The 230,686-nt window shown below is 70.6% G+C and carries 189 protein-coding genes, 3 tRNA genes and 7 pseudogenes (1 of these 199 cut by a window edge); 108 read left to right on the forward strand and 91 right to left on the reverse strand.

The features are described 5' to 3' along the window. Positions 1–114: 114 nt before the first annotated feature. Positions 115–1,554, reverse strand: a complete 1,440-nt coding sequence (locus POF73_RS03455) for a DUF2252 domain-containing protein (protein ID WP_272113187.1) — start codon at positions 1,552–1,554, stop codon at positions 115–117. A gap of 108 nt (positions 1,555–1,662) precedes the next feature. On the opposite strand from POF73_RS03455, the gene POF73_RS03460 reads away from it, so the two are divergent. Next, the gene (locus tag POF73_RS03460; protein WP_272112922.1) at positions 1,663–3,003 is read left to right on the forward strand and encodes a diacylglycerol/lipid kinase family protein; all 1,341 of its coding nucleotides are present in this window, start codon (positions 1,663–1,665) and stop codon (positions 3,001–3,003) included. Between the two features lie 58 nt (positions 3,004–3,061). Here the strand turns inward: POF73_RS03460 and POF73_RS03465 are convergent, their stop codons facing one another. From POF73_RS03465 to POF73_RS03490, 6 genes are all read right to left on the reverse strand, one after another. Next, positions 3,062–3,967, reverse strand: a complete 906-nt coding sequence (locus POF73_RS03465) for an SCO2400 family protein (protein WP_272112923.1) — start codon at positions 3,965–3,967, stop codon at positions 3,062–3,064. 209 nt (positions 3,968–4,176) lie between these two features. Next, positions 4,177–5,208: a galactofuranose ABC transporter, permease protein YjfF gene (yjfF, locus tag POF73_RS03470; protein ID WP_272112925.1), complete on the reverse strand. Its 1,032-nt coding sequence runs from the start codon at positions 5,206–5,208 to the stop codon at positions 4,177–4,179. Further along, entirely contained in the window at positions 5,205–6,314 is a 1,110-nt protein-coding gene (locus tag POF73_RS03475) for an ABC transporter permease (RefSeq protein WP_272112926.1), read from the reverse strand. The genes yjfF and POF73_RS03475 overlap by 4 nt, the downstream gene beginning before the upstream one ends. Continuing rightward, the gene (locus POF73_RS03480) at positions 6,311–7,849 is read right to left on the reverse strand and encodes a sugar ABC transporter ATP-binding protein (protein WP_272112928.1); all 1,539 of its coding nucleotides are present in this window, start codon (positions 7,847–7,849) and stop codon (positions 6,311–6,313) included. Before POF73_RS03480 ends, POF73_RS03475 begins: the two co-directional genes overlap by 4 nt. Before the next feature lie 231 nt (positions 7,850–8,080). Continuing rightward, the gene (locus POF73_RS03485; RefSeq protein WP_272112929.1) at positions 8,081–9,082 is read right to left on the reverse strand and encodes an ABC transporter substrate-binding protein; all 1,002 of its coding nucleotides are present in this window, start codon (positions 9,080–9,082) and stop codon (positions 8,081–8,083) included. A 160-nt stretch (positions 9,083–9,242) separates the two neighbouring features. Further along, positions 9,243–10,283: a LacI family DNA-binding transcriptional regulator gene (locus POF73_RS03490; protein WP_272112930.1), complete on the reverse strand. Its 1,041-nt coding sequence runs from the start codon at positions 10,281–10,283 to the stop codon at positions 9,243–9,245. 755 nt (positions 10,284–11,038) lie between these two features. Between POF73_RS03490 and POF73_RS03495 the strand changes: the two genes are divergently transcribed. The 8 genes and pseudogenes from POF73_RS03495 to POF73_RS03530 all read left to right on the forward strand — a co-directional run bounded on the left by POF73_RS03495 (position 11,039) and on the right by POF73_RS03530 (position 21,317). Next, positions 11,039–12,202 (forward strand): mandelate racemase/muconate lactonizing enzyme family protein, encoded by a 1,164-nt coding sequence (locus POF73_RS03495; protein ID WP_272112931.1) that lies wholly within the window; start codon positions 11,039–11,041, stop codon positions 12,200–12,202. Between the two features lie 31 nt (positions 12,203–12,233). Beyond that, positions 12,234–13,238 carry a zinc-dependent alcohol dehydrogenase gene (locus tag POF73_RS03500; protein WP_272112932.1) on the forward strand — a complete coding sequence of 335 codons (1,005 nt, stop codon included), beginning with the start codon at positions 12,234–12,236 and terminating at the stop codon, positions 13,236–13,238. Positions 13,239–13,361: 123 nt separating this feature from the next. Then, positions 13,362–14,330, forward strand: coding sequence for a hypothetical protein (locus POF73_RS03505; RefSeq protein WP_272112933.1), 969 nt, complete (start codon positions 13,362–13,364; stop codon positions 14,328–14,330). Positions 14,331–14,470: 140 nt separating this feature from the next. After that, the gene (chvE, locus tag POF73_RS03510) at positions 14,471–15,583 is read left to right on the forward strand and encodes a multiple monosaccharide ABC transporter substrate-binding protein (RefSeq protein WP_443049403.1); all 1,113 of its coding nucleotides are present in this window, start codon (positions 14,471–14,473) and stop codon (positions 15,581–15,583) included. Positions 15,584–15,615: 32 nt separating this feature from the next. After that, positions 15,616–17,166, forward strand: coding sequence for a multiple monosaccharide ABC transporter ATP-binding protein (gene mmsA / locus POF73_RS03515; protein WP_272112935.1), 1,551 nt, complete (start codon positions 15,616–15,618; stop codon positions 17,164–17,166). Further along, the gene (mmsB, locus tag POF73_RS03520) at positions 17,163–18,407 is read left to right on the forward strand and encodes a multiple monosaccharide ABC transporter permease (RefSeq protein ID WP_272112936.1); all 1,245 of its coding nucleotides are present in this window, start codon (positions 17,163–17,165) and stop codon (positions 18,405–18,407) included. The genes mmsA and mmsB overlap by 4 nt, the downstream gene beginning before the upstream one ends. 56 nt (positions 18,408–18,463) lie before the next feature. Then, positions 18,464–19,531, forward strand: a pseudogene (locus POF73_RS03525) (aldose epimerase family protein); the annotation flags it as partial. A 127-nt stretch (positions 19,532–19,658) separates the two neighbouring features. Next, the gene (locus POF73_RS03530; protein ID WP_272112937.1) at positions 19,659–21,317 is read left to right on the forward strand and encodes a pyridoxal phosphate-dependent aminotransferase; all 1,659 of its coding nucleotides are present in this window, start codon (positions 19,659–19,661) and stop codon (positions 21,315–21,317) included. Here POF73_RS03530 and POF73_RS03535 read toward each other — a convergent pair. Further along, positions 21,316–21,561: pseudogene (locus POF73_RS03535) on the reverse strand (arabinan endo-1,5-alpha-L-arabinosidase); the annotation flags it as partial. The gene POF73_RS03530 and the pseudogene POF73_RS03535 sit on opposite strands and share 2 nt — an antisense overlap. A 232-nt stretch (positions 21,562–21,793) precedes the next feature. Here POF73_RS03535 and POF73_RS03540 point away from each other — a divergent pair. The 3 genes from POF73_RS03540 to POF73_RS03550 are packed head-to-tail and all read left to right on the forward strand — an operon-like array spanning position 21,794 to position 24,853. Next, a complete protein-coding gene (locus tag POF73_RS03540; protein WP_272112938.1) occupies positions 21,794–23,575 on the forward strand; it encodes a hypothetical protein in 1,782 nt (593 codons plus the stop codon). Next, positions 23,562–23,945, forward strand: a complete 384-nt coding sequence (locus POF73_RS03545) for a hypothetical protein (RefSeq protein ID WP_272112940.1) — start codon at positions 23,562–23,564, stop codon at positions 23,943–23,945. The genes POF73_RS03540 and POF73_RS03545 overlap by 14 nt, the downstream gene beginning before the upstream one ends. 17 nt (positions 23,946–23,962) lie before the next feature. Further along, complete coding sequence (locus POF73_RS03550; RefSeq protein ID WP_272112941.1) at positions 23,963–24,853, forward strand: hypothetical protein; 891 nt, start codon at positions 23,963–23,965, stop codon at positions 24,851–24,853. Here POF73_RS03550 and POF73_RS03555 read toward each other — a convergent pair. After that, positions 24,835–25,302 (reverse strand): ATP-binding protein, encoded by a 468-nt coding sequence (locus POF73_RS03555; RefSeq protein WP_272112942.1) that lies wholly within the window; start codon positions 25,300–25,302, stop codon positions 24,835–24,837. The genes POF73_RS03550 and POF73_RS03555 overlap by 19 nt on opposite strands. Before the next feature lie 130 nt (positions 25,303–25,432). On the opposite strand from POF73_RS03555, the gene POF73_RS03560 reads away from it, so the two are divergent. Then, entirely contained in the window at positions 25,433–26,281 is an 849-nt protein-coding gene (locus POF73_RS03560; RefSeq protein ID WP_272112943.1) for a helix-turn-helix domain-containing protein, read from the forward strand. Next, the gene (locus POF73_RS03565; protein ID WP_272112944.1) at positions 26,278–26,538 is read left to right on the forward strand and encodes a DUF397 domain-containing protein; all 261 of its coding nucleotides are present in this window, start codon (positions 26,278–26,280) and stop codon (positions 26,536–26,538) included. The genes POF73_RS03560 and POF73_RS03565 overlap by 4 nt, the downstream gene beginning before the upstream one ends. Here the strand turns inward: POF73_RS03565 and POF73_RS03570 are convergent. The 3 genes from POF73_RS03570 to POF73_RS03580 form a co-directional block, all read right to left on the reverse strand. Beyond that, on the reverse strand, positions 26,463–29,612 hold the full coding sequence (locus tag POF73_RS03570; protein ID WP_272112945.1) for a serine protease: 3,150 nt from the start codon (positions 29,610–29,612) through the stop codon (positions 26,463–26,465). The two genes, POF73_RS03565 and POF73_RS03570, sit on opposite strands and share 76 nt — an antisense overlap. After that, positions 29,609–29,947 carry a trypco2 family protein gene (locus POF73_RS03575; RefSeq protein ID WP_272112947.1) on the reverse strand — a complete coding sequence of 113 codons (339 nt, stop codon included), beginning with the start codon at positions 29,945–29,947 and terminating at the stop codon, positions 29,609–29,611. The genes POF73_RS03570 and POF73_RS03575 overlap by 4 nt, the downstream gene beginning before the upstream one ends. Positions 29,948–30,066: 119 nt before the next feature. Continuing rightward, positions 30,067–30,687, reverse strand: coding sequence for a TetR/AcrR family transcriptional regulator (locus tag POF73_RS03580; RefSeq protein WP_272112948.1), 621 nt, complete (start codon positions 30,685–30,687; stop codon positions 30,067–30,069). Between the two features lie 155 nt (positions 30,688–30,842). Here POF73_RS03580 and POF73_RS03585 point away from each other — a divergent pair, with 155 nt between their 5' ends. After that, a complete protein-coding gene (locus POF73_RS03585) occupies positions 30,843–31,802 on the forward strand; it encodes an alpha/beta hydrolase family protein (RefSeq protein WP_272112949.1) in 960 nt (319 codons plus the stop codon). A 131-nt stretch (positions 31,803–31,933) separates the two neighbouring features. Beyond that, positions 31,934–32,231 (forward strand): annotated as a pseudogene (locus POF73_RS03590) (protocatechuate dioxygenase); the annotation flags it as partial. Positions 32,232–32,292: 61 nt separating this feature from the next. On the opposite strand, the gene POF73_RS03595 reads toward POF73_RS03590, so the two are convergent. After that, complete coding sequence (locus POF73_RS03595) at positions 32,293–32,964, reverse strand: DUF4360 domain-containing protein (protein WP_272112950.1); 672 nt, start codon at positions 32,962–32,964, stop codon at positions 32,293–32,295. A gap of 177 nt (positions 32,965–33,141) precedes the next feature. Between POF73_RS03595 and POF73_RS03600 the strand changes: the two genes are divergently transcribed. Further along, on the forward strand, positions 33,142–33,507 hold the full coding sequence (locus tag POF73_RS03600; RefSeq protein ID WP_272112951.1) for a hypothetical protein: 366 nt from the start codon (positions 33,142–33,144) through the stop codon (positions 33,505–33,507). 30 nt (positions 33,508–33,537) lie between these two features. Here the strand turns inward: POF73_RS03600 and POF73_RS03605 are convergent, their stop codons facing one another. The 5 genes and pseudogenes from POF73_RS03605 to POF73_RS03625 all read right to left on the reverse strand — a co-directional run. Further along, complete coding sequence (locus POF73_RS03605; protein ID WP_272112952.1) at positions 33,538–33,678, reverse strand: hypothetical protein; 141 nt, start codon at positions 33,676–33,678, stop codon at positions 33,538–33,540. 26 nt (positions 33,679–33,704) lie between these two features. Continuing rightward, complete coding sequence (locus tag POF73_RS03610; protein WP_272112953.1) at positions 33,705–33,932, reverse strand: TSUP family transporter; 228 nt, start codon at positions 33,930–33,932, stop codon at positions 33,705–33,707. 133 nt (positions 33,933–34,065) lie between these two features. Then, positions 34,066–35,574, reverse strand: a complete 1,509-nt coding sequence (gene arfA / locus POF73_RS03615) for an arabinosylfuranosidase ArfA (protein WP_272112954.1) — start codon at positions 35,572–35,574, stop codon at positions 34,066–34,068. An 82-nt stretch (positions 35,575–35,656) separates the two neighbouring features. Next, positions 35,657–35,809 (reverse strand): hypothetical protein, encoded by a 153-nt coding sequence (locus POF73_RS03620; protein WP_443049404.1) that lies wholly within the window; start codon positions 35,807–35,809, stop codon positions 35,657–35,659. Continuing rightward, a pseudogene (locus tag POF73_RS03625) lies at positions 35,806–35,976 on the reverse strand (carbohydrate ABC transporter permease); the annotation flags it as partial. The pseudogene POF73_RS03625 and the gene POF73_RS03620, both read right to left, overlap by 4 nt. A 260-nt stretch (positions 35,977–36,236) precedes the next feature. Here POF73_RS03625 and POF73_RS03630 point away from each other — a divergent pair. The 3 genes from POF73_RS03630 to POF73_RS03640 are packed head-to-tail and all read left to right on the forward strand — an operon-like array spanning position 36,237 to position 39,545. Beyond that, positions 36,237–36,854 (forward strand): toxin-antitoxin system, toxin component family protein, encoded by a 618-nt coding sequence (locus POF73_RS03630; protein WP_272112955.1) that lies wholly within the window; start codon positions 36,237–36,239, stop codon positions 36,852–36,854. Continuing rightward, positions 36,851–38,107, forward strand: a complete 1,257-nt coding sequence (locus POF73_RS03635; protein ID WP_272112956.1) for an MAB_1171c family putative transporter — start codon at positions 36,851–36,853, stop codon at positions 38,105–38,107. The genes POF73_RS03630 and POF73_RS03635 overlap by 4 nt, the downstream gene beginning before the upstream one ends. Further along, entirely contained in the window at positions 38,100–39,545 is a 1,446-nt protein-coding gene (locus POF73_RS03640) for an FAD-dependent oxidoreductase (protein WP_272112957.1), read from the forward strand. Before POF73_RS03635 ends, POF73_RS03640 begins: the two co-directional genes overlap by 8 nt. Before the next feature lie 191 nt (positions 39,546–39,736). Here POF73_RS03640 and POF73_RS03645 read toward each other — a convergent pair whose 3' ends face one another. Next, positions 39,737–40,591, reverse strand: coding sequence for an SMP-30/gluconolactonase/LRE family protein (locus POF73_RS03645; RefSeq protein WP_272112958.1), 855 nt, complete (start codon positions 40,589–40,591; stop codon positions 39,737–39,739). Then, complete coding sequence (locus POF73_RS03650; protein ID WP_272112959.1) at positions 40,588–41,361, reverse strand: IclR family transcriptional regulator; 774 nt, start codon at positions 41,359–41,361, stop codon at positions 40,588–40,590. Before POF73_RS03650 ends, POF73_RS03645 begins: the two co-directional genes overlap by 4 nt. Positions 41,362–41,841: 480 nt before the next feature. Here POF73_RS03650 and POF73_RS03655 point away from each other — a divergent pair, with 480 nt between their 5' ends. The 5 genes and pseudogenes from POF73_RS03655 to POF73_RS03675 all read left to right on the forward strand — a co-directional run. Beyond that, entirely contained in the window at positions 41,842–42,609 is a 768-nt protein-coding gene (locus POF73_RS03655) for a B3/B4 domain-containing protein (protein ID WP_272112960.1), read from the forward strand. A gap of 3 nt (positions 42,610–42,612) precedes the next feature. Further along, complete coding sequence (locus POF73_RS03660) at positions 42,613–43,221, forward strand: LysE/ArgO family amino acid transporter (RefSeq protein WP_272112961.1); 609 nt, start codon at positions 42,613–42,615, stop codon at positions 43,219–43,221. A gap of 75 nt (positions 43,222–43,296) precedes the next feature. Beyond that, positions 43,297–45,180 carry a KedN5 family methylcobalamin-dependent radical SAM C-methyltransferase gene (locus POF73_RS03665; RefSeq protein WP_272112962.1) on the forward strand — a complete coding sequence of 628 codons (1,884 nt, stop codon included), beginning with the start codon at positions 43,297–43,299 and terminating at the stop codon, positions 45,178–45,180. 130 nt (positions 45,181–45,310) lie between these two features. Next, positions 45,311–45,931: a DUF2269 family protein gene (locus POF73_RS03670; RefSeq protein ID WP_272112963.1), complete on the forward strand. Its 621-nt coding sequence runs from the start codon at positions 45,311–45,313 to the stop codon at positions 45,929–45,931. A gap of 31 nt (positions 45,932–45,962) precedes the next feature. Beyond that, positions 45,963–46,370, forward strand: a pseudogene (locus POF73_RS03675) (hypothetical protein); the annotation flags it as partial. Positions 46,371–46,386: 16 nt separating this feature from the next. On the opposite strand, the gene POF73_RS03680 reads toward POF73_RS03675, so the two are convergent. Both POF73_RS03680 and POF73_RS03685 read right to left on the reverse strand, forming a co-directional pair. Continuing rightward, positions 46,387–47,634, reverse strand: a complete 1,248-nt coding sequence (locus POF73_RS03680) for a helix-turn-helix domain-containing protein (RefSeq protein WP_272112964.1) — start codon at positions 47,632–47,634, stop codon at positions 46,387–46,389. A 2-nt stretch (positions 47,635–47,636) separates the two neighbouring features. Further along, positions 47,637–47,789 carry a hypothetical protein gene (locus POF73_RS03685; RefSeq protein ID WP_272112965.1) on the reverse strand — a complete coding sequence of 51 codons (153 nt, stop codon included), beginning with the start codon at positions 47,787–47,789 and terminating at the stop codon, positions 47,637–47,639. A gap of 264 nt (positions 47,790–48,053) precedes the next feature. Here POF73_RS03685 and POF73_RS03690 point away from each other — a divergent pair, with 264 nt between their 5' ends. The 11 genes from POF73_RS03690 (at position 48,054) to POF73_RS03740 (ending at position 62,731) form a co-directional block, all read left to right on the forward strand. Continuing rightward, positions 48,054–49,040 (forward strand): DUF3068 domain-containing protein, encoded by a 987-nt coding sequence (locus POF73_RS03690; RefSeq protein WP_272112966.1) that lies wholly within the window; start codon positions 48,054–48,056, stop codon positions 49,038–49,040. A 218-nt stretch (positions 49,041–49,258) separates the two neighbouring features. Next, a complete protein-coding gene (locus tag POF73_RS03695; protein ID WP_272112967.1) occupies positions 49,259–50,419 on the forward strand; it encodes a glycosyltransferase family 4 protein in 1,161 nt (386 codons plus the stop codon). 136 nt (positions 50,420–50,555) lie between these two features. Next, entirely contained in the window at positions 50,556–51,233 is a 678-nt protein-coding gene (locus POF73_RS03700) for a class I SAM-dependent methyltransferase (protein ID WP_272112968.1), read from the forward strand. Beyond that, positions 51,230–55,891: a DUF3367 domain-containing protein gene (locus POF73_RS03705; protein WP_272112969.1), complete on the forward strand. Its 4,662-nt coding sequence runs from the start codon at positions 51,230–51,232 to the stop codon at positions 55,889–55,891. Before POF73_RS03700 ends, POF73_RS03705 begins: the two co-directional genes overlap by 4 nt. Then, positions 55,888–57,279: a condensation protein gene (locus POF73_RS03710; protein ID WP_272112971.1), complete on the forward strand. Its 1,392-nt coding sequence runs from the start codon at positions 55,888–55,890 to the stop codon at positions 57,277–57,279. Before POF73_RS03705 ends, POF73_RS03710 begins: the two co-directional genes overlap by 4 nt. Next, complete coding sequence (locus tag POF73_RS03715) at positions 57,276–58,022, forward strand: class I SAM-dependent methyltransferase (RefSeq protein WP_272112972.1); 747 nt, start codon at positions 57,276–57,278, stop codon at positions 58,020–58,022. The genes POF73_RS03710 and POF73_RS03715 overlap by 4 nt, the downstream gene beginning before the upstream one ends. 24 nt (positions 58,023–58,046) lie before the next feature. Continuing rightward, positions 58,047–58,961, forward strand: coding sequence for a hypothetical protein (locus POF73_RS03720; protein ID WP_272113188.1), 915 nt, complete (start codon positions 58,047–58,049; stop codon positions 58,959–58,961). After that, positions 58,958–59,194: a Trm112 family protein gene (locus POF73_RS03725; protein WP_272112973.1), complete on the forward strand. Its 237-nt coding sequence runs from the start codon at positions 58,958–58,960 to the stop codon at positions 59,192–59,194. Before POF73_RS03720 ends, POF73_RS03725 begins: the two co-directional genes overlap by 4 nt. Continuing rightward, positions 59,191–59,994, forward strand: coding sequence for an FkbM family methyltransferase (locus tag POF73_RS03730; RefSeq protein ID WP_272112974.1), 804 nt, complete (start codon positions 59,191–59,193; stop codon positions 59,992–59,994). The genes POF73_RS03725 and POF73_RS03730 overlap by 4 nt, the downstream gene beginning before the upstream one ends. Further along, entirely contained in the window at positions 59,960–60,559 is a 600-nt protein-coding gene (locus POF73_RS03735; protein WP_272112975.1) for a hypothetical protein, read from the forward strand. Before POF73_RS03730 ends, POF73_RS03735 begins: the two co-directional genes overlap by 35 nt. A 69-nt stretch (positions 60,560–60,628) precedes the next feature. Beyond that, the gene (locus POF73_RS03740; protein ID WP_272112976.1) at positions 60,629–62,731 is read left to right on the forward strand and encodes a hypothetical protein; all 2,103 of its coding nucleotides are present in this window, start codon (positions 60,629–60,631) and stop codon (positions 62,729–62,731) included. Between the two features lie 4 nt (positions 62,732–62,735). On the opposite strand, the gene POF73_RS03745 is transcribed toward POF73_RS03740, so the two are convergent. Further along, positions 62,736–63,614, reverse strand: coding sequence for an ATP-grasp domain-containing protein (locus POF73_RS03745; RefSeq protein WP_272112977.1), 879 nt, complete (start codon positions 63,612–63,614; stop codon positions 62,736–62,738). A 107-nt stretch (positions 63,615–63,721) separates the two neighbouring features. Between POF73_RS03745 and POF73_RS03750 the strand changes: the two genes are divergently transcribed. Continuing rightward, a complete protein-coding gene (locus POF73_RS03750) occupies positions 63,722–64,165 on the forward strand; it encodes a helix-turn-helix domain-containing protein (protein ID WP_443049406.1) in 444 nt (147 codons plus the stop codon). A gap of 44 nt (positions 64,166–64,209) precedes the next feature. Beyond that, the gene (locus tag POF73_RS03755) at positions 64,210–64,647 is read left to right on the forward strand and encodes a VOC family protein (protein WP_272112979.1); all 438 of its coding nucleotides are present in this window, start codon (positions 64,210–64,212) and stop codon (positions 64,645–64,647) included. Between the two features lie 103 nt (positions 64,648–64,750). On the opposite strand, the gene POF73_RS03760 is transcribed toward POF73_RS03755, so the two are convergent. The 4 genes from POF73_RS03760 to POF73_RS03775 form a co-directional block, all read right to left on the reverse strand. After that, positions 64,751–65,977, reverse strand: a complete 1,227-nt coding sequence (locus POF73_RS03760; protein ID WP_272112980.1) for an acyltransferase family protein — start codon at positions 65,975–65,977, stop codon at positions 64,751–64,753. Beyond that, positions 65,974–68,313, reverse strand: coding sequence for a glycosyltransferase (locus POF73_RS03765; RefSeq protein WP_272112981.1), 2,340 nt, complete (start codon positions 68,311–68,313; stop codon positions 65,974–65,976). Before POF73_RS03765 ends, POF73_RS03760 begins: the two co-directional genes overlap by 4 nt. Before the next feature lie 235 nt (positions 68,314–68,548). Next, positions 68,549–69,007 (reverse strand): MarR family winged helix-turn-helix transcriptional regulator, encoded by a 459-nt coding sequence (locus tag POF73_RS03770; RefSeq protein WP_272112982.1) that lies wholly within the window; start codon positions 69,005–69,007, stop codon positions 68,549–68,551. A 78-nt stretch (positions 69,008–69,085) separates the two neighbouring features. Then, positions 69,086–69,799 (reverse strand): FadR/GntR family transcriptional regulator, encoded by a 714-nt coding sequence (locus tag POF73_RS03775; protein ID WP_272112983.1) that lies wholly within the window; start codon positions 69,797–69,799, stop codon positions 69,086–69,088. A gap of 199 nt (positions 69,800–69,998) precedes the next feature. Here POF73_RS03775 and POF73_RS03780 point away from each other — a divergent pair, with 199 nt between their 5' ends. The 10 genes from POF73_RS03780 (at position 69,999) to POF73_RS03825 (ending at position 86,244) form a co-directional block, all read left to right on the forward strand. Continuing rightward, positions 69,999–71,402: an SLC13 family permease gene (locus POF73_RS03780; protein WP_272112984.1), complete on the forward strand. Its 1,404-nt coding sequence runs from the start codon at positions 69,999–70,001 to the stop codon at positions 71,400–71,402. Positions 71,403–71,581: 179 nt separating this feature from the next. Beyond that, complete coding sequence (locus POF73_RS03785; protein WP_272113189.1) at positions 71,582–73,210, forward strand: IS200/IS605 family accessory protein TnpB-related protein; 1,629 nt, start codon at positions 71,582–71,584, stop codon at positions 73,208–73,210. 61 nt (positions 73,211–73,271) lie between these two features. Then, a complete protein-coding gene (locus POF73_RS03790; protein ID WP_272112985.1) occupies positions 73,272–74,777 on the forward strand; it encodes an acyl-CoA synthetase in 1,506 nt (501 codons plus the stop codon). Further along, positions 74,774–76,420, forward strand: a complete 1,647-nt coding sequence (locus POF73_RS03795) for a carboxyl transferase domain-containing protein (RefSeq protein ID WP_272112986.1) — start codon at positions 74,774–74,776, stop codon at positions 76,418–76,420. The genes POF73_RS03790 and POF73_RS03795 overlap by 4 nt, the downstream gene beginning before the upstream one ends. A 121-nt stretch (positions 76,421–76,541) precedes the next feature. After that, positions 76,542–76,955, forward strand: coding sequence for a CU044_2847 family protein (locus POF73_RS03800; RefSeq protein WP_334313575.1), 414 nt, complete (start codon positions 76,542–76,544; stop codon positions 76,953–76,955). Continuing rightward, positions 76,952–78,631: a VMAP-C domain-containing protein gene (locus POF73_RS03805; RefSeq protein ID WP_272112988.1), complete on the forward strand. Its 1,680-nt coding sequence runs from the start codon at positions 76,952–76,954 to the stop codon at positions 78,629–78,631. Before POF73_RS03800 ends, POF73_RS03805 begins: the two co-directional genes overlap by 4 nt. A gap of 42 nt (positions 78,632–78,673) precedes the next feature. Then, on the forward strand, positions 78,674–79,690 hold the full coding sequence (locus POF73_RS03810) for an AAA family ATPase (RefSeq protein WP_272112989.1): 1,017 nt from the start codon (positions 78,674–78,676) through the stop codon (positions 79,688–79,690). Continuing rightward, the gene (locus POF73_RS03815; RefSeq protein WP_272112990.1) at positions 79,680–84,275 is read left to right on the forward strand and encodes an SAV_2336 N-terminal domain-related protein; all 4,596 of its coding nucleotides are present in this window, start codon (positions 79,680–79,682) and stop codon (positions 84,273–84,275) included. Before POF73_RS03810 ends, POF73_RS03815 begins: the two co-directional genes overlap by 11 nt. A 196-nt stretch (positions 84,276–84,471) precedes the next feature. Then, complete coding sequence (locus tag POF73_RS03820; RefSeq protein ID WP_272112991.1) at positions 84,472–85,506, forward strand: rod shape-determining protein; 1,035 nt, start codon at positions 84,472–84,474, stop codon at positions 85,504–85,506. A gap of 207 nt (positions 85,507–85,713) precedes the next feature. Further along, complete coding sequence (locus POF73_RS03825; protein ID WP_443049418.1) at positions 85,714–86,244, forward strand: hypothetical protein; 531 nt, start codon at positions 85,714–85,716, stop codon at positions 86,242–86,244. A gap of 42 nt (positions 86,245–86,286) precedes the next feature. Here the strand turns inward: POF73_RS03825 and POF73_RS03830 are convergent, their stop codons facing one another. Further along, complete coding sequence (locus tag POF73_RS03830; protein ID WP_272112992.1) at positions 86,287–87,201, reverse strand: DUF4231 domain-containing protein; 915 nt, start codon at positions 87,199–87,201, stop codon at positions 86,287–86,289. Between the two features lie 213 nt (positions 87,202–87,414). Here POF73_RS03830 and POF73_RS03835 point away from each other — a divergent pair, with 213 nt between their 5' ends. The 5 genes from POF73_RS03835 to fxsT all read left to right on the forward strand — a co-directional run bounded on the left by POF73_RS03835 (position 87,415) and on the right by fxsT (position 96,104). After that, positions 87,415–87,618 carry a hypothetical protein gene (locus tag POF73_RS03835; protein ID WP_272112993.1) on the forward strand — a complete coding sequence of 68 codons (204 nt, stop codon included), beginning with the start codon at positions 87,415–87,417 and terminating at the stop codon, positions 87,616–87,618. 164 nt (positions 87,619–87,782) lie between these two features. Then, positions 87,783–89,957, forward strand: a complete 2,175-nt coding sequence (gene fxsBH, locus POF73_RS03840; RefSeq protein ID WP_272113191.1) for a radical SAM/SPASM protein FxsBH, inactivated beta-hydroxylase extension form — start codon at positions 87,783–87,785, stop codon at positions 89,955–89,957. Position 89,958: 1 nt separating this feature from the next. Then, positions 89,959–90,732 (forward strand): aminoglycoside N(3)-acetyltransferase, encoded by a 774-nt coding sequence (locus POF73_RS03845; protein WP_272112994.1) that lies wholly within the window; start codon positions 89,959–89,961, stop codon positions 90,730–90,732. A 108-nt stretch (positions 90,733–90,840) separates the two neighbouring features. Beyond that, positions 90,841–92,172, forward strand: coding sequence for a TIR-like protein FxsC (locus POF73_RS03850; protein ID WP_272112995.1), 1,332 nt, complete (start codon positions 90,841–90,843; stop codon positions 92,170–92,172). Further along, positions 92,169–96,104 carry an FxSxx-COOH system tetratricopeptide repeat protein gene (gene fxsT / locus POF73_RS03855; protein WP_272112996.1) on the forward strand — a complete coding sequence of 1,312 codons (3,936 nt, stop codon included), beginning with the start codon at positions 92,169–92,171 and terminating at the stop codon, positions 96,102–96,104. Before POF73_RS03850 ends, fxsT begins: the two co-directional genes overlap by 4 nt. Before the next feature lie 45 nt (positions 96,105–96,149). On the opposite strand, the gene POF73_RS03860 is transcribed toward fxsT, so the two are convergent. The 5 genes from POF73_RS03860 to POF73_RS03880 all read right to left on the reverse strand — a co-directional run bounded on the left by POF73_RS03860 (position 96,150) and on the right by POF73_RS03880 (position 100,779). After that, positions 96,150–97,025, reverse strand: a complete 876-nt coding sequence (locus POF73_RS03860; protein WP_272112997.1) for an alpha/beta fold hydrolase — start codon at positions 97,023–97,025, stop codon at positions 96,150–96,152. A 157-nt stretch (positions 97,026–97,182) separates the two neighbouring features. Continuing rightward, complete coding sequence (locus tag POF73_RS03865; protein ID WP_272112998.1) at positions 97,183–98,541, reverse strand: hypothetical protein; 1,359 nt, start codon at positions 98,539–98,541, stop codon at positions 97,183–97,185. Continuing rightward, positions 98,538–98,843, reverse strand: coding sequence for a hypothetical protein (locus POF73_RS03870; protein WP_272112999.1), 306 nt, complete (start codon positions 98,841–98,843; stop codon positions 98,538–98,540). Before POF73_RS03870 ends, POF73_RS03865 begins: the two co-directional genes overlap by 4 nt. Beyond that, a complete protein-coding gene (locus POF73_RS03875) occupies positions 98,840–100,084 on the reverse strand; it encodes a sensor histidine kinase (RefSeq protein ID WP_272113000.1) in 1,245 nt (414 codons plus the stop codon). The genes POF73_RS03870 and POF73_RS03875 overlap by 4 nt, the downstream gene beginning before the upstream one ends. Continuing rightward, the gene (locus POF73_RS03880; RefSeq protein ID WP_272113001.1) at positions 100,081–100,779 is read right to left on the reverse strand and encodes a response regulator transcription factor; all 699 of its coding nucleotides are present in this window, start codon (positions 100,777–100,779) and stop codon (positions 100,081–100,083) included. Before POF73_RS03880 ends, POF73_RS03875 begins: the two co-directional genes overlap by 4 nt. A gap of 384 nt (positions 100,780–101,163) precedes the next feature. Here POF73_RS03880 and POF73_RS03885 point away from each other — a divergent pair, with 384 nt between their 5' ends. Then, the gene (locus POF73_RS03885) at positions 101,164–101,460 is read left to right on the forward strand and encodes a DUF1876 domain-containing protein (RefSeq protein ID WP_272113002.1); all 297 of its coding nucleotides are present in this window, start codon (positions 101,164–101,166) and stop codon (positions 101,458–101,460) included. A 249-nt stretch (positions 101,461–101,709) separates the two neighbouring features. Here POF73_RS03885 and POF73_RS03890 read toward each other — a convergent pair whose 3' ends face one another. Together POF73_RS03890 and POF73_RS03895 are read right to left on the reverse strand one after the other, a co-directional pair. Next, entirely contained in the window at positions 101,710–102,390 is a 681-nt protein-coding gene (locus POF73_RS03890; protein WP_272113003.1) for a response regulator, read from the reverse strand. Continuing rightward, complete coding sequence (locus POF73_RS03895; RefSeq protein ID WP_272113004.1) at positions 102,387–104,066, reverse strand: sensor histidine kinase; 1,680 nt, start codon at positions 104,064–104,066, stop codon at positions 102,387–102,389. The genes POF73_RS03890 and POF73_RS03895 overlap by 4 nt, the downstream gene beginning before the upstream one ends. A gap of 145 nt (positions 104,067–104,211) precedes the next feature. Here POF73_RS03895 and POF73_RS03900 point away from each other — a divergent pair, with 145 nt between their 5' ends. The 6 genes from POF73_RS03900 (at position 104,212) to POF73_RS03925 (ending at position 110,743) form a co-directional block, all read left to right on the forward strand. Beyond that, positions 104,212–105,168: a Bug family tripartite tricarboxylate transporter substrate binding protein gene (locus POF73_RS03900; RefSeq protein ID WP_443049419.1), complete on the forward strand. Its 957-nt coding sequence runs from the start codon at positions 104,212–104,214 to the stop codon at positions 105,166–105,168. Then, positions 105,165–105,701: a tripartite tricarboxylate transporter TctB family protein gene (locus tag POF73_RS03905; RefSeq protein ID WP_272113006.1), complete on the forward strand. Its 537-nt coding sequence runs from the start codon at positions 105,165–105,167 to the stop codon at positions 105,699–105,701. The genes POF73_RS03900 and POF73_RS03905 overlap by 4 nt, the downstream gene beginning before the upstream one ends. Positions 105,702–105,711: 10 nt before the next feature. After that, positions 105,712–107,214 (forward strand): tripartite tricarboxylate transporter permease, encoded by a 1,503-nt coding sequence (locus POF73_RS03910; RefSeq protein ID WP_272113007.1) that lies wholly within the window; start codon positions 105,712–105,714, stop codon positions 107,212–107,214. Between the two features lie 18 nt (positions 107,215–107,232). Further along, positions 107,233–107,628 (forward strand): universal stress protein, encoded by a 396-nt coding sequence (locus POF73_RS03915; protein WP_272113008.1) that lies wholly within the window; start codon positions 107,233–107,235, stop codon positions 107,626–107,628. A gap of 2 nt (positions 107,629–107,630) precedes the next feature. Next, positions 107,631–108,785, forward strand: a complete 1,155-nt coding sequence (locus POF73_RS03920) for a DUF475 domain-containing protein (RefSeq protein ID WP_272113010.1) — start codon at positions 107,631–107,633, stop codon at positions 108,783–108,785. A gap of 218 nt (positions 108,786–109,003) precedes the next feature. Further along, positions 109,004–110,743, forward strand: a complete 1,740-nt coding sequence (locus POF73_RS03925; RefSeq protein WP_272113011.1) for a VanW family protein — start codon at positions 109,004–109,006, stop codon at positions 110,741–110,743. Between the two features lie 48 nt (positions 110,744–110,791). Here the strand turns inward: POF73_RS03925 and POF73_RS03930 are convergent, their stop codons facing one another. Both POF73_RS03930 and POF73_RS03935 read right to left on the reverse strand, forming a co-directional pair. Then, a complete protein-coding gene (locus tag POF73_RS03930; RefSeq protein WP_272113012.1) occupies positions 110,792–111,244 on the reverse strand; it encodes a hypothetical protein in 453 nt (150 codons plus the stop codon). Positions 111,245–111,320: 76 nt separating this feature from the next. After that, positions 111,321–115,166, reverse strand: coding sequence for an SGNH/GDSL hydrolase family protein (locus POF73_RS03935; RefSeq protein ID WP_272113013.1), 3,846 nt, complete (start codon positions 115,164–115,166; stop codon positions 111,321–111,323). A gap of 1,025 nt (positions 115,167–116,191) precedes the next feature. Between POF73_RS03935 and POF73_RS03940 the strand changes: the two genes are divergently transcribed. Further along, positions 116,192–116,872 carry a peptidase inhibitor family I36 protein gene (locus tag POF73_RS03940; RefSeq protein ID WP_272113014.1) on the forward strand — a complete coding sequence of 227 codons (681 nt, stop codon included), beginning with the start codon at positions 116,192–116,194 and terminating at the stop codon, positions 116,870–116,872. Between the two features lie 520 nt (positions 116,873–117,392). On the opposite strand, the gene POF73_RS03945 is transcribed toward POF73_RS03940, so the two are convergent. The 3 genes from POF73_RS03945 to POF73_RS03955 all read right to left on the reverse strand — a co-directional run bounded on the left by POF73_RS03945 (position 117,393) and on the right by POF73_RS03955 (position 117,799). Next, positions 117,393–117,469, reverse strand: a tRNA-Ile gene (locus POF73_RS03945). Positions 117,470–117,648: 179 nt separating this feature from the next. Continuing rightward, positions 117,649–117,721 (reverse strand) — tRNA-Asn (locus tag POF73_RS03950). A gap of 5 nt (positions 117,722–117,726) precedes the next feature. Continuing rightward, positions 117,727–117,799, reverse strand: a tRNA-Asn gene (locus POF73_RS03955). Positions 117,800–117,957: 158 nt separating this feature from the next. On the opposite strand from POF73_RS03955, the gene POF73_RS03960 reads away from it, so the two are divergent. From POF73_RS03960 to POF73_RS03975, 4 genes are all read left to right on the forward strand, one after another. Beyond that, the gene (locus tag POF73_RS03960) at positions 117,958–118,266 is read left to right on the forward strand and encodes a YtxH domain-containing protein (protein ID WP_272113015.1); all 309 of its coding nucleotides are present in this window, start codon (positions 117,958–117,960) and stop codon (positions 118,264–118,266) included. Positions 118,267–118,417: 151 nt separating this feature from the next. Further along, positions 118,418–119,869, forward strand: coding sequence for a xylulokinase (locus POF73_RS03965; RefSeq protein ID WP_272113016.1), 1,452 nt, complete (start codon positions 118,418–118,420; stop codon positions 119,867–119,869). Positions 119,870–120,020: 151 nt separating this feature from the next. Further along, a complete protein-coding gene (locus tag POF73_RS03970) occupies positions 120,021–121,754 on the forward strand; it encodes an ABC transporter ATP-binding protein (protein ID WP_272113017.1) in 1,734 nt (577 codons plus the stop codon). Further along, complete coding sequence (locus tag POF73_RS03975; RefSeq protein ID WP_272113018.1) at positions 121,754–123,682, forward strand: ABC transporter ATP-binding protein; 1,929 nt, start codon at positions 121,754–121,756, stop codon at positions 123,680–123,682. Before POF73_RS03970 ends, POF73_RS03975 begins: the two co-directional genes overlap by 1 nt. Positions 123,683–123,840: 158 nt before the next feature. Here POF73_RS03975 and POF73_RS03980 read toward each other — a convergent pair whose 3' ends face one another. From POF73_RS03980 to POF73_RS04000, 5 genes are all read right to left on the reverse strand, one after another. After that, on the reverse strand, positions 123,841–125,172 hold the full coding sequence (locus POF73_RS03980; RefSeq protein ID WP_272113019.1) for an RNA polymerase sigma factor: 1,332 nt from the start codon (positions 125,170–125,172) through the stop codon (positions 123,841–123,843). A 190-nt stretch (positions 125,173–125,362) separates the two neighbouring features. Then, a complete protein-coding gene (gene dnaG, locus POF73_RS03985) occupies positions 125,363–127,279 on the reverse strand; it encodes a DNA primase (protein ID WP_272113020.1) in 1,917 nt (638 codons plus the stop codon). A gap of 123 nt (positions 127,280–127,402) precedes the next feature. Continuing rightward, complete coding sequence (locus tag POF73_RS03990) at positions 127,403–128,668, reverse strand: NAD(P)/FAD-dependent oxidoreductase (RefSeq protein ID WP_272113021.1); 1,266 nt, start codon at positions 128,666–128,668, stop codon at positions 127,403–127,405. 230 nt (positions 128,669–128,898) lie between these two features. Further along, the gene (locus POF73_RS03995) at positions 128,899–130,152 is read right to left on the reverse strand and encodes a deoxyguanosinetriphosphate triphosphohydrolase (protein ID WP_272113022.1); all 1,254 of its coding nucleotides are present in this window, start codon (positions 130,150–130,152) and stop codon (positions 128,899–128,901) included. Positions 130,153–130,291: 139 nt separating this feature from the next. After that, on the reverse strand, positions 130,292–131,179 hold the full coding sequence (locus POF73_RS04000; RefSeq protein WP_272113023.1) for a sirohydrochlorin chelatase: 888 nt from the start codon (positions 131,177–131,179) through the stop codon (positions 130,292–130,294). 224 nt (positions 131,180–131,403) lie between these two features. Between POF73_RS04000 and POF73_RS04005 the strand changes: the two genes are divergently transcribed. Further along, a complete protein-coding gene (locus POF73_RS04005; protein ID WP_272113024.1) occupies positions 131,404–132,090 on the forward strand; it encodes a SanA/YdcF family protein in 687 nt (228 codons plus the stop codon). Between the two features lie 108 nt (positions 132,091–132,198). On the opposite strand, the gene POF73_RS04010 is transcribed toward POF73_RS04005, so the two are convergent. The 3 genes from POF73_RS04010 to POF73_RS04020 are packed head-to-tail and all read right to left on the reverse strand — an operon-like array spanning position 132,199 to position 135,786. Next, positions 132,199–132,966 (reverse strand): enoyl-CoA hydratase-related protein, encoded by a 768-nt coding sequence (locus POF73_RS04010; RefSeq protein WP_272113025.1) that lies wholly within the window; start codon positions 132,964–132,966, stop codon positions 132,199–132,201. A 25-nt stretch (positions 132,967–132,991) separates the two neighbouring features. Next, complete coding sequence (locus tag POF73_RS04015; protein WP_272113027.1) at positions 132,992–134,251, reverse strand: hypothetical protein; 1,260 nt, start codon at positions 134,249–134,251, stop codon at positions 132,992–132,994. Further along, positions 134,248–135,786, reverse strand: coding sequence for an amino acid adenylation domain-containing protein (locus POF73_RS04020; protein ID WP_272113028.1), 1,539 nt, complete (start codon positions 135,784–135,786; stop codon positions 134,248–134,250). The genes POF73_RS04015 and POF73_RS04020 overlap by 4 nt, the downstream gene beginning before the upstream one ends. Before the next feature lie 510 nt (positions 135,787–136,296). Between POF73_RS04020 and POF73_RS04025 the strand changes: the two genes are divergently transcribed. Next, the gene (locus tag POF73_RS04025) at positions 136,297–138,528 is read left to right on the forward strand and encodes a molybdopterin oxidoreductase family protein (protein ID WP_272113029.1); all 2,232 of its coding nucleotides are present in this window, start codon (positions 136,297–136,299) and stop codon (positions 138,526–138,528) included. A gap of 234 nt (positions 138,529–138,762) precedes the next feature. On the opposite strand, the gene POF73_RS04030 is transcribed toward POF73_RS04025, so the two are convergent. Next, positions 138,763–139,191: a gamma-glutamylcyclotransferase family protein gene (locus POF73_RS04030; protein ID WP_272113030.1), complete on the reverse strand. Its 429-nt coding sequence runs from the start codon at positions 139,189–139,191 to the stop codon at positions 138,763–138,765. A 111-nt stretch (positions 139,192–139,302) separates the two neighbouring features. Between POF73_RS04030 and POF73_RS04035 the strand changes: the two genes are divergently transcribed. After that, positions 139,303–140,955, forward strand: coding sequence for a M4 family metallopeptidase (locus POF73_RS04035; protein WP_272113031.1), 1,653 nt, complete (start codon positions 139,303–139,305; stop codon positions 140,953–140,955). Between the two features lie 172 nt (positions 140,956–141,127). On the opposite strand, the gene POF73_RS04040 is transcribed toward POF73_RS04035, so the two are convergent. Beyond that, positions 141,128–141,670, reverse strand: a complete 543-nt coding sequence (locus POF73_RS04040; RefSeq protein ID WP_272113032.1) for a GNAT family N-acetyltransferase — start codon at positions 141,668–141,670, stop codon at positions 141,128–141,130. Positions 141,671–141,721: 51 nt separating this feature from the next. Next, entirely contained in the window at positions 141,722–142,096 is a 375-nt protein-coding gene (locus tag POF73_RS04045; protein WP_272113033.1) for a VOC family protein, read from the reverse strand. A 262-nt stretch (positions 142,097–142,358) separates the two neighbouring features. Here POF73_RS04045 and POF73_RS04050 point away from each other — a divergent pair, with 262 nt between their 5' ends. From POF73_RS04050 to POF73_RS04065, 4 genes are all read left to right on the forward strand, one after another. After that, on the forward strand, positions 142,359–143,270 hold the full coding sequence (locus tag POF73_RS04050; protein ID WP_272113034.1) for an aminoglycoside phosphotransferase family protein: 912 nt from the start codon (positions 142,359–142,361) through the stop codon (positions 143,268–143,270). Between the two features lie 186 nt (positions 143,271–143,456). Next, positions 143,457–143,849: a VOC family protein gene (locus POF73_RS04055; protein ID WP_272113035.1), complete on the forward strand. Its 393-nt coding sequence runs from the start codon at positions 143,457–143,459 to the stop codon at positions 143,847–143,849. 284 nt (positions 143,850–144,133) lie between these two features. Further along, the gene (locus tag POF73_RS04060; protein WP_272113036.1) at positions 144,134–144,652 is read left to right on the forward strand and encodes a hypothetical protein; all 519 of its coding nucleotides are present in this window, start codon (positions 144,134–144,136) and stop codon (positions 144,650–144,652) included. Between the two features lie 117 nt (positions 144,653–144,769). Then, positions 144,770–145,456, forward strand: a complete 687-nt coding sequence (locus POF73_RS04065; RefSeq protein WP_272113037.1) for a class F sortase — start codon at positions 144,770–144,772, stop codon at positions 145,454–145,456. Here POF73_RS04065 and POF73_RS04070 read toward each other — a convergent pair. After that, a complete protein-coding gene (locus POF73_RS04070; protein ID WP_272113038.1) occupies positions 145,391–145,795 on the reverse strand; it encodes a winged helix-turn-helix transcriptional regulator in 405 nt (134 codons plus the stop codon). The genes POF73_RS04065 and POF73_RS04070 overlap by 66 nt on opposite strands. A gap of 97 nt (positions 145,796–145,892) precedes the next feature. Here POF73_RS04070 and POF73_RS04075 point away from each other — a divergent pair, with 97 nt between their 5' ends. Beyond that, positions 145,893–146,804 carry an NAD(P)-dependent oxidoreductase gene (locus POF73_RS04075; protein WP_272113039.1) on the forward strand — a complete coding sequence of 304 codons (912 nt, stop codon included), beginning with the start codon at positions 145,893–145,895 and terminating at the stop codon, positions 146,802–146,804. A 36-nt stretch (positions 146,805–146,840) separates the two neighbouring features. Here POF73_RS04075 and POF73_RS04080 read toward each other — a convergent pair whose 3' ends face one another. Next, a complete protein-coding gene (locus tag POF73_RS04080; protein ID WP_272113040.1) occupies positions 146,841–147,623 on the reverse strand; it encodes a sulfite exporter TauE/SafE family protein in 783 nt (260 codons plus the stop codon). A 127-nt stretch (positions 147,624–147,750) separates the two neighbouring features. Between POF73_RS04080 and POF73_RS04085 the strand changes: the two genes are divergently transcribed. From POF73_RS04085 to nirD, 4 genes are all read left to right on the forward strand, one after another. Continuing rightward, positions 147,751–148,881, forward strand: a complete 1,131-nt coding sequence (locus POF73_RS04085) for a polyprenyl synthetase family protein (RefSeq protein ID WP_272113041.1) — start codon at positions 147,751–147,753, stop codon at positions 148,879–148,881. Positions 148,882–149,032: 151 nt separating this feature from the next. Further along, positions 149,033–150,352 (forward strand): NAD(P)/FAD-dependent oxidoreductase, encoded by a 1,320-nt coding sequence (locus tag POF73_RS04090; RefSeq protein WP_272113042.1) that lies wholly within the window; start codon positions 149,033–149,035, stop codon positions 150,350–150,352. Then, entirely contained in the window at positions 150,352–152,973 is a 2,622-nt protein-coding gene (gene nirB / locus POF73_RS04095) for a nitrite reductase large subunit NirB (protein ID WP_272113043.1), read from the forward strand. The genes POF73_RS04090 and nirB overlap by 1 nt, the downstream gene beginning before the upstream one ends. Next, positions 152,970–153,320: a nitrite reductase small subunit NirD gene (gene nirD / locus POF73_RS04100; RefSeq protein WP_272113044.1), complete on the forward strand. Its 351-nt coding sequence runs from the start codon at positions 152,970–152,972 to the stop codon at positions 153,318–153,320. The genes nirB and nirD overlap by 4 nt, the downstream gene beginning before the upstream one ends. Positions 153,321–153,583: 263 nt before the next feature. Here nirD and POF73_RS04105 read toward each other — a convergent pair whose 3' ends face one another. From POF73_RS04105 to POF73_RS04125, 5 genes are all read right to left on the reverse strand, one after another. Beyond that, the gene (locus POF73_RS04105; protein WP_272113045.1) at positions 153,584–154,513 is read right to left on the reverse strand and encodes an oxidoreductase; all 930 of its coding nucleotides are present in this window, start codon (positions 154,511–154,513) and stop codon (positions 153,584–153,586) included. Positions 154,514–154,594: 81 nt separating this feature from the next. Next, positions 154,595–155,098, reverse strand: coding sequence for an excalibur calcium-binding domain-containing protein (locus POF73_RS04110; protein WP_272113046.1), 504 nt, complete (start codon positions 155,096–155,098; stop codon positions 154,595–154,597). 85 nt (positions 155,099–155,183) lie between these two features. Continuing rightward, positions 155,184–156,341, reverse strand: a complete 1,158-nt coding sequence (locus POF73_RS04115; protein WP_272113047.1) for an alkaline phosphatase PhoX — start codon at positions 156,339–156,341, stop codon at positions 155,184–155,186. A gap of 240 nt (positions 156,342–156,581) precedes the next feature. Continuing rightward, positions 156,582–158,066, reverse strand: a complete 1,485-nt coding sequence (locus POF73_RS04120) for a HAMP domain-containing sensor histidine kinase (RefSeq protein ID WP_272113048.1) — start codon at positions 158,064–158,066, stop codon at positions 156,582–156,584. Further along, on the reverse strand, positions 158,063–159,016 hold the full coding sequence (locus POF73_RS04125) for a winged helix-turn-helix domain-containing protein (protein ID WP_272113049.1): 954 nt from the start codon (positions 159,014–159,016) through the stop codon (positions 158,063–158,065). Before POF73_RS04125 ends, POF73_RS04120 begins: the two co-directional genes overlap by 4 nt. Before the next feature lie 199 nt (positions 159,017–159,215). Here POF73_RS04125 and POF73_RS04130 point away from each other — a divergent pair, with 199 nt between their 5' ends. The 5 genes and pseudogenes from POF73_RS04130 to POF73_RS04150 all read left to right on the forward strand — a co-directional run. Beyond that, entirely contained in the window at positions 159,216–159,821 is a 606-nt protein-coding gene (locus POF73_RS04130) for a carbonic anhydrase (RefSeq protein ID WP_272113050.1), read from the forward strand. Next, complete coding sequence (locus POF73_RS04135; RefSeq protein ID WP_272113051.1) at positions 159,818–161,674, forward strand: SulP family inorganic anion transporter; 1,857 nt, start codon at positions 159,818–159,820, stop codon at positions 161,672–161,674. The genes POF73_RS04130 and POF73_RS04135 overlap by 4 nt, the downstream gene beginning before the upstream one ends. 49 nt (positions 161,675–161,723) lie before the next feature. Further along, positions 161,724–161,924, forward strand: a complete 201-nt coding sequence (locus POF73_RS04140) for a hypothetical protein (protein ID WP_272113052.1) — start codon at positions 161,724–161,726, stop codon at positions 161,922–161,924. Between the two features lie 109 nt (positions 161,925–162,033). After that, entirely contained in the window at positions 162,034–162,318 is a 285-nt protein-coding gene (locus tag POF73_RS04145) for a hypothetical protein (RefSeq protein ID WP_272113053.1), read from the forward strand. Positions 162,319–162,337: 19 nt separating this feature from the next. Beyond that, positions 162,338–162,526: pseudogene (locus POF73_RS04150) on the forward strand (mycothiol transferase); the annotation flags it as partial. 97 nt (positions 162,527–162,623) lie between these two features. Here the strand turns inward: POF73_RS04150 and POF73_RS04155 are convergent. The 3 genes from POF73_RS04155 to POF73_RS04165 form a co-directional block, all read right to left on the reverse strand. Further along, positions 162,624–163,415 carry a hypothetical protein gene (locus POF73_RS04155; RefSeq protein WP_272113054.1) on the reverse strand — a complete coding sequence of 264 codons (792 nt, stop codon included), beginning with the start codon at positions 163,413–163,415 and terminating at the stop codon, positions 162,624–162,626. 308 nt (positions 163,416–163,723) lie between these two features. Further along, on the reverse strand, positions 163,724–166,444 hold the full coding sequence (ppdK, locus tag POF73_RS04160) for a pyruvate, phosphate dikinase (RefSeq protein ID WP_272113055.1): 2,721 nt from the start codon (positions 166,442–166,444) through the stop codon (positions 163,724–163,726). A 430-nt stretch (positions 166,445–166,874) separates the two neighbouring features. Then, the gene (locus tag POF73_RS04165) at positions 166,875–168,071 is read right to left on the reverse strand and encodes an ROK family transcriptional regulator (protein ID WP_272113056.1); all 1,197 of its coding nucleotides are present in this window, start codon (positions 168,069–168,071) and stop codon (positions 166,875–166,877) included. Positions 168,072–168,191: 120 nt separating this feature from the next. Between POF73_RS04165 and POF73_RS04170 the strand changes: the two genes are divergently transcribed. The 3 genes from POF73_RS04170 (at position 168,192) to POF73_RS04180 (ending at position 174,088) form a co-directional block, all read left to right on the forward strand. Then, the gene (locus tag POF73_RS04170) at positions 168,192–169,655 is read left to right on the forward strand and encodes an MGH1-like glycoside hydrolase domain-containing protein (protein WP_272113057.1); all 1,464 of its coding nucleotides are present in this window, start codon (positions 168,192–168,194) and stop codon (positions 169,653–169,655) included. Further along, complete coding sequence (locus POF73_RS04175; protein ID WP_272113058.1) at positions 169,652–171,589, forward strand: amylo-alpha-1,6-glucosidase; 1,938 nt, start codon at positions 169,652–169,654, stop codon at positions 171,587–171,589. Before POF73_RS04170 ends, POF73_RS04175 begins: the two co-directional genes overlap by 4 nt. Positions 171,590–172,168: 579 nt before the next feature. Continuing rightward, complete coding sequence (locus POF73_RS04180; RefSeq protein WP_443049410.1) at positions 172,169–174,088, forward strand: CDP-alcohol phosphatidyltransferase; 1,920 nt, start codon at positions 172,169–172,171, stop codon at positions 174,086–174,088. 39 nt (positions 174,089–174,127) lie between these two features. Here POF73_RS04180 and dusB read toward each other — a convergent pair whose 3' ends face one another. Further along, positions 174,128–175,282 (reverse strand): tRNA dihydrouridine synthase DusB, encoded by a 1,155-nt coding sequence (gene dusB / locus POF73_RS04185; RefSeq protein ID WP_272113059.1) that lies wholly within the window; start codon positions 175,280–175,282, stop codon positions 174,128–174,130. A 64-nt stretch (positions 175,283–175,346) separates the two neighbouring features. Between dusB and POF73_RS04190 the strand changes: the two genes are divergently transcribed. Further along, positions 175,347–176,792 carry an MFS transporter gene (locus POF73_RS04190; protein ID WP_272113060.1) on the forward strand — a complete coding sequence of 482 codons (1,446 nt, stop codon included), beginning with the start codon at positions 175,347–175,349 and terminating at the stop codon, positions 176,790–176,792. On the opposite strand, the gene POF73_RS04195 is transcribed toward POF73_RS04190, so the two are convergent. Continuing rightward, entirely contained in the window at positions 176,782–177,780 is a 999-nt protein-coding gene (locus POF73_RS04195) for a helix-turn-helix transcriptional regulator (RefSeq protein WP_443049411.1), read from the reverse strand. The two genes, POF73_RS04190 and POF73_RS04195, sit on opposite strands and share 11 nt — an antisense overlap. Positions 177,781–177,881: 101 nt before the next feature. On the opposite strand from POF73_RS04195, the gene POF73_RS04200 reads away from it, so the two are divergent. Further along, positions 177,882–179,309, forward strand: coding sequence for an MFS transporter (locus tag POF73_RS04200; RefSeq protein ID WP_272113061.1), 1,428 nt, complete (start codon positions 177,882–177,884; stop codon positions 179,307–179,309). A gap of 140 nt (positions 179,310–179,449) precedes the next feature. Next, a complete protein-coding gene (locus tag POF73_RS04205) occupies positions 179,450–179,665 on the forward strand; it encodes a hypothetical protein (protein WP_272113194.1) in 216 nt (71 codons plus the stop codon). A 46-nt stretch (positions 179,666–179,711) separates the two neighbouring features. On the opposite strand, the gene POF73_RS04210 is transcribed toward POF73_RS04205, so the two are convergent. Both POF73_RS04210 and POF73_RS04215 read right to left on the reverse strand, forming a co-directional pair. Next, entirely contained in the window at positions 179,712–180,311 is a 600-nt protein-coding gene (locus POF73_RS04210) for a TetR family transcriptional regulator (protein WP_272113062.1), read from the reverse strand. A gap of 29 nt (positions 180,312–180,340) precedes the next feature. Continuing rightward, complete coding sequence (locus tag POF73_RS04215; protein ID WP_272113063.1) at positions 180,341–181,348, reverse strand: aldo/keto reductase; 1,008 nt, start codon at positions 181,346–181,348, stop codon at positions 180,341–180,343. 173 nt (positions 181,349–181,521) lie between these two features. Between POF73_RS04215 and POF73_RS04220 the strand changes: the two genes are divergently transcribed. Then, a complete protein-coding gene (locus tag POF73_RS04220; RefSeq protein ID WP_272113064.1) occupies positions 181,522–182,568 on the forward strand; it encodes a chitinase in 1,047 nt (348 codons plus the stop codon). Positions 182,569–182,659: 91 nt separating this feature from the next. Then, positions 182,660–183,493 (forward strand): hypothetical protein, encoded by an 834-nt coding sequence (locus POF73_RS04225; RefSeq protein ID WP_272113065.1) that lies wholly within the window; start codon positions 182,660–182,662, stop codon positions 183,491–183,493. On the opposite strand, the gene POF73_RS04230 is transcribed toward POF73_RS04225, so the two are convergent. Next, complete coding sequence (locus POF73_RS04230) at positions 183,494–184,099, reverse strand: LysE family translocator (protein WP_272113066.1); 606 nt, start codon at positions 184,097–184,099, stop codon at positions 183,494–183,496. A gap of 212 nt (positions 184,100–184,311) precedes the next feature. Here POF73_RS04230 and POF73_RS04235 point away from each other — a divergent pair, with 212 nt between their 5' ends. Further along, the gene (locus tag POF73_RS04235) at positions 184,312–185,421 is read left to right on the forward strand and encodes an endonuclease/exonuclease/phosphatase family protein (protein WP_272113067.1); all 1,110 of its coding nucleotides are present in this window, start codon (positions 184,312–184,314) and stop codon (positions 185,419–185,421) included. Between the two features lie 200 nt (positions 185,422–185,621). Here the strand turns inward: POF73_RS04235 and POF73_RS04240 are convergent, their stop codons facing one another. Further along, positions 185,622–187,004, reverse strand: coding sequence for a glycine--tRNA ligase (locus tag POF73_RS04240; RefSeq protein ID WP_272113068.1), 1,383 nt, complete (start codon positions 187,002–187,004; stop codon positions 185,622–185,624). A 195-nt stretch (positions 187,005–187,199) separates the two neighbouring features. Here POF73_RS04240 and POF73_RS04245 point away from each other — a divergent pair, with 195 nt between their 5' ends. Genes POF73_RS04245 through POF73_RS04260 form a run of 4 tightly spaced genes read left to right on the forward strand, consistent with a single transcriptional unit; the run spans position 187,200 to position 190,322 of the window. Then, positions 187,200–188,162, forward strand: a complete 963-nt coding sequence (locus tag POF73_RS04245; protein WP_272113069.1) for a metal ABC transporter substrate-binding protein — start codon at positions 187,200–187,202, stop codon at positions 188,160–188,162. A gap of 19 nt (positions 188,163–188,181) precedes the next feature. Next, on the forward strand, positions 188,182–188,949 hold the full coding sequence (locus POF73_RS04250; protein ID WP_272113070.1) for a metal ABC transporter ATP-binding protein: 768 nt from the start codon (positions 188,182–188,184) through the stop codon (positions 188,947–188,949). Continuing rightward, positions 188,949–189,851 (forward strand): metal ABC transporter permease, encoded by a 903-nt coding sequence (locus POF73_RS04255; protein ID WP_272113071.1) that lies wholly within the window; start codon positions 188,949–188,951, stop codon positions 189,849–189,851. Before POF73_RS04250 ends, POF73_RS04255 begins: the two co-directional genes overlap by 1 nt. 60 nt (positions 189,852–189,911) lie before the next feature. Continuing rightward, the gene (locus POF73_RS04260; protein WP_128428334.1) at positions 189,912–190,322 is read left to right on the forward strand and encodes a Fur family transcriptional regulator; all 411 of its coding nucleotides are present in this window, start codon (positions 189,912–189,914) and stop codon (positions 190,320–190,322) included. 139 nt (positions 190,323–190,461) lie between these two features. Here POF73_RS04260 and POF73_RS04265 read toward each other — a convergent pair whose 3' ends face one another. From POF73_RS04265 to POF73_RS04290, 6 genes are read right to left on the reverse strand one after another with little or no spacing between them, the layout of a single operon-like run. Beyond that, on the reverse strand, positions 190,462–191,304 hold the full coding sequence (locus POF73_RS04265; protein ID WP_272113072.1) for an isoprenyl transferase: 843 nt from the start codon (positions 191,302–191,304) through the stop codon (positions 190,462–190,464). Positions 191,305–191,337: 33 nt separating this feature from the next. Further along, the gene (gene recO / locus POF73_RS04270) at positions 191,338–192,084 is read right to left on the reverse strand and encodes a DNA repair protein RecO (RefSeq protein WP_272113073.1); all 747 of its coding nucleotides are present in this window, start codon (positions 192,082–192,084) and stop codon (positions 191,338–191,340) included. Next, the gene (locus POF73_RS04275; protein WP_272113074.1) at positions 192,081–192,212 is read right to left on the reverse strand and encodes a recombination protein O N-terminal domain-containing protein; all 132 of its coding nucleotides are present in this window, start codon (positions 192,210–192,212) and stop codon (positions 192,081–192,083) included. The genes recO and POF73_RS04275 overlap by 4 nt, the downstream gene beginning before the upstream one ends. A 26-nt stretch (positions 192,213–192,238) precedes the next feature. Beyond that, a complete protein-coding gene (locus POF73_RS04280; RefSeq protein WP_272113075.1) occupies positions 192,239–192,862 on the reverse strand; it encodes a DUF1266 domain-containing protein in 624 nt (207 codons plus the stop codon). Positions 192,863–192,892: 30 nt separating this feature from the next. Then, a complete protein-coding gene (locus tag POF73_RS04285) occupies positions 192,893–193,108 on the reverse strand; it encodes a hypothetical protein (RefSeq protein ID WP_272113076.1) in 216 nt (71 codons plus the stop codon). Further along, on the reverse strand, positions 193,105–193,311 hold the full coding sequence (locus tag POF73_RS04290) for a hypothetical protein (RefSeq protein WP_272113077.1): 207 nt from the start codon (positions 193,309–193,311) through the stop codon (positions 193,105–193,107). The genes POF73_RS04285 and POF73_RS04290 overlap by 4 nt, the downstream gene beginning before the upstream one ends. Positions 193,312–193,425: 114 nt before the next feature. Here POF73_RS04290 and POF73_RS04295 point away from each other — a divergent pair, with 114 nt between their 5' ends. Both POF73_RS04295 and POF73_RS04300 read left to right on the forward strand, forming a co-directional pair. Beyond that, on the forward strand, positions 193,426–194,256 hold the full coding sequence (locus tag POF73_RS04295; RefSeq protein WP_272113078.1) for a helix-turn-helix domain-containing protein: 831 nt from the start codon (positions 193,426–193,428) through the stop codon (positions 194,254–194,256). Next, positions 194,238–194,429 carry a DUF397 domain-containing protein gene (locus POF73_RS04300; protein ID WP_272113079.1) on the forward strand — a complete coding sequence of 64 codons (192 nt, stop codon included), beginning with the start codon at positions 194,238–194,240 and terminating at the stop codon, positions 194,427–194,429. The genes POF73_RS04295 and POF73_RS04300 overlap by 19 nt, the downstream gene beginning before the upstream one ends. On the opposite strand, the gene POF73_RS04305 is transcribed toward POF73_RS04300, so the two are convergent. From POF73_RS04305 to POF73_RS04340, 8 genes are all read right to left on the reverse strand, one after another. Next, entirely contained in the window at positions 194,410–196,602 is a 2,193-nt protein-coding gene (locus POF73_RS04305; RefSeq protein ID WP_272113080.1) for a tetratricopeptide repeat protein, read from the reverse strand. The genes POF73_RS04300 and POF73_RS04305 overlap by 20 nt on opposite strands. Positions 196,603–196,635: 33 nt before the next feature. Further along, complete coding sequence (locus tag POF73_RS04310; protein ID WP_272113081.1) at positions 196,636–197,568, reverse strand: hypothetical protein; 933 nt, start codon at positions 197,566–197,568, stop codon at positions 196,636–196,638. Then, positions 197,565–198,536, reverse strand: a complete 972-nt coding sequence (locus tag POF73_RS04315; RefSeq protein ID WP_272113082.1) for a DUF6879 family protein — start codon at positions 198,534–198,536, stop codon at positions 197,565–197,567. The genes POF73_RS04310 and POF73_RS04315 overlap by 4 nt, the downstream gene beginning before the upstream one ends. A 42-nt stretch (positions 198,537–198,578) precedes the next feature. Next, positions 198,579–199,550 (reverse strand): SCO2521 family protein, encoded by a 972-nt coding sequence (locus tag POF73_RS04320; RefSeq protein ID WP_272113083.1) that lies wholly within the window; start codon positions 199,548–199,550, stop codon positions 198,579–198,581. Position 199,551: 1 nt separating this feature from the next. Then, positions 199,552–200,532 (reverse strand): SCO2522 family protein, encoded by a 981-nt coding sequence (locus tag POF73_RS04325; protein WP_272113084.1) that lies wholly within the window; start codon positions 200,530–200,532, stop codon positions 199,552–199,554. Further along, positions 200,529–201,446 carry an SCO2523 family variant P-loop protein gene (locus tag POF73_RS04330; protein ID WP_272113085.1) on the reverse strand — a complete coding sequence of 306 codons (918 nt, stop codon included), beginning with the start codon at positions 201,444–201,446 and terminating at the stop codon, positions 200,529–200,531. The genes POF73_RS04325 and POF73_RS04330 overlap by 4 nt, the downstream gene beginning before the upstream one ends. Before the next feature lie 3 nt (positions 201,447–201,449). After that, a complete protein-coding gene (locus POF73_RS04335) occupies positions 201,450–203,300 on the reverse strand; it encodes an SCO2524 family protein (protein WP_272113086.1) in 1,851 nt (616 codons plus the stop codon). 74 nt (positions 203,301–203,374) lie between these two features. Then, positions 203,375–204,172 (reverse strand): SCO2525 family SAM-dependent methyltransferase, encoded by a 798-nt coding sequence (locus POF73_RS04340; protein ID WP_272113087.1) that lies wholly within the window; start codon positions 204,170–204,172, stop codon positions 203,375–203,377. 180 nt (positions 204,173–204,352) lie between these two features. Here POF73_RS04340 and POF73_RS04345 point away from each other — a divergent pair, with 180 nt between their 5' ends. Both POF73_RS04345 and POF73_RS04350 read left to right on the forward strand, forming a co-directional pair. Continuing rightward, the gene (locus POF73_RS04345; RefSeq protein WP_272113088.1) at positions 204,353–204,886 is read left to right on the forward strand and encodes a GNAT family N-acetyltransferase; all 534 of its coding nucleotides are present in this window, start codon (positions 204,353–204,355) and stop codon (positions 204,884–204,886) included. Between the two features lie 82 nt (positions 204,887–204,968). Further along, positions 204,969–206,450 (forward strand): alpha/beta hydrolase, encoded by a 1,482-nt coding sequence (locus POF73_RS04350; protein WP_272113089.1) that lies wholly within the window; start codon positions 204,969–204,971, stop codon positions 206,448–206,450. Between the two features lies 1 nt (position 206,451). On the opposite strand, the gene POF73_RS04355 is transcribed toward POF73_RS04350, so the two are convergent. Further along, positions 206,452–207,660 (reverse strand): abortive phage infection protein, encoded by a 1,209-nt coding sequence (locus tag POF73_RS04355; protein ID WP_272113090.1) that lies wholly within the window; start codon positions 207,658–207,660, stop codon positions 206,452–206,454. Between the two features lie 139 nt (positions 207,661–207,799). On the opposite strand from POF73_RS04355, the pseudogene POF73_RS04360 reads away from it, so the two are divergent. The 3 genes and pseudogenes from POF73_RS04360 (at position 207,800) to POF73_RS04370 (ending at position 209,304) form a co-directional block, all read left to right on the forward strand. Then, positions 207,800–208,359 (forward strand): annotated as a pseudogene (locus tag POF73_RS04360) (SigE family RNA polymerase sigma factor). Continuing rightward, a complete protein-coding gene (locus POF73_RS04365) occupies positions 208,356–208,868 on the forward strand; it encodes a hypothetical protein (RefSeq protein WP_272113091.1) in 513 nt (170 codons plus the stop codon). The pseudogene POF73_RS04360 and the gene POF73_RS04365 overlap by 4 nt, the downstream one beginning before the upstream one ends. Beyond that, the gene (locus POF73_RS04370) at positions 208,834–209,304 is read left to right on the forward strand and encodes a hypothetical protein (RefSeq protein ID WP_272113092.1); all 471 of its coding nucleotides are present in this window, start codon (positions 208,834–208,836) and stop codon (positions 209,302–209,304) included. Before POF73_RS04365 ends, POF73_RS04370 begins: the two co-directional genes overlap by 35 nt. A 55-nt stretch (positions 209,305–209,359) precedes the next feature. On the opposite strand, the gene POF73_RS04375 is transcribed toward POF73_RS04370, so the two are convergent. The 4 genes from POF73_RS04375 to POF73_RS04390 all read right to left on the reverse strand — a co-directional run bounded on the left by POF73_RS04375 (position 209,360) and on the right by POF73_RS04390 (position 213,908). After that, positions 209,360–209,731, reverse strand: coding sequence for a helix-turn-helix transcriptional regulator (locus tag POF73_RS04375; protein ID WP_272113196.1), 372 nt, complete (start codon positions 209,729–209,731; stop codon positions 209,360–209,362). A 216-nt stretch (positions 209,732–209,947) separates the two neighbouring features. After that, the gene (locus POF73_RS04380; RefSeq protein WP_272113093.1) at positions 209,948–212,341 is read right to left on the reverse strand and encodes an excinuclease ABC subunit UvrA; all 2,394 of its coding nucleotides are present in this window, start codon (positions 212,339–212,341) and stop codon (positions 209,948–209,950) included. A 109-nt stretch (positions 212,342–212,450) separates the two neighbouring features. Then, positions 212,451–212,861 (reverse strand): VOC family protein, encoded by a 411-nt coding sequence (locus POF73_RS04385; protein WP_272113094.1) that lies wholly within the window; start codon positions 212,859–212,861, stop codon positions 212,451–212,453. A 318-nt stretch (positions 212,862–213,179) separates the two neighbouring features. Then, complete coding sequence (locus POF73_RS04390; RefSeq protein WP_272113095.1) at positions 213,180–213,908, reverse strand: FadR/GntR family transcriptional regulator; 729 nt, start codon at positions 213,906–213,908, stop codon at positions 213,180–213,182. Between the two features lie 268 nt (positions 213,909–214,176). On the opposite strand from POF73_RS04390, the gene POF73_RS04395 reads away from it, so the two are divergent. Genes POF73_RS04395 through POF73_RS04415 form a run of 5 tightly spaced genes read left to right on the forward strand, consistent with a single transcriptional unit; the run spans position 214,177 to position 220,795 of the window. Further along, on the forward strand, positions 214,177–215,805 hold the full coding sequence (locus POF73_RS04395; RefSeq protein ID WP_272113096.1) for an ABC transporter substrate-binding protein: 1,629 nt from the start codon (positions 214,177–214,179) through the stop codon (positions 215,803–215,805). A gap of 19 nt (positions 215,806–215,824) precedes the next feature. After that, the gene (locus POF73_RS04400) at positions 215,825–216,784 is read left to right on the forward strand and encodes an ABC transporter permease (RefSeq protein WP_272113097.1); all 960 of its coding nucleotides are present in this window, start codon (positions 215,825–215,827) and stop codon (positions 216,782–216,784) included. Beyond that, complete coding sequence (locus POF73_RS04405) at positions 216,781–218,811, forward strand: dipeptide/oligopeptide/nickel ABC transporter permease/ATP-binding protein (RefSeq protein WP_272113098.1); 2,031 nt, start codon at positions 216,781–216,783, stop codon at positions 218,809–218,811. Before POF73_RS04400 ends, POF73_RS04405 begins: the two co-directional genes overlap by 4 nt. Before the next feature lie 29 nt (positions 218,812–218,840). Further along, entirely contained in the window at positions 218,841–219,860 is a 1,020-nt protein-coding gene (locus POF73_RS04410) for an oligopeptide/dipeptide ABC transporter ATP-binding protein (RefSeq protein WP_272113099.1), read from the forward strand. After that, complete coding sequence (locus POF73_RS04415; RefSeq protein ID WP_272113197.1) at positions 219,860–220,795, forward strand: dihydrodipicolinate synthase family protein; 936 nt, start codon at positions 219,860–219,862, stop codon at positions 220,793–220,795. The genes POF73_RS04410 and POF73_RS04415 overlap by 1 nt, the downstream gene beginning before the upstream one ends. Positions 220,796–221,025: 230 nt before the next feature. Here the strand turns inward: POF73_RS04415 and POF73_RS04420 are convergent, their stop codons facing one another. From POF73_RS04420 to POF73_RS04440, 5 genes are all read right to left on the reverse strand, one after another. Continuing rightward, entirely contained in the window at positions 221,026–222,237 is a 1,212-nt protein-coding gene (locus POF73_RS04420) for a sialidase family protein (RefSeq protein ID WP_272113100.1), read from the reverse strand. 758 nt (positions 222,238–222,995) lie between these two features. Continuing rightward, positions 222,996–223,679, reverse strand: coding sequence for a response regulator (locus POF73_RS04425; RefSeq protein ID WP_272113101.1), 684 nt, complete (start codon positions 223,677–223,679; stop codon positions 222,996–222,998). Further along, positions 223,676–224,977: a sensor histidine kinase gene (locus tag POF73_RS04430; protein WP_272113102.1), complete on the reverse strand. Its 1,302-nt coding sequence runs from the start codon at positions 224,975–224,977 to the stop codon at positions 223,676–223,678. Before POF73_RS04430 ends, POF73_RS04425 begins: the two co-directional genes overlap by 4 nt. Before the next feature lie 46 nt (positions 224,978–225,023). Next, complete coding sequence (locus POF73_RS04435; protein ID WP_272113103.1) at positions 225,024–227,081, reverse strand: MMPL family transporter; 2,058 nt, start codon at positions 227,079–227,081, stop codon at positions 225,024–225,026. Positions 227,082–227,402: 321 nt separating this feature from the next. After that, positions 227,403–227,957: a hypothetical protein gene (locus POF73_RS04440; protein WP_272113104.1), complete on the reverse strand. Its 555-nt coding sequence runs from the start codon at positions 227,955–227,957 to the stop codon at positions 227,403–227,405. Positions 227,958–228,402: 445 nt separating this feature from the next. Here POF73_RS04440 and POF73_RS04445 point away from each other — a divergent pair, with 445 nt between their 5' ends. Further along, positions 228,403–230,686, forward strand: partial view of an SGNH/GDSL hydrolase family protein gene (locus tag POF73_RS04445; RefSeq protein ID WP_272113105.1) — the 5' portion only. Its footprint extends 1,817 nt past the window's final position; only the first 2,284 of its 4,101 coding nucleotides appear in the window; its start codon is at positions 228,403–228,405; its stop codon lies beyond the right edge, outside the window.

A 230,686-nucleotide genomic window follows, 5' to 3' on the forward strand; every position in this document is an offset into this window, starting at 1 on the left:
CCATCACGCGACAGACAACCGGGGCGGGGACGGCCGAGCACCATCACGCCGTACGCGGCATCACTCGGTAGGTGGCATCACTCGGTAGGTGGCATCACTCGGCAGGTGGCCGGGTCACGCGGCCAGGTCGGTTCGGGCGGTGACGCGGCCCTCGGTCACCGCCTCCTCCAGTGCCCGGTGGTCGCGTTCGTTCTGGTCGGCGTAGGACCGGGCGAACTCCACCAGGGCCCGCTCGAAGGAGTCGCCGCGGCCGAGATAGGCGGCGATGGTGATCGGGTCGCCGGAGCGGGCGTGCGCGCGGGCCAGGGAGGCGCCGCACATCCGGGCGAACAGCGCCAGGGTCTCGGCGTCCATGGTCTCGGGGCGGGCGATGCCCTTCCAGTCCCGCAACTGCCTCACGTAGAAGTCGCGTTCACGTCCGTCGATGCCCGTGACGTGCTTCCAGCCGAGGAAGATGTCGCTGGCGGCCTGCATGAGCCGCTGCCCGGCGACCACGCGCTCGCCCTGGTTCTCGTACTCGCTCGCCCCGCAGTAGGGCGCGAGGACCGACTCACCCGCCTCCTTGGCCTGGAGCAGGAGCGGGTCCTCGTCGTCGCGGCCGAGCAGCAGGACGATCCAGCAGCGGGTGCCGACGCTGCCGACCCCGACGACCTTGCGCGCCATGTCGGCCACGTGGAACCGGCTCAGCACATGCCGCCGCTCCGACGACAGGGTGCTCATGTAGCCGGCGATCAGGTCGCGCAGCATCTCTTCCAGTTCCCCGCGTTCCGCGCTGGCCAGCAGTTCGTCGAGCGGCGTGATCAGCGGGGGGTCCGAGATGATCCGGTGGACGCCGTCCTCGACCCGCGTCAGTTTCGCGGCCGCCTGCAGACTCGTCCGGCTGCGGGCCTTCGCCGAGGCACGGGAGGCCCGCTGCTCGTCGTCCTTGCGCAGCGGCTGGTCGAGGAGCATCTGCATCTGGTCGAAGTCGTCGCGCGCGTACCAGACGTCGAGGGTGCGCAGCCCGGCGAACTCCCACATGCGCTTGCGGTAGGCCTCCACCGCGGCGCGGACCAGGGTGTCGCACCGCTTCGCCGGGAACGCGTTGGCCCGGCCGGCGATCACCAGGCTCGCGGCGAGCCGCTTGACGTCCCACTCGAACGGGCCCGGCAGGGTCTCGTCGAAGTCGTTGATGTCGAAGACGAGATGGCGTTCCGGGGAGGCCAGCAGCCGGAAGTTCAGCAGATGCGCGTCGCCGCACAGCTGGGCGTACAGCCCGGTGTGGGCACTGGCGCCGAGGTCGGACGCCATGATCGCCGCGGCGCCCCGGTAGAAGCGGAACGGCGATTCGAGCATCCGGCCGTACCGGACGGGAACCAGTTCGTGCACCCGGCCGGCGGACTGCCGCTCGATGATGTCGACGGGGTCCGGGCGCTTCTCGTCGGGCGCGTAGACGGCGTGGGAGGAGCGCGGCACGCGCATGCGCGCCTCCTTGCCGAGTGTGGCGCGTTCGGCCGGCGAGAGCGGCCCCTGCTTCATGGGGGAGTTCATCGGCGAGAGCGGACCGTCGTGCATCGTGGCCATGACCGGACCTCCTTGCCCGCATGGTCACAACCCGGTGCCCCGGTGGGATCACCCGGAACAGGTGATGTGGGGCCGGGGCACGGGCGGTGCGATGCCCCTGTGGGCGGTTCACCAAAGCCCGCCGGGACGTCCGGTACGGCCGGGCGTCCCCGGTCGGCGGCTCAGCGGTGGGCGGCGCGTCTGGCACTGCTGGTCGCGGCCGCCGCGATCGCCCTGCTGCTGGCGTCCGCCGGAGTACGGAGCCTGGCGCTGCTCGGTGTCGGCGCGGCGGGGCTCGCCGTCACGGCGGCCGCGCTGTGGTGGGCCCTCTCCCGGCACGGCCTGGCCCGGGCGCTCGCCGCCGCCCTGGCCGCACTCCTGCCGCTCGCGGTGCTGGGGAGCTACGCGACGGTCGGCCTGCTGTGGGCCGTGCTGGCGACGCTGGCGCTGTGGGTCGTGGCGGCGCTGATCGGACGGGCCGCCCTCGGCGCCGACCGCACACCGGCCGCTCCCCGGCAGCATCCCGCCGCACCGCCCACGGCGCCGTTCCTCATCATGAACCCCCGCTCGGGGGGCGGAAAGGTGGGCCGGTTCGATCTCGTGGCCAAGGCCCGGGCGCTCGGCGCCGAGGTCGCCGTACTCGACCCGGCTCACCCGCAGGACGTCGCGGAGCTGGCCCGCGGGGCCGTGGCGCGGGGCGCGGACCTGCTCGGGGTCGCCGGAGGGGACGGCACCCAGGCGCTGGTGGCGGGGGTGGCGGCGCGGCACGGGCTGCCGTTCCTGGTGATCTCCGCCGGGACGCGCAACCACTTCGCCATGGACCTCGGCCTCGACCGGGACGACCCGTCGACCTGTCTGGACGCCCTCACCGACGGGGTCGAGCTCCGTATCGACCTCGGTCTCATCGGTGAGCGCGTCTTCGTCAACAACGCGTCCTTCGGGGTGTACGCGGCGGTCGTGCAGAGCCCCGCGTACCGCGACGACAAGGTGCACACCATCCTGCGGGAGCTACCGGACCTGCTGACCCACCAGGTCGGGCCGCGTCTGACCGTCAGCGCCGGCGACTCGGTCATCGACGCCCCCCAAGGGGTCCTGATCAGCAACAACCCCTATCAGCTGGGCGACGCGGCCGGGCTCGGGCGACGGGCGCGGCTGGACTCCGGGGTTCTCGGTGTGATCGGCATCAAGGTCGACAACGCCGCGCAGGCGGCCGGGCTGCTGCGGGGCGGGCACGCGCGCGGGCTCACCCTGCTGACGAACAGCGAGGTGGTGGTCGACTCCGACGCCCCCGACGTCCCCGTCGGCGTCGACGGCGAGGCCCTCCAGCTGCCCTCGCCCGTCACCTGCCGCATAGCACCCGGCGCCCTGCGCGTCCGGGTGCCACGGGAGCGGCCGGGCGTACCCGAGGCGAAACCGCGGATGGACTGGCGGGAGCTGGGGCGACTGGCACTGCAGAAGTGAACAGCCCTGGTGCGTGACCGGTGGACGGTCCACGTGCACCACCAGCGCAACGATCTGCCTACGTGCACCACCAGAGGAACCGGTTGCACGTCTCCGACGGCGTCGGATCCGGGGTCGGGACCGACGTGGTCGGCTTCTCGGTGGGCTGCTGGGTCTCCGGGCCGGACGTGGGGGTGGGGGCCGAGGTGGACGTTCCGGAACCGCCGCCCGTGGTGCCCGCCCCCTCGTCCTTGTCGGAAGCCTTGTCCTCGTCCTTCTTCTTGCCGTCCTCGTCCTTCGGCGACTTCGAGGCCGAGGGAGACGCCGAGGGATCCGGTGACGGGGAGTCCCCGTCCGTGCCCGTTGCCCCGTCCGTCGTCTCCGGGGACGCGGACACCTCGTCCGAGGCCGCGCCCTCCGCCGACTCGTCCCCGGCCGCCGCGGGCTTCGGGCTCGACCCCGGGGCGTCCATGCCGAGTTCCGCGAGGCTCAGACCGCCCGCCGCGAGGACGAACCCGGCGGCGATCAGCAGGACGCGGCGACGGCGGCGCCGATGCGCGGCAGCCTTGCGATCACGACGGCTCACGCCGCCCGCGGGCTCGTCGTCGTCCCAGTCGTCGTCAGCGGGGTCGTCGTCGCGCTCCCGCGGGCCGTCGTCATGGCCGTCGGCCGCGTTGTCGCGGTCGTCACGAGCGTGGTCCTCGTCGCTGCGGTAGGTGTCCTCCTGGTACTCGGCACCGCCGTACGTGCCGCCGCTGTACGCGGCACCCGAGTACTGCCCGTCGTACTGCCCCGTGTACCCGTCGTACGAGTGCGCAGCCCCCTGCACGGCCGTCTGGGCGGGTATCTGCTGGGCCATGGGCGGCATCTGCGGATAGGCCTCGCCCGGGCCCGCGTACACGCGCAGCTCTTCGACCGCGGCGCCGCATCCCGGGCAGGCGAGGGCGCCATTCAGGTGCCGTCGGCACGGGTGGCAGTAGTCCATGACGCGGGAAGACTAGGTTCCGCAGATGGATCGTTCCTAGGGCCTCTCGTGAAGATTATGTATGGAACTGGCCCTTCCGGATTCCTCGGTTGAGGTCAAGCCCGACCATTCGCCGCGATCCCTCCGGCGCCGAGTGCCGAAAGACGCCGACGCGGTCCGTCACACGGCGGGCGTGTGACGGACCGCGTCGGTGCGGAGCGCCCTTCGGGTCAGGTCTGCTTACGGGCCGTCATCGTCCGCTGGATCAGGATGAACGCGCAGAGCAGCACACCGGTGGCGATCTTCGTCCACCAGGAGCTGAGCGTGCCCTCGAACTGGATGATGCTCTTGATCAGGCCCAGCACGAGGACACCGAACACGGTGCCCACGACGTAACCGGAGCCGCCCGTCAGCAGCGTGCCGCCGATGACGACCGCGGCGATCGCGTCGAGTTCCATGCCGACGGCGTGCAGCGGGTCGCCGGACTGGATGTACAGCATGAACAACAGGCCGGCCAGCGCCGAGCAGAAGCCGCTCATCGTGTACACGGCGATCTTGGTGCCGCCCAGCGGGAGCCCCATCAGCAGCGCGGACTGCTCGTTGCCGCCGATGGCGTACACCCGGCGGCCGAAGCGCGTGTAGTGGAGGATGTAGAAGGCGGCGGCGAGGACGACCAGGGCCACGACGGCTCCGATCGACAGCTCCCCCAGCCCCAGCGACACCCGTGTCTGGGCCAGGTCGCTCACCGTGGAGTCGCTGATGGAGATGGACTCCTTGCTGATGACCAGGCACAGGCCCCGGAAGAGGAAGAGGCCGGCGAGGGTCACGATGAACGGCTGGATCTCGAAGTTGTGGATCACATAGCCCATGAGGAAGCCGCCGAACGCGCCCACACCCAGGGCGATCGGGACGACCAGCAGCAGCGGCAGGCCCTGGCGCTCCACCAGCCATGCCGTGAACATGGTGGTGAAGCCGATCACCGAGCCCACGGACAGGTCGATGCCGCCGGACATGATGACGAACGTGACGCCGACGGCGGCGACCAGCAGATAGCCGTTGTCGATGAACAGGTTGAGGAAGACCTGCGGTTCACCGAACCCGTAGTTCTGGTACCGGCTGAGGCCGGTGATGTACATCGCGAGGAACAGGGTGACCGTGACCAGGACGGGCAGCCGCCGGTCGCCGAGCAGGCGGGTGACCGCGGACGCCTGGGACACCGTACGGCCTTCCGGCACCGTGGGGGTCTTGGTGGTCGCGCTCACTGCGACACCTCCATCTTCGGGGCGGCGTCGGCGGCGGGAGCGGCCGGCGCCGGGGCGGCGGCCCGGCGCAACCCCTTGGGGCCCTTGGCACCGAAGACCTTGGCCCGGAACTTGGGGGACTGCAGCAGGCAGACGACGATGACGACGACGGCCTTGAAGACCAGGTTGGTCTGGGTGGGCACGCCGATGGTGTAGATCGTGGTGGTCAGGGTCTGGATCACGAGGGCGCCGACCACCGTGCCGCCGATCGAGAACCGCCCGCCGAGCAGCGAGGTGCCGCCGAGGACGACGGCGAGGATCGCGTCCAGCTCGATCCACAGGCCGGCGTTGTTGCCGTCCGCGGCCGAGGTGTTGGAGCTGATCATCAGGCCCGCGATGCCCGCGCACAGGGCACAGAAGACGTACACCATGATCTTGATGCGCCGGGACCGGATGCCGACCAGGCGGCTGGCCTCGGCGTTGCCGCCGACCGACTCCACGAGCAGACCGAGCGCCGTACGGCGGGTCAGGGCCACCGTGATGGCCACGACCGCGGCCACCACGAAGATGGAGAAGGGCAGGGTCAGCCAGTAGCCGCCGCCGATCAGCTTGTACGGCTCGCTGTTGATGGTGATGATCTGGCCGTCGGTGATCAGCTGGGCGACACCGCGTCCGGCGACCATGATGATGAGGGTCGCGATGATCGGCTGAATGCCCATCCGGGCGACCAGGAAGCCGTTCCACAGGCCGCAGACGACCGCCGCCACCAGTCCGATGCCCATGGCCAGGAAGACTCCGGCCAGGGCGCTTTGGTCGGCCTGATCACTGATGTACGAGCAGGTCAGGGCGCCGGTGATGGCGACCACGGCACCCACGGAGAGGTCGATGCCGCCGGTGGCGATGACCAGGGTCATGCCGACCGCCACCAGGATCAGCGGCGAGCCGAACAGCACGATCGAGACGAGGCTGCCGTAGAGGTGGCCGTCCGTCATCCTGATCGCGAAGAAGTCGGGGGTGAAGGGGATGTTGACGAGCAGCAGGGCGACCAGGACCGCTACCGGCCAGAACAGGTTGTGGTGCGTCAGCGCTCGCCAGCGGGAAGTCGCGGCATTGGGTGGGGTGCTCATTCGTGTTCTCCGCTCGCGATGGTCTCCAGGATCTTGCTGGTGGTGATCTCCGGCCCGTTGGTGAGTCGCGCGACCAGCTTGCGGTCGCGCAGCACGCCGATGGTGTGGCTGAGGCGGAGAACCTCCTCCAGCTCGGCCGCGATGTAGAGCACGGCCATGCCGTCCTCGGAGAGGGACACCACGAGCTTCTGGATCTCGGCCTTGGCGCCGACGTCGATGCCGCGCGTGGGCTCGTCGAGGATCAGCAGCTGAGGCTGGGTGATCAGCCAGCGGGCGAGCAGCACCTTCTGCTGGTTGCCGCCGCTCAGCCGGCCGACTCTGGCCTCGGGGTTGGCGGGGCGGATGTCCAGCGCCTTGATGTACTTGGCGACGAGTTCGTCGCGCTGGGCGGCCGGGATGGGCCGGGTCCAGCCGCGCGCCGCCTGGAGGGCGAGAATGATGTTCTCCCGCACTGTCAGCTCGGGGACGAGGCCCTCGGTCTTGCGGTTCTCCGAGCAGAACGCCACACCGGCGCCGATGGCGTCGTTCGGGGCGCTCATCGAGACCTTCTCGCCGCCGATGGTCACCTTGCCGCTGTCGGGCTGGTCGGCGCCGAAGAGCAGCCTGGCCAGTTCGGTGCGGCCCGAGCCGAGCAGCCCGGCGAGGCCGACCACCTCGCCCTTCCTGATCTCCAGGTCGAAGGGGGCGATGCCACCGGTGCGGCCCAGCCCCTCGGCCTGGACCAGGGTCTCGCCGACGTCGGAGCGCAGCTGGTGCTCGTGCAACCCCTCCAGCTGGTCCAGGGCCTTGCCGATCATCAGCTCGATCAGCCCGACCTGGTCGAGGTCGCGGACCATGTGCTCGCCGACCAGGGTGCCGTTGCGCAGGATGGTCATCCGGTCGCAGATCTCGTAGATCTGGTCGAGGAAGTGCGACACGAAGAGGATCGCGACGCCCTCGTCCCGCAACTGCCGCATCAGGCGGAACAGTTCGAGGACCTCGTCGCGGTCGAGGCTGGAGGTGGGTTCGTCCAGGACCAGCACCTTGGTGCCGGAGCCCTCGCCGTCGCTGTCTCCGGTGCCCACCGACCGTACGATCGCGACCAGTTGCTGCACGGCCAGCGGGTACGAGGACAGGGGCGCGGTCACATCGATGTCGAGGCCGAGCCGGTCGACCAGCTCCGCGGCCTCCTTGCGCATCCGCTTCCACTGGATACGGCCCGCTCGCGTGGGTTCACGTCCGATGAAGATGTTCTCCGCCACCGACAGGTTGGGGCAGAGGTTGACCTCCTGGTAGACGGTGCTGATGCCGGCCTGCTGCGCCTGCAGCGGGCTGCCGATGTGCACCGTCCTGCCGTCGAGGGTGACGGTGCCGCCGTCCAGGGAGTAGACCCCGGTCAGCACCTTGATGAGCGTGGACTTCCCCGCGCCGTTCTCGCCCATGAGGGCGTGGATCTCGCCGGGGAAGAGCCGGAAGTCGACGCCCGACAGAGCCCGTACCCCCGGAAATTCCTTGACTATGCCCGTCATCTCCAGAACGGGCCTCGGCTCTGCCATACCTCTCCTAGTGAGGGACCCACCGGCTTTACCCGGTGGGGACTCAGTTCGTGTTCGGTTGATTGCGCCCGCAAGGGGTCGGTTCGGGCTGGACCGCAGCCGTTGACTGCAAGCCCCTCACGTGGGGCGGAGTCTCGGCGGCGCTCCTGATGTGTCGAGCTGCCGCAGGCCCACAGGGCCTGGCCGACCGGGCTCCGGTCGGCCAGAGGCTCCTGCCGGCGGGTGCGGTGGTCAGTACTTGCGGGAGGGGAGCGCGGCCTTGGCCTGGTCCTGCATGAAGTCGCTCTCCTTGGTCTTGACCCAGCGCTCGACCTTCTCGCCGTTCTTGACCTTCTTCACGACCTCCATCAGCTGGGGGCCGAGCAGCGGGTTGCACTCGACGATGGCGTTGATCTTGCCCTCGGACATGGCGACGAAGCCGTCCTTCACGCCGTCGATCGTGACGATGAGGATGTCCTTGCCGGGCTTCTTGCCGGCCGCCTCGATGGCCTGGATGGCGCCGAGACCCATGTCGTCGTTGTGCGCGAACAACACGTCGATGTCCGGGTTGGACTGCAGGAAGGCCGCCATGACCTGCTTGCCGCCGGCGCGGGTGAAGTCACCGCTCTGGCTGGCGACGATCTTCCAGTCGTCCTTGTGCTCCGCGTCCATGACCTCCTTGAAGCCCTTGGCGCGCTCGATCGCCGGGGCGGAACCGGTGGTGCCCTCCAGCTGGGCGATCTTCACGGGGCCCTTGTGGCCGGCCTTCTCCAGGACCTTCTCCAGGATCTTGGCGGCGCGGCGGCCCTCGTCCGTGAAGTCGGAGCCCACCAGGGTCACGTAGAGGGAGTCGTCGGAGGTCTCGATGGAGCGGTCGGTGAGAACCACCGGGATGTTCTTGGCCTTGGCCTCCTTCAGCACCACGTCCCAGCCCTTGACGACCGTCGGCGAGAAGGCTATGACGTCGACACCCTGGGCAATGTAGCTGCGGATCGCGGAGATCTGGTTCTCCGGCTTCTGCTGGGCGTCGGAGAACTTGAGGTTGATACCGGCCTCCTTCGCGGCCGACTTCACCGAGTCGGTGTTGGCGGTGCGCCAGCCGCTCTCGGAGCCGACCTGGGCGAAGCCGAGGGTGATCGCCTTGCCGCCGCCGGGGGAGTCGGAGCCGCCGCCGTCTTCCTTGGCGCAGGCCGCCAGGGTGCCCGCGGCCGCCACGCCGACCGCCGCGGTGAGGAAGTTCCGTCTGTTGAGCATGTGTCTTCTCCTTTGAAGAGCCGGTCCGGGGATGGGCCCCTGGGACTCGGTTGTCACTCGGTGGGACCGGCCGGCCGCGGCACGTCCAACCTGTCGATCATTGTTCGAAATATCGGCCATATGGAAGTGGATGAAAGGACGGCGAGGCGTCGGTGGAGCGTCAGCCGGGCGCCGTCCCCGACTGCGGGAGGTACGGGAACGTACTGGCACGAACGACGAGTTGAGGTTCGACCGTGGACGTCCCGGACGGGGTCCGGCCCTCGATGAGGTCCAGCAGCAGGGCGATGCTCCGCTGACCGACCGTCGAGAAGTCCTGCCGGACGGTGGTGAGGGGCGGGGCGAAGAACTCCGACTCCGGGATGTCGTCGAAGCCGACCACCGCGACGTCCTGGGGCGTGCGCACCCCCGCCTCACGCAGGGCCCGCAACACCCCCAGCGCCATCTGGTCGTTGGCGACGAAGACGGCGGTCAGGCCCCGGCCCACCCAGCCCGCCAGTTCCTGGCCGGCCCGGTAGCCCGACAGCGGACTCCAGTCCCCGCGCAGCGGCGTCGGCGGTTCGATGCCGGCCGCTTCCAGGGTCTCCCGCCAGCCGACGGTGCGGTCCAGCGCCTCCTGCCAGGACTCGGGTCCGGCGAGGTGCCAGACCGTACGGTGGCCGGCGGCCAGCAGGTGGCCGGTGGCCAGCCGCGCGCCCAGATGCTGGTCGACGTTGACGCTCGGGATCTCGGCGCCGGACCCGGTGCCCACGGCCACCACCGGGAAGGGGTGGCGGAGTTCGGCGAGGGCCTGGACGGCCGAGCGCTGCGGGGCGAGGGCGATCACTCCCTCCACCCCGCCCTCGCTGAGACGGTTCAGCGCCTCGGCGAGGGTCTCGACCGTCAGCTCGCGCAGACTGACCGTGGAGACGAGATACCCCTGGGCACGCGCCGCCTCCTCCAACGCGAACAGTGTGCTGGCCGGCCCGTAGAGCGTGGTGCTGGAGGCGACCACACCGAGGGTCCGGGTGCGCCGGGTGGCGAGTGCCCGTGCGGAGAAGTTGCGCCGGTAGCCCATCTCCTCGATCGCACGCAGCACCTTGACCCGGGTCGCGTCCCGCACATTGGGGTGATCGCCCAGTACGCGGGAGACGGTCTGGTGGGACACACCGGCCAGGCGTGCCACATCGGCCATGGTGGGCGGCCGCAACTGCGAGTTGGTCACGGCCGCACCTCCTTGACGGTCGTCTGCCGATAAGACCTGTGCCGTGGGCGGACGAATCCGCTCGACCGGCTTCACTCCGGGGTTCCGGAACGCCCCAGGACACAGGGCGGCAAGGCGAGTTGGAGCACTTCGGGTATGACGCTCATATCTCCTCAGATGCCGTGGGGCGATGACCGATGAGCGCGGACGTCATTGTGAGCGCTAACAATTCATGGCGGTCAAGAGGGCTGCATCAGGTCTGTCATCACGGTTGAATAACACGCCGGTCGCCGAGCGCTGCCGGGGCGGCCCGTTCCAGCGCGCGCCCCGCCCGGTAACACCCTCTTGGCCCGAACGCGTTGACGCGAGCCACCCCGCCACCCTGGACCGGGGCGACACAAGGGCCGATTCACCTGCCAGGACCACACCTCGGCAGCCCGGACCGTGCGGACCGGCCATCGCCCGACCCATGCCCGCACGGCCGGAAACAATCGGTCGACGCCCGCCCCACGGGGACCGCCCGCCCCGCCGGGACACCCCGGTACCCGCCTTGGACGGGAGCAACATCCGGGTCATCACGCGCACAATGAGTGCCATTTTTCGCGGCTCAAGTGACGGATATTTCCGCCTATTTACTGCCACTCGATGGTCGACCCAAAACCGTTACCCGTTCGACCCATTGACACTCCAACCGGGTCGTCCCTACTGTCGCGACCAGAATTTCGAACGCCTTACGAAATTTCGAACGGCCAGACCCGAAGAGGACAGGGAGTACCGTGCGCATCACGGGAATCAGCACACACGTGGTAGGAACGCCGTGGCGGAACCTGACCTACGTGCAGGTGCACACCGACGAGGGACTCACCGGAGTCGGCGAGACCCGCATGCTGGGCCACACCGACGCGCTGCTCGGCTATCTGCACGAGGCGAAGACCAATCACATTCTCGGGTCCGACCCCTTCGCCGTCGAGGACCTGACACGACGCATGAAGTACGGCGACTACGGCCGGGCCGGCGAGATCGTGATGTCCGGCATCGCCGTGATCGAGATGGCGTGCTGGGACATCAAGGGCAAGGCCCTCGGCGTCCCCGTCTGGCAGCTGCTCGGTGGCAAGGTCACCGACAAGGTCAAGGCGTACGCCAACGGCTGGTACACCACGGAGCGCACTCCCGAGGCCTACCACAAGGCGGCGCAGGGCGTCATGGAGCGCGGGTACCGGGCGCTCAAGATCGACCCCTTCGGCACCGGCCACTTCGAGCTGGACCACAAGGAGAGCCTGTACGCCGTCTCGCTGATCGAGGCCGTGCGCGACGCGATCGGGCCGGACGCCGAGCTGATGCTGGAGATGCACGGCCGGTTCTCGCCCTCCACCGCCGTCCGCCTCGCCAAGGAGCTGGCGCCCTTCAAGCCCGCGTGGCTGGAGGAGCCGTGCCCGCCGGAGAACCTGAAGGCGCTGGAGAAGGTCGCCGCCAAGGTCGACATCCCGGTGGCCACGGGTGAGCGCATCCACGACCGGATCGAGTTCCGGGAGCTGTTCGAGAGCCAGGCCGTCGACATCATCCAGCCCGACGTCGGCCACATCGGCGGCATCTGGGAGACCCGCAAGCTGGCCGCCACCGCCGAGACCCACTACACGCTGGTGGCCCCGCACAACGTGGGCGGGCCGGTGCTGACCGCCGCCTCCCTCCAGGTCGGCTTCACCGCACCCAACTTCAAGATCCTTGAGCACTTCAATGACTTCGCGGACGCGGAGATCAAGAAGGTCGTCAAGGGCGCCCCCCAGGTGAACCCCGAGGACGGCTGCTTCCACCTGTCCCACGAGCCCGGTCTCGGTGTCGAGCTGGACGTGGACGCGGCGGCGGAGTTCCCGCAGCAGCAGGCTCGCTTCGACCTGTGGGCCGAGGGCTGGGAGCAGCGCAAGCCCAAGGGGGACAAGTGAGCACCCGCCGGTCCGGCTCCAGGGGGCTTCAGTGAGTACCGCCGTGGTGATCGAGTCTCCGGGCGAGCACCGGCTGGTGCCGCACGAGCCTCGGCAGCCGGAGGCCGGCGAGGCCCTGGTCCGGGTGCACGCCTCCGGGATCTGCGGCAGCGACCGTGAGGTCTTCCAGGGCAACCGGCCCGAGGGGTACGTCCGTTACCCCCTCACCCCGGGCCACGAGTGGTCCGGGACGGTGACCGCGGTCGGGGACGGCGTCCCCTCAAGTCTTGTGGGCCGCAAGGTGGTTGGCGAGGGCTTCCGCAACTGCCAGGTGTGCGACCGCTGTCACGCGGGCGAGACCACGCTGTGCACCGCGGGTTACGAGGAGACCGGCTTCACCCAGCCGGGCGCCATGGCCACCACGCTCACACTCCCCGCCCGTCTGCTGCACGTCCTCCCGGACGACGCGGATCTGACGGCGGCGGCACTGCTGGAGCCGGCCGCGTGCATCGCGGCCGCCGCGCTCAAGGCGAGGGCCGTTCCCGGTGAACGGGTCGCGGTCGTGGGCACCGGGACGCTGGGCATGTTCGCCGTTCAGTTCCTGAAGGCCGCCTCCCCGGCCGAGCTGCTCGTCGTGGGCACCCGTCCGGACCGGGCCGAGCTGTCCGAGCGGTTCGGCGCCACGGACTTCCGCACCAAGGACCAGCAGCTCCCCGACGATTTCGACGTCGTCATCGAGACCGCCGGGTCCGCGGACGCGGCGCGCACCGCCGCCGCCCTGCTGCGGCGTGGCGGGCGGCTGGTCCTGACGGGGATCCCCGCGGCGGGCGCGGACGGGCTCGACCCGACGGATCTCGTCGTACGCCAGCTGGAGGTGCACACCGTGTTCGGTGCGGCGCCGGACGCCTGGGCGCACACGGTGCGGGTCTTCGGGGCCGGGCTCCTCGATCCACTGCCGCTCGTCACGCACGAGCTGCCGCTGGAGCAGTTCGCCCAGGCCATCGAGCTGGTGGGCTCCGGCGACCCGAAGGTCGGAAAGGTCCTGCTGCGGCCATGAACCGCCCCTGAGCCGTACGCCGGTACGGGGGTACCTGACGACCCCGTACCGGCGTACATCCACAATCTTGCTGTACCCAGAGCCGCGAACTCCGTCCGAAATATCGAACGCGAAGGACATTCAGTGACTGACACCGCTGCCCCGGCGCCACGCCGACCCGGCGAGCAGGCCCTCGCCGCGCTCGGTCTGGGCACGCCCGCCCTCGACCCTTCCGACGCCTCCCCGCACACCTTCCCCGACGGTGGCCGCTGGCGCACCGAGGTGCCCTCCGTCGAGGGGCCCGAGGCGCTCGCCGTGGTCCTCAAGGAGTCCTCGCGGCTCGATGTGCCGATCCACCGGATCAGCCAGGGCAGCGGCATCTGGATGCTCACCGACGCCGAGATCACCGAGATGGTGGAGGCCACCGCCGAGCGTGACATCGAGCTCTGCCTGTTCACCGGCCCGCGCGGCACGTGGGACATCGGCGGCTCCACCCGTACCGACTCCAAGGGCGCCGGCCTCAGGGCCCGCGGACACGACGCGGTCGCCGGATGCGTGGAGGACGCCGTACGCGCGACCGAGCTGGGCGTGAAGTGCCTGCTCGTCGCCGATGAGGGTGTGCTGTGGACGCTGCACCGGGCCCGCGGCGCCGGGATCCTGCCGGCCGACACGACCCTCAAGGTGTCGGCGCTGATCGGTCCGGTCAACCCGACCGCGTACGCCGTGTACGAGAACCTGGGCGGTGACTCGATCAACGTGCCCAGCGATCTGACGCTCGACCATCTCACCGAGATACGGCGGGTCTCCGCCGCCCCCATGGACATGTACATCGAGGCCCCCGACGACCTCGGCGGCTACATCCGGATGTACGAGGTCGCCGAGCTGATCCGGCGCGGCGCACCGCTCTACCTCAAGTTCGGTCTGTCGAAGGCCCCCGGGATCTACCCCTACGGGAACCACATGCGGGACCTCACGCTGTCCACGGCCAAGGAACGCGTACGGCGCGGCCGGCTGGCCCTGGACCTCCTCGCGCGGCACGGAGCGGACGGCGACATGGCGCCGCTCGGTTCACGGCTGCCCGGAACGCTGAAGCGATTCGAAACTCCCGCATAACGTTCCGGACAAACCCCCTTCACAGAAGACGACGCAGTCGAACACAATCCCACACACCCTCGGTCTACCCGCACGGCCCTCGACACGCGTCCTCGCTTCGCCAGACCGAGCCCTGCTCACACACATCAAGGATGATGACCATGCGCACTCGCAGAGCCGCACTCGCCGCCATAGCCTCCGCCGCCTCCCTCGCCCTCACCCTGTCCGCCTGCGGCCAGAGCGGCGAAGGCGGCAGCAAGGAGGAAGCCGGGGACACCAAGGGCGCCACCATCGGCATCGCGATGCCGACCAAGTCCTCCGAGCGCTGGATCGCCGACGGCAAGAACGTCGTCGCGGACCTGGAGTCCAAGGGCTACAAGACCCGGCTGGTCTACGGCGAGGACGACCCGGACCAGCAGGTCTCGCAGATCGAGAACCTGATCACGCAGGGTGTGAAGGCGCTGATCGTCGCGGCCATCGACAACAAGTCGATGAACAACGTGCTCCAGCAGGCCAAGGACGCCAACATCCCGGTCATCTCCTACGACCGCCTGATCCTCGGCACCGAGAACGTCGACTACTACGCGTCGTTCGACAACGAGAAGGTCGGCGAGCTCCAGGCCGGCTACATCGTCGACAAGCTCGGCCTGAAGGACGGCTCCAAGAAGGGCCCGTTCAACATCGAGCTGTTCGCCGGCTCCAACGACGACAACAACACGCGCTACTTCTTCGGCGGCGCGATGAAGGTCCTGCAGCCGTACATCGACAAGAAGCAGCTCGTCGTCAAGTCCGGCCAGACGAAGCTGACGCAGGTCACCACGCTGCGCTGGGACGGCGGCAAGGCCCAGAACCGCATGGACGAGATCCTGACGTCGGCCTACAAGTCCGACAAGGTCGACGCGGTGCTCTCGCCGTACGACGGCATCTCCATCGGCATCCTCTCGGCGCTCAAGTCGGACGACTACGGCTCCAAGAGCAAGCCGCTGCCGATCGTCACCGGTCAGGACGCCGAGGTCGCCTCGGTGAAGTCGATCATCGCGGGCGAGCAGTCGATGACCGTGTACAAGGACACCCGCGAACTCGCCAAGGTGGCCTCGAACATGGTCGACGCGGTGCTCAACAAGAAGAAGCCCGAGGTCAACGACACCAAGACCTACGACAACGGCTCCAAGGTCGTCCCCGCCTACCTGCTCACGCCGGTCTCCGTGGACAAGACCAACTACCAGAAGGAAGTCGTGGACTCCGGCTACATCAAGGCAAGCGACCTCAAGTAACCGCCGGACCACTCTGATTGGAAGGCACGACCATGGCGGGACCCGTCCTGGAAATGCGCTCGATCGTCAAGACCTTTCCCGGCGTCAAGGCGCTGTCGGACGTCACGCTGACCGTCCAGCAGGGCGAGGTCCACGCCATCTGCGGGGAGAACGGCGCCGGTAAGTCGACCCTGATGAAGGTCCTCTCCGGCGTCCACCCGCACGGCACCTACGACGGGGACATCCTCTTCGAGGGGGAGGTCTGCGAGTTCAAGGACATCCGGGCGAGCGAGCACCGCGGCATCGTCATCATCCACCAGGAGCTGGCGCTGTCGCCGTTCCTCTCCCTCGCGGAGAACATCTTCCTCGGCAACGAGCACGCCAAGGGCGGGTTCATCGACTGGCGGGAGACCCTGCGGCACGCCACCGAACTGCTGCGCCGGGTCGGTCTGTCCGACCACCCCGACACCCGCGTCGCCGACATCGGCGTGGGCAAGCAGCAGCTGGTGGAGATCGCGAAGGCGCTGTCGAAGAAGGTGAAGCTGCTCATCCTGGATGAGCCGACCGCGGCCCTGAACGACGAGGACAGCGGCAAACTCCTGGATCTGATCCTGGAGTTGAAGAAGCAGGGCATCACCTCGATCATCATCTCCCACAAGCTCAACGAGATCCGCAAGGTCGCCGACTCGGTGACGATCCTCCGCGACGGCAAGACCATCGAGACCCTCGATGTGAAGTCGCCGGAGACCACCGAGGACCGGATCATCAGCGGGATGGTCGGCCGGGACCTGGAGCACCGCTTCCCCGACCGCACCCCGCACGAGCCGGAGGAGGGCGCGGCGCCCGCGCTGGAGATCCGCGACTGGACCGTGCACCACCCGATCGACCAGCAGCGCAAGGTCGTCGACGACGTGTCGATCCAGGTCCGGCGCGGCGAGATCGTCGGCATCGCCGGCCTGATGGGCGCCGGCCGTACGGAGCTCGCCATGAGCGTCTTCGGACGGACGTACGGCCGCTACCACGGCGGCAAGGTGTTCAAGGACGGCAAGGAGATCCGTACGAAGACCGTCCCCGAGGCGGTCAGGAACGGCATCGCGTACGTCACCGAGGACCGCAAGCACTACGGCCTCAACCTCATCGACACCATCAACCGCAACATCTCGCTCAGCGCGCTGGGCAAGGTCGCCAAGCGGGGCGTGGTCGACGAGCACGAGGAGCGGCAGGTCGCCGAGGGCTTCCGCAAGTCCATGAACATCAAGGCGCCGACCGTCTTCGAGCCGGTGGGCAAGCTGTCCGGCGGCAACCAGCAGAAGGTCGTCCTCAGCAAGTGGATCTTCGCCGGTCCCGATGTGCTGATCCTGGACGAGCCGACGCGTGGCATCGACGTCGGTGCCAAGTACGAGATCTACACGGTCATCGACCAGCTGGCCGCCCAGGGCAAGGCGGTCGTCTTCATCTCCTCCGAGCTGCCCGAACTGCTCGGCATGTGTGACCGCATCTACACGATGGCCGCGGGGCGGCTGACCGGTGAGTTCTCGCGGGCCGAGGCCTCGCAGGAATCGCTGATGCGTCAGATGACGAAGGACAAAGAGGTATCCCGATGAGCACGGATGTGACCGCCAAGAACCCGGCCCCCGCGCCGCCGGGCAAGAGCTCAGGGGCCGCGGACGACGGCCTGCTCCAACTGGTGCTGGACGGCATGCGCCGCAACATGCGGCAGTACGGCATGCTGATCGCCCTCGGCCTGATCGTGGTGCTGTTCGCCGTGTGGACCGACGGCGACCTGCTGCTGCCGCGCAACGTCTCCAACCTGGTGCTGCAGAACAGCTACATCCTGATCCTCGCGATCGGCATGATGCTCGTCATCATCGCGGGCCACATCGACCTGTCGGTCGGCTCGTTGACGGCGTTCGTGGGCTCGATGGCAGCCGTGTTCATGGTCAAGAACGACATACCATGGGTCCTCGCCGTTGTGCTGTGTCTGGCCATCGGTGCGCTCGCGGGTGCGGCGCAAGGGTTCTTCATCGCGTATCTCGGCATACCGTCGTTCATCGTGACCCTGGCGGGCATGCTGATCTTCCGTGGTCTGACCGAGATCTTCCTTGAGGGCCAGACGCTCGGCCCGTTCCCCGAGGGTCTGCAGAAGGTCGCCAACGGCTTCCTGCCCGAGGTCGGCCCGGAGACCAACTACCACAATCTGACGCTGCTGATGGGCTTCGCCCTGATCGGCTTCGTGGTGCTCCAGGAGTTCCGTGACCGCAGGCGGCAGCAGGAGTTCGCGCTGGACGTGCCGCCCACCAGCCTCTTCCTGCTCAAGCTGGTGGCGATCGGCGCCGCCGTGCTCACCATCACAATGCTGCTGGCCAGCTACAAGGGCGCCCCGATCGTGCTGCTGATCCTGGGTGCGCTGCTCGTCGGCTTCGGCTACGTGATGCGCAACGCGATCATCGGCCGGCACATCTACGCCATCGGCGGCAACCTGCCCGCGGCCAAGCTGTCGGGTGTGAAGGACAAGAAGGTCGTCTTCCTGATCTTCCTGAACATGGGCATGCTCGCGGCTCTGGCGGGTCTGGTCTTCGCCGCCCGCTTCAACGCCGCCTCGCCCAAGGCCGGCCTCAACTTCGAACTGGAGGCGATCGCGGCCTCGTTCATCGGCGGTGCGTCGATGAGCGGCGGCGTCGGCACCGTCCTCGGCGCGATCATCGGTGGCCTGGTCCTGGGTGTGCTGAACAACGGTATGAACCTCGTCGGCATCGGCACCGACTGGCAGCAGGTCATCAAGGGCCTGGTGCTCCTGACGGCGGTCGGGTTCGACGTGTGGAACAAGCGCAAGGTCGGTTCGTAGGTCCAAGCACAGGGTCCCGCCGGAAGGCGGGGCCCTTCCGCTTCCTCAGTAACGGCGCCAAGAGAGGCAACAAGCCGGTGAAGTCGCTCTTCGGCACGCTCGCCGACGGCACGAAGGTCCACAGCTGGGCGCTGGCCAACGGCGGCACCCGGATGAAGGTCCTCTCCTACGGCGGCATCGTGCAGTCCCTGGAGGTCCCGGACCGGCGCGGCCGGTACGCCAACATCTCCCTGGGCTTCGACAACATCGAGGACTACGTCGCCAAGAGCCCGTACTTCGGCGCGCTGATCGGCCGCTACGGCAACCGCATCGGCGAGGGCAGGTTCACCCTGGACGGCAAGGCCTACCAGCTCTCCGTCAACGACGGCGAGAACAGCCTGCACGGCGGCGCCAAGGGCTTCGACAAGCGCGTGTGGGACATCGAGCCGTTCACCAAGGGCTCCGACGTCGGCCTGCACCTGCACTACACCTCCGTCGACGGCGAGATGGGCTACCCGGGCACGCTCAAGGTGAAGGTGACGTACACCCTCACCAAGCACGGCGACTGGCGCATCGACTACGAGGCCACCACCGACCAGGCCACGGTCGTCAACCTCACCAGCCACGTGTACTGGAACCTCGCGGGCGAGGGCAGCGGCACGATCGAGAACCACGAGCTGAAGATCGCCGGGTCCCGCTACACCCCCGTCGACTCGGGCCTCGTCCCCACCGGTGAGCCGGCCCCCGTCGCGGGCACCCCCTTCGACTTCCTCCGCACCAGGCGAATCGGCGAGCACCTGCGCGAAGCCCACCAGCAGCTGCTGTACGCCCAGGGCATCGACCACAACTGGGTGCTGGACAAGGGCATCTCGCCGCGCCCCGAGTGGTGCGCCACGCTGAAGGACCCGTCCTCCGGCCGCACCCTGCGCATGGCGACCACCGAGCCGGGCCTGCAGTTCTACTCCGGCAACTTCCTCGACGGCACGCTCGTCGGTTCGGGCGGCAACGTCTACCGGCAGGGCGACGCGCTGTGCCTGGAGACGCAGCACTTCCCGGACTCGCCGAACCAGCCGTCGTTCCCGTCGACGGTGCTGCGCCCCGGGCAGACGTACCGTTCGACGACGGTGCACTCGTTCACCTGCTGACGGATCTTCACAGGTGGCACACAAGTTCTCACCGATTTCTCAGTGGTTGAACAGCGCCACCCCAGCCTCCGTATGTATGGGCGGCCCGTGCTCCCCCGCGCGGGCCACCCAAACACGGAGGTTCCATGTGGCCGACAACGTCACCTCGCTGTTCCGCAGCACCGCGGCACACAGCCCGTCAATGGCGGCGCTGACGCGGGAGGGCGGCGACGGGGCCGGTCCGGTCGACTTCTGCATTCCCTGCAACCCGTACTTCCCGACGCCGGAGATGTTCCAGGACATGGCGTCCCGGTTGCGGGACATCATCACGTACTACCCGAGCAGCGCCGACACGATCACCGCCGAACTGTGCAGCCTGCTCCAGCTTCCGCCGCAGTGCGTGGCGATGGGCAACGGATCCACCGAGCTGATCACCTGGATCGATCACCTGCTGGTCCGTGAGTCCCTCGCCATCCCCGTCCCCACGTTCGGCCGCTGGACCGACCAGCCGATGGAGACCGGCAAGCGGGTCGACATGTTCCCGCTGCAGGAGTCCAGCGGTTTCGCCCTGGACCTCGCCCAGTACGCCGAGTTCATCCGCGCCCGCGGGACGCGGGTCGCGGTGATCTGCAACCCGAACAACCCCGACGGCGGCTACCTCCACAAGCACGCGCTCGTGCAGTTCATGGACGCGATGGCCGACCTGGACCTGGTCATCATCGACGAGTCCTTCCTGGAGTTCGCCGACGCCGAGCAGGAGCCGTCGGTCGTCCAGGAGGCGATGCTCCGCCCGAACGTCATCGTCCTGCGCTCCCTCGGCAAGAACTTCGGTCTGCACGGCATCCGCTTCGGCTATCTGGTCGCCAACCCGGCGCTCGCGGGCATGGTCCGCTCGATGCTGCCCAAGTGGAACCTCAACGCCTTCGCCGAGCACGTGGTGTTCATGCTGAAGGAGCACGGAGCCGAGTACGCGCAGAGCCTGCACCAGGTGCGGCGCGACCGTCTCGACATGGCCAGCCATCTGGCCCAGCTGCCCGGTCTGACGGTCTATCCGTCACAGGGCAACTTCCTCTTCGTGCGCCTCCCCGTGGGCGCCGAGGGCACGGTGGTCCGGGACCGGCTGCTCACCGAGCACCGGATCCTGGTCCGCGAGTGCGGCAACAAGATCGGTTCGTCCAGCCGCTTCCTGCGACTCGTGGTGCGCCCCCAGGTGGACGTGCGTCGCCTGGTGTCCGGCCTGGAACAGGTGCTCTACGGGACCAGGAGGGGAGCCGCCGTACCCGAGCTCGGTACAGGGACCAACTACAGCTCGGGTACGGCGGCCGTGGACCGCTTGGTCAGCTCCACCAACGGCGCCGGGATGCCCGGCATCGCCGCGCAGGCGATGGCCGCAGCGATGCCCGCGCCCGCGCCTGCGGCGCCTCAGCCGCAGGGGGTGCCGCAGGATACCGGCATGCCGATGCCCGCGCCGGCTCCGGTGGCCCCGATGCCGGCGCCCGCCCCGGCCCCTGCTCCAGCCCCGGCCCCTGCTCCCGCACCCGTCGCCCCCATGCCGGCTCCCGCACCCGTCGCCCCCATGCCGGCTCCCGCACCCGTCGCTCCCGCGCCGATGCCGTTCCCGTCGCCCGTGGCGCCGGCCGCGGCCGCGGTGCCCGCACCCACCCCGCCCGGGGTGCCGGCTCGGGGTGGGCTCACGGCCGCGCAGGTGCGGGGTACGACGGGTCCGGGGCTCACTCCCGCACCGGCCACCGGGTGGCCGAACGCGCAGAGTTGGCCGAATCCGGCAGGGATGGGACAGGCCGGGTAGCGCCCGCGCTGAAGGCGGTGCGGTCGGACGACGTCTTGGCGGCGATGCCGCCGCCGGTCGCGTACAGCAGGTACTGGCCCGACGAGGTGCGGAGCATCGTCGGGTCGTGCGTGACGACGGAGCCGGTGACCCGGCCGGGGTTGGGGTAGGCCGACGCCGAGGACGGGATCAGGGCGAGGAGGGCGGCGGCGGGGAGGGCGAGGAGGGCGGTGCGCCTGCGGGGAGTGCGGAGGGTGCGGCTCATGCGGGTCCTCCTTGAGTGCGGGGGCTCCTGTCGCCCGAGATGGCGTCCTACATCTCGGACAATGCTCGTAAGTTCGAACGGACCGTAGAATCGGATCACTTGCACGTCAATGGTCCGGGCAGCCCCAACTCACCCGCCCCGGCCGCGTTTCCCACACCGTTTATTCACGGTGTAATCGGTCCGTCACTCCTTATGCTTGGGTGTCGGCTGAACACACTCGGGGGACGAGACAGTGACCCAGCAGAACTCGGTGACCCGGCAAGCCCCGACGCCGCACCGCACCGCCCCGCACGCCAGCGAGGCGACGCGACTGCTGTGCGCCGGTACCTACCTCGACGAGACGTACCGCCGCACGGTGATAGAGGAGCTCTACGTCCACGACGAACGCATCGTCGCCCCCTCGTTCGGCTTCGACGCGGCCCGCGTCCTGGCCCACGCCCTGCGCGCGCAGCGCCTGCAACTGGGCTGGGCGGCGGCGGTGCTGGCGCTGTGGATCGTCGGTGTGCCGCTCACCAACTGGCTCAGCCTGATGTTCCTGCTGCCGGTGGCGCTGATGTACCTGGCCACCAGGGTGCGCGGACCGGCCCCACGGCCCGCCTGGTACCGCCGCGCCCCGGCCTGGATCCTGCGCCTGTACGCGCGCCTCTCCGTGGTCTACGCCGTACTGACGCTGTACTCGCGCGCCACCGAGGACTACGACCTGCTGGAGTCGGTCAGCGACCTCTCGAACTTCCTCCTGGTCCCCGGCCTGACGCTCCAGCAGGCGATCCTCGAAACGTCTCGCCTCAACGCCTGGATCGCGCTGTTGCTGCCGCTGCTGGTGGCGCTGGGCGTCGGCGTCGAGCGCCACCAGTTCTCCCGTGCGCTGGCCGGCGAGCTGTCCCGTCCGAAGTTCCCCGACGCGGCCGCCGACCCCGCCGAACGGACCACGCAGGGCGGCCGCTTCCACCACCTTCGGGACCGCATCCGCACCGAGCAGAGCGCCGGGCTGGTGATGTACCGGGCGGACCGTCCGTTCTGCGGCGCGGGATCCCCGTACGACACCTGGTCCCTGTCGGTCGAGCTGCGCCCCCGCGACGACCTCGCCAAGCCCGCACTCCCCCTGGACAACGACACGATCCTCAACCGCATCAGGCCCCTGCTGGAGGCCCTGCGCGAGCCGTCGACCGCCCGCACCCCGAAGGGAGCGGCGGCGGTGCGGGACCGTCTGCGCCAGCTCCAGATCGACGAGTGCGTCTTCCTCCCGGTGGACGGACTGCCCGGCAGACAGTACGCCCCTTACGCCCCCGGCCAGTTCGAGGAGCACCGCGCCCGCGCCGTCGAGGAGGGCGGTGAGACCCGGCGCCACTTCCTGCGCGTACAGGTGGGCGGCTGGGAGGAGGAGCTGGTCACGACCGTCTTCGTCCGCGTCCACACCCAGGGCGGCATGCTGATGCTGGAGGTCGCGCCGCACGTCCTGCGCCCGGTACGGCCGCAGTTCCGCGAAGCCGACCGGCTGGCCCACGACTTCCTGCACGCCAACCCGCTCGGCAAGGCGGTCTGGGCCCTGTCCCGGGTCCCGCACACCGCCGGCGAGTCCGTGGTCACCGTATGGCGGACCCTCACCCTGCTGGGCCGGGTGGTCTCCCGGGGCTCGGGACGGGCGATGCCGGACGGGCCGTCCGTGTCGATCCGCGAGCTCGGCTCGGACGACGAGGCGTCACTGTTCCAGGAGATGGACCACCAGCGCTACCTCAAGACGATCCAGGACCGGGTGGCCAACGGCGTACGCCGCGCACTGCGCGAGGCCGGCTACCGCACCGAGGAGTTCGAGCAGAAGGTCATCAACGTCAGCAACGGCGGCGTGCTGATCGAGCAGGCCAGCGGAGCGTTTGCCTTCGGCGAGCACGGTGAGGCCAACAACTGGGAGGCCGAGCGCCGGAGTACCGGGCATTCGGCCGTCGGGAATTCGGGAGCCGGAAGTTCGGGAGCCGGGAATTCGGCAGGGATGGAGGGAAACAGTGGCAGCGGATGAGGAGAAGCCGGGCAGCGGCTCCCAGCACATCCACATCGGCTCGGCGAAGGGGGCGTTCGCCTTCGGCGGGAACAGCGTGGCGAACAACTACGAGGCCCCGCCGCAGCAGCCGACCGACGAGCAGCAGCAACTGCTCCAGCTGGTAGGGCAGTTGCGCGAGGAGCTCCGGTCCTTCGCCGTGAGCCCCGAGACCTCCCGGCTGACAGACAGGCTCGACGAGACGCAGGGCGAGATCCAGAACACCGGCGAGGCCAGCCCGAGCAGCCTGACCCGCCTGCGCCAGGCCCTCCAGGACGCGGCCACGGCGGTGGGCCTGGCGGCGTCGGGGGCAGCGGTGGCACAGGCGGTGACGGCCCTGTTGGGAGGATGACGGAGGGTGGCGGCGGAATGAGCGGCATATCGGGGGACGGCGGGGCGTCGGGGGGCGGCGGCATCCGCTGGAACGACGAGACGCAGAGCTGGGAGGCGGCGGGCGGTTCGGGGGCGCCGGTCCCACCGACGGCACCGCCTCCGCCGGTGCCCTCGTACGCCCCGCCGGTACCGGCCGAGGGGCAGGGCGAGGACCCGACGTACACGGTGACGCCGCCGCCCGCCCCGTTACCGAGGTCACGCCGCACGACGGCGATCATCGCGGGCGTGACGGTCGCGGTGGTCGCGGGGGCGGTGGCCTTCGGCGTGCTGGCGTTGCAGGACGACGACGCGGGGACGGACGTGAGCGCATCACCGACGGCTACGGCGAGTTCCACCACAGGTGCGGGTGGCGGCGTGCCCACGGACACGGCCGGCACCTGGTCCACGGAGTCGCCGTCGCTGTCGACGTCACCGTCCCCGACCTCTGACGTGCCGTCGGGATACACGCTCCAGGAGGACACGGCGGGCTTCACGATCGCCGTACCGGAAGGCTGGGAACGCCAGGAGAAGACCAACGGCGTCTTCTACAACTCCCCCGGCGACGTCAGCCTGGTGCAGATCTACACCGACACGGAGGGAAGCCGGACTCCGTACGAGTCGCTGCGCAATACGTCGAAGACCCTGAGCGCGAACGAGAACTACCGCCAACTCAGCCTCCAGGAGGCCCCGGACGGCCCCGGTGAGCAGGCGGCGGAACTGATCTACGCGTACGACCGCCCGGACGGCACCCGGCGCCAGGTCGTGGACCGCGCGTTCGTGGCCGAGAACGGCACGCAGTACGCGGTGCTGGTGGCGGGGCCGGAGAAGATCTGGCCACGGCAGCGGGAGACTCTCCAGGTGGCGTTGACCTACTTCTCGGCGCCGTGACCTCGCCATAGATCGACTTCGACGCGAACGGTCTTTCCGGGCGCCGGCTCACGGTCCACCACCTCCCAGCGATCCGCCAGGGCGTCGACCAGGACGAGTCCGCGGCCGTGTTCGTCGAGGGGGTGGGGAGGTCGTACGTCGCCGGGTTTCGGGGGGCGGGGCTCGGTACGGGTGTCGCTGACCTCGATACGGACGCTGCCGGTCGGCAGCGACAGCCGCAGCTCGAAGTCCCGTCCCGGGACGCGGCCGTGGGTGACGGCGTTGGCGGCCAGTTCGGCGACGATCACGGCGGCGGCCTCGGAGGTGTAGCTCCCGTGGGGGATGCCCCAGGCGTGGAGCTGGGTGAGGGCCAGGTGCCGGGCCAGGCGGGCGCCTCGGGGAGTGGCGCTGAGGCGCTGGGTGAACACACGTACGGTGACGGGAGGTTGGGGGGTGCGTGGTGCTGGCATGGGCTCAATCTGGCGGGTTCGCGGGGCAGTTCACCAGGTGAGCGGCGCGTACGCTGCGGGAGCGTACGCGGTTACGCGCTGGACAGTACTTGTGACCACCCGTAACCATGTGCGCGGGAGGTGACCGACGGTGGTCGATGGTGCGGTGGGGACGGGTGCGGTTGCGGGCGGCGAGCCTGAGTCCTCGGACAGTCTGCGGACGTTCGGGGCGGTCGTGCAAGCGTTGCGGGAGCATGCCGGGTTGAGCCGGGAGGAGTTCGGCGACCAGGTGGGGCTCTCCAAGCACACGGTCGCGTCGATCGAGCAGGGACGACGGATGCCGGACCCGAGGTTCGGCGAGCGGGCGGAGGGGGTGCTGGGGAACACGGGGGCCTTGACGAGGGCGGAGCGGCATCTGGCTCGGCAGCCAGGGTTGGCGGCGTGGTTTCGGCAATGGGCTCGACTGGAGACGACTGCGATCACGCTGTGCACCTACGAGTGCCGGATGATCCCCGGCCTGCTTCAGACGAAGGCATACGTGCAGGCGTTGGCCGCCGACCAGTTGCCACCCTTGGACGACCCACAGATCGAGGAGCGGTGGGCTGCGCGGGCAGAGCGGCAGCAACTGCTGCGGGAGCGTCCCAACACGGCGTTCAGCTTCATCCTCGAAGAGCACCCGTTCCTGCGACGCACGGGTGGGGTGGAGGTGACGCGCGCACTCATCGATCACGTACTGGAGATCGCCAAGCTGCGGAATGTCGAGATCCAGATCATGCCCCTCGTGCAGGAATCGCACGCCGGGCTTCAGGGGCCCATGCGGCTTCTCGAAACCCCGGAGAACAAGTGGTTCGCCTACTGCGAGGGGCAGGAGAGCGGGCAGTTGGTCTCCGACCGGAAACTGGTCAGCGTGCTCCAAAGCCGGTATGCCAGGATGCGTTCACAGGCTCTCACCCCGAAGGACTCCATGAGCCTGTTGCAGCGGATGCGAGGAGACCTATGAGTACGTCCGAACTGTCCTGGTTCAAGAGCAGCTACAGCAGCGCATCCGGCGACGACTGTGTCGAAGTGGCCCTCGCCTGGCACAAGTCCAGCTACAGCAGCGGCGGCGACTGCGACTGCGTCGAGGTCGCCACCTGCCCCCACACCATCCACGTCCGCGACTCCAAGGCACCGGAGGAGCGTCAGCTGGCAGTTTCGTCGGAGACCTGGACGGCGTTCATCTCGTCTTCCGTGATCGCCCTGAATACATGCAGGTGATCCTCGAAACGGGCACCGAACACGTAGGAACCCGCGATGGGCGGACGCGTCATAACGGTGCCCGTGAGGCGTACCCGCAGTCCCGGGAGATGTCGTAGATCCGTCAGGTCGAGCGATGTCACTGCGTCCAGCGCGAGCCCCAGTGTCAGTACCGTCAGGTTGGGAAAGACGCGACGCACCTGCATCACATCGGCGTAATCCCGCAGCCCGACGAACGTCAGTTCCCGGACATGGAACAGCGGCGCAAGGTCGGTCAGGCTGCGGAGCGATCCCATCAGCAGGTTGAGCCGAGCCAACCGAGGTGACCCGGATGCGGCTCGCAGGATTTCCAGCGCGGACACTTGGTCGCCGTGGAAGGTCAACCTCTCCAGGCTCGTCAGGCCGCCCAGGACCGTGAGCCACTCGCCGTGCTCCAGAGCTGTGCACTCCTGCACCGTCAGCACTCGCAAGTGCTCCCGCTGCCGCAGGAAATCGAGGTGGGCGATCTCCTGGTTGTGCCACAGGCCGATCGCCTCGATGTCCCGCACCGGCAGATGTGCGTCGAGTTCTTCCACGGGATACGACCCCACCACGATGACCTCGGAGATCGAGCCCAGGTGTGGAAGTTGAGCGAGCTGCGCGCTGTTGACGACAGCCAGGCTCCGTATACGGGACCCAGCCAGTACCTCGCGGGCGTATTCCTCGGCAGGTTGACGCTGCCAACCGCTGACGATGCAGTCGGCGACGGAGTTGGGGACGGAGGAGTGCGCTGCGTACCGGTGCAGCCTTTGCCGTGCCTCCGCCGTACGGATCCGGGTCAGGGCATCGACGGTGTAAACAGCCATACCGCCCTGCAGGCCTTCCGGTCCTGGCAACAGATCCACCGCCCACGCGCCCAGGCTCGTGACATCAGCGCCCTCCGGGTGACTCCGCGGCGGCATCAAGCGGCGCACGCGTTCCCGCACGACCCCCATCACCTCTGGGTTCAGTGCGAGCAGACTCGTCACACACTGGGCGGCCAGCAGATGGAGGTACCACTTCCTCTCCCGCTCCTCAGCGGCGTCACCGAACTCGATCAGCTTCTCGATGACGTGCTGCGCATCCATCCGTGTCGCGTGTCCGACGGCCAGGACGATCACATCCCTCCACGTCGGGTCACTCGCGTGTCGCAGTAGCTCGAAGACGTACCCGCTCTCGTTGAACTCCTTGGCGGCCAGGAAGTCCTGGAAGGTGCGGTGGATGAACTGGATCGCGTCGTCCGTGCGCTCCTGGAGCAAACCGCTGCGTTCAAGGAGGAAGCGCAACACGCGGTCAGGCGTCGTCCGGTCGCGGAACTGCGGCATGTCCCGCATGGCGAGGTCGAGCTGGTGACTCGCCTGCTCGTGGCTCATCTGCTGCCGTCCGGTGCGGATCAGCCAGATGGCCAGCCGTTGGAGCAGGACGTGCTGTTCGTCCGAGTCGAGAGTGATGTCATCGGGGGCGACACCGCGACCGGCGTCACGGCCGCCGAGGAGCATGGCGAGAGCGGCTCGGTACAGCGACCAGCGGGTCGTGGGCAAGAGACCGCGACGCCGACGGTGCAGGGCACAGATGACGGCGCAGAGGAGCGGCGTGCGGGCGAGGTCGCGCAGCGCCTGGTTCTGCCCGAGCTGGTGGACGAGATCCTGCTCCAGAGAGATGAGCAGGTCTCTTTCGTCGCCGCACCGGCCGGTGTCGTAGGCGTATTCACACTCCAGGCGGGCGGCATTGTGCCAGGCGGTGACGAAGGCCTCGATGTCCTCGTCGCTCATGGGCAGCAGCGTCAGCTCTTCGAAGCGCTCGGCGTGCAGCCAATCCTTCTCGACAGCGTCCGGGCGGACGGTGGCCAGGCATCGAGTGTCCGGATACCGGTCGAGGAGCGCGCACAGCCAATGGCGGGCCTTCTCCCTTTCCAGCGGCGGAACTTCGTCCAGACCGTCCACGAGCAGCAACCCTCGGCCGGCCTCCAGGACTCGACCGGCCCAGCCGTCCGGGGCGTTTTCCGAGAGGACTCGTACGGCGGACAGCAGCTCCGATACCGCCGGGAACCGGCCGCCCCGCGCGTACACCTCGCGCATGGGGACGACGAAGGGCACAAGGCCGTTCAGCTTGGCGAGGTCCTCGTTGAGGCTGCCATTCGCCGCGTGGGCCGCCAGCCACCAGACGAGGGTGGTCTTGCCGGCACCTGCCTGCCCGCGCAGCAAAGTGCGGGGGCGTCCCCTCAGCAGGGTGTCGATGCGTTCCGCGGAGGACCCTGCCTCCTGGTGCATATCGGGGGTGGTCTCGGCTTCCAGGCTCAGATACGCCGTGTCGAGGTTCCAGCGGGACTCAGTACGGCCGAGTTCCTCGATGCCGAAGATCTCCGTCTTGCGATACTGCGCGGCCAGGTCCTTGGCATACCGGGCTTCGAACGACTCGTCCTCGGGATGAACATCGGTGATCTGCTCGAAATTGCCGGGCCAGAGGATCCGCTCGGCCGACTTGGCCATCACGGCTTCCATCGGGGCACCTTCGATCCTGAGGTGGGAGCGGCCACGGGGCACCTGAGTAACGACCCCGAGGAGCACCGCTCCCGCGAAGACAGGTGCCCCGGACAGTCCTGCCAGCGGTGAGTCTCCGCCGCCTCGTTCGTCTGCGGCAGGGACGTCGAGTTCGCAGACGAGCACGTCCCTCATACGTCCGGCCATGGGCAGCACGGTCGTGCGGTACTGGTCGTATTCCAGGTCCTCACCCAGGTCCCCGTAGCGCTGGGTTCGGGGGAATCCCACGATCTGGCAGTGCGACAGCGGCGAGCGGGTGGCGATGCTGCCCTTCCGGAGCCACCCCAGGGGAGCGGCACGCCCGGCACTGATCACCTCCGACTCGACTCGCAACGCGGCGACGTCAAGGGATTCGTCGGCCCACAGGACCTCGCACCTCACCGGTCTCCTGCTCGACGGGTGAATCACCTCGATGACATCGCTGCCGTCCACCACGTGCTGCGCGGTGAGCACCATCCGGCGGCCGAACAGCACACCGCTTCCCTGCCCCGCCCCGAAAACCGCGACAACCCGGTCCGCGACCCTCCCCGCGATCACTCCGCGTCTCCCCCCTGGCCGAACCGGGCCACACTCCCCCGACTCTCGTTCCGCACCTTCCACGGCTGCCCGGTCCGGGAGTCCAGCGCCCTGAGTGTCACCGCGACCCGATGAGTCCGGGTCGTACCCCCGCCCCCGTCGACCCCGGCCTCCACCACCCACGCCTTCACCTTGACGCCCCCCTTGGCCTCCCTGCGCAGCTCGACACTGAACTCCAGCTCGATGTCGCCCACTTCGAAGACCACGTCCTGCCCGGACGAACGCCCCGCCGCAGTGATCAGTTCATCCCGTACGGCCTGCACGGCATCGGCCAGTTCGATCCGGTCGTCACTCATGTGCCCCACGCTAGAGAGGCATTGACACCCGCCGCCATCGATTCACGCCAACCGCGATGCGCACGCGGCGACGCGGTCGCGGTCTCGGCCCGGTCCCGGCGTCGGCACCCTCGGCGACATCAGGCCGACGAAGGCAGCCGCAACCCCTGGAGGAGCAGTTCGATCAGTCGCCGGGGATCGTAGCGAGGGTCGCTGTCACGCCCGATGCAGAGGTTGCCGACGCCCCGCATCAGTTCGTAGGGCTGCATGCCGGGCCTGATCTCACCGGCGTCGACCGCGGCGTCGAGCAACTGCGCGCAGACGGGTTCCAGGCGGTCGAGGAAGTAGGAGTGCAGCGCGGCGAAGCGGCTGCTGTCCGACTGCAGGGCGTCGGCCAGCCCGTGCTTGGTGACCAGGAAGTCGACGAAGAGGTCGATCCACTGACCGAGCGCGGCGAACGGGGAGTCCTCGTCGGCCAGCAGCCTCGGGCCCGCCTCGGCGCACTCCTCGATCTGGTGGCGGTAGACGGCGGTGACGAGATCGGCCCGGGTCGGGAAGTGCCGGTAGATCGTCCCCATCCCGATGCCCGCCTTGGCCGCGATCTGGCGGATCGGCGCGTCGACACCCGAGGTGGCGAAGACCTCGGCGGCGGCGGCGAGCAGCGCCTGCTGGTTACGCACCGCGTCGGCCCGCTTGGTTCGGGCCGACGCCTTCCCGGCGGCCTTGCCTGCGGTGCTCCCGGCGCTGTTCTCGGCGGACATCCGGCTTTCCTTCGACGCGGTTGACAAAGCGGAACAGCGCTCCGGATACTAAGTGGAGCAGCGTTCCGCTTCAGTTTAGTCGAAGCCGGGTGCCTCCTACCACCGTGCCCACGCCTGCCCATCCCTGCCCATCCCTCGAAGGGAAAGCGCGCACCATGACCGCATCCGCGCACGTCACCGCCGTCGACTCACCCACACCGGTCCTGTCCTTCGGCCCAGTGACCCTGCACATCCCCGGACGCCCCGTGGACCTGCAGATACGCATCACCGCACCCGCCACCGGAACCGACCTGCCCGTCATCCTCCTCTCCCACGGCCACGGCCCCTCGAACAACCTCTCCTCGCTGAACGGCTACGCACCGCTCGCCAACTCCTGGGCGGCACACGGGTTCACCGTCATCCAGCCCACGCACCTCAGCTCCAGGACCCTGAGCCACCTGCCCGCCGACACCCCTGGAGCGCCCTTCTTCTGGCGCTCACGCGCCGAGGACATGACGCACATCCTCGACCGGCTCGACGCGGTCGAGTCGGCGGTGCCGCAGCTCTCCGGCCGCCTGGACCGCACCAGGATCGCCGTCGCGGGACACTCGCTCGGCGGTCACACCGCCGGCCTCCTGCTGGGCGCCCGCATCACCGACCCCGACAGCGGGGAAGAGGTCGAGCTCGCCGAGCCCCGCATCACCGCGGGCGTACTGCTGGCCCCGCCCGGCAGGGGCGGCGACATCCTGAACGGACCCATGGCCGAGGTCCTGCCGTTCGTCCACACCACCGACTTCTCCACCATGACCACCCCCGCCCTGGTCGTCGCGGGCGACAAGGACGACCCCCGGCACTTCACGGACATCGGGCCGGTCTGGCACACCGACCCCTACACCCTCGCCCCCGGCCCCAAGACCCTGCTCACCCTGTTCGGCGCGGAGCACGGACTCGGGGGGATCGCCGGATACGACGCCGCCGAGACCACCGACGAGAACCCCGAGCGGGTCACCGCCCTCGCCCGCCTCACCTCGGCCTACCTCCGCACCCGGCTGCACCCCGGCGACGACAGCTGGCAGACGGCCCGCGACGCCCTGACGACCGGCCCCCACGCTTTCGGACGAGTCGAGTCCAAGTAGCGCCGGAGACCATGACCGGCAAGGACCTTGACCGGCCGTCACTTTGCCCAACCGACAGCCCATCAACAGGCTCTCTCTTTGCGGTGCCGTGTCCATGACAGACACATCCTCGAACGGCACCCCGAAGGCAAAACGGCAACAACGAGCCCGACAACGGCACCTTCCTGCGCGGCGGCGTCCTCACCGACTCCAGCGGCGTCGCCAACATCACCACCGTCTACCCCGGTTGGTACAGGGGCCGCTGCGATCACCGCGAGAGTCGCCGCGCTCTCGCCGTACTCGGCCAACGCCGTCGCCCGCACCACCCTCGCCCAGGACTCCATCTACGACGACGGAGGCGCCGCGTCGGGGCTCATGACCCTCACCGCACTGGGCAGTTCACCCTCCGCCGGCTACAGGGGGACGCCCACCCTGGGGGTGGAGAACTGACCTGACCCGCACAACAGGCCGCGCCCGCTGCGAGAAGCGGGCGCGACCGGTCCATGTAGGGCTACCTGCCGGGGCACTCCTTCCACGCCAGGTGGTACACCGTGCTGATGTCACCGTCCGTCGAGTCCATCGTCATGAAGCTGACCTTGTCCGGCGACGACGTGCCGGCGCTGACTCTCAGCTCGGTGTTGATGTTGAAGTTGCGCTGAACCCCACAGGGCGCCCAGACCAGTTGGGCCCAGTCGGTGCTGTCGGTGGCCTGCCAGCTGTCGGCCAGGGGGCCTCTGAAGGGGTGGTTGCGGAACTGCGTGTTCGATGAGCCCTGGAAGTAGTACGAGGCTCTCTGGATGGCACTCGCGCCGGACTGGAGGGAGGCGAAGCCGCGGTAGTCGGCGCTGGCGATGGCGTACGTGAAGCCCTGCGGGACGTGCACGATCAGGTTGAGCTGGCAGTTCTTGCGGAAGTCCGTGGGATCGGCGTTGCCACCGACCTTGGCGAGGTAGTCGCTGTAGGTCACGGTGAAGGCGGTGTTGTCCTCGGAGACGGCCACGGCGGTGGTGCCCTGGGGGCAGCCGGAGCCGTTCACCGTGGCGACCTTGATGACGATCTTGTCCGGCGGCGGGTCCTCGAACGAGCCGCCGGAGGACTGAGCCGCCTGCGCGGGCAGCGCCGCGGTCAGCAGAGCGGCCAGCGCTCCGCCGCTCAGCAGGAATCGCAGGAGTCCACGTGCCATGGATCTCTCCCTGGGGTTGGGGGGTGGCTGCGCCTCCGGCGACCCAGATCAGACCTCAATGGATCTTTATAGGTTCTTTGAAGAAACAGTGGGGTTTCTGTGAAGCTCGGAGGCGTTGGAATCGTAGGGAGCCCCCTGTGGGGCAGCCAGGTCGAACTCCGGCCATTCACGAGCGAGTTGAGCACGGCCGAGCCGCGCATCCCCGGGTCGTTCACAGCCGCACACCAAGCGATCCTCGGCAGGGCGCCCGACTTCCTCCGCGTCCATATGCGGGTGCACACGGACGTGACGCTCACCGACGACTCGTACACAGGCGGCGAGATCATTCACACCGGCCGGCTCTTCTTCGCGCCGGACATCGGCACGGAGGCCCGCACGACCTCGCCGTACGCGGAAAACACCACGCGGGAGACCCAGTTGGAGGACGACGGCATCCACGACGACGGAGGCGCATCCTCCGGTCCGCCGCCCCTCAGCGCCCTCGGCGACAGGGTGGCGGACGGCCACAAGGCGACCTTGACAGTGAGCGTCAGCAGCGCCTGACACGGCGCTTGCGGATCGCCCACCGGTCCGTCAGGCGGCGCCGACCGGCTGTCGCCCCTCGGCGGGCTCGGCCTCGGCCGTCCGCCCCTCCTTCAGGTGGGCGCGGATCGAGTGTCCGAGGGCGGCGGCCCACAGGGCGTAGAGGGCGACGTAGACCGCCACGGCGGTCACCCCCGACACCGCGAGCCAGTCGCTGTTCAGCAGAGTGCGGACGTTGGTGACGAGGATGACGAGCGCCAGTGCGAGGCGCCCGACATCAGCGTCGTACCGATCTCGGCGAGGTGGACCGTGGCCGAGGCGGCGGCCGGGTTGGTGCCCATCGCCAGCAGCAGGGTGGTCGACGTCACGCCGTATGCCATGCCGAGGCTGCCGTCCACGAGCTGGGCTCCCAGGCCCGCGAGGGCGAGCAGTATCAGCGTGCGCATGCGACCGGCCCCGTCTTTCCGATGTTTCCTACCGGGTTGGTAGGGATGGACGGGACCGGACACTAGGGCATCAGACTGAGGGCGGGCTGAGAGTGTCCATATACAGAGACTCTCAGCCCAGGATGCGGATGCCTCAGCCCAACCGGATCACATTCCAGGACATCGGTTCCAGTACGGCGGTGAGGTGGCCGTCCTTCAGCGCGGTGCCCTCGACCTGGTGCGGAGCGACCCGCTCGGGGTCGTCCAGGGTGTTACGGGCGTCCGGGTCGGCGTCCGCGAGGGCGCTGTGCTCGACGACCGTCGTCAGGTCGAGGCCGTTCAGGGCGACTTCCAGCGGCAGTGCCTCGGTGCGGCTGCGGTTGACCGCGAAGACGGTGACCGTGCCGTCGTCGGCGCGCACGGCGGTGGCGTGCAGCAGGTCGGCCTCGCCGTACTTCGCCGTCTCGTACGTCGGGGAGTCCACGCGCACGTCCAGCACCTGGCCGCGGCCGTACTGTGCGGCCTGCGCGAACGGGAAGAACGTCGTCTGCCGCCACGCCGGGCCGCCCGGCTCGGTCATGATCGGGGCGATGACGTTGACCAGCTGCGCGAGGCAGGCGACGGTGACGCGGTCGGCGTGGCGGAGCAGCGCGATGAGGAGCGAGCCGAAGACGACGGCGTCCATGACGCTGTAGTTGTCCTCCAGCAGGCGCGGCGCCTCCGGCCAGTCCACCAGCGTCTTGGCGTGCGCCTCCCACTCGGACTGGTACCAGACGTTCCACTCGTCGAAGGAGAGGTTGATCTTCTTCTTGGACTTGAGGCGGGCGCCGACGTGGTCGCAGGTCGCGACGACGTTCTCGATGAAGGACTCCATGTCGACGGCGGAGGCGAGGAAGGAGTCGACGTCGCCGTTCTCGGGCCAGTAGTAGGCGTGCAGCGAGATGTGGTCGACCAGGTCGTACGTCTCCTGCAGGACCGTCGCCTCCCACTCGGCGAAGGTCGACATGGCCTGGCCGGAGGAGCCGCACGCCACGAGTTCGACGCTCGGGTCGATCTGACGCATGGCGCGGGCCGTCTCGGCGGCGATACGGCCGTACTCCTCGGCCGTCTTGTGGCCGGTCTGCCACGGGCCGTCCATCTCGTTGCCGAGGCACCAGAGCCTGATGCCGAAGGGGTCCTTGTCGCCGTGGGAGATCCGGAGGTCGGAGAGGGCGGTGCCTTCGGGGTGGTTGGCGTACTCCTGGAGTTCGAGGGCTTCCGCGACACCCCTGGTGCCGAGGTTGACGGCCATCATGGGCTCGGCCTGGGGGCCGATCTTGCGGAGGAAGCCGATGTACTCGGAGAGGCCGAAGCGGTTGGTCTCGGTGGAGTGCCAGGCGAGGTCCAGGCGGCGGGGGCGGTCTTCGGCGGGGCCCACCGAGTCCTCCCACTTGTAGCCCGAGACGAAGTTGCCGCCGGGGTAGCGGATGGCTGTGACGCCGAGTTCGCGGACGAGGTCGAGGACGTCCGTGCGGAGGCCTTCGGCGTCGGCTGTGGGGTGGTTCGGTTCGAAGATGCCGGTGTAGACGCAGCGGCCGAGGTGTTCGACGAAGCTGCCGAAGAGTCGGGGGTTGACCTCGCCGACGGTGAAGGCGGGGTCCAAGGTGAAACGGGCGGTGTGCATGTTGGCCTTTCCAGAGGGGTGGTTCGTGTTTCGTCGGCGGCTGCCGGTGCGTGGGGGCCGGTCGCGCAGTTCCCCGCGCCCCTCAGAGGACGCTTGGCCAGCCGTTTCTTTGCCAGTTCAGCTTGTTCAGGCCCAGCTTTGGGGTGCCCTCGTCCTCCGCGTCGCAGTAGTGGTACGCCAGCCGGTCCTGGCCGCCCCGGTCGCGGAACACCGCCAGTGCTCTGCGTGCTCTCACTGTCCCGCCAAACCCGTGTGGGCCACGCCCGCCACGATCTGCCGCTGGAAGAAGACGAAGACGACGATCAGGGGCAGGCCCGCCATCAGACCGCCGGCCATGAGCTGGGCCCACTGGATGCCGTAGGAGTTCATGACGGTCGCGATGCCGTTCGGCATGGTCATCAGAAGTTGCCTGCGATTCAGGCCAGGTCGTCCCATTCCCTGCCCTAACTGTTCGAGATCTCGAATTGTGCACGTAACTTCGGACGGGACCGTAGATGGAAAGCGCTTTCCAGTCAATGCCCTGTGCACGAACTCCGAGGGGCGGCGGTGGATGGTCATTGGTCGTTGGCGGTTGAACAACGGTCGCCGTACCGCATGACGCGGACACATTGGGACGCGTAGGCTCGAACAGCCCGCCGGACGGCGGAGGAACAGGGGGTGTGATGGACATCGCGGGCCTGCGCATGAGAGCGGCCCGGGCCGCTGCGGCGCTACGGCTGCGGCGCTCCCCCACCGCCTCGGCGATGCGCGACCTGGCCGCCGATCTGAGCGCCGCCCTGCGGGCCGGACCCCACCCCCCGGCCGACGTACGCGAGTTGTGTCACGCGCTGTGCGCGGAGATGAGCGCGCGGCGCGGCGGACGGCCCGTCGAGCTGCGGTTCGAGCGGTTCCCCGACGAGATCGAGGTGACCGGGCTGTGGGTGGAGTTCCAGGACTTCGACCTGGTCATCGTCGAGGAGCGGGCCGAGGCGGTGCAGCAACTGGTCATCCTCGGCCATGAGTTGTGGCATCTGCACGCCGGGCACGGCCACCACACCCCCGGTACGGCGGCCGCGCACGCCCTCGCCGACCGGCCCGCCTGGCGGGACCTCGCCCTCGCGGTGGCCGCGCGTGACGGCTCGCGGGAGCGGGACGAGGCCGAAGCCGACGACTTCGGGCACCGGTTGGCCACCGCCTTCCGGCCGCTGCTGTCGGGACGGGACGGGCGTGGCACCGACACACCGCTCGGGCCGCTGCAGCGTTCGCTGGGCTATCGCGGGAGCGGGAGGTCGGCGCGATGAACAGCAGCCTGGCGCAGGACCCCGCCAGCGTCCTCGGCGAGATGTGGATCTCGTTCTGGATCCCGACCGTCGTCCTCACCGCCGCCCTGGCGATCAAGCTGCCCACCATCATCCGGCTCTGGCGGGACCCGCTGCTGCGCGCCGTCGGCGGCCTGCTGGTGATCGCCTGCTCCGTCTTCGTCTTCGCGGCCCCGGCGACGATCGCGTGGGTCAACCGCGTCACGGGCGTACCCAACTTCGCGGCACCCCTGGTCTACTCCCTCATCACCGCGTTCTGCGGCTCCTGTCTGCTGCTGATCATCGCCTGGCGCAACGGCCTGTCCGACCGCAGCGCCGAGACCCGCCGTGCGATGCGCCTGGTCATCTGCGCGTACTCGGGCGTGATCGTCGCGCTGTGGGTGCTGTTCGCCCTCGCGGACGCCCCCGTGGAGCGGGTGCGGGACCTGGACACGTACTACGCCAACACGCCGTTCATGCGCGAGGAGACGCTGCTCTATCTGCTCGCGCACTGCACGGCCGTCCTCATCACGTCCCGGCTGATCTGGAACTGGGTGCGCACCGACGGCCTCGACGCCTGGCTGCGCTGGGGGCTGGTGTGCCTGGGCGTCGGCTACGCCCTCAACCTCATCTTCGACGCGGCCAAGCTGACCGCCGTCACCGCCCGCTGGACGGGCAACGACCTGGACTGGCTGAGCACCGACCTGGCGCCGCCGGTCGCCTGTCTGTCGGCCATCCTGATCGCGGTGGGCTTCATCCTCCCGCACGCCGGCCAGTATCTGCACGACCGCTGGCGGGTCCGGCTCGCCCACCACGAGCTGCGGCCCCTGTACCTGCTGATGAAGTCCGTCAACGGCTCCGGCGTGCCGTTCGTGCTGCGTGCCTCGCCCGAGCTGCGGCTGATCCGTCGCGAGACCTTCATCCGCGACGTACTGCTGCCGCTGGCCCGGCACATCGACGAGGAGCTGCGCAGGCGGTCGTACGACGCCGCGCTCGCCCTCGGGTGCCCGCCCGCGCGCGCGAAGGCGCTCGCCGCCGCCGTGACCATCCAGGACGCCGCCGACCGCCGGAGCCGGGCCCCGGACGGCAGCGACGGCAACGGCCCCGAAACCCCCGACATCCCCGACACGGCGGATCTCCTCCGGGAGATCGGGGCCGTCTCCCGAGCCCTTCGCCACCCCGACGAGATCGAAGCGGTCCGTGCCCACAAGGCAGCTCCGGCCGCCCCAGCAGAGAACGTGCCCGTACATGACTGAACGCCCCACCACCGCCGTCGTCCTCGGCGGCTCCCTCACCGGCATGCTCGCCGCCCGCGCGCTGGCCGACGTCGCCGACCGGGTCACCGTCGTGGAACGCGACGTACTGCCGGCCGGCCCCGAGCCGCGCAAGGGCCTGCCGCAGGCCCGGCACGTCCACCAGCTGTGGTCGGGCGGCGCGCACGCCCTGGAGGAGCTGCTGCCGGGCATCGTCGACCGCCTGCGGGAGGCGGGGGCGAACCGGCTGCCGGTGACCACCGACATGGTCGCGCTGTCGCCGTACGGCTGGTACCGGCGGTGGGCCGAGTCGCACCACATGCTGCTGTGCAGCCGGGACCTGCTGGACGCGACGGTGCGGGAGGCGGTCCTCGCCGACGAGCGCATCGAGGTGGTCGAGGGGGTGGAGGTGCTGGGGCCGACCGGTACGGCGGCCGAGGTGACGGGCGTACGCATCCGCGCGCACGCCGGCCTCCACGACGACCGTCACGAAGGCCGTCACCACGACCGTCACGACGGCCTTGCCGAGCGAACCCTGTCGGCCGACCTGGTCGTCGACGCCACGGGACGTGGTTCGCGGGCGTCGGGCTGGCTGACGGACCTCGGACTGCCCGCCGTCGAACGGCGTGAGGTCAACTCCGGGGTGGCGTACGCGAGCCGGGTGTTCCGGGCGCCGGAGGCGGCGCGCGAGGGGTTCCCGGTCGTCAACGTCCAGCCGGACCCTCGTGCCGGGAAGCCCGGGTGCGGGGGCGTGCTGCTGCCCATCGAGGACGGGCGGTGGATCGTCACCCTCTTCGGCTCCCGGGGCGCCGAACCCCCCACGGACGCGGCGGACTTCGTACGGTACGCACGCGAGGACCTGCGCCATCCGGTCATCGCCGAACTGCTCGCACACGCCGAGCCGTTGACGGACGTGGCGTACACCCGCACGACCGCCAACCGCCGCCACTACTACGAGCGCATGCGGACCTGGCCGGAGAACTTCGCCGTCCTCGGGGACGCCCTGTGCGCGCTCAACCCGATCTACGGGCACGGCATGTCGGTGGCCGCCCAGGGCGCGGTCGCCCTGCGCGACACGGTACGACGGCACGGCTGGGGTTCCCCCGGCCTGTCCCGCCGGATCCAGCGGGCGGTGGCCCGACCGGCGTCGGCGGCGTGGGACCTGGCCCTCGGCATGGACGTCTTCTACCCCGGGGCGACTCCGAAGGGCCCCACCCTGCGCGACCGTCTGCTGGCGGCGTACGTCGGCCGGCTCCTGTACACCGCCACCGGGAACGGACGGATCGCGCGGCGGGTGACGGATGTGACGTCCCTTGAGCGTGGAGCGGCGGTGCTGCTGGCCCCGTCCATGCTCCTGGCCGCGCTGGTCGGCCCGCTCAAGCCGGCGCTGACGGGGCCGCCGTTGATGGTGGAGGAGCTGAAGGCGGCGGGGGTTCGGTAGGCGGGGTGCTGAGGCAGCAGACCGGGGGTGGGTTCGGTGGTTCGATGGCCCACCCCCGGGGAGCTGACGGGGCCGCCGTTGATGGTGGAGGAGCTGAAGGCGGCGGGGGTTCGGTAGGCGGGGTGCTGAGGCAGCTCCCCGGGGGTCGGTTCGGTGGTTCGATGGCCCACCCCCGGGGAGCGGCGTCGGGCTCAGCCCTTGAACGCCGGTTGGAGCAGGCCCTTGCCCGCCCCCGGTACCACGAACACCGAGCCCGCCAGGGGCGGTGGTGAGGTGAGGCCGACCCGGGCCGTGGTGATGTACAGGTCGGTCAGGTCGGGACCGGCGAAGGCGCAGGCCGTGACGCGGGGGACGGGGAGCGGGATCACTCGGTCCAGTTCGCCGGTCGGCGTGTAGCGGCGTACCGCCGAGCCCTCCCACAGGGCCACCCACACGCACCCGTCCGCGTCCACCGTCAGCCCGTCCGGGAACCCGGCGCCGTCCTCGATCTCGGCGAAGGGCCGCCGGTCGGCGACGCCCCCGTCCGCGTGGTCGAAGACGTCGATACGGCGGGTCGGCGAGTCGATGTAGTACATGAGCCGCCCGTCCGGGCTCCACCCCGTGCCGTTGCTCACCGCGACGTCGTCGAGGACCACCCGCACCGCACCGTCACCGGTGAGCCGGGACAGCGTGCCGCCGCCCGGCGCCTCGTCGTAGCGCATGGTGCCGGCCCACAGGGCGCCGTCGGGTGCCACGGCGGCGTCGTTGGCGCGGCGGCCGGGGACGGGCTCGTGGTGCAGCCAGCGGAAGGTGTCGTCCGGGTCCAGCAGCCCCACACCGTCCCGGAGGTTCAGGACGAGGCCGCCGCCGACGCGCGGCTTGACGGCACCGATGTGCTGCGGGGCCGTACGGACCGAACGTCGCCCGGAGACGGGGTCGTAGGTGTGGATCCGGGACCGCAGGATGTCGATCCAGAGCAGCCGCCCACTGGCCGGGTCCCAGGTGGGCCCCTCCCCCAGCTCGGCGTCCGCCGGTACCGCGACCTCGTACCCGGCCGCCGCCGTCATGCGACGCTCCGGTGCCCGAGACGCTCCGACAGCTCGGCGGCGCCCTTGGCCGCGAGCTGCTCCAGCTCGACGCGCCGGTCGTCGCTCCAGCGGATCATGGGGACGGAGATGGAGAGTGCGGCGACGACCTGCCCGGTACGGTCCCGCACCGGCGCGGCGACGCACGACACGTCCGGGTTGGACTCCCGGCTCTCGACGGCGATCCCCCGCTCACGGATCCCGGCAAGGGCCTCGCGCAGAGCGCCGGGGTCGGTGATGCTGTTGGGTGTCATCCGCACCAGCTCGGCCCCGTCCGGGACCCGGGCGGTGAGCTCCGGCTCGGGAAGGGAGGCCAGCAGCATCTTGCCGACGGAGGTGCAGTGCGCGGGCAGCCGCCGCCCGGCGGCCGACACCATCCGCACCGCGTGCGTCGAGTCGACCTTGGCGATGTAGATGACGTCCGTGCCCTCCAGGATGGCCACGTGCACGGTCTCGTCGCAGGTCTCGGCGACGGACCGGGCGACCTGCTGCCCCTCGGCCGCGAGGTCGAGCTGCTCGGCGTACCGGCTGCCGAGCTGGTACGGCCGCACGCCGAGCCGGTACCGTCCCGGCTGCCCCGGCACCTGGACGATGTACGACCGGGCTGCGAGCGTGGTGACAAGTTCGTGCACGGTGGTGCGCGGCAGCTGGAGCTTGCGCACTATGTCGGGGGCGGAGAGCGTGCCGTCCCCGTCGAGGAAGAGCTCAAGAATGTCGAGAGCCCGGGTCACGGCTGGTACGAGGCGTCCCACGTCCGGCCCCCTCCCTTGGTGTCAGTGTGGCTGCGTTCGAAATTTCAACAGCCGATCGGGATAACGAACACAGGCTAACGGTTTTCCCTTGAGATCTGTAGTGATCCGTCACCTGTCGTGCAGCCGCGAGGACGCGGACCGGAGACGCCCCTCTCGGGACGTGCGTACGGCGTCAAGTCCGGCACTTCAGCCACGTTGGGTGCGGAACACGCCAACCCAGGGGTAACAAGTTGAATAAATCACGAGTAGTGGTCTGGAGTGGTCTGAGCCGCACGGGGCCCAATCGGCCCCGACCCCATCGTGGCGGGAGCCGGCCGCCTCCCTTGTGTCTCACAAGGACACCCCGAGCGACGTGCCGACGTGTCCGTGACATCGCCTCCTGCTGCACGTTGTACCAGGCACGAGTCCGTCCGCGCCCGAATTCACCCGCGCGCGAGACCGTGCGATCTCACCCCAAATGGAAGTCGGGAAACCGCCTGAATGACTGACGCCGTCACCACTCCGCTCACCGACCGTGCCGAACGCCTTCTGCGCCTCACGATCGCACCGGAGATCACCGCCCGATACCCGGACTGCCACACCGCCGTTGTCATGGCCCTCGGTGTGGACAACTCCGGGCCATGGGCGGAGACCGAGTCGGAACTGGCTGCCCTGGAAGCCGAGGTGGCCGATGGCCGTCGGCGCATGCCGGACGAGGACCATCCCGCCATCGCCGCCTGGCACGGCCTGCTGCGCAGCTTCGGGACCAATCCGCGCCGGATGCGTCCGAGCGTCGACGCCCTCGGGCGCCGGCTCGCAAGATCCCGTCGGCTGCCACGGATCTCACCGCTCGTCGACACCTGCAACCTCGTCTCTCTCCGATACACGCTGCCTACCGGCGGCTACGACCTGGAGCAGGTCCGGCACGGCTTCACACTGCGCTACGCCCGCCCGGACGACGTGCACATCCCTCTCGGGCAGCCGGAGGAGCGGGAGACGCCGCTGCCGAACGAGGTGGTGTACGCCGATGGCCGGCAGGTGCTGACCCGACACTGGAACCATCGGGACGCCGACAACACCAAAGTCACGCATGCCACCGTCGACGCCGTGCTGTTCCTGGAGGGGGTCTCCCCCGCCATCGGACCCGACGTGCTGGAGAAGGCGCAGCGGGAACTCGCGGACCGGGTCGCTCCTCATGCCTCGTCGGTCAGCCTCCACGCCTTCGATCCGGCCCAGGAGACAACGGTTGCCTGGACCCCCACGCGCTGATCCATGGACGCCTACTTCGCCGGGATGCTGCTCGGCCTTGCCATGATCACTCCCATCGGGCCGCAGAACATCTTTCTGATCAACCAGGGCTTCACCTTCGGCATACCGCGGGTGTTCGTGGCGGTCGTGGCCGCCGGGGTCTGTGACACCGTGTTGATATCCCTCGGCGGAGCCGGGACATCGGCGGTGCTGGAGCGCATCCCCGGCATCAAGGAGTTTCTGCTGGCCGCCGGCGTGGTCTTTCTGACCTATCTGGCAGTCAAGTCCTTCCGCTCCAGACCGGAGCACTTCGACCAGTCCACGCCCCCGGAGATGCGCTGGCACCGCGTGGTCGGCCAGTGCGCGTCGGTCACCATCCTCAACCCCCACTCGGTCCTGGACGTGGTCGGGATCCTCGGCGTGGCCATCGCCGCCCAGGACCCGGCCCACCGCCCTGTCTTCGCGGCGGGCACGGTGAGCGCTTCGTGGCTCTGGTTCACCCTCCTCGCTCTGGGCGCCTCGACGCTGCGACGCTGGTTGACCCCGCACCGCCGCGTCTGGATCGACCGAGGCTCCGGGTTCCTGCTGCTCGTCTTCGCGGCCCTGTTCGCCGGCGAACTCGTGCGCTCCTGACCACTTGGCATCCCGCACGTCCCGCTCGCGATTCGTTCACCCCCCGTCGACCCCGCACCCGAAGGGAATCTCACCATGCTCAAAATCGGTCTAGTGCAGCAGAGCGCCTGGGACCTGCCCATCGACTCCATGCCGCTGGCCGCCGGGTATATGAAGGCCGTGCTGGACGCGGACCCCGGCTTAGGGCCGGAGACGGACGTACGCATCCACAATCTGCGCGGCGGTTGGTCCATCACGCAGATGGCCCACATGATCTTCGGCGACGGCGAGATACCGGACATTCTCGCCTTCTCCGTACTCGGCTGGAACTACCGCAACTTCGCCTGCCTCGCCGAACTCTTCAAACAGCTCAACCCGAACGGCGTCGCCGTCTTCGGCGGCAATCACGTCAGCAACCAGGGCGAGAAGGTGTTCCGCGAGTGCCCGTCCGTCGACATCGTCGTCAACGGCGAGGGAGAGCTCACGTTTCGCGATCTGACGGCGACCCTCCTCACCGACCGTCGGCAACCGGATCTCACCGGGATCCCCGGGCTCTCCTTCCGTTCCCCGGACGACGACACCTGCATGACGACGGCGAGCCGCGACCGGATCGACGACCTGGACATCATCCCCTCGCCGTTCCTCACCGGGGCGATACCGCTCCTCGACCGCGACGGGCACTTTCCGTACGAGTTCGCTCTCCTGGAGACGAACCGCGGCTGCCCGTACAAGTGCTCCTTCTGCTACTGGGGCGGTGCCACCGGCCAGCGTGTCCGCTCCTTCTCACGCGACCGGCTCGCGGCCGAGCTCGACCTCTTCGGGTACCACGAGGTCCCCACCGTCTTCCTGTGCGACGCCAACTTCGGCATGCTGCAGGCCGACGAGGAGTTCACCGAGGACCTCCTGCGCATGAACGAGAAGTACGGCTTCCCCATCGCGCTGGAGGCCAACTGGGCGAAGAACAAGTCCGAGCGCTTCCACCGAATCGTCCGCACCCTCAAGGAGCGCGGCTTCAAGAGCTCCTTCACCCTGGCGCTGCAGACGCTCTCCGACCAGGCGCTCACCGACATGCGGCGCCGCAACATGAAGCTCAATCAGTGGGAGGAACTGACCGGCTGGCTGGCCGAGGAAGAGATGGAGGCATTCGTCGAACTCATCTGGGGCGCGCCCGGAGAGACGACGGAGTCCTTCTACCAGGGCTACGACAAACTCGCGGAAAGGGTCCCGCGGATCGCCGTCTACCCGCTCCTGCTCCTGCCGAACACCGACTACAGCGAGCAGCGCGACATCCACGGATTCGTCACCGTGCGCGGTCAGTCGGACGACTTCGAGTACGTCCTCGCCAACCGCAGCTCCACCCTCGACGAGAACTTCCGCATGCAGCGCTTCATGTACCTGGCGCGGATCCTCGGTGAGAACCAGTACTTCAAGCGGTTGTGGCATCCGGCGCGGAGGCTGGCCGGGATGACGCAGTCGCAGGTCATCCACAGCCTGTTGGAGTGGATCGAGAGCTGCGATCACCCGTCGGTGGCCGCCTTCCGTGACAGTTTCCCGGTGATCGCCGAGTCGCCGGCGGTCGCCGCGGGCCACCGGATGCTCTACAGCGACCCACTGCTGGACCGCGAGATCGAACGGTGGTGGACGGAGACGATCGTGCCCGAGTTCCCCACGGACTGGGTGGACGCGGGCAGGCACATGTACGCCTTCGAGCGCTGGAGCCGCCCCGTCTACCAGCCGCCGGGAACCCCGCTGCCCGCAGGATGGCGCGAGGACGACGGCGAGTACGTCAGTGAGGAAGCCGTTTTCCCGTACCCCATGGCGGAAATTCTCGACCGGGTGGCCGCCGGGGATCTCACGCCACCGGACGCGCAGGACGCACAGTATGTGTTCCGCGGTATGAGCGGCTTCTACCAGCACCTCGACAACCACGAGACCGGCGCCCACTACTTCACCCGGGCCGCACGGCTGGCCCACGCCTGATCAGCATCCGAAGGGGGCGGACCGGTGCACCGATCGGTTGAACCGGTCGGCCCCCTACTCCCCCGCCAGTACGCCGGGTTACTCCCCCTGTCAGACGTCTCCACCGCCGCCGCCCGGCACGGTGTTGTGCATGCCTTCCACGTCCTCCAAGTCGTCCGCCTCGTCCACGCCGTCCACGTCGTCCTCCGCCTCCAGGAGGCTGAGCCGGCCCGTGCGCCGGGCCGTCCTCGTCGTCCATGTCATCGCCTCCGCCTGCTGGCTCGGGCTCACGCTCGGGCTGCTCGCGCTCGCGATCACCGCGGGCACCACCGGGTCCGCGGTGATCGTGGAGGCGTCGGTGCGGTCCATGAAGCTGTTCGCCGACTGGCTGCTGCTGCCCGTCGCGTTCCTCACGCTGGTCAGCGGGCTCGTCCTGTCCCTGGGCACGCAGTGGGGGCTGGCGCGGCACCGGTGGGTCTACATCAAGTTCTGGCTCACCCTCGCCACGATCACCGCCACGACGTTCGCCCTGCGCCCCGGCCTCGGCACCACCGTCAGCGCCGTCGCCGCGGGCGGGCCGCTGCCCGATGCCACCGACGTCATGATGGGGCCGATCGTGTCGCTGTCGGCGTACGTCTTCATGACGGTGATCTCGATCCTCAAGCCCTGGGGGCCGACCCGCCGCGGCCGGCGTCTGCGCGCCGCGTCCGCCCGCACTCCGGGCGGCGCCATCGGCGTCGGCACCGCCAAGCCCGCCCGACAGACCGTGTGACCCGCGCCTCCCCCAGTGGCCGTACCGGAACGTGCCGGTCTACACCGGCATGCCGGACGGCGGCGGCTCCCCGCAGTGCGCCCCCGACTGCGGCCGCTTCCTCCACCAGGACGGCGACTGCTCCAGGTGCCCGGGCGGCGCCGCCCGCCACTACGACCAGTCCCTGTGGCTGACCAAGGGCTTCCAGGGCGGGGCCGGCGGTGACTGGGGCCGGCGGGTCGGCCAGGAGTACTTCACCTCCGCGCTCAACCAGGAGAACATCCACATCTACCTGCACGAAGTCGGCCACACCTTCGGCCTCGACGACTTCTAGGACTGGACCCCGACCGGCCAGTGCTGCTTCCTGATGAAGGCCGGCTCCGCCGCCCAGATCACCGAGTTCGACAAGTGGATGTTCCGCGACTTCTGGCGCCATCCGAAGAGCCGTCACGGCCTCTGAGACACACCGGCAACCACTACCGGTGCGCCTCCCCCAGCACTCCCCTCAACCGCTGGGCCCGCAACACCAGTTCCAGCTCGAAGCGCCGGTCCGGGTCGTCCATCTCGCCACCCCACAGTTCCCGGATCTGGCGCAGCCGATAGCGGACCGTCTGGGGATGAACCCCCAGGCGGGCCGCCACCTCCGGTGCACCGCCCCTCGTCTCCAGCCAGGCCAGTAACGTCTCGGCCAGCCGCCGGCCGTGGGTGGGGCCGCAGTGCTGCAGTGGGGCCAGGCATCTGAGCGCCAGGTCGTCGATGAGTTCCTCGGGCTGCAGGAGCACCAGGGCCTCGGTGTGCTCGGTGCAGTAGAGGACGTCGCCGGTCGGGAGCAGGTCCCGTTCCATCAGGTGTACGGCGGCCTCGGCCCAGTGCAGTGACTTCGCCGCGTCGGCGAGCGGGACCGGGGGGCCTATCGCGCCCGCCCAGCCGGACAGGGCCCGGTGCAGGAGTTCGGGCCGGCCCGCGGCGTCCGGTTCGGGGACGACCATGCGGGGCTGCTCGTACTCCATGTCGAGCAGCACGCCCTGCCCCACGGCCGGCGCCACCGCCTCCCGCGCCGGGCGCAGCAGTACGCCGACGGCGACCTTCTCGGGCAGCGGCCAGCCGATGCGGGCGGCCCGGTCCGACAGGGCGTCCGCCGGGTCGCCCCGGTGGTGTTCGGCGAGCAGCAGTTCCATCAGGCGGCGTTGCAGGCGGAGCCGTTCCCCCGCCTGGCGTGCCGCCGCCTCGGCGTAGCCGCGCACCGACTGGTCGACCAGGCCGTCCAGGTACTGGTAACCCGCGTCCACCAGCTCGTACATCGCGGGCGGCGGGATGTCGACGCGCTGGCCGATCTCGGCGAAACGGCGCCAGGCCAGCCGTACGCCCATGCGGTAGATCGCCTGGAGGGAGTCGAGGGAGCGGCCGTTCAGGCCCTCGCCCCGGCCGAAGTCCTGGAAGACTCCGGGTGGGACGGTCGGGCGGCCCTCCGAGGTCTCCAGGTGCTGGACGAAGACCTCGATCGCTCGCCTGATCCCGACCAGGGCCATCGGCTCGCCCGACTCGTCCAGGACGACGGGCAGTTGCGGGTACTCGCGCTGGATCTCGCTGAGGATCTCCTGGGCGAGGGCGGGGGCGTCCGCCATGGCCAGCTCCGCGAAACGACGGACCTGGAAGCGGGGTACGTCGCGCCAGGCCGAGCGGGGTACGGCGGCGGGGGAGGCCGGGGAGCGGGTGGCGGCCACGGTCAACTCCCCTGGCCCGCTTGCTCGTATGTGATCAAGGGTGTGTTCGGCTGGTCGGGCGTCGCTTCCAGCAGCGCGACGACGCCGAGCGCGGCGCCCACCGCGAGTACGGCGCCGAGCGCCACGGTCAGCGCGGCGGCGAGCAGTCTGGACATCGCAGGGTCAGCCTCTCTGTCCGAGATCCCGGAGATCGTCCCCACCCCGGTGGTGCCAGCCTGATCCCGACCCCTGCCTGTCGGGTTCAGTCTCGACAAGCCGTGACAGCCCGTCAAGACGTTCCATCAAGTCGTCCGGCGAGACGGCCGTCAAGACGTTGACACTCCGTCCAAGGACGCCTACGGTTCCCGGCCCAAGAACGGCCAGGCAACAACCGTGCACCGACCGTGCATCGACCATGCGTCAAACCCCAGGAGTGCCGGATGCGCCGTAAAGCCTCACCTCTCTCGTTGATTCTGCTGGGCCTCGGCACGTTTCTGCTGGTACTGGCGCCCATGCTGGCCTGGTATGTGACCCCGCGCGCCGCCGTGAACCCCATCGACATCGACACCACGGCCGTCTACAAGGGCACCGGCAGTGTCTTCGACACCGACAAGATCGAGACCGTGCCGGATCAGCGGATCACCGTCACCCAGCGGGTGCGCGGCAATGTGGCGGAAAGTGAGCGCAGCGGCAACGCCGTCTGGGACGTGATCACCACCGTCGACACCGACAAGTCACTCCCGGCCGCCGACCCGCACGACGCCCTGGACTTCACCCCGCACCGCTGGGTGATGGACCGGAAGACCACCAGGCCGGTGCACTGCTGCAAGGAGACCCCGTACATCGAGGGCGAGGCCTATCTGAAGTTCCCGTTCGATGTGCAGAAACGCTCCTACCAGTGGTGGGACAACAGCGGCGGGACCACGGTCACCATGCGGTACGACGGCACCGAGAAGATCCAGGGGTACATGGGCTATCGGTTCACCGCCACGGTCGCGCCCCGCAAGGTGGGCACCCGGCTCGTCCCCGGCAGCATCGTCGACCAGCCGAAACGCCCGCAGGTGCTGGCCGAGGAGTGGTACTCCAACCACGGGTTCAAGCTGGTCGTCGACCAGCGCACGGGGCGCGTGATCTACGCCCAGACCGGTCCGCGCCGCACCCTGCGCGCGCCCGGCGGCGACAAGGACGCCGCGGTACTGCTGGACAGCGAGAACATCGCCTTCACCACGGCCACCCAGAAGGAGGCCGTACGGCAGGCGAAACGGGACAGCGGACTGCTGCGCATGGTGGGCGAGACGCTGCCCATCGGGGCTGCCGGTGCGGGATTCGTGCTTGCGGTGGTGGGTGCCGTTCTGGTGGCACGAGGCCGAAAAGAGCCGGAATCTCCCGGTACGGTCGAGATGCCCCAGCCGTCGCTCACAATGTGACGTGACGTCAGCTCTAATAAAGCCGGAAATTGTCACGCCGGTGAGTAGCCCTGGCGAACGGCTGGGCGAAAACTGTCCACCCCCACCCGGACACAGCCTGTCCACACCCCACGCACAACGACCGTAAGCGACCAAAAAACTACTGAAACCCCCACGGGACCACAAACCCTCCTCTCCCCCACACTGAGTTCCGCACCCTGAGACGAGTTGGAGCACACATGCCCCAGCACGTGCCATCCCCGCTGCGCGCCAGTCTCCCCACGGCGTCGCAGCACCCTCCGGCGCTCCCCCCACATCCGCGCCGAATCGTTTTTCTCGCCCATCGTGACCTGGGCAACCGATCCGCCGGCGGCTCCGAGCTGCTGGTCGACCGTCTCGCCGACGGCCTCACCCGGCTCGGCCATCAGGTCACCCTGCTGTGCGGAGGCCCCGCGGCCTACCGCGACTACAGAGTCGTGTCGGCGGGCGGCTCCTACGGCCACTACCTGCGCGCCAGATCCGCCTTCGCCCGTCAGGTCGGGGACTGCGATCTGCTGGTCGAGGTCTGCAACGGGATGCCGTACTTCTCGCCCCTATGGCATCGCGGGCCCACATTGTGCCTGGTCAACCATGTGCACACCGATCTGTGGAGCATGCGGTTCGGCGGGGCGCTGGCGCCTGCGGCCCGCCTTGGCCGAAGACTGGAGCACTGGGCGTTGACCGGTGCGCAGCGGCGGAGTCTGATGGTCGCCGTCTCCCCGTCGACCGCGCATGCGCTGCGGGATCTCGGGGTCGAGCGGGAGCGTATTCGCGTCGTGCACAACGGAGTTGAGGAGCCGGGCCCTCTGGGGGAACGCTCGCCGGAGCCTCTGTTCGTTGCCGTCGGGCGGCTTGTCGAGTACAAGCGGATCGATCTGCTGCTGCGGCTGTGGGAGCGGGTGCGGCCCGTGACCGGTGGGCGGCTGGTCATCGTCGGCGACGGACCCGAGCGACAGCGGTTGCAGCAGCTCGCCGGGCCCGGTGTGGAGTTCGTCGGGCATGTGTCGGAGGCGGAGAAGCATCGGCTGCTGTGTGCGGCGTGGCTGTTGCTTCATCCCTCGGCCGTGGAGGGGTGGGGACTTGTCGTCACCGAGGCCGCGACTCGGGAGACGCCGACCATTGCCTTTGATGTGCCCGGGCTTCGGGATTCCGTCGTGGACGGGGAAACCGGGGTCTTGGCCCAGGGTGAGTCCTCGTTCGCGGCTGCCTGGTGCACGCTGGCGTTGTCCGGGCATCGACGGGAGTTGATGGGGAAGGCTGCGCGGGATCGGGCGGCGCGCTATCGCTGGGATCGGACGGTGCGGCAGTTCTTGGCCGTTGCCGGCGAGGCGGTGAAGGGGCATGACGCCTATGCTCCGTAAGGGCAAGGTCGTGTCGCGGGTGCCTGTAGTTCGTGGCTGGTCGCGCAGTTCCCCGCGCCCCTTCAGGGACGTGTCCGAACCCCGCGTCAACAAGGACCCCTCCTTTCGGCGGTCTCTCGCCCTCTTTCGTGCGTTCATGCATGAACAGGATGATCCTGAATCCTGCTACTCGCTTCTCGCCCGTGACGCCGCCGATCAGGTCGAGGCCTACGGCGGGTCGGTTTCCGGTCGTACCGTCGTCGACGTCGGTGGAGGCAGCGGCTATTTCACCGAGGAGTTTCGGCGGCGGGGTGCGTCTGCGTATCTCTTCGAGCCGGACTTGGACGAGCTCGGGGAGAAGCCTTCCGACGGGGCCGTCGTCGCCGACGGGTATCTGCTGCCCCTTCAGGACGGGGTCGCCGACGTCACCTTCTCCTCCAATGTGCTGGAGCATGTGGCGGATCCGCAGACGTTTCTGAGTGAGCTGGCGCGGGTCACCCGGCCCGGTGGGCTGGTCTACGTGTCGTTCACCAACTGGCTGTCCCCCTGGGGCGGCCACGAGTGGGCCCCCTGGCACTACTTCGGTGCCGAGCGGGCCCGTGCGCGTTACCGGCGACGTACCGGACGGGCCGCCAAGCACACCCTCGGCGAGAACCTGTTCGCCGTGCACATCGGCGCCACCCTGCGGCAGGTCCGCGCCCGTGACGACGTCGAGATCGTCTCGGCACGTTCCCGCTACTGGCCGTTCCTCGCGGAGACGGTCGTGAAGGCACCCGGCATACGCGAGTTCGCCACCTGGAACCTCCTCCTCATCCTCCGGCGGTGTCCACCATGACGACGACCACGGTCCAGGCTCCTCCCCCGGCAGCGGTGCCCACCTCCGTGCCCGCCTCGGGGCCCCCGGAGGGTCCGAGGTCGCGGCGCTGGCTGCTGGGATTCTGGGCCGTGGTGTTCGTGCTGTTGCTGGCGGTGCAGCCGGGACGGCAGACCTTCGACACCAAGCTGGGTGTGACGGTCGATCCGGGCCGGTTCCTGGCCGGCCTCGGGCAGTTGTGGTCCGACCAGGGCAGCTTCGGCGGGATCCAGAACCAGTACTCGGGCTATCTGTGGCCGATGCTGCCGTTCTACTGGCTGGCCGACGTCGTGGGGCTGCCGGTGTGGCTGGCGACACGGTTGTGGCTGTCGCTGATCGTGTCGGTCGCCTTCTGGGGTGCACTGCGGCTGGTCGAGCGGCTGCGGGTGGGAAGCGGGGGGTCACGGCTGGTGGCGGCCGTCGCCTATGCGCTCTGGCCCGTCTTCACCATCGTCATCGGGTCCACGTCGGCTGCCGCGCTGCCGGGTGCGGTTCTGCCGTGGGTGCTGCTGCCGTTGACCGACGAGCGGTACGCCGCCCGGGTCGCCGCGCTGCGGTCGGCGCTGATCATCCCCTTCATGGGCGGGGTCAACGCCGCCTCCACGCTGGCCTCGCTGCTGCCCGTCGGGCTGTATCTGCTCTCCCGTCCGCCCGGACCACGGCAGCGGAAGCTGATCGCGTGGTGGGTGCCGGGGGTGATCCTGGCGACCGCCTGGTGGGTGATCCCGCTTCTGCTGCTCGGCACCTACGGCGAGAACTTCCTGCCCTACGTGGAGAGTTCGCAGACCACGACCGAGACCATGTCGGCGACCGAGGCGCTGCGCGGTGCCGGGAACTGGGTCGCCTATCTGCACTTCGGGGAGGCCTGGCTGCCGGCCGGCTGGACCGTCGCCTCGTCCGTCGTCGTGATCGTCTGCTCGGCGCTCGCCGCCGGGCTCGGGCTCGCGGGGCTGGCCCGGCGGGACATGCCGGAGCGGCGGTGGCTGGTACTGACCGTGGTGACGACCGCGCTGATCCTGCTCGCCGGGTACGGCGGGGCGTTCGGCGCGCCCTTCCACGAGACCGTGCAGGGCTGGCTGGACGGCGCGCTCGTCCCGTTCCGGAACATCTACAAGTTCCAGACGGGGCTCGCCCTGGCGCTGGTGCTGGGGCTCGCCCATCTGGCGGGCGTGGCGGGCGAGACGCGCGGGGCGCGGCCGGTGCGGGGGCGGCGGTTCGCACCGCTGATCGCGGCCGTACTGGTGCTGCCGGGGCTGATGTGGCCGTATCTGAACGGCTCGATCCTCAACCCGGGGTCGTTCAAGGAGATCCCCGAGTACTGGCAGGCCACGGCCGACTGGATGAAGAAGTACTCGCCCGACGCCCGCACCCTCGTCGTACCGGCCACCGCGCACGGCATCTACACCTGGGGCTCGACCATCGACCAGCCCCTGGACGTCGTCGCCGACTCGCGCTGGGCGCAGCGGGACTACGTCCCGTTCGGCGCCCCCGGCAACCGGCGTGCCATGGACGCCGTGGAGCAGGCGCTGACGAGCGGCGCCCAAGTGCCGGGGCTCGCCGACTACTTGAGCCGGGCGGGGATCTACTACGTCGTCGTCCGCAACGACCTCGACCCGGACCAGATCGGCTCCGTGCCGTCGACGACCGTCAAGCGGTCCCTCGAACAGTCCGGCTATGAGCGGGTGACGGGCCTCGGGCCGGTGATGACCGGCGGGACGATCGCCCCGGACACCCCGCTCCAGGTGGAGGGGCTGTATCCGCAGCAGCGGGCGGTGGAGATCTACCAGCCTGTCAGCGAGGACGTGCCGCGCCCCCACCAGGCCGGACTGCAGCCGGTCGCCGACACGGCCGTGGTCTCCGGCGGTCCGGAGGCGCTGCTGCCGCTGGCGTCCCGACTGCGCGGCAGGGCAAGCGTGTTGACCGGCGACAACCATCCCGGGCTCGGCTCACCGCCGGTGCAGGTGGTCGGCGACGGGATGCGGCGCGCGGACACCCGGTTCGGGCTGATCAGCGGCACCACCTCGTACACGTACACGCGCGGCGAGCGCAACGCGCCGGACGCAGCGCAGGACGCGGGGGAGAAACCGCACCAGATCCTGCCCAGCACCGGCCTCGACCACCAGACCGTCGCCGAGTTGCGCGGGGCACGGTCGGTGACGGCGTCGTCGTACGGCAGCTGGCTGTTCCATCTGCCGCAGTTCGACCCGGTGAACGCGTTCGACGGCAACCCCGACACGGCGTGGACCGAGGGCTCGGAGGGGTCGCCGGAAGGGGAGTGGCTGCGGATCGCCTTCGCGGGCGGCTCGTACGACATGCCGTCGTCGTTCAAGGTGACGCCGCTGCCGCAGGAGGGTGTGCGGGAGGCGGCCACCCGGGTGCGGGTGGAGACGGAGAAGGGGACGGTGAGTTCCGTCCTCCGGCCGGACGGCTCGACACAGTCGGTCAAGGCGCCTGCCGGCGCGACGAGTTGGATGAAACTGACGATCACGGACTCCGTGGCCCGGCGGGCCGGGCTGACCGGGGCCGGCTTCTCCGAGATCGACCTGCCGGACGTCCAGGTGACCCGGCTGCTGCGGCTGCCCGGCGACGCCGGGAAGTCCGCAGCCGCCGCCGAGATCGTCTCCCTGTCCCGTGCGGCCGACCCGACCGGACTGTCCCCGACGGGCACGGAGGCGGGCCTGCACCGGCGCTTCACGACGTCGGCGGAGGGGACGTACCGGATACGGGCGAACGCGGTGCCGGTGGCCGGCGAGGAGCTGGACAAGCTGCTGTACAAGGTGGCGCCGGAGCAGCGGAACCGGATCGTGGCCACGGCCGACTCCACCGCGCGGTTGGGCGCCGGGCTGTCACCGCGCAATCTCACCGACGGTGATCTGACCACGGCGTGGATCGCGGGCGACCGGCCGACGATCCATCTGCGCTGGCCCGGGAAGCAGGCGGTGGGCGAGATCGTGCTGGCACCGGCGGGCGGACTCTCCACCCGCCCCACCGAGGTGCACATCAGCTCCCCGGACGGCGCGGCGATCGCGGGCGTCGACGAGAACGGCAACGTCCGCTTCCCGCCGATCACCACCGACCGCCTGGACATCACGATCACCGAGACCGCACCGCTCACCCTCTACAACCCGATGGTGGGCGAGGACCTGCGGCTGCCGGTGGGCCTGACCGAGGCCTACGTCCCGGCCCTCGACCAGTACCGGACCCCGCAGCCGCGGGAGACCCGGCCGTTCTCGCTGCCGTGCGGCGAAGGGCCGGTGCTGTCGGTGGACGGCGAGCTGTACCGGACCAGCGTGCGCGGCACCGTACGGGACCTGGTCGAGCGGCGTGGAGTCGAGGTGACGCTCTGTCAGCGCGGGCGGAACGACACCGAGCTGCGGCTCACCGCCGGTGACCATCAGGTCGAGGCCGGGGACGCCGGGCCCCTCACGGTGACCGACGTGACCCTGACCCGCGGCACCGTCGCCGAGGCCGCGACGGCCGGGCGTGAGCTGAAGATACGGGACTGGCTCGGCGACCGGCGCGCGGTGACGGTCGGGTCGGGCGCGGCGAGCTATCTGACGACGTACGAGAACTTCAACGAGGGCTGGCGCGCCACGCTGGGCGGCAAGGAGCTGACGCCGGTACGCCTGGACGGCTGGCAGCAGGGCTGGCGGATCCCGGCGGGCGCGGGCGGCAAGGTCGAGCTGTCCTACGAGCCCGCGGTGACCTACGAGGGCGGGCTGATCGGCAGTGCGGTCGCGCTCGCGCTGCTGGCCGGACTGGCGCTGTGGCGCCGCCGGGCACCCAACCCGGACGAGCCGCAGCCCGCTCCGCCGCTGCCGGGGCTGTGGCTGGGCACGGTGGCCGTGACGGTGGTCGGCGTGTTCATCGCCGGATGGTTCGCGTTGCTGGTGCCGGCGCTGGCGGTGGTGGCGTGGCGGAGGCATGCGCTGCTGATGCCGATCGCGTTCGTGGCCCTTGCCGGGGCGGGGGTCGCCGCGGCGGTCGGTGCCGGGGAGCCGGTGGGGGCCGGGGAGGGTGCCTTCGGGCCTGCGGCTCAACTGCTGGCGTTGATCGGGCTGTTCGCCGGGGTGGTTGCGGTGCGAGAGCCGGTGGAGACGGTCGGAGCGTCGGGTGGCCCCGGGGTGTCGGGCGGACTCGCAGGTGGCGTGGGCCGGGGAGGACCGGGCGGACCGGGCGGATTCCCGAGCGGCGCAGGCCCGGGAGCGAGTGCCGGTGCTGGTGCGGGCTCGGGTTCGGGTTCGTCCGGCTCTACGGCCGTGTTGCCGCCGGTCGGCGGAGGCGGCGGTGCTCCGGGTACCGGCACGGGCGCACCGGGCACGGGCGCGCCTGAGGCGTCCGGGCCACCGACGGGGCCGTTGCCGCATCGGGAGCGGGGGCGGAGCCCTATGGGTGCCGAGCCGCTCGGGGCTGCCGAGCCCCGGCCCGCCTCCGGGCCGACCGTCTCCGCACGTGGGCCCGGCGGGCCGGAGCCTGACCCGCCGACGGCGCGCATCGGGTTCGGCAAGCCGAGGTTCCGGGCGACCCGGCCCGACGGAAGCCGTCCTGACGGGGCGCCCGACCGCGAGGGCTCGGGGAACGGCGACACGCAGAACGGCCGCACAGGCAACGGCGACCCGGGGAAGGGCGAGGCCACATGACCGCACTGCAGCAGCCCGCACGCGCCGACGGTCCGCTGCGGCCGCCGGTACGCCTCCCGTTCCCCGTCGTGGACGAAGTCTCGCGGCACTGTCTCCAGGAGGAGGAGCCGGAGACGGTGCACATCGAGGTCCATCTGCCGGGGCCGCTGGACGCGGGGCGACTGCGGGCGGCCTTCGGCGAGGCGCTGCGCCGGCACCCCCGGATTCTGATGCGGGAGGCGCCGGGGCGGTGGTACCGGCGCCGGTACGAATGGGAGCTGACGGCGGAGCCGGACGTGGAAGTGGTGAGTTTTCCGGCGCCCGGAAAAGACGCGTTGCGCGATGCGCGGACCCGGGCGCTCACCGAGGCGCCGCCGCTGTCCCTCTCGCCGCCGATCAGGCTGGAGGTGGTGGAGGGGGCGGGCTCCGTCGAGGGCAGCGAGGCGACCGACGCCGTTGGAGTACGGCCGCGCGGCGCCGACGGCCCACAGCCACCCACCCCACAGACGACCGTCCTCTTCCTCACCATCAACCACACCGCCCTCGACGGCCCCGCCTGCCTCCGCGTCCTGGCCACCGCAGCCGAGCTCTACGGCGGCAAGGACAACTCCCCCGCCGCACCGCCCGACCGCACCACCCCCGAGGCGCCCCCACCCCCCGAGGACGCCCCCTCCAACTGGTCCCACCCCGCCCGCGTGGCCCCCGGAACCCCCGAGCCCTCTCCCGGCAACGGCATGCTCGTCACCGAGCTCCCACTCCCCCACCGCCCCAAGGGCTCCCCATACACGGTCAACGACCAGCTCATGGTCACCACGGCCCTGACCATCGCCCACTGGAACAGAGAGCACGGCGACCGCCCCCGCCCGCTGCGCATCACCATGCCCGTGGACGACCGCCCCCGGGACGTCACCATGCCCATCGGCAACGGCACCCGACTGGTCGAAGTCCCCTTCGCGCCCGAGGAGTTGAGGGTGCACGACCCGGCCGACATGGCCGCCTTCCTGCGCCGCACGGCCACCCGGACCCGCGCCCTGAAGTCCCTCCCCCGCCCTCAGCTGGGCCACGGCGCCTCCCTGCTCACCGCCCCCTGGGCCCCCGTGGCCGTCCGCGCCGCCCTCACCCGCGGCCTGCGCAGAGCCGCCGCGCCCTGGACCTCGACCACGCTCCTCAGCAACATCGGCCGTATCCCGTACCCCCTGGACTTCGGTGCGGAGGCCGGCCGCGCGCACGCCGTGTGGTTCTCGGCGCCCGCCCGGATGCCCCGCGGCCTGACCGTCACCACCGCGTCGACCGCGGGCCGGCTGCATCTCGCCCTGCGCTGGTCCCGGGCCCTGCTCAGCCACGGCGACGGAGCCCATCTGCGGGACCTCTTCGAGCACTACCTGCACACCACGGAGGTGACCCCGTGAGCACGACCTCCCCCGTGAAACCCCCCGAACTGCGCGACTTCTACGAGAACCCCGCCGTCCCCGTCGCCTCCGGCACGCCCCGCAGCCGCCGCCAGGCCCGCATGCTCGCCGAGGCCCTGGGAGCGGGAGCGGAGGCGGCCGGTCGTACCCGCACGATCCTCGACATCGGCTGCGGCGACGGCACCGCCGCGGCCACCGCCGCCCCCTTCCTCCCAGGCCACCGCATCGTCGGCATCGACTGGTCCCAGGACGCCCTGCGCCGGGCGCGCACCCGGATCCCGTACGCCGTCCGCGGTGAACTCACCGACGGGGGGCTGCCGTTCAGGTCCGGGGCCGCCGACGCCGTGCTGTTCAGCGAGGTGATCGAGCATCTCGTCGACCCGGACGCCGCCCTGGACGAGATCCGGCGCGTGCTGCGGCCCGGCGGCCACCTCATGCTGTCCACCCCGAACCTGGCCGCCTGGTACAACCGCGCCCTGCTGCTGGCCGGGGTGCAGCCGGTGTTCTCGGAGGTCAGTCTGCGGGCGATCCACGGCCGGCCGGGACGGGAGGTCGTGGGGCATCTACGGCTCTACACCGCCCGTGCGCTGCGGGAGTTCGTCGCCGCGTCCGGCTTCGAGGTCGTACGCCTCGCAGGCGCGCCCTTCCACGGCGTACCGCGTCCGCTGCGCCCCCTCGACCGGCTGGCCTGCGCCAGGCCGTCGCTCGCGTCGATCCTCCTGCTGCACGCACGGCGGACCTAGGGGGGCTTGACCATGTGGTGGGGAGTGGCCGCGGCCCTGTTGGCGAACACCCTGTACAGCCTCGGTTTCGTCCTGGAGAAACGGGCGCTCACCGCACTTCCGCAGGTGAGCATCCGGCAACCCGCCCGGCTGCTGCGGCTGGTGCTCGGCAGCCCGCTGTGGATCGGCGGCTCGCTCTCCCTGGCCGCCGGATTCGGGGCGCAGCTCGTCGTCTACCGCACCCTGCCGATCGCCGCCGCGCAGGGCATCTTCGTCTCCGGGCTCGTGCTGCTCGTACTGCTCTCCGCGCGGCTGCTGGGCGAGGAGACCAGTGGGCGGGAGCGGTACGCGCTCGGTGCGATCCTCGCCGCGCTGCTGATGGTCGTGCTGTCGCTGCGGGAGGGTTCGGAGACGGTCAGCCGGGCGGCGCCGTACCCACTGATCCTGCTGGTGTGCGTGCCGTCGCTGGGCGCGGGCGTGTGGCTGTACAACTCGGCCGAACGCAGGACCCGGCACCGGCACCGGCTGCCGACGACCGGCGTCGAGTACGGCGTGGCGGTGGGTCTGCTGTACGGGGTCAGCTCGCTGGCCATCAAGGGGGTGTCGAGTTACCTGACGACGAGCGCGATCGGCGGTTCGCTGCTGAACCTGCTGCGCTCCCCGTACCCGTATCTCCTGCTCTTCACCGGCGCGTTCGGGCTGGTCATGTCGCAGGCGGCGCTGCAACGCTGCCGGGCCTCGCTGATCGTGCCGGTGTGCACGACGGTGACCTGCCTCTACACGGCCGTGCTCGGCACGCTGTCGTTCGGCGAGGCGCTGCCCGAGGACCCGCTGCGGCTGGCGCTGCGGGTCGCGGGTACGGCGCTCGCCATCGCCGTACTGCTGTCGATGCCGCGGCACGATCCGCCCGCGCAGTCTCCGCAACCCCCCATAGGCGCCAAGGAGTTGACACCGCCATGAAACCCGACGACCCGCTGCTGCGGATCCTGGCCTGCCCGCTCGACAAGGGACCGCTGCACCTCGTCGTACCGGATGTCTCCGAGGACGAGGAGGAGCCGCCCGAGTCGCTGTACAACCCGCGGCTGCACCGCCGTTACCCGATCGTCGACGGCATCCCGCAGCTGCTGCCGGCGTCCGGGGAGCAGGTCTCCGACGACGAACACGAGGAACTCCTCAAACGGATGGCTCCATGACTCTGACCGCGAGCATCGCCCCGCTGTTGCCCACCCGCCTGGTCGCCGCCGTCGCCCGGGCCGTCTACCCGCGCTTCGAACCGGAGCTGGCCCGGCTGGCGGAGCTGTGTCCCGCCGGGTGCGGCACGGCCGTGGACGTCGGCGGCTGGTACGGCCCGTGGACGCGGCGGCTGTCGCGGCGGGCCCGCCGGGTGGTGACCGTGGAACCGGTCCCGCACCTCGCGCGCCTCCTGGCGGCGACGGCCCCGCCCAACGTCCGGGTCGTACAGGCCGCGGCGGCCGAGCGCCCCGGCGCGGCCCGGCTCTGGCTGCCGCCGCACGACGCGGGCGACCGGGGGGTGTCCTCCCTGGTCCGCCGGAACATCCACGCCACGGCGCTGCCGGTCAGCTGTGTCACCCTCGACGAACTCGGGCTCAAGAACGTCGGGTTCGTCAAGGTCGACGTGGACGGCAGCGAGCTGGCGGTGCTGCGCGGCGCGACCGGCATTCTGGCGCGCGACCGGCCCGCCCTGTTCATCGAGCTGGAGTCCCGCATCCAGCCGATCGGCCCGGTGGTGACGTATCTGTCGCTGCTCGGCTACGACGGCTGGGTCCTGCCCGGCCGTGACTGGGTCCCGCTGACCTCCTTCCCCCTCGAAGCCCACCAGGCCGAGGCCTGCCACGTCGTCGCGCAGGGCCTGCTCCGCCGGGTGCTGCCGTTCCGCGGCCCGCGGTACGTCAATTCGGTCCTCTTTCTCCCCGACGGCCGCCGTCCGATCGGCGACGATGGAGCGCATGCCCTCCGGAAAGCCCCCCGCTAGCCCGTTCACCGCACGCGACTTCCAGCTGGTGCTGCTGCGCCGCATGGCCGACCACAATCCGGACCTGGTGGAGAACGCCCGCCGCGAACTCGGCGTCTCCCTCGCCGAGATGCGCGAGGCGAACAAACGCTGGCAGGCGATGGTCCGCTCGCCCCGGTCCCGCACGGCCGCCGCCCGCTACCGCTCGGTCCTCGGCGCCCCCGAGTCCGTGATCACCCGCAAGGTCGGCGACCTGGACTGCGAGGCCTGGCTCTGGCCCGTCCCCCTCTGGCCCGACCTCCGCTTCGAGGTACTCCTCGCCCCGAACGGCACGGTCTGGAACGAGTGGCTGATCCGTACGCCGGGGGCGAAGGGGCCGACCCTGCGTACCCTCTCCGACCTCACCCCCTGGTCCTGCACGGTCGACGAGGCCGCCCACGCCTTCGCCCCCGCCCGGCCACTGGAGGGGACGGCTCCTACGCGCTGGGGGCTGGCGTTCCGGGCGCCGGACGAGGAGGGGGTGGGGCGGGAGGTGGTGGCTGAGTTCACGTGGGGGTTGTTGCAGCGGGTCGCAGTCCGGGCCTGAACTTGACCGGCCTGTGAGGTTTTTGCGGAACCGTTCTGTCAACTCCCGCTACTCGGCTATATGTCAGCTGTGACTGTGCCAAGAGATGTGGACGAGGCCCGCAACGTGCTCCGAGCCGCGCTGGGCGACGGTGAGACATGGTTCGAGGCCGCGGAGGCGGCCCCAGAGGTATCCGGCACCTGGCCACAGGAGCTACGGGAGGAGGCCGGCGCGCTGCGGCGCCTGCGCACGCGGGTGTCCACGACACTGATCAACGTGGCGCTCCTCGGCTACTTCTCGTCCGGTAAGAGCTTCCTGCTCAGCGGGCTGCAGGGCGGCCTCGACCTGGTGGACGTGCCCGCATCGGACCCGGACGGTGAGCCCGGGGAGAAGTACGTCGGACTGCTGCCGTCCTCCCCCGTGCCGACGACGGCCTGCCCGGCCAGCGTGGTCCCGGTGGACGGCCAGGCGGAGGTCGACGCCTCGGGCACCGGGTTCCTGCGGGTGAGGTTCACCGACGCGCCACCGGACGAGTGGGAGGACGTGGGCAACTCACCGGCGCCGTCCGTGGTCGCGGCGTATGCGATGCACGCCGCGGACATCGCCGACCGACTCCGCCCGCACCGGGGGCGCGAGGTGGCGGAGGTTGAGCTGCAGCTGGCCGACACGCCCCTGCCGGCCAAGTTCTACGACCTGCCCGGCGTCGGCTCCCCCAACCCGGTCCACGACACGATCGTCCGCCGAGCTCTGCTGGAGGCCGACTGCTACCTCTACGCCACCCCTGCCGACCGCACCCTGTCGGACGAGGACCTGAAGCTCATCCGCGACCTGTACGACCACTGTCTGCTGTCGGGTCCGCAGGGCCGCCGCAAGCGGGTGGTGTGGGTGGTCACCGCGATCGACCGGGCGGACCACTACGACCTGCGCAACCAGCCCGCGTGGAAGGCGACGGTCGACCGCAACAACCAGTACCTCAAGGAGAACTTCACGCTGCCGAGCGGCGAGCCCGACCTCGGCTTCTTCGGCGGGGGCTTCATCGCCGTCTCCGCCGCGCGGGAGGCCCGTGCGGCCAAGCTTGCCGCGGAGGGAGCGGAGGCAGCCTCCCATCGCGAGCGCAACAAGAGCAAGATGGACGAGCTGCGCCAGGCGCTTGAGGACCTCATCAGCTCGGGCACCGGCATCCGGCACATCGCGGCGGTGGCTGCCTGGGCGCGCCAACTGATCGGCCCACGGCACGAGGTGCTCGACCAGTTGCTGCAGACCGAGCGCCTGGAGATCGACGAACTGAAGGAACGGCTGGAAAACCAGCGCCGCCGGGTGCATCTCGTGGAAACCGCCCTGCCCGCCATGAGGGAGGAACTGGAACGCAAACTGCACGACCGCGTCCGGCGCTCCATCCGGCCGTTCAGCCGCCTTGCCGCCCACCTGCATGGCCAGCTCGACGCCACCATCAGGGAAACCGACCTGAACAAGACGGCGAAGGCGCATCAGGTCCAGCTCCTCAAGGCACAGACCCTGCGCGCCTGGCTTGAGTCCGCCACCGGCCCCGTGACCCTGTGGTCACAGGAGTACGACGACTTCAAACAGGACGTTGTCCGCACAGTCGACCGGTACTTCGGTGACCGGCAACTCGCCGGACGTCTCCCTGAGTTCACCTTCGACGTCAACGACGTATCGGTGACCCAGCAGCCCCGGCGCAGCACGACGACCGGGTACGACATCGTGCAACGGGCAGCGGCGCTGGTCGGCCTCGCCGCCCCCGTGGCGGCGGGCGGCAGCTGGGTGTACGGCTTGGCCGCGGCGGGGACCCTCGTGCCCCCGGCGGGACTGGTCGCCGGGGTCGCGGCGCTGGTCTATGCGGTGGTCCAGAAGCACAAGCGCAGCGCCAGCTCGCTCGATGTCCTGCGCGAGGAATGGATCCAGGACATCGACACGGAAGCAGCGGCCGTCCAGGAGCAGTTCACCCTGGCGGTCAGTGTCCGGGGGACCGAGGTCATCGATCACCTGGCCGACAATCTCGCCCAGTACCGGGAAATGCTTGAGGAATCGAGCGCACTGATCCAGGAACGCATCGCCCAGCCGGAGAATCGGGCCCGGCAGGAGGTCATCGACCAGTTGGAGCCATTGTGCGCGGAGGGCACCAGGCTCATCAGCGTGCTGCGGGGTCTGGAGCGGCTCGGTGACGGGGCGTGAACCGCTAGCCCTGCGCAGCCGACGCCAGGACCGCCTCCACCACCCCGGGCACCGACCCGGGGTGCAGGGACAGGAACAGGTTCGGCTCGACCAGCTCCAGTTCCATCACGCGCGGCTCCCCGTCCTCCCCGTCGACGAGGTCCACCCGCGCGTACAGCAGCTCGGGAGCCTCAGGTACGGCGGCCAGGGCTCGAACGGCGATGGCCAGCTCGGTGGGGGTCGGGGTCCAGGGTTCGAGGTCGGGGTGGGCGACCTTCTTCTCGTCGTACGGCGTCCCGGAGGTGAGGACGGCGCCCTTGCGGCTGGCGTGGAGCAGGCGTCCGCCGTAGAACTGCAGGGCTCGCTCCCCGCTGACGTCGATGCCCTGCACATATGGCTGCACCATCGCCGTGAAGCCCTCGGCGTGCATGCGCGCGAGCTGTCGTACGGCCGTGTCGTGCTCGTCGGGCGTGTAGCGGGCGGCGAAACGGGCGCCCGCGCCGGAGGTGGGCTTGACGACGTACTCGTGGTCGACGGGGAGGCCGTCGAAACCGTCGCCGGGGGCCATGTAGCGGGTGGGCACGACGGGCACCCCGGCCTCCGCCAGATCGCCGAGGTACCGCTTGTCGGCGTTCCACCGCACCACGCCGACCGGATTCGCGAGCCGGGTCACCTTCGCGCACCGCTGCGCCCACGCCAGGAACTCCGTCGCACGCCAGCTGTAGTCCCAGGTCGAGCGGAGCACGGCGAGGTCGTAGCCGCCCCAGTCCACCGCGTCGTCGTCCCAGTACACGGCCTCCGCCTCGGCCCCGGCCGCCCGCAGCGCCGCCACCAGCACCGGGAGGTCGCGGTCGATGCTTATGTCGGGGCCGGGGCTGCAGGTGACGAGGGCTATGCGGGGCACGGGGGCTCCTCCGAGTGGGGCATGTGAGCGCTTCGCAGGCTAACAAGCTCTTGCGGAACCGGGACAGGCCACTTGATCTTCGCCTTCGATGAAGCCACAGCAGCACAATGGGTCCCGTGGGACATGTTCCGATCGCGCGTCATCTGCTCCGCGCCAAGGACCTCGCGGACGCCCGCTACGGCGAGGCGCTCACCGTGGCCGACATGGCCGCGGCCGCCGCGCTGTCCCCGGCCCACTTCAGCCGCAGTTTCAAGGCGGCGTTCGGCGAGTCGCCGCACCAGTACCTGCTGACCCGTCGCCTGGAACGGGCCGCCGCCCTGCTGCTCGCGACCGACTGGACGGTGGCCGAGGTCGGCGTCGCCGTCGGTGCGCGCAGTATCGGGTCGTTCACCACGAGTTTCCGCAGGATGTACGGGACGACCCCGCAGGCCTACCGGGCGGCGCACCCGCCCGCCGCGCGGCATGTGCGCATCCCCCGCTGTGTGGCGATGGCCTATGGACGCCCGCGGAACCGCACGTTTCGAGAAGACACGGGATCGCCGACTGCCTAGCGTCGATTCCAGTAATCGATCCAGGCAACCGACGAGGACCGGCCATGTCGACGATCAAGATCGCCAATGCTCAGTTCTGGGTCCACGACCAGGACGCGGCGCTCGACTTCTACACGAAGAAGCTCGGCTGGGAGGTCCGGGCGGACGTGACGATGGAGGCGTGGAGCTTCCGGTGGCTGTGCGTCGCCCCGCCCGGCGGGGACGGTCCGGCGCTGGTGCTGATGCCCGTGCCGGGGCCGCCGATGCTGGACGGGGCGAGCAGTTCCCAGCTGTCGGATCTGGTGGCCAAGGGGGCGGGCGGCACGCTGTTCCTGGAGACCGACGACTGCAAGGCCGCCTATGACGAACTGTCCGCCCGTGGCGTCGAGTTCAACGACCCGCCCACGGTGCAGCCGTACGGGATCGACACGTCGTTCCGGGACCCGTCGGGCAACAACATCCGGCTCACCCAGGTGATGGAGTTCGATCCGGAACGGGGCTGAACCGGGCCCTGCCCGTGCACGCCATGGGGTGGACCGCCCATTGCACTGACGCCGCTGCCCCGACCCCGGGCCCGGACAGCGGCGTATCAGAGTGCCGGGCGGGTCAACGCGCCGCGGGCTCGGGCTTCGGCTGCTGTTCCGGCACCGGCATCCGTACGGGATCCGGCTCCGGATAGAACTCCCGCGGCCGGCCCTTCTTGTCCCGCAGCCCCACCAGCAGGCTGCCCGGATACTCCACCACCCAGTAGCTCACCGCGGCGACCAGCACCCCGGCCGCGACGACGAACAGCACCGCCAGCGGGAAGCCCGCCTGGGAGCGGGGCAGGGCGCCGGAGTCGTACAGGGCCAGCATCACGGGTTCGTGCCAGATGTAGAGGCTGTAGCTGACCAGGCCCACGCCCGTCAGCCACCCCGAGCGCAGCAGGCCGTGCCAGCGGGGGCGGGCCGTTGTGCGGACGTGGAGGGTGGCGTAGAGCAGGGCGAACCAGAGGAGCGCGGCCAGGGGGTGGTAGTAGGTGTGCCAGGTGTTCTCCGGGGCGGAGTGGTACGACAGGGCGTACAGGCCGACCGCCGCGGTCACCGCCAGTGCCGTCGCCGTACGGGCGCCGACGCGGCCCCGTTCGCCCAGCGCCACCAGCAGTACCGCCAGGGCCATCCCGGCCGCGAAGCCGCCGAGGCGGGCCTGGGGGCCGAAGTAGACGGGCCAGTTGGTGTACGGGACTTCGAGGGCGTGGTGGGCCACCGCGATCCAGGCCACCGGCGCCAGATAGAGCGCGGCGCAGCCCGACGCGCACAGCAGCACGCGGGCTCGGCGGGTGCGCAGGCGCCGGCAGACGCGGATCGCCAGGGGGCCGACGGCGATCAGGGTGAGATAGAACGCGATCTCCAACGACAGCGACCACGTCGGGCCGAGGGTGTAGAAGATCCGCTGCTGGTCGAAGACGTGCGTGAACGTGAGGTGTTCCAGCAGGTCACGCCAGTCGCCGGGCAGGGACGGGTTGCGCAGCGACCAGACCAGCAGGACCGCCAGGACGTAGAGCGGGAGGATCCGCGCCGCCCGGCGGAAGAGGAAGTCCCTGCGCGGGCGGGTCCGGTCGTCGCCGTCGATCGCGGCCCGTGCGTAGGAGAGCGTCAGCAGGTACGCCGACATGACGAAGAACAGGTCGATGACCTCCAGGGAGATCAGCGCCCCGAGGTAGGGGTTGTCGAGGGGCGGGTGGGAGCCCTGCGCGTCGTACACGTAGTACTGCTGCCAGACGTGGAAGACGACCGTGCTGAGGGCCGCCAGGCCCCGGAAGCCCTGGAGTTCGAGCCTGCGTGTGTTGCTCACTCCTGCCCCACCGCCTTCGTCGCCGCGCGCGGGGTCACCCTCCAGCGGCGGTCTCCCAGCAGCTCCTTGAGGTGCGACTGGCGGGCCACCATGTTCTTGAAGTGGGTGTAGAAGACGGTCGAGATCAGCGCGTGCAGCCAGAACCAGCCGCGCCTGCGCCGTAGTTCGGGCACGGCGAGGCGGCCCGCGAACCCGGTCTGCACCAGGCCCGCCGAGAGAGTGAACGCGAAGGCGACCAGACAGGCCGGGGTGGCCCAGTTGATCTGGTCCGCGCCGCCTGCCCGCAGAGCCGAGTGGAGGAGGATCGGGAGGATCTGCAGAGAGAGCCACGGCTGGACCTCGCGCCAGCCCAACAGAACCACTAATCCCGCCTTCTGACGGGGTGTGAAGGACGGGTTGCGCAGGGCCTGCCGGAGGTGGCGCAGGGAGACCTGGAGCCAGCCCTGGGCCCAGCGTGAGCGCTGGTTCCACAGCGGCTTGAGACGGGTGGGCGCCAGCTCGCGTGAGATCAGGGTCCGGTCGGTGGCGATGCGGGCGCCCTCGGTCAACGCGCGTAGCGTCGAGTCGATGTCCTCCGTCAGCATCGAGCCGTGCATCCGGGTACGGGCCAGCAGGTCGGTGCGCCAGAAGCCGTTGGAGCCGCCGAAGATGCCGAAGCCGTACAGGCGGGTGCGGCCGGGGTGGCTGACGGAGTAGATCGCCTCGAACTCGGTGGCCACCTGCCGGGCCACCCAGGAGCTGTCGCCGTTGCGGATCACGCAGTGGCCCTGGACGACGTCGTACCCGTTGGACAGCCAGTCCCAGGCATGCCGGAAGGCGTCCGGCGCCGGGTGGTGGTCGGCGTCGAAGATGCCGACGAACTCGCCGCGCACCCGGCTGACGGCGGCGTTGACGTTCTGCGCCTTGGAGGTGCTGCCGGCCACCGGGAGCAGCACCAACCGCGGGTCGCGGAGGGCGATTTCGCGCAGTGTGTCCTCGACCGGCAGCGCGTGGGGCGTGTTGTAGGCGAGGACGATCTCCAGGTCGCCGGGGTAGTCCAGGCGCAGGAAGGACTCGACGGTGTCGACGATCGTCGCCGCCTCGTTCGGCAGGTAGGCGGCGATGACGGCGCTCGCGGGCGGGTACGGCTGCGCGGGCGCCGCGGGCCGGGCGGGCGCGTCGAGCGCGAAGAGGCATTCGAGGAGGATCAGGGAGGCGGAGAGGACCAGCCCCGCCACCACCACCCAGTAGACCGCCGAGGCGATGTCCCAGCCGATCACCGTGTACGCCTGCTCGTACAGCGCGAACGGCACGCCCACGCCGACGAGCAGGGCGAGCAGCGGGGAGAGGGCCAGCAGGAGGGGGCGTACGACCTGCCGGGGGCGGCGGCGCGGGGTGGTGGCCCGCATCCAGGGCTCATAGCGGACGGGGCGCAGGTCGCGGTGGCGCAGGGCCTCGGCCACGGCGTCGCCCGCCCGGTCGACGGCACGGTCGTCGGCGTCGGTGAGGGGGAGCCAGCCGACGGCCGGGGTCAGCCGTACGTTCTCGTCGGCGACCACGAACCGGGTGCCGGCCACGGTGGTGGCGAACTCCTGGAGGGCACGGCGAGCGCCCTCCTCGTCCACGCCGGGCATGAGGACGAGCAGCCGCCCATCCTCGTCCCGGCCGAGCCGGTTGCTGCCGTTGCCGAGTCGCTCGGCGACTCCGGCGAGGCGTTCGGCGACCTCGCGGCGCACCCGCGCCCCGAACCGTTCCACCAGCGCGTCCACCTCGGCCACGCCGACCACCGCGAGGACGCCGGCGCGGCGTCCGGGACGGCTTCCGGGGCGGCGCAGTTCGCGGTCGAGCTCGGCGCGGAAGTGGGGTGCGGAGTACAGGCCGGTGAGCGGGTCGAGGGCCAGCCGGTCGACGGGGACCGGGACGCGGTGCAGCTTGGCGGCGATCCGGGCCGACAGTTCGACGGGTTCGGCGGCCTCGGACAGACAGTCGTCGGCGCCGCCGCGCAACAGGCTTGCGACGCCCGCGGGTTCACGGTCCGCGGTGACCACGAGGAGGGGCAGGACCTGGCCTTGGGGTGCGGTGCGTATCTCCCGTACGACGGCCAGGGCCTGTTCGACGCCGCCGTGGCCGTCCAGGGCGACGATCGCGTCGGGCGGCGTGTGCTCGACGCTGCGGCCCACCTCGCCCGGGGCGGCGTGCGTGACCGCGTAGCCCGTCGATTCCAGGGTGCGGGTGAGCCGTTCGCGTCGGGGGCCGGGGGTGCCGACCGCGAGGACACGGCCTTGTGCCGACCCGTCGGTCGGCGGGCAGGCCGGACTGTTCCGGGGCGCGGGTGCGCGCCTCAGTTCGGTGTGCATGTATGAGGGTCCAATCCTGTTCGGATGTGGGGGGAGGACCTTTTGTCGTTACGTAGCCTCACCGAGCGTCGTGACGCCACACCTGCGGCGGTGTAACACCTTGATTGCCTTTGCGTGCCCATGCCAAGGAGGTGGGGGGAATCGCGTGACCGAGTGTGAGAGCAACGGTCATCGTGGAACCCACGGCGGGCATTCTCCGTCCGCCCCGCACCGCCGCCTCGACCGTCCGGCACGGTCAGTGGTGCCAGGCCCGCCCTCCCGTGTTGTGGATGAACCGCTGCAGCACCTTGAGGGTGGTCAGGTACTCCTCGTCGGAGATGCCCGTGTGCCGTTCCGCCCAGAGCTCGTCCTGAAGGGCCGCGGCCTTCTCGTAGAACGCCCTGCCCTCGGCCGTGATGCCCAGGCGCCCCTCGGCGTCCTCGGTGATCCAGCCCTGGACGATGGTCGTGTCGATCTCCGACTCCATGGATTGCGGGCCGGTGTCGAGGTAGTTCCGCAGGAGGCGGGACACCTCGTCACGGGTCCTGACGGTGTCGGCACGGGCGACCTGCGCGAGGACCCACCACTGCGGCTGAGTGGTGCCGATCCCTGCGAGGGCGGCCCGGGTGCGGGTGATGACGGCCTTGTAGGCCGCCCAACTCCAGTAGCCGATGGGCTGTTTGATCAGGTCGGAGTCGCTGTGCGAGTACTCCATGGCCGGCCCCTCCGTCGTGTCGGTCGCTGTTGTGCTGGTTCGACGAGACCGACCGTAGAAACTCAACCCGACTTGAGGTCAAGGCCGTTCGGTGTCCTCCGGCTCCCAGTCCAGCAACCGCACCTTCGCCACCGTACGGACATGGCGCCGCATGGCCGCCGCCGCCCGCGCCGGGCGCTGGTCGGCGATCGCGTCGAGGATGGCCCGGTGCTGGGCGAGGGAGCGGGCGGGGCGGTGGGGCTGGCGTAGGGATTCGGTGCGGCTTTCGGCGATCTGGCCGGCGATGGAGCGCATGAACTCGGCGAGGATGCTGCTGTGCGCGGCGGCGGTGACGGCGGCGTGGAAGAGGCGGTCGCCCTCCACTCCGTGGCGGTTGTCCTCGATCTCCTTCGCCATGTGCGCGAGAGCCGAGCGCATCGCCGCGAGGTCCTCCTCGGTGCGGCGTTCGGCGGCCAGTTCGGCGAGTTTCGTCTCCAGGGCCTCGCGAGCTTCCAGGACGTCCGGCAGGCGCCGGCGGCGCTCGACCATGCGCTCCACCGGCTCCACGTCGAGGCTGTCCCGCACGAGATACGTACCGCCCCCGTGCCGCACCTCCACCAGGCCCTGCACCTCCAGGACCACGATGGCCTGCTTCACGGAGGCCCGGCTGACCCCGAGCCGCTGGGCCAGGTCGCGCTCGGTCGGGAGCCGGTCCCCGGCGCCGAGGCCGCCCTCGGCGACGTACGAGCGCAGCCGGTCGAGCACCTGCTCGTAGAGGCGCTGCTTGGTCATGGGGCGCAGGGCGTCGGTCACGGGCTCCCCCTCTCGCCGGGAGCGTAACACCGGGCGGTCAGGTGGCAGAGTGGCTGAGCCAATTTCTGCGGGAACTCTTGACGCCGCTCTCCGCCGACCCCACGCTAGCCAGCCAGCAGGGTCGAATTGGCTCAGCCACTCGACCACTGTCGCCGTTCCCCGCCCCCAACAGCTCCGGGACCCAAAGACGGGAGCCCGTATGTCCCCCGAACTCATCTCGATCCTCGTCCTCGCCGTGGTGTTCGTCATCGCCACGACCCGCTCGGTCAACATGGGCGCGCTCGCCTTCGCCGCCGCCTTCGCGGTCGGCACGCTGGTCGCCGACCTCGACGCGGACGGCATCTTCGCCGGCTTCCCCGGCGACCTGTTCGTCGTCCTCGTCGGCGTCACGTACCTCTTCGCGATCGCCCGCTCCAACGGCACCACCGACTGGCTGGTGCACGCCTCCGTCCGGCTCGTCCGGGGCCGGGTGGCGCTCATCCCCTGGGTGATGTTCGCCCTCACCGGCGCGCTCACCGCGATCGGCGCCGTGAGCCCGGCCGCCGTGGCGATCGTCGCGCCGATCGCGCTGAGCTTCGCCGCCCGTTACCGGATCAGCCCGCTGCTGATGGGCGCCATGGTCGTGCACGGCGCGCAGGGGGGCGGCTTCTCGCCGATCAGCATCTACGGCTCGATCGTCAACGGCATCGTCGAGCGGGAGAAGCTGCCGGGCAACGAGGTCACGCTGTTCCTGGCCTCGCTGATCGTCAATCTCGTCATCGCGGCGGTCGTGTTCGTCGCGTGCGGAGGGCTCCGCCTGTGGAGGCAGGGCTCGGTGACGAAGGGCGAGGCAGACGCCCCTAAGGGGCGCGGGGCTGCAATCGATGTGCGGCTACCGCCGCGTGGGCTCGACCAGCCACAACGAAGCGACACAGGGACGACGACAGCTCCCGGCACCCACGCCTCCCCCACAACCACCACAACCGTCACCCGCGACACGACCCCCACCCCCACCGCCCCTCTCCCCCTCACCCCACCCCGAATCGCAACCCTCCTCTCCCTCATCGCCCTCGTCGTCGCCGTCCTGGTCTTCGACCTGGACGCCGGCCTGACCGCGATCACCCTCGCCGTCGTCCTCAGCACCGTCTGGCCGGACGACAGCCGCAAGGCCGTCGGCGAGATCGCCTGGCCGACCGTGCTGCTGATCTGCGGTGTGCTGACCTACGTCGGCGTACTGGACGAGATGGGCACCATCACCTGGGCCGGCGAGGGCGTCGGCGGCATCGGCGTACCGCTGCTGGCCGCCGTACTGCTCTGCTACATCGGCGCGATCGTCTCGGCGTTCGCCTCGTCCGTCGGCATCATGGGCGCGCTCATCCCGCTGGCCGTGCCGTTCCTGGCGCAGGGCGAGATCGGGGCGGTCGGGATGGTGGCGGCGCTCGCGGTGTCGGCGACGGTCGTGGACGTGAGCCCCTTCTCGACGAACGGCGCGCTGGTGCTGGCCGCGGCGCCCGATGTCGACCGTGAGCGCTTCTTCCGGCAGCTGATGGTCTACGGAGGAATCGTGGTGGGGGTGGTGCCCGCGGTGGTGTGGCTGGTGATGGTTGTGCCGGGCTGGGGGTAGTGAGCTGCTGCTGTGTAACAGCGCACAAGTGCGTTCTGGCATGTGCGAGCGAGTGTTCGGGCCGTGGCGTGCATCCCTCGCTGCGAATGAGAGTTCGCCTATCGAATGAGTGACCTTTGCAGATGGTGGTCGTTGGGTGTGATGGAGGGTTTCTTCGGGCCTGTAGGGGGGTGGTCGAAGTGGGCGGGCTGCGGGATGTGGCGGCGTCGTTCGTGGTGCCCGGCCCTGCGGGTGTCGCGGTCCGTGACCGGCTCAAACGCCTGACCGCCGGGGATGAGGAGGTGCTACGGCTGGTCGGCGACCATCTCGGCTCGCTCGCTTCCCGTGATCTGAAGACCCGTTGTGCCGTCGGGTTGGATCACGACGGCGACTCCTGGGCCGAGCGCAAGCGCCTTCTCACCGCGCAGTCGTCCTCGCGCTGGGCCGGGTCGATCACGAAAGCCACGCACGATCAGTGGACTCTGGCGCGGCGTGCGCAGCTCGCGCACGTCCAGGGCCTGGAAGCCGGCGTACGCACGGTCGCGCACCGGTTGTCCCTGCCCGTGGGCGAGAAGGGAACCAAGCGCACGCCAGGCGGCTACCACAGCAGGCAGGAGTGGTTCGCCAAGTCCCGCCGTCTGCACGTCCTCGAAGACCGCCTCCAGACGGCGCGCACTGATTGGCGGGCCGGTGTCGTGCACGTGGTGCGTGGTGGGAAGCGGCTGCTGAACATCCGCCACCACCTCGATGCCGCTGAGCTCACCGAGCCGGAGTGGCGCGCCCGGTGGGAGGCCGGGCGTCGGTTTCTGCAGGCAGACGGCGAGTCCGGGAAGAGGTACGGCAACGAGACCATCCGCGTCAGCCCGGACGGCGAAGTGAGCATCAAGCTCCCGGCGCCGTTGGCGTATCTGGCGAACGCCCCGCACGGCCGGTACGTGCTCACCGCGCGGGTGGCGTTCGCGCACCGGGGCGAGCAGTGGCGCGACCGCGTGGCCGCGAACCGGGCCGTCGCCTACCGCGTCCACGAAGACACACTTCGCGGGCGCTGGTACCTCACCGCCTCGTGGGGCATCTCCCCGGTGACGACCGTGCCGCTGGCGGCGGCCCGCGCGAACGGGCTGATCGGTGTCGACACCAACGCCGACCACCTGGCCGCCTGGCGCCTCGACAACCACGGCAACCCCGTCGGCAAGCCGCTCCGGTTCGGCTACGACCTGACCGGCACCGCCTCCCACCGAGACGCCCAAGTCCGCCACGCCCTCACCCGCCTGTTGCACTTCGCCAAACGCCATGGCCTGGCGATCGCGGTCGAAGACCTCGACTTCGCAGCGGAGAAGACCCGCGAGAAGCACGGCAGGCGCAAGCGGTTCCGCAGGCTGATCAGCGGCATGCCCGTGGCCAGGCTGCGCTCCCGACTGATGTCGATGGCCGCCGAACTCGGCATCCCCCTCGTCGCCGTCGACCCCGCCTACACCTCCCGATGGGGCGCCCAGCACTGGCAAAAGCCCCTCACCAGCAAGACCGGGAAACCCACCCGTCACGATGCCGCGAGCATCGCGATCGGACGACGCGCCCTCGGACACCCGATCCGGCGACGGACGGCACCGCCCCACGACGACCGGAGTGATCGTCGCGGGCATCGGACCGCCCAGGCCGGACCAGGCACCCGCGGACGTGAGGAAACCCGCCCTCGTATCCCCGGACCGCGCACACGATGCGACGGGACCGGATACGGAGCGAACGCGGGAGACCAGCGTGCCCAACACCGTTCGGAGCGCGCGGCTGAGCATGGGTACTGGCGACAGGACCCACTCCCGCTCAGTCTTTAGGGACGGTAGGCCGGTGGACGACAACACTCGGTGTCCGTTGAATAGTTAAGGAGTACGACGCGTGTCCTCTCTCTTCCCGACCCTGACCGGCAGCCGGGCGGCCGACCGGCCGGCCCTGCGGTTCGGCGACCGTTCCCTGACGTACGGCGAACTCGGCGCCGCCTCCGGAGCCCTCGCGGCGCGGATCGGCGAGGCTGGCAGAGTGGCCGTCTGGGCGACCCCGGCGCTGGAGACCGCCGTCGCCGTGGTGGCGGCGCTGGAGGCCGGGATCGCCGCCGTACCGCTCAACCCGAAGTCGGGGGAGAAGGAGCTGGGGCACATCCTGTCGGACAGTGCGCCGAGCCTGGTGCTGGCCGCGCCGGGTGACCAACTTCCCGCTCCGCTACGGGAGTTGGAGCGGCTGGACGTCGACGTACGGGCGGTCGGCCCCCGCCCCGACGAGCAGGCCGACGGCCAGGCGGCCGACCAGACCGGCGCGCAGGTCGGCACACAGGACGGCGCACAGGTCGGCGAGAACTACCCCGCCCTGATCGTCTACACCTCCGGCACCACCGGCCCGCCCAAGGGCGCCGTCATCCCGCGCCGGGCGATCGCCACCACCCTGGACGCGCTCGCCGACGCCTGGCAGTGGACCGGCGACGACGTCCTCGTCCACGGTCTGCCCCTGTTCCATGTGCACGGCCTGGTCCTCGGCATCCTGGGCCCGCTGCGCCGGGGCGGATCGGTCCGCCACCTCGGCCGCTTCAGCACGGAGGGCGTGACGCGCGAGCTGACCGGCGGCGCGACCATGCTGTTCGGCGTGCCGACGATGTACCACCGCATCGCCCAGGCGCTCCCCGAGGAGCCGGAGCTGGCGAAGGCGCTGGGCAGGGCCCGGCTGCTGGTTTCGGGGTCGGCCGCGCTCCCCGTGCACGACCACGAGCGGATCACGGCCGCGACCGGGCAGCGGGTCGTCGAGCGGTACGGCATGACGGAGACGCTGATGAACACCAGCATCCGGGCGGACGGCGAGCCGAGGGCCGGTACGGTCGGCGTGCCACTGCCGGGCGTGGAGCTGCGGCTCGTGGAGGAGGACGGCGCGCCGATCACGTCGTACGACGGCGAGACGGTCGGCGAGATCCAGGTGCGCGGCCCGAACCTGTTCACCGAGTACCTCAACCGCCCGGACGCGACGGCCGAGGCGTTCACGGCGGACGGCTGGTTCCGCACCGGCGACATGGCGGTGCGCGATCCCGACGGGTACGTCCGTATCGTCGGCCGGAAGGCCACCGACCTGATCAAGAGCGGGGGGTACAAGATCGGGGCGGGCGAGATCGAGAACGCGCTCCTCGAACACCCCGGGGTGCGGGAGGCCGCCGTCACCGGGGAGCCGGACGCGGACCTGGGCGAGCGGATCGTCGCGTGGGTGGTCCCGGCCGATCCCCAGTCGCCGCCCGATGCGGGCGAGTTGGCCGACCATGTCGCCTCCCGCCTGGCGCCGCACAAGCGTCCCCGCACGGTGCGCTACCTGGACGCCCTCCCCCGCAACGACATGGGGAAGATCATGAAGCGGGCGCTGACCTCATGACGGAGCGGCTCGCGGCACGCCAGGTCGTCGCCCTGCTGACCGACGACTCCTCATTCACCGAACTCTCGTACCCGCCAGGGGAGTCGGACTGGAAGCCGGACAGGAAGCCCGGTCCCGACGGCCCTCTCGCCTGGCACGGCTACGACGCCTCGCGCGCCCGCGCCGCCGAGCGCACGGGCGAGGAGGAGTCGGTGATCTGCGGCACCGGCACCGTCGGCGGCACCCGCGCGGTCCTGATCGCGTTCGAGTTCGGCTTCCTGGGCGGCTCGCTGGGCGAACGCACCGGTGACCGGCTGGAGGCGGCGTACGCATACGCCCGCGCCCGCCGCCTCCCGGTGGTGCCGTTGGTGGCGACGGGCGGCAGCCGTATGCAGGAGGGCATGCTCGCCCTGACCCAACTCCAGCGCGTGGCACGGCAGTCGGCGCTCACGAGAGAGGCCGGGCTCCCGCAGATCGCGGTACTGCGGGATCCGACCACCGGCGGCGGCTGGGCCACCCTCGGCGCGGGCGCCGACGTCACCCTCGCCCTGCCGGGCGCCCAGATCGGCTTCGCCGGCTCCAGGGTCCGCCCACCCGACGCGGACCCGGCGGCGTACACGGCGGAGGCCCAGCTGGCGGCGGGGGCGGTGGACGCGGTGGTACGACCGGGCGAGCTGCGCGGAGAACTGGCCCGGTGGCTACGCCTGCTGACGGCCCCCTCCACCGCCGCGGCCCCGCCACCGCGCCCTCTCGCCGAGACCGGGCCGACCAGCACGACCGGCCCTACGGATACGCCCGGCCCGACCAGTACACCCAGCCCGACCAGTACACCCAGCCCGACCAGTACACCCAGCCCGACCGGTACACCCGGCCCGACCAGTACACCCAGCCCGACCGGTACACCCAGCCCGACCGGTACACCCAGCCCGACCGGTACACCCAGCCCGACGGGTACACCCAGCCCGGCCGCGACCGACCTGCCGACAACCGGTCTACCGGACGTCGGCCCGCACGGCACCCGGCCGCACCCCACCTCTCTCCCCACCACCGGCTGGGACGCCGTCCTCCGCGCCCGTTCGCCCCGGCGGCCGCGCGCGACGGCGTATCTGGCGGCCTACTTCACTCACCGCGTCGCGATCAGCGGCGACCGCTGCGGCGGTACCGACCCCGACGGCATGCTGTGCGGCTTCGGCGAGCACGAGGGCCGTACGGTCGCCTACGCCGCGCAGACCGGGACCGCCACCCGCCCCGCCGGCTACCGCACCGCCGCCCGGCTGATCCGCCTCGCGGACCGGCTCGGCATCCCGGTGCTGACCCTGGTGGACACGCCGGGCGCGGCGAACGACGCGGAGGCCGAGCGGCAGGGCGCGGGCGCGGCGATCGCGGACCTGTTCGGTGCGGTGGCCGCCGCCCGCGTCCCGATCACGACGCTGCTGATCGGCGAGGGCGGCTCGGGCGGCGCGCTGGCGCTCGCGGCACCCGGCAACACCTGGGCCACGCCGGACAGCTACTTCTCCGTCATCGCACCGGAGCTGGCGGCGGCCATCCTCAAGCGGGAGGCGGGGGAGGTGGAGGCGACGGCGGATCAGCTTCGGGTACGGCCGCAGGACCTGGTCGAGCTGGGGGTCGTACGGGGCATCGTCGGCGCCCCGGGAGGCGACTGACGTCGCCACGCTCCGCGAATCCTGCACAGAGGAACCCGGGACATCTCCAAGTGACGTCCGCAACAATGGAGTTCAGCGAGGTCACACCACGGGGGAAGCGAGCGGCGCCATGGACGGGTTGATGGAGTTCGAGACCGACGGCGGCGCCCGGGTCGTCGTGGAGGGCGTCGAGGACGAGCACGGCGCCCGTCTCGTCTCGCGCGGCGGCGACGGCCCGGCCCGGGCGGCGCGCACCTTCGAGAGCGCCCTGGACGGGGTCCGCGCGGCGGCCGACTCCGCGCTGCGGGTCTTCCGGGACGGCTCCCTCAAGCCGGACACCGTGGAACTCGAATTCGGCGTGAAGCTCACCGCGGAGGCCGGGGCCGTCATCGCCAAGGGGAGCACGGAGGGCCACCTGGTGGTGAAACTCAGCTGGGCCCCCGACCGGTCCCCGGCGAGCCGGGAAGCCAGTACCTCGGCGGACCGGGAAGCCAGCGCCTCGGCGGACCGGGAAGCCAGTGCCTCGGCGGATCAGGAGCCCGCCGGACAGTCATGAGCAGCGTCGCCTGGCACGCGCGGATCGTCTGCGGAGGCGAGGTCGGCGCGGGCTTCCTGATCTCCCCGCGCCGTGTGCTCACCTGTGCGCACGTCGTCCGACGGAGCGGCGACGCGGAAGTCACCGTGGCCTTCCCGCAGTGCGGACGGCTCGGCGAGGTGCCCGCCGGCGTCGTCGCGCACGGCGGCTGGGCGGGCGAGCCCAACGACCCGGGCGACCTGGCCGTCCTCGAACTGGACCACGAGGTGCCCCTGACCCCGGCCGTCTTCGCACCGCCCGACGCGGAGTACGGCGATCCGGCCCCCACCCTCACCGCGTACGGCTTCCCCAAGGGCTACGACGAGGGCCTGCTCGCCTCGTTCACGGCCGTGTCGCGCACGCTGATCGCCGACGAGTGGGTCCAGCTGGTGGCGACGACGGGGTACGGCCCGGCGCTGACGGCCGGGTACAGCGGAGCCGCGGTGACCCTGCCGGACAACCGGGTGGTCGGCATGGTCACCTCGATCGCGGGCGGGCGCGACGGGCGGACCGGCCGGATGGTCCCCAGCCACGTCATGGCCCGCCACCACCCCGCGCTGGGCGCCATGATCCCGACGCCCGGTCACCACCCGGACGCCAAGAGGCGGCTGTACGCGCTGGTGGAACGGGCGGTGCGGAGCAAGCTGGCGGTCGCACCGGAGCAGTTGTACCTCGACGCCGTGCATCCGCACGGTCCGCCGCTGCCGCCCGAAGGGTTCCCCGATCTGTGGCGGGCGGCCCTGTTCGTGCAGTGCGAGGTCCCGGACCCCGAGGCGGTGACCCGGTTCGCGAACCGGCTCGCCCAGCTGCTCCACGCGCCTGCGCCCTCGTCGCCGCCCTCGCCCTTGTCCCGGAAGGCGGCCTGGTCCCCGATCCTCGTCGAGCTGGGCCGCAGCGGGGCCGGTGCCGACCAGGTCACCGTCGCGGTGTCCGCGTACCGGGACGGACAGCGCCGTCCGGTGGGCACCGATCGACGTCCGCGAAACCGCGTGCGGGCGTACGTCCAGCAGCTCATCGACGCCGCCTTCGCGCAACTAGCTCCCGGTGCCGATGAGTTGATCGTCTTCGTGCTGCCCCGGGAATGGCTGAACGAGCCGGTGGCACACTGGGAGTGCAGCGCCGACGACTCCACCCCGCTGGGCTGCGCCCACCCCCTCGTCGTCACGGAGCAGTCCCGGCACCACAGTGGCCGGCTGCGTCACGAGCTGACGAAGAAGTGGCGGCAACAGGACGCCCGTACCGAGGCCGCCGTGCACCGCGTCGACTGCGGCACCCGGGAGCGGGCGGCCGGCCTCCGCAAGCGGTTCCGCGACGACGAGGCGCACCTGGCGGCGTTCGCGGCACCACCGGCGGCCGTCGAGGAGTACTTCCACGTCGGCATCAACTTCCCGGTGCCGGTGCTGCTGTGGCCACGCACCGGCTGCCCCGGCCCGGCGCACGACACGCCCTGCGACGGCAGCGCCTTCCTCGACGAACTCGCCGCCTCCATAGCCGCCGTCCCGCCGGCCGAACTCCCCCGCCACGTCCGGGCGTTGCGGGAGACCGCGGACGCCTCCGACGACCCGGCCCGGCACTGGGCGGCGTCCGTCCAGCTGCTGTGGGACGACCCACGCTGCTGTCCCGAACCCCCCGCCTCCCTGCACTCCCCCGTCGCCTGAACCGCCGTACCGACCACGACCACCGGAGAGGAACAGGAACACATGGCCCTGCGGCCCGTCTACACCGGCACGAAGGAGCCGCACGACGGCATCACCAGGCTGCCGGCCCCTCCGCCCTGGCGTGCCTTCGACGGCGGACCGGTGCTCCAGGTGCCCGCCGAGAGCGACGACTCGTCCGCCGCCTCGCCCGACCGCACACACCGCGCGGCGACCTACCGGGCCACCCCGGAGACCGTCCAACTGGTCAACGCGGCCCTGTACCTGCGCCGCCCCCTGCTGGTGACCGGCCCGCCCGGCACCGGCAAGTCGTCGCTCGCCTACGCGGTCGCCCGTGAGCTGGGCCTCGGCCCGGTCCTGCGCTGGAACATCACCAGCCGCAGCACCCTCCACGACGCCCTCTACCAGTACGACCCGCTCTCCCGGCTGTACGCGGCACGCCGGACGCCCCCGACGGCGGACCTCCCCGACCCGGGCGTCGAGGACCATCTGCGCCTCGGCCCCCTCGGCACCGCCCTCCTCCCCTACGACCGCCCCCGCGCCCTGCTCATCGACGAGATCGACAAGAGCGACCTGGACCTCCCCAACGATCTGCTGAACGTCCTGGAGGAGGGACAGTACGAGATCCCCGAACTGGTCCGCGCCGCCCGGCACCTCCCCACGGCCGAGGTGATGGTCGACGGCACCGACGACCGGGTGACGGTGTCGCGGGGCCGGGTCCGTTGCCGCGCCTTCCCGTTCGTCGTGCTCACCAGCAACGGCGAGCGCGAGTTCCCGCCCGCCTTCCTGCGCCGCTGCGTCACCCTGCGTCTGCGCCAGCCGGACGACGCCCATCTCGCCGACATCGTCCGCGCCCACTTCGGCGAGGAACCCGACGACCACGCCCGGACCCTGATCTCCCGCTTCCTGTCCCGGTCGGGCGCCGGCGACCTGGCCACCGACCAGCTGCTCAACGCGATCTACCTGGCCCGCGCCGGTGACGTCGCCCCGGGCTCGCTCGACGAGCTGGCCGAGCAGCTCATGCCGTATCTGAGCGAGACCCCGCACTCCGATGCCTTCTGAGCCCTCCGGCGCTCCGGAGCCGCTGGCCCGCCTGGCCGACGTACTGGCCGAGGCGGCCGGCGGTGCACCTCCCACCCCGCTCGAACTCGCCGAAGTGCTGTGGCTGGCCCGCCACATGGAACCGCCGACCGCACCCTCGGCATCGACGGTTCGCCCGGATCCGGCCCCGAAGGAGCGGCCGGCCCGACCGGTACGACCGCTGGAGCCGTCCGCGCCACCACCCGCGGAGCCTTCTCGCGCCCCGCTCCACCTCCCGGCGCCGGCACCACCGCTCCGCCCGGCGGCCACCGAACGCCACACCGCCCTCCTGGCCCCGGCCCCACCGATGGTGCGCCACCCCCTCGCCCTGCAACGCGCCCTGCGCCCCCTCAAACGCCGTGCCCCCTCCCCGCGCGGCTGGGAACTGGACGAGGCGGCGACGGCCGAGCGCATCGCCCGCCTCGACGCCGCCCCCGAGTGGTGGCTCCCCGTCCTGCGCCCCGCACGGGAGCGCTGGCTGCGCCTGAACCTGGTCCACGACGCCGGACCCACGATGCCCGTCTGGCGCCCCCTGATCCGCGAACTGCACACGGCCCTGGCCCAGTCGGGCATCTTCCGCACGGTCACCCTGCACCGCGCCGAACCCGACGGCACGGTGCGCGGCCACAGCGCACTCGCCCCCGCCGACGGCCGCACGGTCACCCTCCTGGTCAGCGACTGCATGGGCCCGCAGTGGCGCACCGGTGAGGCGGCCGTCCGCTGGTACGGCACGCTGCACCGCTGGGCCCACCGGATGCCGCTGGCCGTCGTCCAGCCCCTCCCGGAACACCTGTGGCGCGGCACGGCCCTGCCGACGGCTCCCGGCCTGCTCTCCTCGCCGTATCCGGTCGCGCCCACGGCGACCCTCGCCTTCACGCCGTACGACACGACGGACCCTTACGGCACAGCGAATCCCTACGGCACGACAATTCCTTACGGCCCCGAGGGCGCCGTCGCCCTCCCCGTGCTGGAACCGGCCCCGGTGTGGCTGGCGAACTGGGCGTCGCTCACCGCGTCCCCGGGGCGCGCCGAGTTCGCGGGCGCGGCGGCGCGGCTGCACCACCATCCGCTGCCGCCCGACCCCGACGGCCCCCTGGGCGGCCGCACCGACGTGACCCTGCTGTCCGCCGAGGAGCTGGTCCTCCGGTTCCGTTCCCTCGCCTCCGAGGAGGCGTTCCGGCTGGCCGGCCATCTCGCGCTCGGCCGCCCCGACCTGCCCGTCATGCGTCTCGTCCAGGCCGCCGTGGAGCCACGGCCGCGCCCCCAGCATCTCGCCGAGGTGATCCTCAGCGGCATGCTCACGACGGTCCCCGGGCCGCCCGGCTCGTACGCCTTCCGGCCCGGCGTACGGGAGTTGCTGCTGCGCGGTCTGCCCCGCACCGCCCGCAACCGCACCGCCGATCTGTTGCGCCAGGTGGGCGGAGTGATCGAGGAGCGGGTGGGGCGGGCGCCCGGGGAGTTCCGGGCGTCGACCCCCACGGCGTCGGGCGCGGAGACCGCGGTGGACGACGAACCGTTCGCCACGGTCCGTGCCGAGAGGCTGGGGCAGCTGGCCGAGGGCGGGCTGATGTCGGGAACGGACGATCGGGTGGTGGACGAGCGGGTGGTCGGGGGCCGGTACCGGCTGCTGGAGCGGCTCGCACCGCAGTCGCAGCAGTGGCGGGCGCACGATCCGGACACGGACCGGGTGGTGACGGTCCGGCTGGTCACACGGACCACGAACCCCGCTCGACAAGAGGCGTTCCTGCGGGACGCCCGGCTGCTCCGGAACGTCGACAACCCCCATGTGGCGGTGGTGCACGACTTCGGGTTCGAGGGGGACACGCCGTACCTCGTCACGGAGCACCTGGACGGGATCGACCTCAACTCCATGGTCGCGGGGAGTGGTTACCGGCTTCCCCCGCCGCTGCTGATCTCCGTCGCGGCGCAGCTCGCGCAGGCCGTCCTCGCCCTGCACGACGCCGGTGTCGCCCACGGCGGGATCATGATGTCGCGGGTCATCCTGCTGCCCGACGGCACGGTGAAGCTCGCACTGGCCGCACCGGGGCAGACCTCGGTCCCCGAGGGGTATCCGCAGGATTATCGGGACTTCGCCGAGCTGCTGCTCCCGCTGGCGGCAGGTCCGTCACGGCGGCTGGTGACTGCGGCTCGGCTCGTCCATGTCCCGGCCGCCTTCCGACCGCTGCTCGCGGACACGATCGACGCCCTGCTGTCCCGCAACCGTGACGCCGCGGCGCAGAGCCTGGCCCGGCTCGCGGCGCTGGGCGGCTCCCCCCTGTCGGCCGACCATCCCGACCGGCACAGCTACCACCTCCTGGGCACGCTGCGGGTCGAACTCCCGGACAGATCCGTGCACTTGCCGCCGGAGGTCGGCGCCATGCTCGCGATGCTGCTGGTCAAGGGCGGCCGCGTGGTGACCCACGACGAGTTCCGGGAGGGGCTGTGGGAGCGGGGCCGGGAGCCGGCGGACGCGAAGGGCGAGGTGATGGGGACGGCGTCCCGGTTGCGGATCGCCCTGGGCTCCGGCGCGCTGGCCTCGTCCTCCAGGGGCTACGCCCTGCACACCAGCGTGGACTACGTGGACCTCGACCACTGCGAGGAGCTGGTCGCGCGGGCCGAGGCCGAGCGTGCGACGGGGCATGCCGAATCCGCCCGCGTCTTGGTGCACGAGGCCCTGGGCCTGTGGGACGGGCCCGCCCTGGACGGAGTCCCCGGCCCCGCCGCCGACGCCACCCGCGCCCACCTTCACCGGCTCCGGATCTCGCTGTGCACGACCCGCGCCGAACTCGACCTGGAACTGGGCGAGTTCGAGCGGGCCGCAGCCGATCTGGCCGATTTCCTCGATGAGTACCCCGGCCACGAGGGCCTCCGTCGCCTGCACCGGATGGCAGTCGAGGGCGGCGACGAATCCCCTGGAGACCACCGCACCGTCGTCTTCTACGGCTTCGCGGACGTCCCCCAGGACGAGGACACCCACGCGGCGCTGGGCCGGGCGGTCACTCGGCTGCTGACGGCGAGCGGACTGGATCCGCAGGCGTACCGGCTGCTGACCCGCGACCTGGGCTACAGCGTGCTCTTCTCGGCGGGCGCGTCCGCCGAGCCACTGTTCTCCGTCACCTGGCGCCAGTTCGAGGACGTACTCGTACAGTTGGGCGGCATCCGGCTGCGGATCGTGTTCTGGTGCGGCTCGGAGGTCGGTCTCGCCGACGAGCCCGACCACGCGGCGGTCCAACGCCATCTGGAGACACCGGAGAAGCGCGGCATCATCGCCGTCGCGTCGACCTTGCGGGACGCATGGGACGTCGAGCCCGACGCCGGCCCGCTGCTCAAACCGCTCGGCCCCGAACCGTCCGCCGGCTGGTACCGCCTGGCCCTGCTGCCGCGCATGCTCCACGACGCCCCCGAAACCGGCCTCGTCTCTCCCGTACTCGGCCCCTTCCCCCTGCCCGCCATTGCTCTGCCCAGAGGCCCCGGAAGGACCCGTACCGTCGTCTACGCCCGCATGGGCGGCAGGTTCACGCCCACCCCCGACCCAGAGGCCACGGTCTACTACGAAGTGGATCTCACCGAGCACCGTATGGAGCTCGACGAGTCGGGTCCGCCGGTCGACGGCATTCCCGTCTTCAGGGCCACGGGTGAGGCGTTCTGGCAGATCACCGAGCCGGTCAGGGCGGCCGGACGGCCCGGGCTGAGGGACGTGGCCGGCACCGTACGCAGGCACCTGCGTGCCCAGCTGAGCCACCTGACCCTCGCATACGGCCCCACGCAGACCGACGAGGCGCAGGCAGCGCTCGTCGAGGCGCTGGCCCTGGAGGCCTCGACCGGATACACCGTCCGCTGGAACGTCTCCCTGGACACCACTCCCGCCCCACCCGCGGCCCCCACAGCGCCCCCACCAGCCGGCGCCTCCGCCGCCCTCTTCCAGAACACCGACGCCGTCATCCTCGGCTTCGACGGCACGCTCACCCAGCTGTTCCCCCCGGACGCCATGCGCGAGCTGGTACGGGACCTCGCCCGCCACGCCACCGAGGGCCCGCACCCGGACGACCTCACCCCCATCGAGGTGCTCCGCGCGCTGGCCGGACACCCGGCCGTGGACGACGTACGCATCGAGCTCAACCGCAAGGAGACCTGGGCCGCCCGCACCGCCCGGCCCGCACCGCTGTCCGAGGAACTGGTCCAGGCCCTGTATACCCGCGGCATCCCGCTCGCCGTCGTCACCGACCACGCCGCGGGCGCGGCCGAGACCTATCTGGACCGGCACGGGCTGACCGCCTGTCTGTCCGGCGGTGTGCACGGACGCTCGCCCGACCTCACCCGTCTGATGCCGCACCCGGACGTCCTGCTCCGGGCAGCCGAGCGGCTCGGCGTCTCCCCCGCCCGCTGTGTGCTGATCGGCTCCACCTTCACCGAACAGTCCGCCGCCGATGCCGCGGGCATGCGTTTCGTCGGCCACGCGGGGGACGGGCAGCCACGTCCGCGCTTCGACACGGCGTACCTCACCGTGCCGAACCTGCACCCCATACTCGAAGCGGCGCGTTCCCCGGAACCCGACACGCGGGACTGACACCCCATCAGAATCAAAACCCCCCATTCAGCGGCACCCCACCCGGCCCCCTCCGAAAGGCGCCCCCTCCCGGCCGCCCGCACGATCGATGCCAAGGAGGCCCGCCGAACGCCGGCCCCGCACACGACCCCACACCCCAAGCGAGGCCCGCCACCCACCCGGCGGACCCATGGTCTGCGTTTCGGGAGGACCCCCCATGACCGCCACGCTGGAGCAGCTTCGCCGCTGCCACTTCGCCGTCGACCTGGGGGCGGCCAGGACCCGCGTCTACGTGAAGAGCTCCGGACTGGTCGTGGACCAGCCTTCCTGCGCCGCCGTCAACACCCGCACCGGCGCCCTCATCGCGGTCGGCGAGTTCGCGGAGCGGATGACCGGCCGTACCCCGGACTACATCCGGGTCGTCAAACCCGTCTCCGGCGGCACGGTGGTCGACATCGAGATGGCGCAGCGCATGCTGCGGCACCTCCTCGGCGACAAGATCCGCCGCGCCCTGCGCCGCAAGCCGTTCCTGCGCGCCGCTGCCTGCACCCCGCACGACGCCGACCCGCTCGCCCAGCGCGCCGCCATAGAGACCCTCGTCGGCCTCGGGGCCCGGCACGTCGATCTGGTCGACACCCTCATCGCCGCCGCCGTGGGCTGCGGACTGCCGGTGGAGCAGCCCGAGGCCAGCATGATCATGGTGTGCGGGGCGGCCTCGACCGAGGTCGCCGTGCTCTCCCTGGGCGCCATCGTCGCCGCCGAGCGCGTCCGGGTCGGCGGCGAGGCCGTGGACCACGCGATCGTGCAGCACCTGCGGCACGAGCACGAGCTCATGCTGCCCAGCCAGAACGTACGGCCCCTGCAGCTCGCGCTGTCCGGCAACGGGCTCACCTCCCATGGCCCCACCTCCACCGAGATCCACGGCCGCGATGTCTGCACCGGCCTGGCCCGCAGTGTCCGGGTCGACACCGCCGCCGTACGGGTCGCCATCCAGACGCCGCTGACCGCCGTCCTCGACAGCATCGGCAAGGTGCTGCGCGACTGTCCGCCCGACCTGGTCGCCGACCTCGCCGACCGGGGGATCATGATGGTCGGCGGGAGTGCGCTGCTGCCCGGCTTCGACCAGATGCTGCGCCAGGCCACCAACATGCCCGTGCACATCGCCGAGCGGCCCGACATCTGCGCCGTGCAGGGCCTGGGCACCATGCTGGAGGGCAAGGTCGAGCCACTGGAGCTGGACACGGCCATCTGAGCCGCCCGCCCCTGGGGCCTGCCCGACGTCGCGGGGCGTCGCGGCCCGGCGGCGCCGCGGCGCCGGCATGATCCGCCGGACAGGCCCTGGTCCCGGCCGTGCGCAAGTACGCCCCCTGCACGCTCCCATCACAGGACGCTACGGTGGATTCACCGACGGTGGCAGGAGGGCCCTCCCGTGACGACCGGAACCGACACGACCGGAACCATCACGCACCGCACGCCACGGACCGATTCCGCCCCTGGTCTCACGACCCGCACCACCATCCGTATCGGCATCACCGGACACCGCTCGATTCCCGGCCCCGCCCTGCCGTCCGTGCGTGCGGAGATGTGCCGGCAACTCAGCGGTGACGGCGATCTGGAGGCCGTCAGCAGCCTCGCGGCCGGCGCCGACCAGCTGTTCGCGGAGATCGCCCTGGACAGCGGCGTACCCGTGACGGCCGTGATCCCGGGCATGGACTACGAGGCGCACCTCGGCGACGAGGAGACTCGGGCCGGGTACCGCAGGATCCTCAAGTCCTGCGCGCGCCGCGTCGACATGCCGGCCGAGCCCACGCACGAGGAGGCGTATCTCGCTGCGGGCCGCTGGATCGTGGACCACTGCGATCGCCTGGTCGCCGTCTGGGACGGCCGCCCGGCCCGTGGCGTGGGCGGCACTGGCGACGTGGTGGCGTACGCGCGGCGCACCGGAGTGCCGGTGACGGTCCTGTGGCGGACCGGCGTGCAGCGCGACTGACCGCGCACACGCACTGAGCGCGCCCCTTTCGGCGCCAACACCTCAACTCCCGAACCGGCCGAGCCAGTCCGAGTGCTGCGGCGACACGAGCCGTTCCGCCTCCGCCACCGCGTCGGCCCACCGTTCCTCCGTCACGGTCGTCCCCATCGCTATCCGGAGGGTCTCCAGTTCCTGCTCGATGAGCGAATGGGCGTAGGTCACCGGCCGGTGCCGCCGCATCTCCTGCCAGGCCACGCCGGCCGCGGCGGCCGTGCTGAGCAGTCCGGTCAGGTCCCAGCCGGAGATCACTCCCGTGGCCCTGAGCACGGCTGCGACCAGAGCCAGAAGGGTCAGTGCGGCCGTCATGGCCGACCAGTACGTCGAGGCGCGGTGTGCCTGCGCGGCCCGGCGCTTGTACCAGGCATGCTGCTCCATCACACGGTCGCGAAGGTAAATGTCCCGGCGCACCTCGAACGGCTTCGCCCGGACCGCCCGCATGGCCGGCGTGATCTGGGCCGCGCCCCGGACATGGGGCCCGTCCCGCACGTCTTCCCAGCCGACCTTGCGCAACTCCCGGAGCCGCTCCTCCAGTTGCTCCTCGAACCGGTCCTCGGGGTGGAGCACTCGGGAGTGGAACGGCCCTCCGTGGACCATGTACTGCCATGCGAGGGACTTCAGCAGCTCGGCGACCGCCCGGTCCGTCACCCAGTGCACACGGGCGCGGCGGCGGGAGGTGCGGACACCGATGACGACGGTGAGGGCGTACAGCCCGGCCGCCAGGGCCGCCGGGAGGTGGCTGTCGAGGCGCTCGGCCAGCATCGCCGCGGCGGTGGCCAGCAGCAGGACGACGAGCTGGACACGGACCGCCCGGAACGCCTCCCCCTGATGGACCACCGCCCGCTGGTCACTTTCCCGAAAGAGCGGCGGTAAGTCGCAGTCACTCAACGTAACGCTTGGGCCAGGAGTTCCGGCTGTCATTTATTCCCCCGTAGTGCCGGCAAGTGAACATTTGAGGGCACGTCAACCCAGACGCGCGCCCCCGGTAGGCGACCGCCCACCCTGCGTGTTACTGTCCGCGCAAGAGGTACTCGAAGAAGTCCACCACAGGTGTTCAGGTCGTATCCAGACGTCAACAGGTCCCAACGCTTCGGTTCCCACCCTGAGACGGGAAACGGGCTGAATCTGTCGACCATGATCTGGAGCCATGAGAAAGCCATGAACCCCACGACCGCGAAGATCCAGCACGAATCGACCGTGTCACGGCCGACCCGTCGATCCGCTCGTCTTTCCTCTGTCACCACCGACAAGGCATCCGCCGCGATGGCGACCAGTCGGGTGACGGATGCCGCTGGATGGCGTTCGAAGAAGCCGATCACTTTCGACGCCGCTCTCTGAGCCAAGTCGAACTCATCACGAATCCGGCCTTCCCGGCGGAAACGACCGCCGGGAACCCGGAAGTCACAACCGGAGTACCTCAACTCACTTGATCGAGTGAGGACTTGGCCGCGCCCCCCGGGTCGTGAGCCCATAAGCTGTGCCGAGTGACGCGCATCCAGGAAATGGTCCTGAAGATCCATAGCAGATGCAATCTCGCTTGCGACATCTGTTATATGTACGAGCTCGAAGACCAGAGCTGGAAGACACGTCCGACCGTGATCTCCCAGGAAACGGTCGCACAGGTCGCCCAACGCCTGTCCGATTACGCCAAGGCACACCTACTCGATTCCGTCGCTGTAATTCTTCACGGCGGCGAACCCCTTCTCGTGGGTCCCGCGCGACTGCGCCGTATCTGTGAGGAAATCACGCACACCCTGTCCCCCGTCACCACGGTGGACCTCCATATGCACACAAATGGACTTCTGCTTCATGAACGACATCTGGAGATCCTCAAGGAATTCGACGTCAAGGTCGGCGTCTCCGTGGACGGCGATCAGACGGCCAATGACCGTCACCGACTGGACCGAAAGGGGCGGAGCAGTTACGAGAAGGTGCTGCGGGGGATCGAGCGGCTGCGGGCACCCGAATACCTGAACCTTTTCCAGGGCATCCTGTGCACCGTAGACGTGGAGAACGACCCGGTCACGGTCCATGACGCACTCACCCGATTGCAGCCGCCCCGCATCGACTATCTGCTGCCGCATTCCACCTGGGACAGTCCGCCGCCGGCCGGAAGCTCCCGGTCCGCCACGCCGTACGCCGACTGGCTGCTGCGGGTCTTCGACCGGTGGCTGGAGCAGGGCCGCCCGATGGAGGTGCGCACCTTCGACTCGGTGCTCAGCACCCTGCGTGGCGGCCCCAGTCTCACCGAGGCCATGGGGCTTGCCCCGTCCGACCTCGCAGTCGTGGAAACGGACGGCGCCATCGAGCAGGCCGACTCACTGAAAGCGGCCTACGACGGGGCCCCGGCCACCGGCTACGACGTCTTCCGGCACACCTTCGACGACTTCGCCCGGCACCCCGGTGTACGCGCCCGGCAGTCCGGCCTCGGCGGGGTCAGCGAGACCTGTCGACGCTGCCCCGTCGTCCAGTCGTGCGGCGGCGGGCTCTACACCCACCGCTACAGCACCGAACGGGGTTTCGACAATCCATCCGTCTACTGCGACGACCTGAGGGCCTTCATCGAGGGCGTGGCGGAGCGGATCACGGATCGTACGCTCTCTCCTGCCGTGCACGACATCGGTGAACTCCGGCTCGCCCAGGTCGAGTTGACCCACGAGCTGCTGCGGAGGGCGAACGACCGGGCGTCGGAGGACACGGACTGGGCGCGGGCCTGGCAGACGCTGCTGTTCCTCGACGGGGATGCCCGTGCGGGCGCAGAGCTGGACGTGCTGCTGACCCACCCTTATGTGCGGTCCGCACTGCGCCGGGTCTGGAGCGAAGGGCCCCTGTCCGGCTGGCTCGCCGCGCTGACCGTGGCCGCGGGGGTGCGTGGCCGGACCGAGGTGACCCTGGCGTGGGATCAGCGCAACCGGGAACTGCATCTGCCCACGCTCGGCACCCTGCGGCTGCCGATGTCCGGCCGGGTCGAGATCACCACCGGCCCGGACGGCTTCACGGTGCGGCACGCGGACGGAACGCAGCGGGTTCGCGTCGGCGAGGCCGACCACGGAACGTGGCGCCCCCTGCGGCCCCAGCTGTCCACGCAGTCCCCGCTGCCTCTGGCCGACGGGCCGCTGATCGATGACGCCGACCCGTACCGGCACTGCTTCCCCGCCGATGTCCAAGATCCGCTGGAGACGGCGGACCGTGAACTCTTCGGCAAGCGCGTGCAGTTGGCCTTCGAGCTCGCCGACGAGCAGTTGCCCGGCTGGCGCGGCGACCGGAACCTGCTGGTCCCCTGGGTCGTGACACCGCTGGCCAGGGGCACCGGTGTCCAGCTCGGTGAACACGCCCCCGGTGCGCTGGGGATCGCGGTGGATGCCGAACCCGAGCTCGTTGCCCAGCAGTTGCCGCGTCTCGGCCGACGGGCCAGGTTCTTCGCCCTGCGGGAGACGACCGACCTCACCGTGCCGGGCCGTCCGGCCGGCCGGCTGCTCGACGAGGCCGACGACGCGCTCGCCACCGCCTGCCGGGCACCGGACGACTGCTTCGACGCGGGGCCCCGGGCGGTCGCCCTGAAGGAGGCCCACCGCGCGCTCACCGCACTGGCCGACGAGCCGGAGCGGGACCTCACCGAGACCGGGGCGGCGTTCGTCGGCCGGCTGTGGGCCGACTGGCAGAGGTGGGCGCAGTAGCATGGCCGCTTCCGACGATTTGACCGAACTCCCCCTGATTCTGAGCAAGTTGGGCGTCCGGGCGGGCGGGGTACTCATGGTGCACGCCGCGCTGGGTGGCAGCGGGCTGCGGGACACCGACGTACGCGATGCGCTCCTCGACGCGCTGGGACCCGGCGGCACTCTGGTGGTACCCGCCTTCACCCAGGAGAACTCGCGTACGTCACGGGCCCACCGGGCGCGGACCGTCGGCATGACGGAGCAGGAGCAGGAGCGGTTCCGGGCGTCGATGCCGGCCTTCGACCCCGGCAGTACGCCCTGTACGGCCATGGGGATGCTCGCCGAGTGCGTCCGTACGACGCCGGGGGCCGTGCGCAGTTCGCATCCGCAGACGTCCATGGCGGGCCTCGGTCCGCGTGCCGCCGAGTTGCTCACCGGGCACGACCCGCACTGCCTGCTCGGGGAGCGCTCCCCGCTCGCCCGGCTGTACGACGCGCGGGCCCAGGTGCTGCTGCTGCGGGTGGGGTTCGAGGTGTGCACGGCGTTCCATCTCGCCGAGTACCGGACGACGCCGCCGCGGCCCCTGCGTACGTATCGCTGCGTGGTCGGCGAGCGGGGGAACTGGGTGTCGTACGAGGACACGGCACTCGACGACTCGGACTTCGCCGCGCTCGGGGACGGGCTGCCCGAGGAGCTGGTGGCCCGGGGTGAACTCGCCGGAAAGGAGGTCACCTTGGTGGAGATGCGGCCCGCCGTCGACTTCGTCTGCGGGCTGATGTCCGGATATCGCCACTGAATGACGTGAAACCGCCGACACGTTCTGCCGGATCGTCGGGCACATTGTTGGTTCCGGCCGGATGGCGTCGGCAGGGCCCAGGCGTCGTCAGCCGTTGCAGGGGGGCGCGTGAACGTACCGGAGCGGGGTCGCGAGTCGGACAACCGGCCCTACTTCTTCCTGAGTTACGCCCACACACCGGCCTGGAGCCCAGGTGGCGGCGACCCGGACCACTGGGTCCATGTGCTCTTCACCGACTTGTGCGACCACATCATGGCGCTGACGGACCTGCCCGCCGGAGCCACCGCCGGGTTCATGGACCGTGAACTGCGTTCCGGTGACGGATGGCCGGAGAAGCTCAGTGAGAACCTGGCCATCTGCCGGGTGTTCGTCCCCCTCTTCTCGCCGCGCTACTTCACCAGCGAGATGTGCGGGCGCGAGTGGTTCGCGTTCAACGAGCGGATCCTGCGGGCCCGGGCCCGGGGGGCCGGCGACGTCCCGGCCATCGTCCCCGCACTGTGGACGCGCGTCGAGTACACCCAACTCCCCGACTCCGTACGGCACATCCACATCGACAACGCCTTCGGGGAGCGGTACGCCGCCCACGGGATATACGGGCTGATCAAACTCAACCGGCTGCACGACGAGTACGAGGAGACGGTGCTGGGGCTCGCACAGCGCATCGTGCGGGTCGCCCACGAGTCCCCGCTGCCGGCCAGCCGGCCCCGCCACTACGAGTCCACGCCCAGCGCCTTCAAACCGCGCGGCGAGGGACCCCGCCACATCCATCTGACCGTGGCGGCGCCCACCCGCGACACCATTCCCCAGCACCGCGACGCCCGCCCGTACGGCGAGGACCCGCAGGACTGGAACCCGTACCACTCGGAGAGCACCCGGCCGCTGCCCGCCCTCGCCGAGGAACTGATCCGGTCGCTGGACTACCGCATCACGGTGTCCTCCTTCGACGACGAGGACACCAGCGGTGAGGAGACGGCCGACCCGGGCGCCGGGGGCGATCACGAGAAGGAGCAGCCGTCGGGCCGGCCGGGCATCCTCCTCGTCGACCGCTGGGTCCTCACCGATGAGGAAAACCGGCGCAGGCTCAAGGAGTTCGACTCGCTGGCGCGCCCCTGGGTCAGCGCCGTCATCCCCTGGAACCGGTCCGACGTGCAGTGCCACGGCGAGGAGGGCCGCAAGCTCACCGAGGACCTGGAGCGCACCCTGCCGCTCATCCTGGACCGGGGCCGGCGCACCGAGTCCCGGATGGCCGTGAACGGCGTCCCCAGCCTCAAGGCCTTCACCGACGTCCTCCCGGCGGTCGTGGCCCACACGACCCGGCAGTACCTCAAGCACGCGGAGGCGCACCCGCCCCCGGGCCCGCACGTGCCACGGCCCCGTCTCATGGGACCGACCCATCAGCCGTACCCGGATGCGGGACCCGACAGCGGAGGAGAAGCATGACGGCCGCGCACGACGGACGCATCATCACCTTCTACTCGTACAAGGGGGGAACGGGCCGCACCATGGCCCTGGCCAACGCCGCGTGGATCCTCGCGGCCAACGGCCGGCGTGTCCTCGCCGTCGACTGGGACCTTGAGGCCCCGGGCCTACACCGGTTCTTCCATCCGTTCCTCGACCCCAACGCCCTCGCGGCGACCACGGGAGTCATCGACATCATCAACGAGTACGCCTGGGCGGCGACCACCGGCACCCAGCGCTCCGGACCCTGGCACCTGGACTTCGCGGACGTCGAGCAGCACGCCATCTCACTGACGCCGGAGCGCCTGGGCCTGCGGTTCGCGGACGGCGGCTCGCTCGACTTCCTGTCCGCGGGGCGACAGGACCGCACCTACTCGGCCACGGTGTCGTCGTTCGAGTGGGACAACTTCTACGAGCGCCTGGGCGGCGGCCTGTTCCTCGACGCGCTGCGCGACAGCATGCGGGCGTCGTACGACTACGTCCTGATCGACAGCCGTACCGGTCTGTCGGACAACGCCGACATCTGTACCATCCAGATGCCCGACGTCCTCGTGGACTGCTTCACGCTCAGCGACCAGTCGATGGACGGCGCCGCCGCGGTGGCCCGCAGCGTCCAGGACGGCTACCGCAAGCGCAGGATCCGGGTGCTGCCGGTGCCGATGCGCATCGACGAGGGCGAGAAGGAGAAGGTCGACGCGGGGCGGGCGCTGGCCCGGCTCAAGTTCGACGGTCTCCCCAAGGGGCCCGACGACATCGACCTCAGTGCCGAGGACCAGGCCGCCTACTGGGGCAACGTGGAGATCCCGTACCGCCCCTACTACGCCTACGAGGAGACGCTCGCGACCGTCGGTGACGAGAGCGGTATCGCCAACTCGCTGCTGTCCGCGTTCGAGCGCCTCACCGCCGTGATCTCGGAGGGCGAGGTCACCTCCCTGCCCCCGGTCCCGGAGACGGTACGGCTGCGCTGCCGTGACGCGTTCCTGCGGCGGCGGCCGGTGACGAGCGCGGCTGACATCGTGGTGGCGTACGCGGCCGAGAACCGTATGTGGGCCGACTGGATCGAGGCGCTGCTGAAGCGGGCCGGCTGCCAGGTGACCCTGCACGACATATCGGCCGGTCCCGTGCAGCGCGAGGACGACACGGTGCGCACCCTTGTGCTGCTGTCGAACGCCTTCCAGAAGTCCCGGTACGCCGACGCGGTCTGGCGTACCCTCACCGAATCCGACCCGGACGCACAGAGCGGCGTGATGATCCCGCTGCGGGTCGACGAGGTACGGCTGCTCACCTCCTACCTGGACCACAACCCGGTCGACCTGCACCGACTGGACGAGACGCACTGTGTCGCCGGCCTGCTCGGCGCCGTGGGTCTGCCCGTGCAGTCCGTCGAATCGGGCGCCGCCGGCCCGCGCTTCCCCGGCAACACGCCCGCGCACTGGAACGCACCGATGCGCAACAACACGTTCACCGGCCGCAACCTCATCCTCGACCGGGTGCGCGACCAGCTCGCCGGCGGCGTGTCCGGGGTCGTGCCGCAGCCGCTGACCCTGTTCGGGCTCGGCGGGGTCGGCAAGTCGCAGGTGGCCATCGAGTACGTGCACCGCTTCATGGCCGACTACGACCTGGTGTGGTGGACGTCGGCCGAGCACGAGGACAACGTGCTCGCCTCGCTCGCCGACCTGGGCGCCCGGATCGGCGCGCCGGGCGGCGACGACATGACCATGGCCGGCCAGGAGGCCGTGCAGATGCTGGCCCGCGGGCTTCCGACCAAACGCTGGATCCTCGTCTTCGACAACGCCGACGACCCTTCCTGGCTCACCCGCTACTTCCCGCAGGGCGGCGGCGGGCACATCCTCATCACCTCACGCAACCAGGCATGGGCACAGCAGGGGGCGTCCATGCCGATCGACGTCTTCCTGCGCGACGAGAGCGTCGAGCACCTCACCCGCAGGGCCTCCGGGCTCAGCTCAGGCGAGGCCGACCAGGTGGCGAGCGCGGTGGGCGACCTGCCGCTCGCGGTCGAGCAGACCGCGGCCTGGCTCGCCGAGACCGCCACGCCCATCGACGACTATCTGCGGCAGCTGGCCGAGCAGACCACCGACGTCCTGGCCCTCAACCAGCCTGCCGACTACTCCCACTCGGTGGCGGCGACGTGGAACATCTCCATCGCCCGCCTGAAGGAACGATCCCCCGCCTCCGTCCGGCTGCTCCAGCTGTGCGCGTTCCTGGCGCCCGAGCCGATCTCGTCCCAGCTGCTGTACAGCAAGGAGATGATCGACGCCCTGCGGCCCTACGACCCCTCTCTGCAGGAGAGCCTGCTGCTGGGCCGGGTCGTCCGGGAGATCGGCCGGTTCGCGCTGGCCAAGGTCGACCAGGTCAGCAACAGCATCCAGGTCCACCGGCTGGTGCAGGCCGTGATCCGCTCCCAGCTGACCGAGGAGGAGCAGCAGCAGGCCCGGCACGTCGTGCACGCCGTGCTCGCGGGGGCCCGCCCGGACGGCGACGAGCCCATCGACGACCCGGAGTCCTGGCCGCGCTTCGCCGTCATCTGGCCGCACCTGGGTGCCTCGGACGCCCGTAACTGCACCGAGGCCCCCACCCGCCGCCTGCTCATCGACCGTGTCCGCTACCTCTGGAAACGCGGCGACTTCCCCGGCGCGCAGCGCCTCGCCGAGGACCTCCTCGCCCATTGGAAGGAACTGCTCGGCGAGGATGACGTGCAATACCTGTATCTGCGCTGCCAGCTCGCCAGCGTGCTGCGCTCCCAGGGGCGCTATGTGGAGTCCCGCGCGATCGACGAGGAGCTGCTGGAACGGCAGCGCCGCGTCCTCGGGCCCTCCCACCCGCACACGTACGTGACCACGTCCTGTCTGGCCAGCGATCTCGCGGCGCTCGGCGAGTACCGGTCCGCGGTCGGTCTGGCCCGCGAGGCGCACGACGGGTTCAGCCAGATCTTCCACGAGTCGCACCGCCGTACCCTGAGCGCCGCCAACAACCTCGCGCTCGCGCTTCGCATGGTGGGCCGCTACGGCGACGCACGCGTCCTGGACCAGGACACCCTCGACCGGCGCATGGAGGTCCTGGGCCCCGACCACCCCTACACGCTCGCGTCCGCCGAACGGCTGGGCCGCGATCTGCGCGAGGTCGGGCGCTACTCGGAGTCCGTGGCGCTGCTGTCCCGGACGTACGACGCCCACAAGCGCATCCTGGGCAAGGACTTCCCGGGCACCCTGCGGTGCGCCAAGTCGCTCGCCGTGTCGCTGCGCCGGGCCGGGCAGTTCGAGGACGCCCGGCGGCTGACGACGGCGACCCGCGCGCAGTACCGGGCGCAGTACCCGAAGCCGACCCCTGACTCGCTGGCCTGCGATCTCAACCTGGCCGCCGACCTGTTCGCGGCCGACGAGCGCGAAGCCGCGCGCGAGGTGGCCCTGGAGGCGCTGGCCGAGTACCGCAAGGTGCCGGGCGAGGCCCACCCCTACACCCAGGCCGCCCTAAACAACCTCGGCATCTTCCACTGGGGCTGCGGCGACATCGATGAGGCGGCGGAGGTGTTCCGCCAGGTGCTGCCACGCATGGCGGAGGTACTGGGGGACCAGCATCCGCACATCCTGTTCACCGAGATCAACTACGCCAACGTCCTGGCCGACCAGGGCCGTCTGGAGGAGGCACTGGAGCTGGAGAAGAAGGCGATGGTCACCCTGCGCACCGTGCTCGGGCCGCACCACCCGGAGACCCTGGCCGTGGTCGCCAACTTCACCCTCACCCTGGACGCCCTCGGGCGGGGGGAGGAGGCCCGCCGGGCGCGCGACGAGGCCATGGAGGAGCTGCGCCGGCTGCTCGGGGAGGACAACGGGATCATCCACGTCGCGTCGGAAGGGCGCCGCATCTACCGGGATCTGGAGCCGTTGGCCGTGTGACCGCCGGCCGGGGCGGCCGCCTCCGTGACGGATCCGCGCGGTCGGTCAGACGACGGGTCCGCCGATGAGCCAGTCGATGATCCGGGGCAGCGCGCGCAGAGCGGTGAAGTGCGCCGCCGCGGGGTCGACGACCTTCCTGGACCGCGGTATGCGCGCGGCCAGCCACGAGGTGTGGGAGACGGGCGAGAAGACGTCGTGCTCCCCGTGCCAGAGCAGCACGGGCACCTTGATGTCCGCGGGATCGAACCCCCAGGGCCCGGTCAGCGCCAGGATGTCGTCGATCCACCCGTAGGGGGAACGGCGCAGCGCCTCCCGGAAGTTGCGCAGCATCATCGAGCGGATAGCCGTGTCCGCGACGATCGACCGGTCGTCGTCGGTGAGGTCCTTGCGCAGTTGCGCGAGCAGCCGCTCGGGGTCCCGTCCGATCGCCGTGGACCTCGGGATGAGCCGGGCCGCGAACCGTTCGGGGTCGGTGTACGCCGTGCGGAACTCGTCGACGTTGGACGGTGCCATGCCGGCGAACCAGTCGAGTCCCTCCGCGTCGCGCGGGGCGAGTCCGACGAGGGCGGCGGCCCGGGTCACCCGGTCCGGCAGCAGCGCGGCGCAGGCCAGTGCGTGCGGTGCGCCGCCGGAGCGGCCCACCACCGCGAAGCTCTCCAGTTCCAACGTGTCCGCGACCACCGCGACGTCCTGTACGACGTCCGCGACCCGGCGGCCCCGGTTGCGGTCCGAACCGCCGTACCCGGGGCGGTCGTAGCTGATCAGGCACGCACCACGCTGGTAGAGGAACATCGGCCGGGGGCGGGGCCCGACGCGGCTGCCCGGCATGCCGTGCAGCAGGAACACCGCCCGCCCTCGGGGGTCGCCCGAGACCTCCACCCGTAACTGCCGCCCGTCAGCCGTCCGCACATGGTCAGACACCGCCGCGCTCCCCCTCTCGAAGCCCCACCCCGGGGCCACGATGCACGTCCTTTGCCCGCACTCGGCTGCACCGAAACGGCGGGGTCGCCCAACCATCCTGCCCGCAAGGCAACTTGACTTGCCCTCAGGCGACCGCTGCCTCTGCCCGCCGCCCGCGTCACGTCATCTGCGCCACGGCAGCGCCGAGGCGAACGGCGATCCGTTCCGCCGCCGCGACGTCCTTGCGGTCGGCCGCCTCCCGGGCCTGGCGCAGGTCCGCGGTGACCTCGGCGGACGCCGCGGAGTCGTCCCGCAGCCGCTCCCAGACGAGTTCGAGAGCGGTGACGTCACCCGCGACCGGCCCCTCGGCCCCGGCCGCCGCGTCGACCTCCAACTGCCGTGCCCACAGGGCGAACCGCGCGAGGTCGACCGTGCGCAGGGGCTCGTGGCGCAGCCGCAGGTCCGAGGTGTTCTGTGCCACCCGCAGCGCGGCGTCCACCGACTCCTCCTGATCCTTGGCGGCGACGGCCCCGGCCAGCGTGTCGAGGTCACGGGTCATCTGACGGTCCAGCAGTTTCGGTACGGCCTCGGAGGCGCGGTACACCGCCCAGGCGGCCCGCACCGCGCCGAGGTCGGTGTCGGTGACCTCGCCGTCCTGCGCGGACCGTGCCGCACGGTCGAGCGTGGCCAACCGCGCGGGCAGCGGCCCCTGCTGGGCGTCGGTGGGCACGGCGAGGGACACCGCCTCCAGGTCGCCGCCCTGGTCGCCCGTGGAGAACTCGCCGTAGCCCGGGGCGAAGGTCTTGTCCTCGGTCGAGCCGTCCATGTGCACCTCGCGCACGGTGATCGCGCCGTCGACCTTCCCGTACGGCCCGTCGACGGTCCGGCCGGCCTGCTTTACGGTGACCTCCTCGAAGACGACGCCGGGCAGGTTCTCCGGCCGGTAGACGTCCCCCTGCTGCGGATCCGCGGGCATGATCATCGCGGCGGGTGCCCCGTCCCGGCCGGCCTGCCAGGTGCCCTCCGTGTCCGCGACCACGCCGTCCTCATAGTTGAAGACGTCCTCGCCGAGGTACCAGACGGAACCGTCGTCGGCCTGGGCGTACCAGTCGAGGGCGACCTCGTGGACACGGCCGGCGGAGTAGGCGACGTACTGCTCGGTCAGGGCGTGGACCGTCCGGCCGTCGAGGGTGATCGTCTTGGTTCCGGGCAGCCTGCTCACCTCGGTGCGGAACACCTCGCCGTCCGCCTGGCCGCCCATGACGACCTGGTCGACCTCGCTGGTGGGGTGCAGGGGGTTGGTGATCCGGGTCGGGTGGGTGAAGGCCGGTTCGGCCAGGTCGACGCGGTCGCTCTCGGGCGCGAGCGGCAGACAGTCCTTGCCGGTCTCCCCGGTCTCCTCGTCGACGACACGCACACAGTCCCCGGCGCCGCCCGTCGGCTCCGACCCGCCGGCGCTCCCTGAGCAGGCGCCGGCCATCAGCACGACGGCCCCCACGACGGCCCCCGGCCACAGGATCCTGCGCTGAGCGTTCATGGCGGCCTCCTCGATTCGGCGCCCGGGCCGGTGCCTGTGCCGGCGCCCGGGCCGGTGCCTGTGCCGACGCCGATCCCGATCCCGATGCCGGTGCCGATCCCGATCCCGATGCCGATGCCAGTCCCGATGCCGATGCCGATGCCGATCCCGATGCCGATGCCGATCCCGATGCCGATGCCAGTCCCGATGCCGGTCCCTTGTGCCGAGGGTCCCTCCTGGCCGCTGAACAGCCCCTGAACGCCCCTGAACGACCTGTCAGAAACCGGTGGCGGGCGGTGTACCAGCGTGTGCCCCGACGTCACTCCCCCGCCGACGGCAGCCGCACCGTGAACCGCGCTCCGCCCAGCCTCTCGCTCACCCCCGCCGTCACCCGCCCCCGATGCGCCCCCGCCACCTCCGCGACGATCGCCAGGCCCAGTCCCGCGCCGCCCGCGCCGCGCGCACGGGAGTCGTCCAGCCGTACGAAACGGTCGAAGACCCGCGCCCGTTCGGCGGCCGGGATGCCGGGACCGTCGTCCTCCACCACCAGCCGGACCCACCCGTCCCCGGCGTCCGTGAGCTCGAACGCCACCCGGGTGCGGGCGTGCCGGGCCGCGTTCTCGCCCAGGTTGCGCACCAGGCGCCGGAGCGCCTCCGCGTCGCCGGTCACGCGGGCCGCGCCCACCGCCGTGCTGTCGACGCGCGGGGCGGGCGAGGCCGAGCGCAGCCGGCGTGCCTCCGCCAGGACCAGGTCGTCGAGGTCGACGGGGCGCCGTCCGCCGCGCAGCAGGGCGCTCTCGTCGGCGCGGGCGAGGAGCAGCAGGTCGTCGACGAGGCGCTGCATGCGTACGGCCTCGTCGAGCACCGTGCCGGCCAGGGAGCCGGTGTCGGAGCGCTCGGGGTGGGCGAGGGCGACCTCGGCGTGCTGGCGGACGGTGGCGACGGGTGAGCGCAGCTCGTGCGAGGCGTCGGAGACGAACCGGCGTTGCGCGGCCTCGGCCCGGGCCACCCGGCGAAGCGCCCGGCCCACGGCGATCCAGGTCGCGGCGGCCGCGAGGACGAGCAGGACGGGCAGGCCGATGAGCAGCAGCCAGGTCACCGTGTCCGTGGCCTCGGAGACTCCGGCGGCGTCCCGTCCGTCGAGGACGACCAGGTCGCGGCCGTGGTCCCGGGCGCCGACCGCGACCACCAGGAAGGGGTCGTCGTCGAGCGGGGTGTCGACGGAGGCGCTTTCGCCGGGGGCCGGCCGGGCCAGCGCGGGCTGTCCCCGGACGTTCTCGCTGGCCGCGACGACCGTGCCGTCCGCGGCGATGACCTGCAGGAACTCCTCGTCGGGCGCGGTGACGGTCGGTGCGGGCACGCCGCGGCCGGCCTCGATGACCCGGGCCACGTCCGAGGCCCGCGCCCGGGCGGCGTCCCGTACGTCGTTGCTGAGCTCGGTGCGCAGCCCGACGACAAGGCCGACCCCGGCGGCGACCAGGGCGAGGGCGACGGCGAGCACGACGACGACCGTGGCCCGGACCCGTACGGCCCGCAGCCGGCGCTCGTACCGCTCGCCGGTCATCGGCGCCCCATCACCGGTCCCCCGTCATCGGGCACGAGCCGGTACCCGTGCCCCCGCGAGGTCAGCAGCGACTGCCGTCCGAAGGGCCGGTCGACCTTGTTGCGCAGCCGCCGTACGTACACCTCGACGATGTTCGGGTCGCCCTCGAAGTCGTCGCCCCACACATGGTCGAGGATGGTCCGCTTGGACACCGCCTCCCCGGCCCGCCGCAGCAGGAACTCCAGCACCGCGAACTCCCGCGCGGTGACCTCGACGTCCCGCCCGGCCCGGCTGACCGTGCGGGCCGCCGGATCGAGCCGCAGATCACCCGCGGCGAGCACGACGGGCCGCTCCCGCGCCTCGCGCCGCAGCAGTGCGCGGAGCCGGGCGAGGAGTACGGCGTAGGAGACGGGCTTGGTCAGATAGTCGTCGGCGCCGGTGTCGAGGCCCTCGATCTCGTCCCACTCGCCTTCCTTGGCGGTGAGCATGAGGATCGGCGTCCAGTCGCGCTCGGCGCGCAGGGTGCGGCAGAGGCGGTAGCCGTTGAGTCCGGGCAGCATGACGTCGAGGACGATCGCGTCGTAGCTGTTCTCACGGGCCAGCCACAGGCCGTCCACCCCGTCGAGTGCGACGTCCACGGCGAAGCCCTCGGCCTCCAGGCCGTCCCTGAGCCCGTCCGCGAACCGCTCCTCGTCCTCGACGACCAGCACCCGCATGCCCTCACGCTACGTCCCAGAGGACGGCGGGGCCCGGTGTCAGTACGGCAGGATCCGGCCGGAGGGGGTGCGTCGGTCGATCTCGCCCCTGGTGTCGCGGGGAGCGGCGGGCCGGCGGGTGACACGCACACGAACGTGGGTCTGGCGGTTCATGGCGCCCTCCTCTTACGTCGGTCCGTTGCGATCAGCCTGCTCTGCGCAACCTTTCGGCACATCGTGCCCACGGAGGCACTTGTCATGCCTCCGCGGCAGGAGCAACTGCGCGCCGGGCTACTTCCCAGGGAGGACGCAGCCCCCCGAACCGGGCCGGGGAGCGCTGGCCCCGGACCGGGAACAGGCGCACGCTCATCAGTAGGACTCCGACCCAGTACGGAAGTGATCTCGATGGAAGACAAGAACTGGACCGTTCGGATCCACATCACCGAGGACGGCGACGACACCCGCGCCGAGGCCGTACTGACCACGCAGGACACACCGCAGGACATGATGGCCGTCACCGGCCGGGGTGTGGCCCACCGCAATCCGATCGACCGGCCCATCCCCGAGATCGGCGACGAGCTCGCCGCCAGCCGCGCCCTGGAGGACCTCGCCATCAGACTCCACGACATCGCCTCCGACGACATCGTCCAACTGGCCGGCCCGGTCGATCAGGGAGGCAGCCGGGCGTGGGAGAGGCCCTGAGCCCGAACCTGTCTCAGGGGGTGCGTTCTAGGGGGTGTTTGGAAAGTCCCGTGCGGTGCCCGCGCCCGCCGCGGCAGCGGCTGGTGTCACAGCCGGTGCGTGCCCTCGGCGTGCCGGACGAAGGCCCTCGTAGCGGAGCTACTTGGGCCTTTGGCCGGTGCGGCGAGTGGGGGCACCTCCCACGCCCTTAAGGCAGTGGGGGAGCGTGCCGGGCGCCGCGGGTGCTGTGCGGGACTTTCAAAACACCCCCTAGGCGTCCACCCAGCTGTACCGCCGCTCCGGCCGCCCCGCCTGCCCGTAGCGCAGGGACACCTCGGCCTGTCCGGTGACGCTGAAGTGCTCCAGGTAGCGGCGGGCGCTGACCCGTGACACGCCGAGGCGGGCCGCGCACTCGGCGGCGGAGAGGCTGCCGTCGGTCGTGCGCAGCTCGCGTTCGATCAGCTCGGCGGTCTCCACGCTCATGCCCTTGGGCAGGGCTGCCGGTGCGGCGGCCGGTGCCGCGCCCCGCGCCAGCGCCCGGTCCACGTCGGACTGCCCGCTGACCACCGCCGCGTACAGGTTGCTGCGCCGGGCCGCGTACTGCTCCAGGCGCGCCCGCAGGTCCTCGGCGTCGAACGGTTTGAGCAGATAGTCGACGACACCCTGCCGTACGGCGGCCCTGACCGCGTCCGACTCGCGTGCCGCGCTGATCACCATGACGTCGCAGTCGTGCCCGGCGGTACGCAGCCGGGGGATGATCTCCAGCCCGAACATGTCGGGGAGATACAGGTCGAGCAGCACCAGGTCCGGTTGCAGCTCGGCCACCGCGGTGAGCGCCTGCTCGCCGCAGTTCGCCGCGCCGATCACCCGGAACCCGGCGACGTCGTTGACGAATCCGCGGTGGATCCGCGCCACCATGAAGTCGTCCTCCACGATCAGCACATCGATCATCGGACTGTCTCCGTCGCTCGGTCGGCCGGACGGCCGACGGACATCCTGGCGGTGAACATGGCGCCCGCCTGCGTGTTGGCCACCGACACCTCACCGCCCCGGCGTTTGCACACCAGCCGGGTCAGGGCCAGGCCGATCCCCCGGTCGCCGCCCTGGGCGGCCTTGGTGGTGAACCCGTGCGAGAACACCTCCTGCGCCAGCTCGGGGGCGACACCCGGCCCCGAGTCCCGGACGACGATCTCCACACTGGAGGCGTCCTGGCGCAGTTCGACCTCCACCCACGCGTCGTGCCGGTCGTCCCCGGCCACGGCCGCGTCGACCGCGTTGTCCACGAGATTGCCGAGTACGGTCGCCACGTCCGCGGAGTCCGTCGCCTCCAGCCGTTCCAGCGAGGTCCGCTCGGAGATCTTCAGCCGCACCTTGCGTTCCGCGGCGAGCGCCGACTTGGCCAGGAGCAGCGCGGCGACGGCCCGGTCACGGACCCGGCTGGTGATGCTCAGGTCCAGCGACTCGCGGTGTTTGCGCAGGGCGCGGACGTACCGTACGACCTCGTCGTGCTCGCCGATCTGGATGAGCCCGGAGATGGTGTGCAGCTGGTTGGAGAACTCGTGGGCCTGGGCACGCAGCAGCTCGGCGGTACTGCGGAAGGATCCCAACTCCCGCTCCAGCTGGGCGAGTTCGGTCCGGTCGCGCAGGGTCGTCACGGAGCCGAGGCGGCGGCCGTCCTTGGTGACGTCCATCCGGTTCATCACCAGGACCCGGCCCCGGCGTACGACCACCTCGTCGCGCCGGGCGAGAGGGCCGGGCTCCTCCTCGGGCGCGGTCCCGGCCAGGACGTCGTACAGCCGCCCCTCTATGCCGAGGTCGGCGAGGCTCATGCCGACGCAGTTCTCGGGGAGGTCGAGGAGTCCCCGGCCGACGGCGTTGACCAGGGTGAGCCGCTGGTGCGGGTCGAGGGCCACCACTCCCTCGGCGATCCCGAACAGCATCGCCTCCCGGTGTTCGGCGAGCCCGGCGATCTCGCGCGGCTCCATGCCGAAGGTCTGTCGTTTGATCCGCCGGGCCAGCAGCCAGGAGCCGGCCACGCCGAGGACGCTGGCGACGCCGAGGTAGATGAGCAGGTACGACGAGGCGCCCACCAGCCGCTGCCAGACCGAGGGCGAGGCCCGCCCGATCATCACCGTGCCCAGGTGGTCACCGGCGTAGCCGCCCTCCGCGCCGAGCACCGGCGCCTGCGCCACCAGCTCGGTGATGCCGTTCACCGGCAGCTCGCCGGACCAGCCGCGGCCCTCGGCGGCGTCCACACCGGAGACGGGCAGCCGGGTCCCGAGGAGGGTGGGGTTGGTGGAGGCGACGATCCGGCCGCCGGAGTCGGCGACCGTCGCGGAGGTGACGCCGGACCTGGTGAGCGTGGACTGGAGCAGCGGCGCGAGCATCTCCGCCACGGCGGGCCGGACCAGCTGGGTGCGCACCAGGGGGTTGCCCGCCAGCTCCTCGGCGAGCGCGGTGACCCGGCGTCCCTCGACCCGGTCGAAGGTCGCCTTGGACTGCGCCAGCGACACCGCGGCCACGGCGGCCAGCACGATCACGACGATGGCGAGCTGCCATACCAGCAGCTCACCTGCGAGCGTCTGGCGGCGCTGCTTCCGCGACGCTGACCGTGACGTTATGACCACTATGAACTCAACCTTCAATGGTCACACAAGCGAGACGGGGTGTCTCAGGAACCGCACAATCATGGCGCCGGATCGGGCCGAGCGAAAGAGATGAGCCATGAGAAGTCGACGAGCCGCACTTGTCGGAGCTCTTGCCTCCGTGTCGATGATCGCGCTGAGCGCCTGTGGCGCCACCGCCGACAAGGAGGAGTCCTCAGGCGGGGACGGGAAGCCCGTCACCGGTCTTCGCCTGATGGTTCCCAACACCCCGGGCAGCGGGTACGACCTCACCGCCCGCACCGTCACCCAGGTCATGCAGGACACCAAGGTCGCCTCCGGTGTGCAGGTGTTCAACCTGCCCGGCGCCAGCGGCACCGTGGGCCTGCAGCGCCTGGTGAACGAGAAGGGCAACGGCAAGATGGCCATGCAGATGGGCCTGGGTGTCGTCGGAGCCTCGTACACCTCGAAGTCCAAGGCGACGCTGACCGACACCACGCCGATCGCCAAGCTGATCGAGGAGGCGGGCGCGATCGTCGTGCCGAAGGACTCCCCGTACAAGTCGATGGACGACCTCGTCACCGCCTGGAAGAAGAACCCCAAGAAGCTCGCCGTGGGCGGCGGTTCGTCGCCGGGCGGCCCCGACCACCTGCTGCCGATGCAGCTGGCGAAGGCCGTCGGCATCAAGCCGAAGGACGTCAACTACGTCTCCTACGACGGTGGCGGTGAGCTACTTCCGGCCATCCTCGGCAACAAGATCGCCTTCGGGGCGAGCGGCTTCGGTGAGTTCCTCGACCAGATCGAGGCCGGGCAGGTCCGCGTCCTCGCGGTGACCAGCGAGAAGCCGATCGACGCGCTGAAGGACGCGCCCACGCTCAAGGACCAGGGCATCGACCTGGTCTTCACCAACTGGCGCGGCATCGTCGCCCCTCCGGGCATCACCGACGAGCAGAAGAAGACCTGGATCGACTCGATGACCAAGATGCACGACTCCGCGGAGTGGAAGGCGCAGCTGGAGAAGAACGGCTGGGTCGACGCCTTCGCCACCGGTGACGAGTTCGGCAGCTATCTGACCGAGCAGGACAAGGCCGTCGCCGACCTGCTGACCGAGCTCGGCCTGGCATGAGTTCGCAGGTGGAGGACCGGACCGCGGAGGAGTCCCGGCCGCCCCGGGAGGGCGGGGACCGCGCACAGTACGGTGTGTGCGCGTTCCTCGCCCTGCTGGGCACCGCGGTGATCGTGGACGCCCTCGGCATCCCGCACATCACCAGCGGCACCGACCCGGTCGGCCCGCGCGCGGTGCCGCTGATCCTGGGCGGCCTGCTCGTCCTGCTGGCGGTGCTGTACGCCGTCGACGTGGCCCGGGGCGGCCGGGGTGAGCCGGAGGCCGGCGAGGACGTCGACCTGTCGGCCGGCAGCGACTGGCGCACCATGGTGCTGCTGATCGCGGTGTTCCTGGCGAACGCGCTGCTCATCGAGCGGCTCGGCTGGGTGATCAGCGGCGGCCTGCTGTTCTGGGGCACCGCGTTCGCGCTCGGCAACCGCCACTACTTCCGCAACCTGCTGATCGCGGCGACGCTGTCCCTGACGACGTTCTACGCGTTCGCGATCGGCCTCGGCGTGAACCTCCCCGCCGGCGTCCTGCAAGGAATCCTGTGAGGCCTGGGCAATGGACAACCTGAACAACCTCATGCAGGGCTTCGCGGACGTCATGGCCCCGCTGAACCTGCTGCTCGCCCTGGTCGGCGTCGTCATCGGCACCGCGGTGGGCGTCCTGCCGGGCATCGGCCCGGCGATGACGGTGGCCCTGCTGCTGCCCGTCACCTACGGCATGGAGCCGGTGCAGGCGTTCATCATGTTCGCCGGCATCTTCTACGGCGGCATGTACGGCGGCTCGACGACGTCGATCCTGCTGAACACGCCCGGCGAGTCGTCCTCGGTGGTCACGGCCATCGAGGGCAACAAGATGGCGAAGGCGGGCCGCGCGGCCCAGGCGCTGGCCACGGCGGCGATCGGCTCGTTCGTGGCGGGCACGATCGGCACCCTGCTGCTGGTCCTGATCACCCCGTTCGTGGTGGACTTCGCGGTCAGCCTGGGCGCTCCGGACTACTTCGCGCTGATGCTGCTGTCGTTCATAGCCGTGACGTCGGTGCTGGGCTCGTCCCGCATCCGGGGCTTCATCTCGCTGCTGGTCGGCCTGACGATCGGCCTGGTCGGCATCGACTCCGTGTCCGGCCAGCAGCGACTCACCCTGGGCGTACCGCAGTTGGCCGACGGCATCGACGTCGTCGTGGTCGCCGTCGGCATCTTCGCGGTCGGCGAGGCGCTGTGGGTGGCCGCGCATCTGCGGCGCAGACCGGCCGAGGTGATCCCGGTCGGCCGCCCGTGGATGGGCAGGAAGGACTGGAAGCGGTCCTGGAAGCCCTGGCTGCGCGGCACGGCGTTCGGCTTCCCGTTCGGCGCGCTGCCGGCCGGTGGCGCGGAGATCCCGACCTTCCTGTCGTACGCCGCCGAGAAGCGGCTCACCCAGCACCCCGAGGAGTTCGGCAAGGGCGCGATCGAGGGCGTGGCGGGCCCGGAGGCCGCGAACAACGCGTCGGCGGCGGGCACCCTGGTACCCATGCTGGCGATCGGCCTCCCCACCAACGCCACCGCGGCCGTGATGCTGGCGGCCTTCCAGTCGTACGGCATCCAGCCCGGCCCGCTGCTCTTCGAGCGTGAGGCGAGCCTGGTCTGGGTCCTGATCGCCAGCCTCTTCATCGGCAACCTGCTGCTGTTGCTGCTGAACCTCCCGCTGGCCCCGGCCTGGGCGAAGCTGCTGCAGATCCCGCGGCCCTATCTGTACGCCGGGATCCTGTTCTTCGCCTCGATGGGTGCCTACGCCGTCAACGCCCAGCCGCTCGACCTGTTCATCCTGCTCGCCCTGGGCCTGCTCGGCTTCGCCATGCGGCGCTTCGGGCTGCCGGTGCTGCCGCTGATCGTCGGTGTGATCCTGGGCCCGCGCGCGGAACTGCAGGGCCGGCGCTCCCTTCAGCTGTCCGGAGGTGACCTGTCAGGGTTGCTGGGCGGCCCGGTGTCGTACACGGTTTATGCGGTGATCGCGCTGGTACTTGTGTGGCCGCTGATAGGCAGGTTCGTCGTACGTCCCCTGCGCGCGCGTAGCGCCGCCTGAGACTTTCTGGAGATCGAGATGACCATCCTGGTCGGCTACGTCCCCTCCCCCGAGGGCGAGGCGGCCCTGCGGGCGGGGATCGACGAGGCCCGCCGCCGCGCCGAGAAACTGCTGGTGGTGAACACCACCCGGGGTGATGCCCATGCGGACCCCCGTTTCGCCCAGGAGCCCGACCTGACCCATGTGCGCGAGGACCTCGCGGCACTGGGCGTCGCCTTCGACGTCCGCCAGGTCGTCGGTGCCCGTGACGCCGCCGAGGAGATCATCGACCTCGCGGAGACCATGGGTGCCTCCCTGGTGGTGATCGGTTTGCGGCGCCGCAGTGCGGTCGGCAAGCTGATCATGGGCTCGGCGGCCCAGCAGATCCTGCTGGGCGCGGGCTGCCCGGTGCTGGCCGTGAAGGCGGAGGGCTGACGATGCTGCTGCGCACTTTCGGCTGGTCGTTCGTCGTCACCGTGCTCGGCCTCGCCTTCGCCGCGTGGCAGTGGGGCTGGGAGGCGTTCGGGATCGTGCTGATCCTGTCGATCCTGGAGATCTCGGTGTCCTTCGACAACGCGGTCGTCAACGCCGGGGTCCTGAAGAAGATGAACGCCTTCTGGCAACGCATCTTCCTCACCGTCGGCATCCTGATCGCGGTGTTCGGGATGCGGCTGGTGTTCCCGGTGGTGATCGTCGCCATCAGCGCCAAGGTCGGTCCGATCGAGGCCGTCCAGCTCGCCCTGGACGACCCCGACCGCTACGAGGACCTGGTCACCGACGCCCACCCGGCGATCGCGGCCTTCGGCGGCATGTTCCTGCTGATGATCTTCCTGGACTTCATCCTGGAGGACCGCGAGATCAAGTGGCTGACCTGGCTGGAACGCCCGCTCGCCAAGCTCGGCAGGATCGACATGCTGTCGGTCTGCGTCGCGCTCGTCGCCCTGCTGGCCACGGCGATGACCTTCGCCACCCACGCCCACGTCAGCACGGGCCACGCGGACAAGGCCGCCACCGTCCTGCTCTCCGGAGTCGCCGGCCTGATCACGTACCTGGTGGTCGGCGGCCTCTCCGCCCACTTCGAGCACCGGCTCGAAGAGGAGGAGGAACATGAGCACGAGGAGGCGGAGAAGGCCAGGGCGCAGGGCAAGCCGGTCTCAGCGGTCGCGCTCGCCGGGAAGGCCGCGTTCTTCCTCTTCGTCTACCTGGAGGTCCTGGACGCGTCCTTCTCCTTCGACGGCGTGATCGGCGCCTTCGCCATCACCAACCACATCTTCTGGATGGCGCTGGGCCTGGGCATCGGCGCGATGTACGTCCGCTCGCTGACCGTCTACCTGGTCCGTCAGGGCACCCTCGACGACTACGTCTACCTGGAGCACGGCGCCCACTACGCCATCGGCGCCCTCGCCGCGATCCTGCTGATCACCATCCAGCACGAGATCAGCGAGTTCATCACCGGCCTGATCGGCGTCGTCCTGATCGCCGCGTCCTTCCTCGCCTCCGTCCGCCGCAACAGGGCACTGGCGGCAGCCGGGGAGGGCGAGTCGACGTCGGAGGAGGAGGACGAGGACGCGGAGGTGACGTCGAAGGCGTGACGGGCCGGGCGAAGGCCGGACGGGCTCCCAGGCAGGACACGGGGCGTTCCGGAGCGGCCACGGGGCGTTCCGGACGGGACACGGGGCGTGATCTGAGACAAACGTGGTCTGCGACATAGTCCTTTTCGCCCGATTATGGCTAGCTGGATGTGCTTGCCTCGCGCACAGCGTCGCGTCATCCGACGCACCGTCCCTGTCGTCGTCCGCCCGGGAGACCCATGCGCCTGCGCGCCCCCACCTTTCCGCGAAAAGCCTCACCTTCCCGCGTAGCCTCCGTTCCGCCCCTCGCCCTGGCCGGCGGCGCCCTGGCCGTCGGTGTGGGCGGCCTGTATGTCGCCGGGCTGCTGCTCGCGGGCGGCGACATAGACGCCGGCACGACAGTGCGCGGCGTCGACATCGGGGGCCTGAGCCGCGCGGAGGCCGTCCGCAAGCTGGAGGACCGGCTGAACCCGGCCGCCTCCCGCGAGCTGGCCGTGACGGTCGGCGACCGCAAGGGCACGGTCGATCCCAGGCAGGTCGGCATCACCTTCGACTACGAGAAGACCGTCGACCGGGCGTCGCGCACCGAGGACGCCAACCCGTTCACCGTGATCGGCGGCCTCTTCCGCTCCGGCGGCGCCGTCGAGCCGGCCGTACGCGTCGACGAGGACAGGGCCCACTCCGGCCTGGAGAAGCTGGCGAAGTCGCTCGACACCAAGGTCCGCGACGGCGCCGTCACCTTCGAGAACGGCCAGGTCCGCCCCACCGTCCCGCGGGGCGGCCACGCCCTGGACACCGATGCCGCCGTCGACCCCCTGCGCGCCGCCTTCCTGCGCGGCGAGGCCGATTCCGTCACGGCGCTGCCCGCCCGCGAGACCAAGCCGAAGGTCACCGCGGCGGAGGTGGACCGGGCGGTACGCCAGTTCGCGCAGCCCGCGATGTCGGCGCCGGTCATGCTCAGCGCGGCCGGCGAGCGGTTCAGCATCGGCCCGGCGGTTCTCGGCGAGTACCTGACGATGCGGCCCGATGGCTCCGGCAAGCTCGCCCCGGAGCTGGACGCCAAGGGCCTGCGCGCCTCCCCCGCGGTGGCCGAGCCCCTCTCCGAGCTGCCGGCCAGGCCGCAGAACGCCACGCTGAACCTGGACGGCGACCAGGTCGTCGCGGCCGACGACGCCAGGTCCGGCGTACAGATCACCGACCAGGCTCTGAACCAGGCCGTACTGCCGCTGCTCACCAGGTCGGGCTCCGCCCGCACCGGCGAGGTCGCCGCCCGCGTGGCCCGGCCGCAGGTGACCGCGCAGAACGCCGAGCGGCTGGGCCTGACGGAGAAGTTGTCGTCGTTCACCGTCAACTTCGAGCCGGCGCCGTACCGCACCAAGAACATCGGCCGGGCCGTGGAGTTGATCAACGGCTCCCTCGTCCTGCCGGACAAGACCTGGAGCTTCAACCGGACGGTCGGCGAGCGCACCGAGGCCAACGGTTTCACCGAGGGCGTCATGATCTTCAACGACGAGTTCAAGAAGGCACCCGGCGGCGGTGTGTCGGCGGTCGCCACGACGATCTTCAACGCGATGTTCTTCGCCGGGGTGAAGCCGGTCGAGTACGGCGCCCACTCGTTCTACATCGAGCGCTACCCGGAGGGCCGCGAGGCCACGGTCGCCTGGGGCAGCCTGGACCTGAAGTTCCGCAACGACACCGGCAACGCCGTCTACATCCAGGCCGAGTCCACCGACACCTCGGTCACCATCACCTTCCTCGGCACCAAGAAGTACGACGACATCGAGTCGGTCACGGGGCCGCGCACGAACGTCAAGGAGCCGAAGCGGAAGGTGAGCACCGACAAGAAGTGCGTGCCGCAGACTCCGCTGGAGGGCTTCGACGTCACCGTGCAGCGGGTCTTCTACGCCGACGGCGAAGAGGTGAAGCGGGAGCCGTTCCGCACCCACTACACCCCGCGCGACGAGATCGTCTGCGAGTGACCCCCCGGCGACGGGTGGGGCGCTCGCGTGCGGAATCCTGCCACGTGGTCAGCGGTACAGGACGACAAGGGATGCAAGCAGGAGCGCTGCCGCGGCGGAGAGTCCCAGGATTCGGTAGCGGCTCGACGCGGCCAGCGCGAAGAAGGATGCCCACGCTCCGCCCGCGATGGCCGCGGCCCAGCAGCCCGCGGTCGCCTGCGCGGCGGCGAGAGGTATCGGCGCCAGCAGGAGCGTCGGCGGGATGACCGCGAGCCGCGGCCCGATGCCCAACTGCTTGTAGACGACGATCAGGGTGACGAGTGCCGTCGCGAACGTGAGGGGGAGGGCGGCCAGATCCCACCAGGTGAAGCAGAGGCCGTCCGTCGTCTCGCATGACTGATCGTTGTGATGACCGACCCAGGAGAAGAAGAGGCAGGCACCACCGGCCAGCACCGCGCCGGTGGCAGCTGCTCCGGATACGCGTGCCGCTATGGGCCGGGGTTCTGCGTGGGGCGTGTTCATGCCTACAGACTTCCTTGAACGGGGGCCGGGGGCCTGAGTAGGAATACTCAGGCCCCCGGCCAGTTGTTTCTGTCTGTTACCTCCCCTGAAGCGTCTGCTCCAGGGCGTTTGCGTAGAGGCGAGCCCCTGCGGGCTTCGGGTGGAATGACTGCATGGAAGGCTTCGGAGCATCGTTGTCCGCCTGCTCCCGCCCGGTCTCCACGATGCCGTGGATGCCTTCGGGACTGCCGCAGACACCCTTGCCGTCGAACTCGTCCCGCGGGTCGGAGAAGACCGCCCATGATCCGGCGTCCGCGGCGGCCCCCTTCATCTCGGTCGCGAGGTTGTCGGCCAGATCGCGGATCCAGGTGTTCTCGACGTCCTCGTAGGCACCGGGAAGGCAGCTGTGGTCCTTCTCCACCAGGCGCGGGTAGCCCATGAGGACGACCTTCGCGTGCGGTGCCTTGTCATGGATGGCCTTGAGGGTCTTCACGATCTGCGGCCGGACCCCGTCGTGCAGCCACTTGGGCGCCCAGTCCTTCAGGTCCCCCGTCGTACCGCTTGTCTTGTCGCCGGTGGCGGGATCGATGTTGTCCAGCTCGGCGTACGGGCACGTCTTCAGGGCCGGGATCGGGATGTCGATGCACTTCGTCATGATGTCCGTGAAGCGCGCGTCGTTGCCGCCGATCGACAGCGTCACCAGGGTGGTGTTGTCGTCCAGGTAGCCCGCCTGTAGCTGGGGTACCTCGCTGGAGTCCTGCGGCTTGTTCAGGATGTTGTAGGTGCGGGCGCCGGAGCAGGCCGTGAAGTGGTAGTCCATGTTCGGATCGAGGCTGTCGGCCATGGATCCGATCGACTTGCCGTAGCCGGGCAGGGTCGCCTGCCGGGACCAGGCCAGCTTGGAGCGGTGGCACTTGTTGGTCTGGCTGCTGGCGTTCTTGTCGTAGTGGTCCGTCTCCGCGTACAGATCGGCGCCACCGGGCGCGGTGGATCCTTCGCCCGACGAGTACGAGTCCCCCATGGCCACGACGAAGTTGGCCGGCTTGGCCGCAAGGGGCTGGAAGGCGACGGCGCCCCAGGCGATGTCCTCGTCGGCCGTTCCGTCCGCCGTGTTGTTGGACAGCTCGACCCGAGGGGTGCCCGTGAAGTGGAACACTCCCAGGCTGACCCAGCCGCCGGCACGCTGCTGCACGACCCGCTTGGCGCTCTTGCTGTCGGAGCCGTCCACCACGTAGGTGGCCTGCCGGGTGTGGGCGCCGGTGTCGGGCAGGTGCACCAGCACCCGCGCCCAGCCCAGTTGGCGCCCGAGGGTCCACTGACCCTTCATCGTCATCCGGTTGCCCTCGCCGCCGAGGTTGTCCGCGTTACGGGTGTGGGAGTACCAGAAGTGACCGCCGTCGCCGCCGCCGACCGAATACAGATCGGCCTTCGCCTCGTAGTGCTTGTCCCAGTCCGGATGGAAGGTGAACTGGAACGAGCCTGCCGACTTCGCCTTCCCGCACTTCGACCAGGTCTCGGTTCCGTTGGGAATGGAGGTGACGACGTCGGCGCCCTTGGGTGCGGTGTCGCACACCGGCTCGCCGCGCTTGAGCCTGGTGCCGGACCCGGGCTCGGACCTCAGGGTCTGGTACTTGATGTTCTCGTGCCCGCAGGTCTGGTCGCAGGCCGGTTTCCAGGTCGCGTTCTGCTGGGTCCACCAGAACTGGCGGTAGCAGGCCTCGTCCGGGCAGTCGACCGGGTTGGCCGGGTTGCAGTTGTTCTTCTGGTTGCAGAAGGTGTCCAGCGGCGGGCTGACGCTGGAGCGGTTGACGACGCTCGTCCACCAGGCGGGCTGGAAGCCCGCCGAGGAGAACCCGTCCTCGCCCGGCCAGTCCTGACGGCCGTCGGTGGAGTAGGAGAAGCCGGTGTCGATGGACCAGGCCGCCCAGCCCATCACCTTCTCCTCGTAGGGCCAGTCCTGCGGATGCGCCGCGTCACGGATGTTGTCCTTGTCGAGGCTCACGTCCATGAACGGGTGGTCCCAGGCACCCTTCTTGTACATCGGGTTCGCGGGGTTGTTGTACCAGCCCAGGCCCCACTTGCCGCCGTTCTGCCCGGCGGCCGACTTGGGGTTGAAGCCGAGGTTGTAGTTCCAGGCGGCGGTGAACCAGTTCTCCACGCGGGAGGGATCGTCGTTGTTGACCGTGATCTTCTGCCCGTCGGTGTGCACCTCGTTCCACTTGTCGGCGAGGATCTTCATGGAGGCCGCGATGTTGGCGGCGTAGTCGACCGCGATGATCTTCTGGAGCTTCGGGTCGAGGCTCGTCTCGTGGTCCTTCTCATGCCCCTTCAGGCGCATGCCGTCGGTGACCTGTCCGACGCCGTAACCGCAGTCGGACTTCTCCCAGTTGATGCGCCAGTAGCCGAGGAGGGTGTCGTTCGCCTTGTGGCCGTAATAACCGTCCACGGCGGCCAGCGGGTTGCCCATCTGGCCGGGGATCGCGCCGGATTCCGCCTGCCACAGGTTGGATTCCTGCGCCAGGATGCCGAGCAGGACGTTGGCGGGGATCCGGCCGCCGCCGTTCAGCTTCGGGAGGGGGAAGAGCCCCTGCGGGTCGATCGAGCCGAGCCCCGCCTGGCTGCGGTAGCCACCCTGACGGAGCCAGTTGCCGTGCAGCTCTCCGCGTACGGCCATGTCCACCGCCCACTCGACCTGGTTCGGCGTCGGCTGCAGCGCCTGGGCACTCATGTCGTTGCGGGAGACGGAGCACCAGCGGTCGGTGTCACGGGGATCGTGGGAGTCGGGAGCGTCCACCCTGCCTGTCCGTGCGCGCGGCTTCGGGTCGCCGGCCAGGGCAGGGGACAGTCCGTTGCCGGAGTCCTCCAGCATGGAGGAGGCGACGCGCTGCTCGACCTCCTTGCCCGTCGTCGTGGCGGTCGAGGTGACGGTGATCGTGGTGTCGTCGTCCGCCGTCCCCGGGGCCGTCCCGGAGCGGGAACGCACCCCCGCCTGCGGCTCGTTGGCCTTGTCGAAGCCCTTTCCGGCCCCCTTGATGCGGGTCAGTCCGGCTCGGACGCCGGGGGTGAGGACCGTGTCGACGGCGAGGCGGCCGTGGGAGGAGACGTCGGTGTCGGCCGGCGCGTCGACCTGGGTGACGCCGCTCCCCCGCACCTTCACCTTCTCGGGACGGCCGGTGAGGAAGACGCGGCCCTGCGCGCCGGATTCGAGAGCGAGGTCGCCGAGGGGTCCGGTGGCGACCGTACTCGGCTTGCCCTGGCCGCCGTACACCTTCGCCTGCGCCGTCTTCGTGCCCTTGCGGTCCATGAAGCCGATCCGGTCATCCGCCATGGGGCGGATGTCGAAGGGGATGCTGTCGCCCTTGGCGAGTCGGCGGATCTTCCCCTCGCCGTCGATGTGGACGAGATCGCTGCCGAGGCCGGCGACGACGCCGTCCTCCACCGGGGCCGCCGACGAGACCTGCCCACGCAGTTCGCCCGTGTTCGCGACCGTCCGGCCGTCCGTGTCCACCGTGATCACACGCGTCTTCACCTGCGCCATGTCGTTCATGTCGCGGTACTGGGTGAAGGCGGCCGTGTGCGTGGTGGTGTTGCAGGTCGGGTCGAAGTAGGCGAGCGTGGCGGTGAACGGCAGCTTCGTCACCTCGCCCGTCCTGGTGTTCACGATCGCCGTGAACGCCCCGCCCTGCATCAGGTCGGGCTTGTTCGTGAACGTGCGGGGTGCGTACACGGCGGCGACGTGGGAGTCGTCCATGACGCACTGATTGCCCACCCATGAGTCGGCGGGCATGCCCGGCTCCGCCAGAGTCGCCGCGGTCTTCCACTCGTACGCCTTGCTGCTGTCGGCGACGAGGATCCTGAAACCGTCGCTGTCGGCCGCGCCGGTCACCGCGCGATCCTTCGACGTGTTCCACCCCGCGCCCAGCTCCTTGCCGGGATCCTTCACCTTTGCGGGAAGCTCCGACGGCTTGTCACGGCCGGGTTCGGGCTGAGGTGCGGCGGCTGCCGGGACGGCCTGAATCAGCCCTCCGGTCAAGGCGGCGCACACGGCTATGGCGGCCAAGGACGCGCGAGTTCGTCTGCTCTGTCTCCCCAACAGAGTTTCCCCGTTTCATATGTGACGCACCCGCCCCACCCATCAGAACGACGGACGACGGGACGGATGCGAAGGTGGTCGTGCACGGGGAACCCCGACCAGGCGTGGCCCCCCGCTGGTCGCAGCGGAACTTATCAGTAACTTGTGTCGCCGCGTCGCGGCCCGACCACGCCGCCGGAGGGCGCGTCAGTCCGCCTGAGGCAGGCGGGACATGGCAAGCGATCCCCTCTGGAGCACCACAGCGCGTCTCACCCGTCGCTCGCGCTGGAAGGCTCAATTTCAGTCAACTGTGACGCCCATGACCCGCCGGTCTCGCAACGGATTTACCGACAACTCACAAGCCATGCACATGATTTACACATCGGGAGGGTCACCGAAGATGGACTATTTCACGCCAGTTGGAGCGAGAGGGCGAAAAAGTATCTGTTGTCACCTGGTTCTCACCTGTGTCTAGGGTGACTGCTGCACGCGACGGACCTGACCGCTTCGTCACCGTGCACGTCAGTTCACAGGCGACCGGGGGAACAGTGTCGCCACGGGGGAGGAGTACATCGTCATGCCGCGATGCCGTCTGTCCATGCCTGGAAGTGAGGGCCGAGGGGCCACCACCGGACAGCCGCCGGCCCTGCTTCCGGCCCATGCCTGAGCAGTCACCGCCCTGAGGCAACGCAACGAACCTCTCCGCATGCCCGCCGGCAGCGGTCGTTCTGCTGTCCGGATGCAGTGCGGGCGACTCGACCGCCGCCGGTGTTCCGTCGGCCGACAGCGCATCAGCGAGTACGCGAAGACCGCGAAGACGTGCTGGTGCTGAACACGTACGGCCCTGGCCGAACCACAGCGCACCACCACTACGACATCACCATGGAGAACACCTCTTGATACGCAGACCGCTGGCTTCCGCCCTCCTGGCCGCAACCACTGCCGGAACCCTCCTGATGGGTTCAGGCTCACTGGCGCAGGCGGCGGAACCCACCGCGGAGCCGTCGGCCCCGACCGCCCAGGAACCCACCGCAGAGCCGACACCGGACCCGGTGAACCCGGTGATCGCCAACTACGACGGGAGGAAGATCAACCTCGCCGAGTCCTGGGAAGGCGCCAACATCTGCAGCGAACTTCCCGACGGCGAGGTCCACTGCTACGACACGAATGAGGAATCCCTGGCGGACCCGGCCCTGCCTGCCAAGGTCCGCGAGGAAACCCTCAAAGCCACCAAGCTCCGGGCTGCCGACCCGCGCGACAACTGTGCCGCCGACTACTGGTGCCTGTATCAGGACGCCAACTACAAGGGCAGGCGTCTCCAGTTCTCCAGCAGCGGCAAGAAGGACCTCGGCGACTACGGATTCCGCGACAAGCTCAGCTCGGTCTACTACTGGGTCGGCCGCTGGTCGCTCAACTACGGAACCGCGACGATCTGGGACTCCCGTTCGTGGCCGCTGCACGACCGGGAGCGTGAGCTCGTTCCCCCGCACGGCTGGGCGAACTTCAAGAACATGGACTACCCCGGTGGCGGCAACTGGGACAACAAGGTCGATGTCTTCCAGGTCAAGCGCAACTGAGAAGCACGACGGCCGTCGGACACCCCGGAGACCGGGAGTGCCCTGACCGAAACGGCGCCGTGGGCCCCTGTAGGCCCACGGCGCCGTTGCCACTCCTCGCCGGTCAGTCGGATGCCGGCGTTGGGTACGAAGGCGGCAGGCTGCGGGCCACCCCGTCTCATGGCTGGTCGCGCGGTCGCCGACGGCCTCTCGGAGAACGAGACATCCGCACATCCGGACATCCGGACGTCTCAGCGGCCGCCCTGGCCGCATCCTCATCCGTATGGAGCAGTCGCCGGGTATGAGCGAGGCGTTCCGCCTGGTTGGTCGCCGTCCCGAACCTGATCCCCTGGAGGGGCATCTGACGGACCGACGGAAGACCTCCGCATGAACATGCTCATGCGTCCCTTCCCAAGGCGCGCCAAGGAGCTTACGGCGGGTCGGTAGAGCGTTCGTGCAGCGTTCTCCCGGTGACGACTGCGGCCCGACGGTATCGCGGCAGCGTTTCGACAGGTCAGATCGTTTCTGCACCGATAGCGCTTGGTGGGGCGGGTGGGACTCGAACCCACGGCCGACGGATTATGAGTCCGCTGCTCTAACCGGCTGAGCTACCGCCCCATAGCGGCGTGTCGCGTACAAGTGTGCGCGCCGTCTGCCGCAGCATAGCCGCTCATACGATCTCCTGCTTCGTATGGTCGACTTCGCCTGCCCTGAAGGACTCCGCCACGACCTGCACGGTTCCCACGACAGGTGATCAGACATGAAAAAGGACCCCTGAGGGGTCCTCGTTCAGCATGCTCCCCCGACTGGACTCGAACCAGTAACCTGCCGGTTAACAGCCGGCTGCTCTGCCAATTGAGCTACGGAGGACCGAGCTCCCCCGACTGGACTCGAACCAGTAACCTGCCGGTTAACAGCCGGCTGCTCTGCCAATTGAGCTACGGAGGAATGCCTCGTTGCATCGAACGTACCTACCTGGGTATTCGCCAGGGGGCGTGCGCTCGCTGCGACACATACATTAGCGCAAGCAGGGGGGTGCTCCGCCAATCGGTTCCCCCCGGCGCCGACGCCGCACCAGGGACCTACGCAAGGGAAGGGTGGCCGCCATGCGCTACCGGCTCACGTTCGCGATCGGACTCGCCGTCGGTTACGTCCTCGGGACACGCGCCGGACGCGAGCGCTACGAGCAGCTGAAGAAGTCCGCCCGGGCATTCGCCGAGAACCCCGCGGTCCGCAACACCGCCGAGTCCGCGGCACAGCAGGGCCGCCACTTCGCGGGCAAGGCGTACCACACGGTCAGCGAGAAGGTGGGAGACCGAGTCCCGGAATCGGTGGCCCAACGCGTCCGCTCCCTACGAGAGCGCAGCGCCCACAACGGCGGCGCGGAGGACGACTGGGGCACCAGCAACACGTAGCAGCACCCCTGGCGCCGGTTCCTGCAACGCCGCTGAAAGGGGCGCGGGGCACTGCGCGACCGGCCCCGCACAACCCGCACCCGGAAAACCCCACGCACCCGCACCGCGCCCACGGCCCAAGCCAGCGCAGCGCTACGGCACAATTTGGGCCATGGGGATAGTCGCCGGGCTGGACAGTTCGCCCGATTTCACTCGCATCGTCGTCTGCGACACGGACACAGGCGCCGTGCTCAGGCAGGGGTATGCCTCGCACCCGGTGGAATCGCCGGACGGCGGCCGCCCCTCCGACATCGATCCGCAGGCCTGGCTGCTGTCCCTGGGCGAGGCGGCGGGCGGTGGGCTGCTCGAAGGCGTGCAGGCCATCGGCGTGTCGGCGCAGCAGAACGCGTTGGTCCCGCTCGACGCGCAGGGCAACACCGTGCGCCCGGCGATGGTCGGCGGCGACAAGCGGGCGCAGGTCGCGGCGGCGGATCTGATCGACGCGCTGGGCGGGCGTGAGGCGTGGGCGCAGGCCGTGGGGTGTGTGCCGCAGGCCGCGCAGCCGGTGACCAAGCTGCGCTGGCTGGCCAAGACCGAGCCGGAGAACGCCGTACGCGCCGCCGTGCTGATGCAGGCGCACGACTGGCTGGTGTGGCAGCTGCTCGGCCGGCCCGTGAGAAGGACCACAGATCGCGGGGGTGCCTCCGGAACCGGCTACTGGTCGGCGGCGACCGGCGCCTACCGGAGCGATCTGGTCGAGCTGGCGCTCGGCCACCAGGCGATGCTGCCCGAGGTGATCGGGCCGGCCGAGGCGGCCGGTACGACTCCCGAGGGGCTCCTGATCTCCGCGGGGACCGGGGAGACCATGGCCGCCGCCTTCGGGCTCGGCATCGGGCTGGGGGACGCCGTGGTGTCGCTCGGCGCGTCCGGGTCCGTGATGGCCGTCCATCCCGAGGCGCTCGTCGACAGCAGCGGGATGATCACCTCGTTGGCCGACGCGACCGGAATGCACCTCCCGGTCGTCACGACCCTCAACGCGGTGCGCACCCTGCGCGGCACCGCCGAACTGCTGGGCATGCCCGACCTGGAGAGCCTGTCCGACCTGGCGATGAAGTCGACGCCGGGTGCGCACGGTCTCGTACTGCTGCCGTATCTGGAGGGTGAGCGGACGCCGCATCTGCCGCACACCGCGGGGACGCTGGTGGGGCTTCGGCGGGAGTCGATGAAGCCGGAGCATCTGGCGCGGGCGGCGTTCGAGGGCATGCTGTGCGGGCTCGCGGACGCGCTCGACGTGCTGCGCGGTCGGGGTGTCGAGGTGCGGCGGATCTTCCTGCTCGGGGCGGTCGCCGAACTGTCGGCCGTGCAGGCGGCGGCGCCCTCGCTGTTCGGGGTGCAGGTCGTCGTACCGCAGCCCGCGGACTATGCGGCGATCGGCGCCGCCCGGCAGGCGGCCTGGGCGCTCGGTGTGTCGCAGGGCACACTCGACCCGCGTACCCCGCCGGTCTGGCAGGGTGCGGCCGCGCAGGTCCTGGAGCCCGGCGAGGAGCTGGCGGTGGGGCAGGCGGTGCGGCAGCAGTTCGTGTCGGTCCGGGAGCAGACCCACCCCGGAGCGTTCCGGCCGTAGCGGAACGTAAGAGACCGGTAGGAGTCGTACCCATAAGGCCGTACGGAGCCCCGCTGACGGCTTAATCAGTTGAGGTAACGCCGCTGGAGTGTTCGACGATAGGGGCCAAGGGCAACCAAACGGCCCCGTCGTCGACTCCGAGAGAAGCAGCGTGCTCATACGACTTCTGCGGACCTACCTCAGGCCCTACCGAAAACCCATCGCCTGGCTGGTGCTGCTGCAGTTCCTGCAGACCTGCGCCACCCTCTACCTGCCCACGCTGAACGCGGACATCATCGACAAGGGCGTCGTCAACGGCGACACCGGCTACATCCTGTCCTACGGCGCCCTGATGATCGGCATCTCCCTGGCGCAGGTCGTGTGCAACATCGGTGCCGTCTACTACGGCGCGCGCACCGCGTCGGCGCTCGGCCGGGACGTGCGGGCGGCCGTGTTCGACCGGGTGCAGTCGTTCTCGGCGCGTGAGGTCGGGCACTTCGGCGCACCCTCGCTGATCACCCGTACGACCAATGACGTCCAGCAGGTGCAGATGCTGGCGCTGATGACGTTCACACTGATGGTGTCGGCGCCGATCATGTGCGTGGGCGGCATCGTGCTGGCCCTCGGCCTGGACGTGCCGCTGTCCGCGGTGCTGGTCGCCGTGGTGCCCGTGCTGGGCATCAGCGTGACCTTGATCGTACGGCGGCTGCGGCCGCTGTTCCGGTCCATGCAGGAGCGTCTCGACACGGTGAACCGGGTGCTGCGCGAGCAGATCACCGGCAACCGGGTGATCCGGGCGTTCGTGCGCGACGAGTACGAGCAGCAGCGGTTCCGGAAGGCCAACGTCGACCTCACCGAGATGGCGATGGGCACCGGCAGGCTGCTCGCGCTGATGTTCCCGATCGTCATGACGGTGGTGAACCTGTCGTCGATCGCGGTGGTGTGGTTCGGGGCCCACCGGATCGACAGCGGCGAGATGCAGATCGGCGATCTGACCGCGTTCCTCGCCTATCTCATGCAGATCGTGATGTCCGTGATGATGGCCACCTTCATGTTCATGATGGTGCCGCGCGCGGAGGTGTGCGCCGAGCGGATCCAGGAGGTCCTGGACACCTCGTCGAGCGTGGTGCCGCCGGTCGCTCCGGTGCGTGAGCTGCGCCGGCACGGGCATCTGGAGATCCGGGGCGCGGGCTTCCGCTATCCGGGTGCCGAGGAGCCGGTGCTCAAGGCGATCGATCTGGTGGCTCTGCCGGGTGAGACGACGGCCGTGATCGGGTCGACCGGCAGTGGGAAGTCGACCCTGCTGGGGCTGGTGCCGCGGCTGTTCGACGCGACCGACGGCCAGGTGCTGGTCGACGGGGAGAGCGTGGCCGCCATCGAACCGCGGCTCCTGGCGGAGACCGTCGGGCTGGTGCCGCAAAAGCCGTATCTGTTCGCCGGGACGGTGGCGACCAACCTGCGCTACGGCAATCCGGACGCGACGGACGAGGAGCTGTGGCACGCGCTGGAGGTGGCGCAGGCCAAGGAGTTCGTGGAGCGGCTGGAGAACGGGCTCGACTCCCCCATCGCGCAGGGCGGCACGAATGTCTCCGGTGGTCAGCGGCAGCGGCTCGCGATCGCCCGCACCCTCGTGCAGCGCCCGGAGATCTACCTCTTCGACGACTCCTTCTCCGCCCTCGACTACGCCACCGACGCGGCGCTGCGTGCGGCGCTCGCGCGGGAGACCGCCGAGGCGACCGTCGTCATCGTCGCCCAGCGGGTGGCGACCATCCGGGACGCGGACCGGATCGTGGTGCTCGACGAGGGCCGGGTCGTCGGCACCGGCCGCCATCACGAGCTGATGGCGGACAACGAGACGTACCGGGAGATCGTGCTCTCCCAGCTGACGGAAGCGGAGGCTGCCTGATGGCCGGGCCCATGGGACGGATGATGGCCGGTGGCGGTCCCGATCAGCGCTCGCTGGACTTCAAGGGGTCGGGCAAACGGCTCGTCTCCCAGTTCAAGCCGGAGCGGATCACCATCTACGCGCTGCTGTTCTGCGTGTTCGTGAGCGTGGGGCTGTCGGTCGCCGGGCCGAAGATCCTCGGTGCGGCCACCGACCTGATCTTCGCGGGCATCGTCGGGCGCCAGTTCGAGTCCGGGATGAGCAAGGAGCAGGTCCTCGCGGCCATGCGGGAGCGCGGCGACAACGAGATCGCCGACATGCTGCGCAGCACCGACTTCACACCGGGCGAGGGCATCGACTTCACCGCCGTCGGGCATGTGCTGCTGTTCGCGCTCGCCGTGTTCCTGGTCGCCGGGCTGCTGATGGCGGTGGCGACGCGGCTGGTGAACCGGGCCGTGAACCGCACGATGTTCCGGATGCGCGAGGACGTCCAGGTGAAGCTGTCGCGGCTGCCCCTGTCGTACTTCGACAAGCGGCAGCGCGGTGAGGTGCTGTCCAGGGCGACGAACGACATCGACAACATCGGGCAGACGCTCCAGCAGTCGATGGGGCAGCTCATCAACTCGGTGCTGACCATCGTCGGTGTGCTGGCGATGATGTTCTGGGTGTCGTGGCTGCTGGCGCTGGTCGCGCTGGTGACGGTGCCGGTGTCGTTCGTGGTCGCCACGCGGGTCGGCAAACGGTCCCAGCCGCACTTCGTGCAGCAGTGGCGCTCCACCGGCAAGCTCAACGCGCACGTCGAGGAGATGTACACCGGGCACACCCTGGTGAAGGTGTTCGGGCGCCAGGAGGAGTCCGCGAAGCAGTTCGCCGAGCAGAACGAGGCGCTGTACGAGGCGGGGTTCAAGGCGCAGTTCAACAGTGGTGTGATGCAGCCGCTGATGCTGTTCGTGTCGAACATCAACTACGTCCTTGTCGCGGTGGTCGGCGGTCTGCGAGTCGCGTCCGGCTCGCTGTCCATCGGCGACGTGCAGGCCTTCATCCAGTACTCGCGGCAGTTCTCGATGCCGTTGACGCAGGTCGCGTCGATGGCGAACCTCGTGCAGTCGGGTGTCGCCTCGGCCGAGCGGGTCTTCGAACTCCTGGACGCGGAGGAGCAGGAGGCGGATCCGGTGCCGGGGACGCGGCCGGAGGAGCTGCGGGGGCGGGTGGCGCTGGAGGGGGTGTCCTTCCGGTACGACCCGGAGAAGCCGCTGATCGAGGACCTGTCGCTGGCGGTGGAGCCGGGGCACACGGTGGCGATCGTCGGCCCGACGGGGGCCGGCAAGACGACCCTCGTGAACCTGCTGATGCGCTTCTACGACGTGTCGTCCGGCCGTATCACCCTCGACGGCGTCGACATCTCCCGGATGTCCCGGGACGAGCTGCGGGCCGGGATCGGGATGGTGCTGCAGGACACCTGGCTGTTCGGCGGCACGATCGCGGAGAACATCGCGTACGGGGCGTCCCGCGACATCACCCGGGGCGAGATCGAGGAGGCCGCGCGGGCCGCCCACGCCGACCGGTTCATCCGTACGCTGCCCGACGGGTACGACACGGTGATCGACGACGAGGGCAGCGGGGTCAGCGCGGGCGAGAAGCAGCTGATCACCATCGCGCGGGCGTTCCTGTCCGACCCGGTGATCCTGGTGCTGGACGAGGCGACGTCGTCGGTCGACACCCGTACCGAGGTGCTGATCCAGAAGGCGATGGCGAAGCTGGCGCACGGGCGTACGTCGTTCGTCATCGCGCACCGGCTGTCGACGATCCGGGACGCGGACACGATCCTCGTCATGGAGAACGGGTCGATCGTGGAGCAGGGCGCGCACGGGGAGCTGTTGGCGGCCGACGGGGCGTATGCGCGGTTGTACAAGGCGCAGTTCGCTCAGGCGGTGGCCGAGGTGGACTGAGGGGGCGCGTTCGGGGGTGCCGCGTGGGGTCGTGGGGCGGCTGCGGGCCGGTGGGGGCTGGTCGCGCAGTTCCCCGCGCCCCTTAAGGACGTTGCCTGGACGCACCTAAGGGGCGCGGGGAACTGCGCGGTCAACCCCCACCGGGCCCGCAGACGGCATCAGTCCAGATAGCCCCTCAGCTGATCCGCAAACGCATGATCCCGCAGCTTGTTGAGCGTCTTCGACTCGATCTGCCTGATTCGCTCCCGCGTCACGCCGAAGATACGGCCTATCTCCTCCAGGGTGCGCGGGCGGCCGTCCGCGAGGCCGTAGCGGAGTTGGACGACCTTGCGTTCGCGTTCGCCGAGGGTCGACAGGACCGCCTCCAGGTGTTCCCTGAGCAGCAGGAACGCCGCCGACTCCACCGGCGATGTCGCGTCGCCGTCCTCGATCAGATCGCCGAGGGCGACGTCGTCCTCCTCTCCCACGGGCGCGTGCAGCGAGACTGGTTCCTGGGCCAGGCGCAGCACCTCGCTGACGCGCTCGGGCAGCAGGTCCAGGTGGGCGGCGACCTCTTCCGGCGTCGGCTCGTAGCCGCGTTCCTGCAGCATGCGGCGCTGGACGCGGACGACCCGGTTGATCAGCTCGACCACATGGACCGGCACCCGGATGGTGCGGGCCTGGTCGGCGAGGGCGCGGGACATGGCCTGCCGGATCCACCAGGTGGCGTACGTCGAGAACTTGTAGCCGCGGGCGTAGTCGAACTTCTCGACGGCCCGGATCAGCCCGAGGTTGCCCTCCTGGACCAGGTCGAGCATGGTCAGCCCGCGGCCGACGTACCGCTTGGCGACCGACACGACGAGCCGCAGGTTCGCCTCGATCAGGCGCCGTTTGGCCATCCGGCCCATGACGACCAGGCGGTCCAGGTCGAGGGCCAACTGGCTGTCCAGATCGGGGGTGCTGCCCAGCTTCTCCTCGGCGAACAGGCCGGCCTCGACCCGGCGGGCGAGCTCGACCTCCTCGGCCGCGGTGAGCAGGGGGATGCGGCCGATCTCCCGCAGGTACTGGCGGAAGAGGTCCGAGGAGGGGCCGCTGTTGTCGGCGCGGTTGCGGGCCGGCAGCGGCGCCTCGACCGGTTCTGCGGCGTCGGCGGCGTCCAACGCCTCGGCGGGCGGCTCGGCGGGCTCGGGCGAGGCCTCCGGCTCCGGCTCCGTTTCCGTCTCCGTCTCCGTCTCCGGGTGGTGCTCGACACGGCTCTGCGGCGGCACCGCGACGAGAACGTCGGGCTCCGCGTCCGGCTCCGTGGCGTCCGTACTTGCGTCGGTCTGGATAAGGGTCTGGGTCTGCACGGGGGCGACCTCCAGGATGATCGCTGCCGAGGCGTACGGCAGCGCTGCTTCGAGGGCGGAGTCGGCGGCCTCGCCGCTGTCCGTCCCGTACGCGATGAGCGGAACCGCGGGGGTGTGGGACCCGTGGGGAACGGATCGGCCGCGCTCCGAGGACTCAGGCACCGGAACCCAGTGTGGAGTACGACACATCGCCGCCACGAGGGGCGTGCGGTGACTTTTTGAGTCCGGTCCGTGACCGGTCGGTTACTCAGATCGTTTGGCCGTCGGACTCACGTACGAGGACCCGGATGTCCGATGACCACCGGTGACCACCAGTGACTTTCGGTGACGCGGCTGGAGCGCGGCAAGGCGCTCACAAAGCCGCGGCTCCCCGCTCCCGCAACGCCTGGTCGTACTGCTGCAGAACCCACAGTTCGTTCTGAACGGCGGCCAGTTGGGCCGGGTCGCCGCCCGCGCCGAGGCGGGTGAGCTGGCTCTGGACGTCACGGATGCGGCGCTCCACGGCGCGGCGGCGGACGGTGACGAGTTGCTCGCCGGCGTAGTTCTCGTCGACCGTTCTGCGCATGATCGCCTCGACCGCCAGCTCCGTGACCATCGCGCGGACCTGGTCGTCGGGGGCCGCGTCACGGACGCGGACCAGGTACTCCTGCGGATCCTGGATGCCGTACTCCGCGCCGGACGCGTCCATGATCGCCTGGCGTACGGCGGCGTAGGGCGCGGCGGTGAACTCGTCGACGCCGTACGCGTCGAACGCCGGGGAGACCAACTCGGGGCGCTGGAGGGCGAGTTTGAGCAGTTCGCGTTCGGTGGCGTAGACGGGGTTGCGCAGGGTCAGGGCCGGGCCGGAGGTGCGGGGGCCGGCGGCGGCGTCGTACTGCTGCTGCGGGTTGCGGGATCCCGGGCCGGACGCCGGCGCCTGTCCCCTGCCGCCCCGGTCCCGTGCCCAACGCGCCAGCTGCGCCACCCGCTTCACCACGAACTGCGTGTCGAGGATGCCGAGCATGCCCGCGAGCTGGACGGCCACCTCGTGCTGGGCGCCGCTGTTCTTGATGCGGGCGACGATCGGCGCCGCCTCGTCCAGCGCCGCCGCGCGGCCCGCCGGGGTGTCGAGGTCGTAGCGCAGGACGATCTGGCGCAGCGCGAACTCGAAGAGCGGGGTGCGCGGTTCGGCCAGGTCGGCGACCGCCTCGTCGCCCTTGGCCAGGCGCAGCTCGCAGGGGTCCATGCCGTCGGGCGCGATCGCGATGTACGTCTCGGCCGCGAACTTCTGGTCGTCCTCGAAGGCGCGCAGGGCAGCCTTCTGGCCGGCCGCGTCGCCGTCGAAGGTGAAGATGACCCGTGCGCTGCCGTTGTCCATCAGCAGCCGGCGGAGGATCTTGATGTGGTCGCCGCCGAAGGCCGTGCCGCAGGTCGCGATGGCTGTGGTGACGCCGGCGAGGTGGCAGGCCATGACGTCCGTGTAGCCCTCGACGACGACCGCGCGGCTGGCCTTGGCGATGTCCTTCTTCGCGAGGTCGATGCCGTACAGGACCTGGGACTTCTTGTAGATCGCCGTGTCGGGGGTGTTGAGGTACTTCGGGCCGCTGTCCGCCTCGTAGAGCTTGCGCGCGCCGAAGCCGACCACCTCTCCGCCGATGTCGCGGATCGGCCACATCAGACGGCCCCGGAAGCGGTCGATCGGGCCGCGGCGGCCCTCCTGCGACAGCCCGGAGAGGAGCAGTTCCTTGTCGGTGAAGCCCTTGCCGCGGAGGTAACGGGTGAGGTGGTCCCAGCCCTGGGGGCTGTAGCCGACGCCGAAGTGGACCGCGGCGGCCTGGTCGAAGCCGCGCTCGGCGAGGAAGACCCGGCCGGTGTCGGCCTCGGCGCTGGTGGCGAGCTGCTCCGCGTACCAGTCGGCGGCGATCTTGTGGGCCTCGACCAGGCGGATGCGTTCGCCGCGCTGGTGGGAGGGGTTGTAGCCGCCCTCCTCGTAGCGCAGGGTGATGCCGGCCTGGGCGGCGAGCCGCTCGACCGCCTCGGAGAAGGAGAGGTGGTCGACCTTCATCACGAACGTGATGGTGTCGCCGCCCTCCTGGCAGCCGAAGCAGTGGAAGAGTCCCTTGCTCGGGCTGACCTGGAAGGACGGCGACTTCTCGTCGTGGAAGGGGCACAGCCCCTTGAGGTTCCCGCCGCCCGCGCTGCGCAGCTGGAGGTACTCGGACACCACGGCGTCGATCGGGACTGCGTCCCGGACCGCCTTCACGTCCTCGTCGTTGATCCGTCCTGCCACGCGTGAATTCTACGGTGGCGGACCGACATCTCTGGGCGAGCTGCGACGCCCCAGGGGCGCGGGGAACTGCGCGACCAGCCACCCGCGACCCGCACCCGCGAGACGACGGAACCCGGCAGACGCCTAGGCGATCAGGCTTTCAAGGGCGACGTGCGGGTCCGCCAGGGCCTGGGTGTCCACCTGTGCCTTCGAGCGGATCAGCTGCTGGATGGGTTCTGTGACGTCCCACACGTTCACGTTCATCCCGGCCAACACCCGGCCGTCCTTCACCCAGAAGGCGACGAACTCCCGCTTCCCGGCGTCCCCGCGAATCACCACTTCGTCGTACGTCCCCGGCGGCGCCCACCCGCTGTACTCCATCCCCAAGTCGTACTGGTCGGAGAAGAAGTAGGGCACCCGGTCGTAGGTGACGTCCTGTCCGAGCATCGCCCGGGCCGCCGCCGGGCCGCCGTTGAGCGCGTTGGCCCAGTGCTCGACGCGGATCCGGGTGTCGAAGAGGGCGTGCGGGAAGGACGCGACGTCGCCGGCCGCGTAGATGTCGGGGTCGGAGGTGCGCAGCCGCTCGTCGACCACGACGCCGCGGCCGTGGGCACGGTCGGCGATCTCAAGGCCCGCCGCCTCCGCGAGAGCGACCCGCGGGGCCGCGCCGATCGCCGCCAGGACGTCGTGCGCGGGGTGCTCCTCGCCGTCGTCGGTGCGGGCGGCCAGCACCATGCCGTCCTGGCCGACGATCTCCGTCAGCCGCCGGCCGAAGTGGAAGCGCACCCCGTGGTCGCGGTGCAGCTCCCCGAAGAGCCCGCCCAGCTCCGGGCCCAGCACGCCGTGCAGCGGGGTCGGCTCCGGCTCGATGACGGTGACCTCCGCGCCGTACTCCCGGGCCGCCGCCGCGACCTCCAGGCCGATCCAGCCGGCGCCGGCGATCACGATGTGCCCGTTGTCCCGGCCGAGCGAGGCGAGGACGCCCTTGAGGCGCTCGGCGTGCGCGAGGCGGCGCAGATGGTGGACGCCGGCCAGGTCCGTGCCGGGGATGTCCAGGCGGCGCGGTTCTGCGCCGGTGGCCAGCAGGAGCTTGTCGTAGTGGACGACGGTGCCGTCCTCGCCGAACCGCACCGTCTTCGCCGCGCGGTCGATCGCGTCGACGGTCTGGCCGAGGTGCAGCTCGATGTCGTTGCGCGCGTACCAGGCGGGCTCGTGCACGAAGACGCTGTCGCGCTCCTCCTTGCCGAGGAGGTAGCCCTTGGAGAGGGGCGGCCGCTCGTACGGGTGGTCGCGCTCGTCGCAGATCAGTATCACCCGCCCGGTGAAGCCCTCCGCGCGGAGCGTCTCGGCCGCCTTCGCGCCGGCGAGTCCTCCTCCGACGATGACGAATGTCTGATCCGCGTCGACCACTTGATGCCTCCTACGGGGGGTCTGGGGGGTGTCCCCCCAGAAAACACAGCGGGTGCCGCCACATGCGAGCGTCCCGCACGCAGCGTGATGCGGGAAGAGGGGGTGACCCGATCAGGCCACGCAGGGTCACTTTCGGGTATCCGTTCGCCTCCTGCGTCTCATCTGTCCCGAGCGGGTGTACGCACCGTCCCGACGCGCCGTCCCGCGCGCCATCACTCGGGCGCGTGCGCTCAGCCCCGTTGGGTGAGCCGCGCGTGCAGGGAGCGGGCGGAGGCGTCCGTCAGGGAGGCGATCTGGTCGACGATCACCCGCTTGCGGGCACGGTCGTCGCCGGCCGCGTCGAACAGGGCACGGAACTGCGGGTCCAGCCCGTCGGGGGCGCGGGCGGTGAGCGCCTCGGCCAGTTCGGCGACCACGATCCGCTGGTCGGCACGGAGCCGCTCCTGCTCGGCGCGCTGCATGACGTACCGGTCGGCGACCGCCTTGAGGACCGCGCACTCCAGGCGGGTCTCGCGCGGTACGACGAGTTCGGCGCCGTAGCGGGTGAGCCGGCCGTCGCCGTACGCCGCGCGTGTGGCGGCCTCGGCGGCCAGGCAGAAGCGGCCGATGAGCTGGCTGGTGGCGTCCTTGAGGCGGGCCTGTGCCACGGCCGAGCCGTCGTAGCCGTGCGGCCACCAGGGTTCCTCCTGGAGGCGGTCGAGCGCGGCGGCCAGTTCCGCCGGATCGGTGTCCTCGGGGACGTACCGTCCGACGGCGACCGCGAAGACGGCCGCGCGCTCGGGTTCGGCGTGCAGGCAGTTGGGGTCGATGTGGCCGGCGTGCAGACCGTCCTCGACGTCGTGCACCGAGTACGCCACGTCGTCGGACCAGTCCATGACCTGGGCCTCGAAGGTGGTGCGGGTGCCGGGGGCGTCCTTGCGGACCCAGTCGAAGACGGGGCGGTCGTCCTCGTAGACGCCGAACTTCGGGGACTTCGGGTCGGTGGGGTGGGCGCCTCGGGGCCAGGGGTACTTGGTGGCGGCGTCGAGGGTGGCACGGGTGAGGTTGAGGCCGACGGAGCCTTCCGGGGTGAACCGTTTGGGTTCGATGCGGGTGAGGAGTCGCAGGGACTGTGCGTTGCCCTCGAAGCCGCCGCAGTCCTCGGCGAATTCGTTGAGGGCGACTTCGCCGTTGTGGCCGAACGGGGGGTGGCCGAGGTCGTGGGAGAGGCAGGCGGCTTCCACGAGGTCGGGGTCGCAGCCGAGGGCTGCGCCGAGTTCCCGGCCGACCTGGGCGCACTCCAGGGAGTGGGTGAGGCGGGTTCGGGGGCTCGGGTCCCAGGCGTTGCTGTGGGTTCCCGGTGTCACGACCTGGGTTTTGCCGGCGAGCCTTCTGAGCGCGGCGGAATGCAGGATTCGGGCGCGGTCTCGTTGGAAGGCGGTCCGGCCGGGGCGCTTGTCCGGTTCGGGGGCCCAGCGTTCGAGTGACGGCAGGTCGTACGGCATGACTCGACAGTACGGGCAGGTAGTGACAAACGGAGCGCGCCTTTGCGTCTGCCGGGTTCTGTCGTGTTGCGGGTGCGGGTTGTGTGTGGTTGATCGCGCAGTTCCCCGCGCCCCTGAGCGCGCGTCCCTGCCCGGCGTTTCAAGCCGACGCCAATTCCTGTGTCGTCATGACCGGCGTTGTGACCATCCGGTCGTAGCGGTGCAGCAGCAGCCTCGCCATCGCCGGGTGCGTGCCCAGCGGGGCCGACGCCATCCATGGAGCCGCCTCCGCGGACTCCGTCGCGAAGCGGCCGGGGGCCGTGAAGTAGGAGGCCACGGCCACCCTGGTGCGGCCCCGGGCCGCCAGTGCGGCCAGCGCGTCCGGCACCGTGGGGGCCGCCGTCGTCGCGTAGGCCGGGACGACCGGGACGCCCAGGCGGTTGGCGAGGAGGTGGGCGGTGCGGGCGGTGTCGACCTTCGACTCGGGGTCGCGGGAGCCCGCCGCGGCGAGGACCACCGCGCTCTCGCGGCGTGTCGGCTCGTCCATGCGGGTGCGCCAGCCCGCCTCCACGAGGCGGGAGTAGAGGGCCTCCACCAGCAGGGGGTGCGGGCCGAGGGCGCCGGCCACGCGTGCGCGTACCTGCGACTCGGCGGCCATCTCGGGGATGTCCCGCTTGATGTGGTAACCGCGGCTGAGCAGGAGGGGGACGAGGACCGCCTCGCGGTCGCCGAGGGCGGCGAGGGTGTCGGGGAGCAGGGGCTCGTTGAGCTCGATGTGGCCGAGGTGGACCGGCAGGGTGGGGCGCAGCTCGCGGACCTTGTCGAGGAGCGCGCTCACGGTGCTCAGGGCGCGCGGATCGCGGCTGCCGTGGGCCACGACGACGAGCGCGGGCGGTTCAGGACGCCGCCGGCCGTCGAGCGCGACGAGGCTGAGCTGGCTGGCTAGCTGGCTGCTGATCCGGTTCATGATGTGCGCCGTACTGTCGAGGTGGGCCCCCGGGCCGGGGAGGGTCGTGGACTCGTCGTGAAGCGGGTTCGACGCCGTCATGAACCGATGGTGGCGGCGGCACGTTGCCGCCCCGTTTCACAGGAATAACGGGTTCTTACGCCGGGTTCACGCAAGGGTGCCAGGGCTGTGTGAGGCGGTGTGACCTGCGGCTTCGAGGAATGGAGTGAAGCTGGTCACGTTGCGTACGGTGAACCGTCGAGGGCGACAGGACGTCCCTGAGTGTCGAGGGCGGGCCGTGAGCCGCCCCGGGGAGGGACCGTCCGATGAGTCTGCCGAAGCCGCGCCGACCAAGACTGCCGCGCACCCGTACCGGGCAGCGGCGGCTGGTGCAGGCCGTGATGGCCGGGTGCGTGCTGGCGCTGCTGCCGGCCACCTGGATGTACGTCGTGACCGGTGACCGGCTGCGCACCACGGCCGATGCGCCGCGCACCGACGTCGCCGTCGTCTTCGGTGCCGGGCTGTGGGACGGCGAGCCGTCGCCGTACCTCGCCCACCGGCTCGACGCGGCGGCCGAGCTGTACCGCGCGGGGCGGATCGAGGTCGTCCTCGTCACCGGTGACAACAGCCGGGAGGACTACGACGAGCCCGACGCGATGCGCGCGTATCTGACCCGGCACGGCGTGCCCGACTCGCGGATCGTGAGTGACTACGCCGGTTTCGACACCTGGGACTCCTGTGTCCGGGCCAAGGAGATCTTCGGGGTCGACAAGGCGGTGCTGATCAGCCAGGGCTTCCACATCCGGCGGGCGGTCGCGCTGTGTCAGGAGGCGGGGGTGGCGTCGTACGGCGTCGGGGTCGACGCCAAGCACGACGTGACCTGGTACTACGGCGGTACGCGGGAGCTCTTCGCGGCCGGCAAGGCTGCCCTGGACGCCGTGTTCGAGCCGGACCCGCGGTTCCTCGGGCCGAAGGAGCCGGGGGTGGCGAACGCGTTGGCGGCGGGGCGATAGCGGCGCCCGGGGCGGCCTCCTGTGGCCAGGGACCGCCCCCGGACGGGCGGGAGCGGGGCCCTCGCCCTGCTCCCGCCCGTCCGCGCTCGGGACCCCGGAGAGGGTGCCTCAGCGTCCGGTGAAGCGCGGCCGGCGTTTGTCCAGGAACGCCGTCATCCCCTCCTTCTGGTCGTCGGTCGCGAACAGGGCGTGGAACACCCGGCGTTCGAAGAGGATGCCGTCGCGGAGCCCGGTTTCCAGGGCCCGGTCGACGCACTCGCGGGCCGCCGTGACCGCCGCACGGCCGTACGAGGCGATCGTCGCCGCCGCCTCCAGGGCCTCCGGCAGGACCCGGTCGTCCGGGACCACCCGGGAGACAAGACCGCAGCTTCCGGCCTCCCGTGCGTCCATGGTGCGGCCGGTGAGCACCAGGTCCATCGCCTTCGCCCGGCCGACCAGCCGGGTCAGGCGCTGGGTGCCGCCGATGCCCGGGATCACCCCCAGCTTGATCTCCGGCTGGCCGAAGACCGCCGACTCCCCCGCGATGACCAGGTCGCACATCATCGCCAGCTCACAACCACCGCCCAGCGCAAAGCCGTTGACGGCCGCGATCTTCGGGGTGCGGAACGACGCGAACTCCTCCCAGGCTCCGAAGTAGTCCTCCGCCGCCATCTCCGCGGCCGTCTTCCCGGCCATCTCCTTGATGTCGGCGCCCGCCGCGAACACCCGTTCCGAGCCGGTGACGACGAAGCAGCCCACCTCGGGGTCGGCGTCCAACGGGCGCAGGGCGTCCAGGAGTTCGGCCAGCAGGTCGCCGCTCAGCGCGTTGAGCACATGCGGGCGGTGCAGGCGTACGGTCACCACGGCGCCGTCGCGCTCGATCTTCAGGTTGTCCATGAGTGCCTCCAGGTTCCTCGGGGGTCTACGAGTCCCAGATCGCGCCGTACGCCGGGATCCCGCGCCGTTCCAGGCCGTGCACCACCTGCCAGGTGAGCTTCTTGTTGGAGATGCAGATGACGGCCTCGGCCCCGAAGTCCCGGTACGCCTCGTAGGCGAGCCGCACCATGTCGGGCTTGCCGCGCCGGGAGGTGTCCCAGACCAGGGCGTGCGGCTGGACGGCGAGGATCTCCTCGACCAGGGCGTCGCCGTAGGTGGTCCGGGGGTCTCGGGTCGCCCAGACCAGGCGGGCGGGGACCTCGGCGGCCAGCAGATGGGGCAGACAGGGGCCGATGCCGCTGCCGGTGGCGACGTAGACCACCTTCTTGAACAGGGTCTCGATGTTGGCGACGCCCGCCGTGGTGATGCCCTTGACCCACACCTTCGGCGGGAGGTCGTCGATGAAGGCGCCCGTCCAGTCCCCGGCGCGGGAGATGGTGAGCCGGAAGCCGGACTCGCCGGGCGTCGGGACGTTGGCGAAGGAGTGCCACTGGGTCAACGGGCTGCGGCTGATCGCCGTGGACGAGCCCGCGAAGGGGGTCTCGCCGTGGTCGAAGCGGGCGAGGACGACGTGCGGGGAGGGGCGTTCGAGGCGTACGGCGACCTTGCGCAGCCGTAGCCAGGGCAGGGCGACGCTGAAGGTGACGACCGCCAGGACGGACACCTCCACCGGGCCCGGCGTGGACAGGAGCGTGTGCGCCCAGAAGAGGGCGAGGGCGCTCCAGCCGCCGAAGCGGTGGATCTTCTCGAAGTGGTCGTGGTGGCGGGAGCGGAACGGCGGCAGCGCGGTGGCGACGATCACGGCGAGGAGGGTGACGAGGGTCCAGCTCACCGCCACCGTCAGGCCGTCGGCGCCGGTGAGCGTCGACCTCGTCGTCAGCGCCAGGAACCAGGCCGCTCCCGCCAGCGCCCCGCCGATGTGCAGCCCGCCGAAGTGGTACACCTTGCCCAGCGTCCAGCGGATCTTCAGTGGCCAGGTGGGCGGCGGCCAGGTGGCCAGCCGGAAGAAGAGGTTGATGACGTACTGCTGGCGGACGAGGACGGCGAGCGCGAGGTCGGCGAGGGCCGCGTGGCCCATGGTCCGCGGGGACGGGGCCCAACTCGCCCACAGGTAGGCCAGGTTGGCCGCCAGGACCAGTGCCGCCAGCCGGTTGTGGTGCATCAGCCGGGGGTGCTTGAGCAGGCGGCGCGGGAGCGAGGTGGGCGGGGGGAGTTCGACGGCCTCGCGGCGCAGGGAGGTGGTCATCGGGCCACCGCCATGCGCTCCTCGACCATCCGCAGCAGCGCCTGCTTGTCGATCTTGCCGCGGTCGGTCTCCGGCAGGAATGGCAGGGGCATGACATGCTCGGGCACGCAGTAGTACGGCAGCGCGTCCGCCACCGCGCGCCGGGCCGTGTCCGGGTCGACGTCCGCCGGGCAGACGAAGGAGACGAGGGTGCGGGCGTCCCGCTTCAGGGTCACCGCGCGCAGACAGCCGTCCACCCGCTCCAGTACGGAGGAGACGGAGTCGAGCTCGACCCGGAAGCCGCGCACCTTCACCTGGTCGTCGGTGCGGCCGAGGTGTTCGAGTGCGCCGTCGGGGGTCCAGCGGCCGAGGTCGCGGGTGCGGAACATACGGCGGCCGGCGCCCAGGAACGGGTCCGCTGCGTAGCGCTCCGCGTCGAGGGCGTCGTTGCCGAGATATCCGGCCGACACACAGTCGCCGCCCGCCCACATCTCCCCCACCTCGCCGATGGGCAGGGGGCGGCGGTCGGCGTCGAGGACGTAGACCGTGTTGTTGGGGGTGGGGCGGCCGATGCCGAGCAGCGGGTCGGACGGGCGGTGGCGCTGCATCGTGTTGACGATGGTCGTCTCGGTCGGGCCGCAGCAGTTGTGGAAGGCGGCGGTGCGGGCCCACCGGTCGGCGAGCGGGCGCGGGCAGGGCTCCCCGGCGACGGCGACCGTACGGACGCTCGGGCAGGCCGCCGGATCGATGCCGGACAGCACGGTCGGGGTCGCGACGATGACGTCGGCCGTACGGGCCGCCGCCGCGATGTCCTTGCCGCGGAGCACGAGGGTGCCGCCGTGGGTGAGACAGCCGAGGATCTCCCAGGCGGCCATGTCGAAGGCGACGTTGAGCAGCTGCGCGACCCGGTCACCGGGGCGGATACCGAGGCCGCCGGGTTCGGTGAGGAGGATGTTGGAGACGTTGCGGTGGGTGACCTTCACCCCGTTGGGGCGGCCGGTGGTGCCGGAGGTGAACAGGACGTAGCAGCCGTCGCCCGGCCGCGCCGGCGTGCGGGGTCCCGGGGCGTACGGCTGTGGCGTGTCCAGCGTGATCATCAGGTGGCCGTCGGGCAGCGGCACGCGGTGGGTGTGCTCGGCGGTCGTGAGGACGACGCGGGTACGGGCGGTGCGGACGACGTGCGCGAGCTGGTCCGGGGGTGTGAGGCCGATGTCCTGGGGGACGTAGGCGGCGCCCGCCTTCAGGATGCCGAGCAGGCCGACGAGCATCGGGATCGAGCGGCGCACGAAGAGGCCGACGTGATCACCGGGGCGTACACCCTCGCGGGCGAGCCGGGCGGCGAGGGCGTCTGCGTGCCGGTCCAGCTCGCCGTAGGTGATGCGGTCGCCCAGGTGCTCGGCGGCGACGGCGTGCGGGGCGGCCGCGGCCTGCCGTTCGACGGCGCGGTGGACGAGCGGGTCGGGGACGGGGACGGTGGGGCCGCGACCGTACTGCCAGAAGAGGCGCTGGTCACGGGGGGTGAGGTGGCCCAGGGGGCCTGGGGTGCGCAGGGGCATGACGTGGGGACCTCCTGGCTGTTTCGAGTACCGAATGCCGTGCGGAGTCCATGCGTCGTACAACGCCAGGGCCTGTCCGGCGGATCATGCCGGCGGCGCGGGCCCTGGCACGCACATCTGCTGCGTTGTCGTCGGTTGCCGACGCTCCGCGTCGTCGCCCTCCTCCGCCTTGCAGCTGCACGCACCAGACCCCGCTCGGCTTGGCCGGTCTGCGCCGTTTCTTGCAGCCGGCCTGATCCGCCGGACAGGCCCTGCGCAGTGCTGGACGTGCGCACGACTGTAGCCCTGGTTTTTCAACTCTCAACAAGGCGTGACCGGCCAACTACTAGACCGAATGAGCCACATGTGGTGTCTTTCACAACAGCGGCAACCTTCGTACCGCCCGGCGGCGACTCCATGCGGGGCGCCTGTGCGCCTCACGGCGGCCGGGCGGCGACGGGGAGGTCACCGTCCCGGCCGCGTAACAGGGAGCCGTCCCGCACGTAACACGCCCGACTCACGCTGGACGGCATGCCGAACTCCGCGACGCCCACGCACTGCCCGTACTGCGCCCTGCAGTGCGGAATGAACCTCACGCCCTTGCAGGACGGGGGTGTCGCGGTGGTCGAGCGCCCGGACTTCCCGGTGAACAAGGGGGCGCTGTGCGGCAAGGGCCGTACGGCTCCCGCGGTGCTGTCGTCGAGCGTCCGCCTGACGTCGCCGCTGGTGCGGTCGCCGGCCGGCACGCTCGTGCCGGCCACCTGGGACGAAGCGCTCGACCGCATCGCCGAGGGCCTGGCACGCACGCGTACGGAACATGGCCCGGACGCGTGCGGGGTCTTCGGCGGGGGCGGCCTGACGAACGAGAAGGCCTACAACCTCGGCAAGTTCGCGCGGATCGTGCTCGGCACCTCACAGATCGACTACAACGGCCGGTTCTGCATGTCCTCGGCCGCCGCGGCCGGGATGAAGGCGTTCGGCCTGGACCGGGGGCTGCCGTTCCCGCTGGAGGACATCCCCAGGACGGGCTGCGTCATCCTCGTCGGCTCCAACCTCGCCGAAACGATGCCGCCGTCGCTGCGGTTCTTCAACGAGCTGCGCGAGAACGGCGGCACGCTGATCGTCATCGACCCGCGCCGCACGAAGACCGCCGAGCAGGCCGACCTGCACCTCGCTCCCCGCCCCGGCACCGACCTCGCGCTGGCCCTCGGCCTGCTGCACCTGGTCGTCGCCGAGGGGCGGGTGGACGAGGAGTACGTCCAGGAGCGCACGGCCGGCTGGGAGGACGCGCGGGCCGCCGCGATGGCGCACTGGCCGGAGTACGTGGAGCGGATCACGGGAGTGTCCGTTCCCCAACTCCGGGAAGCCGTACGGATGTTCTGCGAGCCCGAGCACGCGATGGTGCTGACCGCGCGCGGGCCCGAGCAGCAGTCCAAGGGCACCGACACGGTGGGCGCGTGGATCAACCTGTGCCTGGCGACGGGACGGGCGGGTCGCCCGCTGTCCGGCTACGGCTGTCTCACCGGGCAGGGCAACGGACAGGGCGGGCGCGAACACGGCCAGAAGGCCGACCAGCTGCCCGGCTACCGCAAGCTGGACGACCCGGCGGCGCGGCGGCACGTCGCCGAGGTGTGGGGCGTCGACCCGGACAGCCTGCCCGGCCCCGGCCGCAGTGCGTACGAGCTGCTGGACGCGCTGGGCACGGACATCAGGTCGCTGCTGCTGATGGGCTCCAACCCGGTGGTGTCGGCGCCGCGTGCCGCACACGTCGAGGAGCGGATCAAGTCCCTCGACTTCCTTGCCGTGTGCGACGTCGTGCTGTCGGAGACGGCCGCGCTCGCGGACGTGGTCCTGCCGGTCACGCAGTGGGCGGAGGAGTCGGGCACGACGACCAACCTGGAGGGCCGCGTCCTGCTGCGCCGCCGCGCCGTGACCCCGCCGGAGGGCGTCCGCAGCGACCTGGAGGTCATGCACGAGCTCGCGGCACGGCTGGGTGGGGAGCGCGGGCTGGAGAAGGGCTTCCCGACCGACCCCGAGGAGGTCTTCGAGGAGCTGCGGCGGGCCAGCGCGGGCGGGGCGGCGGACTACTCGGGGATCACGTACCGGAGGCTGGCGGAGGAGAACGGGGTGTTCTGGCCGTGCCCCGCGGCGCCGGGAACGACGGGAGCGACCGCAGCGGACGCCGTCGAAGGCCCCGAGGGCTCCGCCGGCACCGAGGACTGCGAGGACGCCTCGCTGGACGCGATCGCGGTGGCCGACGACCCGGCGCAGGACGACGAGGCGACGGGCACCGCCGTACACCCGGGCACGCCCCGCCTCTTCCTCGACCGCTTCGCCACGCCCGACGGCCGCGCGAGGTTCGTCCCCGTCACGCACCGGGCGGCGGCCGAGGAACCCGACGACGAGTACCCGGTGCTGCTGACGACGGGGCGGGTCGTGGCGCAGTACCAGTCCGGCGCCCAGACCCGCCGCGTGGACGAGCTGAACGCCGCCGCGCCGGGCCCGTTCGTGGAGCTGCACCCTCGCCTTGCGGCGCGGCTCGGGGCGGCCGAGGGCGACCCGGTGGCCGTGGTCTCGCGGCGGGGCCGGGCGGTGGCGCCCGCCCGCATCACGACCGGCATCCGCCCGGACACCGTCTTCATGCCGTTCCACTGGCCGGGCGAGGGCCGCGCCAACACCCTGACCAACCCGGCGCTGGACCCGACGTCGCGGATGCCGGAGTTCAAGGCGTGTGCGGTGCGGGTGGAGGCGGTGCAGCAGTAGCGGACGGGACCCCGACGCCCCTCAGGGGCGGGTGGAGCCGGTGCAGTCGTAGCGAACGGCGCCGCAACGCCCCCCCCCAGGGGCGGGGGAGGCGGTGCAGTCCAGCGAACCGGGACCCCAACGCCCCAAGGGGCGCGGGGCTGTGTCAATATGCGGCTCCGCCGCGTGGGCGCGACCAGCCACAACGGCGCCGCAGCCGCACAACGACCGATCGCGGCACCCGCAGTGGCCCCCTCAACGCCGCCCCCAGTCCCCGCTCTCGATCGCCGCACCCCTCACCCGCAGCCGCGCGGCGACAGCCGGAGCAGCCACATACACCCACGCCCGCACAGAGGTTCCGTCGGCACCGCGGAGCACCTCGCGGTCGACGCGCTCGTAGAGGTTGCGCGGGTCCCCCGGGGCGTACTCCTCCAGCAGGTCGAGGGCGGTCAGTAGCGCGGGGTACTCCTCCGGCCTGGCGACAACCAGATCGCCGAACACGACGCCACCCCCGCCCACCTCCTCGACGACATACGGATACCCCGGCCCGTCGTACAGCACCGCCCCTTCCATCCGCGCCGGTTCCTCCGCCCGGACGCGCCCCCGCAGGAAGGCGTCGTGGTTGGGCTCGCCGGGGCGCAGGGTGCCGTAGACGAAGAACGGCAGTCGAGGAGAGAGGGTCACGGAAACGATTCTCTCCTCTCACACACCTCCACGTATTCACCCTGGCCACGGCATGTGCATGCCCCCTTGAATCTTGGTCACCCTTCTGTGCCGTTCAGTTCGAGGAGACCGATGAGCCGAATACGGCCGCACATCCGAGGTTCCCGACTCGCCACGGCGGGCATCGCCGCCGCCGCGGTCGCCACCCTCATGGCCACCGCCCTGTCCCCCACCGCCGCCGGCGCGGACGACAAGCCGAGCAGGGCCACCGCGCTGGAGAACGCGTCGTCGGTCCTCACAGACCTGGCGGGAAGCCTGGGGCTGGCACCCGAGCAGGGCACGACCGCGCGGGACGTGGTCGTCGACGCGGACGGTACGCAGCACGTCCGCTACGACCGCACGTACCGCGAACTCCCCGTACTGGGCGGCGACTTCGTCGTCCATCTGGCCAAGGACGGCACGTATCGCAACGCCTCCCGCGCCACGAAGGGCGCCGTCTCCCTGCCGAGCGTCACACCCGAGGTGTCCGCGCCGAAGGCGGCCGACCTCGCGGCGAAGGCGCTGCGTGCCGCGAACGTCGGCGAGACGCTGAAGCGGCTGACGTCCAGGCCCGAGCTGGTCGTGGACGCCCTGCACGGCGCCCCGAAGCTGGCCTGGCGGACCAATGCGGCCGCGCAGGACTCCCTCGGCAACCCGGTCGCCCGCACGGTGCTGACCGACGCCCGCACCGGCGCCCGGATCGACGCGTGGGACAGCATCGAGACGGCGTCGGGCGACGGGAAGTCGCTGTACGGCGGCACGGTGCCGTTGGAGACGACGCAGTCGGGATCGACGTACCAGTTGAAGGACCCGACGCGGGGCGGCACGTACACGGGTGACGCCGGCAACAAGACGGACCTGTGCGTCCTGACCGTCTGTCTCAACCGCGCCCCCGCGACGGTCTTCACCGACGCCGACAACCACTGGGGCACGGGCACGGCGGCCGACCGCTCGACGGTCGCGGTGGACGCGCAATACGGCACGGACATGACCTGGGACTACTACAAGGACGTGCACGGCCGCAGCGGCATCGCGGGCGACGGCAAGGGCTCGTTCAACCGCGTCCACTACGGGAACGCCTACAACAACGCCTTCTGGGACGACAACTGCTTCTGCATGACGTACGGCGACGGTGACGGCACCCAGCTCGGTCCGCTGGTGTCGCTGGACGTGGCGGGCCACGAGATGTCCCACGGGGTCACCTCGAAGACGGCCGCGCTGACGTACTCGGGCGAGTCCGGCGGGCTGAACGAGGCGACGTCCGACATCTTCGGCACGCTGGTGGAGTTCCACGCGGGCAACACCTCGGACCCCGGGGACTATCTGATCGGCGAGAAGATCGTCCGGTCGGGCCTCGGGCGGGACGCCCTGCGCTTCATGGACAAGCCGTCGAAGGACGGCAAGTCGGTGGACTGCTGGAGCACGACGGCGAAGGACCTCGACGTCCACTACTCCTCCGGCATCGGCAACCACTTCGCGTATCTGCTGGCCGAGGGCAGCGGTGCGAAGACGGTCAACGGGGTCCAGTACAACTCGCCCACCTGCGACGGCTCTTCGGTGAACGGGATCGGCCGGGACAAGCTGGGCAGGATCTGGTACCGGGCGCTGACCGTCTACATGACGTCCTCGACGAACTACGCGGGGGCGCGCACGGCGACGCTGAGCGCGGCGAAGGACCTGTACGGCGCCGGGAGCACGGAGTACGGCGCGGTGGCCGCGGCCTGGAGCGCGGTGAACGTCGGCTGAGGGGTCTTCAGGGGCCTTGAGGGAGGCCCCGTGACGACCGCGACCGGCAAGGAGACGCGCCGAGTACGTCCACGAGGACGACGGCACCTCCCAGCTGGTCCGGCGCTGACACCGGAAGAGGGGACCGGCCGTGCCGGTCCCCTCGGCTCGCCTCTTGGCCGCCGGGCGGCGGCTAACCCTTCGGGTTCGGCTTCCAGTCCTGGGCGAGGAGGCCGAGGAGCACCTCGTCCAGGAACTCGCCCAGTACCCAGGCCGAGGAGCGGAGCACGCCCTCGCGGACGAAGCCGTTGTGCTCGGCGGAGCGCAGCATCGCGAAGTTGTCCGCCAGCGTCTCGATCTGGAGCCGCTGCAGACCGCGTACGACGAAGCCGTAGTGGCACAGCGTCGCGACCACGTCGGTGCCGTAGCCCTTGCCGCGTGCGGCCGGCAGCAGCCCGAGGCCGATGTGTGCGCATCGGTTGTGGTTGTCGATGCCCCACAGGGTCGCGGTGCCGATCAGCGTGCCGCCGTCCAGCTCGACCACGGAGAACGGGACGGAGCCCTGCACGCTGTCGTCCACCACGAGCCGCGGGTCCTTCGAGCCCGGTGTGATCGGCCGCCACGGCCCGCCCTCGGCCCGCGAGCCGTTGACCACGTCGTCGTAGAGCTCGGTCCGCAGGACCGGTATGTCGTCCTCGTGCCGGGCCCGCAGCCCGACCTTGTTCCCCTTGAGCATGCAGGCTTCCTATCCGACCGGACTGACCTGAGGCAACCGAATACCTCGGTGTCAGTGCAGGCAGAGGCAGAACGGATGGCCTGCCGGGTCCGCGTAGACCCGCCAGTTGGTCCCCGGGCGGATCTGGTCCGTCCGCTCCAGCACGGTCGCGCCGAGGGCGAGCGCCCGCTTCTCCTCCCCGTCGAGGTCGTCCACGTCGAAGTCCAGGTGGATCTGCTGCGGGCGCTCCTGGCCGGGCCACTCCGGCGGCCGGTAGCCGTCCACCTGCTGACAGGCAATCGGCGTCCCCTCGAACCCGTGCACCTCGACCCACTGGGGCTCCTCAGGGTCCGCGACCACCCGGCCGCCGAGCAACTCCGCGTAGAACGCGGCGAGCCGTACCGGATCGGCGCAGTCCAGCGCGACCGCCTGCAGCTTTCGAATCACTTCCGACACTCCTCGCTCTTCGGCCGCTTCCGCGACGCCCGCGTACGGGATGCGTCGTACCCGCCATGGCGGCGGGCATGCGCGCAAGCCTGCCCACGACGGCGGAGCCGTACCTCGCAGACGGCCGGTCGGCCCAACTCCCGGGGCCGGGGCGAAAAGCGGTGGCCGCGGTGCCGTGGGCGCGGATACGCTCCGCTGCCGGCTGACCGGCGGTCCCCGGCGGTCCCCCCACCCTGCCCGCCCCCAGCCATCACGGAGCCGTATGCCGTCGCCCACGAAGATGCACGCCGACGAGTTGGACATCGACGAGGAGCTGGTCGCCCGGCTGGTCGCGGCGCAGTTCCCGGAGTGGGCCGGGCTGCCGGTGACACGGGTCGCGTCGGCCGGGACCGACAACGCCATGTACCGGCTGGGCGGCGAGATGGTCGTACGGCTGCCGCGGCTTCCCGGTGGGGCCCGGCAGATCGACAAGGAACACCGGTGGCTGCCGCTTCTGGCGCCGCGCCTTCCCCTGGCCGTGCCGACACCGCTGGCGAAGGGGGAACCGGCCGCCGGTTATGAACTCCCCTGGGGCGTGTACGACTGGCTGGACGGCGAGAACGCCCACGACGCTCCGCTCACCGAACTACGGGACGCCGCCGCGGAGTTGGGCCGTTTCGTGGCGGCGCTGCGGGAGGTGGACGCGGTCGGGGGTCTGCCGTCCTGGCGGGGCGGCCCGGTGCGCGGGAACGACGAACACGTCCGCGCCGCGATCCGCGACCTGGGCGCCGCCGGCACGCTGGAGGCGACGGCGGCGACGGCCGTCTGGGAGGACATCCTCCGCCTCCCCCAGTGGGACGCCGCCCCCGTCTGGCTGCACGGCGACCTGCTCCCGGGCAATCTGCTGACCTCCTCCGGCCGCCTCACCGCCGTCATCGACTTCGGCGGCCTCGGGGTAGGGGACCCGGCCGCCGACACCCTCGCGGCGTGGGCGGTCTTCGACGCCGGGACCCGTGAGGTGTTCCGCGCGGCGGCCGACGTGGACGACGCGACGTGGGCGCGGGGGCGGGGGTGGGCCCTGTGCTTCGGGCTGACCGCGGAGCACTACTACGGCGAGGTCTGCGGGAACGGCACCAATCCGGTGCTGGCGGGGATCGGGAGACGGGCCGTGGGCGAGGTGCTGGCCGAGTACTAGGCGGGCGGCCACCGGGGGGAGCCACCGGGGGGGGGCGGCAACTGGGGGGGCGGCCACTGACGCCTCGGCCGCTCCCGGCCGCCGTACGATCCCGACGAGCTCATCGGGAGATCCGGACAGACACTGTTCGGGATCTGCTCGCGCCCGAGACCAGGCCAACCCGTCCGCACCGGAGGAGAGCACACCGTGAAGATCCATCTGACCAGCGTCTTCGTCGACGACCAGGCCAAGGCCCTGAGCTTCTACACCGAGATCCTCGGCTTCGTGAAGAAGTACGACGTCCCGGTGGGCGAGCAGGACCGGTGGCTGACCGTCGTCTCGCCCGAGGAGCCCGGCGGCACCGAGCTCCTCCTGGAGCCCGCCCGCCATCCGGCCGCCAAGACCTACCGCGACACGCTCGTCCAGGACGGCATCCCGCTCGCCCAGTTCGCCGTCGACGACGTGCGGGCGGAGTACGAGCGCCTGCGCGAGCTCGGCGTCCGCTTCGTCCAGGAACCCCTGGAGATGGGCCCCGTCACCACCGCCGTCTTCGACGACACCTGCGGCAACCTGATCCAGATCGCGACTCAGCCGCAGTAGCCGCCGACGCCGCCACCGCCGCCGGTCACCCGTTCACACCCCTGGCCCTCCGCTCATCGGATTCTCTTCCCCTGCACACCCCGGCCCCGGCGATGACCTGCTGAAACACCGTTGGCTAGGTCACTCCGACGCTCCCTGCGACACCCGTTCACCCCGTTTCCGCCGTTTCCCCGACAAGCGCTCCCGCCCCGCTTCCCCTTACCTCGAAGGGCAGGGGTCTCGGCCGAGGCGGCGGCACAAGGGGGTGTCGCGGGTCGTGAGTCCGTGAGCTCGGAGGAGCATCGATGCGACGTACCGCCCGTCTGCTGACCGGGACCGCGCTGGCCGTCGGTGCCGCCGCTCTCGCCGTCGCGCCCGCGCACGCCGACGGGGGCGGCCTGGAGGTGTCCCCGGCCTCGGTGGTGCCCGGCGGGGACGTCACGGTGAGCACGGCCGACTGCGGGGACGGCGGTACGGCGGCGGGTGACGCCAGTGCCGTGGGCGCCGGTGACTTCACCCTGGCGCCGGACAGCGACGAGCAGCGGGCGGCCGGGGAGTTCCGGGTGCCGCCGAGCGCGCAGCCGGGGACGTACGAGATCGTCGTGACCTGCTCGGAGGGCGGCAAGCGGGTGAGCGGGGACCTCGTGGTCACGCTGACGGCGCCGCGCGAGCAGGTGCATCCGAGAGGAAGTGTGAAGACGGGGGTCGGCGGTGCCTTTGACCGCGATCCCGTGCAGACCGCGGTCGGCGTGTCGGCTCTCGCCGTCGCCGCCGCGGGCGGTACCTGGCTCCTGCATCGCCGGGCGAGAGGCGACGGGTTCTGACGGACACCCTCCGCTGTCCGTCCACTGGTACCGCACGTCCCCTCCCCTTCCGGGTCCGATGCCCCTCGCGGCCCGGAGGGGGATCGGGGCGGCCTAGGAAAGACCCGGGAGGCTCCCGTGCGCGTTCACCGCGGCGTCGGCAACGGCGCGATAGCCGCCGTCACCGTACTGGCCCTGTGCTCCGGCGCCTGGCTGCTGAGCAGCGGCGCCGAGACGGACGCCCCGCCCCAGCCGTCGGCTGCGCAGGCCAGGGGGGACGGAGACGGCGGGGAGGCCCCGCACACCGGGGAAGCCGGGGAGCCGAGGGGGGCTCACACCCACCCGCGCTCCGTCGCCCCCGCTCTCCCGCCCTCCCCTCCCGACCGCATCCGCATCCCCGCCATCCGCGTCGACGCCCCCCTCATGGGCCTGGGGCTGACGAAGACCGGCAGCCTCGATGTGCCGCCCGCCGAGCGGAAGAACCTCGCCGGCTGGTACGAGGCCGGGACCACGCCCGGCGAGACGGGCACCGCGATCGTCGCCGGGCATGTCGACAACGCCGACGGGCCCGCCGTCTTCTACCGGCTCGGTGCCCTGCGCAAGGGCACCGTGATCGAGGTGGACCGGCGCGACGGCGGCACGGCGCGCTTCTCCGTGGACGCCGTGGAGGTGTACGACGCGAAGGCCTTCCCCGACGAGAAGGTGTACGGCCCGGCGCCACGCCCCGAGCTGCGGGTGATCACCTGCGGCGGCGGTTACTCACGGTCGACCGGGTATCGGGGCAATGTCGTGGTCTTCGCGCACCTGGTCGGCAGCGGTCGCTGACTCCCGCCCACGCTCCTCCAGGATGTTCTCCCGGCCCCACGCGCCCAGCGGGGCCAGCGCCGCGTTGAGCGTCGTGCCGAGCGGCGTCAGTGAGTACTCGACGCGCGGGGGCACCTCGTCGTACGCCTCCCGGTGCACGATGCCGTCGGCCTCCAGCTCCCGCAGCTGTGCGGCGAGCACCTTCTCCGTCACGCCCTTCACCTCCCGGCGCAGCTCCCCGAAACGGCATGGGCGCACGCTCAGCGCCCAGAGGATGAGCACCTTCCACTTCCCGCCCACCACGTCCATCGCCGCGTCTATCCCACAGACGTACGACTCCGGCCGCCGTCCGACCGCCATGTCGCCCCTCCCCTGCCTGGACTCTTTCCCTGCGGTAACCACCCACTCGTAAGTACGTACTTGAGCAGGCCATTCCCATGCGACGAGCCTAAACGCCATGACTGACAACGCACTTGCCTCCACCGGCACGACCGCGCCCCCGACCCCGCTCACCCTCCTCGGCACCGGCGCCATGGGCACCGCCCTGGCCCGCGCCTGGCTCGCCGCCGGGCACCCGGTGACCGTCTGGAACCGCACCCCGGCCCGCACCGAATCCCTGGCCGCCGAAGGCGCCACCGTCGTCGCGAGCGCCGCCGCGGCGGTGGCCGCGAACCGGCTGGTGGTCGCGTGTCTGCTGGACGACGCCTCGGTCGGCGAGGCCCTCGAAGGCGCCGACCTGACCGGCCGTGACCTGGTCGACCTCACCACCGGAACGCCCGCCCAGGGCCGCGCCCGCGCCGCCTGGGCCGAAGCGCGCGGCGCCCGTTTCCTGGACGCGGGGATCATGGCCGTACCGCCGATGATCGGGGCCGCGGAGTCGGGGGCGTACGTCTTCTACAGCGGTTCGCCCGGCCTCTTCGAGGAGCACGCCGACACCCTCGCCGTCCCGGCCGGCACCCGCTACGTCGGCGCGGACCCGGGCTTCGCGGCGCTGCACGACGTGGCGCTGCTGAGCGCGATGGGCGGCATGTTCGCCGGCATCCTGCACGCCTTCGCGCTGATCCGCCGGGAGGACGTCGCCCCGAAGGACTTCGCGCCGCTGCTCGTGTCGTGGCTCGGCGCGATGGCGCCGTCCGCCCTCAAGGCGGCCGAGCAGGTGCAGAGCGGCGAGTACGGCGGCGACGTCGTCTCCAACCTCGCGATGCAGGTCGCGGGCAACGCCACCCTGCTGGCCACGGCCGAGGAGCAGGGCGTCAGCCCGGAGCTGCTGACGCCGTACATGTCCCTCCTGGAGCGGTGGCTCGCCGAGGGACACGGCGAGGAGGACACCACCGGCGCGGTCGAACTGCTCGACCTGCGGCGGGCGTAGAGCCGGGCCGCCAGGGTCTGTCCGGCGGATCAGGCCCTAGGCCACCCACTGCTCGTACGCCAGCTTGGCCACGAGTGCGAACACCACCGTCAGCAGCACGCCCCGGACGAAACCGCTGCCCTTCTTCAGCGCGGTACGGGCCCCCAGCATGCCGCCCGCCAGGTTGAACACGGCCATCAGGGCGGCGAGTTGCCACAGGACCGTGCCCTGCCAGGCGAAGGTGGCCAGGGCGCCCGCGTTGGTGCAGCAGTTGACGATCTTGGCGGTGGCGGACGCGGTGACGAGGTCGAGGTGCAGGACCGCGGTGAGGGTGAGGACCAGGAAGGTGCCGGTGCCGGGTCCGATCAGGCCGTCGTAGAAGCCGATGCCCAGGCCGGCGAGGCCGATCGCGGAGAGGACCTGGCGGCGGGTGGCCGGGCCCGTCGCCGGGGCCGTGCCGAAGGCGGGGCGCAGGATCACGAAGGCGGCCACGGCGAGCAGCACCACCATGATCACGGGCTTCAGCACCTCGGTGCTCATGCCGGCCGCGAAGAAGGCGCCGGCGGAACTGCCCGCGAGCGCCGCCAGGCCGATGCGTACGGCGAGGCGCACGTCCACGGGCGCCTTGCGGACGTAGGTCACCGCGGCGCCCGACGTGCCGACGATGGCGACGGCCTTGTTGGTGCCGAGCGCGTACGCGGCCGGGGTGCTCGCCGGGAGGCCGAGCAGCAGGGCCGGGAGCAGGAGCAGGCCTCCGCCGCCGACCACGGCGTCGATCCAGCCGGCCGCGAGAGCTGCGATACACAGGACGACGACCATGGTCAGCGATATGTCGGGCATGATCGCGACCCTAGGCAGAGGGTGCGTGTGCGGTCCATGTACATGAGGAGCATCTGAGGTTCAGGAACCGGCCCGATGACGGAAAAGCGATCTTGACCGGCTTGGTCCGGCGCCGGACCATCCGGACGTGGATACGGACGGGAACGTGGACGCCGTCGTACGCAGTGACGCCGCGCTGGTGGAGGACGACCTGCGCGCGTTCCTCGACGCGCTGACGTCCGGCCCGGCAGGCGGTCCGGCCGACGGCACCGCGTCCGTGTACGCCACCGCCCTGCACCACTGCCTCCACGCCCCGGTGGCCGACGCGCTCGGCTCCAGGGCGGGCCAGCAGGCACTGCCCCCGTCCCCGGGGGCGCCTGGCGGTACGGCTCCGCTGCGGCCGTCGATGGTGTTCTGGGCGTACCGCAACTACCGGGGCTTCCCCGACGGTCCTCGGGACGCGCCCGACGCCTCCCCCGACCTCGCGCTCGTCCGGCGGGTGGCCGTTGCGGTGCGCGTGCTGCTGAAGGCGGCGGTCGTGCTCGACGACATCCAGGACGGCAGCGGCATGCGCTACGGCGAGCCCGCGCTGCATGTCGCCCACGGGGTGCCGGTCGCCCTCAACACCGGCTCCTGGCTGATCACGGCGGCGCTGCGGCACGCGGCCGACCCGGCCGTGGTGGCCGGCCTGGTCCGCGAGGTCGGCCACGGCTTCACCGGCCAGGCGCTCGACCTGGCGACCAGGACGGCGGAGGTCCGGGCGGGGCTGTCGGCAGTGTCGCGCGAGGAGCGGGTGCGGTTCTGGGAGTCGGTCGCCGAGCACAAGACCGGCACGCTGTTCCGGATGCCGCTCGACGCGGCCCTCGCGGCGCTGCGGGTCGTCGAGGAGGAGCGGCACGTCCTGGACGGGGCCATGCGGCGGCTCGGGCTGGCCAGCCAGCTGTTCAACGACCTCACCGATGTCGTACCGGAGCCGGGCGGCGCCAAGAGCCACGAGGACTTCGACGGGCTGGGCAACCGGGTCTTCCTTGAGCTGCTCGACTCGGCACCGCCGCCGACGGGCGGGCGCCTGAAGGAGTACGTCCTCGGCCACCCCGGACTGCGGGACACCCTCCTGGACCTCTCCGCCGAGGCGGTCGAGCTGAAGCGGTCGGCGAAGGAGGCCGTGCACAGTGTGTGCCGATCACGTCACAGCGCCGATTACTTCGACGTGACGATCGAGCGCAAGGGCCACCTCATCGACCGCCTGCACGAGACGCTGAGCCGACGGGGCGGCTGATGGCCCGGTCCTCCCCGGCCGACCTCACAGCCCGCCCCGACCTCCCCCTCCGAACCCTCACACCGGCCCCCGGCCCCTGCTGAGGGCAGCGTTCCTCGCGGGAAACAGAGGTGATGCGGTCGGGAAACACCGGCACCGCACGCTCCTGGACATGACCTCGAATACGCGTGTGGTGGTGATCGGCGCCGGCCTCGCGGGCGTACGGCTCGCCCGGCGGCTCGGCGAGCTCGGCACGCCCGTGACGCTCGTCGGCGAGGAGGAGCACCGCCCGTACAACAGGGTGCTGCTCGCCGAGGTGCTGGCCGGACGCTACAGCCCCGACGTGATCGCCCTCCCGACGCCCGCGGAGCTGACGCGCGGCCGGGTCACCGGCATCGACCGCGAGATGCGGACCGTACAGCTCGCGGACGGACCGGAGATCGCATACGACACGCTCGTCCTGGCCACCGGCTCCAACCCGGTGCTGCCGCCGCTGCGCGGCCTGTTCACGGACATGTACCTCGCATCGAATCACCGGGCCGGCGACCCGACCCGCCCTTCCGGCCGGGGGTCCGGGGGTCGTCCCCCGGGAAGGCACAGCACTCCCGACCATGTGCTGCCGGAGGGCGTTCACGCCTTCCGCACGATGGACGACTGCCTGGGCCTGTCCAAGGCGGTCCGGCCGGGTGCGCGGGCGGTCGTGATCGGCGGCGGGCTGCTCGGGGTCTCCGCGACCCGGGCCCTCGCGCTGCGCGGCGCACAGGTCGTGCTCGCCCAGCAGGGCGAGCGGCTCATGGAGCGCCAGCTCGACCCGAGCGCCTCGAAGCTCGTACAGCGGCACCTGAAGGACCTCGGCGTCGAGATCCACACCGAGTGCCGCGTCCGTGACGTGCGCTGTGTCGGCGGCGCGGTCCGTTCGGTGGAGATGGCCGACGGTTACGCCCTGGACGCCGACATCGTGGTCCTGGCCTGCGGTGTCCGCCCGCGTGCGGGCCTCGCCCAGGCCGCGGGACTTCAGGTGCGCAAGGGGATCGTCGTGGACGACGAACTGCGTACGTCCGACCCGCACATCCGGGCCGTCGGGGACTGCGCACAGCACGACGGGACCGTGTACGGGCTGGCCGCGCCCGCACTCGAACAGGCCGACGTGCTCGCCGAGTTGCTGGCCGGGGACGGCGCCGCCGCCCGCTACACCGGCACCCGGGCGCTGACCCGGCTCACCCTCGCCGGGCAGGACAGCCCGCTGGGTTCCTTCGACCTCGCCGCGTTCGGCGAGACGGAGGCCCGGCCCGGCGACGACGTCGTGCAGCTCGCCGACGCCACCCGCGGCACCTACCGCAAGGTCGTCGTCCGCGACGACCGCCTGGTCGGCGGGGTCCTCGTCGGCGAACTCGGCACCGTCGGCGCGCTCGCCCGCGCCTGGGAGGGAGCAGAGCCGCTCCCCGACGACGGCCCTCTGCTCCACCTGCTCACCAACGATGGAGGCTCCTGATGACCGCCACCCCGGAGGCCACGGAGGCCACGGAGGCCACCCCCACGATCGTGCTCGTCGGCCACGGCATGGTCGGCCAGCGCTTCCTCGAAGCGCTCGCCGAGCGCGGCATGACCGCCACGCACCGCGTGGTCGTGCTGTGCGAGGAGCCGCGTCCGGCATACGACCGCGTGGCGCTGACCTCGTACTTCTCCGGCAAGACGCCCGAGGACCTCTCCATGACGGACATGGAGTTCATCAAGGACCACGGCATCGAGCTGTACGTCGGTGACCCGGCGGTCTCCGTCGACCGCGAGGCGAAGAAGGTCACCGCCAGGTCCGGCGAGGTCTTCGAGTACGACACCCTCGTCCTCGCCACCGGCTCGTACCCGTTCGTGCCGCCGGTCCCCAACAAGGACGCCGAGGGCTGCTTCGTCTACCGCACGATCGAGGACCTCCTCGCCATCGAGGAGTACGCGAAGACCCGCACGACGGGTGCCGTGGTCGGCGGCGGTCTGCTCGGTCTGGAGGCGGCCGGTGCCCTGAAGGGGCTCGGACTCACCTCCCACATCGTGGAGTTCGCGCCCCGGCTGATGCCCGTCCAGGTCGACGAGGGCGGCGGCGCGGCGCTGCTGCGCACCATCGAGGACATGGGCCTGACGGTCCACACCGGTGTGGGCACGCAGGAGATCGTCACCGACGAGTCCGGCGCGGTCACCGGTATGAAGCTGTCCGACGGATCCGAACTCGCCACCGACATGGTGGTGTTCTCCGCCGGTGTCCGCCCCCGCGACCAGCTGGCCCGCGACTGCGGCCTCACGGTCGGCGAGCGCGGCGGCATCACGGTCGACGAGCAGTGCCGTACGGTCGCCGACCCGCACGTGTTCGCGATCGGCGAGTGCGCGCTGGCCTCGGACGGCCGGGTGTACGGCCTGGTGGCCCCGGGTTACGAGCAGGCCGAGACGGCCGCCGCGACGATCGCCGCCGACGAGTCGGAGCAGTTGGCGTTCACCGGCGCCGACCTGTCCACCAAGCTGAAGCTGCTCGGCGTGGACGTGGCGTCCTTCGGTGACGCGCACGGCACCGCCGAGGACTGCCTGGACGTCGTGTACTCCGACTCCCGCGCGGGCCTGTACAAGAAGCTGGTCATCGGCCGCGACGGCACGCTGCTCGGCGGCATCCTGGTCGGTGACGCGGAGGCGTACGGCACGCTGAAGGCCTTCACCGGCTCGGTCCCGCCGGTCTCGCCGGAGTCGCTGGTGCTGCCGGCCGGTGCGGGCGCCCCCGCCCAGCTCGGCCCGTCGGCCCTCCCCGACGAGGCGGTCATCTGCTCCTGCCACAACGTCACCAAGGGCACCATCCGCGGCGCGGTCACCGACCACCAGTGCACGACCGTGCCCGAGGTGAAGAAGTGCACCAAGGCCGGCACCGGATGCGGCTCCTGCGTCAAGGTGCTCGGCCAGCTGGTCACCGCCGAGCTGGAGGCGTCCGGCGTCGAGGTCGACAAGGGCCTGTGCGGCTGCTTCTCGCAGACCCGCGAGGAGCTCTACGAGATCGTCCTCGCCCTGCGCGTCAACACCTACCAGGACCTGCTCGACCGCTACGGCCGCGACGGCGCCAAGGGCGGCGACGGCTGCGAGATCTGCAAGCCGGCGGTCGGCTCGATCATCGCCTCCCTCGCCCCGACGATCGGCGCGAGCGGCTATGTGCTGGACGGCGAGCAGGCGTCGCTGCAGGACAGCAACGACCACTTCCTCGCCAACATCCAGAAGAACGGCTCGTACTCGGTCGTCCCGCGCATCCCCGGCGGTGAGATCACCCCCGAGGGGCTGATCGTGATCGGCGAGATCGCCCGCGACTTCGGCCTCTACACGAAGATCACCGGCGGCCAGCGGATCGACATGTTCGGCGCGCGGGTCGAGCAGCTCCCCCTGATCTGGGCGCGATTGGTGGACGCCGGCTTCGAGTCCGGGCACGCGTACGGCAAGTCGCTGCGCACCGTGAAGTCCTGTGTGGGCCAGACCTGGTGCCGTTACGGCGTCCAGGACTCGGTCCGGATGGCGATCGACCTGGAGCTGCGCTACCGGGGCCTGCGCTCGCCGCACAAGCTGAAGTCGGCGGTCTCCGGCTGCCAGCGCGAGTGCGCGGAGGCCCAGTCGAAGGACTTCGGCGTGATCGCCACCGCCAACGGCTGGAACCTCTACGTCGGCGGCAACGGCGGCGCGACCCCGCGCCACGCGGACCTGCTCGCGCAGGACCTGACCGACGCCGAACTGATCCGCCTGATCGACCGGTTCCTGATGTTCTACATCCGTACCGCGGACCGCCTGGAGCGCACGAGCGTGTGGCTGGAGCGGATCCCGGGCGGCCTGGACCACGTCCGTGACGTGGTCGTCGAGGACTCCCTCGGCATCTGCGAGGAGCTGGAGACGCTGATGGCGGCCCATGTCGCGAACTACCGCGACGAATGGTCGGAGACCATCAGCGACCCGGAGAAGCTGGCCCGATTCGTCTCCTTCATCAACGCCCCCGACACCCCCGACCCGGTCGTCGGCTTCGTCCCCGAGCGCGACCAGATCAAGCCCGACCTGCCGCTGCTCACCATCGGCCACCGTCCCCTGGAAGGAAGCGCCCAGCGATGACCCTGGCACCCGAGACGACCGACCTCAAGGTCCAGCTGCAGCTGGACGGCGACTGGTTCACGGTCTGCGAGCTGACCCGGCTGCTGCCCGGCCGGGGCGTGGCCGCCCTGCTGCCCGACGGCAACCAGGCCGCCCTGTTCCGCGACCGCGCCGGCAGGCTGTACGCCATCGACAACCGCGATCCGTTCGGCGGCGCGGCGGTCCTCTCCCGCGGCCTGACCGGCACCCACCAGGGCCGCCCGTTCGTGGCCTCGCCCCTGCTGAAGCAGCGGTTCGACCTGGAGACCGGGCAGTGCCTGGACGACGAGACGGTGCGGATCACGACGTACGAGGTGCGCAGCGCCTAGGGGGTGTTGTGAAAGTCCCGTGCGGTGCCCGCGCCCGCCGCGGCAGCGGCTGGTGTCACAGCCGGTGCGTGCCCTCGGCGTGCCGGACGAAGGCCCTCGTAGCGGAGCTACTTGGACCTTTGGCCGGTGCGGCGAGTGGGGGCACCTCCCACGCCCTTAAGGCAGTGGGGGAGCGTGCCGGGCCCCGCGGGTGCTGTGCGGGACTTTCACAACACCCCCTGGCCCGGAGCGGCTGACCCCGGTGGCCCGCGACACCCCGGCGCTCACCCCTTGAGGGCGTCGTAGGCCACCCCGGTCAGCCGCTCCGACTCCTCCCAGAGGCGTTCGCCCGCCCGGTCGTCGAGGGTCCACGGTGCCCGCCAGGACGGGGCGGGTGAGCCGCGCCAGCCTGCGAAGGACGGGCCGGTGAAGGAGTCGGGGCGGACGCCTGGGGCGGTCGCGGCGTACAGGGTGGGCAGGGCGCCGGCGTCGGCGGACTGGGCGAAGACGCGATTGCCGATGCGCATGAGCCACACGCCGGCCCGGCGCCCCGCCATCCGCGGCCCCGCGGTCTGCAGATCGGTGTCCGCATACCCGGGATGAGCCGCGGCGGCCACCACGTCCGCCGTCCCCTGCGCCGCCAGCCTGCGTGCCAGCTCATGCGTGAAGAGCAGGTTGGCGGTCTTGGAGCGGGCGTAGGCGATCCAACGCCGGTACCGCAGCTCGCTGTTGAGGTCGCGGACATCGATGTCGGCCATCGCGTGCACCGGACTGGACACGGTCACCACCCGCGCGCCGGACGTGCCGAGCAGCGTGGGCAGCAGCAGACCGGTGAGCGCGAAGTGCCCCAGGTGGTTCACCCCGAACTGTGTCTCGAACCCGTCCACCGTGGTGCCGTACGGCAAGGCCATCACCCCGGCGTTGTTCACGAGCAGGTCGAGCCGGTCGTACGGGCAGGTCTCGGCGAACTCCCGCACGGAGGCGAGGTCCCCGAGATCCAGCCGCCTCAACTCGACGTCCCCGTCCGGCACTTCGGCGACCATCCGGTCCCGCGCCGCCTCCCCCCGCGCCTCGCTCCGACACGCGAGCACCACCCGGGCCCCCTTCCGCGCCAGCTCCCGCGCGGTGACATACCCGAGCCCGCTGTTGGCCCCGGTGACGACGGCGACACGTCCGCTCTGGTCGGGGATGTCGTGCGTGTTCCATCCGGCCATGGCCGAGCTCCTTCCCGAACACCGGAGGCATCGCGACACCCCCAATCGTGCCCCCGCCGCCCCACTCGGGCGAGACCACTCTCAGCTGTCGCAGGCCACGCCGTCGTTGTCACGGTCCAGGTGGGAGGCGTAGCCGGGCTCGCCCCGGTAGATCGGGGCGGCACCGGCGGCACGGGCCGCGCTGCAGTTGGCGTAGTAGACGTCACCCCCGGACGAGCCGCCGTCGCCGCCGGAGGAGCCGCTGTCGTCACCGGAGACGGACCCCGCGTCGGAGTCGGCGTCGGCCGCGGGTGTCGCCGTGACCGTCCTGGTGACCTTGACCGTCTTCGTGGCGGTCACGGTCGGCGCCGGTTCGGGTTCCTCCGCCGGGGCCGTCGTCGTCGCCGTGACGGTGACCGTGGGCCGCGGCGAGGCCGCCGTCGGTTTCGCGTCGGAGGTCTTCGAGTCCTGGTCGGACGCCCCCGCAGCGATGCCCACGAAGAAGGCCAGGCCGAGCGCCGGGAGTACGTAGCGCTTCCGTGCCCATCCGGGGGCGGGGCGGAAGGGCGGTCGCGGCATGGATGGTGCGGTGTACGGATTGGTCATGTCATCCCCCCACTGGTGTTGCGTGAGGGGATGACCGTAATGCCGGGTGACCGAATGTGAAGGAGATGTGTCTAATTCGTGACTGTTACGGGCGGAACGGGCCCGTCACCTCGTACGTGATGCCGTCCGACGAGCTGCCAGAGGTGCCCCGCTGGCTGGAGAAGTACAGCCGGGTTCCGTCCGGGGAGAACGCCGGGCCCGTGATCTCCGAGCTCGACTGGCCGTCGATCCGCAGGAACACGGCGACGACGTCGTCCGGGGTGATCAGGCAGATCTCCATGTTGCCGCCGTCCTCGGCGACGAACAGGTCACCGGAGGAGGAGCCGGTGATGTTGTCGACGCCGGTGAGCGGGGCCGTGCCGTTGACCAGGGAGTCGTCGTAGGCCAGCTCGTAGGTGCTGTTGGCGAGGTTGACCTGCCAGACCCGGTTGTCGCCCTTGGTCGTGAACCAGACCGTGTCGTTGGCGTAGTGGCAGCCCTCGCCGCCGTTGAAGGACTTGGAGCCCGAGACCTGGGAGCGGGTGGCCGTCGGGGAGCCGTCCGGGTCGGGGACGTTCGCCCAGGTGAAGGAGCCGGACGTGCCGCTGCCCGCGACCATCACCTGGAGCGTGCCGGCGGACAGGTTGCCCCAGGTCGTCGGCACGAAGCGGTAGAAGCGGCCGTTGGTCTCGTCCTCGGTCAGGTAGACGACCTGGCGCACCGGGTCGGCGGCCGCCGCCTCGTGCTTGAAGCGGCCCATCGCGTCCCGCCGGATCGCCGCGTTCACGCCGAAGGGGTCGGTCTCGTAGACGTAGCCGAGGGACACCTCCTCGCAGGACAGCCACGTGTTCCAGGGGGTCTTGCCGCCCGCGCAGTTCTGGCGGGTGTTGGACAGGATCCGGTAGGCGCCGGTGATCGCGCCCGTCGACGAGAACTTCACCGCGCTCGCGCCGCCGGAGGGGTTGATCTCCGAGTTGGAGACGTAGATCCAGCCGCTGCCGTCGGCGTAACAGGCGCCGCCGTCAGGGGCGTTGTGCCAGCTGTACGACGTTCCGGAGACCGTCTGGCCGGAGCGGGCGATGACGCGGCTGCTGAAACCGCTGGGGAGTCTGATGCCGTTGGCGTCGGGGGAGCCGAGCGCTCCGTAGGGGCCGGGGCCGGGCTGGGCCGGCGCGGCGTACGCGGCGCCACGCCACAGGGTTCCGCCGAACACGGCGGTAGTACCGCCGAGGACGGCCGCACGCAGGAGGTTACGACGTTCCACTCTCACTCCAAAGAGGTGGAGTACCGCCCCGTCACCGGTCGGCGACGGGGTCGTGCGAGGGGGGCGGCATGGAACCTAGGGGCGGATGGTTGACGGACCGTGGCCAACGCATGGCCGTCGGACGGCCTGCCTGAGTGCTGCCTGTGCGCCACTCAAGAGCGCTCACGCGAATGCCAACCGCGCACGCTCCCCGGCGTGTTACTACCCGCGTGCGCCTCTGAGTGCCCCGCCGGTGTGCGCTCACGCCCGCAACGCCGGCACCCCCCGCTTCCGCTGCCCGGACCGCTCCGCGACCGGCGCGTGCCCCTCGCGCGGCGGCTCCGCCGACGGCAACCGGATCACCACGTCCAGCCCGCCCGCGGCCGCCGCGTGCAGACTCGCCTCGCCGCCACTCGCGTGCGCGAGCCGCTGCACCAGCGAAAGACCCAGCCCCGTCCCGCCCTTGGGGGCGCCCGGCGCCCGCCAGAAGCGGTCGAAGGCGCGGGCACGCTGCTCCGGCGTCATACCGGGCCCCTCGTCGGTGATGTGCAGGTCGACCCAGGCGGGACGTGCGTCGCGCAGCGCACGCCGGGCCGTCACATGGAGCCGTAGCTCCATCGTCACGGTGGAGCCGGACGGCGAGGCGCGCAGGGCGTTGGACAGCAGGTTGTCCACGATCTGCTCCACCCCGCCCGGCACCGCCAGCACCGGCCCCACGCTGCCCGCGAACAGCACGAGGCTCACCCGCTGCTTCTCGAACAGCGGCTGCCAGGTGCGGTGCCGCTCCGCACAGACGGCCCCGACGTCGACCGGCCCCGGCGTCGCGGCGTCCTCCTCCAGCCGTGCCATCGCCAGCAGCCCCTCCACCATGCGGGAGAGCCGGTCCGTCTCGGTCACCGCGGCGGCGAGGCTCCCCCGGCCGCGCACGGCGACACTGGGCTCCAGGTTCTCCAGCCGCAGCCGCAGCGCCGCGAGCGGCGTCTTCAGCTGGTGGGACGCCTCGCCCGCGAACGCGTGCTGGGCGGCGAGGAGTTGGGCGAGCCGGGCGGCCGTACGGTTGAACGCGGTGGCGAGACGCCGCACTTCGGGCGGGCCCTTCGTGATCGTCACCGGCGTGGCGAGGCCGCCGTCCGCCAACTCGTCGGTCGCCCGCTCCAGTTCACGGATGGGGCGGCCGGTCCAGCGGGCGATGGCGAACCCGACCACCGCGACCGCGGTGAGAACCCCGAGCCCGCCGAGGCCGAGCAGCAGCCACACATGGTGGACGCGCTCATGCACGGTCCGGGTCGGCAGCGTCAGCCACACCGCGCCCTGCAGCCCCGAGGTGTGCCGGACCGGCGCGGCCACCGAGAGGTACTCGACCCCGCCGATGGTCGACGTACGGACGTCCACCGTGGACGTGCCGTGCAGGGCGGCCGCGATACCGGGGCGGGAGGCCAGGTCGGCCGACATGACGGCGGCCAGCGGATGCGAGGTGGCGAGCAGGGCGCCCGAGGCGTCCACGACCACCACCTTGCCGCCGATGCGCTCGGCGCAGTGGACCACCCGGCGGGGCAGATCACGCTCGGCCCGGCCGGCGCTGAGCGACAACGAGGCGTACGCCGACACGGACTCCGCCTCGTCCTTCGCCGCGTTGACCACCCGCTCCCGTTCACCGGCCGAGTACACGAAGCCCAGCGGGATCTCCAGACAGAGCAGCACGAGCGCGGCGAGGCTGAGGTAGCTGAGCAGCAGCCGACGGGTCACGGCGAGGACACCTGCTGCCCGCCCGGCTCGGTCTGCACCGCCAGCCGGAATCCGACCCCGCGCAGCGTCTGGATCCATGCCGGGTCGCCCAGCTTCCGCCGCAGCGAGGCGACATGGACGTCCAGTGTCTTGGTCGGACCCTCGTAGTGCGGATCCCACACCCGGTCCAGGATCTGCTGCCGGGAGTAGACCGCACCCGGATCCTCGGCCAGCAGCGCCAGCAGCTCGAACTCCTTGGGGGTGAGGGTGACGGGCACCTCGCCGACCCAGACCTGACGGGTACGGCGGTCGACGACGAGGGGGCCGGGCGCGTACGGGGGTTGCGGCGCGGTGTCGTCGTACGACGGGGGCGGCGCGGCCTCGTGGGAGGAGGGCGGGGGTGGCGCGGCCTCGTAGGACAGGGGCGGGGGTGGCGTGGCCTCGAACGACAAGGGTGCGGATGGCACGGCCTCGAACGACAAGGGTGCGGGTGGCGCTATGGCCATCGGTTCCGGTTCCGCCCCCGCCGCCGCGCGCAGGCGCTCCACCAGTGCTTCCGTACGCCCGCTGCCGGCCGGCGTCTCCGCACGCACCGGCTCCGCCCCCGCCTCCATGCGCTGGGTGCGCCGGGTCACCGCACGCACCCGCGCCACCAGCTCCCGCACGCTGAACGGCTTCGCCAGATAGTCGTCGGCCCCGAGCTCCAGCCCGAGCACCCGGTCGGCCTCCTCACCCCGCGCACTCAGGATGATGACCGGCACGTCCGAGAGCTTCCGGATGCCGCGGCAGACGTCGATGCCGTCCATGTCCGGCAACCCGAGGTCGAGCAGCACGACATCGCCGTACGGCCTTCTCAACCCCTCCGTCCCGGTGGTGACGTGGTCCACCGTCAGCCCGAAATGCGCCAGCCCCTCGATGAGCGGTTCGGCGATCGTCTCGTCGTCCTCGATGAGCAGCACTTGTATGCCCATGGGTTCTGTTGAGTCCCGTCTCTTGAATTCACATTCCCTGCCCTGAAGCCGACACGCTACAGGGAACAAGCGCTTCCATGGGCTTGCGACAAAGAATGTCCAATTCCTGGTCGGGCTCTGGCCTTCACTTAACCTTCGTCTGGCGCGGCCCTCTCTACGCTGTGATGACCTGGCCGAACTCCCAGCCGAGGAGGCTGCGTTGAAGGCATTGCTGGACCGTGCCCGCTCATTCAAACGACGGGTTGATTTCGAGAGCGGTGAATACCGGAAACTGGCCGACGGGCAATATCCCGAGGCCCTCTTCATTACCTGCGCGGACTCACGGGTCATACCCGCCCTGATTACCGGCGCACGCCCCGGAGAAATATTCGAGCTGCGCAACGCGGGCAATATCGTGCCGCCGTACGGCAGCCCCGGCCCGTCCGGGGAGGCCGCCACCATCGAGTACGCACTGGAGGTGCTCGGGGTTCAGGACATCGTCGTGTGCGGTCACTCACACTGCGGCGCGATGGGCGCGCTGAAGTCCGGCGACGACCTGACCGCACTGCCGGGCGTGGACGCCTGGCTCCAACTGGCCCGCCCCGAACTGACCCCGATCCTCACGACCGCCTCCGACGACCCGTCCCTGCCGGACGTGTCCCAGGGCAACGTCGTCAACCAGCTTGCCGTGCTGCGGACTTACCCGGTGGTGCGACAGCGGCTGGACGCGGGGCGGCTGCGGCTGCACGGCTGGTACTACGAGGTCGACACCGGGCAGGTGCACGAGCTGGAGGGGGACGGCAGGTTCCGGGTGCATAGCGGATGAGCGGGGCGCATGCGCGCACTCGCGCTCCGGGACGTACGAAGGCGGCTCCCGCCCCGAACAGCGCGGGGCCGAACGCCGGGACACCATCGGTGAAGTCCGGCGGGTCCCGTGCATCCCGTGCATCCGGTGCGCCCGGTGCGGCCGGTGGCAAACCCGACCTCGCAACGGAGATCACCGCCTCCCTCGTCGTCTTCCTCGTCGCCCTGCCGCTGTGCATCGGCGTGGCCGTCGCCTCCGGTGTGCCCGCCGAACTCGGGATCATCTCCGGGGTGATCGGCGGTCTGGTCGTGGGCTCGGTACGCGGCAGCACACTCCAGGTCAGCGGCCCGGCCGCCGGGCTCGCCGCGCTGGTCGCGGAGACGGTGCTGGAGCACGGGCTCGCGATGCTCGGCGTGATCGTCCTGTTCTCGGGCATCCTGCAGATCGTCCTCGGCGTCGTACGCCTGGGCCGGATGTTCCAGGCGATCTCCATCGCCGTGGTCCAGGGGATGCTGGCCGGCATCGGGCTGCCGCTGATGTTCAGCCAGGCGTACCCGATGGCCGACGCGAAGGCGCCCGGCACGCCGATCGAGAACATGGCCGGGATTCCGGGCCTGTTCGCCGACATCCTCACCGATCCGCAGGCGATGATCGCCACGCTGCTCGGCATCGCCACGGTCGTGCTGAGTTTCGTATGGAAGAAGGTGCCGGGCCCGGTGAAGCGGGTCCCGGCCGCGCTGGTGGCGGTCGCCGTCGGCATAGTGGTCGCCGCGTTGCCCGGGGTGGACGTGAAGACGCTCCAGGTGGGCAATCTGCTGGCGTCGGTGAGGGTGCCGGGAGCGGACGAGTTCGCGGGCCTGACGGACACCGCGATCCTCACCTCCATCCTCACGTTCACGGTGATCGCCTCCGCGGAGAGCCTGTTCACCGCGGCGGCCGTGGACCGTATGCACAGCGGCCCACGCACCCGCTACAACACCGAACTCATCGCGCAGGGCGCCGGCAACACGATCGCGGGCATCCTCGGCGCCCTCCCGATCACGGCGGTCGTCGCCCGCAGCTCGGCGAACGTCCAGGCCGGCGCGAAGACCCGCATCTCCCGCACCCTGCACGGCCTGTGGCTGCTGGCCTTCGCGCTGCTGCTGCCGCAGGTACTGGCCCTGATCCCGATCTCGGTGCTGGCCGGCGTCCTGGTCCACAGCGGCTGGAAGCTGTTCGCACCGGAGGAGTTCCCGAAGATGTGGCGCCAGGACCGGGGCGAGTTCGTGGTGATGACGGTGACGACACTGGTCATCGTGGCGACGGCGCTGCTGGAGGGCGTCCTGATCGGCCTCGCGGCCGGCATCGTACTGGCGGCCCTGCGCATGTCCCAGACCGTGATCCGACAGCACATCGAGGACGACACCGCGAAGGTCGTCATGGCCGGCAACGCGACGTTCCTGCGCCTCCCCCAGGTCATCGAGGCCCTGGAATCCGCAGCCGCTTCCGGCAGGCCCCGCATCCGCCTGGACCTGACCGGGGTGACACACCTGGACCACGCATGCCGAAACCAGGTGGAGGAATTCACGGCGCAGCAACGGGGCTTGGGCCTGCGGGTGGAACTCCTGCTGCCGGGGCCGGCCAGCCCGGAGCCGGCGACAGCGACAGGGGCAGGGGCAGGGGCAGGGGCAGGGGCAGGGGCAGGGGCAGCGGCAATGGAAGCCGCTCCACCCGGGCCGGCACCGAGGTCGACGCCGACTCCACCCCCTCCATCGGCCTCCCCCTCACCCCCCGGCCCGGACGCCGAGTGGTTCTACTTGGACACGCGCCCGATGCCCGGCGAGTACGGCCACGGGTACGAGGACTACACGGGGCGACCACCGTTGGTTGGCTGAGCGGACGGGGGGGCGGCAGAGCCGGGCACACGGTTCCTTGGAGCACTCGATGGGCCGACGCCGGACCTACCCCATCCCGGAGCCGTTGTTGTCGCTGCGGGCCGCCGTGATCCTGCTCTTCGGGATCGTGGGCGCGTGCGCGGCGGGAGGCCTGTCCGTGCTGGCCGGGGCGCCCTGGGCGCAGGCCGTCCTGACCGGCGCGGGTGCCTTCTTGGCGCTCGTGGCGTTCCTCGACGCGATCATCGGGTGAAACCCCGACAGACCGCGCCAAGGACAAACACCGCTCCCTGCCCGATGAACCCCCCGCCCCTCAGCCCCGTCTTCCCTCCCGGCCACCACGTGCAGAGGGAGAGCGGACCTTGCGGCAGAGCGACGTCGAGCAGACCGGCGAACGGGTTGGCGACCGGCGTCCCTGGTGGGCGGAGCCCTCGACGTGGGGTGCCGTCGTGCTGATCGTCCTCGGGTTCCTCCTGGCGGCGTGGACCTACTTCGGGCTGGCCGGCGCACCGGAGGAGGCGAACGGCTACTTCGGGACCGGCAAGGTCGTGGCCTTCGGCCTGGTGTTCCTGGGAACCACCGTCCTCGGCCGTCGTGATACGACGCCGGGGGACGACACGGACCCGGACGGTCCTGAACGTCCCTGACCGACCCGGGTGTCGGTGGCTGCGTCACATCCTGGTGCGCGTGATCGCCGACACCCAGCGGCATGCCGGCCACGCCGACATCGTGCGCGAGTTCATCGACGGGGCGGTCGGGCGGTTGAAGGGCAACGACAGCCTGCCCTCGGGCGATCAGGCCTGGCGGGAGACGCACCGAGGCCGGCCGGAGCGCGTATCGCGCGAGGCCGGCGGCGCCGTCCGAGCCCGCCCGTTCAGCGTGCGCGGCGTGTCCACGATGGCCGTCCGCCGCGGTGCCGGTCGCGGCGGACGGTCACTTCACCGGTCCGGGCTCACTTCACATCGACGAAGTCGGCCGAGCCGGTCGTGGCCTGGGTGAGGTTCGTGCCCGCGAAGTCGTAGCGGTAGGCGCCATCGGCCGTCGCCGGCACGGTGGCCGTGGCCCAGCCGTTGCGGTCGGTCTTGATCTTCTTCAGCGTGACGAAGGCGCCGCTCGTGCCCTTGCGGTACTGGAGCAGCACCTGGTGCCCGATGAGGGGCACGTTCTTCTGCGTCTCCCAACCGGCGACGGTCATCCGGGCCTTGACCGTGAGGTCCTTGCCCTTCTTCACCGGCTGCGGGGTGGCGACGGTCTGGGACATGTAGGTCTGCCGCTTGATGCGTGCGAGGTAGGCGCCGTCCCCGCGGGTGACGTTGCCGGCGCCGTCGGTGGCGACGGGACTGATGGTCCAGACACCGGCGAGGGCGTTGCTGCGGAGGTTGACGTTCGGGTCGGCGCTCACGAGGGCCTCGCAGAAGGAGGTGGTCTCGTTGAGCTTCACGCACTGGGCGGCCCCGGTCATGACCCCGTCGGCCGTCGCCCGGTCCGCCCCGTGCCACAGCTCGTACGACACGCTCTGCACGCCGGACGGGTCGCTGACCGTCGCGGAGACCGAGAACACCCTCTTCCGCGCGGCCTCGACGCCGACGGTGTAGTCACGGCTGTGGTTGACATCGATGTTCCAGAACGTCGTGCCCGAGTCGTCCTGATCGGCCCCGGCGGCCGGTACGGCGAGAGCGGCCACGGCCAGGACGGCACTGAAGGCGGCGGCGGTGGCTATGGCGGCAGTGGCGCGTCTGCGCATGGTCTTCGGTTCCCCCACGCTCGATGAATTGGGTGGTGACTTCACCCGCGTGAGACAAGGGGGACTTCAGGGGGGTTGCGCCCCTTGACCGCCCCACCCCAGCTCTTCACCCTGCCGTCGCCCCGGGTTGGCGGAATCACCCCGGCGCCGCCACCGGGCCCTCATGCAGGAGAGAGCGGCACCCTCCGCACAGGGTGCCGCCCTCCTTTGGTGCACCGGAGTCGCCGCCCATCGGTCTTGAGGGTCGGGGACAGGCGACGACTCCGGAGTTTCAGTGGCCGTGAGGCCCGCCGTTGACCGGCGCCGGTCTAGCGGTGGTCGCTGCCCTCCGACTGCGTCGCCGCGCGGCCGGCCTCCAGGCGGGCCACCGGGATGCGGAACGGCGAGCAGGAGACGTAGTCGAGGCCGACCTCGTGGAAGAAGTGCACCGACTCGGGGTCACCGCCGTGCTCGCCGCAGACGCCGAGCTTCAGGTCGGGGCGGGTCTCGCGGCCCGCCTTCGCCGCCGCCGCGACCAGGGAGCCGACACCGTCCTTGTCGATCGTCTCGAAGGGGGAGACGCCGAAGATGCCCTTCTCCAGGTACGCCGTGAAGAACGAGGCCTCCACGTCGTCCCGGCTGAAGCCCCACACCGTCTGGGTGAGGTCGTTCGTGCCGAAGGAGAAGAACTCCGCCGCCTCCGCGATCTGACCGGCCGTGAGGGCAGCGCGCGGCAGCTCGATCATCGTGCCGATCGACAGCTTGAGCTTCGTGCCCGTCGCCGCCTCGACCTCCGCGATGACCTGGTCGGCCTCCTCACGGACGATCTCCAGCTCCTGGACGGTGCCGACGAGCGGGATCATGATCTCGGCGCGCGGGTCGCCCTTGGCGTTCTTGCGTGCCGCCGCCGCCTCCGCGATCGCGCGGACCTGCATCGTGAACAGGCCGGGGATGACCAGGCCCAGGCGTACACCGCGCAGGCCCAGCATCGGGTTCTGCTCGTGCAGGCGGTGCACCGCCTGGAGCAGGCGCAGCTCGTTCTCGTGCGGCTCCTGGCGGGACTCCGCCAGCGCCACGCGGACCGACAGCTCGGTGATGTCGGGCAGGAACTCGTGCAGCGGCGGGTCCAGCAGACGGATCGTCACCGGCAGGCCGTCCATCGCCGAGAACAGCTCGACGAAGTCCTTCTTCTGCAGCGGCAGCAGCTCCGCGAGGGCTGCCTCGCGCACCGCCTCCGTGTCCGCGAGGATCAGCTTCTCGACCATCTCGCGGCGCTCGCCGAGGAACATGTGCTCCGTACGGCACAGGCCGATGCCCTGCGCGCCGAAGCGACGGGCGCGCAGCGCGTCCTCGGCGTTGTCCGCGTTGGCGCGCACCCGCAGCCGCCGCTTGCGGTCGGCGAACGCCATGATCCGGTGCACGGCCTCGACCAGCTCGTCGGCGTCCTGCGCACCCGCGTGCATCCGGCCCTCGAAGTACTCCACGACGGGAGACGGGACCACCGGGACCTCGCCCAGGTAGACCTTGCCGGACGAGCCGTCGATCGAGATCACGTCGCCTTCCTCGACGACGTGTCCGCCCGGGACCGTCATCCGGCGGCGCTTGGTGTCGACCTCCAGCTCCTCCGCACCGCAGACACAGGTCTTGCCCATGCCGCGCGCGACCACGGCGGCGTGCGAGGTCTTGCCGCCGCGCGAGGTCAGGATGCCCTCGGCCGCGATCATGCCGTCCAGGTCGTCGGGGTTGGTCTCCCGGCGGACCAGGATGACCTTCTCGCCCGAGCGCGACCACTTCACCGCGGTGTACGAGTCGAAGACCGCCTTGCCGACCGCCGCACCCGGCGACGCCGCGATGCCCCGGCCGACCTGCTCGACCTTGGCCTCCTCGTCGAACTTCGGGAACATCAGCTGGGCGAGCTGGGCGCCGTTGACGCGCTGCAGCGCCTCGGCCTCGTCGATCAGGCCCTGGTCCACGAGCTGCGTGGCGATCCGGAAGGCCGCGCCCGCCGTGCGCTTGCCGACCCGGGTCTGGAGCATCCACAGCTGACCGCGCTCGATGGTGAACTCGATGTCGCAGAGGTCCTTGTAGTGGTTCTCCAGCGTCTCCATGATCTGCATCAGCTGGTCGTACGACTTCTTGTCGATCGACTCCAGCTCCGCGAGCGGCACGGTGTTGCGGATGCCCGCGACCACGTCCTCGCCCTGCGCGTTCTGCAGGTAGTCGCCGTAGACGCCCTGGTGGCCGGAGGCGGGGTCACGGGTGAAGGCGACGCCGGTGCCGGAGTCCGGGCCGAGGTTGCCGAAGACCATCGAGCAGACGTTGACCGCGGTGCCCAGGTCGCCGGGGATGCGCTCCTGGCGGCGGTAGAGCTTGGCGCGGTCGGTGTTCCAGGAGTCGAAGACCGCGTGGATGGCGAGGTCCATCTGCTCGCGCGGGTCCTGCGGGAAGTCCCGGCCGGCCTCCTTCTTGACGATCTTCTTGAAGGCGGTGACCAGCTTCTTCAGGTCGGCGGCCTCCAGGTCGGTGTCGACCGTGACCTTCTTGGCCTCCTTGGCCTTGTCGAGGGCCTCCTCGAAGAGCTCGCCGTCGACGCCGAGGACCGTCTTGCCGAACATCTGGATGAGGCGCCGGTAGGAGTCCCACGCGAACCGCTCGTCGCCGGCCTGCTCGGCGAGGCCCTTCACGGACTTGTCGGAGAGTCCGATGTTGAGGACCGTGTCCATCATTCCGGGCATCGAGAACTTCGCGCCGGAGCGGACCGAGACGAGCAGAGGGTTGTCGGGCTGGCCGAGCTTCTTCGCCATACGGGACTCAAGGGCGTCGAGGTGCGCACTCACCTCGTCACGCAGTGCCGCGGGCTCCTCGCCGCTTTCGAGGTAGACCTTGCAGGCTTCCGTCGTGATCGTGAAGCCGGGGGGAACGGGGAGCCCCAGGTTGGTCATCTCGGCGAGGTTGGCGCCCTTGCCACCCAGGAGGTCCTTGAGATCCTTGTTGCCCTCGGTGAAGTCGTAAACGAACTTCGCTACGTGGGGTTCTTTGTTTTCCGACACGGTCTCGACTCCCTCGGGACGCGGTGGCTGCCCTGACGGCGAGGAACATACCCAGATCGAAGGCGTCTGGGTATGTCTACTCATGCGTCATGCAGCCGTAACCACCCGTCCGCCAGCGGATCGAAAGTCAAGGCTTGGCAAGCCATGACGAGCGGATGTTTTCACTTCTTGAACGCAAGCCGACCCATAGAGGCGGCTAACCGCTCAGATGAGCGCCCTAAGCGCACGTTTGATTTCGATCGATGAACGATCAAGGGGTGGCACTGAGTGCCACCCCTTGGAGAAGTGCAGTCGCCCAAGATCCGCTCATCTGAGCGCAACCCTTATCAAGGGTGGCGAGAATCACGCTGCCACAGAGAGCGAGATTTCACCATGCGGACGTGCGTCCCGAGATGGAAACGCGCCCGTCACACACCCTGCGGGAAGGCCGTCACACCCCCAGCGCGACCAGCCGTTCCTCCGCCCGCTCCGGCGCGTACAGATGCTCCACGACCAGCGCCCCGGCCCCCACCAGCCCGGCCCGCTCCCCCAGCCGCGAGGTCACGACGTCCAGGTGGGCCGTGCAGCGCGGCAGCGCCCGCTGGTACAGCAGTTCGCGCACACCGGTGAGGAAGGGAGTTCCGGCCAGATCCCCGGCGATCATCAGCACGCCGGGGTTGAGCAGCGTCACCACGGTCACCAGCACGTCCCCGACCTGCCGCCCGGCCTCCCGCGCCAGCGCCGCCGCCCCCGGATGCCCGGACGCGAGCAGATCCCGCACATCCGAGCCGGACGCCGCCCGCACCCCGTCCTCGGCCAGCCGCCGGGCCACGGCACCGCCGCTCGCGACGGCGGCCAGACAGCCGTAGGACCCGCACCGGCACAGCGCGTCGGCGCCCACCCGGATGTGCCCGATGTCCCCCGCGCCCCCGTCGATCCCCCGGTACACCGAGCCGCCCACCACGACCCCCGCGCCGATGCCGGTCGACACCTTGACCAGCACGAACGCCGAGCAGTCGGGGAAACCGGTGCGCTGTTCGCCGTACGCCATGAGGTTGGCGTCGTTGTCGACCAGGACCGGCACCGGGGCGGCGCCGGTGGCCTCGGTGAAGGCTCTGGCCAGGCGGGCCCTTATGTCGTAGCCGTCCCAGCCCGGCATGATCGGCGGCTGGACCACCCGGCCGGTGTCGGTGTCGACGGGGCCCGGTACCGCGAGCCCGATGCCGCAGACCTCCTCGGCGCGATGGCCCGCCTTCTCCAGCAGCTCGGCGAACCAGCGGCCGAGGTCGCCGAGCACCGCGTCCGGCCCGTCCTCGATGACCAGCGTCCCGGTGTGCTCGGCGAGGATCTCGCCGGTCAGCGACAGTACGGCGGCACGCGCGTGCCGGGTCTCCAGGTCGGCGGCGAGGACGACGGCGTGGGCGTCGTCGAACTCCAGGGTGATCGAGGGGCGGCCGCCGAGCGGGGAGCCGACGGGGCCGCCGGCGCCTTCGCGCAGCCAGCCCGCGCGGAACAGCCGGTCGAGGCGCTGGCCGACGGTGGCACGGGACAGCCCGGTGGCCTGTTGAAGTGCTCCGCGTGTGACGGCCCGTCCGCTCCGCACCAGTTCGAGCAGTTCCCCGGCACTCACCTGACCCCGTGCGCTCATGCACACCCCCTTGTGTTTCTCAAGCTTGCATTACATATTGGGTTTTGCGTGTTAAATAGACGTAACCCTACGGTAGCCATGACCGAACCGGTCGGCCGAACATCTTTCGGGGAGCCCCGAGTGGATCGCACTGCCCAACTCACCGCCCGCCGCGCGGACCGTGACATCGCATACGATCCGCCGCCGGACGACTCACTGCATCTCAGAGCCGCCCGTGTGCTGGAGGCCAACTGGACCGGCGCCTCGACGGTGCCCTCCCGCAGTCTGTATCCCCACCAGTGGTCCTGGGACTCGGCGTTCGTCGCGATCGGCCTCAGGCACGTCTCGCCGTTACGTGCCCAGACGGAGCTGGAGACGCTGCTGGACGCCCAGTGGGGTGACGGGCGGATCCCGCACATCGTCTTCAACCCCTCCGTACCCCTCGACGCCTACTTCCCGAGCCCCGACTTCTGGCGTTCCTCGACCGCGGGGCAGGCCGCCGGCGCCCCGCGCACCGTACAGACCTCGGGCATCGTGCAGCCACCGGTGCACGCGCTGGCCGCCTGGCTGGTGCACCGGGCCGACCCGGGCCTCTCCCGGGCGCGGGGTTTCCTCGCCCGGACGTATCCCCGGCTCGCCGCCTGGCACCGCTATCTGCTGCACCGCCGCGACCTGGGCGGAGCCGGCCTCGCGTCCGTCGTGCACCCCTGGGAACAGGGCATGGACAACAGCCCCTGCTGGGACGCCCCGCTGAGCAGGGTGACGCCCGCCCCCGCCCGCTCCTTCCGCCGCGCCGACCTCGCCCACGGGGCGCCCGAGGACCGGCCCACGGATCTCGACTACGGACGCTATGTGCGGCTGGCGACGGACTACCGCGACGGCGGGTACCGGGATGCCCCGGGCGGGAGGCAGGGAGCCGGGACCGGCGACTTCGCCGTCGAGGACCCGGCGTTCAACGCCCTGCTCATCGCCTCCGAGCACGCGCTGGCCCGGATCGCACAGGAGTTGGGCGCGACGGGCACGGCCCGGCACGCACGCGCCGAGCGTCTGACGACGGCGCTGATCGCCCGGATGTGGGACCCGGCGGAGGGGATGTTCTTCTGCCACGACGTACGCACCGGGAAGCCGCTCCCGGAGCGCGGCGTCTCCGGCCTGATCCCCCTGCTTCTTCCCACCCTGCCGCGCGACATCACCGACGCCCTGGTCGGCACGGTGCACGGACCGCACTTCGGCCTTGGCGAAACGACCCGCCTGGCCCCGTCCTACGACCTCCTCGGCGAGGCCTTCGACCCGCATCGCTACTGGCGGGGCCCGGCCTGGTTCAACACCAACTGGCTGCTGGAGCGCGGCCTGCGCACCCACGGCGAGCGCGCGCGGGCCGACGCCCTGCGCACGGCGCTGCTGGACCTCGCCGACCGCTCCGACTTCGCCGAGTACGTCGACCCGTACACCGGCGAGGCCTGCGGGGCCACCGGCTTCGGCTGGACCGCGGCGCTCACGCTCGACCTGCTGCACAGCGACACACCAACCACATCAATCACACAGGTGGCATCGGCCACATCAGTCACGACTTCCAAGGCGTTCAAGGGAGGTAACCGGGGATGACGGACCGGCAGCATCTGCTCGTGTACGGGAGTACGTTCGCCGCCGTGGGCGACGGCGGGGACATCAGCGGAGTGCGGGGCACCGGCTCCCCGGACGGGTTATTCGTACGCGATGCCCGCCATCTGAGCCGCTGGCAGCTCACCGTGGACGGGGCCGTGCCCGAGGCCCTCACTCCGGTCGCCGACGGGGACACCACCCGCTGTGTCCTGGTCCCGCGCGGCGGCCGCAACGAACCCCCGGCGTACACGCTCTTTCGTGAACAGGCGGTGGGGGACGCCTCGTTCGTCGAATCGATCCGTGTGACCAGCAACCGCCCGGTCCCCACGACGGTCCGGCTCGCGATCACCGCCGACGCCGACTTCACCGACCAGTTCGAGCTCCGTTCCGACCACCGCACCTACGCCAAGGCCGGTGCCGTCCGCTCCCGCCAAGTCCTGGACCACGGCGTGGAGTTCGCCTACCAGCGGGGCGAGTGGCGCTCGGTCACCACCGTGACGGCCGACCCCTCCCCCGACGGCGTGGAGGAGACCGGCACCGGCGCCCGCCGCCTGGTCTGGACGCTGGACCTGGATCCGCACGGCACAACGGAACTGACCGTCCGGGTGATGGCCCGACCGCACGGCGACAAACGGGCGCTGCGCGTACCGCGCTCCCCCGCCGATCTCAACGCCCAACTCCTCTCCCTGGAGGGTGAGTTCGTGGAGGGCGTGGCCTTCCCGACCGGCTGGCCGGAGCTGGCCGCCGCCTGTGCCCGGGGCCTGGCCGACCTGGCCTCGCTCCAGGTCCCGGCGAGGGGCCCGGACGGCGAGGAGCTCCGTGTCCCGGCGGCGGGCGCCCCCTGGTTCCTGACGCTGCTGGGCCGGGATGCCCTGCTGACCTCCCTCTTCTCACTCCCGTACCGCCCCCGACTGGCTGCCGCGACCCTCCCCGCGCTGGCCGCGACCCAGGCGACGGAGAGCGGCGTCGACGCCGTCTCCCAGCCCGGCAAGATCGTGCACGAGGTACGGCACGGCGAGCTGGCGTACTTCGAGCAGGTGCCGTACGGCCGCTACTACGGCTCGGTGGACGCGACGCCGCTGTTCCTGATCCTGCTGGGCACCTACGTCGAGCAGACGGCCGACACCGCGCTCGCCCGCCGCCTGGAGCCGCACGCCCGAGCGGCGATCGGCTGGATGCTGGACCATGGCGGCCTCACCACCGTCGGCTACCTGGTCTACCGCGCCGACCAGGGCGGCCTCGCCAACCAGAACTGGAAGGACTCCCCCGGTGCCATCTGCTCCGCCGACGGCACCCGCCCCACCGGCCCGGTGATGGCGGCGGGCGCCCAGGGCTACGCCTACGACGCCCTGCGCCGCACGGCATGGCTGGCCCGCACGGTCTGGCAGGACGAGACCTACGCGGCCCTCCTGGAACAGGCGGCGGCCGACCTCCGCGACCGTTTCCAGCGGGAGTTCTGGATGCCGGACCACTCCTTCCCCGCCCTGGCGCTGGACGGCACCGGCCACCAGGTGAACGCCCTGGCCTCGGACGCCGGGCATCTGCTCTGGTCCGGCCTGCTGGACAAGGAGTACGGCGAGCTGGTGGGCCGACGCCTGCTGGAACCGGACTTCTTCTCGGGCTGGGGCGTGCGCACCCTGGCCTCCGGCCAGCCCGCCTACCATCCCCTCTCCTACCACCGCGGCTCGGTCTGGCCGCACGACAACGCCCTCATCGCCCTGGGTCTGTCCCGCTACGGCCTGCACGACGAGGCCCGCACGGTGGCCCACGCCCTGGTCGACGCGGCGACGACAACCGGCCACCGCCTCCCCGAGGTCCTGGCGGGCTACAGCCGCGACACCCACCCGGAACCGGTCCCGTACCCCCACGCCTGCATCCGCGAATCCCGCTCGGCAGCGGCCCCGTTGGCCCTGCTGACGGCGGTGGGAGGCGCCTAGGGGGTGTTTCGTGAAAGTCCCGTGCGGTGCCCGCGCCCGCCGCGGCAGCGGCTGGTGTCACAGCCGGTGCGTGCCCTCGGCGCGCCGGACGAAGGCCCTCGTAGCGGAGCTACTTGGACCTTTGGCCTGTGCGGCGAGTGGGGGCACCTCCCACGCCCTTAAGGCAGTGGGGGAGCGTGCCGGGCCCCGTGGGTGCTGTGCGGGACTTTCACAACACCCCCCAGCACAGCCTTCTCGGGGCAGTTGGCCTGGTGTTTGCCCAGCGTTTGCCGAGCGCTGGGGCGTTTTGGCTGAACAGCGGCTGGGGGCCCACCGTACGGATGGGTGGCGGGCCCGGGCGGGTCCGAGGAGGTGCGGGTGCGTTCCCGCGTCGTTCGGTGCGTGCTCTCGGTGTGCCGGGGGAAGACCCTCGTAGCGGAGCTACTTGGGTCTTCCCCCGGTGCGGCGAGTGGGGGTGCCCCCTCTGGGGGAGCGTGCCGGGCGGCGTGGGGGCGTGCTCGCACCTCCTCGGACCCGCCACCTCCCCAGCGAGGCCCGCCGCACCACTCCACCAGGGGCCTCGCACGGAAGGACCTTCGGGTGCCTGTCTTCACTCGCCTACGTCAACTGCACATGAAGAACGACGACTTGACCGACGAGGCACCCACGAGCGCCACGGAGACAACGTCGCCGGCCACGCCGGAATCCGCACCCACAGAGGGCGATCCCGCAGCCACAGAGGGCAATCCCGCACCCGACAACGACGGTCCCGCAGCCGCCGACGGCGGGGACGCCCCACAGGGGCCACCCGCACCCGACGACGAAAGTGACGCGGGTGGTGCGGGTGGGAACAACGAGGGCGACGGCGAAGCCGAGCCCGAGAAGCGACCGGCGCCCCCGTACCTCCGCTGGACCTTGACCGCCCTCGCCGCCGCCCTCATCCACGTCTGCCTGCAAATGCCGAACACCCTCGGCAACCTCAAACCCACGGAGTTCCTGCGCCTCCCCGCAGAGGCCGTCATCGGAGCCGCCGTACTCCTCACGCTCCCCCGCCGCCCCCGCCTGATCGCCGCAGCGACCTCCGGCGCGGCCCTGGGCGCCCTGACCGCCCTGAACCTCCTCGACATGGGCTACAACGAATTCCTGGGCCGCCACTTCAACATCGTCCTGGACTGGGAACTCCTCGACGACGCCCACTCGTACATCGAGGACTCCCTCGGCGGCACGACCACGGTCCTGCTCACCATCGGCCTCGTCATCCTGGTCGTACTCCTCATAGCCCTCGTCGCCCTGGCCACCGTACGCATAGCCGACCTCCTCGCCCGCCACAAGGCGGACGCCTCCAAGGGCGCCCTCATCGCCGGCACCGTATGGATCACCTGCACGGCGTTCGGCCTGCAGATAGCCGGCGTACCGATCGCCGCGGACCACACCGCCGGCGTCATCAAGGTCCACGCCCGCCGCGCGCTGGACACCCTCCGCGACGAGGCGGCGTTCGCACAGGACGCGAAGACCGACACCTTCGGCAACACACCCCCGGCCCAACTGGTCCCCGACCTGCGCGGCAAGGACATCGTCTTCACCTTCATCGAGAGCTACGGCCGCAGCGCGATCGAGGACCCGGAGATCGCCCCGGGCGTCACCGGCACTCTCGACACCTCCACCCAGGCCCTGGCGAAGGCCGGCTACCACGCGAAGAGCGGCTGGCTCACGTCGGCGACCTACGGCGGCAGCAGCTGGCTGGGCCACTCCACCACCCTCTCGGGTCTGTGGATCGACAACCAGCAGCGCTACCGCACCGTCATGGCCAGCGACCACCTCAGCCTCACCAAGGTCTTCCGGAAGACCGGCGACTGGGACACGGTCGGCGTCATGCCCGGCGTCCAGAAGGCCTGGCCGGAGCAGAGCTACTACGGCCTCGACAAGGTCTACAACGCCTTCCAACTCGGCTACAAGGGGCCGAAGTTCAGCTGGTCGACCATGCCCGACCAGTACGCCCTCGAAGCCTTCCAGCGCCAGGTCCACGGCAAGAAGCACGACAAGCCCCTGATGTCGGAGATCATCCTGACCTCCAGCCACCAGCCCTGGGCACCGATCCCGAAGATGGTCGACTGGGACGACCTGGGCGACGGTTCCCTCTTCAAGCCCATCCAGCAGGCGGGCACGAAACCGGCGGACATCATCTCCGACTCCACCCGCTCCAAGCAGGAGTACGGAAAGTCGATCTCGTACTCGGTGACCAGCCTCACCCAGTGGCTGGAGCGCTACGGCACCGACGACACCGTCCTGGTCTTCCTCGGCGACCACCAGCCGATGGCCCGGGTCAGCGGCACCAAGGCCAGCCGGGACGTCCCGATCTCGATCGTCGCCAAGGACCCGAAGGTGCTGGACAAGATCTCCGACTGGAACTGGACGGACGGCCTCCAGCCCGCCGCCAAGGCCCCCGTGTGGAAGATGAGCTCCTTCCGGGACCGTTTCCTGACGGCATACGGCTCGACTCCGCACCCCTCCAAGGAGTGACGACCAGTGTCGACGCGGCCCCGGGCTGTCGAGACCGCCTCAGCCCCCGGAGGTGTCCAGCTCCGCGTCCTCGCTGATGCCCGCGCAGTCGTACGGGTCCTTCAGCCAGCCGTCCGGCAGCACCACCCGGTTGTTGCCGGACGTACGACCACGGGGCCCGTCCGCTCCCACCGGCCAGGGCTGGTCGAGGTCCAGCTCGTCCAGTCCGGCACGGAGTTCCGCCAGCGACGACGTAATGGCCAACCGCTTGCGCATCTCCGAGCCGACCGCGAAGCCCTTCAGATACCAGGCGACGTGCTTGCGGAAGTCGATGACGCCGCGCGCCTCGTCGCCGATCCACTCGCCGAGCAGCGTGGCATGCCGGACCATGACGTCGGCGACCTCGTGAAGAGCCGGCCGCGCGACGCTGGAGGCACGCCCCTCGAACACCGCCACCAGATCCGCGAACAGCCACGGCCGTCCAAGGCACCCGCGCCCGACGACCACCCCGTCGCACCCGGTCTCCCGCACCATCCGCACGGCGTCCTCGGCCGACCAGATGTCCCCGTTCCCGAGCACCGGGATCTCCGGCACATGTTCCTTCAGCCGCGCGATGGCGTCCCAGTCGGCCGTGCCGCCGTAGTGCTGGGCGGCGGTGCGGCCGTGCAGCGCGATGGCCGTGACGCCTTCCTCGACGGCGATCCGCCCGGCGTCGAGGAAGGTGATGTGATCGTCGTCGATGCCCTTGCGCATCTTCATCGTGACGGGCAGATCACCCGCGCCGCTGACCGCCTCCCGCAGGATCGCCCGCAGCAGGTTCCGCTTGAACGGCAGCGCGGAGCCGCCGCCCTTGCGCGTGACCTTCGGCACGGGACAGCCGAAGTTCAGGTCGATGTGATCGGCCAGCCCCTCCTCGGCGATCATGCGCACGGCTTTCCCGACCGTCGCCGGGTCGACCCCGTACAGCTGGATCGACCGCGGCTTCTCGCTCTCGTCGAAGTGGATCAGCTGCATGGTCTTCTCGTTGCGCTCGACCAGCGCCCGAGTCGTGATCATCTCGCTGACGAACAGCCCTTTGCCACCGCTGAACTCCCTGCACAGGGTGCGGAAGGGCGCGTTGGTGATCCCGGCCATGGGGGCCAGGACGACGGGCGGCTGGACGGTGTGCGGGCCGATCCGCAGGGGCGGGGCGGTGGACGAGACGGTCGTGGGCATCCACCCATTCTCACGTACCGGACGGGGTGCGGCGAAATTCATTAGTTAGGCGTACTATCCAAGGATGCCGGAGCTCAGCCCACGCCGCCGACTACTGGTCCTCGCGATCTGCTGTATGAGTCTGCTGATCGTGAGCCTGGACAACACCGTCCTCAACGTCGCCCTCCCCGCCCTGCAGCGCGACCTCGGCGCCGGCACGTCGGGCCTGCAGTGGACGATCGACGCGTACACCCTCGTCCTCGCCTCACTGCTGATGCTGGCCGGCAGCACGGCGGACCGCATCGGCCGCAAACGCGTCTTCATGGCGGGCCTGGTCGTCTTCACCCTCGGCTCGGTCCTGTGCTCCCTCGCCCCCGACCTCGACGCGCTGATCGCCTTCCGCATGGTGCAGGCGGTGGGCGGTTCGATGCTCAACCCGGTCGCGATGTCGATCATCACCAACACCTTCACGGACCCGCGGGAGCGGGCTCGGGCCATCGGCGTCTGGGGCGCGGTGGTCGGCATCTCGATGGCCGCGGGGCCGCTGGTCGGCGGCCTGCTGGTGGAGTCGGTCGGCTGGCGGTCGATCTTCTGGGTCAACCTCCCGGTGGGGCTCGCGGCACTGCTCCTCACCCTCCGCTACGTCCCCGAGTCGCGCGCCGCGAAGGCCCGCCGACCCGACCCGGTCGGCCAGGTGATGGTCATCGCGCTGTTCGGCTCACTGACGTACGCGATCATCGCGGCGCCCACCGCTCCGGCGGCCGAGATCCTCCTCTTCGGCGGCATCGCCCTGACCGCGCTGACCGCGCTCCTCGTCCACGAACCCCGCCGCGCCGAGCCTCTGATCGACCTGCGGTTCTTCCGCTCGGCGCCGTTCAGCGGGGCCACGGTGATCGCGATCAGCGCATTCGCGGCGCTGGGCGGCTTCCTGTTCCTGTCCACGCTGTATCTGCAGAACGTGCGCGGCCTGGACGCCCTGGACGCGGGCGTGTGGATGCTGCCGATGGCCGCGCTGTGCTTCGTCTGCGCACCGGTCGCCGGACGCGTGGTCGGCAACCGGGGGCCTCGGCTTCCGCTGCTGGTCGCGGGGGTGTCGATGACGGCGAGCGGGGTGCTGTTCGCCGCGTTCGAGGCGGAGACCAGGGACGTCACGCTCGTCCTCGGGTATGTGCTGTTCGGCCTCGGGTTCGGGTTCGTCAATGCGCCCATCACCAACACGGCGGTGTCCGGGATGCCGCGTGCGCAGGCGGGCGTCGCGGCGGCCGTCGCCTCCACGAGCCGTCAGCTGGGGCAGACGCTGGGGGTGGCGGTGGTCGGGGCGGTGCTGGCTTCGGGGGTCGGGGCGTCGTCGTACGAGTCCGCGTTCGTGGCTGCCGCCCGGCCCGCGTGGTGGATTGTCGCCGGGTGTGGGCTGGTGGTGCTGGTCGTGGGGCTGGTGACCAGTGGGGGGTGGGCACGGGGGACTGCTGAGCGGGCGGCTGAGAGGCTGGAGTCCGCCGAGGTGCGCGAAGTGTCCAGGGTCAGTGCGTAGTTCGGCGGCTAACGGTTGATGGGGGCTGGTCGCGCCCACGCGGCGGAGCCGCATATGTCACAGCCCCGCGCCCCTTGAGGGCAATTTCGTGCAGCCTCTTCATACGGTCCCGCGACTCCTCGTCCGCCGGTACGTACGTCACCATCCGCGGACCGACCTCCGGGCTCAGCCACAGGTCCGTGTGGTCGACCACGATCCGGCCGACGTGACGGTTGAGGAACTCCTTCCGCTTCGTCCGGTGGGCCACCACCTCGTGCCGGTCCCATGCCTCGCAGAACTCGGGTGACTCGGTACGCAGGCGTTTGAGGAGCATCTTCCAGGCGGGCTCGGCGAGATGGCCGGCCATGCTCGCGCGGAAGCGGGCGGCCATCAGGCGCTGGGTCTCCTCCAGACGCACGATCGAGGAACGCCACTCGTCGTGCGTGTAGGAAAGGATCATGCAGTTGCGGTCCTCGGGCGGCACCGTGTCGAGGTCGCACAACAGCATCCCGTAGGTGCGGTTGTAGGCGAGGATGTCGTACCGGCTGTTCTGCAGACAGGCCGGATAGGGCTCCATCTGCTCCAGTACGGCCCGCAGGGCGGGCGTCACCGAGGGGCAGGTCGTCGCCGGGGTCGGGTCCACCGCGCCGGCCAGCTGGAAGAGATGGGACCGCTCGCTGGGGTCGAGCATCAGCGTGCGGGCGAGGGCGTCGAGGACCTGCACCGAGACCTGGATGTCGCGGGCCTGCTCCAGCCACGTGTACCAGGTGACGCCGACCGCGGCGAGCTGGGCGACCTCCTCGCGGCGCAGGCCGGGGGTGCGGCGTCGGCGGCCGCGGGGGAGGCCGACCTGCTCGGGGGCGATGTGCTCGCGGCGGTGGCGCAGGAAGGCGGCGAGTTCATGGCGCCGGATCTCCGACGCGGCCGTTGTGCGGGGCGCCGGGGTCGCCGTCCCCTGAGCCACCCCTTTCCCCGTCGTCCGAGCCGTCGTCCGGGCCATCGTCGTCATGCCTCCAGCCTGCCCCGCCCCGGACCCTGTTTCCAGGTGCTCCCGCTACCAGGATAAGGACACTCTGGTACCAGTCTCGGAGCGCTCGCAGGCTCGTAACCGTGACCGAAACCATCACCGCACACAAGCCCCGGGCCACCCCGGCCCCACCCGCACTCGGCGGCCTGGGCCTCTTCACGGTGCTCCTGGCAGCCGCACTCCCCCTCATCGACTTCTTCATCGTCAACGTCGCCCTGCCCACCATCGCCCACGACCTCGCGGCGAGCGAGACCGTGCTCGAACTCGTCGTCGCCGGTTACGGGTTGGCGTACGCCGTGCTCCTCGTCCTCGGCGGGCGGCTCGGCGACCTGTTCGGCCGGCGGCGGCTCTTCCTCGGCGGCATGGCGGCCTTCGGGCTGACCTCGCTTGCGTGCGGGCTCGCGCCCAGCGCGTGGGCGCTCGTCGCGGCGCGGGTCGCGCAGGGCGCGGCGTCGGCGGCGATGCTGCCGCAGGTGCTCGCCACCATCCAGGCGGCCACCAGCGGCCCGCGCCGCGCGAAGGCCATGGGCCTGTACGGCGCCACGGCCGGCCTGTCGATGGTGGCCGGGCAGATCCTCGGCGGCGTCCTGGTCGCGGCGGACGTCTGGGGCACCGGCTGGCGCTCGGTGTTCCTGGTGAACGTGCCGGTCGTCCTCGTCGGCCTCTTTCTCGCCGCCCGCGCGGTCCCGGAGACCCGCTCTCAGCACCCGGAGCCGCTCGACGGACCCGGCACGGTCCTGCTCGCCGCCGCCCTCCTCACGCTCCTGGCCCCGCTCACCGAGGGCCGGGCGGCGGGCTGGCCGCTGTGGACGTGGCTGTCGCTGGCGGCGTTCCCGTTCGTGGCGGCGGCGTTCTACGCCGTGGAGCGCAGGGCGGACCGTCGGGGCCGTACGCCGCTCGTGCCGCCGAGCCTGTTCGCGCTGCCGTCCCTGCGCCGCGGCCTGGTGATGATCGTGCCGTTCTCGATCGGCTTCAGCGGGTTCATGTTCGTGATCGCGGTGGCGTTGCAGCAGGGCGCGGGCCGCGGCCCGGTCGCGGCGGGGCTGGCGCTCGCGCCCATGGCGGTGGTGTTCTTCTTCGTCTCGCTGGCGGGCCCGCGTCTGGTGGCCCGTCACGGCACCCGGGTGGTGACCGCCGGTGCGGCGATCCAGGCGGTGGGCGTGGCCCTGATGGCCCTGGCGGCCTGGCGCTCCTGGCCGGACCTCGGCCTCGTCGAACTGCTGCCGGGGGCGGCGGTCGCCGGTGCGGGGCAGGCCCTTCAACTCCCCGTCATCTTCCGGATCGTCCTCTCCGAGGTACCGGCGGCGCGGGCGGGCGTGGGCAGCGGGGTGATGATCACGACCCAGCAGTCGTCGCTGGCCCTGGGCGTGGCGACGCTGGGCACCCTCTTCCTCTCCCTGATCCCGGGCCTGGGCATGCGGGACGCCCTGGTGACCACGCTCCTGGTCCAGTTGGGCGGGGTGGCACTGACGGGGCTGCTCAGTCTGCGGCTGCCGCGCACGATCGGCTGAGCGAGTTGTGAGGGTGTTGGCACAGGTTGGTCAACTCGCTGGGCCGGATCTCCCGTTGATGTTGGTCTTGCTGCACACTCCTTGCTGCGCAAGCAGACTCGATGTCCGCCGACTCGATGTCCTCGGACGCTGGAGGCGTCATGCTGGAGATCAACACAAGCAAGGTGAGCCGCTGGGACCAACACGGCCGGGAGCATGTCGTACGGGTGCAACGCAAAGGCGCGCAGCGTCAGATCAGATGCGACACGTGCGGCTGGCGCAAGGGCGCCCAGTTCCTGCCCTGGCTGAAGGCGGAGGAGCATCTGGCGGAGGCCCACCAGGCGACGGTGGACCCGGCGGAGGCGCAGTCGGACTGATGAGCCGGACTGCTGACGCCGCCGGAACCCGACCGCCCGTGACGGTTCAGTCGCGAGCCCGCAGCCCGCGCACCAGCAGGTCCACGACCGCCTCGAAGTCCTTCTCCACGTCCGGCTGTTCCCACGTCCTGGCGTAGTTCGGGTCGTGGAAGCGGGCCGTCGCCCCGAACAGTGCGCCGGCCGTGGTGGCCGGGTCCTCGACGGAGAAGGCGCCCGCGTCGACGCCGGCGCGCACGATGTCGGTCAGCTGGCCGGTGAGCTCCGCCAGGTGTTCGCTGACGACCGTTTCGGCGGCCTCGGCGGCCAGCACCGAGTACGTGGCGAAGAGCTCCGGGTCGTCGGACGCCTTGCGGCGTTTGGCCGCGAACAGCGCCGCGAGCCACTCGCGCACCCGCGCCTCCGGCTCCAGCTCCGGCGCCGTGACGATCTCCGCCAGCACCCCCGTCGTACGGTCCAGCCACCGCTTCGACACCGCCTGCCGCAGCGCCGCCTTCGTCCGGAAGTGCCGGTAGACGCTGCCATGGCTGACGCCGAGCGCGCGGGCCACGTCCACCACGGTGGCCTTGGCCGGGCCGTGGCGGCGCAGCACCTCCTCGGTGACTTCGAGGATGCGCTCGGCGGTCAGGGTCTCGGAGGTCGGTGCCATGAGTCAGACCGTACCCGGCGGCTCGGGCACTACTTGCTGCCGAGGTGGGACATCTGCGCGGCCGGGTAGCGGTCGCCCGCGGCGGCGTCCGCCGGTACGGCCTCCTCGATGGCCGCCAGGTCGGCCGCGTCCAGCGTGACGTCCAGCGCGCCCAGCGACTCGGTGAGCCGCTCCCGGGTGCGGGCGCCGACCAGCGGCACGATGTCCTCGCCGCGGGAGAGCACCCAGGCGATGGCGATCTGGGCGACGGAGACGCCCTTCTGCTCGGCGATCTTCCGCAGCGCCTCGACGAGGGCCAGGTTGTGATCGAGGTTCTCGCCCTGGAAGCGGGGCGAGTGGGCCCGGAAGTCGTTCGCGGCGAGCTGCCGGTCGCGGGTGAAGTGGCCGGAGATCAGACCACGGGACAGAACGCCGTACGCGGTGATGGAGATGCCCAGCTCACGGGTGGCCGGCAGGACCGACTCCTCGACGCCGCGCGAGATCAGCGCGTACTCGATCTGCAGGTCCGCGATCGGGGCGGTGGCGGCGGCCCGGCGAATGGTGTCGGCGCCGACCTCGCTGAGCCCGATGTGCCGCACATAGCCCTGCTCGACCAGCTCCGCGATCGCGCCGACCGTCTCCTCGATCGGCACGTCCGGGTCCAGCCGGGCGGGCCGGTAGATGTCGATGTGATCCACGCCGAGGCGCTGCAGCGAGTAGGTGGCGAAGTTCTTCACGGCGGCGGGCCGGCCGTCGAAGCCCACCCAGCTGCCGTCCGGTGTGCGCAGCGCCCCGAACTTCACGCTGAGCAGGGCGTTCTCACGGCTGGCCGCGGGCGCGGTGCGCAGGGCCTCGCCGACCAGCAGCTCGTTGTGGCCCATGCCGTAGAAGTCGCCGGTGTCGAGCAGCGTCACACCCGCTTCCAGGGCGGCGTGGACGGTGGCGATGGATTCGGCCCGGTCGACGTCGCCGTACATCGGGGACATGCCCATGCAGCCGAGGCCGAGGGCGGAGACCTGGGGGCCGGTGGTTCCGAGAGTGCGCGTTTGCATCGTCATGCCATCCACCATGACATGACAGCTGACAGATTTCAATATCTGTCAGTCCATATATGTCACCAAGCTGCAAAATGGTCCAGACCTATTGACGAAAGGTCTGGACCGCGAGCACTGTCATGCCTACGACACCCGACTGCCCGCCACCCTCACCGACCCCCACCGGGAGGCCCCGCATGCTCCGCCGCGCCCTGCGCCTGTTCGCCACCGCAGTGACGACCGCCTGCCTCGCCCAGCTGCCCGTCGCGACCACCGCCTCGGCGGCCGACACCTGCGCCGTGAAGTCCAAGCCCGCCGGCAAGGTCCTCCAGGGCTACTGGGAGAACTGGGACGGCGCCGCGGGCGGCGTCCACCCGCCCTTCGGCTGGACCCCGATCACCGACTCCCGTATCGCGGCCCACGGCTACAACGTGATCAACGCGGCGTTCCCGGTCATCCGCTCCGACGGCACCGCGCTCTGGGAGGACGGCATGGACAGCGGGGTGAAGGTGGCCACGCCCGCGGAGATGTGCGCGGCGAAGGCGTCGGGCAGCACGATCCTGCTGTCGATCGGCGGCGCGACGGCCGGCATCGACCTCAACTCGACCACCGTGGCGGACCGGTTCGTGGCGACGATCGTCCCGATCCTGAAGAAGTACAACTTCGACGGCATCGACATAGACATCGAGACGGGCCTGGTGGGCAGCGGCACCATCAGCCGACTCTCCACGTCCCAGGCCAACCTGATCAGGATCATCGACGGGATACTGGCCCAGATGCCGTCGAACTTCGGCCTGACCATGGCCCCGGAGACGGCCTACGTCACCGGCGGCAGCGTCACCTACGGCTCGATCTGGGGCGCGTACCTCCCCGTCATCAAGAAGTACGCCGACAACGGCCGCCTGTGGTGGCTGAACATGCAGTACTACAACGGCAGCATGTACGGCTGCTCCGGCGACTCCTACTCCGCCGGCACGGTGGAGGGCTTCGTGGCCCAGACGGACTGCCTGAACAAGGGCCTGACCGTCCAGGGCACGACGATCAAGGTCCCGTACGACAAACAGGCCCCCGGCCTCCCCGCCCAGCCCGGCGCGGGCGGCGGCCACATGCCCCCGTCCCTGGTGGCCCAGGCCTGGCGGCACTACGGCACCGCACTCAAGGGCCTGATGACCTGGTCGATCAACTGGGACGGCTCGAAGAACTGGACGTTCGGCGACAACGTGAAGGCACTGCAGGGCCGCTGAGAGGTCGGGTGAGCGGCCGTGGAAGCGGCCGTGGCAGGCACCGCCGAAATCGCCGCGACAGCGACAGGGCACCCATGGTTCCCTGACGCCCGTGAACGACACGGCACCTGACGACAGCCCCCGCGCCCCCTACACCAGGGAGGCACTGGCCCGGCTCGTGCTCAGCCAGGCCGCGGCCGATCTCGCCCTGGGCGCGGGACCGTTGGCGGTCACCCGCAACGACGCCGACACCGGCCTCGGCGGGCGGGCGAGCGAGGCCCGGCAGCTGGTCGAGCACGCGACGCAGCTGCTGGTGCGGGCGGTCGTGTTCGAGCGGGAGCGGGGCGCCTCGTGGGCGGACATCGGCCGTTACGCCGGCCTGGACGCGCAGGCGGCCGAGGAGCGGTTCGCACCCGAACTCGCGCGTTGGAGCGAGGAGTTGGAGGTGCCGCACCTGCTCGACGAGGGCGGCCGCGGGCGGGTCCTGCGGCTGCCCTACGCCGCGTACGCCCCGCACATCGCCAGCCGCGACCTCGACCTCTGGGCGCACCTCCACCTCACCACCAGGGACCTGCACGCGGTCAGTGCCGGGCTGCGCATGGCCGGACCGGCGGAGCGGGTGACGTATCCGGAGACCGAGTCGGACGAGATGGGCGGCATCGTCCGGGGCGAGTCCCGCCTGCGTCCCTTCCTCGAACTCCTCGCCCACTACATCGACCACCCCTTCGACGACACCGACTGGGAGACGATCGAGCTCGGCCTTGAGCCGACCGACGACGAGGCGGACGTCTGGTACTCCTACCCGCTGATCGGTTCCGTGCAGTCCCTGGGCGTCCGTCTCGCGCGGGACGCCGAGACCGACATCGTCTGGGTGACCGTCACCGGCGCCGCCCTGGCCGACCTGCGGCTGCGGATCGGCACCCTCTTCGACGCCTTCAGCTGGTGATCACGTCCACGCCAGCTTCGCCCCCAGTGCCACGAACGACCCCGCGAAGGTCCGCCGCAGCCATGTCATCACCCGGGGCCGGGAGGTGACGTGGCTGCGGACGGAGGCGGCGAGGATGCCGTACGCCGCGAAGACCACGAACGTCGCCGCCATGAACACGCCGCTGAGCGCCAGCATGCGCGGCAGGGCGTTCGGCTCGGACGGGTCCACGAACTGGGGCAGGAAGGCGAAGAAGAACATCGTCAGCTTCGGGTTGAGGATGTTGATCAGCACGCCCCGCACGATCACGCGGCCCGAGGAGAGCGGCGTGGCGTCGTCGTCCACCGCGATGGCCTCCTTGTCCTTCAGCGTGGACCAGGCCATGTAGAGGAGGTAGGCGACACCGGCGTACTTCAGGATCTGGAACGCGGTCGCGCTCGCGTGCAGCAGCGCGGCCACCCCGGTGACCGTGGCCAGCATGTGCGGCACGATCCCGAGGGTGCAGGCGAAGGCGGCGACCACGGACGCGCGGCGGCCCCGGGAAAGACCGGTGGCCAGGGTGTAGACGACGCCGGTGCCGGGGGTGGCCACCACGACGAGGGTGGTGAGGAGGAAGGCGATGCTCATGCCCGCCACCCTCGTGCCGCCACGTACCGGGATACAGGGCCAATCGGTGGCCCGGCTGCTGGACCAATCGGCGACCGGGCCTCTGGGGCGATCCGGCTCCGTTGGACACCTTTCCCGCCCCCTCGGAGAATGGGAATTGTCGGCGAGCAGTCACTTCGGCGGCGCCTGCCGTCGGCCGCGCGGTGTTCATGCGCCGCCCGCGGGAGGCTGCCATGATCGTTCGTATCGCCACCTTCAATGCGCAGAGCCTCTTCCGCCGCCCCAAGGCCTTCAACCTGCCGGATGTGACGAAGCGGAACGAGGTCCTCGCCGACTTCAGCACGTTGGTCTCACTGCTGAACCTGACGACCTACGACGCGGAGGACAGGACACGGATCTCCGCGCTGGTGAAGAAGTACCGCGCCCACACCTGGGACCCGGACAACCCCCCGCCGATCTACATCAACCAGACCCGCCCGGGAAAGCACTCCAGTCTGTTCAAGGAGGCCGGCTCCTGGGAGGTCGGCGCCGCGGGCCGTGGCGCGTGGGCCGGCTGGGCCGAACTCGTGCGGGAGGAACTCGACACGGAGGCGGTGCGCAACAGCGGCCGGGTCGTCGACGCGGTCGATGCGGACATCCTGCTCATGGTGGAGGTCGAGGACCGGCTGGCCCTGGACCGCTTCAACCAGCAGATCCTGGCCGGGGTGCTCGGCAAGCGGCAGTACCCCTTCAACATGCTGATCGACGGCAACGACAGCCGCGGCATCGACGTCGGGATCCTCAGCCGGCACCCCATCACCTCCATCCGGTCCCACCTCTTCGACCCCGACCCGGAGCGTCCCGGCGAGCACCTGTTCAGCCGGGACTGCCCCGAGTTCGAGATCGAGCTCAACGGCACGCCCCTGGTCGTTCTCGGCAACCACCTCAAGAGCAAGTTCAACGACGACCCCGCACTGCGCCTGGCCCAGGCCAAGCGGCTCGCGGAGATCTACGAGGCCGCCCGGGAGCGCACCCCGCACGTCGTGATCGCCGGAGACCTCAATGACGACCTGGAGAGCGAACCGCTCGACGTACTGCTCGACACCGGCCTGCGCGACGTGATGAGCCACTCCTCCTACCGAGGAGGACCCGGCACGCACGGAAAGGGCGACAGGCCGCAGGACAAGCTCGACTACCTGCTGCTCCCGCCCCCGCTGTGGCACCGGGTGCAGCACGTCGCCCTGGAGCAGCGCGGAATCTTCTGGGACCCGCCGCTCCCGGACGTCAAGCGCTTCGACGAGGTGACGTCGAAGATCGACTCGGCCTCCGACCACGCCGCGCTCTACGCCGACCTGGACCTGTGAGCGACGGCTCCCCTCGTCCCTCGCTCACCCCTGCCGCGGCGGTATGAGCAGGTCGACCCGGAGGACTCGCGAACCGGTCACCGCGTAGCCGGAGTTGGTGCCCGAGATCGCCGGACGGCAAGAACCCCGACTCCGTTACGCCTGTCACGGCCGTAACGGAATCGGGGTTCTTCAGTCGGTGCGCCAGGGCCCAGGGGCTCCTAGCAGCCGATCAGACGCCCGGCCAGGTAGCCCTCGATCTGGTCCAGCGACACGCGCTCCTGCTTCATCGAGTCCCGCTCGCGCACCGTCACCGCGTTGTCGTCCAGGGTGTCGAAGTCGACGGTCACGCAGTACGGCGTACCGATCTCGTCCTGGCGACGGTAGCGGCGGCCGATGGCACCGGCGTCGTCGAACTCGATGTTCCAGTTCTGTCGGAGCGCCTGCGCGAGGCCCTTGGCCTTCGGCGACAGCTCCGGGTTCCGGGACAGCGGCAGCACGGCCACCTTCACCGGGGCCAGACGGTGGTCCAGACGCAGCACCGTGCGCTTCTCCATCTTGCCCTTGGCGTTCGGCGCCTCGTCCTCGACGTAGGCGTCGAGCAGGAACGCCAGCATCGCGCGGCCGACACCGGCCGCGGGCTCGATGACGTACGGCGTCCAGCGCTCGCCGGCCTCCTGGTCGAAGTAGGAGAGGTCCTGGCCGGAGGCCTTGGAGTGGGCGCCGAGGTCGTAGTCGGTGCGGTTGGCGACACCCTCCAGCTCGCCCCACTCGTTGCCGCCGAACTGGAAGCGGTACTCGATGTCGGCGGTGCGCTTGGAGTAGTGGGAGAGCTTCTCCGCCGGGTGCTCGTACCAGCGCATGTTCTCCTCACGGAGACCAAGGCCCGTGTACCAGTTCCAGCGCTGCTCCATCCAGTACTCCTGCCACTTCTCGTCCTCGCCCGGCTTGACGAAGAACTCCATCTCCATCTGCTCGAACTCGCGGGTGCGGAAGATGAAGTTGCCGGGCGTGATCTCGTTGCGGAAGGACTTGCCCATCTGCGCGATGCCGAACGGCGGCTTGCGGCGCGAGGTGGTCTGCACCTGGGCGAAGTTGGTGAAGATGCCCTGCGCGGTCTCGGGGCGCAGGTAGGCGATCGAGCCGGAGTCCTGGGTCGGACCGAGGTGGGTGGAGAGAAGACCCGAGAACTGCTTGGGCTCGGTGAACTGGCCCTTGTTACCGCAGTTCGGGCAGTTCACATCGGCGAGGCCGTTCTCCGGGAGGTGACCCTTCTTGGCCTCGTACGCCTCTTCAAGGTGGTCCGCACGGAACCGCTTGTGGCAGGAGGTGCACTCGGTGAGCGGGTCGGTGAAAGTGGCGACGTGACCGGAGGCGACCCAGACCTCGGGGGCCAGGATGACGGACGAGTCGATTCCGACCACGTCCTCGCGCGACGTCACCATGTAGCGCCACCACTGGCGCTTCAGGTTCTCCTTGAGCTCGACACCCAGCGGCCCGTAGTCCCAGGCGGCACGCTGACCGCCGTAGATCTCACTGCAGGGGAATACGAAGCCACGGCGCTTGCTCAGGCTGACGATGGTGTCGATCTTGTCGGCGGCCACGGTGCTCTCTTCATTACGACGACGGGCGACGAAGCGAGGCGCTTCACAGCGAATGCTTCAGGGTACCGGCGGGTCCTCCCCCTCAACCAAATCGGTTCCGCTCCCAGCCCGCCCCGAGCCCTTACACGGGCCTTACAAACCCCTTACCGAGATCGTTGTTGACAATGGTTTCCATCTTTGCTGAAAATGACTGTCATGAACGTACGACGACAGCACATATCCGGGATCGCGATCGCGGCGGCCACCGCTCTCGGCCTCGGAACCCTCTCCGCCTGCTCGACCGACAGCGCGGCCGCAGGCAACACGGAGAAGTTCGACGTCGTCGCGTCGTTCTATCCGATGGCCTTCCTCGCCGAGCAGATCGGCGGGGACCACGTCAAGGTCACCAGCCTCACCGAGCCCGGCCAGGAGCCGCACGACCTGGAGGTCAGCGCCCAGCAGCGGGGGCAGATCGAGGAGTCGGACGCCGCTCTCTACCTCAAGGGCCTGCAGCCGTCCGTCGACGAGGCCGTCGAGCAGTCGGGAATCAAGACGAAGGTCGACGCCGCCGAGCTGACCTCGCTGGAGCAGCACGGCAACGAGGTCGGCGGGCACGCGGCCGAGCACGACGAGGAGCACGGCCACGACGAGGAGGGCGGCAAGGACCCCCACATCTGGCTCGACCCGGTGAAGTACGCCGAGGTCGCCAAGGGCGTCGGCGCGGCCTTCGAGAAGGCGGACCCCGACCACGCGGCCGACTACAAGAAGAACACCGCGGCCCTGGTCGAGAAGCTCGACGAGCTCAACACCCAGTTCAAGGACGGCCTGGCGAAGACCGGCTCCAAGGTCTTCATCACCACGCACGCCGCCTTCGGCTACCTCGCCGAGCGCTACGGCCTGACCGAGGAGGCCATCGCCGGCCTGGACCCCGAGTCCGATCCCAGCGCCGCGCGGGTCAAGGATCTTGAGAAGATGGCCAAGGCGGACGGCGTCACCACCGTCTTCTACGAGACGCTCGTCAGCGACAAGACCGCGAAGACCATCGCCAAGGACGCGAACCTCAAGACGGACGTCCTCGACCCGATCGAGGGCATCACGTCCAAGTCCCGGGGCAAGGACTACTTCTCGGTCCAGGAAGCCAACCTCAAGGCGCTGCAGACCGCCCTGGGCGCCAAGTGATCGACCTATGGAGGACGGCATGACCGAGCCCGTCATCGCACTGCGCGGCGTACGCGCCGAGCTGGGCTCGCGCCCCGTCCTGCGGGGTATCGACCTCACCGTGCACCGCGGTGAGGTCGTCGCCCTGCTCGGCGCCAACGGCTCGGGCAAGTCGACGGCCGTGCGCAGCGTCATCGGCCAGGTGCCGGTCAGCGCCGGCGAGATCGAGCTGTTCGGCACGGACCGGCGCCGGTTCCGCGACTGGCATCGCGTGGGCTACGTCCCGCAGCGCACGACCGCCGCGGGCGGCGTCCCGGCCACGGTCACCGAGGTCGTCTCCTCGGGCCGCCTCTCCCGCACCCGCTTCGGCGTCTTCCGCAAGGCCGACCGCGCCGCCGTACGGCACGCCCTGGAGCTGGTCGGCATGGCGGACCGGGCGAAGGACTCGGTGGACGCCCTGTCCGGCGGCCAGCACCAGCGCGTGCTGATCGCCCGCGCCCTGGCGTCCGGCCCCGAACTGCTGATCATGGACGAGCCGATGGCGGGCGTGGACCTGGGCAGCCAGGAGGTGCTGGCACGCACGCTCAGGGAGCAGGTCGCGGCCGGTGCGACGGTCCTGCTGGTGCTGCACGAACTGGGCCCTCTGGAGCCCCTGATCGACCGGGCGGTCGTCCTGCGCGACGGCTGTGTCCTGCACGACGGCCCGCCCCCGAAGGCCGTCGGCCAGCACGCGCTGCCCGGCCACGACCACGTACACCCGCACGCGGCTCACGACGCCGAACCGATCCGGACGGGACTGCTGAGCTGATGGAACTCCTGAACTACGCCTTCATGCAGCGGGCCCTGCTCGCCGCCGTCCTGGTCGGCATCACCGCCCCCGCCGTCGGCATCTACCTGGTCCAGCGCCGCCAGGCCCTGATGGGCGACGGAATCGGGCATGTCGCGATGACGGGCGTCGGCCTGGGCTTCCTGCTCTCCTGGTCCCCGGTCTGGATGGCGACGCTGGTCTCGGTGCTCGGCGCGGTCCTGATGGAGCTGATCCGCTGGTACGGCCGCACCCGCGGCGACATCGCCCTCGCGATGCTCTTCTACGGCGGTATGGCCGGCGGCGTGATGTTCATCAACCTCGCGCCGACGGGGTCGAACGCCAACCTGACGTCGTACCTCTTCGGCTCGCTGTCCACGGTGAGCGAGTCGGACGTGACGGCGATCATCCTGCTGGCCGCTTTCGTGGTGCTGGTCACGATCGGCCTGCGCCGCCAGCTGTTCGCGGTGAGCCAGGACGAGGAGTTCGCTAGGGTCACGGGCCTCCCGGTCCGCACCCTGAACCTGCTGACCGCGATCACGGCGGCCGTGACCGTGACGGTCGCGATGCGCGTGGTCGGCCTGCTGCTGGTCAGCGCGCTGATGGTGGTGCCGGTGGCGGCGGCCCAGCAGCTGAGCCGCAGCTTCGCGGCGACGTTCGCGATCGCCGTCGGCATCGGTGTGACGGTGACCATCGGCGGCACCGTGACCTCGTACTACCAGGACGTGCCGCCCGGCGCGACGATCGTGCTGCTGACCATCGGCGCGTTCATCGCGCTGACGGCCCTGGCGGCCCCGCTGGCCCGCCGCAGGGCCCGCGCGCTGGCCGCGGCACAGCCCGCCGGCGACCCGGCGGAGTGTGCGATTCCGGCCAGCCGGGAAAGCGACGGGAAGGTCGGCGTCTGACCACTGACAGTCCGGGCTGGCACAATGGCCCGGCAAGTGCAGACGTGAGGAGGCAAACCGGTGACGACCGCTGGACCGCCCGTGAAGGGCCGCGCGACCCGGCAGCGGGCCGCCGTGGCGGCGGCTCTTGACGAGGTCGACGAGTTCCGCAGCGCGCAGGATCTCCACGACATGCTCAAGCACAAGGGCGACTCGGTCGGCCTGACCACGGTCTACCGCACCCTCCAGTCCCTCGCCGACGCCGGCGAGGTCGACGTCCTGCGCACCTCCGACGGCGAGTCGGTGTACCGCCGCTGCTCGACCGGCGAACACCACCACCACCTCGTCTGCCGCGTCTGCGGCAAGGCGGTCGAGGTCGAGGGCCCGGCTGTGGAGAAGTGGGCGGACGCGATCGCGGCCGAGCACGGCTATGTGAACGTGGCCCACACGGTGGAGATCTTCGGCACATGCGCGGAGTGCGCCGCAGGTTGAGCCGTTCTACGGTGCGGCTCGGTGGGGGTGCCCGCCCCTGGGGGCTGCCGCCCCCAGACCCCCGCTTCCGGCCCTGGCGGGCCTCGTCCTCAAACGCCGGACGGGCTGAAAGACGACCGGACGGGCTGAAAACGAAAGGCTAGGCCTCTTCCTCCTGGCGGCCTTCCATCGCCAGCAGCTCCTCGTTCGGGATCGCCCCGCCGAACCGTCGGTCGCGTGAGGCGAACTCCACGCAGGCCCGCCACAGGTCGCGCCGGTCGAAGTCCGGCCACAGGACGTCCTGGAAGACCATCTCGGCGTAAGCGCTCTGCCAGAGCAGGTAGTTGGAGGTGCGCTGCTCGCCGCTCGGGCGCAGGAACAGGTCGACGTCCGGCATGTCCGGGTAGTACAGGTACTTCGCGAAGGTCTTCTCGTTCACCTTCGACGGGTCCAGCCGCCCGGCCTTCACATCCTCGGCGAGCGCCAGCGCGGCGTCCGCGATCTCGGCCCGGCCGCCGTAGTTCATGCAGAAGTACAGGGTCAGCTTGTCGTTGTCCTTGGTCTGCTCCTGGGCGATCTGGAGCTCCTTGGCGACCGACTTCCACAGCTTGGGCATCCGCCCGACCCACCGCACCCGGATCCCCAGCTCGTCGAGCTGGTCGCGGGTCTTGCGGATGAAGTCGCGGTTGAAGTTCATCAGGAAGCGCACCTCGTCCGGCGACCGCTTCCAGTTCTCCGTGGAGAAGGCGTACAGCGAGATCGCCCCCACGCCCTGCTCGATCGCACCCTGGAGCACGTCGAGCACACGCTCGGCTCCGACCTTGTGCCCCTCGGTGCGCGGCAGCCCCCGCTCCTTCGCCCAGCGGCCGTTGCCGTCCATGACGATCGCCACATGCTTCGGAACCAGCTCGCCGGGGATCTTCGGCGCGCGGGCACCGGACGGGTGCGGCTGCGGCGTCTTGTACTCACGGCGTCGACGCCCCAGGAACCCACTCACGGCCATGTGTTTCTCGTCCTCCTCTGACGGCTTACTTCTCTACTTCTCTACGTAACGCAGCGAACGCAGCCCGCGCTCCAGATGCCAGTGCAGATAAGCCGACACCAACCCGCTGCCCTCCCGGACGTACCGCGCCTCGCAGGCGTCCGCGGTCTCCCAGTCTCCCGTAAGCAGCGCACCGAGCAGTTCCAGGGTCTGCGGCGACGGTACGACGCTACCGGGCACCCGGCAGTCGACACAGACCGAGCCCCCGGAGGCCACCGAGAAGAAGCGGTTCGGTCCCGGCATGCCGCACTTCGCACAGTCGCTGAAGGTCGGGGCGTACCCGTTGACGGCGAGGGAGCGGAGCAGGAACGCGTCGAGAACGAGGTGCGGGGCGTGCTCGCCCCGGGAGAGGGTCCGCAGGGCGCCGACGAGCAGCAGGTACTGCTGGACGGCCGGCTCACCCTCATGATCCGTGAACCGCTCGGCCGTCTCCAGCATGGCCGTCCCGGCGGTGTACCGCGCGTAGTCCGTCACGATCCCACCGCCGTACGGCGCGATGGTCTCGCTCTGTGTGCACAGCGGCAGCCCCCGGCCGATCAGCTCGCTCCCCCGCGCGAAGAACTGCACGTCGACATGGGAGAACGGCTCCAGCCGGGCCCCGAACTTGGACTTCGTACGCCGCACACCGCGCGCCACGGCCCGCACCCGCCCGTGCCCCCGAGTGAGCAGCGTGATGATCCGGTCCGCCTCACCCAGCTTCTGGGTCCGAAGCACGATGCCGTCATCCCGGAAGAGACTCATCGCGCGCCTCCACGGGCTTCCGGCCGGGGGTCCGGGGGGTGTCCCCCGGGGCAGCACAGCATGATCCGGTCCGCCTCACCCAGCTTCTGGGTGCGCAGCACGATGCCGTCGTCGCGGAACAGACTCATGGGTTCATTCTCCCGTACGGCAGGAGTCAGCGGGTGCGGTCGGGGTGGCTTATGGCGTCCCAGGGGGCCATGTTCCAGGGGCTGGCACGGTTCGCCGGGTCCAGGAGGGAGCGCAGGTGCTCGTCGGCGGCCTCCTGGCCGGCCGGGAGCCCGGAGTCCGCCATGCCGGCCCGCAGCCCGTCCCGCCACACCTTCCGGCCGAGCAGATAGTGATCGGCGTACTCCTGCCAGGAGCCGTAGGTCCGCGCCACCGCCGGCACGATGTTCTTCAGGGCCGTCCAGGCATCCGCCTCGGCGATCAGCCCGCAGGCGAAGCCACGGCGGGCGATGTCGACGTACAGGGCGGCGTCCCAGGCGAGCGGCGCGACGCCGGTGAGCCGGTACGCCCGGGCCCGGTACCCGCTGCGGGACAGCCCGTCGAGCCGCCCGGCCAGCTGATCACGCGAGGTGATCTCCCACTGCTCGGCCAGCCACCGCCGGGCGCCCTCCTCGTCGATCCTGACGAACGGGTACAGCGTGGTGCGTGAGACGCCGCGGTCCCTGCTCACCGGCGCGCTCAGCGACACCATCCACAGCTGGTGCATGGTGAGCGGCACGGGGTAGCGGCGCGCCGCCTTCACGCCCCGCCTTCTCCATCTCCACAAAGCCATGCCGCCGCACCCTACGCACCCACCCCTACGTCAAGGAACCTCACCCCTGCTGCGTGCGTTCGCGTACGCCGTCGCCGCCCTCAGCCGCTCGGCGGGCGTGGCCCTGCGGACCGCCCCCGGCTCGGCGTCCCACTCCTTGCCGCCGCCGTACGGTCTCAGCTGGACGTACGGTCCCTCATGTCCCATCACGACGCCGATCCGACCCGAACGGGTGTCGACGACGTAGGACCCGATGGGTGGCTTCATCGCAGCACCGCGGCGAGGCGCTGCGCGGTCTCGACGGAACAACGGCCCAATTCGACGAGCGGGCAAGGGGCTTCACGCGCAAGACTCGCCGCATCGAGCCGGAGTGTCGGGAGCGTAATTCCTGCCTTCTCCAGCACCGCCCGCAATTCCTTCACTGCTTCCTCCGCTTCTTCGACGCAGCGCGCCGAGTGTCGTGCCGTCACGTGACTCCCCTCCTATTTGGGTTTCACTCTTTACCTCTCCATGGTGACCTGCGACGCCTACACTCGGCAGGAGTCTGCGCTCTACAAGTACGGGTCAGCGCAAGGGGGTTGGCCATGGCCAACGGTTCACGGTTGGCGGCTTGGGAGTTCTTCGGGAGTGAGCTGAAGCGACAGCGGGAGAACGCCGAGACCACTCAGGCGGAGTTGGGTTCCCGGGTTTTCGTTTCCGGCGGTTACATCGGCCAGTTCGAACAGGCCATTCGAAAGCCGCAATTGGACGTCGCCCAGCGGATTGACGAGGCGCTACAAACCGACGGCTTTTTCGAGCGGATGTGGCGGCAACTCATCCAGGAGCAGAAGCACGCGGACTACTTTGCGCATGCGGCGGAGCTGGAAGAGCAGGCGACGAAGATCTGCGACTGGGAGCCCTCCGTCATCCCGGGGCTCCTGCAGACACCGGCGTACACGAGTGCGCTCGTGGTGGCGACGCACCCCTTCGCGACTGACGAGCTCATCGACGAGCGCGTCACCTCCCGCGTCGAGCGGTCCCAGATCCTCAAGGACGCTACAAGGCCCGAGTACTGGGCGATCGTGCACGAAACGGTACTTCGCGTGCCGGTCGGCGGGCCAGTGGTCGCGGCTGAGGCGCTGGAGCACATGGCCGCCTTGGCCCGCGAGCGCAAGGTGGTGCTGCAGGTGTTTCCGTTCTCGGCGGGGCCACCCGCGAACAACGGCTCGCTGCGACTCATGGAGTTCGACGAGGCGCCCCCAACGGCCTATACAGAGACATCGTTTTCGGGGAGCCTCCTGGACGATCCAGCAGTGGTGAAGCGCGCGAACCGAGCTTACGATCTGCTCAGGGGCGCCGCGCTGTCGCCGGAGGCGTCCCTGGCCCTAATCGAGTCGGCGGCTGAGGACTTCAGACGATGTACAGGTACGAGCTGAGCAACGCTCGCTGGCGCAAGAGCACCTATAGCAACGGCGATGGTGGCAACTGCGTCGAGGTCGCCGACGGAGTCCCCGGCGTAGTCCCCGTCCGAGACAGCAAGGTCCCCACCGGGGGTGTGCTCGTGATCGGCGTCGACGCCTGGGCCGCGTTCATCTCTGCCACTCGGTAAGCCACTCGCGGAGCTCGACCACGAGCGGGTGCTCCGGCCCGAGCGTCCTGTCGCGGATTTCGATGAGCTGCTCCAGGAGCGGCAGCGCCTCGTCGGTTCTCCCGAGGCCTTGCAGGACCCTCGCGACGCCGGCGAGTGCACTCAGCACGAACGGATTCTCCGGGCCCTGAACGCGCCGTCGGTCGGCAAGGGTCCGCCGAGCCAGGGGCTCCGCCTCCTCGTAGCGCCCCAGCAGCAGGAGCCCGTAGCCGTGGAGGTGGCGGGCCATCAGCGTCGTGAGATGGTCGGGCGGCAGGTACCGCTCACAGTCCTCGACCAGGGCACGCGCCTCCGCGTCGAACTCCTCCGCCTTGCCGATCTGGGGCAGCACCTCCAGCAGACACGCCCTGCTGTACAGGGTCTCGGCGGAGTCCTCGCCGAGCACCCGACGCTGTCCTTCGATCGCCCGCCGGTTCAAACGCTCCGCCTCCTCCCTCCGGCCGTCGAGCTGTTCCAGCGGATACCTCAGTCCCAGGCAGCTGCGCAGCGTGTCCGGATGGTCGGGGCCGAGCACCCGCTCACGAGCCTCCAGCACTTGCCGGTGAATCACCTCGGCCTCGGCGTACCGCCCCATGCGGTGCACCGCCTGCCCCAGTACGTAACGCGTATCGAGGGTCACGGCGTGCTCGGCACCCAGCAGCTGTCCCGCCCTCTCCGCGACGCGTTCGGCCAGCGCGAGCGTTCCGGACCAGTCCCCCGTCTCGTACATCCGCCGTACGACCAGGGCCGACACCCGAACGATCTCCTCGCTCACCTCGCCCGAGGCGACGCGCAGAAGGGCGACAGCGTGCGCCGCCAGCATGGCCAGTGCGGCGCGTGCCTCCTCCGACGTGTCGTCCGGGTCGGGCAGGGCCGCGCTCAGCAGCCGGGCGGCGGCGAGGCCGAGAGCCGCACGCTGCTGCCCGTCCGGGACTCCCCCGGCCACGCTGTCCAGCAGGACCCCGTGCGCGCTGACGCACCGTGTGCCGCGCAGTTGGACGAGTTCGATGAGGGAGTGGTCGAGCAGGCCGCGCAGGGCGGGCTCCAACCGGTCGGCGGGGAGGGCTGGTTCGACGCCGGTGAGGTGCACTTCGCCTCGCGCCGCCGGCATGAGCATCGTCAGGGGGACCGGGTCGGCCGACCAGCAGGACAGCAGCCGTAGCAGGGATGTCGCCTCGGGAAGTCCTTGGTCGGCGAGGGCGTCCAGAGACAACTGCCAGGTGCGGCTGACCAGTTGGCGGGACTGGCCGCCGCCTCGGCCGGCCGCGCCCTGGTCGACGATCGCCGTCGACTCCTCGGTCAGCTTGCGCTCGTACTCGTCCATGGTCCACGACTCCAGGAGCTGGTGGGCGAGATGGGAACCGGCCAGGGTGAGGGCGAGGGGCAGTCGGCCCAGGCGCTCCGCGACCTTGCGGGCCTCTTCCGGGGTGCCCGCGTCCGGGGCGAGGTCGCACAGGACCTGGGCCGCATCGTGCAGGGGGAGAAGGCCGAGCGTGTGGCGGGAGACGCCCGGGGCCCGCCACAGCGGGGAGTTCGCTATCCGGGTCGTGACCAGGACCGTACCCAGCGGGCTGGTGCGCAGCCAGCCGCCCTCCTCCAGGATCGCGGGGTCGTCGGCGTTGTCCAGGACGAGCAGCCAGGGTTCGGAGGAGTGGTCCAGGTAGTGCCAGACGAGGTCGGCGGCGGCGCGCTGACCGCTCGCGGCGGCGGCGAGTTCGCCGGTCGTCGCCCCGCGGTCACCGGCGACCGCGAGCATGCCGGCACGCAGCGACACCCGGTCCGACGCGTTCACCCAGAGCCCGGCGCGGCCGTGTTCCCGTACCGCCTGGGTGAACAGCCAGTGCGCGACGGCCGTCTTGCCGAGGCCGCCCATGCCGTGGACGACGTGGATCTCACCGCCCGGTCCGGCGATCGCCGCGCTCAGCGTGCCGCGCAGTTCCTCGCGGTTGCGCAGGATGCCGGGCGGACGGCCCACGAGGGGCACACGTACGGAGTCGGCGGCCGTGACCGCCGCTCGCACCGGTCCGCCGCCGAGAAGAGGAGCGGTGCCGGGTGCGTAGTGATGGTGGTGCTCCTCGATGTACTGCTCACCCGTCGTCTGAAAGACACGCCCCTGCCCGGAGGCCCGCCCCTCGACCGCCCCGCCATCGCCCACCGCGCGCCCCTTTCTACGACCTTCGATCGTAGATCAGTGGACGGTGCGGGCGTCCCAGAGATGCTCGAAGCGTGCCTTGCGCCGAGCGACCTTGTCCTGACGGGCGTCCAGTCTGGCGTTGGGGTTGAGCTGCTGCACATCCGTGGTGATCTCGAAGCACAGCACTTCGTCGAAGATCACGACGTCCAGTGTCTCGCCCACCCTGATGTTGGACGGCAGCTCGGACAGAACCACCACCCCGACCTCGATGCCCGTGCCTCTTTGCTGCTCAAGGAGTTTGTCCAGGCTCGCGCTGAGTTCGTGGGGATCCTTCACGATGAACAGGCGCCTGACCTGGACGCCGTGCCGCTGGATCGCCTCGCGCTGCACGTCCAGGTAGTACTTCGCGGTCGCGGTCTCCCAGAAGTCCAGGTCGACGTAGCTGCTGGTGGCGTAGATGCTCTTGCGGGCACATCGGGCGAGACCGATGAGCAGATCGCTGTTTTCCCCCGGCCAGTCGCCGTGCGCCGAGGCCAGCGCCGTCATCATCGAGGCCAGACGCTCGATCTCGGCCCGTGCGAACTCCTGCAGGAAGCCCCGGCCCTGCGATCCCACCTGCGCGGCGCTCCTGGCCAGCCGCTTGACCTCGCCGGAGGGCATCCCCGAGTCCTCCAGCCTGCCGAACAGGTCCGTCACCTCCCCGACCTGCCGGAAGCCCTGATCCACCAGCTCTGTCAGCTCACGCCGGTGCTGTCGTTGGCCGTTCTCCAACGCCCCGAGGCGTTCCTCGAAGTCCACCATGTACTGGACGATCAGCGCCGCACCGCCGATCACGACGGCCAGGGCGACTTGCCAGAGGTCCTCCTGGGACGGGGCGATCAAGTTGCTGATCACATACGCCGTTGTACCCACGGCTGCCGTGATCAGGACCTTCAGTACGACCGGCGGTATGCGGAGTCCGCCCGTCGGCGCCGGTCGCACGCTCACCCCGACGCCACGGTCGGCGCCGTCCCCGGCTGCGGCTCGGGATCCCGCTGAGGCTCGGGGCCCGGCTCCGTCGCTGCCGCCCACAGCTCGTCGAACTGGTTGACGCGGTCCTCGACGTGCTCCTCCTCCCGCCTGAGCCAGGTTCCGTCGGGATTGGACTGGAGGTCCGGGGAGGTCTCGTAGCACAGCTCGCCGTCGAAGATGATGAAGTCGTTCACCTTGGGGTTCGACGCCATGGACGAACGCACCAGTACACGTGCGTCGATGCCACGCCGCTTGTGCTCCTCGCAGAGTTCCCGGAGGCTCTCGGTGAGCTCGTTCGGCTCCTTCACCACGAACAGCCGCCTGATCTCCACGCCCCGCCGCCTGATCGCCTTCTCCTGCGCGACGAGATACCGCTCCGCGGGCCCGCTGTACCAGAAGTCCCGGTCCACGGAGGTGCTCGTGGCGTCGAGGGTCATCTTGACGCAGTCGGTGATGTCGATCAGCCACTCGTGGTTCTCGCCCGGGCAGTCCGCGCTGCCGCTGCTGAGGCCTTCCATCAGTTTGGCGAGGCGGGCCAACTCCTTCTCACCGAAGGCCTGCACGATGTCGCCGCCCTGTTCACGGAGCTTCGTGTACCCGAGGACCAGTCTGGTCACCTCTTCGGAGCGGAGCACGGAACCATCGACCTTGCTGAACAGCTCCGTCGCGGAGATGATCTCGGCGAACCGCCGGTCGACCTTCTCGAACCGCTCGCCGAAGGCCACGAGATACTGCACGATCAGCGCCGCGCTGCCGATCGCGATGGACGCCGTCAGCTGCCAGATGTTCCCGTCGTCCACGCCGAGCAGGCTGGTCAGCAGGAAGGTCCCGCCTCCCACCGCGGCGCTGAGCAGGATCCGCAGGAACAGCCTGGGAAAGCGCGGGTCCTGCTGCGGCGGGACTTGTCCGTTGTTGTTCCCTGCCCCTAAAGGTGCTCCGTTCACTTCTCATCCCCCGTCAGGTATCTGATTGGCTGCCGCCGCCCCTCAACGTGCGCTGAGCTGCTCCTGCGACATTGCTACGGCCTGGAGGGCCAGCCGGTCCCTGATGCGCCGGCTCAGGTTCTCCCACTGGCGGGAGAACCCCGGTTTCTCTTCCAGCACGTCCCACAGGTGACCCAGCTCGGGGTCCACGTGCCCCCGTGGCATCCACAGATGCAACAGATGGACCACGACCGGATGCAGTGCCTCGACGACCGGAGGTCCGTCCGCCGTACCGAGCCTGCTGTTGTCAAGCATGTGCTGAACAGTCGTCAAAAGCCAGTCGTGCAGGGCGAGATCCTCGCAAATGCCTGCTGCGGATGCGGCCGGGATGTGCTCGGGCAACCGTAGCTCCATGGTCCGCAGTCCGCCCTCGGCCACCGTGAAGTTCACCAGGGACGCCCGCTCGTCGTCCGGCCCTCGTCGCGCGACCCAGCGCAGCCTCGTGGGACTGGACTTGAAGGGCACCCGGCGGTCGAGCAGCGGATGGCGGCGGAGCTGGGCCAGGAGTCCCTCGGCGATCATCCCGAGGTCGAGCTCGCCGCGTCCGGCGCCGCGCAACATGCCCTCGGCGGTGGCCTGTTGGGGCAGTTTCCCGAAGGGCTCGACCAGGCCCGGGCGGACCAGGTACTGGCCCCAGGGCCGGCGCAGGTCGGGACCGGCGGCCGGGAGGCTGAAGTGGGCGGTCGACTGGAGCAGACGGCCCTCGGTGAGTGCCGCGCGGACGGCCACCGTACCGACGGCCCGGACCTTGCTGCCGTTGGACGTGGGCAGCCGGCAGTCCACGCCGGTCAGGATCGCGGGAGAGAGCACGTACATGGTGGGCCGTTCCGAGACCCGGACGTGTACGTCGGCGCGCAGCCTCAGCAGCTGGGCGGCGGCCCTGCCGTCCAGGGCCTGGAAGGACGGCAGCAGACAGGTGCGTACCTCACCGCAGGCGAGGACCGAGCGCTCGGGCTGTCCGGGGGCCGCCGTCATCTCAGGACTCCTCGGCCTCGGAGGAGTCGCCGGGCTCCTCGTAGAAGACATAGGTGGCGCGTTGCGCGACGGCCGCCGGCACCGGCATCCCCTCGGCGGCGGACCGCTCGGCGACCTGCTCCAGCGCTCCGGCGTCGACGTCTATCTGGTCGAGCACGAGCCGTACGGCGTCCTCCACGGCGAGGAACCGGTTCGGCATCAGGGTGCAGGTGCGGTAGGCGCTGAACGGCGCCTTGGTGTCGGTGAGTTTGAGCAGCGGCGGCAGCCGGTCCCAGTCGTGCGGGAAGTCCTCGCCCTGCCACTCCTGCGGCACCAGCACGGGCTCACCGAGATGCCGTAACAGCCCCAGCCGGGCCAGTTGCCACACGGCGGCCAGGAACGGGCAGGACCACAGCCGCCGTCCGTCCTTCTCGGACCACAGCTCCACGTCCATGAAGACCGAGTGGTTGCGGGCCGCGGTCTCCCGGGGCGGCTCCCAGACCTTGACCTCGCCGAGGGCGCTGCGCGATGTGGTGGGGGTGCGCTGGCCGTTGGCGAGCCAGCCGGTCTGGCTGACGGGCGGGCGGGAGCCGTAGCTGCCCGGCGGCGGTGACTCGACCAGGCGGTGCATGACGGACTCGGCGAGTTCGACGCGGTCGGCGACCGCGCAGGCCGACTCACGGGCGAGGTAGTCGATGACCAGGCCCGCCTTCTCCGCCTCCTTCAGCACCATCGGGATCAGCTCGGCCGGGGTGGAGAAGCGGGTGAAGTAGTCGTCGATCAGAAAGCAGGTGCTGATCCGCGGCCGCTTGCTGCGGCGGGCGGCGGAGGCGTGCACCGCGTCCACCCAGATCCGTACCTCGGCGAAGTGCTCGCCCAGCCGCTTGGGGCCCGCCTCGAAGTCCTCCATGTAGAGGTGGCCCAGCTCAAGGGAGAGGTGGGCGAGCGGCACGGACTGGGTGCGCAGCTCCGCGGTGGTCTCCTGGAACACGGCCTCGGTCACGCCTGCTCCCAGTACTTGTCGTCGGTCAGGCGTCCGGCGAGCTGGCTCAGTGCCGTCCAGGTCTCCTGGTTGGCGATCTGGCTGTCGAGCACGTCCTCGTCGGTGATGAGCTGCTCCCGCCACTGCAGGACCGGTTCGAGGGGGACGGACCCGAGGACCTGGCTGTAGCCGATGCCCTGGTTGGAGGCGAGCTGCTTGAGGTCGCCGTCAGTCTTGCGCATCCACGCCGACTGGGTGGGCGAGACCTGCGACCACAGCGGCGATTCCGGGTCCGGTACGGCGGCCCGCACGAAGCGGATGGAGTTGCGCAGAGCTTCCTCGTCGTGGCCGCGGTGGGCGCCGCCGGCGACGATGCCGCGCGGGCCGAAGACCAGGCTCGCGGCGGCCGCCACATGCTGGCGGGTCCAGCGGTGGAAGACCAGCCAGCGGGCCGTGACCCCGCGCATCTCGGGCCGTGCGGTGGCCGCCAGGACCATGTCCACGGCGTAGGAGCGGCCGGCGCTGAGGTCGACGACGACCAGGTCGAACTCGTAGGACAGGTTCAGCAGCAGGTCGATGCACCGACGCTGGTGGTCGTCGCTGATGGCGAACTCGCCGCCGCTGACGTCGCCGGGCATCAGCACCAGCCGGCCGCAGCCGGGCGGTGGGAAGCGCAGCACCTGGTGCTCGGTCTCGGACCAGACGTCGATCCGGGCCGGTTCGCTGACCGTGCCGGTCAGATAGGCGTGCAGGCCGAGGTCCTCGGTGGCCTCGCGGGCGTCGGCCACGTCGAAGACGGCCGCCGCGGTGGGCGAGCCGAAGTCGAAGTCCAGGTAGCAGACGTCGTCCCCGGCCAGCGCCCGGTGGTAGGCGAGGTTGGCGCTGGTCACGGAGCGGCCCGTGCCTCCCTTGTCGGAGGCGGCGAAGATCAGCACGGTTCACACTCCCCGGTCCGCGGCCTCGCGGGCGCGGGCGAGCGCGTCGAGCTGTCCCAGCACGTCGAGGGTCAACGCGTAGGCCGTGCCCGGCTGTTCGTCCACGAGGATGCGGGCGCGGCGCAACTTGACCTCGATGTTCCTGAGCTGCATCCCGTGCCGGCCGTCGTCCTTGGGCGCGGGTTCCATCTGTTCGTTGCCCAGGAGGTGGGCGGACTCACTGAGCAACGCCCTTGCCAGCTCGGTGAGTTCGAGGCTGCGGATCGGGGGCTGGCGGTACATCTCATGGGCCTGGACCATCACCTCGGTGACCCGCTCGGTGATGCTCCACGACACCGGCACGCGCCGCTTGTGGATCTCCGCCTCGGGATAGGCGTGGTGCACGCTGTCCCACAGGCCGACGCCCTCGCCGTCCCGGATCCGGCGGCGCCACATGTGGTCGAAGATGTCCTCGGCGAGCCGGAGCAGCCGGTCGTGCGAGGCGAGGTTGCGCGAGAGCGTGCACAGCTGGACGGTCCGCTTCAGCAGCTGTGCCGAGAAGTCGGTCATGGACCAGGTCATGGGCGGCCCGATCCGCTCGCTGCCCTGCAACGGCAGGGCGACGCCCACGTTGTGCAGCTCATGGACCAGGGGGTCGTCGCGGACCATCCGGCTGGTGATACGGCCGCGTTCGGCGAGGCGCTCCATGACACCGACGGTGCGGGTCAGGTCGTCGTCGGTGGCCCGGCGCCGCATCAGGTCGTGCACGAGGATGGCGGCGACGGAGAGGGAGAAGTACTCGGACTCCAGCTTCTGTCCCGTCGTACGCCAGGGCAGGTCCTCCAGGGGCCAGCGATCGGTGTCGAAGCGGGCGATGCCGGACCAGTACTGCTGGGTGAGCTCCCACCGCAGCCGGAGCGCCTCGGCGAGCCGCTGCTGTTCGGTGTTGAGCAGGCCGAGGGTGAGGGTGCGGTCGGAGAACAGGTCCTGGATACCGTCGAGGGCGACCACGGTGAAGTACAGATACGGCACCGCGTTGGCGACGCCCTCGGGCTGCGGCCCGATGGGTTCGTCGGTCTCGACCTCGGGGGCGTCCTTGACCAGGCTCCACGCCCAGCCGCACTCGAAGAGCTGGCTCTCGTCCTTGAGCCCCTCCTGTACGTCGATACCGAGGGTGATGCTCTCGACGATCCCGGCGCGCAGGGCGCGGAAACGGTTCTGGTACTTGTTCAGCACCTGCCGGTTCGACTGCCGTCCCTGGCCGAGGAGTTCGATGAGCGTACGGCCCTGGGAGGAGTCGGTGTCGAAGACGTTGACCGTGAAGGAGCGCAGCAGGCTCACCATGGCGGCGGTGAGCCTGTTGCTGGTCTCCGAACGCAGCTCGGCGATCGTCTCCCTGATGTCGCTGCGCCGGGTTCTGGTCTCGTAGACCTTGAGGAAGCCGAGGGTGGCCAGGCACAGGGTGATCGACATGGAGAAGGAGTCGACCACGCCGACCTGGCGCTGTTCCTCGGTGACTTCCCTGGTCTTGTCGGCGGAGCCGAAGTAGTAACCCCCGGCGAAGGTGGGCCTCTTGTCCTCGCCGGTGTGCGTCCGCATGAATCCGGCCGCGGCCGTGACGAGGTTGGCCGGGACCTCCAGCCGTCCGCCGGCCCGCTTCAGGACCTGCTGGACGTCCTCCTGTGTGGTGTCCGGGTCGTCCAGCCGGAATGCGGGGATCTCGGTCGCCGGGTACAGCAGGCAGAGCAGCCGCTCGGCGTCGGCCACACTGCTCTCTCCGCCCCACTCGCCCCAGTCCCACTCTCCCCCGTCGAAAGAGTGGCGAGCGATTCCCTGCCAGATGTCCAGCAGATGCTGGCGTGGCTTGATCTGCATCCCCTATGCCCCTCACACAGGCCGCGCTGCCATCGGTCGAGGAATATCCCTCTGCTGTTGTGAAGATTCGCCGGTCAGTTGACCGGAATGGCCGTATCGGAATTCCGCCGCCAGCCGTAGGCGACAATCATGCCCTTATAGCCTTTGCGTACCCGTGCCGAGGACTTGAGTGGCATGACCTTGAAGTCCCTTGCGAAGCGCTCCAGGCTCTCGTACACATCGGATTCCCCGACGTCGCAGGCGGGGAAGAAATGCTCACCCGCGTGATAACCCGCCGAATGAGCCATGAAGGCGGCGGCAAAGGGAGCGTCCGGGGCCAGGGCCCGCATGAAACGCTCCACGCCCAGTGAGAACTCACGGGGGGAGTTGGTGATCGATTCGGCGACGAAGAACATGGTCCCCACGGACCATCGCCCCTCGTGCCGCCTGAGATCGAAGATGTCGCCCTGCTCAACCTTGACGACCTCGCGGAATCTTTCACGCGGGTCCTCACCGAGGGAGCCGTAGGCCTTCTTCCGGCACAGGGCCGCCCAGAACTTGTCCCAGCTCTTCTCGTAGGAGTCGACCTGGCTCCCGAGATACTTCACATTCGAGGACGAGCGCTCGAAGAGAGTGATCTCGTCGCACCACGGCAGCATGGCCAGTGCGGGATAGAGATTCACGCCCGCACCCACATCGATACCGGAAACCGACCCGACGCCCTGCTTCCGGAAGTGACCACCGAAATGATCCCGGATGATCTGCAGGATCTCTGCGTCCTCGGGCTGTAAGTCCCGGTAATTGTGATCAAGGTAGGCGATCGAGTCGAATGCCTCGTCCCATGGCACATCGGCATTCTTCACCTGGACGCCCCCCGACGATCTATGGGTCATTCCACTAACGGTACCGCAGGGAGGCGCACTGAGAGCGCGTTGGGGCATACATATGACACGGCCTTGAACACCCGGACCGCGCTGCTGAAGATGGGCGGACCTCTTCTGAGCACCTGAAACGGCAGGCAATAGGTGCTCACCCGCACGAGTGACTCCATTCCATCACACAGGGGGCGGACGATGGCGCTACCGGAGGAACGTTTCCCTTTCTCGGGCGGCCACACTGACCAGGCATTCTTCGCCGACCGCGCCGACCGGCCGCTGACCATGCGCGGTGTCACCGAGACCGACCTGCCCGAACTCCTCCGCGTGGACCGGGAGGTCTTCCCCGAGGACCCGTACCCCTACTTCGTGCTCCGCCAGCACCTCGACGTACACGGCGACCGCATCCTCGTCCTGGACGACGGCGAGTGCCTGCACGGCTACGTCCTCTTCGTCAGCACCTCGGACGGCCACGTGACTTGGGTCCTCAGCCTGGCCGTCAGCGCCGACCAACGCGGGCGCGGGCTCGGCAAGCGACTGATGCTGGAGGTGCTGCGGCAGCTGCGCCGGGAGCGGGTCCATGAGGTGCGGCTGACCGTCGAGCCGACCAACGCGGCGGCGATCCAGCTGTACCGGACGCTGGGGTTCGCGCCGGAGGGCGGGGTGCACCGGGATTACCTGGGACCCGGGGAGCATCGGCTGATCATGGTGCTGGGGTTGGGTTCCGCGTAACCCGTGCCGGGGGTAATCCCCAGGAGCGATACGGGAGTTGCCGGGATATGACGCCGCGTCACGACCCAGCAGGCTGCTGTACATGAAGCAGATCACCAAGAGTGCCGCCCTGATCGCCACCGCCTCCGCCGTCGTCTTCGGAGTCGTCACCCCGCTCACCGCGTCCGCCACCGGTGCGCCCGCGTCGCTGAAGTGGACCAAGTGCGCGGGTGAGGGGCTCGATCCGCGGCAGGAGTGCACGACCGTGTCCGTACCGATGGACTACGCCCGTCCCGGTGGCCCGAAGATCGACATCGCCGTCTCCCGGATCCCCAGCGAGAAGCCGTCGGCCCGCCGGGGTGCGCTGCTGCTCATCGCCGGCGGGCCCGGCGGTGACAGCCTCGCCGACCCCTCGGGCAAGGGGCAGAAGCTGCCGCAGAAGGTGCGGGACACCTACGATCTGATCGGGTTCGCTCCGCGCGGCAACGCCCCCTCGACACCGGTGAGTTGCGAGCTCGGGCAGAGCGATCTCGCCCGGACGACACTGCGCCCCTGGCCCGCCCCCGACGGCTCGGTCACCGCGAACATGGCCACCGCCCGGCGTCTGTCCGACGCCTGCGCGCGCAATGGCGGCGAGCTGATGAAGCACATCAGCACGCTCGACAACGCCCGCGACATCGACGGCATCCGGGCCGCGCTCGGCGAACGGAGACTGTCCGCGTGGGGCGTCTCGTACGGTACGTACGTCGGCGCCGCCTTCGCCGAGCTGTTCCCGCGGCGCACCGACCGCATCGTGCTGGACAGCAGCGACAACCCCGACCCGGTGCGGGCGGAACGGGCCTGGCTCCAGGCGTTCGAGGTGGGCGTCGAGGACAACTTCCCCGAGTTCGCCAAGTGGGCGTCCGCGCCGGGCAACCCGGACCGTGTGGCCGACACGGCAGCCGAGGTGCGCTCGCGTTTCCTGCGTCTCGCCCACCGGCTGGACCGCGAGCCCCTCCCCTGGCCCGGCGCCAACCCGGCGGAGCTGAACGGCAACGTGCTGCGCCAGACCATGCTGGACAGCCTCTACGACCCGGACGACTATCCGACCCTGGCCAAGCTGATGCTGGCCGCGCAGAAGGGGACGGTGCCGGACGCTCCGCAGTCTCCGCCCGAGGCGATGCTGCAGAACTACACCGCGGTCGGGGCCGCCACCATCTGCAACGACGGTGCCTGGCCCAGGTCGGCCGCGGTGTACGAGAAGGGCGTTGCCGAGAGCCGGGCGAAGTTCCCGCTGACGGCCGGGATGCCGAGGAACGCGATGGTGTGCGCGGCGTGGCCCTGGCAGCCGAAGGAGGCGCCGCTGCGGGTGACCGACCGGGGGCCGTCCAACGTTCTGATGGTGCAGAACGAGCGGGATGTGGCTACGCCGTTGAGTGGGGCGTTGAAGCTGCGTGAGGCCCTCGGCCGGCGGGCCGTGATGGTCACCGTGAACTCCACCGGCCATGACGCGTATTTGGACAACGGCAACGCTTGTGGGGACGCGGTGGTTTCACGGTTCCTGGCCACGGGGGAGCGGCCCGGCGCGGATCTCTACTGCGAATGATTTACGGCGCCATGTCGTTGGTTGTCTGCGGCGCCATTGTGGCTGGTCGCGCAGTTCCCCGCGCCCCTTGAGGGCAATGTGCGTACTGGCGTGACACAGCGCGGAAGGCCTCCTTCGGCTCCCAGTGCCAGTTGGAGCTCGGGTCGTTGGGGTCGTCCTTGATGGGCTTGGTCATGGCGTAGCTCGCCATGTCGATGTCGTAGCGGGGGTTGTCGGGGCGGTGGGGGGCGTCGGGGGTGACGAACTCGAAGGCCATTGCCGCGTAGAGGCCCATCGACTCGAAGACCTTCAGCAGATCCGTCATGTAGGCGGCCTGGACGTGCTCGCTGCGTACCAGGTCGCCTTTGATCTCCTCCGGGGTCTTGGTGTGGTCGACCACGTCCCAGCCCATGCCGCCCGCCTCGGGGGCGCCGACGTAGGTGCAGGTTCCGAACTCGGTGATGGCGAGGGGCTTGCCCCAGCGCTGGTAGCGCTTCAACTCCCGGACGTACGCGGCTGGTTCGCGGTAGTACGAGTAGTAGTCGATGCCTACGACGTCGAAGAGGTTCCAGTCGACCGGCTCGAACTCCTCGTCCTGGGCGGCGGCGTAGCTCAGCCGGCCGCGGAAGACGGAGCGGCCGACCTTCGCCGCCTTGGCCGTGAAGCGGGTCAGGCGGCGCTGCATCTTGGGTATGTCGACCGTGCCCTTCTGGAGGTTCTCGACGCGGTCCAGGACCGTCTCGCCCGGCACGATCCCCGGCACGAACAGCCAGAACTCGCAGCCCACGCTGAAGTCGACGCTCGCGCCCTGCCGTCGCAGCCGCTCCGCGAACCGGCCGCACTCGGCGATGCTCTCCAGGATGTCCCGCTCGGGGATGTCCCCCAGGGTCGGCTGGAGCCAGACGTGCAGTCCGCGTTCGGCGGCCTCGGCGGCCGTGGCGGTGAGGCGCTCCACGCCGTCGCCGGTGACGTCGAGGGTGTCGGCGTGCAGCTGGTCGCGGATCACCCGGACGTCCCTGCGCATGCGGGCGGCGCTCCACGCGGTGCCCGGCGTCTCGCCCTCGCCGAGGGTGTAGACGACGCCCCGGTGCTTCAGCCCCCGGTGCCTCGCCGCTCCCCCGCCCGCCCCGCTCGCCGCGGCCTGCCCCGCGGGCAGCACCGCCCCCGCCAGTCCGACGGCCGCCGCCCCCGCCAGAAACCGTGCCCGGCTGATCCCCTTGGTGTTCTCCATACGCCCACTGTGGCGAGCCCACACCCACCGCGCCGTCGGCCGATGGTCTACGGCACCGCGACCAAGGGATGAGAGAACACGTCGGCCGGGCAACCGAATCTGTCGCACCGGTGGTCTGGAGGGCGAGGGAGGGTGCTTGATGCAGGCCGAACACGAGGATCGGTTTCAGGAGTTCGTCAGGGCGCGGTGGTCCCATCTCGTGCGGACCGCGTATCTGCTCACGGGCGACGCGCACCACGCCGAGGACCTGACGCAGACGGCACTGGCGAAGGCCTACCGCTCATGGCGGCGGGTGGCACGGGCCGACAATCCGGAGGCGTACGTGCGGCGGATGCTGGTCAGCTGCAACAGCGACCGGTTCCTCCCCCACTCTCGGCTTCGCTCGACCGGGAGGTGCCCCCACCGCGGCGGGTCACCGAGGCGCTGACCGCGGTGCCGCCGGAGGTGGCGGGGCGCGACGCGGGCTACGCGGGCGTGGACGAGCGCAGCGCGCTGCTCGGCGCTCTCGCCCAACTTCCGCCCAAACAGCGGGCGGTGGTGGTGATGCGCTACTGGGAGGACCTGTCCGAGGCGGAGGTCGCCGAGGTGCTCGGCTGCTCCGTCGGCACGGTCAAGAGCCAGGCGTCGAAGGGGGCTGGCGAAGTTGCTAACGTTCCGGGGCTCGCCCGGGTCGCGGAAGGGCAGGGAGGCAGCAGGTGAGCGACGAGGAGCAGCAGCGAGAAGCGCAGGGCGAGCGGGACTTCGAGGAGCAGTTGCGGGAGTTGCTCGCCGAGGACGCCTACACGATCCGGCCGTCGCCGGCGCCGTATCCGGCGATCCGGCGGCGGGGCGTGGTCGAGCGGCGGCGCCGGGTCGCGGCCGCCGGGGCGGCGCTGGTGACGCTGGCGGCGGCGCCGGTCGGGGCGTACGCGCTGGGCGGTGGGGAGAAGGCCGGGGGTGCGGCGACCGACCCGACGCCCTCGGTCAGTGCCACCCGGGCGCCTTCGCCCACGTCCTCGCCGACCCCGAGCGGGCCCGCACGCCCGGCGACGGGACGGCAACTGCTCGACGGGATCACCTTCGAGCAGGCGGCGGACGGGCTGGAGAGCTGCCTGGCCTACGACCGGTCCGGCATCCGCCCCCCCGGGCGACCCGGGCCCGGGCACGGCGGACGAGTACCGGATCCTGCTGGCGATGCGCAGCACCGGCGACTCCAACGCCACCGGTGACGGCATGTTCGTCGTCGCGGCGCGGGAGCAGGCGAAGACGCCGGGGCAGGCCAATCTCATCTGCCGTGTCACCGACGGCAAGACCCAGGGTGTCTCCGGCTTCGTCGACGACAGCGACGCGATCCCGGACGAGGGCCCGGTGTCCGTCAACCCCAACGTCGGCAAGCTCTACCAGCAGTCGGTCATGGACCGCGGCAACTGGAAGCTGCCGTTCCGCTGGGGTCTGGTCGGCATGGTCGAGCCGTCGGTGGCCGAGGTGCGGGTCGCCTACGGCGACTCCAGCAGCGTGGCCGCCCTCGACCACGGTTTCTTCGTGGCGTCCGGCGTGCTGAACCAGCAGGTCACCGTGGCACCGCACATCAAGGGCTACGACGCCGGCGGCAAGCTCGTCTACGACTCCGACGACGACAAGTACTACCCGAGGGAACTGCCGTAGGGCAGGTCCCTGACGGGACGGGGGCGCCGTACAGGGGTCGGCGCCCCCGAACCCGTCACGATGGCTGCGGTGAGTTCGGCCTGTTCCTGAGGGGCCGGGTCACCTGCTTCGACAGACAGGACGGCATCCCCGCCGTCGCCTCCGTCTCCTGCCGCCGATAGGCGCTCGGCGTCATGCCGACCAGCTCGGTGAAGCGGGTGCTGAAGGTGCCCAGCGACGAGCAGCCGACCGCGAAGCACACCTCGGTGACGCTGAGGTCGCCCCGGCGCAGCAGCGCCATCGCGCGCTCGATACGGCGCGTCATCAGGTAGCCGTACGGCGACTCGCCGTAGGCGGCCCGGAACTCGCGGCTGAGATGCCCGGCCGACATGTGGACGCCGCGCGCCAGCGCCTCGACGTCCAGCGGCTGGGCGTACTCCCTGTCCATCCGGTCACGCACGCGGCGCAGCGCCACGAGGGTCTTCAGCCGCTGCTCCTCGGGCGAGGAGTGGTTGGATCGCACACCCGTATTTTCCCGAACGGACTCCGGCCCCGTCCACTCCCCTGCCCGGTCCCCTCCCTGTTCCCGTGCCCGCTCCCTCAGCTGCCGGGAGCGGGCCGAGATGACGGCCATCACGGGCGACGTGGTGAAACACATCGCCGGTCAGCCGCCGACGTAGGCCGCGAGGTGCTCACCGGTGAGGGTGGAGCGCTCGGCGACCAGGTCGGCGGGGGTGCCCTCGAAGACGATCCGGCCGCCGTCGTGTCCGGCGCCGGGCCCGAGGTCGATGATCCAGTCGGCGTGCGCCATGACCGCCTGGTGGTGCTCGATGACGATCACCGACTTGCCGGAGTCGACGAGCCGGTCGAGCAGGCCGAGCATCTGCTCGACGTCGGCGAGGTGCAGGCCGGTCGTCGGCTCGTCGAGGACGTACACGCCGCCCTTGTCCGCCATGTGCGTGGCCAGCTTCAGCCGCTGCCGCTCGCCGCCGGACAGCGTGGTGAGCGGCTGGCCGAGGGTGAGGTAGCCGAGTCCGACGTCCGCCATCCGCTCCAGGATCTTGTGCGCGGCGGGGGTGCGGGCCTCGCCGCCGGCGAAGAACTCCTCGGCCTCGGTCACCGACATCGCGAGGACCTCGCTGATGTCCCGGCCGCCGAGCCGGTACTCCAGCACCGACGCCTGGAACCGTTTGCCCTCGCAGTCCTCGCAGGGGGTGTCGACGCCGGCCATCATCCCGAGGTCGACGTAGATCACTCCGGCGCCGTTGCAGGTCGGGCAGGCGCCCTCGGAGTTGGCGCTGAACAGGGCCGGCTTCACGCCGTTGACCTTGGCGAACGCCTTGCGGATCGGGTCCGCGAGTCCGGTGTACGTCGCCGGGTTGCTGCGCCGCGAGCCGCGGATCGGCGTCTGGTCCACCGAGACCACGCCCTCCGGGGCCGGGATGGAGCCGTGGACCAGGGAGCTCTTGCCGGAGCCGGCGACGCCGGTGACGACACAGAGCACGCCGAGCGGGATGTCCACGTCGACGCCCTGGAGGTTGTTCGCCTTCGCGCCGCGGATCTCCAGCCTGCCGGTGGGCTTGCGCACCGTCTCCCTGAGCTTGGCCCGGTCGTCGAGGTGACGGCCGGTGACGGTGTCGCCGGCCCGCAGCCCCTCGACGGTGCCCTCGTAGCAGACGGTGCCGCCCGCCGTGCCGGCGCCGGGGCCGAGGTCCACGACGTGGTCGGCGATGGCGATCGCCTCCGGCTTGTGTTCCACCACGAGCACCGTGTTGCCCTTGTCCCGCAGCCGCAGCAGCAGGTCGTTCATGCGCTGGATGTCGTGCGGGTGCAGACCGATGGTGGGCTCGTCGAAGACGTACGTCACGTCGGTGAGCGAGGAGCCGAGGTGGCGGATCATCTTGACGCGCTGTGCCTCGCCGCCGGACAGGGTGCCCGCGGGCCGGTCGAGCGCAAGGTAGCCGAGGCCGATCTCGGTGAACGAGTCCAGGGTGTGCTGGAGCGCGGTGAGCAGCGGCGCCACGGAGGGCTCTCGAAGCCCCCGGACCCATTCGGCGAGGTCGCGGATCTCCATCGCGCACGCGTCGGCGATGCTGATGCCCTTGATCTTCGAGGACCGGGCTCCCTCGCTGAGCCGGGTGCCGTCGCACTCGGGGCAGGTGGTGAAGGTGACGGCCCGCTCCACGAACGCCCTGATGTGGGGCTGCATCGCCTCCTTGTCCTTGGACAGGAAGGACTTCTGGATCTTGGGGATCAGGCCCTCGTAGGTGAGGTTGACGCCGTTGACCTTGACCTTGGTCGGCTCGCGGTAGAGGAAGTCGTGCATCTCCTTCTTCGTGAACCGGCGGATCGGCTTGTTCGGGTCGAGGAACCCGGACTCGGCGTAGAGGCCGACGGTCCAGACGTTGTCCGACTTCCAGCCCGGGATGGTGAACGCGCCCTCGGAGATCGACTTGGAGTCGTCGTAGAGCTGGGTGAGGTCGATGTCGGAGACCTTGCCGCGGCCCTCGCAGTGGTTGCACATGCCGCCGGTGCGCTCGTACGTCGCCTTCTGGGCCTTGGTCTTGGCGCCGCGCTCGACGGTGATCGCACCGCTGGCCCGGACCGAGGCGGTGTTGAACGAATACGCGCTGGGCGGGCCGATGTGGGGCTTGCCGAGCCGGCTGAAGAGGATGCGCAGCATCGCGTTGGCGTCGGTGGCGGTGCCGACGGTGGAGCGGGGGTCGCCGCCCATGCGCTGCTGGTCGACGGTGATCGCGGTGGTCAGGCCGTCGAGGACGTCCACCTCGGGGCGGGCCCTGTTCGGCATGAAGCCCTGCAGGAAGGCGCTGTACGTCTCGTTGATCAGCCGCTGCGACTCGGCGGCGATCGTGTCGAACACCAGCGAGCTCTTGCCGGAGCCGGACACGCCGGTGAAGACCGTCAGCCGACGCTTGGGGATCTCGATGCTGACGTCCTTGAGGTTGTTCTCGCGGGCGCCGTGCACACGGATCAGCTCATGGCTGTCGGCGGCGTGCGGCGCGGGCGACTGCGCGTCCGCCCTCGTGGCCCTGCTCATACGTCTGCTCTCCCCTGTGCGGCTTCGGGTGGGTCTGGTGGGACTAGGTGTTTCCGATCGGGACTCCGGGACTCCGGGACTCCGGGACTGCGGTGAGCCGGGCGCTCGCTCAGCTGCGCTCCTGGATCCGGATCAGGTTGCCGGCGGGGTCGCGGAAGGCGCAGTCGCGGATGCCGTACGGCTGGTCGGTGGGCTCCTGGACGACCTCGGCGCCGCTGGCCTGCACCTTCTCGAAGGTGCCGTCGACGTTGGAGGTGGCCAGCAGGATCCAGCCGTAGGTGCCCTTGGCCATCATCTCGGCGATGACGCGGCGCTCGTCGTCGGTGATGCCGGGGTCGGCGGCCGGTGGTGCGAGGAGGATGGACGTGTCGGGCTGGCCGGCGGGGCCGACCGTGATCCAGCGCATCTTGCCCTGGCCTACGTCGGTGCGGACCTCGAAGCCGAGGGCGTCTCTGAAGAAGGCGAGGGAGGCCTCGGGGTCGTCGTGCGGGAGAAAGCTGGCGTGAATCGAGATGTCCATGGCCGTCACGCTAGCCGCGGCCGGGGGGCGGCGCTTCTCGATTCCTGACCGCCCTCGGCGGCACCGTCGGTTCCGTTTCGCCCCCGCCGCCCCTACCCGTCCCATCCTCCAGGGGCTGCCGCCCCTTCAACCCCGCTCCCAGGGGGCTCCGCCCCCTGGACCCCCGCTCCTCAAACGCCGGAGAGGCTGTGTTCACCGCTTTTCAGCCCGTCCGGCGTTTGAGGACGAGGCCCCTTCAGGGCCGAAGCGGGGGTCTGGGGGCGGCAGCCCCCAGGGATGGGACGGGTAGGGGCGGCGGGGGCGAGGACAAATGTGAGGTCAGCCGGCAGCCGGGCGCCCCGCCCGCGCGGCGATCCCCCGGAAATGGACCGCCATCGCCCGCTGCGCCCCCTCCACGTCCCCCGCACGCAGAGCGGTCACGATGTCACGGTGGCGGCGCGCGGTGAGGTCGGGGGACGGATCGGCGGCGCGGCCGCGCGCGCCGGCGACCCGGCGGAAGACCGTCCAGAAGGCACTCAGCAGCTGCGGAACGAGGTCGTTGCCGAGCGAGGCGTACAGCAACTCGTGGAATTCACGGTCGAGTTCGGGGAACGAACGGCCCGCCCTCCCCTCCGCCTCCATCCGCGCCACCACCCCCTCCAACCGATCCAGCTCCGCCTCCGTCACCGCCGCCGCCACCCGCCGGATCAGCCCCTCCTCCAGCACCTCCCGCACCTGAAGGATCTCCGCCAGCGCCCCCGAGTCGTCGTGATCGTGCCGGGCGAGCGTCCGGAAGGTCAGCCCGTCGATCAGCGGGGTGAGCGACGCCTGGCCGACGTATGTGCCGTAGCCGTGTCTGATCTCCACGATGTCGAGGGCCTGCAGCGCCTTGAGCGCCTCGCGCACGGAGTTGCGGCTGACCCCGAGGTCCCCCATCAGCTCCGCCTCGGTGGGCAGCAGCGCACCGGCCTGCAGCCTGCGGTCGATGATCAGCTGCATGACCTGGCGCTGGATCCGGCTGTTCCTGGACTCCTCGGACGTACGGCTGTTCCTGGGCTGCCCGGGCATGCGGCGCATCGTACGCGCACCCGGACGTCCCACGTCCCATGTCCGCCGGATATGCACCTGACGAGGGGTCAACTCTCGCCATTTCACAGCGCCATTGGTCCGACCTGTGGCAGATGCGCCATTCGTGTGAGATCCCTTGACCGCCCTCATTGCCCCACCTATGGTCGCGCTGACCGTCAGGACGTAGGACGTCGTATCTCCTCGCATCACCCTTCGCCTCTCCTCACACCCTCATCGCCGGAGCACACCACCCACGCCTGGAGGAACCGTGCGCGACGTGACCCACGACGTGCCGGCGCTGCACCGCCGGTCGTTCCTGAAGTACACCGGCGCGCTGGGCGCGGCCGCAGCCGTCTCCGCATCGCTGTCGGCCTGTTCGTCGGGGCCGGAGTCCACGAACGAGACCGGCGGGGGCGGTGGCCAGAACCGGACCCTCACCGCGGTGATCGGCTACGGCAACGACGGCAGCTGGGACCCCACCCAGACGGCGTCCGCCTTCTGCATGGCCGCCAACAACCACATCTACGAGGGGCTGCTGGACACCGACCCGATCTCGCGCGAGCCCTACGCCGCGCTCGCCACCCAGATGCCGGCCGACCCGAACGCCACGACCTGGAAGTTCACCCTGCGCGCGGGGGCGAGGTTCCACGACGGCAAGCCGGTCACCGCCGACGACGTCGTCTTCGTCTTCGACCGGATCCTCGACCCGAAGACCCAGACCCTCGCCAAGGGCTTCTTCGCGAGCTGGCTCAAGGAAGTGCGGAAGGTCGACGCGCAGAACGTCGAGCTGGTGCTGAAGTTCCCCTTCCCGGACGGGCTTTCGCGGCTCACCCTCGCCAAGATCATGCCCAAGCACGTGTTCTCCCAGCCGGGTGCCTGGGAGGACGCCATCGCGGGCAAGGCGATCGGTTCGGGGCCGTACCGGCAGACCGCGCACCACCCGAAGTCCAACACCACCTTCGAGGCGTTCACCGACTACAACGGCCCGCGCAAGCCCGCCTTCAAGAAGATGAACTGGCTGACGATCGTGGAGGCGGCCCCGCGCGTGGCCCGGGTCTCGGGCGCCAGCGCGGGTGCGCAGATCTCCGACAACATCCCGTACGCCAACATCCAGCAGCTGGAGAACGGCGGGCTGACGGTCGCGGGCGGCGCCGGGATGAACAACCTCTTCCTGATGTTCAACACCAAGCACAAGCCCTTCGACGACGTCCGGGTCCGCCAGGCCCTGCACTACGCCATCGACAGGGACAAGATGATCGAGGTGGCGCTGAAGGGCCACGGGAAGCCGTCGTCGTCGTTCCTCAACGAGTCCAACCCCAGCTACCGGCGCGCCAAGAGCGTCTACGACCACGACCCCGACAAGGCGAAGGCGCTGCTGAAGGCGGCCGGGGTCAGCGGGCTGGAGATCGAGATCCTGGCCGTCAACGTGAGCTGGATCGTGGACTGTCTGCCGACCATCAAGTCCTCCTGGGACGCGATCGGCGTCAAGACGACCCTCTCCCCGCAGGAGACGACGGCCGTCTTCACCAAGATGGACCAGAAGCAGGACTACCAGGTGGTCGCCGCCGCCTCGAACCCCAACCAGTTCGGCCTCGACGCCGACCTGATCATGCATTACAACTACGGCCCCGAGAACCTGTGGATGCAGTACACGCGGTGGGCCGACAACTCCGTCGCCAAGGCGCTCTTCAAGGACATGGACCGGGCGACCCGGGAGCCGGACGCCGAGAAGAAGAAGGCGATGGTCCAGGACTACATCGACGTCGTCGCCGAACAGGCCGTGCTCTACCCGGTCGTCCACAACGAGCTGATGACGGCCTGGAACCCCGACCAGCTCACCGGGATAAGGGCACAGCCGTACCCCGGCATCAACCTCCTCCAGGCCAAGTGGGCCTAGGGGCCCTGGGAGTCCCTCTGTGGTCACCGTCGTCAGGATCCTGGCCCGTCGCATCCTGCTGCTCGTGCCGCTGATGCTCGGCATCGTGCTGTTCGTGTTCCTGGTCATGCGGTTCTCGGACGTCGATCCGGCGTCCGCGTTCTTCCAGGGCGCCAACCCGACGCCCCAGCAGCTGCACGACTTCCGCGAGGAGAACGGCCTGCTGGATCCGCTCCCCGTCCGCTACGCCGCCTTCGTCGGCGATCTGGTCCACGGCGACATGGGCACCAGCGCCCTGACCCGGGCGCCGGTCGTCGACCAGGTCATGACCGCGCTGCCGCTGACCATCCAGCTCACCTTCCTGGGCCTGGGCATCGCGGTCGTCCTGTCGCTGCTCGGCGGCGTGACGGCGGCCATCTACCGCGACCGGCTGCCCGACCAGATCATCCGCGTCGTCTCCCTCACCGGGGTCGCCGCGCCCGCCTTCTGGCTGGCACTGCTGATGATCCAGTACCTCGCCGTCGACCTCGGCTGGTTCCCGACCGGCGGCTACATCAACCCGGCCGACTCCTTCACGGGCTGGCTGAAGACGATGACCCTGCCCGCCCTCGCGCTGTCGCTGCCGGTGGCGGCGCAGCTGACGCGGATCGTGCGGACGTCGGTGGTGGAGGAGCTGGACAAGGACTACGTCCGTACGGCGATCGGGAGCGGGCTGCCGCCGCGGGTCGTCGTCGGCCGGAACGTGCTGCGCAACGCCCTCATCAACCCGCTGACCGTCCTAGGACTGCGCGTCGGCTACCTCCTCGGCGGCGCCGTCGTCATCGAGACGATCTTCTCCCTCCCCGGAATGGGGAAGCTGATGATCGACGCGGTGAAGAACGGTGACCCGGCGGTCGTCCAGGGCGTCGTCATCACCACGGCGATCGGCTTCGTCGTCGTCAACCTCGTCATCGACATCCTGTATCTGCTGGTCAACCCGCGCCTGCGGGAGGCGACGTGACGTTCAACCGCAAGCGCCTGGCCGAGGCGCTGTCCCGGCCCGGCATCCGTCTGCGCGGCTGGCACAAGCTGCCGACGCTGTCGAAGGTGGCCGTCTGCTTCCTGGCCGTCGTGGTCCTGATGGCCCTGTTCGCCCCGGTCCTCGCCCCGCACGACCCGCTCGACCAGCAGCCGCCTGTCGACGGCACGGGCCATCCGTCCGCCGAGCACTGGATGGGCCAGGACAGCCTCGGCCGGGACATCCTCAGCCGGCTGATGTACGGCGCCCGCTGGTCGCTGGCGATCGGGCTCGGGGCGACCGGGCTGGCGCTGGTGGTCGGTGCGCTGATCGGCGCGATCGCGGCGACCTCGCGCAAGGCGGTCGACGAGACGCTGATGCGCTGCCTGGACGTGGTGATGGCGTTCCCGGGCATCGCGCTGGCCGCCGTGCTCGTCGCCGTCTTCGGTGGTGGCATCACGGTCCTGATCTGCGCGATCGCGTTCCTGTTCACGCCGCCGGTGGCCAGGGTCGTACGGGCGAATGTGCTGGACCAGTACGGGGAGGACTACGTCACGGCCGAACGGGTCATCGGCGCCCGCACCCCGCACATCGTCGTCAGGCACGTGGCGATCAACTGCGCCGCCCCGGTGCTGGTGTTCTGCACCGTCCAGGTGGCGGAGGCGATCGTCTTCGAGGCGTCGCTGTCCTTCATCGGCGCGGGCGTCCGGCCGCCGGACCCCTCCTGGGGCAGTGTCATCGCGGACGGCAAGAACCTGGTGCTGACCGGCGGCTGGTGGGCGACCGTCTTCCCCGGTCTGCTGATGCTGGTGACGGTGCTCTCGCTGAACATCCTCTCCGAGGGCGTGTCGGACGCGTGGGCGGCACCGTCGGCGCGCGAGGTCGACGTGCAGGACCATCACGACCGGCTGGAGGCACCGGAACCGGGCAGCGGCGAGGTGCTTCAGCTGCCGGGCCTGACGGAGGCGGCGGCCCGGCTGCGGTCACGGGCCCGTCCGCTGCCCGGGGGGCTGCAGCCGATGCTGGCCGTGGAGAACCTGGCGATCGGGTTCGAGGGCCGCCATCGCGGCGTGGACATCGTCGACGGCATCAGCTTCGAGGTGCAGCCCGGTGAGGTGCTGGGGCTGGTCGGGGAGTCGGGCTGCGGGAAGTCGCTGACCGCGCTCGCGGTGATGGGCCTGGAGCCGAAGGGCGCCCGGGTGCGCGGCCATGTCCGGTTCAACCAGCGGCAGCTGGTGGGCGAGCCGATGCGGGTCCGCCGCAAGCTGCTGGGCCACGAGATGGCGATGATCTACCAGGACGCCCTGTCGTCCCTGAACCCGGCGATGACGATCCGAGCCCAGCTCAAGCAGGTCGTACGCCGCGGAGGCCGGCACAGCCCCCAGGAACTGCTCACCCTGGTCGGCCTGGACCCGGAACGCACCCTGCCCAGCTACCCGCACGAACTCTCCGGCGGCCAGCGCCAGCGCGTCCTGATCGCCATGGCCCTGTCCCGCGACCCCAGGCTGATCGTCGCCGACGAGCCGACGACCGCGCTGGACGTCACGGTGCAGGCGCAGATCATAGAGCTGCTGCTGAGGCTGCGGGAGGAGCTGGGTTTCTCCCTGGTCCTGGTCTCGCACGACCTCGCGCTGGTCGCGGACGTCACCGACCGGGTGGTCGTGATGTACGGCGGCCAGATCGTGGAGACGGGCGTGACCGCCGACCTGGTGGAGGCACCGGCGCATCACTACACGCGCGGACTGCTGGGCAGTGTGCTGTCCCTGGAGTCGGCACAGGATCGGATGACGCAGATCAAGGGCGTGGTCCCGTCCCCCGCGGACTTCCCCGCGGGCTGCCGCTTCGCGGACCGGTGCCCGCTGGCGAGCGAGGTGTGCCGCACGACGGCACCCGACCTGCTGGGTCCCCCGACACACACGGCGGCCTGCCATCACCCGGCGATCGTCCTGGCGCCGACGGATCGCTCCGGCTGCATTCTCCCGGGGGATAACCCCCGGACCCCCAGCAGAAAGGCAGGTCGGCCGCAATGACCGGCGCGAGCACCGCGAGCCAAGCGCAAGTGAACGCGCTGGTGAAACTGTCGGACGCGCACGTCGTGCACAAGGCGCGCAGCGGTGGGCTGTTCACGCGGGACAAGGTGTACGCCCTGACCGGCGCCGATCTGGTCATCGCGCCCGGCGAGACGGTCGGTGTGGTCGGGGAGTCGGGGTGCGGCAAGTCGACGCTGGCGAAGGTGCTGGTCGGGGTGCAGCGGCCGACGTCCGGGACCGTGGCCCTGCGGGGGCGGGACCTGTGGACCATGAGCCCGGCCGAGCGCCGGACGGCGGTCGGCGCCGGAACCGGGATGATCTTCCAGGACCCGTCGACGGCTCTGAACCGCCGCCTGCCGATCCGGCAGGTGCTGCGGGACCCGCTGGACGTGCACGAGCGCGGCAGCAGGCGCGAACGTGAGGACCGGGTACGGGAGTTGATGTCCCTGGTGGGCCTGCCCAAGGTCCTGGCCGACGCGCTGCCGGGCCAGCTGTCGGGCGGTCAGCGCCAGCGCGTCGCCATCGCCCGCGCGCTGGCCCTGGACCCCGACCTGGTGGTGGCCGACGAGCCGACGAGCGCGCTGGACGTGTCGGTCCGCGCCCAGATCCTGAACCTCCTCCTGGACCTGAAGGAGCGGCTGGGCCTGGCCCTGGTGTTCGTCTCGCACGACATCCAGACGGTACGGCGGATGAGCGACCGCGTGATCACGATGTACCTGGGCCGGATCGTCGAGGAGGCCCCGGCAGCCGGTGTCACCGACGGCTCCCGGCACCCGTACACCCGCGCCCTGTTCTCCGCCACTCCCGGCCTGCTGGACCCCATCGACCCGATCCCGCTGATCGGTCCGGTCCCGTCGGCGACGCGACCGCCGAGCGGATGCCCCTTCCGGACGCGGTGCTGGAAGGCGGACGGGGTATGCGCGGAGGTGATGCCGGACTTCTCGGCCACGTCGAGCCCCGAGCACCGTTACAGGTGTCACCATCCAGTGGAGGAGGGCGAAGCCACGCGCGACCTCGTACGACAGAGTCACAGTTCCAGGGAGCCCTGATCATGATCCCCACCCCGCTCACCGGTGTCGTCCCGCCCGTCTGCACGCCCCTGACACCGGACCGCGAGGTGGACGTCCCGTCCCTGCTCAGGCTGGTCGACCACCTGGTGGAGGGCGGGGTGCACGGGCTGTTCGTGCTGGGTTCGACGTCGGAGGCGGCGTATCTGACGGACCGGCAGCGCAGGGTCGTGGTGGAGGCGGTGACGGGGCACGTGGGGGGCCGGCTGCCGGTACTGGCGGGGGTGATCGACATGACGACGCCGCGGGTGCTGGACCATGTGCGCGAGGTCACCGCCGCCGGGGCGGACGCGGTCGTGGCGACGGCCCCCTTCTACGCCCGGACCCATCCGGCCGAGATCGCCCGCCACTACCGGCTGATCGCGGCGGCGTCCCCGGTGCCGGTGGTGGCGTACGACCTCCCGGTCTCCGTCCACACCAAGCTCCCCGCCGAGGTGATCCTGGACCTGGCCGCCGAGGGGGTGCTGGCCGGCCTGAAGGACTCCAGCGGCGATCTCGCCGGTTTCCGTACGGTCGTGGTCGGCGCCCGCAACCGGCCCGACATCACCGGCTTCAGCGTGCTGACCGGCTCGGAACTCATCACCGACGCGGCGCTCGCCGTCGGGGCCGACGGGGCGGTGCCCGGACTCGCCAACGTCGACCCCGCGGGGTACGTCCGCCTCGACCGCCTGTGCCGGGCCGGCGACTGGGAGTCCGCGCGGGCCGAACAGGAACGCCTGTGTGCCCTGTTCGGCCTGGTGGGGGTCGGGGACCCCGGGCGGATGGGGGGCGGCTCGTCGGCGCTGGGTGCCTTCAAGGCGGCGCTGCAGCTGCGGGGCGTCATCGACTGCGCGGCGACGGCGGAGCCCCAGGTGCCGCTGTCGCCGGAAGAGGTGGAGCGGGTGGGAAAGTTTCTGGCCGGAGCGGGCTTGCTGTAGGCGTTTCTCGCCCCCGCCGCTCCTACCCGTCCCATCCTGAAGGGGCTCCGCCCCTTCCACCCCGCTGAGGGCTGCCCCCGGACCCCCGCTTCGACCCTGAAGGGGCCTCGTCCTCAAACGCCGGACGGGCTGAGAACCTCAAGGCCGGCCTCTTGAGAGACCGAGACGGGTGGTGGGTGGGCAAAGGCTCGGGGGTCCAGGGGGCGGAGCCCCTTGGCGGGGCGCCAGGACTAGGACAGGTCACCCACCTGCAACCGGCGGAACTCGATCGACTCGTACGGCCCCGCCACCCCTGTCTCGTACAGGATCCCGACCGCGCTCCGGCCGAGCGGCACCAGGTCGGAGTACGCCGCCCGCTGCTGAGACAGCGTCAGCGCCTTCGCGAAGGTCGCTCCGCCGTCCGTGCTGCGCCACACCGCCATCGACTGGCGGGCGGTGGGGACGGACGGGCCGGAGAACAGCAACGGGGCGTCGGCGCCCGGTAGTTGGAGGACGCTTCCCTCCACCACGGGGACGTCGTTCAGGGTGGGCTGGACGGTGTACGGGCGGTCCAGGGTCGCGGCACCGTCGCTGGAATGGGCGTCCAGCCGGTTGCCCGCGCTCGTGCCGAGCTGGTCGCGGGAGTTGAAGTACACCCTGCCGTCGGGGAGTTCGGCGGCCGTGGACTCGTTGGCGTTGTCGCGGCCGTCGTAGTTGTCGTCCACGAAGCCCACCCGCCAGGTCAGGCCCCCGTTGTCGCTGTAGATGGCGTGGGCGCCGTAGTATCTCGGCTCCTGACCGGTGTCCTGGGAACCCGGCGCCGGTGCCGCCGAGTGGTTCGACGGGATCACCAGCCGGCCCGCGTGCGAGCCCCGGCTCAACGCCACCGCGTGGCCCGGCCCCGTCGCATACCAACGCCAGCCGGCCGGCTTCACCTGCCGTGTGATGTCCCGCGGACGCGTGAAGTACCGGCCGTCGTCCAGGCTCCGCTGCACGAACACCCGCCGGCTCTCCTCCGCCGTCACCTCCCCCCGCATGATCTCCCCCTCCGACACAGCACCGCTGTTGTAGGAGGTGACCAGCACGACCGCACCCGTGCGCGGGTCGACCACCGGCGCCGGATTGCCCCGGGTGTCCCCGTCACCGGCGGCGACCACGGACATGGGACCCCAGGTGCAGCCGCCGTCGGTGGAACGTCTGAGGACGACATCGATGTCGCCGGTGTCCCCGGCACCGTCGTGCCGGCCCTCGGCGAAGGCCAGGACCGTGCCGCGCGCCGTCGTGATCGTCGCCGGGATGCGGTACGCGTCGAAGCCGCCCTGCCCCGAGACATAGGGGACGGAGGACGTGCAGCCGGTGTCCGCGTCGCCCGCCGACGCGTTGCCGGCCGTCGCGAGGGGCGTGGTCAGGAGTACTGCGGTGACTAGGAACGTACGACTGAGTGTGCGGCTCAGGATGGTCATCGGTCTCCTTTGACGGAGGGTCAGACATTGACCGGTCCGTCACAGGCTCACACTTCCCCATCGGGATCTGTAGCGATGTGTGGCGATGTGTCGTCTGCCGATCGCATAGAAGTGCGCACACCGAATGTGTGACCTATCCGCAGTCGTGTCGTTGATCGGATGACAGCACCACGACTGGGGGAGAGGTATCGGTGAGCAGGAGGCTGCCGCTCGGCGAGGGGGAGACCGCCCGCACGGCCTGCGCCCGTGGTCTGCTGCGGGCGGGGGACCCGACACGGGCGCGTGGCAACTCATCGCCGCACGCGGCCTCACCCACCAGGCCAGGACCGTCACCGACCGGGCCGGCGGGGCGATGGTCATCCGCGGCGTGGTCGACAAGCTCGAAGCCCGAGCCGTGGTCGAACGGACCACCACCGAGACCCGCCGGAAGGACCGATCGAAGACCGGGGCCACCCGGCGCCGAACCACACGCCCCGCACCCAGGCGACGCAGGGCACCCTCCCCCACCGGCCTCTCAGGTCAGGCGGGCAAGCGTCCGGAGGGACACGCTCACACGAGCCGGACGAAGCTGCCTCGCGCAGCCCACCGGCACCAGGGCGTGAGACGATCAGCACGCCCTCCCCCAGACTCCGTCCAGAGGGACCCCCATCCAGCCAACACCGGCCACGAGGGGCAGCATTGGGCGCAGGATTCCACCTGCACGCCCACGCGACCCCACCACGATGGGAAACGATCCAGCCGATCCCACAAGCTGGGGATCACAAAGGATCACTCAGCTGATCAGAGACGCTCCCCGGTGTCACCATTCCTGACTCATACGCCACGATGACCAACTGCGCCCGGTCCCGCGCCCCCAACTTGCCCATGATGCGGCTGACATGGGTCTTGGCCGTGAGCGGACTGAGTCCCAACGCTTCGGCGATCTCCGTGTTGTTGAGGCCGCGCGCGACCAGCGTCAGCACTTCGCGTTCCCGTTCGGACAGACATTCGGGTCCGTCGGCGGTGGGTGCGGAGGGGCTGCGGAGGAACCGCTCGATCAGCCGTGCCGTCGGGCCGGGCGACAGCAACGACTCCCCCGCCGCCACCGTGCGGATCGCGTCGAGGAGTTCGGCCGGGCGGGTGTCCTTCACCAGGAACCCGGAGGCACCGGCGCGCAGCGCGTCCACGATGTTCTCGTCGGTGTCGTAGGTGGTGAGGACCAGGACCCGCACCCCGGCCAGGTCCTCCTCCGCCGCGATCAGCCGCGTCGCCCCGATGCCGTCCAGGTCGGGCATGCGGATGTCCATCACGACCAGGTCGGCTCGGACGCTGCGGGCCAGCTCCACGGCTTGCCGGCCGGTGCCCGCCTGGCCGACGACCTCCATGTCCGGGGCCGACTCGACCAGCATGGCGAACGCCTCCCGCACGAGCGTCTGGTCGTCCGCGAGCAGCACGCGGATCATCGCTCGTCTCCCCGGTCCGTCCCGGTGGGCAGTACGGCCCTCACCTCGAAGCCCCCCTCGTCTCGTGGTCCGGCGTCGAGTGTGCCACCCACGCTGCGAGCCCGTTCACGCATCCCGACCAGGCCGTAGCCGGGACTCTGCAGATCGAAGGCGGCGGCGAGGGCGGGGTCGGGGGTGGGGGTGGGGTCGGGGGTGGAATCAGGCGTGGGGTCGGCGCCGCATCCGTCGTCCGTGACCCACACCCGCAGCGCCCCCTGCTCCTCGTACAGTTCCACCCGCACCGCCGGTTCCGGCCCCGCGTGCCGTACGACGTTCGTCAGCGCCTCCTGCACGATCCGGTAGGCGGCCGCGCCCACGGCGGGCGGTGCCTCCCGCACCCGTATCGCCGACTCCACCCGCGCTCCGGCCAGCCGTGCCGTCTCCACCAGGTCGGGTACTCCGTCGAGCCCGGGCAGTGGGCCGCGTGCCTGGCCCGCCGGGCCCTGTTCGCGCAGTACGTCCAGCGTCGTACGCAGCTCGCCGCGCGCCGTGCGGCAGGTCTCGGCGATGTCGTCGAGGGACTTCGCGACCGTCTCGCGGTCCAGCCGCTCCGGGTCCGCCGCCAGCACATGCGCGGCCACCGACGTCTGCACGCCGATGAGGGTGATGCTGTGTGCGAGCAGGTCGTGCAGGTCGCGGGCGATGCGCAGGCGTTCCTCGGCGACTCGGCGGCGGGCCTCCTCCTCGCGGGTCCGTTCGGCGCGTTCGGCGCGTTCGACGATGGCGGCGACGAACTGGCGGTAGTAGCGGACGTCGATGCCGCAGAAGAGGAACGCGAAGACCCAGCCGGAGATCCGCAGGAGCTCCGCCGTCCCGTCGGGGTTGGTGACGGCGTTGAGCAGCAGTGTCACGCCGAGTACGGCGGTGCCGGTGAGCAGGGTGCGGCGCACCGTGCCGGTCGCCGCGACGGTGTACAGCACCACCATGGTCGCGAAGATGGGCGCGGCGTGGTTGTTCTCCAGGGCGTGGTACGGGGCGATGCAGACCATCACCGCGAGCAGCACCAGCAGTGGGCCGCGGCGCCGCCACACCAGGGGGACGTGTGCGGCGAACAGCAGGGTCCAGCCGAGCGCGTCGGGCCGCAGCTCCCGGTCGCCGAGCAGGGCCGTGACCGTGGCGAGGGCGGCCCATGCCACGGCCAGCAGTGCGTCGTTGCGGGTGCGGTGCGGGGCGGTCAGGGGGTCGCGGTTGATCGCGGCCATGACCCGCTCGCCGATACGGGACCGCTGCGCTGTCGTCGTTGCCTGCACGGGGTTCATCTTCCGGGACGGCGGCGCCCCTCCGGGAGGGAGGGACGCCGGTCGGTCAGGGGACGTCGACGGCCACCGGCTGCGGCTGCCTCGGCGGGACGGGCGGCCGGGGGCCGTCGGGTTCCCGGGAGAGCCGGCCCGGCCACCACACCTTGCGTCCCAGGGCCACGCTCGCGCTGGTCACCAGGTACGTGCGCACCAGGAACGTGTCGAGCAGGACGCCCACCGCGATGACGAAGCCCAGCTCGACGAGGGGCACCAGCGGCATGTTGGTGAGCACGGCGAAGGTGGCGGCGAGGACGAGGCCGGCGGAGGCGATGACGCCGCCCGTGGTGCGCAGCGCGGTGAGCGCGGCCGATGCCGGGTCGGCGCCGCCGAGGCACTCCTCGCGCATCCGGTGCATCAGGAAGATGCCGTAGTCGACGCCGAGGGCGACCAGGAACACGAAGGACAGCAGCCCGAGTCCGGGGTCGGTGCCCTCGAAGCCGAAGACCGGTCCGAAGACGAGTCCGCCGATGCCGAGCGCCGCGCCCCACACCGCGACCACGGCCGCCACCAGGATCAGCGGCGCGACGAGCGAGCGCAGCAGGGCGATCAGGATCAGCAGCACGGACAGCAGCACGATCGGCACGACGACCAGGCGGTCGCGGGCGTTGGTGTCCTTCAGGTCGATCTGCTGGGCGCTGGGCCCGCCGACGTATGAGCCGTCGAGCTTCTCGCGCAGGGCCTCGATGGTGGCGGTCTCCCCGGTGGACTGGGGTGGTGCGGCGGCGATGACGGAGATCTCGGTCCAGCCGTTTCCGGTACGTCCTTCCTGCGCGCTGTCGACGCCCCGGGTGCCGCGGACCGCCGTGAGCGTCTCGGCGGCGTGGTCCTGCGGGGTGATGACGCTGATGGGCTGGGTGCCGCGTTCGGGGTAGGCCGTGGCGAGCGTTTCCATGGCCGCGACGGCATCGGGCTTGCTGGTGAAGGAGTCCTCCTGCTTGAGGTTGCCGGGCAGGTTCAGGACTCCGAGGGCCAGCGCGCCCAGCAGGACGGCGCCGCCCACGAGGACGGTGCGGGGCCGGCGTCCGGCGGAGCCGCCCATCGCCGTGAACAGGGACCGGCGGGCCTTGACCGTGCTGCCGTAGCGGGGCACCAGCGGCCAGAACACGCGGCGGCCGAGCAGGACGAGGATCGCGGGCAGCAGCGTCAGCATGGCGAACAGCGCGCACAGCACGCCGACGGTGCCGAGCGGGCCCATCCCCCGGGTGGAGTTGAGGTCGGCGGCGAGCAGGCAGAGCAGTCCGGCGGCGACGGTGCCCGAGGAGGCGAGCACGGCGGGCCCGCAGCCCTTGAGGGCGGCGGCCATGGCGTCGTAGGGCCGCTCGATCCGCCGTAGTTCTTCCCGGTAGCGCGAGACGAGCAGCAGGGCGTAGTCGGTGCCCGCGCCGAACACCAGGATCGTCATGATGCCGGAGCTCTGGCCGGAGACCGAGGTGCCGAACCCCTGGTTGAGGCCGTAGGCCACGCCCATCGACAGATAGTCGGCCATGCCCGCGACGGCGAGCGGTACCAGCCACAGGAACGGGCTGCGGTAGATGATGATCAGCAGCAGCGCGACGACGCCCGCGGTGGTGTAGAGCAGCGGTCCGCCCAGCGAGTTGTAGACCTCGCTCGCGTCGGTGGCGAGCGCTCCCGCACCGCCGACGTCGACGCCGAGCCCGTCGCCGCCGTGCGCGATGTCCCGTACGGAGTCGACCAGTTCGTCGCGGGCCTTCTCGTCCTGGCCGGGCTCGGTGCTGGCCACCGGGTACATCAGGGTGGTGCCGTCCTGGGACGGGATGCCCCGCGGTTCGGCGGTGAGCCGGTGGGCGCTCGCGATCCGGTCGAGCTGGCCGGCGGCGGTGGCCCGGTCGGCGGCGGTCAGTCCGCCGTCGCGGTGGTAGACGACGACCATCTCGGTGGCCTCGCCACCGGGCAACCGGTCCTGGATCTGGGCGGCCTGCGTGGAGTCGGCGCTCGCCGGCAGGTAGTCGATGGCACGGTCGCGCTGGACGTCCGCCAGCTTCGACGCGAACGGCGAGGCGATCACGAGCACGGCGATCCACAGCCCGAGCACGAGCCAGGGCACGGCACTCCCCCACTGCCTTGAAGGCGTGGGAGGTACCCCCAGCCGCACAGCTGTCCTTACGGCCCCCATCTGACGGGCCTCCCTCCGGTCCGGGTGTCTGGGTCGGTTCCAGACTCCCGGCGAAAAGGGGGCGGTTCGTCGGGCGGGAGGCCGAGTTCGGGGGTACTGCCCAGGGCGGCGGGGCGGCCGGACTACTCCCCGGGGAGTACTGCGGGCGAGGGCGGGCGTGGGCCTGCGGACGTGCTTGGACGCCGGTTGCCGCCGGGAATCTCACCGGCGGCAACCGGGCGGTTCGGGGTGCCTGCGAACTCGTCGGGAGGGTCAGTCGCAGGGGGTGGCGCGGCGGACGGCGTCGATGATGGCGGGGCCGGCGATGCCGTCCCACATGATGGCCGTCACCTTCGAGCAGAAGACGTAGGAGTGGCTGCCCTCGATCTTGACCGGGCCCGCGTAGCTGTTGAAGAGGCCCTCGTCGACCTTGCAGGTGGGGTTGACCCGGTTCGGGCAGAGCTTGAGCTTCATCTTCATGCCGCCGGGCATGTTGTTCTCGAACACGGCGCAGGCGCCGGAGAAGCCCTGGCTGTTGGACTTGGTATAGGTGAACAGGGTGCCGTAGCGGCGGGAGTCGGGAAGACGCTCGGCGAAGTGCAGCCGGTAGCCGGAGCCGCATTCGACGGCGGCCCTCTGAACGGTCGCCTTGTGCTGTGCGGCGAGGGTCTTGGTCTGCGCGGACGCGGTCGGCGAGAACTGCACGGTGGTCCCCGGCACGCGCAGCTCGTCGACGGTGGGTGTGGCGGCGGTGGCCGCGGGAGTCACGAACGCGGTGGTGAGCAGCGCTGCGCCGGCGGCCAGCGTGCGAACGAGCGCACGAGACATGGTGGTTCCCCCTATGAAGCTTTGAATTCCCGTCAGGACGTGTGCAGTTGCACATCAGACGGTTGAGTGGTCAGCGAAACCATACTCGCCGACGCCCCCTTGAGAAGACTCGGCGGGCGTGGCGTGCGTCACGCGTGTGCACGGTGTGAAAATTGTGGATGACACGGATCGTGGCACCTGATACTTTCCCGGTGACCACTGAACCGAACATCGGTTCCCAATGCGCGCTTCTCACGGGGGGATTGCTGCGCTATGTCTCGCGCTGCCCGGCGAGTCACCTTGTCGCCCACCACATTTATGTGCTCGGCACGGCCGCATCCTGACCAGTGCGGCCGGTGACCACGCGCTCACCCAGCCCACGAGACCATCGCTCTCTCCTTAGCTGACTGCGCCGTGCGTTCCCTTTGCAATGGGAACGCTCAACTCTGCAGGAAGAGAATTCACGTTGATACGCAACGCGCTGATGCGGCGTGTGCGGATACCAGTGACGGCTGCCCTCACCATGGCGCTGTCCGCCGGTGTCGCCACGACGCAGGCATACGCTGCGGCCAACCCGCAGGGGGAAGCCAAGGGCTGGTCGGCACCGGCCGCCCACGACCCGGGCACCAAGCCCGGTGACCAACCGACCGCCGTCCCGGCCGACCGGCGTACGGCCGTCCTCGGCGAGGACTACCGCAAGTCCTCCGACCGGGCCTTCACCACCTCCGGTGACGGAACCGGCTTCCATGTCCTCGTCGCGGACGAGAAGCAGGGGTACGCCTGGAAGACGGCGGCCACCCTGTCCGAGTCCGGCTTCGACACCGACTCCTGGATCGGCAACGCCTGTCTGACCGAGTCCGGCAAGTACGCGGCCGTCGCCTACGCGCCGCGCACCTTCACCAACAAGCCCGACCTGATGACGCGCGGCGCGTTCACCGCCGTCGTCGACCTGACCGACGGCCGGGTCACCAAGCTCCCGTTCCAGGCCACGCTCGGCTACTTCTCCCCGGGCTGCGGCCAGGGCGAGGAGGCGGTCTTCACGGCGCTGACCGACGACCGGTCGGCGAAGAACCAGACCCGGCTCGTCACGGTCGACGCCCGGACCGGCAAGGTCGGCACCAAGCAGACGGTCACCGGCCAGGTGACCTCGGCGGTGCCCACCGACCAGGGCATCGTCGCCGCCGAGGGCAACCACATCGTGGCCGTCAAGGCCGGCAAGACCCGGGACATCGCCACCACCAAGGCATGGCCGTTCCAGCTCAAGGCCGACGCCGAGGGCGGTGTCACCTTCATCGACGCCGACCCCAAGGCGGCGAAGACCCGCGGCGCGGTAGCGGCCGAGAACACGGCCACGGTCTCCCGGGTCAGCGCGGCGCAGATCAAGAAGGCCGACGGCCACGGCAAGCCCGCCGGACTGGCCAAGGGCAAGCTCGACGAGTTCGACCTCACCGCCACCCCTGCGGGCACGGTGTACGTCACCGGCAAGGCGGCCTCCACCACGCGCGCGGCGGGCGGCGTACTGCGCAACCCGGGCGGCATCGACAAGGACGCCCAGGTCTCCAGCCGGGGCCAGGCCGTCGTCACCTCCCGCTGGGCGGACGGCAAGGACTCCCGGATCCGTCCCGAGGAGGCCCTCGACGCCCGCACCGTCCGCACCACTGTGAAGGCGCTGGACACCCGCAAGACCGTCGTCCTGGACGCTCCCCCCGGCTCCGACCCGGTCGGCGGTCAGCGCGAGGTCACCCGGGGCACGCAGACCAGCCCGGTGCTGCTCGCGCAGGGCGCGCAGCCGGGCCGCTCCACGCGGGCCGCGGCCAACGACCCCGTCGAGGCCGACCGTTACTGCTCGGTCCCGCGCAACGACCCCAAGAAGCAGGCCTTCCAGCCCACCCCGCGCCAGGTCGAGTGGGCCGTCGACCAGGCCATCGTCGGCAAGCTCAACAAGGGCGCGACGCGGCCGGCGAACTGGAAGAACACCGGCATGGCGGCGTACGCGCCGCAGACGCTGTTCCCGCTGGCGAAGCTGGCCGGCGGCTCCGGTGAGGACTGGCACGTCCCCGCGCAGGTGATGCTCGGCATCACGGCGCAGGAGTCCAACATGTGGCAGGCCACCCGCCTCGCGGTGCCCGGTGTCACGGCCAACTCGCTGATCGGCAACTTCTACGGCGTCAAGTACGCGGCCAGTGGCCAGCAGCAGGACCCGTGGGCGATCAACTTCGCGAAGGCCGACTGCGGTTACGGCATCACGCAGGTCACCGACGGCATGCGGCTGCCCAACCACGGCGAGAGCAACACCAAGACCGTCACCCAGCAGGAGGCGGTCGCCCTCGACTACGCGGCGAACATCGCGGCGGGTGTCAACATCCTCATCGAGAAGTGGAACAGCACCCGCAAGGACGGCCTGGAGATCAACGAGGGCCAACCGAAGTACATCGAGAACTGGTTCTACGCGCTGTGGGCGTACAACTCGGGGTACCACCCCAAGTCGGCGCCGGAGAACGGCAAGTGGGGCGTGGGCTGGACCAACAACCCGGCCAACCCGCTGTGGAAGGAGAACCGGACCCCGTTCCTGGAGAACGCCGAGGGCAAGGACGACTACAGCCACGCGGCCAAACCGCAGAACTGGCCCTACGAGGAGAAGGTGATCGGCTGGGCCGCCCGTCCGATCTCCGCCATGTTCAAGCCGGGTGACATGCAGGCGGGCTACAAGGGCGCCTGGTGGAACAGCGACGCGGCCCGTACCTCGGCCA

The organism is Streptomyces sp. HD, assembly GCF_028369295.1.
Classification (GTDB): domain Bacteria; phylum Actinomycetota; class Actinomycetes; order Streptomycetales; family Streptomycetaceae; genus Streptomyces.

Bases quoted from the DNA above. Each gene is read 5' to 3' on its own strand.
- POF73_RS03925 (WP_272113011.1), top strand. From the start codon at position 109,004: ATGCGCCTGCGCGCCCCCACCTTTCCGCGAAAAGCCTCACCTTCCCGC.
- POF73_RS03830 (WP_272112992.1), bottom strand. From the start codon at position 87,201: ATGACAGCCGGAACTCCTGGCCCAAGCGTTACGTTGAGTGACTGCGAC.
- POF73_RS03765 (WP_272112981.1), bottom strand. From the start codon at position 68,313: ATGCACACCGAACTGAGGCGCGCACCCGCGCCCCGGAACAGTCCGGCC.
- POF73_RS03905 (WP_272113006.1), top strand. From the start codon at position 105,165: ATGAGTTCGCAGGTGGAGGACCGGACCGCGGAGGAGTCCCGGCCGCCC.
- POF73_RS03885 (WP_272113002.1), top strand. From the start codon at position 101,164: ATGGAAGACAAGAACTGGACCGTTCGGATCCACATCACCGAGGACGGC.
- POF73_RS04175 (WP_272113058.1), top strand. From the start codon at position 169,652: ATGACGGACCGGCAGCATCTGCTCGTGTACGGGAGTACGTTCGCCGCC.
- POF73_RS04215 (WP_272113063.1), bottom strand. From the start codon at position 181,348: ATGACGATGCAAACGCGCACTCTCGGAACCACCGGCCCCCAGGTCTCC.
- POF73_RS03635 (WP_272112956.1), top strand. From the start codon at position 36,851: ATGAACAGCAGCCTGGCGCAGGACCCCGCCAGCGTCCTCGGCGAGATG.
- POF73_RS03645 (WP_272112958.1), bottom strand. From the start codon at position 40,591: ATGACGGCGGCGGCCGGGTACGAGGTCGCGGTACCGGCGGACGCCGAG.
- POF73_RS03725 (WP_272112973.1), top strand. From the start codon at position 58,958: ATGAAACCCGACGACCCGCTGCTGCGGATCCTGGCCTGCCCGCTCGAC.
- POF73_RS04010 (WP_272113025.1), bottom strand. From the start codon at position 132,966: ATGGACAACCTGAAGATCGAGCGCGACGGCGCCGTGGTGACCGTACGC.
- POF73_RS03800 (WP_334313575.1), top strand. From the start codon at position 76,542: ATGGAGTTCGAGACCGACGGCGGCGCCCGGGTCGTCGTGGAGGGCGTC.
- POF73_RS03695 (WP_272112967.1), top strand. From the start codon at position 49,259: ATGCCCCAGCACGTGCCATCCCCGCTGCGCGCCAGTCTCCCCACGGCG.
- recO (WP_272113073.1), bottom strand. From the start codon at position 192,084: ATGAGTCTCTTCCGGGATGACGGCATCGTGCTTCGGACCCAGAAGCTG.
- POF73_RS03875 (WP_272113000.1), bottom strand. From the start codon at position 100,084: ATGACCGGCGAGCGGTACGAGCGCCGGCTGCGGGCCGTACGGGTCCGG.
- POF73_RS04025 (WP_272113029.1), top strand. From the start codon at position 136,297: ATGCCGAACTCCGCGACGCCCACGCACTGCCCGTACTGCGCCCTGCAG.
- POF73_RS03835 (WP_272112993.1), top strand. From the start codon at position 87,415: ATGATCTGGAGCCATGAGAAAGCCATGAACCCCACGACCGCGAAGATC.
- POF73_RS03815 (WP_272112990.1), top strand. From the start codon at position 79,680: ATGCCTTCTGAGCCCTCCGGCGCTCCGGAGCCGCTGGCCCGCCTGGCC.
- POF73_RS03900 (WP_443049419.1), top strand. From the start codon at position 104,212: ATGATCGCGCTGAGCGCCTGTGGCGCCACCGCCGACAAGGAGGAGTCC.
- POF73_RS04140 (WP_272113052.1), top strand. From the start codon at position 161,724: ATGGGCCGACGCCGGACCTACCCCATCCCGGAGCCGTTGTTGTCGCTG.
- fxsT (WP_272112996.1), top strand. From the start codon at position 92,169: ATGACGGCCGCGCACGACGGACGCATCATCACCTTCTACTCGTACAAG.
- POF73_RS04050 (WP_272113034.1), top strand. From the start codon at position 142,359: ATGCCGTCGCCCACGAAGATGCACGCCGACGAGTTGGACATCGACGAG.
- POF73_RS04075 (WP_272113039.1), top strand. From the start codon at position 145,893: ATGACTGACAACGCACTTGCCTCCACCGGCACGACCGCGCCCCCGACC.
- POF73_RS04440 (WP_272113104.1), bottom strand. From the start codon at position 227,957: ATGTCTCGTGCGCTCGTTCGCACGCTGGCCGCCGGCGCAGCGCTGCTC.
- POF73_RS04210 (WP_272113062.1), bottom strand. From the start codon at position 180,311: ATGGCACCGACCTCCGAGACCCTGACCGCCGAGCGCATCCTCGAAGTC.
- POF73_RS03690 (WP_272112966.1), top strand. From the start codon at position 48,054: ATGCGCCGTAAAGCCTCACCTCTCTCGTTGATTCTGCTGGGCCTCGGC.
- POF73_RS04390 (WP_272113095.1), bottom strand. From the start codon at position 213,908: ATGCCCGGGCAGCCCAGGAACAGCCGTACGTCCGAGGAGTCCAGGAAC.
- nirB (WP_272113043.1), top strand. From the start codon at position 150,352: ATGACCGCCACCCCGGAGGCCACGGAGGCCACGGAGGCCACCCCCACG.
- POF73_RS04005 (WP_272113024.1), top strand. From the start codon at position 131,404: ATGAGTCTGCCGAAGCCGCGCCGACCAAGACTGCCGCGCACCCGTACC.
- POF73_RS04255 (WP_272113071.1), top strand. From the start codon at position 188,949: ATGGAACTCCTGAACTACGCCTTCATGCAGCGGGCCCTGCTCGCCGCC.
- POF73_RS04275 (WP_272113074.1), bottom strand. From the start codon at position 192,212: ATGAGTCTGTTCCGCGACGACGGCATCGTGCTGCGCACCCAGAAGCTG.
- POF73_RS04125 (WP_272113049.1), bottom strand. From the start codon at position 159,016: ATGGGCATACAAGTGCTGCTCATCGAGGACGACGAGACGATCGCCGAA.
- POF73_RS04345 (WP_272113088.1), top strand. From the start codon at position 204,353: ATGGCGCTACCGGAGGAACGTTTCCCTTTCTCGGGCGGCCACACTGAC.
- POF73_RS03770 (WP_272112982.1), bottom strand. From the start codon at position 69,007: ATGGAGTACTCGCACAGCGACTCCGACCTGATCAAACAGCCCATCGGC.
- POF73_RS03845 (WP_272112994.1), top strand. From the start codon at position 89,959: ATGGCCGCTTCCGACGATTTGACCGAACTCCCCCTGATTCTGAGCAAG.
- POF73_RS04035 (WP_272113031.1), top strand. From the start codon at position 139,303: ATGAGCCGAATACGGCCGCACATCCGAGGTTCCCGACTCGCCACGGCG.
- POF73_RS03710 (WP_272112971.1), top strand. From the start codon at position 55,888: ATGACCGCACTGCAGCAGCCCGCACGCGCCGACGGTCCGCTGCGGCCG.
- POF73_RS04155 (WP_272113054.1), bottom strand. From the start codon at position 163,415: ATGCGCAGACGCGCCACTGCCGCCATAGCCACCGCCGCCGCCTTCAGT.
- POF73_RS04230 (WP_272113066.1), bottom strand. From the start codon at position 184,099: ATGAGCATCGCCTTCCTCCTCACCACCCTCGTCGTGGTGGCCACCCCC.
- POF73_RS04375 (WP_272113196.1), bottom strand. From the start codon at position 209,731: ATGGACAGGGAGTACGCCCAGCCGCTGGACGTCGAGGCGCTGGCGCGC.
- POF73_RS04340 (WP_272113087.1), bottom strand. From the start codon at position 204,172: ATGACCCATAGATCGTCGGGGGGCGTCCAGGTGAAGAATGCCGATGTG.
- POF73_RS03585 (WP_272112949.1), top strand. From the start codon at position 30,843: ATGACCGCATCCGCGCACGTCACCGCCGTCGACTCACCCACACCGGTC.
- POF73_RS03960 (WP_272113015.1), top strand. From the start codon at position 117,958: ATGCGCTACCGGCTCACGTTCGCGATCGGACTCGCCGTCGGTTACGTC.
- POF73_RS03640 (WP_272112957.1), top strand. From the start codon at position 38,100: ATGACTGAACGCCCCACCACCGCCGTCGTCCTCGGCGGCTCCCTCACC.
- POF73_RS04205 (WP_272113194.1), top strand. From the start codon at position 179,450: ATGCTGGAGATCAACACAAGCAAGGTGAGCCGCTGGGACCAACACGGC.
- POF73_RS03995 (WP_272113022.1), bottom strand. From the start codon at position 130,152: ATGCCGTACGACCTGCCGTCACTCGAACGCTGGGCCCCCGAACCGGAC.
- POF73_RS03670 (WP_272112963.1), top strand. From the start codon at position 45,311: ATGCCTTCCACGTCCTCCAAGTCGTCCGCCTCGTCCACGCCGTCCACG.
- POF73_RS03915 (WP_272113008.1), top strand. From the start codon at position 107,233: ATGACCATCCTGGTCGGCTACGTCCCCTCCCCCGAGGGCGAGGCGGCC.
- POF73_RS03730 (WP_272112974.1), top strand. From the start codon at position 59,191: ATGACTCTGACCGCGAGCATCGCCCCGCTGTTGCCCACCCGCCTGGTC.
- chvE (WP_443049403.1), top strand. From the start codon at position 14,471: ATGCGCACTCGCAGAGCCGCACTCGCCGCCATAGCCTCCGCCGCCTCC.
- POF73_RS04235 (WP_272113067.1), top strand. From the start codon at position 184,312: ATGATCGTTCGTATCGCCACCTTCAATGCGCAGAGCCTCTTCCGCCGC.
- POF73_RS03700 (WP_272112968.1), top strand. From the start codon at position 50,556: ATGCATGAACAGGATGATCCTGAATCCTGCTACTCGCTTCTCGCCCGT.
- POF73_RS03665 (WP_272112962.1), top strand. From the start codon at position 43,297: ATGCTCAAAATCGGTCTAGTGCAGCAGAGCGCCTGGGACCTGCCCATC.
- POF73_RS04040 (WP_272113032.1), bottom strand. From the start codon at position 141,670: ATGCTCAAGGGGAACAAGGTCGGGCTGCGGGCCCGGCACGAGGACGAC.
- POF73_RS03630 (WP_272112955.1), top strand. From the start codon at position 36,237: ATGGACATCGCGGGCCTGCGCATGAGAGCGGCCCGGGCCGCTGCGGCG.
- POF73_RS03965 (WP_272113016.1), top strand. From the start codon at position 118,418: ATGGGGATAGTCGCCGGGCTGGACAGTTCGCCCGATTTCACTCGCATC.
- POF73_RS04320 (WP_272113083.1), bottom strand. From the start codon at position 199,550: ATGACGGCGGCCCCCGGACAGCCCGAGCGCTCGGTCCTCGCCTGCGGT.
- POF73_RS04370 (WP_272113092.1), top strand. From the start codon at position 208,834: ATGCGCAGCACCGGCGACTCCAACGCCACCGGTGACGGCATGTTCGTC.
- POF73_RS03820 (WP_272112991.1), top strand. From the start codon at position 84,472: ATGACCGCCACGCTGGAGCAGCTTCGCCGCTGCCACTTCGCCGTCGAC.
- POF73_RS03880 (WP_272113001.1), bottom strand. From the start codon at position 100,779: ATGCGGGTGCTGGTCGTCGAGGACGAGGAGCGGTTCGCGGACGGGCTC.
- POF73_RS03865 (WP_272112998.1), bottom strand. From the start codon at position 98,541: ATGAACGCTCAGCGCAGGATCCTGTGGCCGGGGGCCGTCGTGGGGGCC.
- arfA (WP_272112954.1), bottom strand. From the start codon at position 35,574: ATGCACACCGCCCGTTTCACCTTGGACCCCGCCTTCACCGTCGGCGAG.
- POF73_RS04430 (WP_272113102.1), bottom strand. From the start codon at position 224,977: ATGAACCCCGTGCAGGCAACGACGACAGCGCAGCGGTCCCGTATCGGC.
- POF73_RS04250 (WP_272113070.1), top strand. From the start codon at position 188,182: ATGACCGAGCCCGTCATCGCACTGCGCGGCGTACGCGCCGAGCTGGGC.
- POF73_RS04195 (WP_443049411.1), bottom strand. From the start codon at position 177,780: ATGACGACGATGGCCCGGACGACGGCTCGGACGACGGGGAAAGGGGTG.
- POF73_RS03610 (WP_272112953.1), bottom strand. From the start codon at position 33,932: ATGCGCACGCTGATACTGCTCGCCCTCGCGGGCCTGGGAGCCCAGCTC.
- POF73_RS04080 (WP_272113040.1), bottom strand. From the start codon at position 147,623: ATGCCCGACATATCGCTGACCATGGTCGTCGTCCTGTGTATCGCAGCT.
- mmsB (WP_272112936.1), top strand. From the start codon at position 17,163: ATGAGCACGGATGTGACCGCCAAGAACCCGGCCCCCGCGCCGCCGGGC.
- POF73_RS03580 (WP_272112948.1), bottom strand. From the start codon at position 30,687: ATGTCCGCCGAGAACAGCGCCGGGAGCACCGCAGGCAAGGCCGCCGGG.
- POF73_RS03780 (WP_272112984.1), top strand. From the start codon at position 69,999: ATGTCCCCCGAACTCATCTCGATCCTCGTCCTCGCCGTGGTGTTCGTC.
- POF73_RS04165 (WP_272113056.1), bottom strand. From the start codon at position 168,071: ATGAGCGCACGGGGTCAGGTGAGTGCCGGGGAACTGCTCGAACTGGTG.
- POF73_RS03920 (WP_272113010.1), top strand. From the start codon at position 107,631: ATGCTGCTGCGCACTTTCGGCTGGTCGTTCGTCGTCACCGTGCTCGGC.
- POF73_RS03910 (WP_272113007.1), top strand. From the start codon at position 105,712: ATGGACAACCTGAACAACCTCATGCAGGGCTTCGCGGACGTCATGGCC.
- POF73_RS03465 (WP_272112923.1), bottom strand. From the start codon at position 3,967: ATGGACTACTGCCACCCGTGCCGACGGCACCTGAATGGCGCCCTCGCC.
- POF73_RS04245 (WP_272113069.1), top strand. From the start codon at position 187,200: ATGAACGTACGACGACAGCACATATCCGGGATCGCGATCGCGGCGGCC.
- POF73_RS04385 (WP_272113094.1), bottom strand. From the start codon at position 212,861: ATGGACATCTCGATTCACGCCAGCTTTCTCCCGCACGACGACCCCGAG.
- POF73_RS03575 (WP_272112947.1), bottom strand. From the start codon at position 29,947: ATGAGTGACGACCGGATCGAACTGGCCGATGCCGTGCAGGCCGTACGG.
- nirD (WP_272113044.1), top strand. From the start codon at position 152,970: ATGACCCTGGCACCCGAGACGACCGACCTCAAGGTCCAGCTGCAGCTG.
- POF73_RS03755 (WP_272112979.1), top strand. From the start codon at position 64,210: ATGTCGACGATCAAGATCGCCAATGCTCAGTTCTGGGTCCACGACCAG.
- POF73_RS03890 (WP_272113003.1), bottom strand. From the start codon at position 102,390: ATGATCGATGTGCTGATCGTGGAGGACGACTTCATGGTGGCGCGGATC.
- POF73_RS04070 (WP_272113038.1), bottom strand. From the start codon at position 145,795: ATGGCGGTCGGACGGCGGCCGGAGTCGTACGTCTGTGGGATAGACGCG.
- POF73_RS03550 (WP_272112941.1), top strand. From the start codon at position 23,963: ATGAGCGGCATATCGGGGGACGGCGGGGCGTCGGGGGGCGGCGGCATC.
- POF73_RS03565 (WP_272112944.1), top strand. From the start codon at position 26,278: ATGAGTACGTCCGAACTGTCCTGGTTCAAGAGCAGCTACAGCAGCGCA.
- POF73_RS04090 (WP_272113042.1), top strand. From the start codon at position 149,033: ATGACCTCGAATACGCGTGTGGTGGTGATCGGCGCCGGCCTCGCGGGC.
- POF73_RS04265 (WP_272113072.1), bottom strand. From the start codon at position 191,304: ATGGCCGTGAGTGGGTTCCTGGGGCGTCGACGCCGTGAGTACAAGACG.
- POF73_RS04295 (WP_272113078.1), top strand. From the start codon at position 193,426: ATGGCCAACGGTTCACGGTTGGCGGCTTGGGAGTTCTTCGGGAGTGAG.
- POF73_RS03705 (WP_272112969.1), top strand. From the start codon at position 51,230: ATGACGACGACCACGGTCCAGGCTCCTCCCCCGGCAGCGGTGCCCACC.
- POF73_RS04420 (WP_272113100.1), bottom strand. From the start codon at position 222,237: ATGACCATCCTGAGCCGCACACTCAGTCGTACGTTCCTAGTCACCGCA.
- POF73_RS03485 (WP_272112929.1), bottom strand. From the start codon at position 9,082: ATGCTCAACAGACGGAACTTCCTCACCGCGGCGGTCGGCGTGGCGGCC.
- POF73_RS04000 (WP_272113023.1), bottom strand. From the start codon at position 131,179: ATGACGGCGTCGAACCCGCTTCACGACGAGTCCACGACCCTCCCCGGC.
- POF73_RS04380 (WP_272113093.1), bottom strand. From the start codon at position 212,341: ATGAGCAGGGCCACGAGGGCGGACGCGCAGTCGCCCGCGCCGCACGCC.
- POF73_RS04220 (WP_272113064.1), top strand. From the start codon at position 181,522: ATGCTCCGCCGCGCCCTGCGCCTGTTCGCCACCGCAGTGACGACCGCC.
- POF73_RS03930 (WP_272113012.1), bottom strand. From the start codon at position 111,244: ATGAACACGCCCCACGCAGAACCCCGGCCCATAGCGGCACGCGTATCC.
- POF73_RS03480 (WP_272112928.1), bottom strand. From the start codon at position 7,849: ATGGCAGAGCCGAGGCCCGTTCTGGAGATGACGGGCATAGTCAAGGAA.
- POF73_RS04285 (WP_272113076.1), bottom strand. From the start codon at position 193,108: ATGAAGCCACCCATCGGGTCCTACGTCGTCGACACCCGTTCGGGTCGG.
- POF73_RS04135 (WP_272113051.1), top strand. From the start codon at position 159,818: ATGAGCGGGGCGCATGCGCGCACTCGCGCTCCGGGACGTACGAAGGCG.
- POF73_RS03750 (WP_443049406.1), top strand. From the start codon at position 63,722: ATGGGTCCCGTGGGACATGTTCCGATCGCGCGTCATCTGCTCCGCGCC.
- mmsA (WP_272112935.1), top strand. From the start codon at position 15,616: ATGGCGGGACCCGTCCTGGAAATGCGCTCGATCGTCAAGACCTTTCCC.
- POF73_RS03735 (WP_272112975.1), top strand. From the start codon at position 59,960: ATGGAGCGCATGCCCTCCGGAAAGCCCCCCGCTAGCCCGTTCACCGCA.
- fxsBH (WP_272113191.1), top strand. From the start codon at position 87,783: ATGGTCCTGAAGATCCATAGCAGATGCAATCTCGCTTGCGACATCTGT.
- dusB (WP_272113059.1), bottom strand. From the start codon at position 175,282: ATGCCCACGACCGTCTCGTCCACCGCCCCGCCCCTGCGGATCGGCCCG.
- POF73_RS04350 (WP_272113089.1), top strand. From the start codon at position 204,969: ATGAAGCAGATCACCAAGAGTGCCGCCCTGATCGCCACCGCCTCCGCC.
- POF73_RS04020 (WP_272113028.1), bottom strand. From the start codon at position 135,786: ATGCCCCTGCGCACCCCAGGCCCCCTGGGCCACCTCACCCCCCGTGAC.
- POF73_RS03660 (WP_272112961.1), top strand. From the start codon at position 42,613: ATGGACGCCTACTTCGCCGGGATGCTGCTCGGCCTTGCCATGATCACT.
- POF73_RS04060 (WP_272113036.1), top strand. From the start codon at position 144,134: ATGCGACGTACCGCCCGTCTGCTGACCGGGACCGCGCTGGCCGTCGGT.
- POF73_RS04425 (WP_272113101.1), bottom strand. From the start codon at position 223,679: ATGATCCGCGTGCTGCTCGCGGACGACCAGACGCTCGTGCGGGAGGCG.
- POF73_RS03595 (WP_272112950.1), bottom strand. From the start codon at position 32,964: ATGGCACGTGGACTCCTGCGATTCCTGCTGAGCGGCGGAGCGCTGGCC.
- POF73_RS04335 (WP_272113086.1), bottom strand. From the start codon at position 203,300: ATGCAGATCAAGCCACGCCAGCATCTGCTGGACATCTGGCAGGGAATC.
- POF73_RS04110 (WP_272113046.1), bottom strand. From the start codon at position 155,098: ATGACCAATCCGTACACCGCACCATCCATGCCGCGACCGCCCTTCCGC.
- POF73_RS03455 (WP_272113187.1), bottom strand. From the start codon at position 1,554: ATGCACGACGGTCCGCTCTCGCCGATGAACTCCCCCATGAAGCAGGGG.
- POF73_RS04280 (WP_272113075.1), bottom strand. From the start codon at position 192,862: ATGGCTTTGTGGAGATGGAGAAGGCGGGGCGTGAAGGCGGCGCGCCGC.
- POF73_RS03655 (WP_272112960.1), top strand. From the start codon at position 41,842: ATGACTGACGCCGTCACCACTCCGCTCACCGACCGTGCCGAACGCCTT.
- POF73_RS03975 (WP_272113018.1), top strand. From the start codon at position 121,754: ATGGCCGGGCCCATGGGACGGATGATGGCCGGTGGCGGTCCCGATCAG.
- POF73_RS04015 (WP_272113027.1), bottom strand. From the start codon at position 134,251: ATGACCACCTCCCTGCGCCGCGAGGCCGTCGAACTCCCCCCGCCCACC.
- POF73_RS04190 (WP_272113060.1), top strand. From the start codon at position 175,347: ATGCCGGAGCTCAGCCCACGCCGCCGACTACTGGTCCTCGCGATCTGC.
- POF73_RS03475 (WP_272112926.1), bottom strand. From the start codon at position 6,314: ATGAGCACCCCACCCAATGCCGCGACTTCCCGCTGGCGAGCGCTGACG.
- POF73_RS03805 (WP_272112988.1), top strand. From the start codon at position 76,952: ATGAGCAGCGTCGCCTGGCACGCGCGGATCGTCTGCGGAGGCGAGGTC.
- POF73_RS04105 (WP_272113045.1), bottom strand. From the start codon at position 154,513: ATGGCCGGATGGAACACGCACGACATCCCCGACCAGAGCGGACGTGTC.
- POF73_RS03810 (WP_272112989.1), top strand. From the start codon at position 78,674: ATGGCCCTGCGGCCCGTCTACACCGGCACGAAGGAGCCGCACGACGGC.
- POF73_RS04355 (WP_272113090.1), bottom strand. From the start codon at position 207,660: ATGGAGAACACCAAGGGGATCAGCCGGGCACGGTTTCTGGCGGGGGCG.
- POF73_RS03795 (WP_272112986.1), top strand. From the start codon at position 74,774: ATGACGGAGCGGCTCGCGGCACGCCAGGTCGTCGCCCTGCTGACCGAC.
- POF73_RS03555 (WP_272112942.1), bottom strand. From the start codon at position 25,302: ATGCCAGCACCACGCACCCCCCAACCTCCCGTCACCGTACGTGTGTTC.
- POF73_RS03685 (WP_272112965.1), bottom strand. From the start codon at position 47,789: ATGTCCAGACTGCTCGCCGCCGCGCTGACCGTGGCGCTCGGCGCCGTA.
- POF73_RS04300 (WP_272113079.1), top strand. From the start codon at position 194,238: ATGTACAGGTACGAGCTGAGCAACGCTCGCTGGCGCAAGAGCACCTAT.